The sequence below is a fragment of the Nakamurella endophytica genome (assembly GCF_014646215.1).
Lineage (GTDB): Bacteria > Actinomycetota > Actinomycetes > Mycobacteriales > Nakamurellaceae > Nakamurella > Nakamurella endophytica.
The window spans coordinates 96,113-326,798 of the sequence record NZ_BMNA01000001.1 but is presented as its reverse complement, the minus strand read 5'-3'; the positions used below and the strand labels follow the sequence as shown (position 1 = coordinate 326,798).

Annotated in this window: 202 protein-coding genes, 4 pseudogenes and 2 riboswitches (2 of these 208 cut by a window edge); of the genes and pseudogenes, 124 read left to right on the top strand and 82 right to left on the bottom strand. The window is 75.4% G+C overall.

From position 1 onward, the window contains the following. Positions 1-1,285: the 5' portion of an AlkA N-terminal domain-containing protein gene (locus tag IEY37_RS01470; protein ID WP_188939722.1), read on the bottom strand. It extends 284 nt beyond the left edge of the window; only the first 1,285 of its 1,569 coding nucleotides appear in the window; the start codon lies at positions 1,283-1,285; its stop codon lies beyond the left edge, outside the window. A 27-nt stretch (positions 1,286-1,312) separates the two neighbouring features. Here IEY37_RS01470 and IEY37_RS01465 point away from each other — a divergent pair, with 27 nt between their 5' ends. Continuing rightward, a complete protein-coding gene (locus tag IEY37_RS01465; RefSeq protein WP_188939721.1) occupies positions 1,313-1,981 on the top strand; it encodes a class I SAM-dependent methyltransferase in 669 nt (222 codons plus the stop codon). 127 nt (positions 1,982-2,108) lie between these two features. After that, the gene (gene ychF, locus IEY37_RS01460; protein ID WP_188939720.1) at positions 2,109-3,188 is read left to right on the top strand and encodes a redox-regulated ATPase YchF; all 1,080 of its coding nucleotides are present in this window, start codon (positions 2,109-2,111) and stop codon (positions 3,186-3,188) included. 39 nt (positions 3,189-3,227) lie between these two features. Here the strand turns inward: ychF and IEY37_RS01455 are convergent, their stop codons facing one another. Together IEY37_RS01455 and IEY37_RS01450 are read right to left on the bottom strand one after the other, a co-directional pair. Next, positions 3,228-4,100: a GNAT family N-acetyltransferase gene (locus tag IEY37_RS01455; RefSeq protein ID WP_188939719.1), complete on the bottom strand. Its 873-nt coding sequence runs from the start codon at positions 4,098-4,100 to the stop codon at positions 3,228-3,230. Between the two features lie 84 nt (positions 4,101-4,184). After that, positions 4,185-4,463 (bottom strand): annotated as a pseudogene (locus IEY37_RS01450) (nuclear transport factor 2 family protein); the annotation flags it as partial. A 303-nt stretch (positions 4,464-4,766) separates the two neighbouring features. Here IEY37_RS01450 and IEY37_RS01445 point away from each other — a divergent pair. Beyond that, the gene (locus IEY37_RS01445; protein WP_188939718.1) at positions 4,767-5,636 is read left to right on the top strand and encodes an LLM class flavin-dependent oxidoreductase; all 870 of its coding nucleotides are present in this window, start codon (positions 4,767-4,769) and stop codon (positions 5,634-5,636) included. 85 nt (positions 5,637-5,721) lie between these two features. Continuing rightward, entirely contained in the window at positions 5,722-6,504 is a 783-nt protein-coding gene (locus tag IEY37_RS01440) for a class I SAM-dependent methyltransferase (protein ID WP_188939717.1), read from the top strand. A 49-nt stretch (positions 6,505-6,553) separates the two neighbouring features. Here IEY37_RS01440 and IEY37_RS01435 read toward each other — a convergent pair whose 3' ends face one another. Genes IEY37_RS01435 through IEY37_RS01405 form a run of 7 tightly spaced genes read right to left on the bottom strand, consistent with a single transcriptional unit; the run spans position 6,554 to position 14,057 of the window. Further along, positions 6,554-7,465, bottom strand: coding sequence for an N-acetylmuramic acid 6-phosphate etherase (locus IEY37_RS01435; RefSeq protein ID WP_229673521.1), 912 nt, complete (start codon positions 7,463-7,465; stop codon positions 6,554-6,556). Continuing rightward, positions 7,462-8,376 (bottom strand): MurR/RpiR family transcriptional regulator, encoded by a 915-nt coding sequence (locus IEY37_RS01430; protein ID WP_229673520.1) that lies wholly within the window; start codon positions 8,374-8,376, stop codon positions 7,462-7,464. The genes IEY37_RS01435 and IEY37_RS01430 overlap by 4 nt, the downstream gene beginning before the upstream one ends. After that, positions 8,373-9,497, bottom strand: coding sequence for an ABC transporter ATP-binding protein (locus IEY37_RS01425; protein WP_188939716.1), 1,125 nt, complete (start codon positions 9,495-9,497; stop codon positions 8,373-8,375). Before IEY37_RS01425 ends, IEY37_RS01430 begins: the two co-directional genes overlap by 4 nt. Further along, on the bottom strand, positions 9,490-10,524 hold the full coding sequence (locus IEY37_RS01420; protein WP_188939715.1) for an ABC transporter ATP-binding protein: 1,035 nt from the start codon (positions 10,522-10,524) through the stop codon (positions 9,490-9,492). The genes IEY37_RS01425 and IEY37_RS01420 overlap by 8 nt, the downstream gene beginning before the upstream one ends. After that, entirely contained in the window at positions 10,521-11,411 is an 891-nt protein-coding gene (locus tag IEY37_RS01415; protein ID WP_229673519.1) for an ABC transporter permease, read from the bottom strand. Before IEY37_RS01415 ends, IEY37_RS01420 begins: the two co-directional genes overlap by 4 nt. Continuing rightward, on the bottom strand, positions 11,408-12,367 hold the full coding sequence (locus IEY37_RS01410) for an ABC transporter permease (RefSeq protein WP_188939714.1): 960 nt from the start codon (positions 12,365-12,367) through the stop codon (positions 11,408-11,410). The genes IEY37_RS01415 and IEY37_RS01410 overlap by 4 nt, the downstream gene beginning before the upstream one ends. 13 nt (positions 12,368-12,380) lie before the next feature. Further along, complete coding sequence (locus IEY37_RS01405; protein WP_229673517.1) at positions 12,381-14,057, bottom strand: ABC transporter substrate-binding protein; 1,677 nt, start codon at positions 14,055-14,057, stop codon at positions 12,381-12,383. An 84-nt stretch (positions 14,058-14,141) separates the two neighbouring features. Here IEY37_RS01405 and IEY37_RS01395 point away from each other — a divergent pair, with 84 nt between their 5' ends. The 3 genes and pseudogenes from IEY37_RS01395 to IEY37_RS22715 all read left to right on the top strand — a co-directional run. Further along, a complete protein-coding gene (locus tag IEY37_RS01395) occupies positions 14,142-15,350 on the top strand; it encodes a serine hydrolase domain-containing protein (protein ID WP_188939711.1) in 1,209 nt (402 codons plus the stop codon). Continuing rightward, the gene (locus IEY37_RS01390; protein WP_188939710.1) at positions 15,347-16,513 is read left to right on the top strand and encodes an anhydro-N-acetylmuramic acid kinase; all 1,167 of its coding nucleotides are present in this window, start codon (positions 15,347-15,349) and stop codon (positions 16,511-16,513) included. The genes IEY37_RS01395 and IEY37_RS01390 overlap by 4 nt, the downstream gene beginning before the upstream one ends. After that, positions 16,510-16,974 (top strand): annotated as a pseudogene (locus tag IEY37_RS22715) (GNAT family N-acetyltransferase); the annotation flags it as partial. The gene IEY37_RS01390 and the pseudogene IEY37_RS22715, both read left to right, overlap by 4 nt. A 172-nt stretch (positions 16,975-17,146) precedes the next feature. Here the strand turns inward: IEY37_RS22715 and IEY37_RS01380 are convergent. After that, positions 17,147-17,884, bottom strand: a complete 738-nt coding sequence (locus IEY37_RS01380) for a dienelactone hydrolase family protein (protein ID WP_188939709.1) — start codon at positions 17,882-17,884, stop codon at positions 17,147-17,149. Positions 17,885-18,257: 373 nt separating this feature from the next. On the opposite strand from IEY37_RS01380, the gene IEY37_RS01375 reads away from it, so the two are divergent. Both IEY37_RS01375 and IEY37_RS01370 read left to right on the top strand, forming a co-directional pair. Continuing rightward, a complete protein-coding gene (locus IEY37_RS01375) occupies positions 18,258-19,319 on the top strand; it encodes an acyltransferase family protein (RefSeq protein ID WP_188939708.1) in 1,062 nt (353 codons plus the stop codon). 96 nt (positions 19,320-19,415) lie between these two features. Continuing rightward, positions 19,416-19,604, top strand: a complete 189-nt coding sequence (locus IEY37_RS01370; RefSeq protein WP_188939707.1) for a hypothetical protein — start codon at positions 19,416-19,418, stop codon at positions 19,602-19,604. 28 nt (positions 19,605-19,632) lie between these two features. Here IEY37_RS01370 and IEY37_RS01365 read toward each other — a convergent pair whose 3' ends face one another. The 3 genes from IEY37_RS01365 to IEY37_RS01355 form a co-directional block, all read right to left on the bottom strand. Further along, positions 19,633-20,136 (bottom strand): winged helix-turn-helix transcriptional regulator, encoded by a 504-nt coding sequence (locus tag IEY37_RS01365; protein ID WP_229673516.1) that lies wholly within the window; start codon positions 20,134-20,136, stop codon positions 19,633-19,635. Position 20,137: 1 nt separating this feature from the next. Continuing rightward, positions 20,138-21,226: an aldo/keto reductase gene (locus IEY37_RS01360; protein ID WP_229673737.1), complete on the bottom strand. Its 1,089-nt coding sequence runs from the start codon at positions 21,224-21,226 to the stop codon at positions 20,138-20,140. 67 nt (positions 21,227-21,293) lie between these two features. Beyond that, complete coding sequence (locus IEY37_RS01355) at positions 21,294-22,364, bottom strand: M23 family metallopeptidase (RefSeq protein WP_188939706.1); 1,071 nt, start codon at positions 22,362-22,364, stop codon at positions 21,294-21,296. Between the two features lie 628 nt (positions 22,365-22,992). Between IEY37_RS01355 and IEY37_RS01350 the strand changes: the two genes are divergently transcribed. From IEY37_RS01350 to IEY37_RS01300, 11 genes are all read left to right on the top strand, one after another. Then, positions 22,993-23,898 carry an LLM class F420-dependent oxidoreductase gene (locus IEY37_RS01350; protein WP_188939705.1) on the top strand — a complete coding sequence of 302 codons (906 nt, stop codon included), beginning with the start codon at positions 22,993-22,995 and terminating at the stop codon, positions 23,896-23,898. A gap of 112 nt (positions 23,899-24,010) precedes the next feature. Further along, positions 24,011-25,228, top strand: a complete 1,218-nt coding sequence (locus IEY37_RS01345) for a mannosyltransferase (RefSeq protein ID WP_188939704.1) — start codon at positions 24,011-24,013, stop codon at positions 25,226-25,228. Between the two features lie 123 nt (positions 25,229-25,351). After that, positions 25,352-25,462: riboswitch (TPP riboswitch) on the top strand. Between the two features lie 32 nt (positions 25,463-25,494). Then, positions 25,495-26,682: a thiamine ABC transporter substrate-binding protein gene (locus IEY37_RS01340; protein WP_188939703.1), complete on the top strand. Its 1,188-nt coding sequence runs from the start codon at positions 25,495-25,497 to the stop codon at positions 26,680-26,682. Between the two features lies 1 nt (position 26,683). Continuing rightward, on the top strand, positions 26,684-28,411 hold the full coding sequence (locus tag IEY37_RS01335) for an ABC transporter permease (RefSeq protein ID WP_229673515.1): 1,728 nt from the start codon (positions 26,684-26,686) through the stop codon (positions 28,409-28,411). Continuing rightward, positions 28,401-29,492, top strand: a complete 1,092-nt coding sequence (locus tag IEY37_RS01330; RefSeq protein ID WP_229673514.1) for an ABC transporter ATP-binding protein — start codon at positions 28,401-28,403, stop codon at positions 29,490-29,492. Before IEY37_RS01335 ends, IEY37_RS01330 begins: the two co-directional genes overlap by 11 nt. A gap of 27 nt (positions 29,493-29,519) precedes the next feature. After that, on the top strand, positions 29,520-30,419 hold the full coding sequence (locus tag IEY37_RS22615; protein WP_308426355.1) for a (deoxy)nucleoside triphosphate pyrophosphohydrolase: 900 nt from the start codon (positions 29,520-29,522) through the stop codon (positions 30,417-30,419). A 229-nt stretch (positions 30,420-30,648) separates the two neighbouring features. Further along, the gene (gene typA, locus IEY37_RS01320) at positions 30,649-32,505 is read left to right on the top strand and encodes a translational GTPase TypA (protein ID WP_188939702.1); all 1,857 of its coding nucleotides are present in this window, start codon (positions 30,649-30,651) and stop codon (positions 32,503-32,505) included. A 37-nt stretch (positions 32,506-32,542) separates the two neighbouring features. Further along, entirely contained in the window at positions 32,543-34,234 is a 1,692-nt protein-coding gene (locus tag IEY37_RS01315) for an ABC transporter family substrate-binding protein (RefSeq protein WP_188939701.1), read from the top strand. Positions 34,235-34,739: 505 nt separating this feature from the next. Continuing rightward, entirely contained in the window at positions 34,740-36,749 is a 2,010-nt protein-coding gene (locus IEY37_RS01310; protein ID WP_188939700.1) for an ABC transporter family substrate-binding protein, read from the top strand. Between the two features lie 190 nt (positions 36,750-36,939). Next, a complete protein-coding gene (locus tag IEY37_RS01305) occupies positions 36,940-38,484 on the top strand; it encodes an ABC transporter permease (RefSeq protein ID WP_188939699.1) in 1,545 nt (514 codons plus the stop codon). Next, on the top strand, positions 38,481-39,590 hold the full coding sequence (locus tag IEY37_RS01300) for an ABC transporter permease (protein ID WP_188939698.1): 1,110 nt from the start codon (positions 38,481-38,483) through the stop codon (positions 39,588-39,590). Before IEY37_RS01305 ends, IEY37_RS01300 begins: the two co-directional genes overlap by 4 nt. An 89-nt stretch (positions 39,591-39,679) precedes the next feature. On the opposite strand, the gene IEY37_RS01295 is transcribed toward IEY37_RS01300, so the two are convergent. Further along, positions 39,680-40,285, bottom strand: a complete 606-nt coding sequence (locus IEY37_RS01295; RefSeq protein ID WP_188939697.1) for a PH domain-containing protein — start codon at positions 40,283-40,285, stop codon at positions 39,680-39,682. Between the two features lie 116 nt (positions 40,286-40,401). Here IEY37_RS01295 and IEY37_RS01290 point away from each other — a divergent pair, with 116 nt between their 5' ends. From IEY37_RS01290 to IEY37_RS01255, 8 genes are all read left to right on the top strand, one after another. Beyond that, positions 40,402-42,348: an ABC transporter ATP-binding protein gene (locus IEY37_RS01290; protein WP_188939696.1), complete on the top strand. Its 1,947-nt coding sequence runs from the start codon at positions 40,402-40,404 to the stop codon at positions 42,346-42,348. Between the two features lie 130 nt (positions 42,349-42,478). Beyond that, entirely contained in the window at positions 42,479-43,315 is an 837-nt protein-coding gene (mshB, locus tag IEY37_RS01285; protein WP_229673513.1) for an N-acetyl-1-D-myo-inositol-2-amino-2-deoxy-alpha-D-glucopyranoside deacetylase, read from the top strand. 104 nt (positions 43,316-43,419) lie between these two features. Next, the gene (locus IEY37_RS01280) at positions 43,420-43,914 is read left to right on the top strand and encodes a hypothetical protein (RefSeq protein WP_188939695.1); all 495 of its coding nucleotides are present in this window, start codon (positions 43,420-43,422) and stop codon (positions 43,912-43,914) included. Further along, positions 43,911-44,237 carry a ferredoxin gene (fdxA, locus tag IEY37_RS01275; RefSeq protein ID WP_188939694.1) on the top strand — a complete coding sequence of 109 codons (327 nt, stop codon included), beginning with the start codon at positions 43,911-43,913 and terminating at the stop codon, positions 44,235-44,237. The genes IEY37_RS01280 and fdxA overlap by 4 nt, the downstream gene beginning before the upstream one ends. Before the next feature lie 16 nt (positions 44,238-44,253). Further along, positions 44,254-45,351, top strand: a complete 1,098-nt coding sequence (gene dapC / locus IEY37_RS01270; protein WP_188939693.1) for a succinyldiaminopimelate transaminase — start codon at positions 44,254-44,256, stop codon at positions 45,349-45,351. A gap of 82 nt (positions 45,352-45,433) precedes the next feature. Then, positions 45,434-46,681 carry a Tm-1-like ATP-binding domain-containing protein gene (locus IEY37_RS01265; protein WP_188939692.1) on the top strand — a complete coding sequence of 416 codons (1,248 nt, stop codon included), beginning with the start codon at positions 45,434-45,436 and terminating at the stop codon, positions 46,679-46,681. Further along, complete coding sequence (locus IEY37_RS01260) at positions 46,681-47,505, top strand: phosphoenolpyruvate hydrolase family protein (RefSeq protein ID WP_188939691.1); 825 nt, start codon at positions 46,681-46,683, stop codon at positions 47,503-47,505. The genes IEY37_RS01265 and IEY37_RS01260 overlap by 1 nt, the downstream gene beginning before the upstream one ends. Before the next feature lie 54 nt (positions 47,506-47,559). Then, positions 47,560-47,991: a cupin domain-containing protein gene (locus IEY37_RS01255; RefSeq protein WP_229673512.1), complete on the top strand. Its 432-nt coding sequence runs from the start codon at positions 47,560-47,562 to the stop codon at positions 47,989-47,991. Between the two features lie 48 nt (positions 47,992-48,039). Here the strand turns inward: IEY37_RS01255 and IEY37_RS01250 are convergent, their stop codons facing one another. From IEY37_RS01250 to IEY37_RS01240, 3 genes are all read right to left on the bottom strand, one after another. Beyond that, positions 48,040-49,098 (bottom strand): CHAD domain-containing protein, encoded by a 1,059-nt coding sequence (locus tag IEY37_RS01250; RefSeq protein ID WP_188939690.1) that lies wholly within the window; start codon positions 49,096-49,098, stop codon positions 48,040-48,042. A 745-nt stretch (positions 49,099-49,843) separates the two neighbouring features. Beyond that, complete coding sequence (gene dapD, locus IEY37_RS01245; RefSeq protein ID WP_188939689.1) at positions 49,844-50,824, bottom strand: 2,3,4,5-tetrahydropyridine-2,6-dicarboxylate N-succinyltransferase; 981 nt, start codon at positions 50,822-50,824, stop codon at positions 49,844-49,846. Positions 50,825-50,909: 85 nt separating this feature from the next. Next, on the bottom strand, positions 50,910-51,917 hold the full coding sequence (locus tag IEY37_RS01240; protein ID WP_188939688.1) for a hypothetical protein: 1,008 nt from the start codon (positions 51,915-51,917) through the stop codon (positions 50,910-50,912). Positions 51,918-51,940: 23 nt separating this feature from the next. On the opposite strand from IEY37_RS01240, the gene dapE reads away from it, so the two are divergent. Together dapE and IEY37_RS01230 are read left to right on the top strand one after the other, a co-directional pair. Continuing rightward, entirely contained in the window at positions 51,941-53,083 is a 1,143-nt protein-coding gene (dapE, locus tag IEY37_RS01235) for a succinyl-diaminopimelate desuccinylase (protein ID WP_188939687.1), read from the top strand. Positions 53,084-53,272: 189 nt separating this feature from the next. After that, positions 53,273-54,073, top strand: a complete 801-nt coding sequence (locus IEY37_RS01230; protein WP_373298231.1) for an LOG family protein — start codon at positions 53,273-53,275, stop codon at positions 54,071-54,073. Positions 54,074-54,176: 103 nt separating this feature from the next. On the opposite strand, the gene IEY37_RS01225 is transcribed toward IEY37_RS01230, so the two are convergent. Then, positions 54,177-54,974, bottom strand: coding sequence for an alpha/beta hydrolase (locus IEY37_RS01225; protein ID WP_188939686.1), 798 nt, complete (start codon positions 54,972-54,974; stop codon positions 54,177-54,179). A 122-nt stretch (positions 54,975-55,096) separates the two neighbouring features. Between IEY37_RS01225 and aroC the strand changes: the two genes are divergently transcribed. From aroC to IEY37_RS01195, 6 genes are all read left to right on the top strand, one after another. Continuing rightward, complete coding sequence (aroC, locus tag IEY37_RS01220) at positions 55,097-56,332, top strand: chorismate synthase (protein ID WP_188939685.1); 1,236 nt, start codon at positions 55,097-55,099, stop codon at positions 56,330-56,332. Beyond that, the gene (locus IEY37_RS01215; protein ID WP_229673510.1) at positions 56,325-56,888 is read left to right on the top strand and encodes a shikimate kinase; all 564 of its coding nucleotides are present in this window, start codon (positions 56,325-56,327) and stop codon (positions 56,886-56,888) included. Before aroC ends, IEY37_RS01215 begins: the two co-directional genes overlap by 8 nt. A 110-nt stretch (positions 56,889-56,998) precedes the next feature. After that, the gene (aroB, locus tag IEY37_RS01210) at positions 56,999-58,099 is read left to right on the top strand and encodes a 3-dehydroquinate synthase (RefSeq protein WP_188940124.1); all 1,101 of its coding nucleotides are present in this window, start codon (positions 56,999-57,001) and stop codon (positions 58,097-58,099) included. Positions 58,100-58,219: 120 nt separating this feature from the next. Beyond that, positions 58,220-58,624 (top strand): hypothetical protein, encoded by a 405-nt coding sequence (locus IEY37_RS01205; RefSeq protein ID WP_188939684.1) that lies wholly within the window; start codon positions 58,220-58,222, stop codon positions 58,622-58,624. Beyond that, positions 58,624-59,931: a glutathionylspermidine synthase family protein gene (locus tag IEY37_RS01200; RefSeq protein ID WP_188939683.1), complete on the top strand. Its 1,308-nt coding sequence runs from the start codon at positions 58,624-58,626 to the stop codon at positions 59,929-59,931. Before IEY37_RS01205 ends, IEY37_RS01200 begins: the two co-directional genes overlap by 1 nt. Further along, the gene (locus IEY37_RS01195; RefSeq protein ID WP_188939682.1) at positions 59,928-60,785 is read left to right on the top strand and encodes a DUF350 domain-containing protein; all 858 of its coding nucleotides are present in this window, start codon (positions 59,928-59,930) and stop codon (positions 60,783-60,785) included. The genes IEY37_RS01200 and IEY37_RS01195 overlap by 4 nt, the downstream gene beginning before the upstream one ends. Before the next feature lie 12 nt (positions 60,786-60,797). On the opposite strand, the gene IEY37_RS01190 is transcribed toward IEY37_RS01195, so the two are convergent. Continuing rightward, entirely contained in the window at positions 60,798-61,832 is a 1,035-nt protein-coding gene (locus IEY37_RS01190) for an aminoglycoside phosphotransferase family protein (protein WP_188939681.1), read from the bottom strand. Between the two features lie 186 nt (positions 61,833-62,018). Between IEY37_RS01190 and IEY37_RS01185 the strand changes: the two genes are divergently transcribed. The 3 genes from IEY37_RS01185 (at position 62,019) to nusB (ending at position 64,306) form a co-directional block, all read left to right on the top strand. Then, positions 62,019-63,167 carry a M24 family metallopeptidase gene (locus IEY37_RS01185; protein WP_188939680.1) on the top strand — a complete coding sequence of 383 codons (1,149 nt, stop codon included), beginning with the start codon at positions 62,019-62,021 and terminating at the stop codon, positions 63,165-63,167. Between the two features lie 64 nt (positions 63,168-63,231). Further along, a complete protein-coding gene (gene efp, locus IEY37_RS01180) occupies positions 63,232-63,795 on the top strand; it encodes an elongation factor P (protein WP_188939679.1) in 564 nt (187 codons plus the stop codon). A 94-nt stretch (positions 63,796-63,889) separates the two neighbouring features. Further along, the gene (nusB, locus tag IEY37_RS01175; RefSeq protein ID WP_188939678.1) at positions 63,890-64,306 is read left to right on the top strand and encodes a transcription antitermination factor NusB; all 417 of its coding nucleotides are present in this window, start codon (positions 63,890-63,892) and stop codon (positions 64,304-64,306) included. Between the two features lie 36 nt (positions 64,307-64,342). Here nusB and bldD read toward each other — a convergent pair whose 3' ends face one another. After that, positions 64,343-64,825 carry a transcriptional regulator BldD gene (bldD, locus tag IEY37_RS01170; RefSeq protein ID WP_188939677.1) on the bottom strand — a complete coding sequence of 161 codons (483 nt, stop codon included), beginning with the start codon at positions 64,823-64,825 and terminating at the stop codon, positions 64,343-64,345. Positions 64,826-65,279: 454 nt separating this feature from the next. On the opposite strand from bldD, the gene pyrR reads away from it, so the two are divergent. From pyrR to IEY37_RS01125, 9 genes and pseudogenes are all read left to right on the top strand, one after another. After that, positions 65,280-65,882: a bifunctional pyr operon transcriptional regulator/uracil phosphoribosyltransferase PyrR gene (gene pyrR / locus IEY37_RS01165; RefSeq protein ID WP_308426354.1), complete on the top strand. Its 603-nt coding sequence runs from the start codon at positions 65,280-65,282 to the stop codon at positions 65,880-65,882. Positions 65,883-66,037: 155 nt separating this feature from the next. Further along, positions 66,038-67,021 (top strand): aspartate carbamoyltransferase catalytic subunit, encoded by a 984-nt coding sequence (locus IEY37_RS01160; RefSeq protein WP_188940122.1) that lies wholly within the window; start codon positions 66,038-66,040, stop codon positions 67,019-67,021. Positions 67,022-67,047: 26 nt separating this feature from the next. After that, the gene (locus tag IEY37_RS01155; protein ID WP_188939676.1) at positions 67,048-68,376 is read left to right on the top strand and encodes a dihydroorotase; all 1,329 of its coding nucleotides are present in this window, start codon (positions 67,048-67,050) and stop codon (positions 68,374-68,376) included. A 1-nt stretch (position 68,377) separates the two neighbouring features. Further along, entirely contained in the window at positions 68,378-68,902 is a 525-nt protein-coding gene (locus tag IEY37_RS01150; RefSeq protein WP_229673507.1) for a PH-like domain-containing protein, read from the top strand. Continuing rightward, positions 68,899-70,035 (top strand): annotated as a pseudogene (gene carA, locus IEY37_RS01145) (glutamine-hydrolyzing carbamoyl-phosphate synthase small subunit); the annotation flags it as partial. The gene IEY37_RS01150 and the pseudogene carA, both read left to right, overlap by 4 nt. Before the next feature lie 194 nt (positions 70,036-70,229). Continuing rightward, on the top strand, positions 70,230-73,700 hold the full coding sequence (carB, locus tag IEY37_RS01140) for a carbamoyl-phosphate synthase large subunit (protein WP_188939674.1): 3,471 nt from the start codon (positions 70,230-70,232) through the stop codon (positions 73,698-73,700). Continuing rightward, positions 73,697-74,785 carry a quinone-dependent dihydroorotate dehydrogenase gene (locus IEY37_RS01135; RefSeq protein ID WP_188939673.1) on the top strand — a complete coding sequence of 363 codons (1,089 nt, stop codon included), beginning with the start codon at positions 73,697-73,699 and terminating at the stop codon, positions 74,783-74,785. Before carB ends, IEY37_RS01135 begins: the two co-directional genes overlap by 4 nt. Then, positions 74,782-75,612, top strand: coding sequence for an orotidine-5'-phosphate decarboxylase (gene pyrF / locus IEY37_RS01130; RefSeq protein WP_188939672.1), 831 nt, complete (start codon positions 74,782-74,784; stop codon positions 75,610-75,612). Before IEY37_RS01135 ends, pyrF begins: the two co-directional genes overlap by 4 nt. A 240-nt stretch (positions 75,613-75,852) precedes the next feature. Then, positions 75,853-77,385 (top strand): MFS transporter, encoded by a 1,533-nt coding sequence (locus IEY37_RS01125; RefSeq protein ID WP_188939671.1) that lies wholly within the window; start codon positions 75,853-75,855, stop codon positions 77,383-77,385. A gap of 12 nt (positions 77,386-77,397) precedes the next feature. Here the strand turns inward: IEY37_RS01125 and IEY37_RS01120 are convergent, their stop codons facing one another. After that, the gene (locus IEY37_RS01120; protein WP_229673506.1) at positions 77,398-78,402 is read right to left on the bottom strand and encodes an EamA family transporter; all 1,005 of its coding nucleotides are present in this window, start codon (positions 78,400-78,402) and stop codon (positions 77,398-77,400) included. A gap of 69 nt (positions 78,403-78,471) precedes the next feature. Here IEY37_RS01120 and IEY37_RS01115 point away from each other — a divergent pair, with 69 nt between their 5' ends. Both IEY37_RS01115 and ilvD read left to right on the top strand, forming a co-directional pair. After that, positions 78,472-79,353: a LysR family transcriptional regulator gene (locus tag IEY37_RS01115; RefSeq protein ID WP_229673505.1), complete on the top strand. Its 882-nt coding sequence runs from the start codon at positions 78,472-78,474 to the stop codon at positions 79,351-79,353. Positions 79,354-79,363: 10 nt separating this feature from the next. Further along, positions 79,364-81,058, top strand: coding sequence for a dihydroxy-acid dehydratase (ilvD, locus tag IEY37_RS01110; protein WP_188939668.1), 1,695 nt, complete (start codon positions 79,364-79,366; stop codon positions 81,056-81,058). Between the two features lie 118 nt (positions 81,059-81,176). On the opposite strand, the gene IEY37_RS01105 is transcribed toward ilvD, so the two are convergent. Next, complete coding sequence (locus tag IEY37_RS01105) at positions 81,177-82,997, bottom strand: S53 family peptidase (protein ID WP_188939667.1); 1,821 nt, start codon at positions 82,995-82,997, stop codon at positions 81,177-81,179. Positions 82,998-83,132: 135 nt separating this feature from the next. Further along, complete coding sequence (locus tag IEY37_RS01100) at positions 83,133-84,155, bottom strand: LacI family DNA-binding transcriptional regulator (protein ID WP_268237957.1); 1,023 nt, start codon at positions 84,153-84,155, stop codon at positions 83,133-83,135. A 196-nt stretch (positions 84,156-84,351) separates the two neighbouring features. On the opposite strand from IEY37_RS01100, the gene IEY37_RS01095 reads away from it, so the two are divergent. The 4 genes from IEY37_RS01095 to IEY37_RS01080 all read left to right on the top strand — a co-directional run bounded on the left by IEY37_RS01095 (position 84,352) and on the right by IEY37_RS01080 (position 88,803). Next, complete coding sequence (locus IEY37_RS01095; protein WP_188939666.1) at positions 84,352-85,617, top strand: MFS transporter; 1,266 nt, start codon at positions 84,352-84,354, stop codon at positions 85,615-85,617. Positions 85,618-85,886: 269 nt separating this feature from the next. Next, on the top strand, positions 85,887-87,350 hold the full coding sequence (ahcY, locus tag IEY37_RS01090) for an adenosylhomocysteinase (protein ID WP_308426360.1): 1,464 nt from the start codon (positions 85,887-85,889) through the stop codon (positions 87,348-87,350). 368 nt (positions 87,351-87,718) lie between these two features. Then, positions 87,719-88,276, top strand: a complete 558-nt coding sequence (locus tag IEY37_RS01085) for a hypothetical protein (protein WP_188939664.1) — start codon at positions 87,719-87,721, stop codon at positions 88,274-88,276. Between the two features lie 62 nt (positions 88,277-88,338). After that, positions 88,339-88,803, top strand: a complete 465-nt coding sequence (locus tag IEY37_RS01080) for a group II truncated hemoglobin (protein WP_188939663.1) — start codon at positions 88,339-88,341, stop codon at positions 88,801-88,803. Positions 88,804-88,956: 153 nt separating this feature from the next. Here the strand turns inward: IEY37_RS01080 and IEY37_RS01075 are convergent, their stop codons facing one another. After that, complete coding sequence (locus IEY37_RS01075; RefSeq protein ID WP_188939662.1) at positions 88,957-89,328, bottom strand: FKBP-type peptidyl-prolyl cis-trans isomerase; 372 nt, start codon at positions 89,326-89,328, stop codon at positions 88,957-88,959. A gap of 88 nt (positions 89,329-89,416) precedes the next feature. On the opposite strand from IEY37_RS01075, the gene IEY37_RS01070 reads away from it, so the two are divergent. Next, entirely contained in the window at positions 89,417-90,049 is a 633-nt protein-coding gene (locus IEY37_RS01070) for a dTMP kinase (protein ID WP_188939661.1), read from the top strand. An 18-nt stretch (positions 90,050-90,067) separates the two neighbouring features. Here the strand turns inward: IEY37_RS01070 and IEY37_RS01065 are convergent, their stop codons facing one another. Beyond that, positions 90,068-90,949 carry a DUF7847 domain-containing protein gene (locus IEY37_RS01065; RefSeq protein WP_188939660.1) on the bottom strand — a complete coding sequence of 294 codons (882 nt, stop codon included), beginning with the start codon at positions 90,947-90,949 and terminating at the stop codon, positions 90,068-90,070. A gap of 158 nt (positions 90,950-91,107) precedes the next feature. Here IEY37_RS01065 and mtrA point away from each other — a divergent pair, with 158 nt between their 5' ends. The 6 genes from mtrA (at position 91,108) to secA (ending at position 100,676) form a co-directional block, all read left to right on the top strand. Continuing rightward, a complete protein-coding gene (gene mtrA / locus IEY37_RS01060) occupies positions 91,108-91,785 on the top strand; it encodes an MtrAB system response regulator MtrA (protein WP_229673503.1) in 678 nt (225 codons plus the stop codon). Positions 91,786-91,801: 16 nt separating this feature from the next. Further along, the gene (gene mtrB / locus IEY37_RS01055) at positions 91,802-93,505 is read left to right on the top strand and encodes an MtrAB system histidine kinase MtrB (protein ID WP_229673502.1); all 1,704 of its coding nucleotides are present in this window, start codon (positions 91,802-91,804) and stop codon (positions 93,503-93,505) included. Then, a complete protein-coding gene (locus IEY37_RS01050; RefSeq protein WP_188939658.1) occupies positions 93,502-95,379 on the top strand; it encodes an LpqB family beta-propeller domain-containing protein in 1,878 nt (625 codons plus the stop codon). The genes mtrB and IEY37_RS01050 overlap by 4 nt, the downstream gene beginning before the upstream one ends. Before the next feature lie 251 nt (positions 95,380-95,630). Continuing rightward, a complete protein-coding gene (locus IEY37_RS01045) occupies positions 95,631-96,368 on the top strand; it encodes a ComF family protein (RefSeq protein WP_188939657.1) in 738 nt (245 codons plus the stop codon). 199 nt (positions 96,369-96,567) lie between these two features. Beyond that, entirely contained in the window at positions 96,568-97,179 is a 612-nt protein-coding gene (gene hpf / locus IEY37_RS01040; protein ID WP_188939656.1) for a ribosome hibernation-promoting factor, HPF/YfiA family, read from the top strand. A gap of 506 nt (positions 97,180-97,685) precedes the next feature. Then, positions 97,686-100,676: a preprotein translocase subunit SecA gene (gene secA, locus IEY37_RS01035; RefSeq protein WP_188939655.1), complete on the top strand. Its 2,991-nt coding sequence runs from the start codon at positions 97,686-97,688 to the stop codon at positions 100,674-100,676. 424 nt (positions 100,677-101,100) lie between these two features. Here secA and IEY37_RS01030 read toward each other — a convergent pair whose 3' ends face one another. Together IEY37_RS01030 and IEY37_RS21770 are read right to left on the bottom strand one after the other, a co-directional pair. Then, positions 101,101-101,682 (bottom strand): Rv3235 family protein, encoded by a 582-nt coding sequence (locus tag IEY37_RS01030; protein WP_188939654.1) that lies wholly within the window; start codon positions 101,680-101,682, stop codon positions 101,101-101,103. Continuing rightward, complete coding sequence (locus tag IEY37_RS21770; protein ID WP_229673501.1) at positions 101,679-102,752, bottom strand: LysM peptidoglycan-binding domain-containing protein; 1,074 nt, start codon at positions 102,750-102,752, stop codon at positions 101,679-101,681. The genes IEY37_RS01030 and IEY37_RS21770 overlap by 4 nt, the downstream gene beginning before the upstream one ends. 78 nt (positions 102,753-102,830) lie before the next feature. Here IEY37_RS21770 and IEY37_RS01020 point away from each other — a divergent pair, with 78 nt between their 5' ends. Further along, positions 102,831-103,406, top strand: coding sequence for a hypothetical protein (locus IEY37_RS01020; protein ID WP_188939653.1), 576 nt, complete (start codon positions 102,831-102,833; stop codon positions 103,404-103,406). Positions 103,407-103,456: 50 nt separating this feature from the next. Then, positions 103,457-104,635 carry an alpha/beta fold hydrolase gene (locus IEY37_RS01015; RefSeq protein WP_229673500.1) on the top strand — a complete coding sequence of 393 codons (1,179 nt, stop codon included), beginning with the start codon at positions 103,457-103,459 and terminating at the stop codon, positions 104,633-104,635. Between the two features lie 88 nt (positions 104,636-104,723). Here IEY37_RS01015 and IEY37_RS21765 read toward each other — a convergent pair whose 3' ends face one another. Beyond that, positions 104,724-104,954, bottom strand: coding sequence for a helix-turn-helix domain-containing protein (locus tag IEY37_RS21765; RefSeq protein ID WP_229673499.1), 231 nt, complete (start codon positions 104,952-104,954; stop codon positions 104,724-104,726). Positions 104,955-105,290: 336 nt separating this feature from the next. Between IEY37_RS21765 and IEY37_RS01005 the strand changes: the two genes are divergently transcribed. The 4 genes from IEY37_RS01005 (at position 105,291) to IEY37_RS00990 (ending at position 109,228) form a co-directional block, all read left to right on the top strand. Continuing rightward, the gene (locus IEY37_RS01005; protein ID WP_188939651.1) at positions 105,291-105,851 is read left to right on the top strand and encodes an SAF domain-containing protein; all 561 of its coding nucleotides are present in this window, start codon (positions 105,291-105,293) and stop codon (positions 105,849-105,851) included. After that, a complete protein-coding gene (locus tag IEY37_RS01000) occupies positions 105,848-107,134 on the top strand; it encodes a CpaE/TadZ family protein (RefSeq protein ID WP_188939650.1) in 1,287 nt (428 codons plus the stop codon). The genes IEY37_RS01005 and IEY37_RS01000 overlap by 4 nt, the downstream gene beginning before the upstream one ends. A 109-nt stretch (positions 107,135-107,243) precedes the next feature. Beyond that, positions 107,244-108,728 (top strand): WS/DGAT/MGAT family O-acyltransferase, encoded by a 1,485-nt coding sequence (locus IEY37_RS00995; RefSeq protein WP_188939649.1) that lies wholly within the window; start codon positions 107,244-107,246, stop codon positions 108,726-108,728. Next, entirely contained in the window at positions 108,725-109,228 is a 504-nt protein-coding gene (locus IEY37_RS00990) for a DUF6912 family protein (RefSeq protein WP_188939648.1), read from the top strand. Before IEY37_RS00995 ends, IEY37_RS00990 begins: the two co-directional genes overlap by 4 nt. A gap of 80 nt (positions 109,229-109,308) precedes the next feature. Here IEY37_RS00990 and IEY37_RS00985 read toward each other — a convergent pair whose 3' ends face one another. The 3 genes from IEY37_RS00985 to aroA all read right to left on the bottom strand — a co-directional run bounded on the left by IEY37_RS00985 (position 109,309) and on the right by aroA (position 112,454). Continuing rightward, the gene (locus IEY37_RS00985) at positions 109,309-109,860 is read right to left on the bottom strand and encodes a YceI family protein (RefSeq protein ID WP_188939647.1); all 552 of its coding nucleotides are present in this window, start codon (positions 109,858-109,860) and stop codon (positions 109,309-109,311) included. 137 nt (positions 109,861-109,997) lie between these two features. Further along, positions 109,998-111,050 (bottom strand): ribosome small subunit-dependent GTPase A, encoded by a 1,053-nt coding sequence (rsgA, locus tag IEY37_RS00980; RefSeq protein WP_229673498.1) that lies wholly within the window; start codon positions 111,048-111,050, stop codon positions 109,998-110,000. A gap of 81 nt (positions 111,051-111,131) precedes the next feature. Continuing rightward, positions 111,132-112,454, bottom strand: a complete 1,323-nt coding sequence (gene aroA / locus IEY37_RS00975) for a 3-phosphoshikimate 1-carboxyvinyltransferase (protein WP_188939646.1) — start codon at positions 112,452-112,454, stop codon at positions 111,132-111,134. A 91-nt stretch (positions 112,455-112,545) separates the two neighbouring features. Here aroA and IEY37_RS00970 point away from each other — a divergent pair, with 91 nt between their 5' ends. Both IEY37_RS00970 and IEY37_RS00965 read left to right on the top strand, forming a co-directional pair. Then, entirely contained in the window at positions 112,546-113,349 is an 804-nt protein-coding gene (locus IEY37_RS00970) for a putative protein N(5)-glutamine methyltransferase (protein ID WP_229673496.1), read from the top strand. 37 nt (positions 113,350-113,386) lie between these two features. Continuing rightward, entirely contained in the window at positions 113,387-114,298 is a 912-nt protein-coding gene (locus IEY37_RS00965) for an SOS response-associated peptidase (RefSeq protein WP_188939645.1), read from the top strand. Between the two features lie 40 nt (positions 114,299-114,338). On the opposite strand, the gene ybaK is transcribed toward IEY37_RS00965, so the two are convergent. Further along, a complete protein-coding gene (ybaK, locus tag IEY37_RS00960) occupies positions 114,339-114,818 on the bottom strand; it encodes a Cys-tRNA(Pro) deacylase (RefSeq protein ID WP_188939644.1) in 480 nt (159 codons plus the stop codon). Positions 114,819-115,295: 477 nt separating this feature from the next. Here ybaK and IEY37_RS00955 point away from each other — a divergent pair, with 477 nt between their 5' ends. Both IEY37_RS00955 and rsrA read left to right on the top strand, forming a co-directional pair. Continuing rightward, positions 115,296-115,949: a sigma-70 family RNA polymerase sigma factor gene (locus IEY37_RS00955; RefSeq protein ID WP_188940115.1), complete on the top strand. Its 654-nt coding sequence runs from the start codon at positions 115,296-115,298 to the stop codon at positions 115,947-115,949. Further along, positions 115,936-116,265 (top strand): mycothiol system anti-sigma-R factor, encoded by a 330-nt coding sequence (gene rsrA / locus IEY37_RS00950; protein WP_188939643.1) that lies wholly within the window; start codon positions 115,936-115,938, stop codon positions 116,263-116,265. Before IEY37_RS00955 ends, rsrA begins: the two co-directional genes overlap by 14 nt. A 144-nt stretch (positions 116,266-116,409) precedes the next feature. Here rsrA and IEY37_RS22710 read toward each other — a convergent pair whose 3' ends face one another. After that, on the bottom strand, positions 116,410-116,484 hold the full coding sequence (locus IEY37_RS22710) for a 50S ribosomal protein bL37 (protein WP_373298237.1): 75 nt from the start codon (positions 116,482-116,484) through the stop codon (positions 116,410-116,412). 201 nt (positions 116,485-116,685) lie between these two features. Here IEY37_RS22710 and IEY37_RS00945 point away from each other — a divergent pair, with 201 nt between their 5' ends. Next, complete coding sequence (locus tag IEY37_RS00945) at positions 116,686-116,901, top strand: biotin/lipoyl-binding carrier protein (RefSeq protein ID WP_188939642.1); 216 nt, start codon at positions 116,686-116,688, stop codon at positions 116,899-116,901. 91 nt (positions 116,902-116,992) lie between these two features. After that, positions 116,993-118,483 carry a sensor histidine kinase gene (locus IEY37_RS00940; protein WP_188939641.1) on the top strand — a complete coding sequence of 497 codons (1,491 nt, stop codon included), beginning with the start codon at positions 116,993-116,995 and terminating at the stop codon, positions 118,481-118,483. Between the two features lie 165 nt (positions 118,484-118,648). Here IEY37_RS00940 and IEY37_RS00935 read toward each other — a convergent pair whose 3' ends face one another. Next, positions 118,649-118,900 (bottom strand): WhiB family transcriptional regulator, encoded by a 252-nt coding sequence (locus IEY37_RS00935; protein ID WP_188939640.1) that lies wholly within the window; start codon positions 118,898-118,900, stop codon positions 118,649-118,651. Between the two features lie 318 nt (positions 118,901-119,218). Beyond that, complete coding sequence (locus IEY37_RS00930; protein WP_188939639.1) at positions 119,219-120,211, bottom strand: diacylglycerol/lipid kinase family protein; 993 nt, start codon at positions 120,209-120,211, stop codon at positions 119,219-119,221. A 162-nt stretch (positions 120,212-120,373) separates the two neighbouring features. On the opposite strand from IEY37_RS00930, the gene IEY37_RS00925 reads away from it, so the two are divergent. Further along, on the top strand, positions 120,374-120,793 hold the full coding sequence (locus IEY37_RS00925; protein ID WP_188939638.1) for a hypothetical protein: 420 nt from the start codon (positions 120,374-120,376) through the stop codon (positions 120,791-120,793). On the opposite strand, the gene IEY37_RS00920 is transcribed toward IEY37_RS00925, so the two are convergent. Together IEY37_RS00920 and IEY37_RS00915 are read right to left on the bottom strand one after the other, a co-directional pair. After that, positions 120,765-121,334, bottom strand: a complete 570-nt coding sequence (locus tag IEY37_RS00920) for a GNAT family N-acetyltransferase (protein ID WP_188939637.1) — start codon at positions 121,332-121,334, stop codon at positions 120,765-120,767. The two genes, IEY37_RS00925 and IEY37_RS00920, sit on opposite strands and share 29 nt — an antisense overlap. Continuing rightward, a complete protein-coding gene (locus IEY37_RS00915) occupies positions 121,327-121,929 on the bottom strand; it encodes a histidine phosphatase family protein (RefSeq protein WP_188939636.1) in 603 nt (200 codons plus the stop codon). Before IEY37_RS00915 ends, IEY37_RS00920 begins: the two co-directional genes overlap by 8 nt. A gap of 196 nt (positions 121,930-122,125) precedes the next feature. Between IEY37_RS00915 and IEY37_RS00910 the strand changes: the two genes are divergently transcribed. Continuing rightward, positions 122,126-122,455 (top strand): 4a-hydroxytetrahydrobiopterin dehydratase, encoded by a 330-nt coding sequence (locus tag IEY37_RS00910; protein ID WP_188939635.1) that lies wholly within the window; start codon positions 122,126-122,128, stop codon positions 122,453-122,455. A 28-nt stretch (positions 122,456-122,483) separates the two neighbouring features. Here the strand turns inward: IEY37_RS00910 and IEY37_RS00905 are convergent, their stop codons facing one another. Beyond that, entirely contained in the window at positions 122,484-123,878 is a 1,395-nt protein-coding gene (locus tag IEY37_RS00905; RefSeq protein ID WP_188939634.1) for a PQQ-dependent sugar dehydrogenase, read from the bottom strand. Between the two features lie 158 nt (positions 123,879-124,036). Further along, positions 124,037-124,870: an IclR family transcriptional regulator gene (locus IEY37_RS00900; RefSeq protein ID WP_188939633.1), complete on the bottom strand. Its 834-nt coding sequence runs from the start codon at positions 124,868-124,870 to the stop codon at positions 124,037-124,039. A 132-nt stretch (positions 124,871-125,002) separates the two neighbouring features. Here IEY37_RS00900 and hutH point away from each other — a divergent pair, with 132 nt between their 5' ends. From hutH to IEY37_RS00855, 9 genes are all read left to right on the top strand, one after another. Beyond that, positions 125,003-126,562 (top strand): histidine ammonia-lyase, encoded by a 1,560-nt coding sequence (gene hutH / locus IEY37_RS00895; protein WP_373298236.1) that lies wholly within the window; start codon positions 125,003-125,005, stop codon positions 126,560-126,562. A gap of 114 nt (positions 126,563-126,676) precedes the next feature. After that, positions 126,677-128,332, top strand: a complete 1,656-nt coding sequence (gene hutU, locus IEY37_RS00890; RefSeq protein WP_188940113.1) for a urocanate hydratase — start codon at positions 126,677-126,679, stop codon at positions 128,330-128,332. Positions 128,333-128,417: 85 nt separating this feature from the next. Next, positions 128,418-129,650 carry an allantoate amidohydrolase gene (locus IEY37_RS00885; protein WP_188939632.1) on the top strand — a complete coding sequence of 411 codons (1,233 nt, stop codon included), beginning with the start codon at positions 128,418-128,420 and terminating at the stop codon, positions 129,648-129,650. After that, positions 129,647-131,005, top strand: coding sequence for a formimidoylglutamate deiminase (locus IEY37_RS00880; RefSeq protein ID WP_229673493.1), 1,359 nt, complete (start codon positions 129,647-129,649; stop codon positions 131,003-131,005). Before IEY37_RS00885 ends, IEY37_RS00880 begins: the two co-directional genes overlap by 4 nt. A gap of 182 nt (positions 131,006-131,187) precedes the next feature. After that, positions 131,188-132,348 carry an imidazolonepropionase gene (gene hutI / locus IEY37_RS00875; RefSeq protein WP_188940111.1) on the top strand — a complete coding sequence of 387 codons (1,161 nt, stop codon included), beginning with the start codon at positions 131,188-131,190 and terminating at the stop codon, positions 132,346-132,348. Between the two features lie 28 nt (positions 132,349-132,376). Next, on the top strand, positions 132,377-133,411 hold the full coding sequence (locus IEY37_RS00870) for a glycerate kinase (RefSeq protein ID WP_188939631.1): 1,035 nt from the start codon (positions 132,377-132,379) through the stop codon (positions 133,409-133,411). 210 nt (positions 133,412-133,621) lie between these two features. Further along, the gene (locus IEY37_RS00865) at positions 133,622-133,987 is read left to right on the top strand and encodes an ArsR/SmtB family transcription factor (RefSeq protein ID WP_188940110.1); all 366 of its coding nucleotides are present in this window, start codon (positions 133,622-133,624) and stop codon (positions 133,985-133,987) included. Further along, positions 133,984-134,436, top strand: a complete 453-nt coding sequence (locus IEY37_RS00860) for an SRPBCC family protein (protein WP_188939630.1) — start codon at positions 133,984-133,986, stop codon at positions 134,434-134,436. Before IEY37_RS00865 ends, IEY37_RS00860 begins: the two co-directional genes overlap by 4 nt. After that, complete coding sequence (locus IEY37_RS00855; protein ID WP_188939629.1) at positions 134,433-135,089, top strand: maleylpyruvate isomerase family mycothiol-dependent enzyme; 657 nt, start codon at positions 134,433-134,435, stop codon at positions 135,087-135,089. The genes IEY37_RS00860 and IEY37_RS00855 overlap by 4 nt, the downstream gene beginning before the upstream one ends. 64 nt (positions 135,090-135,153) lie before the next feature. Here the strand turns inward: IEY37_RS00855 and IEY37_RS00850 are convergent, their stop codons facing one another. The 6 genes from IEY37_RS00850 to IEY37_RS00825 all read right to left on the bottom strand — a co-directional run bounded on the left by IEY37_RS00850 (position 135,154) and on the right by IEY37_RS00825 (position 146,296). Next, positions 135,154-135,438 carry a hypothetical protein gene (locus tag IEY37_RS00850; protein WP_188939628.1) on the bottom strand — a complete coding sequence of 95 codons (285 nt, stop codon included), beginning with the start codon at positions 135,436-135,438 and terminating at the stop codon, positions 135,154-135,156. Beyond that, the gene (locus IEY37_RS00845; RefSeq protein WP_188939627.1) at positions 135,425-135,952 is read right to left on the bottom strand and encodes a hypothetical protein; all 528 of its coding nucleotides are present in this window, start codon (positions 135,950-135,952) and stop codon (positions 135,425-135,427) included. Before IEY37_RS00845 ends, IEY37_RS00850 begins: the two co-directional genes overlap by 14 nt. A 316-nt stretch (positions 135,953-136,268) precedes the next feature. Next, positions 136,269-140,201: a multifunctional oxoglutarate decarboxylase/oxoglutarate dehydrogenase thiamine pyrophosphate-binding subunit/dihydrolipoyllysine-residue succinyltransferase subunit gene (locus IEY37_RS00840; protein ID WP_229673490.1), complete on the bottom strand. Its 3,933-nt coding sequence runs from the start codon at positions 140,199-140,201 to the stop codon at positions 136,269-136,271. 286 nt (positions 140,202-140,487) lie between these two features. Continuing rightward, positions 140,488-141,798: an acyl-CoA dehydrogenase family protein gene (locus IEY37_RS00835; protein ID WP_188939626.1), complete on the bottom strand. Its 1,311-nt coding sequence runs from the start codon at positions 141,796-141,798 to the stop codon at positions 140,488-140,490. A 23-nt stretch (positions 141,799-141,821) separates the two neighbouring features. Further along, positions 141,822-145,643, bottom strand: a complete 3,822-nt coding sequence (locus IEY37_RS00830) for an ABC transporter ATP-binding protein (protein ID WP_188940108.1) — start codon at positions 145,641-145,643, stop codon at positions 141,822-141,824. Between the two features lie 92 nt (positions 145,644-145,735). Next, a complete protein-coding gene (locus IEY37_RS00825) occupies positions 145,736-146,296 on the bottom strand; it encodes a DUF4190 domain-containing protein (protein ID WP_188939625.1) in 561 nt (186 codons plus the stop codon). Positions 146,297-146,400: 104 nt separating this feature from the next. On the opposite strand from IEY37_RS00825, the gene IEY37_RS00820 reads away from it, so the two are divergent. Continuing rightward, entirely contained in the window at positions 146,401-148,089 is a 1,689-nt protein-coding gene (locus tag IEY37_RS00820) for a phytoene desaturase family protein (RefSeq protein WP_188939624.1), read from the top strand. A gap of 142 nt (positions 148,090-148,231) precedes the next feature. Here the strand turns inward: IEY37_RS00820 and IEY37_RS00815 are convergent, their stop codons facing one another. Continuing rightward, positions 148,232-149,290 carry an endonuclease/exonuclease/phosphatase family protein gene (locus tag IEY37_RS00815; protein ID WP_188939623.1) on the bottom strand — a complete coding sequence of 353 codons (1,059 nt, stop codon included), beginning with the start codon at positions 149,288-149,290 and terminating at the stop codon, positions 148,232-148,234. Positions 149,291-149,367: 77 nt separating this feature from the next. Between IEY37_RS00815 and IEY37_RS00810 the strand changes: the two genes are divergently transcribed. After that, on the top strand, positions 149,368-149,826 hold the full coding sequence (locus IEY37_RS00810; protein ID WP_188939622.1) for a nucleoside deaminase: 459 nt from the start codon (positions 149,368-149,370) through the stop codon (positions 149,824-149,826). Positions 149,827-149,965: 139 nt separating this feature from the next. On the opposite strand, the gene IEY37_RS00805 is transcribed toward IEY37_RS00810, so the two are convergent. Together IEY37_RS00805 and IEY37_RS00800 are read right to left on the bottom strand one after the other, a co-directional pair. Continuing rightward, a complete protein-coding gene (locus IEY37_RS00805; protein WP_188940107.1) occupies positions 149,966-150,910 on the bottom strand; it encodes a nucleoside hydrolase in 945 nt (314 codons plus the stop codon). A gap of 17 nt (positions 150,911-150,927) precedes the next feature. Next, on the bottom strand, positions 150,928-151,260 hold the full coding sequence (locus IEY37_RS00800) for a hypothetical protein (RefSeq protein ID WP_188939621.1): 333 nt from the start codon (positions 151,258-151,260) through the stop codon (positions 150,928-150,930). A gap of 172 nt (positions 151,261-151,432) precedes the next feature. Between IEY37_RS00800 and IEY37_RS00795 the strand changes: the two genes are divergently transcribed. The 8 genes from IEY37_RS00795 (at position 151,433) to IEY37_RS00760 (ending at position 158,554) form a co-directional block, all read left to right on the top strand. After that, positions 151,433-152,212: an electron transfer flavoprotein subunit beta/FixA family protein gene (locus IEY37_RS00795; RefSeq protein ID WP_188939620.1), complete on the top strand. Its 780-nt coding sequence runs from the start codon at positions 151,433-151,435 to the stop codon at positions 152,210-152,212. 27 nt (positions 152,213-152,239) lie between these two features. Next, positions 152,240-153,214, top strand: a complete 975-nt coding sequence (locus IEY37_RS00790) for an electron transfer flavoprotein subunit alpha/FixB family protein (RefSeq protein ID WP_188939619.1) — start codon at positions 152,240-152,242, stop codon at positions 153,212-153,214. 51 nt (positions 153,215-153,265) lie between these two features. After that, complete coding sequence (locus IEY37_RS00785) at positions 153,266-153,658, top strand: ArsR/SmtB family transcription factor (protein WP_188939618.1); 393 nt, start codon at positions 153,266-153,268, stop codon at positions 153,656-153,658. Then, the gene (locus IEY37_RS00780) at positions 153,655-154,233 is read left to right on the top strand and encodes an SRPBCC family protein (protein WP_188939617.1); all 579 of its coding nucleotides are present in this window, start codon (positions 153,655-153,657) and stop codon (positions 154,231-154,233) included. The genes IEY37_RS00785 and IEY37_RS00780 overlap by 4 nt, the downstream gene beginning before the upstream one ends. 102 nt (positions 154,234-154,335) lie before the next feature. Beyond that, positions 154,336-155,034 (top strand): EcsC family protein, encoded by a 699-nt coding sequence (locus IEY37_RS00775; protein WP_188939616.1) that lies wholly within the window; start codon positions 154,336-154,338, stop codon positions 155,032-155,034. 87 nt (positions 155,035-155,121) lie between these two features. Continuing rightward, positions 155,122-156,339, top strand: coding sequence for a cysteine desulfurase family protein (locus tag IEY37_RS00770; RefSeq protein ID WP_188939615.1), 1,218 nt, complete (start codon positions 155,122-155,124; stop codon positions 156,337-156,339). Further along, positions 156,339-157,409 (top strand): tRNA 2-thiouridine(34) synthase MnmA, encoded by a 1,071-nt coding sequence (mnmA, locus tag IEY37_RS00765; RefSeq protein ID WP_188939614.1) that lies wholly within the window; start codon positions 156,339-156,341, stop codon positions 157,407-157,409. The genes IEY37_RS00770 and mnmA overlap by 1 nt, the downstream gene beginning before the upstream one ends. Beyond that, positions 157,406-158,554, top strand: coding sequence for a uroporphyrinogen decarboxylase/cobalamine-independent methonine synthase family protein (locus IEY37_RS00760; protein WP_229673487.1), 1,149 nt, complete (start codon positions 157,406-157,408; stop codon positions 158,552-158,554). Before mnmA ends, IEY37_RS00760 begins: the two co-directional genes overlap by 4 nt. Positions 158,555-158,611: 57 nt before the next feature. Here the strand turns inward: IEY37_RS00760 and IEY37_RS00755 are convergent, their stop codons facing one another. After that, entirely contained in the window at positions 158,612-159,187 is a 576-nt protein-coding gene (locus IEY37_RS00755) for an NADPH-dependent FMN reductase (protein WP_188939613.1), read from the bottom strand. A gap of 168 nt (positions 159,188-159,355) precedes the next feature. Here IEY37_RS00755 and ligA point away from each other — a divergent pair, with 168 nt between their 5' ends. Further along, positions 159,356-161,584 (top strand): NAD-dependent DNA ligase LigA, encoded by a 2,229-nt coding sequence (gene ligA, locus IEY37_RS00750; protein WP_229673486.1) that lies wholly within the window; start codon positions 159,356-159,358, stop codon positions 161,582-161,584. A 71-nt stretch (positions 161,585-161,655) separates the two neighbouring features. On the opposite strand, the gene IEY37_RS00745 is transcribed toward ligA, so the two are convergent. Next, entirely contained in the window at positions 161,656-163,137 is a 1,482-nt protein-coding gene (locus IEY37_RS00745) for an aminotransferase class I/II-fold pyridoxal phosphate-dependent enzyme (protein ID WP_188939612.1), read from the bottom strand. A 335-nt stretch (positions 163,138-163,472) separates the two neighbouring features. On the opposite strand from IEY37_RS00745, the gene IEY37_RS00740 reads away from it, so the two are divergent. Then, entirely contained in the window at positions 163,473-164,747 is a 1,275-nt protein-coding gene (locus IEY37_RS00740) for a 6-phospho-beta-glucosidase (RefSeq protein ID WP_188939611.1), read from the top strand. Continuing rightward, positions 164,738-165,790: an N-acetylglucosamine kinase gene (locus IEY37_RS00735; RefSeq protein WP_229673485.1), complete on the top strand. Its 1,053-nt coding sequence runs from the start codon at positions 164,738-164,740 to the stop codon at positions 165,788-165,790. Before IEY37_RS00740 ends, IEY37_RS00735 begins: the two co-directional genes overlap by 10 nt. On the opposite strand, the gene IEY37_RS00730 is transcribed toward IEY37_RS00735, so the two are convergent. The 5 genes from IEY37_RS00730 to IEY37_RS00710 all read right to left on the bottom strand — a co-directional run bounded on the left by IEY37_RS00730 (position 165,769) and on the right by IEY37_RS00710 (position 169,210). Then, entirely contained in the window at positions 165,769-166,272 is a 504-nt protein-coding gene (locus IEY37_RS00730; protein WP_188939610.1) for a hemerythrin domain-containing protein, read from the bottom strand. The genes IEY37_RS00735 and IEY37_RS00730 overlap by 22 nt on opposite strands. Before the next feature lie 38 nt (positions 166,273-166,310). Next, positions 166,311-167,174 (bottom strand): MBL fold metallo-hydrolase, encoded by an 864-nt coding sequence (locus IEY37_RS00725; RefSeq protein ID WP_188939609.1) that lies wholly within the window; start codon positions 167,172-167,174, stop codon positions 166,311-166,313. Between the two features lie 82 nt (positions 167,175-167,256). After that, positions 167,257-167,910 (bottom strand): DUF3618 domain-containing protein, encoded by a 654-nt coding sequence (locus IEY37_RS00720; RefSeq protein WP_188939608.1) that lies wholly within the window; start codon positions 167,908-167,910, stop codon positions 167,257-167,259. Continuing rightward, complete coding sequence (locus IEY37_RS00715) at positions 167,907-168,323, bottom strand: phage holin family protein (protein WP_229673484.1); 417 nt, start codon at positions 168,321-168,323, stop codon at positions 167,907-167,909. Before IEY37_RS00715 ends, IEY37_RS00720 begins: the two co-directional genes overlap by 4 nt. Next, positions 168,320-169,210 (bottom strand): hypothetical protein, encoded by an 891-nt coding sequence (locus IEY37_RS00710; protein ID WP_188939607.1) that lies wholly within the window; start codon positions 169,208-169,210, stop codon positions 168,320-168,322. Before IEY37_RS00710 ends, IEY37_RS00715 begins: the two co-directional genes overlap by 4 nt. Before the next feature lie 523 nt (positions 169,211-169,733). Between IEY37_RS00710 and IEY37_RS22705 the strand changes: the two are divergent. After that, positions 169,734-171,362: pseudogene (locus IEY37_RS22705) on the top strand (NAD(P)/FAD-dependent oxidoreductase). Positions 171,363-171,587: 225 nt separating this feature from the next. On the opposite strand, the gene IEY37_RS00700 reads toward IEY37_RS22705, so the two are convergent. Beyond that, on the bottom strand, positions 171,588-173,144 hold the full coding sequence (locus tag IEY37_RS00700; RefSeq protein WP_188939606.1) for a glycosyltransferase family 39 protein: 1,557 nt from the start codon (positions 173,142-173,144) through the stop codon (positions 171,588-171,590). A gap of 565 nt (positions 173,145-173,709) precedes the next feature. Here IEY37_RS00700 and IEY37_RS00695 point away from each other — a divergent pair. Next, positions 173,710-174,366 carry a hypothetical protein gene (locus IEY37_RS00695; protein WP_188939605.1) on the top strand — a complete coding sequence of 219 codons (657 nt, stop codon included), beginning with the start codon at positions 173,710-173,712 and terminating at the stop codon, positions 174,364-174,366. Positions 174,367-174,486: 120 nt separating this feature from the next. After that, positions 174,487-174,666, top strand: coding sequence for a hypothetical protein (locus IEY37_RS00690; protein WP_188939604.1), 180 nt, complete (start codon positions 174,487-174,489; stop codon positions 174,664-174,666). Positions 174,667-174,670: 4 nt separating this feature from the next. Here IEY37_RS00690 and IEY37_RS00685 read toward each other — a convergent pair whose 3' ends face one another. Then, a complete protein-coding gene (locus IEY37_RS00685; RefSeq protein WP_188939603.1) occupies positions 174,671-175,549 on the bottom strand; it encodes a spermidine synthase in 879 nt (292 codons plus the stop codon). 157 nt (positions 175,550-175,706) lie between these two features. Between IEY37_RS00685 and IEY37_RS00680 the strand changes: the two genes are divergently transcribed. Next, positions 175,707-177,290 carry a metallophosphoesterase family protein gene (locus IEY37_RS00680; protein WP_229673481.1) on the top strand — a complete coding sequence of 528 codons (1,584 nt, stop codon included), beginning with the start codon at positions 175,707-175,709 and terminating at the stop codon, positions 177,288-177,290. Beyond that, on the top strand, positions 177,287-180,628 hold the full coding sequence (locus IEY37_RS00675) for an AAA family ATPase (RefSeq protein ID WP_188939602.1): 3,342 nt from the start codon (positions 177,287-177,289) through the stop codon (positions 180,626-180,628). Before IEY37_RS00680 ends, IEY37_RS00675 begins: the two co-directional genes overlap by 4 nt. A gap of 249 nt (positions 180,629-180,877) precedes the next feature. Here the strand turns inward: IEY37_RS00675 and IEY37_RS00670 are convergent, their stop codons facing one another. The 4 genes from IEY37_RS00670 to IEY37_RS00655 form a co-directional block, all read right to left on the bottom strand. Further along, the gene (locus IEY37_RS00670) at positions 180,878-181,126 is read right to left on the bottom strand and encodes a DUF2630 family protein (RefSeq protein ID WP_188939601.1); all 249 of its coding nucleotides are present in this window, start codon (positions 181,124-181,126) and stop codon (positions 180,878-180,880) included. Positions 181,127-181,211: 85 nt separating this feature from the next. Further along, positions 181,212-182,012, bottom strand: coding sequence for a maleylpyruvate isomerase family mycothiol-dependent enzyme (locus tag IEY37_RS00665; protein WP_188939600.1), 801 nt, complete (start codon positions 182,010-182,012; stop codon positions 181,212-181,214). 170 nt (positions 182,013-182,182) lie between these two features. Further along, the gene (locus tag IEY37_RS00660; protein WP_188939599.1) at positions 182,183-183,193 is read right to left on the bottom strand and encodes a Kiwa anti-phage protein KwaB-like domain-containing protein; all 1,011 of its coding nucleotides are present in this window, start codon (positions 183,191-183,193) and stop codon (positions 182,183-182,185) included. Beyond that, positions 183,190-183,756: a KwaA family protein gene (locus IEY37_RS00655; RefSeq protein WP_188939598.1), complete on the bottom strand. Its 567-nt coding sequence runs from the start codon at positions 183,754-183,756 to the stop codon at positions 183,190-183,192. The genes IEY37_RS00660 and IEY37_RS00655 overlap by 4 nt, the downstream gene beginning before the upstream one ends. Positions 183,757-184,241: 485 nt before the next feature. Between IEY37_RS00655 and IEY37_RS00650 the strand changes: the two genes are divergently transcribed. After that, a complete protein-coding gene (locus tag IEY37_RS00650; protein WP_188939597.1) occupies positions 184,242-184,892 on the top strand; it encodes an NADPH-dependent F420 reductase in 651 nt (216 codons plus the stop codon). A gap of 333 nt (positions 184,893-185,225) precedes the next feature. Next, entirely contained in the window at positions 185,226-186,503 is a 1,278-nt protein-coding gene (locus tag IEY37_RS00645; RefSeq protein ID WP_188939596.1) for an amidohydrolase family protein, read from the top strand. Here the strand turns inward: IEY37_RS00645 and IEY37_RS00640 are convergent. Beyond that, positions 186,445-187,206 carry a creatininase family protein gene (locus tag IEY37_RS00640; RefSeq protein WP_188939595.1) on the bottom strand — a complete coding sequence of 254 codons (762 nt, stop codon included), beginning with the start codon at positions 187,204-187,206 and terminating at the stop codon, positions 186,445-186,447. The two genes, IEY37_RS00645 and IEY37_RS00640, sit on opposite strands and share 59 nt — an antisense overlap. Beyond that, positions 187,203-187,859 (bottom strand): ACT domain-containing protein, encoded by a 657-nt coding sequence (locus IEY37_RS00635; RefSeq protein ID WP_188939594.1) that lies wholly within the window; start codon positions 187,857-187,859, stop codon positions 187,203-187,205. The genes IEY37_RS00640 and IEY37_RS00635 overlap by 4 nt, the downstream gene beginning before the upstream one ends. 745 nt (positions 187,860-188,604) lie before the next feature. Between IEY37_RS00635 and IEY37_RS00630 the strand changes: the two genes are divergently transcribed. Both IEY37_RS00630 and cobF read left to right on the top strand, forming a co-directional pair. Further along, positions 188,605-190,119 (top strand): cobyric acid synthase, encoded by a 1,515-nt coding sequence (locus IEY37_RS00630; protein WP_188939593.1) that lies wholly within the window; start codon positions 188,605-188,607, stop codon positions 190,117-190,119. A 28-nt stretch (positions 190,120-190,147) separates the two neighbouring features. Next, entirely contained in the window at positions 190,148-190,912 is a 765-nt protein-coding gene (gene cobF, locus IEY37_RS00625) for a precorrin-6A synthase (deacetylating) (RefSeq protein ID WP_188939592.1), read from the top strand. Positions 190,913-190,962: 50 nt separating this feature from the next. Here the strand turns inward: cobF and IEY37_RS00620 are convergent, their stop codons facing one another. The 6 genes from IEY37_RS00620 to IEY37_RS00595 form a co-directional block, all read right to left on the bottom strand. After that, the gene (locus IEY37_RS00620; RefSeq protein ID WP_188939591.1) at positions 190,963-191,370 is read right to left on the bottom strand and encodes a cytidine deaminase family protein; all 408 of its coding nucleotides are present in this window, start codon (positions 191,368-191,370) and stop codon (positions 190,963-190,965) included. Positions 191,371-191,425: 55 nt separating this feature from the next. Continuing rightward, entirely contained in the window at positions 191,426-191,983 is a 558-nt protein-coding gene (locus IEY37_RS00615; RefSeq protein WP_188939590.1) for a GAF domain-containing protein, read from the bottom strand. Between the two features lie 161 nt (positions 191,984-192,144). Beyond that, positions 192,145-192,969 carry an aminoglycoside adenylyltransferase domain-containing protein gene (locus IEY37_RS00610; protein WP_188939589.1) on the bottom strand — a complete coding sequence of 275 codons (825 nt, stop codon included), beginning with the start codon at positions 192,967-192,969 and terminating at the stop codon, positions 192,145-192,147. A gap of 31 nt (positions 192,970-193,000) precedes the next feature. After that, positions 193,001-193,876, bottom strand: coding sequence for an alpha/beta hydrolase (locus tag IEY37_RS00605; RefSeq protein ID WP_188939588.1), 876 nt, complete (start codon positions 193,874-193,876; stop codon positions 193,001-193,003). Between the two features lie 58 nt (positions 193,877-193,934). Continuing rightward, entirely contained in the window at positions 193,935-197,615 is a 3,681-nt protein-coding gene (cobN, locus tag IEY37_RS00600) for a cobaltochelatase subunit CobN (RefSeq protein ID WP_188939587.1), read from the bottom strand. A 311-nt stretch (positions 197,616-197,926) separates the two neighbouring features. Further along, positions 197,927-198,847, bottom strand: a complete 921-nt coding sequence (locus tag IEY37_RS00595; RefSeq protein ID WP_188939586.1) for an alpha/beta fold hydrolase — start codon at positions 198,845-198,847, stop codon at positions 197,927-197,929. Positions 198,848-198,931: 84 nt separating this feature from the next. Here IEY37_RS00595 and IEY37_RS00590 point away from each other — a divergent pair, with 84 nt between their 5' ends. Genes IEY37_RS00590 through IEY37_RS00580 form a run of 3 tightly spaced genes read left to right on the top strand, consistent with a single transcriptional unit; the run spans position 198,932 to position 202,367 of the window. Next, positions 198,932-200,044 (top strand): ferredoxin-like domain-containing protein, encoded by a 1,113-nt coding sequence (locus IEY37_RS00590; protein ID WP_188940101.1) that lies wholly within the window; start codon positions 198,932-198,934, stop codon positions 200,042-200,044. 5 nt (positions 200,045-200,049) lie between these two features. Next, a complete protein-coding gene (locus tag IEY37_RS00585) occupies positions 200,050-200,724 on the top strand; it encodes a precorrin-8X methylmutase (RefSeq protein ID WP_188940100.1) in 675 nt (224 codons plus the stop codon). After that, on the top strand, positions 200,721-202,367 hold the full coding sequence (locus IEY37_RS00580) for a precorrin-2 C(20)-methyltransferase (protein ID WP_188939585.1): 1,647 nt from the start codon (positions 200,721-200,723) through the stop codon (positions 202,365-202,367). The genes IEY37_RS00585 and IEY37_RS00580 overlap by 4 nt, the downstream gene beginning before the upstream one ends. Before the next feature lie 25 nt (positions 202,368-202,392). Here the strand turns inward: IEY37_RS00580 and IEY37_RS00575 are convergent, their stop codons facing one another. The 3 genes from IEY37_RS00575 to cbiE all read right to left on the bottom strand — a co-directional run bounded on the left by IEY37_RS00575 (position 202,393) and on the right by cbiE (position 205,004). Next, entirely contained in the window at positions 202,393-202,830 is a 438-nt protein-coding gene (locus tag IEY37_RS00575; RefSeq protein WP_188939584.1) for a hypothetical protein, read from the bottom strand. Positions 202,831-203,004: 174 nt separating this feature from the next. Beyond that, positions 203,005-203,751, bottom strand: a complete 747-nt coding sequence (cobM, locus tag IEY37_RS00570) for a precorrin-4 C(11)-methyltransferase (protein ID WP_188939583.1) — start codon at positions 203,749-203,751, stop codon at positions 203,005-203,007. Further along, the gene (cbiE, locus tag IEY37_RS00565) at positions 203,748-205,004 is read right to left on the bottom strand and encodes a precorrin-6y C5,15-methyltransferase (decarboxylating) subunit CbiE (RefSeq protein ID WP_229673479.1); all 1,257 of its coding nucleotides are present in this window, start codon (positions 205,002-205,004) and stop codon (positions 203,748-203,750) included. Before cbiE ends, cobM begins: the two co-directional genes overlap by 4 nt. A 324-nt stretch (positions 205,005-205,328) precedes the next feature. Here cbiE and IEY37_RS00560 point away from each other — a divergent pair, with 324 nt between their 5' ends. From IEY37_RS00560 to IEY37_RS00540, 5 genes are read left to right on the top strand one after another with little or no spacing between them, the layout of a single operon-like run. Beyond that, positions 205,329-207,455 (top strand): VWA domain-containing protein, encoded by a 2,127-nt coding sequence (locus tag IEY37_RS00560; protein ID WP_188940098.1) that lies wholly within the window; start codon positions 205,329-205,331, stop codon positions 207,453-207,455. After that, the gene (gene cobO, locus IEY37_RS00555; RefSeq protein ID WP_188939582.1) at positions 207,455-208,069 is read left to right on the top strand and encodes a cob(I)yrinic acid a,c-diamide adenosyltransferase; all 615 of its coding nucleotides are present in this window, start codon (positions 207,455-207,457) and stop codon (positions 208,067-208,069) included. The genes IEY37_RS00560 and cobO overlap by 1 nt, the downstream gene beginning before the upstream one ends. Further along, complete coding sequence (cobBC, locus tag IEY37_RS00550) at positions 208,066-210,732, top strand: bifunctional hydrogenobyrinic acid a,c-diamide synthase/histidinol phosphate aminotransferase CobBC (protein WP_229673477.1); 2,667 nt, start codon at positions 208,066-208,068, stop codon at positions 210,730-210,732. Before cobO ends, cobBC begins: the two co-directional genes overlap by 4 nt. Then, the gene (cobA, locus tag IEY37_RS00545; RefSeq protein ID WP_229673476.1) at positions 210,729-211,895 is read left to right on the top strand and encodes a uroporphyrinogen-III C-methyltransferase; all 1,167 of its coding nucleotides are present in this window, start codon (positions 210,729-210,731) and stop codon (positions 211,893-211,895) included. Before cobBC ends, cobA begins: the two co-directional genes overlap by 4 nt. Next, positions 211,892-212,641 carry a histidine phosphatase family protein gene (locus tag IEY37_RS00540; protein WP_188939581.1) on the top strand — a complete coding sequence of 250 codons (750 nt, stop codon included), beginning with the start codon at positions 211,892-211,894 and terminating at the stop codon, positions 212,639-212,641. Before cobA ends, IEY37_RS00540 begins: the two co-directional genes overlap by 4 nt. A gap of 21 nt (positions 212,642-212,662) precedes the next feature. Here IEY37_RS00540 and IEY37_RS00535 read toward each other — a convergent pair whose 3' ends face one another. From IEY37_RS00535 to IEY37_RS00525, 3 genes are all read right to left on the bottom strand, one after another. Then, positions 212,663-213,274, bottom strand: coding sequence for an RES domain-containing protein (locus tag IEY37_RS00535; protein ID WP_229673475.1), 612 nt, complete (start codon positions 213,272-213,274; stop codon positions 212,663-212,665). 95 nt (positions 213,275-213,369) lie between these two features. Beyond that, positions 213,370-214,329: a PRC-barrel domain-containing protein gene (locus tag IEY37_RS00530; RefSeq protein WP_188939579.1), complete on the bottom strand. Its 960-nt coding sequence runs from the start codon at positions 214,327-214,329 to the stop codon at positions 213,370-213,372. Between the two features lie 90 nt (positions 214,330-214,419). After that, a complete protein-coding gene (locus IEY37_RS00525; protein WP_188939578.1) occupies positions 214,420-215,079 on the bottom strand; it encodes a histidine phosphatase family protein in 660 nt (219 codons plus the stop codon). Between the two features lie 106 nt (positions 215,080-215,185). Next, a riboswitch (adenosylcobalamin (AdoCbl) riboswitch) is annotated at positions 215,186-215,327 on the top strand. A 37-nt stretch (positions 215,328-215,364) separates the two neighbouring features. On the opposite strand from IEY37_RS00525, the gene IEY37_RS00520 reads away from it, so the two are divergent. From IEY37_RS00520 to IEY37_RS00495, 6 genes are all read left to right on the top strand, one after another. Beyond that, positions 215,365-215,574, top strand: a complete 210-nt coding sequence (locus IEY37_RS00520; RefSeq protein ID WP_188940096.1) for a CbtB domain-containing protein — start codon at positions 215,365-215,367, stop codon at positions 215,572-215,574. Positions 215,575-215,584: 10 nt separating this feature from the next. Then, the gene (locus IEY37_RS00515; RefSeq protein WP_188939577.1) at positions 215,585-216,394 is read left to right on the top strand and encodes a CbtA family protein; all 810 of its coding nucleotides are present in this window, start codon (positions 215,585-215,587) and stop codon (positions 216,392-216,394) included. Continuing rightward, positions 216,391-217,506, top strand: a complete 1,116-nt coding sequence (gene cobT / locus IEY37_RS00510) for a nicotinate-nucleotide--dimethylbenzimidazole phosphoribosyltransferase (RefSeq protein WP_188939576.1) — start codon at positions 216,391-216,393, stop codon at positions 217,504-217,506. Before IEY37_RS00515 ends, cobT begins: the two co-directional genes overlap by 4 nt. Further along, positions 217,503-218,321: an adenosylcobinamide-GDP ribazoletransferase gene (locus IEY37_RS00505; protein ID WP_229673473.1), complete on the top strand. Its 819-nt coding sequence runs from the start codon at positions 217,503-217,505 to the stop codon at positions 218,319-218,321. The genes cobT and IEY37_RS00505 overlap by 4 nt, the downstream gene beginning before the upstream one ends. A 39-nt stretch (positions 218,322-218,360) precedes the next feature. Next, positions 218,361-218,708 (top strand): DUF3140 domain-containing protein, encoded by a 348-nt coding sequence (locus IEY37_RS00500; RefSeq protein ID WP_188939575.1) that lies wholly within the window; start codon positions 218,361-218,363, stop codon positions 218,706-218,708. Positions 218,709-218,799: 91 nt separating this feature from the next. Beyond that, on the top strand, positions 218,800-219,276 hold the full coding sequence (locus IEY37_RS00495; RefSeq protein WP_229673472.1) for an ATP-binding protein: 477 nt from the start codon (positions 218,800-218,802) through the stop codon (positions 219,274-219,276). A 126-nt stretch (positions 219,277-219,402) separates the two neighbouring features. Here the strand turns inward: IEY37_RS00495 and IEY37_RS00490 are convergent, their stop codons facing one another. Together IEY37_RS00490 and IEY37_RS00485 are read right to left on the bottom strand one after the other, a co-directional pair. Continuing rightward, positions 219,403-220,797: a mannitol dehydrogenase family protein gene (locus tag IEY37_RS00490; RefSeq protein WP_229673471.1), complete on the bottom strand. Its 1,395-nt coding sequence runs from the start codon at positions 220,795-220,797 to the stop codon at positions 219,403-219,405. 97 nt (positions 220,798-220,894) lie between these two features. Beyond that, the gene (locus tag IEY37_RS00485; RefSeq protein WP_229673470.1) at positions 220,895-221,446 is read right to left on the bottom strand and encodes a bifunctional adenosylcobinamide kinase/adenosylcobinamide-phosphate guanylyltransferase; all 552 of its coding nucleotides are present in this window, start codon (positions 221,444-221,446) and stop codon (positions 220,895-220,897) included. 185 nt (positions 221,447-221,631) lie between these two features. On the opposite strand from IEY37_RS00485, the gene IEY37_RS00480 reads away from it, so the two are divergent. Beyond that, entirely contained in the window at positions 221,632-222,636 is a 1,005-nt protein-coding gene (locus tag IEY37_RS00480) for a cobalamin biosynthesis protein (protein ID WP_229673469.1), read from the top strand. Here the strand turns inward: IEY37_RS00480 and IEY37_RS00475 are convergent. Further along, complete coding sequence (locus tag IEY37_RS00475; protein ID WP_229673468.1) at positions 222,599-223,516, bottom strand: cobalt-precorrin-6A reductase; 918 nt, start codon at positions 223,514-223,516, stop codon at positions 222,599-222,601. The two genes, IEY37_RS00480 and IEY37_RS00475, sit on opposite strands and share 38 nt — an antisense overlap. Before the next feature lie 138 nt (positions 223,517-223,654). Here IEY37_RS00475 and gatC point away from each other — a divergent pair, with 138 nt between their 5' ends. The 3 genes from gatC to gatB are packed head-to-tail and all read left to right on the top strand — an operon-like array spanning position 223,655 to position 227,066. Then, positions 223,655-223,978 carry an Asp-tRNA(Asn)/Glu-tRNA(Gln) amidotransferase subunit GatC gene (gene gatC, locus IEY37_RS00470; RefSeq protein WP_188939574.1) on the top strand — a complete coding sequence of 108 codons (324 nt, stop codon included), beginning with the start codon at positions 223,655-223,657 and terminating at the stop codon, positions 223,976-223,978. Next, on the top strand, positions 223,975-225,555 hold the full coding sequence (gene gatA, locus IEY37_RS00465; protein WP_229673467.1) for an Asp-tRNA(Asn)/Glu-tRNA(Gln) amidotransferase subunit GatA: 1,581 nt from the start codon (positions 223,975-223,977) through the stop codon (positions 225,553-225,555). Before gatC ends, gatA begins: the two co-directional genes overlap by 4 nt. After that, entirely contained in the window at positions 225,555-227,066 is a 1,512-nt protein-coding gene (gene gatB / locus IEY37_RS00460) for an Asp-tRNA(Asn)/Glu-tRNA(Gln) amidotransferase subunit GatB (protein WP_188939573.1), read from the top strand. Before gatA ends, gatB begins: the two co-directional genes overlap by 1 nt. A gap of 13 nt (positions 227,067-227,079) precedes the next feature. On the opposite strand, the gene IEY37_RS00455 is transcribed toward gatB, so the two are convergent. The 3 genes from IEY37_RS00455 to IEY37_RS00445 form a co-directional block, all read right to left on the bottom strand. Continuing rightward, a complete protein-coding gene (locus tag IEY37_RS00455; RefSeq protein WP_188939572.1) occupies positions 227,080-228,288 on the bottom strand; it encodes a PQQ-dependent sugar dehydrogenase in 1,209 nt (402 codons plus the stop codon). 83 nt (positions 228,289-228,371) lie between these two features. Next, entirely contained in the window at positions 228,372-230,156 is a 1,785-nt protein-coding gene (locus tag IEY37_RS00450) for a PH domain-containing protein (protein ID WP_188939571.1), read from the bottom strand. Positions 230,157-230,218: 62 nt separating this feature from the next. After that, on the bottom strand, positions 230,219-230,686 hold the 3' portion of the coding sequence (locus IEY37_RS00445; protein ID WP_188939570.1) for a PH domain-containing protein. 81 nt of this gene lie beyond the right edge of the window; the window shows 468 of its 549 coding nt (coding positions 82-549); the start codon falls outside the window, past its right edge; the stop codon is at positions 230,219-230,221.

Here is a 230,686-nt window from a genome sequence, read left to right as displayed (position 1 = left end):
GGCGCCGGCCGGCGTCGAGGACCAGGTCCCCGGCCGCCTCGTCCTGCGCGGCCCGGATCACCGCCAGCGCGCGGCGCTGCGGACCGGGGATGTCGGCCGGCTCCAGCGCCGCCAGCTCGTCCGGGCCCGGGAACGCGTGGGTGAGGGCCGGTCCGGCGGCCTGCGCCAGCTCCGGCGGCAGCGGGGTCCCGGCGTGCCGGGCCAGCCGACCCAGTGCCGTGCGGGCCGCGGTGACGGACACCTGCTGCCCCAGCAACGCCCGGACCAGCATCTCCGGACCGTCGACCGCCCCGGGCACCCGCAGACCGGGCCGCTGCGCAACGGACGCGGCGAGCGCCGGGTCGGCGGACAGGGCGGCGTCCACGTGCACCGGGTCGGCGTCCAGGTCCAGCAGCCGCCGGCACCGGTCCACCGCGGGCACCAGGTCCGAGAGGTGCTGCAGCGTCAGGGACGCCAGCACCGGCTGGCCGGCGGACACCGGCAGGTCGAGCCGCGCGACGCCCAGCCCGTGCGGGAGCCGCAGGACTCTCCGGTAGGTCGGACCGTCGACGTGCTCCACCCCGGGCACCGCCCGGGCGGCCAGGAAGTCCAGCAGCGGCGCGGCGGCGAAGGGCCATCGCACCGGCAGCCGGAGGCTGAGGGTGCCCGCCGGTGCCGGAGCGCCGGCCGCGGCCCGGCGTTGCGCCCGCAACCGGCCGGGCTCGACGGCGAAGACCTCGCGGACCGTGTCGTTGAACTGCCGGACGCTGGCGAACCCGGCCGCGAACGCCACGTCCGCCATCGGCATCGCTGTCGTGGTCAGCAGCACCCGCGCGGTGTGCGCGCGACGGGCTCGGGCCAGGGCCAGCGGTGACGCGCCGACCTCCGCGGCCAGCAGCCTCCCGAGGTGTCGCGGTGTGTACCCGACCCTGGCCGCCAGACCCGGAATTCCCTCCCGGTCCACCACGCCGTCCGCGATGAGTCGCATGGCCGCGCCGACGGTGTCGGCGCGCAGGTTCCACTCCGGCGATCCCGGCGCGGCGTCGGGCAGGCAGCGCCGGCAGGCCCGGTAGCCCGCGGCCTGGGCGGCGGCGGGCGTCGGGAAGAAGTCGACGTTGCGGCGCAACGGGGTTCGGGCCGGGCAGGCGGGACGGCAGTAGATCCGGGTGGTGCGGACCGCGGTGACGAACTGGCCGTCGAACCGGGCGTCCCGCGTCTGCACGGCGCGGTAGGCGGCTTCCGGATCGGGAATCACGACGACCACCCTGCCAGCACCGCCACTCCCGTGCTGGCGGGAATCGGACATGGCAGCCGGGCGTGCGATGCTGCCCGGATGGATCCGACGGGGGAGACCGCCGCGCAGGGGGACCGGACGACCGCTGCAGCCGGCCCGCCCCCGACCCGGTGGGAACTCGAGTACACCGGCAGCCGCTGGCAGGACTACGCCGACCGCTTCGCCCGGCTGCACGCCGAAGGCGCCGACCTCGACGGCGAGGCGCGCTTCCTCGACGCGCTCGTCGGCCGCGGAGCGGCCGTGCTCGACGGCGGGTGCGGCACCGGCCGCGTCGCCGCAGGCCTGCACCGCCGCGGGCACCGCGTGGTGGGCGTCGACCGGGACCGTGGGCTCGTCGACATCGCCCGCGCGCGGTATCCCGAGGTCACCTACCTGGCCACCGACCTGCTGGCGCTGTCGCCGCGGCTGCTGCGGGACGCCGGGGTGTCCGAGCGGTTCGACCTGGTGGCCCTGCCCGGCAACGTCTCGGTCTTCCTGGCGCCGGGCAGCGAGGGCGACGTGTTCCGGCGGCTCGCATCGCTGCTGGTGCCGGGCGGCCGGCTGGTGACCGGCTTCGCCACGGACCGGACGTACGACGTCGCCTGCTTCGACCGCGACACCGCCGCGGCCGGGCTGGTGGCCGAGCACCGCTTCGCGACCTGGCAGCTCGACCCGTGGACCGGGAGCGACCCCTGGTGCGTCAGCGTGCTGCGCCGACCGGCGTCCTGACCGTGCCGACCGGGCGGGTCCCGGCTCCCGCCGGCCCGCGGCGGGGCGCCGGCGCCGGTCCGGTCGCGCGGAGCCGTTCCTGCGCGACCGGCGGGGCGGCCGCGCAGGGCACCTAGACTGGTTCCCCGTGAGTCTGACCCTCGGCATCGTCGGCCTGCCCAACGTCGGCAAGTCCACCCTGTTCAACGCGCTGACCCGGTCCGAGGTGCTCGCCGCCAACTACCCGTTCGCGACGATCGAGCCCAACGTCGGCGTGGTCCCGCTGCCCGATCCGCGTCTGGACCGGCTCGCCGAGTTGTTCCACTCGGCCAGGACCGTGCCTGCGACGGTGTCCTTCGTCGACATCGCGGGGATCGTCAAGGGCGCCAGCGAGGGGGCCGGCCTGGGCAACAAGTTCCTGGCCAACATCCGCGAGGCCGACGCGATCTGCCAGGTCGTGCGGGTGTTCGCCGACGACGACGTGGTGCACGTGGACGGCCGGATCGACCCGCTCTCCGACGTCGAGACCATCAACACCGAACTGATCCTCGCAGACCTCCAAACGCTGGAGCGCGCTCTTCCGCGGCTGGAGAAGGAGGCGCGGAACGCCAAGGACCGCAAGCCGGTGCTGGAGGCGGCGCAGGCCGCGCGCGACCTGCTCGACGCCGGGCACACCCTGTTCTCCGCCCGCGCCACGATCGACCTGGCCTTGCTGCGCGAGCTGTCGCTGCTGACCGCCAAGCCGTTCCTGTACGTGTTCAACGCCGACGAGGCCGTGCTGACCGACGACGCCCGCCGCGCCGAGCTGTCCGCCGCCGTGGCCCCGGCCGACGCGGTGTTCCTGGACGCCAAGGTCGAATCGGAGCTGCTGGAGCTGGACGAGGAGTCCGCGCGCGAGCTGCTCGAGTCCGTCGGCCAGCCCGAACCCGGCCTGCACGCACTCGCCAGGGCCGGTTTCCACACCCTGGGCCTGCAGACCTACCTGACGGCCGGCCCCAAGGAGTCCCGGGCCTGGACCGTGAAGCAGGGCGCCACCGCCCCGCAGGCCGCGGGCGTCATCCACTCGGACTTCGAGCGCGGCTTCATCAAGGCCGAGATCGTCGGCTACGACGACCTGGTGACCGCCGGCTCGATGGCCGCCGCCAAGGCCGCCGGCAAGGTGCGGATCGAGGGCAAGGACTACGTCATGCACGACGGCGACGTGGTGGAGTTCCGCTTCAACGTCTGACGGCACCCGCCGGTCGGACACCCGGGACCGGTCGGTCGCTCACCCCCGATCCGCCCTCGTCCGGTCCAGCCGCTCGGGCAGCCGCCGGAACCCCGCGGACCGGTAGGTCGCGACGGCCGCCGTCCGGGCGGTCGGCGTGCAGACCTGGACGCTCGACCCTCCCAGCTCGCGGAGCGCGGACGCTGCGGCCAGGCAGGCGGCCCGGCCGTGGCCGTGGCCGTGGTGGTCGGCGTGCACGCCCAGCGGCTCGATCAGCCCGGGGCGGCCCGCACCGGCCGACCACACCGTCACCCCGGCGACCGCGGCGCCGTGACCGTCGTACAGCAGCAGGCACCGGGCATCGGCGAACGGGACACCGGTGGACATCGCGCGCCACCGGTCGTCGGTGAACCGCCCACTGCCGAACGCCGACCGGTGCACCGCGGTGAAGTCGGCAACGGTGGCAGGGCGGACGATCTCGACGCGAACACCGGGATCTGGCACCGGGTCGGTGAGGTCCCGGGTCAGCGGCGTCCACGACTCGCCGGTGGCCCATCCGACCTCGGAGAACGCTTCCTGGACCGCCGTCCCGGTCGGGGTCTCGACCGAGACCGTCCCCGCCGGGAGAATGCCGCGCTCGGGATGGGCGGCGTCGGCCGCCACCTGCCGTGCCAGCTCCGCATCGCGCCACATCTCGGGCGCCACGGTGAGCCGGAGCAGCTCCGGACCGTCCAGCAGGCCCACCGCAGCGATCGCGCCGCCGCGGCCCCAGACCCGCACCGCCGCGGCCGTCGCCTCGGCGCCGAACCGCCAGAACCAGCCCAGGTCGCCAGGATGCAGCTGGAGAGGCGACGTGTCGTCCTGCCAGTCCCGCAGCACGCCGGCGACGTCCGCCAACCCGTCGACACCGGGCGTCCCCAGCGTGGTCCGCATGATCGGCATCGAACACGGTCGCCGCGCTGCCGCCTACGGGGTTTCGCATCGGCGGCAGCGCGCCGGAGGACGCGGCGCCCCGGGTCAGTCGGTGAGCAAGGTGTAGACGCGGCCGATGAGACCGTCCTCGATCAGGGCGATGTCCAGGCCCCGGACGACGGCGGGTCCGCCCTCCGGGCCGAAAGCCCACGCCAGGTAGCCGAGGTCCTGGTTGACGCGGACGGGTCCCGCCGGGCTGAACACGAAACCGGGTGCATCGTCGAGGATCCGCTGCGCCTTGGCGTCCAGCGCGTCGTGCCCGACGACGACCTCGTCTGGATCCGAGAACCGCACCGACGGGGCGTAGATCCGCTCGATGGTGGCGCGGCGCCGGGCCGCGTCCCGCTCGCCGAACTACTCCAGCAGGTTGGCGTGCATCAGTTCCTCGGTCGTGGCCACGGCTCACGCCTCCTGTCGGTGCGCCGGCTCACCGACGCTACGGGCCAGGTACTTGACACGTCAAGCAACTGTGCCGCAGCGCGGCCGGCCCTGTCTTGTCATCCGGATCGACGTTCCATATATTCTGGAACGTCGATCCGGTTGTCTCGGTCGCGCGGGACGTCGGACCGTCGCCGTCCTGGCACCGCGACGGCGTGGCCGGACGACGACACTTCAGAGAGGAACGTCATGACGCACAGCGCACCGCGCTTCGGCATCGCCACGCCGCCGGCCAACGTCGAGTACGGCGAGCTGCTGCGGGTCTGGCAGGAGGCCGACGCGGTCCCGGAGATCGAGCACGCCTGGCTCTACGACCACCTGATGCCCATCTTCGGCGACCTGGACGGCCCGGCGTTCGAGGGCTGGACGCTGCTGTCCGCGCTGGCCGCCCGCACCCGGCGCCTCCGGCTCGGACTCCTGGTGACCAGCAACCGCTTCCGCCCGCCGGCGATGCTGGCGAAGATCGCCGCCACCCTCGACGTGGTGTCGGGCGGACGCCTCGAGTTCGGCATCGGCGTCGGGTCGCGGCCCGGACACCCGCTGGCCCAGCGCGAGTACGCCGCGCACGGCCTGCCGTTCCACGACTCCCAGGACGCGGTGGCGGCTTTCGCCGAGTCCTGTGAGGTGATCAAGAGGTTGTGGACCGATCCCGAGCCGTTCGACGTCCACGGCCGGTACGTCGACCTGACGGGCGCCTTCTGCAACCCCAAGCCCGTGCAGCGGCCCTACCCGCCGTTCGTCATCGGCGGTCGGGCAGCCGCCACCCTGCGCATCGTGGCCCGGCACGCCGACGTGTGGAACTACCCCGGCGGGGACGTCGACGACGCCGCCTCCCGGAGCGCCCTGCTGGACCGATACTGCGTGGAGATCGGGCGGGACCCGTCCGCCGTCGCCCGATCGCTGGTACTGCCCGTCGCGTACGACCGGCCGGGAGACACCCGGACCGCCGTCCGGGCGGCCGTCGACGCCGGCTTCACGCACCTCGTGCTGTCCCTGCCGGCCCCGTACCTCGACGGCGTCGCCCTGTGGGTGCGGGACGAGATCATCGCCGGCGCCTGAGCGGCGGAGGCGGCTCGGGTCCGCACGGGCAGCCACAGCGGTGGGACGGCTGGCCGTCCGGACGGCTGGGCGGGATAGTGGCGGCGTGTCGTTCGACGTCGGAGCGGATGCCTACGCGCGGTTCATGGGCCGGTACGCCGACCCCTTGGCGGTGCGGTTCGCCGACTTCGCCGGGGTGACGGACGGAGCAGGCGGTCGGGTCCTGGACGTCGGGTGCGGCACCGGGGTGCTGACGGCCGAGCTGGCCCGCCGGGTCGGGGAGGGCCGCGTGGCCGGCATCGACCCGTCGGCGTCGTTCGTGGACGCCGCGCGCGGCCGGCTGCCGGGCGTCGACATCCGCCGGGGCGTCGGCGAGGACCTGCCCTGGCCGGACGCGACCTTCGATGCGGCGTTGGCGCAGCTGGTCGTGCACTTCCTGTCCGACCCGGCCGCGGGCCTGGCCGAGATGGCCCGCGTCACCCGGCCCGGCGGCACCGTCGCCGCCTGCGTCTGGGACTACGCGGGCGGCCGGGCGCCGCTGGACACCTTCTGGTCGGCCGTCCGCGACATGGACCCCGGCGCCCGCGACGAGTCCGGGCTGGCCGGTGCGCGCGCCGGACACCTGGCGGAGCTGCTGCGCCGGGCCGGCCTGGACGGCGTCGAGCAGGGCGAGCTGACCGTGGACGTCCGGTACCGCTCGTTCGACGAGTGGTGGGAGCCCTACACCCTCGGCGTCGGGCCGGCCGGCGACCACGTGCGCACGCTCGACGCCGCGGGTCGCGAGGAGCTGCGCCGGCGGTGCGCGCAGCGCCTGCCGTCCGGGCCGTTCACGGTCGACGCGGTCGCCTGGGCCGCCCGGGGGACCGTCCGAGGCGCGACCGCCGACTGAGCCGGGGAGACCCCCGGAGCGCACGGCCCGGCCCCTCCGGCCGACCCGCTCAGCGCGCGGCGAGCGCCGCCAGCGCCGCCCGGACGTGACCGCCGCCGGCCGCCAGGGCCGCGCGCACGCCGGCCAGATCGACCGGCGCCCCCAAGAGGTACACCACGGCCGACTTGATGTCGCCGCACACGTCCAGCGCACGCTCGCAGTCGGCCTCGGCTGCGCCCGTCGCCTCCTGCAACAGCGCCACGCTGCGCCCGCGGAGCTTGGCGTTGGTGGGCCGCATGTCGACCATCAGGTTCCGGTAGGTATGGCCCAGCCGGACCATCAGCACCGTCGAGAACGAGTTGAGCACCAGCTTGAGCGCCGAGCCGGCCTTGAGCCGGGTCGACCCGGCGATCGCCTCGGGACCGGTGTCGGTGACGATGCGGTGGTCGGCCAGCGGGAGCAGCGGCGCCTGCGGGTTCGCGGTCACCAGTGCGGTGACCGCGCCCGCCGCGCGCCCGGCGCGCAGCGCCGCCTCGACGTACGGCGTCCGCCCGGACGCGGCCAGCCCGACGACCACGTCGCCGGACGTGACGGCGACCGCGCCGTCGCCGGACAGGTCGTCCTCGGCGTTCTCGACGGCGTGCACGAACGCCCGCGCCCCGCCGGCCTGGTGAGCCACCACCACGCCGTCCTGGATGCCGAACGTGGGCAGCAACTCGGCGGCATCGAGCACTCCGAGGCGGCCGGACGTCCCGGCCCCGAAGTAGTGCACCCGACCGCCGCGGGCGACGCGGTCGACGGCGGCATCCACCAGCCCGGCCAGCGCGGGCAGGGCGGCGGCGACCGCGCCGGGCACCCGCGCGTCCTCGGCGTTCAGCATCCGCAGCGCGGTGAGCGAGTCGACGACGTCGATGTCGGAGGTCCGCGGGTTGCTGTCCTCGGTGGTCGACACCACCCGCACCCGGTCCGCCGGCGCGCTCACGGCCGGCTCCGCAGCTCGTCGGGCTGCGCCGCGCCAGGGACCCGGCGTGGCGCGACGGCCCGGCGGGTGGCGTCCAGCGCCCGCACCGACTCGTCGAACCGGCCCTGCGCCACGGCCACGAAGAGCACGTCGACGACGCTGAGCGCGGCGATCCTCGACGACGTGGCGCCGGAGCGGAACGTCGTCTCGCGCGCCGCGGTGACCAGCACCGTGTCGACCACGCCGGCCAGCGGCGACCGGGGGACGCTGGTCAGCCCGACCGTCCGCGCGCCGCGCGAGGACGCCTCGGCCAGTGCCTCCACCGTGTCCACCGTCGCCCCGCTGTGCGACACCCCGATCATCACGTCCTCCGGTCCCAGCAGTGCCGCGGCGGTCAGCGCCGCGTGCATGTCGCTCCAGGTGAAGGCGACGAGCCCGATGCGGTGCAGCTTCTGCTGCAGGTCCAGGGCCACCACCGCGCTGGCGCCGACACCGACGACGTCCACCCGCCGGGCGGTGCCGACCATCCGGACCGCCTCGGCCAGCGCTGCGAGGTCCAGGGTGCGGGCGGTGTCGGCGATGGCCCGCTGGTCGGCGGCGGTCACGCTGTGCACGACCGACGCCAGGTCGTCGGCCGGGCCGATGTCACCGCCGATGCCCCGGCCGTCGGCCAGTGCCCGCTCGCGACCCGACTCGGCCGCCAGCGCGACCCGCAGTTCGCGGTAACCGCGCACCCCGAGCTGCCGGCACAGCCGGACCACCGTCGTCTCCGAGGTTCCGCAGGCCTGCGCCAGTTCCGAGATCGTCAGTCCTGCGGCCACGGCCGGGTCGGCCAGTATGCGGTCGGCGACCCGGCGGGTCGACGGCACCAGCGTCGGCGCGAGTCCCCGGAGCGTGAACAGCACCTCGCCGTCGGCCACGCCCGTGCTCACGGTCGGGCTCCGGTCGACCGGGAGGCCGTCGCAGGCTGGCCGGACAGCCGGCCACGGGCGTCCGCGGGCCGTTCGGCGGACGTGGGTGTGACGACACCCAGTTCCCGCTGGCGGACGTGGCACGCGAAGCGGTGTCCCGACGGCGGCGCCAGCACCGGGACCTCGGTGCGGCAGACGTCCTCGGCCAACGGGCAGCGGGGATGGAACCGGCATCCGGCCGGAGGCCGTGCGGCATCGGGGATCTCGCCACGGACGGCGTCGCCGGCGCGCCGGTACTCGACGGCCGGGTCGGCGACCGGCACGGCGCGGTGCAGCGCCTGCGTGTACGGGTGCACCGGACGGTCCGACACCTGCTCCCAGGATCCGGTTTCCACGATCTGCCCCAGGTACATCACGGCGATCCGGTCCGCCAGGTGCCGGACCATGCCCAGGTCGTGGCTGATGAAGACGTAGGCCAGGCCGAGCTCCCGGCGCAGCCGGTCCAGCAGGTTGACGATCTCGGCGCGCACCGAGACGTCCAGTGCCGACACCGGTTCGTCCAGCACCAGCAGCCGCGGCTGCAGCGAGAGCGCCCGGGCGATGCCCACCCGCTGGCGCTGACCGCCGGAGAGCTGGTGGGGATACCGCTCTGCCGTCGCCGGCAGCAGGCCGACCATCTCCAGCAGCTCGCCCACCCGCGCCCGGGCGGCGGTCCGCGCGGCCACCAGCCGGTGCACGGTGAGCACCTCGGCCAGGGCGTCACCAATCCGCTGCCGCGGGTCCAGCGACGCGTACGGGTCCTGGAAGACCAGCTGGACGGTGCGGCGCAGACGCCGGTGACCGGCGCGGTCCAGGGCGGCCAGGTCCTGGCCGTCGACCCGCACCGTTCCGGCGTCGGCCCGCTCCAGGCCGGTGAGCAACCGGGCGGCGGTGGACTTGCCGCAGCCGCTCTCGCCCACCAGGCCGAGCACCTCCCCGCGGCCGACGGTCAGCGTCACCCCGTCCAGCGCGTGCACCTCGCCGCGGCCGCGGGTCCGGTAGTGCTTGACCACGCCGGTCATCTCGGCGATCGACTCCGCCGTGCCGGTACCCGGGCCGGAGCGGGATCCGGACAAGGGGCCCACGAACTCAGGCTCAGCCATGACGCACCTCCGCGGCGCCGACGGGCCGCCAGTCCTCGGGTGGCACCCAGCAGGCCGCCTCCGCGGGACCGCGGCGCAGCAGTGGCGGCTCCTGGTCGGCGCAGCGCTCGACCTGCTGCGGGCAGCGGGTCCGGAACGGGCAACCGCCGGGCAGGGTGGCGGGGGACACCGGCGTCCCGCCGATCTGCGGCAGAAGACCCTGGTGCGGCTGGTCGGCCGCCGGGACGGACCGCAGCAGGCCCTGGGTGTACGGGTGGGACGGCCGAGCGAACAGGTCCGCGGTGCGGCCGCGCTCGACGATCCGGCCGGCGTACATGACGGCGGTCGACTCGGCGATCCGGGCGACCACGCCCAGGTCGTGGGTGATCCACAGCACCGCCAGGCCGTACTCGTCCCGCAGGTCGGTCACCAGGTCCAGGATCTGCTGGGCGATCGTGACATCGAGCGCGGTGGTGGGTTCGTCGGCGATCAGCACGCGCGGCCGCGGGGCGAGCGCGCAGGCGATGAGCACCCGCTGGCGCATGCCGCCGGAGAGCTGGTGCGGGTACAGGCGGGCCAGCGCACCCGGGGTCGGCAGGCCCACCTCGTCGAGCACCTCGAGCGTCCGCCGGCGGCCCGCCGCCCGGTCCCAGCCGTGCGCTCGCAGTCCCTCGGCGACCTGGCTGCCGACCCGCATCACCGGGTTCAGGGCGGTCATCGGGTCCTGGTACACCATGCCGACGGTGCCGCCGCGCAGCGCCCGCCGCCGGCCCTCCGTCCACCGGACGACGTCCTGCCCGTCCAGCAGCACCTGGCCACCGGTGACCCGGACCCCGGCGGGCAGCAGCCCGGCGATGCTCAGCGCGGTGACCGACTTGCCGGATCCGGATTCGCCGACCAGCGCCAGGGTGCGGCCGCGGTGCAGGTCGAAGCCGACACCCCGGACCAGCCTGAGGCTCCCGCGGCGGCCGCCGACGGCGGTGTGCAAATCCCGGACGGACAGGGCCACCTCGCCGTCGGTCGACGGCTCGACCGGCGCCGCGGTCATCGGCTCTGCTCCCGTCGCGGGTCGAGCGCCGACCGCAACCCGTCGCCGAGCAGGTTCAGCGCGACGACGGCCACCACGATGGTCGCGGCGGGGAACGCCATGGTCCACCACGCGCTGGTGATGGTGTTCTGCGCGTCGGCGACCATCAGCCCGAGACTGGGCTCCGGCGGCTGGGTCCCGAGCCCGAGGAACGACAGCGCCGACTCGGTCAGGATCGCCCAGGACAGCGCCAGGGTCACCTGCACCACCACGGGCGCCGAGATGTTGGGCAGCACGTGCCGCAGCAGGATGCGGTGCGTCGGGATGCCGAGCACCCGCTGGGCGTTGACGAACTCGGCGTTGCGGACCGAGAGTGTCGGCCCGCGGGCGACCCTGGCGAAGATCGGGGTGTAGACGACCGCGATGGCGACGGCCGTGTTGAACCAGCCGCTGCCCAGCGCGCTCACCACGGCGAGCGCCAGCAGGATCGCCGGGAAGGCGAACAGCACCTCGACGAAGCGGCTGATCACCTGGTCCAGCCACCCGCCGAAGAAGCCGGCGCAGACGCCGAGGGTGGCGCCCACCAGCGTCGCCAGCGCCACCGACACCACCGAGACCCGCAGCGACGTCCAGATGCCGGCGGCCACCCGGGCCAGGATGTCCCGTCCGAACTGGTCGGAGCCGAACCAGTAGTCCGCCGACGGCGGGCGGTACCGGGCGTCCGGGAACTGCGCGATCGGATCGTGCGGCAGCAGGCCGACGGCGCCGCAGAGGGCCGCCAGCACCAGGATCGCGGTGAGCACCAGGCCGATGCGGCCGTTGGTGTCCCGCCAGATGCGGGTGAGCAGCCGGCCGGCGGGCGGCGCCGCCGCGGTGGCCGTCTCGGTGACGACGGGGGTGACGCTCACGCTTGCCGCACTCTCGGGTCGACGGCCCGGTAGGCCAGGTCGACCAGCAGGTTGACCAGGACGAAGGCGACGGCGACCACCAGCACGCTGCTCTGCACGATCGGGTAGTCGTGGTTGGTGATCGCCGTGAACAGCAGCCGGCCCAGGCCGGGCAGCGCGAAGATCTGCTCGATGATCACCGTGCCGCCCAGCAGGTAGCCGAACTGGATGCCGGTCACCGTGAGGATCGGGATGCCGGCGTTGCGCAGGATGTGCGCGAAGCGGATGCGGCCCGGCGCCAGACCCTTGCCGCGGGCGGTCCGGACGAAGTCGGCCTGCGCCACCTCGACGTACTCGCTGCGGGTGGTGCGCATGACGTTGGCGGCGAAGCCGACGGCCAGCACCAGTGCCGGGTACAGCATCTGGCTCATGTTGGCCGAGAACGACGTGGTGATCGGGACGAACGTGCTGGTGTCGGGGAAGTAGTCGAAGCGCGCCGCCAGGAACGCCACCATCAGGATGCCGAGCACGAACTCGGGCACCGCCAGTCCGAGCAGGCCGACGCCCTGGGTGACGCCGTCCCGGGCGCGGCCGGGGCCGCTGCCGGCCAGCGTGCCGAGCAGCACCCCGATCACCGTGCCGATGATCGCCGCCAGCACCGCGAGCTCGACGGTGACCGGCAGCGCGGCGCCGATCAGCGACCCGACGGTGTTGCCCGACGTCAGCGAGACGCCGAGGTTGCCCCGCAACACCTGCCCGACCCAGGCGAAGAACTGCACGTACCACGGCTTGTCGAGCCCGTAGTAGAGGGTCAGCGCCTGGGTCTGGGCGGGTGTCAGGGTGCCGGACTCGATGCCCAGCGAGGACGTGATGGCGTCACCCGGGATGGCCCGGAGCACGACGAACACCACGATCGTCACGCCGAACAGCGTGAGGACCGCTCCGCCGAGCCGGGCTCCCGCCCACCGCCACGTCATCGCCGGGCCCTGGTCAGGACGCCGCGAGCGAGGACAGCAGCCCGTCGGCCCGCGGGGTGAACGAGACGCCGCTGCCCACCAGGTAGAAGTCCTGGCTGCGGAACAGCCACACCCACGGCGACTCCTTCAGCAGCTCCTGCTGCAGGTCGCGGTAGGTGGTCTGGCGCTGCGCGTCGTCGGTGGAGGTGTTGCCCTTGACGAGCAGCGAGGCCAGCGTCGGCGACTCGAGCCCGGCGGGGCCGGACAGGCTGCCGCCCTGGGTGAAGTACCGCCCGTACATCAGGTACGGGTCGTAGCTGCCGCCGTTCAGCGCCACCGCGGCGTCGAAGTCGGCCGCCAGCCAGGCCTTGACGTACGGATCGGTGGTCAGCTGCTGCAGGTCCAGGGTGACGCCGATGGCCTTGAGCTGGGCCTGCAGGTTCTGCCCCTCCGCGACGGCCGTGGCGTACTCGCCGGTCTCGACGATGGTGTGCAGTGAGAACCCGTCCGGGTAGCCGGCGTCGGCGAGCATCTTCTTCGCCGCGGCGGTGTCGCCCGGGGTGCACGGCAGGCCCTCGGTGGGCGAGTAGCTGAAGCCCGGGCTGGTGATCGGCCCGGTGACGGTGCCGTCGCCGTTGGCCGCGGTCTTGACGACCTGGTCGCGGTCCACCGCGCAGGCGATGGCCTGGCGCACCTCGAGCTTCTGCAGCGGTCCACGCCGCCCGTTCAGCATGAGCGCGTGGTAGGCCAGCGTCGGCTGCTTGACCAGCTGGAAACGGTCGGAGCTGCCGGCGTTGTCGGCCACCGTCGGGTCGGAGAGCAGGCCGATCTGGAAGGCGCCGGCCTTCATGCCCGACACGATCGACGACTCGGCGGGGATCACCCGGAACTGCACGGTGCCGATCTTCGGCGCGCCCGCCCAGTACGACGGGTTGGCCGCCAGCACGACCTGCTGGCCCTGCGCCCAGCTCTTCCAGGAGAACGGGCCGGTGCCGTCCGGGGTCTTGGCGATGGTGTTGGCCTGGATGTCCTTGTCGTGCAGGATCGCCGCGTTCACCGACGCCAACGAGTACAGCAGCGCGGTCGACGGCCCGGACAGCGTCAGCGTCACCGTGCCGTCGGCGGCGTCGATCTTGGTGATCGAGGACAGGTTCGACCGCGCGACCGCCGCGGTCTTCTCGTCCAGGATGCGCTCGAGCGAGGCCTTGACGTCGGCGGCGGTGAACGGGTCGCCGTCCTGCCAGCTCACGCCGGACCGCAGCGTGAAGCTCAGGGTCTTGCCGTCGGCGGAGGTGCTCCACTTCGACGCCAGGTCGGGGACGAGCTTGCCGTCCTGGTCGAGCGCCACCAGCCGGCCGTAGACCAGGCTCAGCGTCTCCACGGTCTGGAAGGCGGTGGCCTTCTGCGGGTCGAGCTGGTCGATGTCGCCGGTGCGGGCGACCACCACGGTCCCGCCCGACGTGCCGCCGCCGGTCGGCGTGCCCGTCGCCGAGCCGGTCGCGGAGCCGCCCGAGGCGGTCGACGAACCCGTGCCCGAGGACGGGGCGCCGCTCGACGAGGACGCCGAGGACGACGAGGACGACGAGGACGAGGCCGACGAGGATCCCGCCGGTGCGCAGGCCGCCGCGAGGAGCAGCACGCCCGCCGCAGCGCCGGTCAGCACTCTGCGGTGGATCGTGCGGCCGCGGCTGCGGGTGTGGGTGGGGATCACGGTGCCTCCTGACGGGCGGTGGATCGGGGCAGGTTAGCCGTTGACCTGAGTTGCGGACAAGAGGTGAGCGATTAACCTGTGCCGATGCACCTCGACGGCGCGCGCACGCCCGTGGACGGCTCCGGCCCGGCGGCGGCCGTGCGTGCCGTGCTGGCGGTCGACGGCGGCCCGCCCGGTGCCGTGGTGGCGTCGGCCGGCGGTCGCGGTGGCGCCGGGACCGACTGGTGCGCGGACGGATTCGCGGACCTGGGCGGGGACGGCCGGCCTGCCGTGCCCATGGACCTGTCCGTCCGCACCGACCTGGGATCGGTCACCAAGGTGGTCGGCACCACCACCGCGCTGATGGTCCTGGTGGACCGCGGCGAGGTCGGTCTCGACGACCGGGCCGGCCGGTACCTGCCCGCGCTGGCGACGACACCGGTGGGCGCGGCCCGTATCTCCGACCTGCTGCAGCACCGGGCCGGGCTGTGGGAGTGGTGGCCGCTCTACCTCGAGGACGGGCCGCCGCTGAGCACCGCCGCCGGGTTGCCGCTGCGGTACCGGTCCGGTGCCGCGCGGCACTACTCGGACCTGGGCTTCATGGTGCTGGGCGCGGTCGTCGCCGCCGTCGCCGGGTGCCCGCTCGGCGAGGCCGTGGCGCGGCTGGTGACGGGACCGCTGGGCCTGACCACGACGACCGCCGGCGCGCCGGCGCCGGGCGGCCCGGTCGCGGCGTCGTCCGCCGGCGACGTCGTGGAGCGGGAGATGGTGGCCACCGGGCGGCCCTACCCGGTGACGCCGACCGCGGCCGCGCCGCTCGGCGGCTGGCGCCGGCACGTCCTGGTGGGAGAGGTCAACGACGGCAACGCCTTCCACGCCTGGGGCGCCCGTCCCGGGACGGGGGTGACCGCGGGGCACGCCGGCCTGTTCTCCACGGTGAGCGATCTCGTCGCCGTGGGCGCGGCGTGGCTGGACTCGCTGTGCGGCGACGGGCCGCTGGGCCGGGACACCGTGCGGGCCTTCTTCACGGCCGGCCCCGACCCCACCCAGGCGCTGGGGTTGCGGGTCTGGCCCGGTGGGCCGGCAGGACCGGTGCTGGGGCACACCGGCTTTCCCGGCGTGGCGGTGGGTGTGGTGCCGCGCCTGCACCGGACCGTCGTCCTGGTGACCAATCGGCTGCACGGGAGGCCGACACCGGTGCCGACGGAACAGTTGTGGCAGCGGGCGCTCGCCGCCGTGCTGCCCGGGCGCGACGGGCCGGACGGCCCCGTCGCGGAGGACACTGCCAGGAACGGGGTACGCCGGTGCGGATGACGGTGATCGGGCTGATGAGCGGCACCTCCTACGACGCGGTCGATGCCGCCGTCGCCGAGTTGTGGCAGGACGGTGCCGACCTGGTGCTGCGGCCGCTCGGCCTGGTCAGCCGGGACGTGCCGGACGAGCTTCGGGGTCGCATCGCTGCGGCGCTGCCACCCGCGAGCACCAGCATGGCCGACGTGTGCCGGCTGGACACCGAGATCGGCCGGCTGTTCGGCAGCGTCGCCACGGAGGCCGACGACCGGGTGGCCGGCGGCCGGGCGGATCTCGTGGTGTCGCACGGGCAGACCGTCTACCACTGGGTCGAGGACGGGCGGGCGCTCGGCACCCTGCAGCTCGGCGCCGCCGCGTGGATCGCGGAGGCGACCGGCCGTCCGGTGGTGTCGGACCTGCGGACGCGGGACATCACCCGCGGCGGGCAGGCCGCGCCGCTGGCGTCGACGCTCGATGCGCTGCTGCTGCTCTCGGGCGAGCGGCGCCGGGGTGCACTGAACCTGGGCGGCATCGCGAACATCAGCGTCCGGTCCGACGACGGCGCGGTGCTCGCCTACGACCTCGGGCCGGCGAGCGCCCTGATGGACAGCGCGGTCAGCCGGCACACCGGCGGCGCGGAACGCATGGACACCGACGGCCGACGGGCGGCCGCCGGCCGGGTCGACCACGACCTGCTCTCCGCACTGCTGGCCGAGCCGTACTACGCCCAGCCGATCCCCAAGTCGACCGGCAAGGAGCTGTTCCACCCGGAGTACGTGCCGGCACTGCTCGCCGGTCGCGAGATCGCCGTGGACGACCTGGTCGCGACACTCACCGAGCTGACCGCCGTGCTGGTCGCCGAGGCAGCCCGCCGGCACCGGCTCGACGAGCTGGTGGTCTCGGGCGGAGGCGTCCGCAACCCGGTGCTGATGGCCCGGATCGCCGCCCTGTCCGCGCCGGCGGAGGTCCGCACGGTGGACGACGTCGGCATCCCGGCGCAGGCCAAGGAGGCGTACCTGTTCGCCGTCCTCGGCTGGCTCACCGTGCACGGCCTGCCCGGCACCATCCCGTCCGCCACCGGTGCCTCCGCCCCGTCGGTGCTGGGGTCGATCACCCCGGGGGCGGAGCCGCTGCGGCTGCCGGAACCGGCGCCGCGGGCACCGGCCCGGCTGGTCGTCCAGCGGTGACCGGCGTGCCGGGCGGTGCGCCGACAGGTCGTCCTCCCGGCTCCCGTCCGTCGCTGCGGCCGGCCACGCCGCAGGACGCCGCGGCGATCGCCGAGGTCTTCGTCGCCGCCTGGCGTGCCGGGTACCGGGGCGTCGTCGACGACGCCGTCCTCGACGGGTTGGACGTCGACCGGTGGACGGAGCGCTGGACCGACCTGCTGGCACAGCCGGGGCTGGCGACGGTGGTCGCCACCGGCGGGCTCGAACCGCCGGGTGTCGCAACAGTTCTCGGCGTCGCCCGGTACGGCATCGATCCGGCTCCGCCCGGGCGGCCCGGTCCGCGGTCCGCGGACGACGGCTACTTGGCGTCCCTGTACGTGCACCCGGACGCCGCCGGGCGGGGGATCGGCGGCCTGCTGCTGGAGCGCGCGGTGGCCGACCTGCGTGCCGCCGGGCGCACCGCCGTCGAGCTGTGGGTGTTCCGGGACAAGGCGGGCGCGGGCCCTGTACGAGCGGTACGGATTCCGGTCGACCGGCGTCGCCTGGACCGATCCGGCCTGGGGTGTCCCGCAGCTGCGGTACCGGCGGGATCCCGACCACCCGCTGCCCTCCCGGGCCGGCGCGACGGGCTAGCCGCGCCGGCCCGGGACGGTCCTACCGGAGGTGCCGGTCGAAGAACCGGTTCACCTCGTCCGCCTCGAAGGCAGGCACGCCGGTGTGCCCGCCCATGTTCGCGTGGAGGGTCTTCCGGCGGGTCCCCAGCGCGTCGAAGAGGTCCAGGGCCTGCTGCCGGTCGTTGCCCTCGTCGTCCCACTGCAGCAGGACCTGCACCGGGATGGCGACCTCTCGCGCGTCCTCGAACGACGCGCGCGGGGCGAAGCTGCCGGCGAACAGCACCGCGGCGCCCAGGCGCGGCTCGACCACCGCCAGCCGGATGCCGACGGAGATCAGGCCGCCCGACCAGCCGACCGGTCCGCCGAGCTCGGGCAGTTCGAGCAGGACGTCGAGGGCGGCTCGCCATTCCGGGACCGAGGTCTCGACCAGCGGCAGGACCAGCCGTTCGACGGTGTCGGCGGGGACGGGCTCGCCGGCCTGCACGGCGCGGCGCAGCTCGGTGCGGGCCTGCTCGAGGTCGGCGGACCGGGGTCGGTCGCCGCTGCCGGGCAGTTCCAGGGTGGCTGCGGCGTAGCCGGCCGCGGCGCAGTGCCGGGCCCGCTCGGCCAGCCGGGGGTACATCGCCCGCAGGCCGCCGGGGTGGCCCAGCAGGATCAGCGGGAGCGGTGCGGGCGGCGACGCGGGCGCCGGCGTCCAGAGGATGCCGGGGACGTCGCCGAGCGTCCATTCGCGTTCGAGGACGCCACCGTCGAGGTGGCGCAGGGACGTGACGTGCATGGTCGTGCCTTTCGGGGAGCCGTGGATCGGTGCTCCCGGACGACCCGTCGTCCGACCGTGACCCTGGAGGGGAGCACCCCTGTCGCTGCTGCGTGCACGGGTACCACCTCCCCTCGTCGTCCGGTCAGGTTCCGGCAAGCTAGCAGCGCTCCCGCGGTCACCGACAGCCGATTTCGGTCGGGACGGTGCGGGCCTGCGGACGGCGGCACCCGGTTCCCGGAGGTAGGCGGTCACCGGCCGGGGGTCGGGACGCCGGGCGATGGGGTGGCCGTCGACCCGGCGGACGCAGCCGTCCGGTGCCGTCTCGCGCCCCGTCGGGCGACGGTGACCGGCCCGCCACACAACGCGCACATCCGTCCCGCACACTCCTCCGGTGGAGCACGGATCGCACCCGCCGCCGGCCGTGCCCGGCACCGCGGGCGCGCGGCTGGCCGGGGTCGACGCCCTGCGGCTCCTCGCTCTCCTGGCCATCGTCGTCGGGCACGTCTACATCGACGACGACGGCGTCGACCGGGTCCTGCAGAGCTGGCGGCTGCCGCTGTTCTTCGTCATCAGCGGCTACTTCTTCGCCACCCGCCGCCTGGTGCGGCAGGAGGCGGCCAAGCGGGCCCGGTCGCTGCTCCTGCCGTACGTGGTGTGGATGGTCCTGCTCGCCGTCGGCCTGGCGGCGGTGCGGTGGCCGTCTGCGGACCTCGCCGGGTGGGCGCGGGCGGTGGTCCTCGGCGGGTCCTACGCCCCCCGTCCCTGGACGACGATGTGGTTCTTCACGGCCCTGTTCGTCGCTGCCGTGCTGTTCCGCCTGCTGGACCGGGCCGGGGTGCTGGTGCGGTGGACGGTGGTCATCGGCGGCCTGGCGGTCAACGTGGCGTGGGGCGCCGAGCTGGCCCGGGTACCGCTCAGCGTGGCGACCGCCGCCGGTGCGCTGGCCTTCATGGCCGTCGGCCGCGCGGTGCGCCGGGCGCAGGACCGCGGGCGGCGGTGGGTGTCGCCGGGCGTGGCCGGGATCGCGCTGGTGGTCGCCTTCGCCGTCGCGGTGCTGCTGCCCGGCGACTTCCGGCCGATGGACATGAAGGTGGGGCAGTTCCCGCTGCCGGCGGTGGGTCTGGCGCTCGTCCTGTGCGGGGCGCTGATCGCGCTGACCACCGCCGTGCGCCGCATCCCGCCGCGGCTCGGTGCCGCGCTCGCGACCGTCACCGCGCCGAGCCTGGTGGTGATCGCCGCGCACCCGTTCGTCCTGCTCGCGCTACCCCCCGGGACGACGGCCGTGCCGCTGCCCGCCGTGGTGGCAGTCGCCTTCCTGCTGCCCCTCGCGGCCGGTCTGCTGGTGGCGCGGACGCCGCTCGCACCGGCCCTGGCCGGCATCCCTCGGATCCGTCCCCGCGGCGCGGACCGGGTGCCGCGACCGGCGGTGCCGGTGCCCGCCGGCGACGGCTGATCGGCCCGCGGACGGCGGCGCGCCGGACCGGACCCCGAGCGCCCGGCACGCGCGCTGCGGCAGGCGGCCCCGGTCCGGCCGCGCTACCGTGCCGGCATGGACCATGGCGCGTCCGCCCACCGGTTCGGCCGCCGCGCGCTGGCCGCGCTCAGGGAGCTGACCGCGCGGCTGGATCGCCCGGACGTCCGCGTCCGGGACCTGGTCGCGATCTGGGCCGCCGTCGTGCTGGTGATGATCGCGGCGGTCGCCGCGGTGCTGCTGCCCTTGCTCTGGCTGCTGCCCTGACCCGCTTCCGGCGGTTGCGACGCGGCCGTCAGCCGGTGGCCGCCCGGCGGCGCTGCACCTCGGCCCGCCGGGCGCGCATGCCCGGGCTGGCGCCGGGCCCGGCGACCCACTCCACATCCACCTCGTCCAGGGCCCGGCCGGTCGCGCGGTCGACCAGCACCGGCTCGACCTCCCGCCCCGTCGCCCGGTCGACCAGCAGCAGCGGCCTGCTCGCCGGTGCGGTGGCCGCCGTGGTGACGGCGAACAGCGCCACCACCACGGCTCGGTAGGAGTGGCCGAGCGGGGTCAGCACGTACTCGTCGCGGGGCGGCCGGTCGCTGTAGCGGCGACGCTCGACGAGGCCGGCGTCCACCAGCGCGGCCAGACGGCGGCTGAGCATGTTCGGGGCGATCCCGAGGCGGCCGGTCAGCTCGTCGAACCGCTGGTAGCCGTCGAACATCTCGCGGAGCACGAGCACGCCCCAGACGTCGCCGACGCCGTCCGCGGCCCGGGCGATCGGACACTCGTCCGCCGCGAAGCTGGTGCGCCGCACGTCAGGCCACCGTCGCGACGCGGTCGAAGTCGGCCGACCGCCGACCGAGCACGGCGTCCTGCACCCCGGCGATGCCCGCGTGCGGCACGCCGGGGACCGGCGCGCTGACCGTCTCGAGCTCGCGGTACTGCTCGTCGGTCAGCGACAGGTCCAGGGCGGCGAGGTAGTCCGTCCACTGCGTCTCGGTGCGCGGGCCGACGATCGGGATGACGGCGGTCCCGCTGCGCCGTGCCCGCTCGCGCACCCACGCGACCGCCACCCGGGCCGGTGTGCTGCCGACCGCGCCGGCCACCCGCAGCACCGCGTCCAGCACCTCGGTGCGCTGGGCGCTGTCCTCGCGCTGGATGACCGATCGCAGCGTGGTGAGCCGGCCCTCGTCGCTGTGCCGGTACTTGCCGGTGAGCAGCCCGCCGCCGAGCGGCGAGTAGACCGCGGCCCCGAGCCCGAGCGAGTCGGCCATCGGAAGCAGTTCCCGTTCGGCGGACCGTTCGGCGAGGCTGTACTCGAACTGCGCCCCGATCAGGGTGCCGGTGCCGCGCAGCTCCCCGACGGTGGCCGCGCGGGCCACCCGCCACGCCGGGAAGTTGGAGAGGCCGGCGTGGAGGATCTTGCCGGCCCGCACCATGTCGTCGAACGCGGTGAGGATCTCCTCGACCGGCGTGACGCCGTCGGGCCAGTGCGCCCAGTACAGGTCGACGTGGTCGGTGCGCAACCGGCGCAGCGAGGCCTCGAGCGACCGGACCAGCACCTTGCGGCTGTTGCCGGTGGCGTCCAGGCCGGCGCCCGCGTGGTCGCCCTGGGTGAACTTCGTGGCCAGCACGAAGTGGTCCCGCTGGCTCGTCAGGAACTCGCCGAGGAGCTCCTCCGACTCGCCGAACTGGTACACGTCCGCGGTGTCGAGGAAGGTCCCGCCGGCCTCGGCGTAGCCGTCGAAGATCCGCCGGGCGGTGTCCCGGGTCCGCCCCCGTGGGCCACCGGGTGCCGAAGTTCGCGGTGCCGAGGGCGATCTCGGAGACCCGGAGACCGGTCCGTCGTCCGAAGGTGGTGTGGCGCACGCGGGTCCTCCTGGGCTGCTGACAGTGGCTTGCATCATGCAAGCTACTCCGTCGACTCCGGTGCGGACGGGCGGGCGCCGGTGGGTGTCGTGCGGGACCGGCTCAGCGCCCGGGGAAGTCGACGACGTTGCCGTCGAGCGGCAGCGCGTCCGTGCGCGGTCCGGCCCCGGCCGGGTCCACCTCGACCGGGTCCTTCGCCGGGTCGAGGGCGATCAGCCGGTCCAGCGGCGGTGCCTGCCCGGTCACCGTGAACCGGTCGAAGACGAACGGCACACCGTCGGCCACCAGGGCGGACGGCCGGTCCATCAGGTGGAAGTGCAGGTGCGGTCCGCTGGAGCTGCCGGTGTTCCCGGCGCGGCCGATGACGTCGCCGCGCCGCACGCGCTGGCCGGGGCGGACCGCCACCGACCCGGGCTCCAGGTGGGCGTAGAAGGCGTACCGGCCCGGCGCCACCTCGAGGATGACGTGGTTGCCGTCCGCCTCCTCGATCGTCACCGGCCGAGGTGCGTCGGGAGTCTGGTCCCGATAGCCGTCCACCGCCGCGGTCACCGTGGCGTCGGCCACGGCGAGGACGTCCTGGCCATAGGTGAACCACGACCGGTTGACCGCCGGATCGCCGCCGGCGAGCAGGTGCCGGGCGTCGATCTTGTTGAAGTCGATCGCGAACCGCTGCGCCAGCCACTCGGCGTTGTCGATCGGCTGCAGTGCCCGCCGATGCGGGCCGTCGCAGCAGCTCGGCGCGGCGATCCAGCCGGTGCCGCGCAGCGGCGGCCCGAGGGACATCGCCGGCTCGGCAGCGACCTCGCTCGCAGCGCCCTGGCTGGTGATCCGCTCGGGAATCGGGTAGCCGGGCGGGACGGTCACCGTCAGCCGGTGGACGATCCGGGCGGGGACGTCGGCGGGACGGTCGACGACCAGTTCCATCCAGGCCACACCGACCGTGCCACCACCCATCTCGGTCAGCCGCTCGGTGCTGCGCCCGAGGGGGGACACCGCTGCGGCCAGGGCGGAACCGCGGAGGTCGGCCAGCGTCGCGCCGGACGCGGCGTCCACCGCGGACAGCTCCACGAGCGTCGCCGACGACGGGAACGCGTTGGTCAGCTGCACCTCGTAGACCACGTGTGCCTTGCCGTCGCTTCCGGTGAACCACCGCGGGGTCGACAGCACCTGCATCAACACAGGGGTGAACTGGCTCGGCGACCCGGTCCCGGACGGTCCGGAGCTCGGGAGCGGCGACGGGGCCGCGGACGCGGAGGACCCACCGGACGTCGCCGTTGCGGAGTCGGCCGCTGTCGCCGCGCCGGAGGTGCCCGGGATGGCCGGGACGGTCGACGGTGTGCCACTCGCCGGCGGCGTCGTGCCGGACGAGGACGGCACGGCCGAGGATGGCACTGCCGAGGACGGCGCGGCCGAGGATGGCACGGACGGCGGGGCCGCGGACGACCCGGCTGGCTGCCCGGTGCACGCCGTCAGGACCACCACCGTGGCCGTCAGCCATCCCGCTGCCGCCCGCACCGTTCTCCGCGCCACGACCCCGTCCCTCCGCCTCGACACGTCGCGCTGCGATCGCCCGGCAACCGTGGCAGCCGGACGGGCGACGCCGCTCGGTCGGACGAGAGGTGCTCCGTCCAGCCCGGGGCCTGATGGCCCAGATGGTGGCGGTCCGGACCGGCCAGGGCAAGACCCGGCGGCCGGCAGCGACGATCCCGGTCCGGACGGCGGACCCGCACGTCCCGCCGCCGGACGGGACTAGCGTGCTGGACGGGCGGCCGGGCGGTCCGTCCGTCGAGCGGAGGCAGTCGTGCAGCTGGGCATCCAGATCCCGTCGTTCACCTGGCCGGGGGCACCGGCCGCCACCGGCGCCACGTTCCGACGCATCGCGGTCGAGGCCGAGCAGGCCGGCCTCGCGAGCCTGTGGGTGATGGACCACTTCTTCCAGATCCGCGGGGTCGGCGCGGCCGAGGAGGACATGCTCGAGGGCTGGTCCGCCCTGGCGTTCGCCGCCGGGGCCACCGAGCGGATCAAGCTCGGGACCATGGTCACCGGGGTGACGTACCGCTACCCGGGGCTGCTGGTGAAGACGGCCACCACGCTCGACGTGCTCTCCGGCGGGCGCGCCTACTTCGGCATCGGCGCGGCGTGGAACGACCAGGAGCACGACGGGCTCGGCGTGCCGTTCCCGCCGCTCGCGGAGCGGTTCGAGCGGCTCGAGGAGACCCTGCAGCTGGCGCTGCAGATGTGGCGCGACGACGACTCGCCGTTCGAGGGCCGGCACTACCGGCTGGCCCGCCCGCTGAACCACCCGCAGCCGGTGACCCGGCCGCACCCGCCGATCCTGGTCGGCGGCTCGGGCGAGAAGAAGACGCTGCGACTGGTGGCCAGCTACGCGCAGGGCTGCAACATCTTCGAGATGGCCGGCGTCGACGTCGTCCGGCACAAGCTCGAGGTGCTGCAGCAGCACTGCGCCGAGCAGGGCCGGGACTACGCCGAGATCGAGAAGACCACGCTGGGGACCCTGCGGCTGGGCGACGGCGGCGCCGAGGGCGAGCAGTCGGTCGAGCAGGCCGTCGACCGCTTCGAGCAGCTGGCGGCCATCGGCGTCGACCAGGCCATCGTGAACGTCCCCGGTGTCTCCGAGCCGGGAGTGTTCGACCGGTTCGCGGAGCTGGCCCGGCGGCTGGAGCCCGTCACGCCCGCCGGTCGCTGAACCGCGGGGTCCGCTCGTGCCGGTGTGTCCCGCGGCAGTGGCCGGGCCCCGTCCCGCCGGGCCATAGGATCGACCGGCTCGTCCCGGACCCGGAAGAGGTGCCCTGCCGCCCGTGCTGACCGCCCTGCGCCGCTTCGTCGGCTCCGGCTGGGGGCCGTGGGCGTTGCTCGGCGTCGTCGCCGTCGTGCACGTGGTCGTGACGCTCGTCGGGTCGGACCCGTTCGCCATGGTCGACCTGGACGTCTACGTCCAGGGCGGCCAGCACCTCGGGCCGTCGCTGTACGAGTTCGTGACGCAGCCGCTGGAGCTGCCGTTCACCTACCCGCCGTTCTCCGCGCTGGTGTTCGTGCCGCTGGGCTGGCTGCCGTGGGTCGTCGCCCGGGTGCTGTGGCAGCTCGCCAGCGTCGCGGCGCTGGCCCTGGTCATCCTGTTCACCCTGCAGCTGCTGGGCCGGGCCGGGCGGCATGCCACCCGGCCGCTGCCGCACCTGACCGGCACGGTCGTCACCGCGACCGCCGTGTCGATGTGGCTGGAGCCGGTGCGGACGACGTTCAACTACGGGCAGATCAACCTCTTCCTGGCGGCGATCCTGCTCGGCGGCGCCGTGTCGGCGCGGGACTGGTGGGCCGGGGCGAGCGTCGGGCTGGCCGCGGGCATCAAGCTGGTCCCGGCGATCACCGGGCTGTACTACCTGTTGCAGCGGCGCTGGACCGCGGCCGTCTGGGCGGTGGCGGTCTTCGTCGCGACCGTGGTGCTGATGGTGGCCATCATCCCCAGGGAGACCTGGCGGTACTTCACCACGCTGATCTTCGATCCGGGCCGGACCGGTCCGGTGTGGTCGGTGATCAACCAGTCGCTGCGCGGGGCGCTCGCCCGGCTGGCGGGGCACGACGTGTCGACCTCGTGGCTGGTCGCCGCCGTGCTGTCGGTGGCGCTGGGGGTCTGGGCGGCGGTAGCGGCGTCCCGGGCGGGGGACCGGACGGCCTCCCTGCTGGCGGTCCAGTTCGTCGGGCTGCTGGTGTCGCCGATCTCGTGGTCGCACCACTGGGTGTGGGTGCTGCCCCTGCTGCTGTGGTGCCTGTTCGGGCCGCACGCCCGGCGTCCCGCGGTGCGCGTGCTGGCAATCGCGTGGATCGTCGCCGTCTGCAGCTACCTGGTCAGCTTCCTCATCGCGCTGCAGTGGAAGGGCGAGCCGGCGACCCGGCCCGGCTGGCAGTCCTGGCTCGGCATCGTCTACCCGCTGCTCGGCATCCTCTCGCTGGCCCTGCTGCTCGCGGTGAGCCGGACCCGGGTCACCCGGCACCCGACCGCCGGCGTCCTGCCCGGATGACCGGTCCGGTACGGGCGGCGCGGAGCGTGCGGCCACGCGGTGCCCGGACCGTGCCGCCGCGGACACCTGCATCGCTCCGCCGACCGGCCGCGTCGCACGGCCCTGCAGTGTCAGGCCTAGACTCGGCGGCGACACGGGAGTCCGGTGCGCCGGGCTGAGAGAGGGACACGGAGTCCCTGACCGTCGAACCTGATCCGGATCATGCCGGCGCAGGAACGTCGCTCTCTGCATGCAACCCGTGCCCGCCTCTTCGAGAAGGGCACTCCATGACACGTCGAGGTCCGGCCTCGTCCCTCCTGCTCGCCGCGGTGGCGCTGCTCGTCGCCGGCTGCGGCGGCAGCACCTCCGGCGCGGCGTCGGCGTCGGCGTCCGCGTCGGGTCCCGCGCCCGCGGGATCGTCCGCGCCGGCATCCCCGTCCGCGGCTGGGTCGTCGGCCGGGTCCTCGGCGGGCGCACCGGCCTCGGGCGCCGCGTCGTCGCAGCCGCCGGCGGCCGGCGGGGCGGTCACCCTCGTCACGCACGACTCGTTCGCCGTCGACAAGGCCGAGCTCGCCGAGTTCGAGAAGTCCTCGGGCATCACGGTGACCGTGCTGGCCCAGGGCGATGCCGGTGCGCTGACCAACAAGCTGGTGCTGACCAAGGACAACCCGTTGGGCGACGCCGTCTTCGGCATCGACAACACGTTCGCCTCGCGGGCGCTGGACGCCGGTGTGCTGGCGCCGTACACGCCGGCTGCCGCGGCCGACGGTCCGCAGCGCTTCGCCGTCCAGGGCGGCGCGGACCGGCTGACCGCCGTCGACTACGGCGACGTCTGCGTCAACGTCGACCACGACTGGTTCACCGCGAAGCATCTGGCCGAGCCGCGGACGTTCGAGGATCTGGCGGAGCCGCAGTACCGGGACCTGCTGGCGGTCGAGTCGCCGGCCACGTCGTCGCCCGGGCTGGCGTTCCTGCTGGCCACCGTCGCGCACTTCGGGGACGACGGCTGGCAGCAGTACTGGACCAGGCTCAAGGACAACGGCGTCAAGGTGGACGCGGGCTGGGAGGACGCCTACACCGTCGACTTCTCGGGGTCGTCCGGCAAGGGTCCGCGCCCACTGGTGGTGTCCTACGCCAGCTCTCCGCCCGACGAGGTGCAGGCCGGCGCCACCACCGCACCGACCGGTGCCCTGCTGGACACCTGCTTCCGGCAGGTGGAGTACGCGGGCGTGCTGGCCGGTGCCAAGAACCCGGCCGGTGCCCGGGCCGTCGTCGACTTCCTGCTGTCCCGCCGCTTCCAGCAGGGCGTGCCCGAGCAGATGTACGTCTACCCGACCCTGGCCGGCGTGCCGCTGCCGGCCGACTGGGCACGCTTCGCGCCGGTGGCGAAGAACCCCGCGACCATGCCGGCGGACCGCATCGCCGCCGACCGCGAGCGGTGGATCTCCGCCTGGTCGGACGTGGTCGAGGGCTGACGTGACGCTGACCCGGGCACAGCTCCGGCCGTCCGACGCCGTGCCCGCGGCGCCGGCCGGACCGCCGGTGACCCGGGCCCGCGCCGGGCGGGCGGTGCGTACCGGCGGCCTGGTGCTGCTGGCGGCGGTGCCGCTGCTGGTGCTGGCGGTGCTGTTCTTCTACCCGGTCGGCACGATGATCGGCCGGGGGCTGGGCGACGCCGGCGCCGGGCTGGACATCCTGGCCCGCCCGCGGTTCCGCCGCATCGCGCTGTTCACCGTGGGCCAGGCCGCGGCCTCCGCGGCGCTCTGCGTGCTGCTGGGACTGCCCGTCGCGCACCTGGTCTACCGCTGCCGCTTCCCCGGGCGGGCCGCGGTCCGTGCGTTGCTCACCGTGCCGTTCGTGCTGCCCACCGTCGTGGTGGCGCTGGCCTTCCGGACGCTGCTGGCGCAGGACGGGCTGCTCGGGTCGTGGCGGCTGGACGGCTCCGTCGCGGCCGTCCTGGCCGCGCACGTCTGCCTGAACACCGCCGTGGTGGTGCGGACCGTCGGGGTCAGCTGGGCCCGGCTGGACCGGCGGCCCGGCGACGCCGCCCGGTCGCTGGGTGCGTCGCCGTCCCGGGTCTTCCTCACCGTCACCCTGCCGGCCCTGGCGCCGGCGGTCGCCGCCGCCTTCACCCTGGTGTTCCTGTTCTGCGCCACCAGCTTCGGCATCGTGCTCATCCTCGGCGGTGCCCGCTACGGCACGCTCGAGACCGAGATCTACCGGCAGACCGAGGACCTGCTCGACCTGCCGGCCGCGGCGGTGCTGTCCGTCGTCCAGATCCTGCTGGTGGCCGCGGTTCTGGGGGTGGCCGCACTGCTCCGGCGGCGCACCGAGCGCACGCTCACGGCGGCGCCGGCCCGGCCCACCGGGCTGCGCGGGCGGGACCTGCCGGCCGTGCTGGTGACCCTGGTCGCGCTCGCGGTGACGGTCGGCCCGCTGGTGGTGCTCGCCGTGCGGTCGCTGCGCGGCCCGGGCGGCTGGACGCTGGCGAACTACCGGGCGCTGGGCACGCTCGGATCGGACGTGCAGCTGGTCCCGGTCACCACGGCGCTCGGCTACTCGCTGCGCGCCGCCGTGGTGGCGACCGCGGTGGCGCTGCTGCTCGGCGTGCCGCTGGCCGTGGTGCTCGCCCGGCGCCCGCGCGGCCGGTGGGCCCGGCGGTGGATCGGGCTGCTCGACGGCGTCGCCATGCTGCCGCTGGGCGTCTCGGCCGTGACGGTCGGCTTCGGCTTCCTGGTCGCCCTCGACCGGCCGCCCCTGGACCTGCGGTCGTCCGCGCTGCTCGTCCCGCTGGCGCAGGCCCTGGTCGCGACCCCGCTGGTGGTCCGGATGCTGCTCCCGGTGCTGCGGGCCGTCGACGACCGGCTGCGGCAGGCGGCCGGGCTGCTCGGCGCCGGCCCGCTGGCCGTGTGGTGGGGCGTCGACCTGCCCCTGCTGGCCCGGCCGCTCGCCGGCGCCGCCGCGTTCGCGTTCGCGGTGTCGCTGGGCGAGTTCGGCGCCACGTCGTTCCTGGCGCGGCCGCAGACTCCCACGGTCCCGGTCCTGATCGCCCGGCTCATCAGCCGCCCGGGCGCGCAGAACACCGCGACGGCGCTCGCCGCAGCCACCGTGCTCGGGCTGCTGTGCCTGGCCGTCGTCGCCGCGGTCGACGGGCTGCTCGACGCCCGCTCCACCGACCGTCCGGGGGCCGTCGGTGGCTTCTGACACCTCCGGCCCGGGGACCGCCACCGGGCCCGACCGGCTGCGCAGCACCGGATCGTCCGTCAGCGGACTCGTCGTCGACGCGGTGTCCGTCCGGTTCGGCGACGTCGCCGCCGTCGACGGCGTCGACCTGCACGTCCCGCCGGGGACCGTGACCGCGCTGCTCGGCCCGTCGGGCTGCGGCAAGTCCACCCTGCTGCGGGCCGTGGCGGGCCTGGAGCCGCTGGCGTCCGGCAGCATCCGGTGGAACGGGCAGGACCTGGCCGGCATCCCGGTGCATCGGCGCGGCACCGGGCTGCTGTTCCAGGACGGCGTGCTGTTCCCGCACCGCACCGTGGCCGGCAACATCGGCTACGGGTTGGCCCGGCAGGGCGTCCGCGGCCGTGCCGCGGCGCCGCGGATCGCCGAGCTGCTGGACCTGGTCGGCCTGCCCGGCTTCGCCGACCGGACGGTGCAGACGCTGTCCGGCGGGCAGGCCCAGCGGGTCGCGCTGGCCAGGGCGCTGGCACCGCGGCCGGCCGTGTTGCTGCTCGACGAGCCGCTCGCCGCGCTGGACCGCGAGCTGCGTGAGCGGCTGGCCGGCGACCTGCGGACCGTGCTGGCCGCCACCGGCACCACGGCGCTGTTCGTCACCCACGACCCCCACGAGGCGTTCACGGTCGCCGACCGGCTCGCCGTCATGGACGCCGGGCGGATCCGGCAGTCCGGCGAGCTGCAGGACGTGCGGCGCCACCCGGTCGACGGGTTCGTCGCGGGTTTCGTGGGCTACCCGCAGGTCGTCGACGCCGACGGGTTCCTGACCGCGACGGCTCCCGCGTGGCGCTCCGTGCCCGCCGCCGACCGGCCGGCCGCCGGCGGCCGGCTGGCCCTGCAGATCGGGGCACTGACCGAGGACCCGGCCGGCCCGCTGGCCGCCCGCTGCCTGGCCGTGCGCCCGGGCCCGGACAGCACGGTGCTGTCCGTGGAGCTGCCGGGCGTCGGGCCGGTGCTGGCCGCGGCGTCCGCCGGCACCGCCGTGCGCCCCGGCGGCCCGGTGCGGCTCCGGCTGCGGCCGGACGGCGTCGTCGCCCTGCCCCGGGACTGAGCCGCGGCGGCTGGCAGGGTGGGCCCGGTGAGCCGTCCGCTGCGCTGCGCCGTGATCGTCCCCGCGCCGCAGGTCGCCGTGCACCGGGCGCTGCGCCGGGCCGACGTCTGGATCCGCGGGCTGCGCGCCGTCGGTCTGCGGGTGCAGGGCGAGGCCGATGCCGGTATCTCCGACGGCGCCGCGGTGCGGGCGTTGCGGACGGGGGACCGGTGGCTGCTGCGCCCGGATGCCCGGCGCGGGCCGCGCACGGCGGAGTTCGGCGTGGCGGCGTGGACACCGGAGGGGCAGCCGGGCGGTCCGGGTCGGCCCGCGCCCTCGCCGCTGCCGGTGGTCGACGTCCGGTTCGGCGTCGTCCGCGCCCGGGTCACCCCGCGCACCGCCGCCACCGGGGCCGGCACGCTGACCACCCTGGACGTTCGGGTGGCCGGCAGCGACCTGCTCGCCCCGGTCGGCCGGCGGCGGGTGCTCGCGTTCGGCCAGCTCCTGCTCGGCGTCGTCACGGTCACCGCCCGGGAGCCCGAGGTCGTGGTGGCCGGTGCCGTCGTCCGGGACGACCGGGTCCTGGTCGCCCGGCGGCGGCGCCCGCCGGCGCTGGCCGGGCTCTGGGAGATGCCCGGCGGCCGGGTCGAGCCGGGGGAGGACGAGGCCGACGCGCTGGCCCGGGAGCTGCGGGAGGAGCTGGGGGTCACGGTCGCCGTCCGGGAGCGGCTGGACCCGCCGTCGATCGACCTGGGCGACGGGCTCCGGCTGCGCCCGTTCCTGGTCGACCTGGTGGCCGGCACGCCCGCCCCGGCGGAGGCCGACCCGGCCCACGACGAGGTGCGCTGGGCCGGCGCGGCGGAGCTGGCCGGCCTGCCCTTCCTGCCGGGCGACGCGCCGATGGTGGATGCGGTGCGCCGGCTGCTGGAACGCCGCGGGCAGGGCTGACCCGGGGCCGGGCCCCGCTGCTGTCACCGGCGCCACCGGCGGCGTCGCCCCCGTGCGGCGTTCGCGCCGGTAGACTCGATCGGCCGCCGCCACCGATGACGGGCGGCCACCGCTCACAGCCCGCGACGGCCACCGGATCACCCGGCCGGCCCCGGTCCCCCGACCGGACGCGGTCGACGTCCAGCGCTCCGGACACCGCCGGCGCCTGGCTCTCCGGAAAGTGCCCCTCGTGCCCCTTCGCAATGACCTGCGCAACGTCGCCATCGTGGCCCACGTCGACCACGGCAAGACCACCCTGGTGGACGCCATGCTGTGGCAGTCCGGCGCCTTCCGCGTCGGCTCGTCCGTCGCCGAGCGGGTGATGGACTCCGGCGACCTCGAGCGCGAGAAGGGCATCACCATCCTCGCCAAGAACACCGCGGTCCGCCGGCACACGCCGGACGGCGACCTGGTGATCAACATCGTGGATACGCCCGGCCACGCCGACTTCGGCGGCGAGGTCGAGCGCGCGCTGACCATGGTGGACGGGGTGCTGCTGCTCGTCGACGCCTCCGAGGGCCCGCTGCCGCAGACCCGGTTCGTGCTCCGCAAGGCCTTGTCGGCGCGGCTGCCGGTGGTGCTGGTGATCAACAAGACGGACCGCTCGGACGCCCGCATCGACGAGGTGGTCGACGAGACCTACGCCCTGTTCCTGGACCTGGACGCCGACGACGAGCAGATCGAGTTCCCGATCGTCTACTGCTCGTCGCGCGCCGGTCGGGCGTCGCTGACCAAGCCGGAGAACGGCTCGGTCCCGGACCACGAGAACCTCGACCCGCTGTTCGACACCCTGCTCGAGGTCATCCCGGCGCCCGAGTACACCGAGGGCGCGCCGCTGCAGGCGCAGGTGACGAACATCGACGCCAGCCCGTTCCTCGGCCGCATCGGCATGTGCCGGGTCATCGAGGGCACCATCAGCAAGGGCCAGCAGGTCGCCTGGATGCGGCTGGACGGCACCGTGACCCGTACCCGGGTCAGCGAGCTGCTCATCACCGAGGCGCTGGACCGGGTGCCGGTGGAGTCCGCCCGCGCCGGGGACCTGATCGCGGTCGCCGGCATGGCGGACATCACCATCGGCGAGACCCTCGCCGACCCCGAGGACCCGCACGCGCTGCCGCCGATCACCGTGGACGAGCCGGCCATCTCGATGACGGTCGGCATCAACACCTCGCCGCTGGCCGGCAAGGACGGCGGCACGAAGCTGACCGCGCGGCAGGTCAAGAACCGGCTCGACCAGGAGCTGATCGGCAACGTCTCGATCCGGGTGCTGCCCACCGAGCGCCCGGACACCTGGGAGGTGCAGGGCCGCGGCGAGCTGGCGCTGGCCATCCTGGTCGAGACCATGCGCCGCGAGGGCTTCGAGCTGACCATCGGCAAGCCGCAGGTCGTCGTCCGGATGGTCGACGGCGAGCGGCACGAGCCCTACGAGCGGTTGACCGTGGACGTGCCCGAGGAGTACCTCGGCGCGGTCACCCAGCTGCTGGCCGTCCGCAAGGGGCGGATGGAGACGATGACCAACCACGGCACCGGCTGGGTGCGGCTGGAGTTCCACGTCCCGTCGCGCGGGCTCATCGGCTTCCGCACCGACTTCCTGACCGACACCCGCGGCACCGGCATCGCCAGCGCCATCTTCGACGGCTACGGGCCGTGGGCCGGGCCGCTGCGGGCCCGCTCGAGCGGGTCGCTGGTGGCGGACCGCCCGGGCAAGGCGACGCCGTTCGCCATGTTCAGCCTGCAGGAGCGCGGCACGATGTTCGTCCCGCCGACCACCGAGGTGTACGAGGGCATGATCGTCGGCGAGAACTCGCGCGCCGACGACATGGACGTCAACATCACCAAGGAGAAGAAGCTGACGAACATGCGCAGCTCCACCGGCGACGAGCTGGTGCACCTGGTGCCGCCGCGCGCGCTGTCCCTGGAGCAGGCGCTGGAGTTCTGCGCGGACGACGAGTGCGTGGAGATCACGCCCACCTCGGCGCGCATCCGCAAGATCATCCTCAACGCCGGCGAGCGAGCCCGCGCGCGCACCCGCGGCAAGGTCGGCTGAGCCGGTCCGGACGGCCACCCGTTTGTAGGGTGACCGGGTGAGCAGGACCCGCCGCGTCCCTCTCCGCCTGGCGGCGTCCGTCCTAACCCTGACCTTGACCCTGAGCCTGCCGCTGGCCGTGGCGTGCACCCCGCCGGGGTTGCCGCCGCCCATCGCCCCGAGCGCCGCCGCCACCACGGCGACCGCGCCGGTGTCGGAGGGCTCGGTCGTCGTCGGCATGGACGGCACAGCAGTGGGCTTCAACCCGCACCAGATCGCCGACGCCGGACCGGTCAGCGCGGCGGTGGCGGCGCTGGTCCTACCCAGCGTGTCCACGGTCGAACCGGACGGCGTGCGGCGCGTCAACCGGGACCTGGTCGACTCCGCCGGCGTCACCTCGACCGATCCGTGGACGGTGACGTACCGGCTGAGCACCGGCGCCTCCTGGTCGGACGGGACGCCGGTGACCGCCGAGGACTTCAGCTACCTGTGGGACCAGATGCTGGTCCAGCCGGGCACCGTCGACCCCGCCCCGTACCGGTTGATCACCGCGGTCCGCTCGCTGGACGCGGGCAAGACCGTCCAGGTGGAGTTCTCCGCGCCGGTGCCGGGGTGGGCGTCGCTGTTCTCGCCGCTGCTGCCCTCGCACATCCTCAAGGACTCGCCGGGCGGCTGGGCCACCGGTCTGGCCGGCGGCGTCCCGGTTTCGGCCAACCGCTACAAGCTGCAGTCGGTGGACGCGGTCAACGGGGAGCTGACCCTGGTCCGCAACGACAAGTACTGGGGCGAGCAGCCCGGGCCGGCGGCCGTGGTGCTGCGCATCGGTACCCCGACCGCGCTGCGGGAGGCGTTGCGCCGCGGCGACGTGCAGGCCGTGCTGGTGCGTCCCGACGCGGCCGACGGTGCCGCGCTGGCGGCGGCCGTCCCGGCCGCCGACCGCCGGGCGGTGCCGTTGCCCGCCACCGTCGACCTGGTCTTCGACACCGCGGCCGGGCCGACCCGGCAGACGGCGGTCCGGCGGGCCGTCGCGCAGGCCCTGGACCTGTCCGCGCTGCGGGCGGTGCTCACCGGCGGCCGGGACGACGGCCTGCTGCCGGTCTCGTCCGCCGTGACGCTGCCGTCCACCCGGGGCGCCGGGACCCTCGACGGACCGCCGGTGCCGACGGGCGACCCCGCGGCTGCGGCCGCGTCGTTGACCGCCGCCGGCTGGACGGCCACCGGCGCCTACCTGTCCCGGGACGGCGTCCCGCTGCGGCTGGTGCTGTCGTACCCGCCGGGGGATCCGCGGATGCAGGCGGCGGCGGAGCAGGTGCAGGTCCAGCTCGGCGCGGCCGGCATCGAGGTGGACCTGGTCCGGCTGTCCGTGGCCGGGATCGTCGCCGGGCTGTCGGCGGGCACCGTCCAGCTGGCCCTGCTCGAGGTCCCGCGGGTGCGCAGCGACGCGGTCGCCGTGGCCTCGAGCTACACCTGCCCGCCGCCGGTGGCGGGAGCGGCGCCGGCGATCGGCCGCGGGGCGGACCTGTCCGGCTACTGCCTGTCCCGCCCGTCGGCCGTGCAGCTGCTGTCCGAGCAGGCCGACCCGGCGACGGCCGACGCCGAGCTGTGGCGCGAGCTGCCGGCGCTGCCGATCGGCCAGCCGGTGGCCGTCTTCGCCACCGGCGCCGGGCTGTCGGGGGTCGCCGGTACCGGCGGCCCCGGCTGGACGTGGGCGTCGCCGCTGTCCGGTGCGCCGGGTTGGACGGTGCACTGAGCGCCGGCAACCCCGGCCGGCCCGCCCGATCCCGCGAGGGCACAAGCGCCCGGGATCGATGGGGCGCGAGACAGGCACTACCCGACCGGCGCAGGCGCGGCAGGGGTGCGGTTCGCGCAGCGAGGACGGAAATGGCGCGTCCGGCAGTACGGGACAGGATGCGCCACGGTCGGGGAAAGCCGCCGGGTGACGGCCTGCCGCACGTCCACCGGACGCTTTGCGAGAGCTCTCGGGAACGACCGCACGACCTGCGGTGCAGGCACGGTGCGTCGCGAAAGTTTGCACCGTTGGGGGCCGTGCCACCCTCTGACCGATTGGTATTTCCCACAGGCTAGAGACCGGTCACCCTTTGGTCACGATCGATCTTGTCGACTGGCACCGATCGTGGCAGGGTCCCTAAGGTCGGGCAGTCAGGCATGACAGCGCCGGGGCAGGTCTGTGTCCGCGCACGGTCGATGGGGGCCGGAGCCGCGACCACCCGGTGCCTGCAGAGGAGGACCAATACATGGGTAAGACACGGGCAGTGGCTCTCACTGCTCTCGTCGCGAGCGCCTCGCTGGTGTTCGCCGCGTGCTCCAGCCCGGGGCAGGCGTCGAACACCACCAGCTCGTCGGCGTCCAGCTCCAGCTCCGGTGCGGTCACCGGCAGCGGCAGCGACACCGGGAGCTCCTCGGCCTCGAGCTCGGCCAGCAGCTCCGGCGGCAGCAGCAGTGGGAGCAGCGGCAGCAGCGGCAGCAGCGGCAGCAACAACGCCGCCGGCGACGCGTGCGGCAAGCCGCACGGTGCGTACGACGCCCCGGCGAAGGTCGGCGGCTCCACCACGGTGGCGTGGAACCAGTCGTTCTACTCGTACAACAACCTGACCGGGCACGGGAACGCGGTGGCCAACACTAACCCGCTGTACCTGATGGAAGCTCAGGTCAACTACTACGACCAGGACCTGAACCTGATCAACAACGATCAGTTCGTGACCTGCCAGCTGGTCTCGCAGGACCCGTTGACCGTCAAGTACACGGTCAACAAGAACGCCAAGTGGTCCGACGGCGTGCCGGTCGACGCGTCCGACCTGATGCTGTCCTGGGCCGCGCAGAGCGGCAAGTACAACACCGGCGAGCTGAAGACCGACGACAACGGCAACCCGATCCCGCAGCCGAATGTGGTCGCCTTCGACGCCTCCAGCACCGGCCTCGCGCTGGTCAAGGACACCCCGACGATCTCCGACGGCGGCCAGTCCATCACCCTGAAGTACTCGACGTTCTTCGCCGACTACCCGATCGCCCTGACCATGGGCGTCCCGGCGCACGTCATCGGCATGAAGGCGCTGGGTGCCAAGGACGGCGCGTCGGCGAAGACCGCGATGAACACCGCCTTCCAGAAGGACGACAAGGCGGCCCTGAAGAAGGTGGCCGACTTCTACAACACCGGCTTCGACTTCACCGAGCTCCCCAGCGACAAGGAGCTCTACCTGTCCAGCGGCGCCTACCTGCTGACGGACTTCAAGAAGGACCAGTACATGACCTTCAAGGTCAACCCGGACTACAACTGGGGTCCGAAGCCGTCGATCCAGCAGATCACCTACCGGTTCATCCCGGACGCCATGGCCTCGGTGCAGGCGCTGCAGAACGGTGAGATCGACATGACCAATCCGCAAGCCACGGTGGACGTGCTGGGTGCGGTCAACAACCTGAAGAACCAGGGCGTCGACGTCATCAACACCATCGGCTCGACCTACGAGCACGTCGACATGGCGGAGAACAACAAGGGTCCGTTCGACCCGGCGACCTACGGCGGCGACAAGGCGAAGGCCCAGCAGGTCCGGGCGGCGTTCATCAAGACGATCCCGCGGCAGAACATCGTCTCCCGCCTGATCAAGCCGCTGAACCCGACCGCCACCACGCGTGACTCGTTCACCCTCGTCCCCGGTTCGCCCGGCTACGACGAGATGGTCCAGCAGAACGGCTCGGCCAACTGGAAGGACGCCGACATCGCCGGCGCCAAGGACCTGCTGGCCAAGGCGGGCGTCAAGACCCCGGTCACCGTCCGGTTCCTGTTCGCCAAGGACAACACCCGGCGGCAGAACGAGTTCAAGCTGATCCAGCAGTCCGCGCAGCAGGCCGGCTTCACCCTGGTCGACGCCAGCCGCACCGACTGGGGCGCCCAGCTGCCGAACACCAAGATCTACGACGCCTCGCTGTTCGGCTGGCAGTCCACCAACACCGGTGTGACCGCCAACTGCGACAACTACAAGACGAAGGGCCAGAACAACTTCTACGGCTACTCGTCGGCGGCGCTGGATGCGGCCTGTGTCAAGCTCAACGCCGCGACCACCCCGGAGGACCAGCTCAAGTACCTGATCGAGATCGAGAAGGCGCTCTGGTCGGACTCCTTCGGAACGGTGATCTTCCAGTTCCCGGAGATCGTGGCCTCCAACTCGAAGAAGCTGCAGAACGTCAAGATGATCCCGCTGAGCCCGGGCCCGTTCTGGAACTTCTGGGAGTGGACCACCACCAGCTGATCCACCCCGCCGCGGCCCGGTCCACCAGTGACCGGGCCGCGGGACGGCGGTAACGTCGAGGGCGGTGCGGTGGGTCCCGAAACGGGACCGCCCACCGCCTTTCGACGTTCGGGTCGCCGCCGTCGCGGACCCCGACCCGCCGGCGTCACCGCCAGGTCAGCCCGCAGTCCGATCGAAGGGCACGGAGCAGATGCTCACATTCTTGGCACGACGCCTGATCGCGTCGTTCTTCATCATCCTGGGTGCCACGTTCATCGCGTACATCCTCATGTCGTACGCGGGCGATCCGTTGAACGCCGCCTACAACATCCAGGACCCGACCCAGCGGGCCCAGGCGATCGCGAACCTGACCCGGGTCCTGCACCTGGACGTCCCGCCGGTGGCCCGGTACTTCATCTGGCTCAAGGGCATCGGCGGCTGCTTCGTCGGCCACTGCGACTTCGGCCAGAACGTGCAGCTGCAGTCCGTCGGCAGCAACCTCGGCTCCGCGCTCGGCAACACCCTCAAGCTGGTCACGGCCGCCACCGTGGTGGCGATCGTCATCGGGGTGACCGTGGGTGTCATCACCGCCCTGCGGCAGTACTCCGGGCTGGACTACACGGTCAGCTTCCTGACCTTTTTGTTCTTCTCGCTGCCGGTCTTCTGGGTGGGCATCCTGCTCAAGGAAGTCATCGCGATCAAGTACAACGACTTCCTGCAGGGCGGCGCGCACTACAACTGGGCGATCATCATCGTGGTGTCGCTGATCATCGGGTTCCTGGCGTACTCGCTGGTCGGCGGAGCACCCCGGCGAAAACTCCTCATCGGCGCGGCCGCCGCGGTGGTCGCGTTCGCGCTGAACTGGTACATGTCCGCCACGGCCTGGCTGCTCGACCCCCGGCTGGGCATCGTGGTGGTGGGCATCCTCGCGCTCTGCATCGCCTACGGCATGACGGCGCTGATGGCCGGGACGGCCAACCGCAAGGCGCTCTACAGCGCGCTGACCACGGCCGTGCTCGGCATCGTGCTGTACCAGCCGCTGCAGTACTTCTTCTACAACGGCATGAACTTCCTCAAGCTGCTCGGGCTGCTGGTGGTCGCCGTCATCGCCGCGGTGGTGATCGGCTACCTGTTCGGCGGTGACGACCGCGGGTTGTCGGCCCGCACCGCCGCCTTCACCGCGGTGCTGGTCGGGTTGGTGATCTTCGTCGACCGGCTCATGCGGGCCTGGCAGACCTACTCCAACGACCCGGCGATCGGTGGGCGGCCGCTGGCGACCACGAACCCGTCGACCCCGAACCTGGACGGCGACTTCTGGATCCAGACGCTGGACACGGTGACCCACCTGATCCTGCCGACGCTGACCCTGATGCTGATCTCGCTCGCCGGGTACTCCCGCTACTCGCGGGCGAGCATGCTCGAGGTGCTCAACCAGGACTACATCCGGACGGCCCGGTCCAAGGGGCTGACCGAGCGGACCGTCATCGTCCGGCACGCCTTCCGGAACGCGCTCATCCCGCTGGCCACGGTGCTCGCGCTGGACGTCGGTGCCCTCATCGGCGGCGCCGTGCTCACCGAGACGGTGTTCGGCTGGAAGGCCATGGGGTCGCTGTTCCAGGACGGCCTGACTAACTACGACCCCAATCCGGTGATGGCGTTCTTCCTCATCACGGCGCTCGTGGCGGTGGTCTTCAACATCCTCGCCGACCTCGCGTACGCGGCGCTCGATCCGAGAATCAGGGTGGGTTCAGCATGACGACGACGCGCACCGGCACCGGCGCGGACCCGCAGCAGTCGGGACCGCCGGCGCCCCCGGAGGAGACCGGCTCGCTGGAGCAGAAGGAAGTCGCGGGCCTGTCCCAGGGACAGATCGTCCGCAAGCGCTTCCTCCGCCACAAGGGCGCGATGATCTCGCTGGTCGTGCTGATCCTGGTGATCCTGCTGGCCGCGACGAGCATCGGCTGGGGTCCGATCCCTGGCTGGTACCACTGGAAGTACACCGACCTGCCGGACCCGTACAACCCGCAGGGCGAGCCGACGATGTCGGTGCCCGGCCTGTTCGGCGGCCACGGCTGGGCGTGGGGCATCCACCCGTTCGGCCAGGACGAGACCGGCCTCGACCTGTTCGCGGCCGTCATGCGCGGCACCCAGCAGACCATCGTGGTCATCCTGATCCTGGGCCTGCTGTCGACGGTGATCGGCGTGGTCATCGGCGCCGTCGCCGGGTACTACCGCGGCTGGGTCGACGCCGTGCTGATGCGGTTCACCGACCTGATCATCACGCTCCCGATCATCCTGATCACCGCGGTGCTGGGCTTCGTGCTCAACGCCCACGGCATCTGGTCGGTGGCCCTGGCGCTCGGCCTGCTGTCCTGGACGACGCTGGCCCGGCTGGTCCGCGGCGAGTTCCTGGCGCTGCGGGAGCGGGAGTTCGTCGACGCCGCCCGGGTGGCCGGCGCGTCCGACCGGCGGATCATCTTCAAGCACATCCTGCCGAACACCGTCGGCATCATCGCCGTCAACACCACGCTGCTGATGGGCGCCGGCATCCTGTCCGAGGCGGCGCTGTCGTTCCTCGGCTTCGGCATCCGGCTGCCCGACCTGTCGCTGGGCTCGCTGATCAGCGCCTACGCGCAGTCGTTCTCGTTCCGGCCGTGGCTGTTCGTCTGGCCGGGCATCTTCATCATCATCATCGTGCTGTGCATCAACTTCATCGGTGACGGTCTGCGCGACGCGTTCGACCCCAAGCAGAAGCGCATCCCCAAGGCCCGCGCGCTGCGGGCGGACCGGGCCACCTCCGCCAAGGCGGAGCTGTCGACCCACGAGACCGCGGCACCGCCCTCGCCGGCGGTGGGGCTCTAGGCGTGGCGACGTCCGCGGCCGGCCGGGTGCTCCCGGCCGGCCGGCCAGTCGCCGCCCGGGCGGACCCGAGCCGCCCGGACACCGCCCGGTCAGACCAGCGCGGCGAGCACGCCCAGGACCACCAGCACCACCGCGGCGGCGATCGTCGTGCGGTGCCAGGTGACCGGCGGCCGGTCGAACTCCAGCCGCGGGTCGTCCAGGTGGCCGGCGTCGCGGAGCTCTTCCCAGCGGCGCCGGACGGCCAGTGCCGCCTGGCCGGACGGGGAGTGCGGGGAGTCGCCCGGGCGGATGCTGGCGCCGGCGCCATAGGTCGACTCCGGCAGGTGCCGCAGGTCGCCGGGGGACAGGTCGCGGTGCGCCCAGCGGCTCGGTGCCGGCGCCGCCCAGGCGGTGTAGGTGCCGTAGCGGGTGGTCAGCGCCAGCGCCCACTTGGTGTCGATCCGCTGGATGCTCGGCCAGGGCAGGTCGACGGTCCGCAGCACGTTCGCCAGGTGCACGCCTGCGTCGTCGACGACCACCTCCGGCCGCCAGAACAGCGCCCAGGCGGCGCCGGCGGCCAGCAGCAGCCACGGGGCGGACCGGGCGAAGCCGGGCACGCCGTCGTGCGCGGAGATGACCACCAGGCCCACCGCACACACCACTGCGACCAGGGCCGCCAGCACCTTGCCGAACGCCGGCCGGTAGACGCTGCGCATCCCGCCAGTCTGGCACCGCGCAGCCGTCCGCCCCGGTGCCCTCGCACACCGGACGCGCCCCACGCGCACACTGGACCGGGCGGTCGCACGCCCACCGCCGTCGAGAGGAACGCACGATGACCGCCACCGTCGACCGCAAGGACCTGACGTCCGCGCCGACCGTGCTCAGCGTCCGGGACCTGAACATCGAGTTCTGGGTGGACGGCACCTGGTACCCCGCGGTGATCGACGCGGAGTTCGACCTGCGGGCCGGCGAGGTCCTGTCGCTGGTCGGCGAGTCCGGGTCGGGCAAGTCGACGACGGCCATGTCGCTGATGGGCCTGCTGCCGAAGAACTCGCACACCAGCGGGTCGATCAAGCTCGGTGACCGGGAGATCGTCGGGGCGCCGCAGCACTACCTGCGCGGCATCCGCGGCAAGGACATCTCGGTCATCTTCCAGGAGCCGATGACGGCGCTGAACCCCGTCTACACGATCGGGTTCCAGATTTCCGAGATGCTGCGCAGCCACCGGGCCATGGCGCCACACGCCGCCCGCGAGCGTGCCATCGAGCTGCTCAAGCTGGTCGAGATCCCGGACCCCGAGCGCCGCGTCGACTCCTACCCGCACCAGCTCTCCGGCGGCCAGCGGCAGCGCGCCATGATCGCCCAGTCGCTGGCCATGGATCCCAAGCTGCTCATCGCCGACGAGCCGACCACCGCGCTCGACGTCACCGTGCAGGCCGAGATCCTCAAGCTCATGCGGGACCTGAAGAACCGCATCTCCGCGTCGATCGTGCTGATCACCCACGACATGGGCGTGGTCGCCGACATGGCCGACCGCATCGTGGTGATGAAGGACGGCCGGATCGTCGAGTCCGGCACCGCGGACGAGATCTTCCACCGGCCCCAGCACGAGTACACCCGGCAGCTGCTGGGCGCCGTGCCCCACCTGGGCTCCGTCGTCGCCGACGAGGGCGTCGAGGTCGCCGACGACCTGGCCGAGGAGGTCGCGGAAGCGCTCGGCGGGGTCGACGCCACCGGCACGGCCGTCGGCACCACCGTCGGTACCACGACCACCACCGGCACCACGACCGCGCCCAGTTCCGGTGGCCCGGCCGGGCCCGCCGACCACCACGGCTCTTCGCCGGTCGGCACGCACGTGGTGCTGCCCAGGCCGGCCGATGCCGGCGATCCCACCCGCCGGGCCGGGATCCAGCCCGGCGTGCCGGTCGTCGTCGACCTGCAGAACGCCAGCGTCGAGTACCCCAAGCGCGGGCGCACCCCGGCCTTCCGCGCGGTCAGCGACTTCACGCTGCAGATCGGCCAGGGCGAGGTGGTCGGCCTGGTCGGCGAGTCCGGCTCCGGCAAGACCACGCTGGGCCGGGCGCTCGTCGGCCTGCTGCCGGTGGTCGAGGGCACGGCGACGGTGGTCGGGACCACCATCGTCGGCGCCAAGAACCGGGATCTGCGGCCGATCCGACGCGACGTCAGCTTCGTCTTCCAGGACCCCGGGTCGTCCCTGAACCCCCGGCTGCCGATCGGCGAGTCGATCGGCGAGCCGATCATGCTGCACGAGAAGGTCAAGGGCGCCGAGCTGTCCAAGCGGGTCGAGGCGCTGCTGGACCAGGTGCACCTGGCCAGGGCCATGCGCAACCGCTACCCGCACGAGCTCTCCGGCGGGCAGCGGCAGCGGGTCGGCATCGCCCGCGCGCTGGCCCTGAGCCCCAAGCTGCTGATCGCCGACGAGCCCACCTCGGCACTCGACGTGTCGGTGCAGGCCCGGGTGCTCCAGCTGTTCCAGGACCTGCAGCGCGAGCAGGGTTTCGCCTGCCTCTTCGTCACCCACGACCTGGCCGTGGTCGAGATCCTCGCCCGGCGCATCGCGGTCATGCGGCACGGCCGGCTCGTCGAGCTCGGCACCCGGGAGCAGATCCTGGCGCAGCCCGTCGACGACTACACCAAGCGGCTGCTGGCGGCCGTGCCCGTGCCGGACCCGGAGGAGCAGGCCCGGCGCCGGCACCAGCGCGACGTGCTGCTGGCCGCCGGGGTCGGCGTCGACGAGGACGAGTACCAGGTCTTCTGACCGGCGCACCTACCGCGCCGGCGGACTGCGGCGCTGACCCGGCGCACCGGCAGCGCCGCCCGGCGAATCGGTCGCTGGCCGGCGCGACCGGCCAGGCGGCCGTCCGGCCGGTGACACCTAGGGTGGTCGGGTGACCCGCACCCTGCTGGCCGTGCACGCGCACCCCGACGACGAGTCGATCACCATGGCCGGGACGCTGGCCCGGTACGCCGCCGAGGGGGCACGGGTCTGCCTGATCACCGCGACCCTCGGCGAGGAGGGCGAGGTCATCCCGCCGGAGCTCGCCGGGCTGGCCGCGCCGGTGGCCGACCAGCTGGGCGGCTACCGGCTGACCGAGCTCGAGCGGGCCTGCGCCTGCCTGGGCGTCGACGACCACCGGTGGCTGGGCGGGCTGGGCACCTACCGCGACTCGGGGATGGTCGGCACGCCGTCGGCCGCCCACCCGCGGGCGTTCCACCGGGCGCGGACCGGCGGCCCGGCCCACGAGGAGGCGGTCGCCGCGCTCACCGAGGTGCTGGAGCAGGTGCGGCCGCAGGTGGTGGCGACCTACGACGCCGACGGCGGCTACGGCCACCCGGACCACATCGCCACCCACGACGTCGGGCTCGCCGCCGCTGTGCGGGCCGGCGTGGACCGGGTGGTGGCCGTCGTCCGGCCCCGCCGGGAGAGCCTGCAGGCGCTGCAGGCCCTGGCCGTGCCCCCGGGGCTGCGCGCGGCCCGGCCCGAGGACCTGGGCTTCACGGTCGACGACGAGGCCGTGGACATCCGCGTCGACGTCGAGCGGTACGCCGACGCCCGCGGCTGCGCGCTGGCCGCCCACCGGACGCAGCTGGACCTCTTGCCGGGCGGCTTCACGCTGTCCAACCGGTTCGCGCAGCCGCTGCTGCCGGTCGAGTGCTACCGGGTGCTGCACGGCGTGGGCACCGGTGGCGGCGTCGTCGACGACCTGTTCGCCGGCTTGCCGTGACCGTTCCGGAGCCGTCCGGGGCCGCCGGGACGCAACCGGTCCCGCCCCGGCCCGGACCTCCGGGCGGTGCCCGACCCGGTCCCGGCGCGCCGGTCGACTGGGCGATGGCGGCCGTGCTCACGGTGCTGGCGGCGCTGGTCGCCGCCGTCGTCGTGGCGTTCCTGCCGCTGCGTGCCGGGGCCGTCCCGCTGCCGATCAGCGTGATCCTGGCCGCTGCCACCGTGGTCGTGCTGCCGCGCTGGTGCCTGGCCCTGACCGGCTCGCTGCTGATGGCGGCCGCGCCGGTGGTCGCCTGGTTCGCGGTCACCGCGTGGACCGCGCTGCAGCGCAACCCGCTGTACCCGCAGGTGACGCTGGCCGTGGGGGACTGGCGGCTGGTCCTGCTGATGCTGCTCGGCGGGGCCGGCGGGGCGGCGGCGGTGACGTCGGCCTGGGGCGCCCGGGTACGGGCCGCTGCGGCCGGGCCGGCGCCGTCCGGTTTCCCGGGGGCCGGACCGGCAGTGGATACTGGCGACGCCGGGGCGCGGGGCGGGCCGACCGAGTCCGTGCCGCCCGGGAGCCGCGCCGGTACAGATCCCCTGCCTGGAGAGACACCGTGACCTATGTGATTGCCGAGCCCTGCGTGGACGTCCTCGACCGGGCGTGCGTCGAGGAGTGTCCCGTCGACTGCATCTACGAGGGCGACCGGATGCTGTACATCCACCCCGACGAGTGCGTCGACTGCGGCGCCTGCGAGCCGGTGTGCCCGGTCGAGGCCATCTACTACGAGGACGACGTGCCGGCGCAGTGGTCGCCCTACACCAAGGCCAACGTCGACTTCTTCGACGACCTCGGGTCGCCGGGCGGCGCCTCCAAGGTCGGTCGCACCGGCAACGACGTGCCCCTGGTCTCCGCGCTGCCGCCGATGGGCGAGGGCCACTGAGCGGGGGCGTGCGGTCGTGACCACGTCGGTGCGGCTGCCGGACTTCCCCTGGGACCAGCTCGACGACGCGCGCCGGGTCGCCGGGGCGCATCCGGACGGCATCGTCGACCTGTCGATCGGCACCCCGGTCGACATCGTCCCGGCACCCGTCCGGGCGGCGCTGGCCGATGCGTCGAACAGTCCCGGCTATCCCGCGGTGCACGGCACCGCGCAGCTGCGCCGGGCGTACTCGGGGTGGCTGGCGCGCGCGCACGGGGTGCCCGACCTGGATCCCGAGAACGTCCTGCCGACGGTCGGGTCCAAGGAGTTCATCGCCTCGCTGCCGTCGCAGCTCGGGCTCGGTCCCGACGACCTGGTGGTCATCCCGGAGATCGCCTACCCGACGTACGAGGTGGGCGCGCTGGTCGCCGGCTGCCGGGTGCTGCGCAGCGACTCGCTGCACGGCATGGGCACCGAACGGCCGGCGCTGCTCTGGCTGAACTCACCGTCGAACCCGACCGGGCGGGTCCGGTCGGCGGAGAACCTCGCGAAGATGGTCGCCTGGGCCCGGGCGCGCGGCTGCGTGGTGGCCTCGGACGAGTGCTACCTGGACCTGGGCTGGGAGAGCACGCCCGTCTCGGTGCTGCACCCCGACGTCTGCGGCGGCGACCACACCGGCCTGCTCGCGGTGCACTCGCTGTCCAAGCGGTCGAACCTGGCCGGCTACCGGGCGGGGTTCGCCTCCGGGGACCCGGACCTGGTCGCCGAGCTGACCGGCCTGCGCCGGCACCTGGGCGCGATGGTGCCGGCACCGATCCAGGCGGCGGCGGCCGCGGCGCTGGGCGACGACGGGCACGTGCTGGCCCAGCGCAACCGGTACGCGGCCCGGCGGCGGGTGCTGCAGGGCGCCCTCGAGGACGCCGGGTTCACGGTGTCGTACTCCGAGGCCGGGTTGTACCTCTGGTGCACCCGGGACGAGCCGGCCATGACGTCGGTCGACCGGCTGGCCGAGCGCGGCGTGCTCGTCGCGCCGGGCACGTTCTACGGACCCGGCGGCGCGCGGCACGTGCGGGTGGCACTGACCGCCACGGACGAGCGGGTCGCCGGAGCGGCGCGGCGGCTGTCCGCCGGCTGATCCGGCCGCGTCCCCGACGGGGCGTCGTGCAGGCACCGGCGCCGCCCGCCGGGGACGAGGACCGCAGCGTGGGGAGGACGACGTGACGACCGTCGTGGTCATGGGCACCCTGGACACCAAGGGCCCGGACATCGGTTTCCTGGCGGCGCAGGTACGGCGCGCCGGCGCCACCGCGCTGGTGGTCGACGTCGGCCTGGGCGATCCCGTGGGCGCGGCTCCCGACGTCACCGCGGACGAGGTCGCCGCGGCCGCGGGCGCCGACCGCGCGGCGCTGCGGGCCGCCGGCGACCGTGGGGCGGCCGTGACCGCCATGGGACACGGCGCGGCGGCCGTGGCCCGCCGGCTGCTGCAGGAGGACCGGCTCGACGCGCTGCTCGCGGCCGGCGGCTCCGGGAACTCCTCGATCGCCGCGGCCGCGATGGCCGAGCTGCCGATCGGCGTCCCGAAGCTACTGGTGTCCACGATGGCCTCCGGCGACGTCTCGCCGTACGTCGGTGCCAAGGACGTCGCCATCCTGTACTCGGTGGTCGACGTGGCCGGCGTGAACCGGGTGTCCCGGACCATCCTGGGCAACGCCGCCGCTGCCGCGGTCGGGATGGCCGCGGCCCACCGGGAGCGCGCGGGCGCCGCCGCGGCCGGGGACGAGCGGCCCCTGGTCGCCGCCTCGATGTTCGGCGTCACCACACCCGCCGTCGTCGCGGCGCAGGAGCACCTGACCGGCCTGGGGTACGAGGTCCTGGTCTTCCACGCCACCGGTGCCGGCGGGCGGGCGCTCGAGGCGCTCGCGGAGGCCCGGATGGTCGCGGGCGTCCTCGACCTGACCACCACCGAGATGGCCGACGACCTGGTCGGGGGAGTGCTGACCGCGGGCCCGCACCGGCTGGAGGCCGCCGGACGTGCCGGCCTGCCCCAGGTGGTGGCGCCGGGGGCGCTCGACATGGTCAACTTCGGCCCGGAGGCGACCGTCCCGGACCGCTTCGCCGGGCGCACGCTGTTCGTCCACAACCCGACCATCACCTTGATGCGGACGACCGCGGACGAGATGGCCGAGCTCGGCCGCCGGATCGCCGGCAAGCTGGCCGCCGCGACCGGCCCCACCGAGGTGTTCTGGCCGGAGGGCGGGGTGAGCGCGCTGGACGCCCCGGACATGCCGTTCGCCGACCCGGCTGCGGACGCCGCCTGCCTGTCGGCGCTGGAATCCGGGCTGGCGGGCTCGGGCGTCCCGGTCCACCGGCGCCCGGAGCACGTGAACGACCCGGCCTTCGCGGTGGCGATGGCGCAACGCCTGCACGAGATGATCACCGCGGCGACGGTCGAGGAGGAGCGCTGATGGAACGGGCAGAGGTGCTGCGGCGGCTGCGGTCCCAGGTGGCGTCCGGCCGGCCGGTGATCGGCGCCGGCGCCGGGACCGGGCTCTCGGCCAAGTGCGCCGAGGCCGGCGGGGCCGACCTGGTGATCATCTACAACTCCGGCCGCTACCGGATGGCCGGTCGCGGGTCGCTGGCCGGGCTGATGCCCTACGGCGACGCCAACGCCATCGTGCTGGAGATGGCGGCGGAGGTGCTGCCGGTCGTCGCGGACACCCCCGTCCTCGCCGGTGTGTGCGGGACCGACCCGTTCCGGTTGATGCCGCGGTTCCTGGACCAGCTGGCGGCGACCGGCTTCTCCGGGATCCAGAACTTCCCGACGGTGGGGCTGATCGACGGGGTCTTCCGGCAGAACCTGGAGGAGACCGGCATGGGCTTCGACCTGGAGGTCGAGCTGGTGCGGCTGGCCGCGGAACGCGACATGGTGACCTGCCCGTACGTCTTCGACCCCGACCAGGCCGCCGCCATGGCCGCCGCCGGTGCCGACGTGCTGGTGCCGCACATGGGGCTGACCACGTCCGGCACCATCGGAGCGCGCACCGCACCGGGGCTGGACGAGGCGGTGGAACGGGTGCAGGCCATGCGCGACGCCGCGGTCGCCGAGCGCGCCGACGTCCTGGTGCTGTGCCACGGCGGTCCGATCGCCGAACCCGAGGACGCGGCGTACGTGCTGGCGCGCACCACGGGCGTCGCCGGGTTCTTCGGCGCCTCGTCGATGGAGCGGCTGCCGACCGAGCGGGCGCTGACCGCCCAGGTCCAGGCGTTCAAGACCATCGCGACCGGCTGACCGACCGGCCACCGGCCGCCGCACCCTGCACATCCCTGGCGAGAGGACCCCACCGTGACCGCTCCGATCCCGGCCCACATCCCACCGGACGCCGTCGAGACCTTCAGCTTCGACTGGGGCACGATGAAGTGGTTCGTCAGCCCCGCGACCGTCCCCGGCGCCGTCAACTCCCAGGGCGAGGTGATCATCCTGCCCGGCGCCGGTCATGCACCGCACCAGCACGACGGCGCCGACGAGCTGCTGTACGTGGTTTCCGGCGCCGGCCGGCAGACCGTCGGCGACCAGGACTTCGACATCGCCGAGGGCGACCTGGTGTACATCCCGCGGGCCACGGTGCACTCGACCTTCAACACCACCTGGCGCACCCTGCGCCTGCTGGTGACGTACACCCCGGGCGGCGAGGAGCAGGCGCTGACCGCCCTGCCGGACTTCCGGCGCCACCCGGCCGGGACCGACCCGCAGTGGACCCGCGACCCGACCCGGTGACACCGGTGCGGTGACCGTCCGGGCGCGCCCGCGGCGCGACGTCCGGTGTCAGCCGGTCGTGGGGAACGCCCGGCCGGCGGCGGCCTCCACGGCCGCCCAGGCGTCGTCGTACCGGGCCCGGGCCGCGGCCTTGCGCTCGCGGCAGCCCTGGATCACCCGGCCCGCTGCCAGTGCCGCGTCGGCGTCGCCGCTGCGGGCGACCAGCGCGCGCAGCGTGTCCTCGAGCACGGACGCGTCCTGGTGGTCGCCCAGCACCTCCTGGAACGCGGCCAGCGCCGACAGGAACCCGGCCGCGTCGCGGTCCTTGCCCAGCAGCTCCGCCGCGTACCGGGCGCGCTTGCCCAGGATCCGCAACGCGTGCAGGTCGTCGTCCGGCGGGTGCGCGCCGAACTGCTTCTCGAGCCGGCGGCGGCCCTTGGCCAGCACCCGGTACTCGTCCGCGGCCAGCGCCCGCAGGTCCACCCACGGGTTCGCCACCGGCGGCCGCTCCGTCGCGGCGTCGAGCTCGGCGAGCAGCGACCCGTGCCCCGGGTCGTCGAGCGCCGCCACCAGCGCGCGGCGGGCGCGGGTCCGGTCCCGGTCTAGCCGCCCGATCACCCGCTCCAGCGCGGCGGTGTCGGGCTCGCCGAGCGCCGCCGCCTCGCGGTGCAGCCGGTCGATCATGACGTCCAGATCGCGGACCTCGCCGAGCGCCCCGGCCAGATCGGCGAGGTCGCCCCGCAGCCCGGCCGCCGCGTCGGCATCCAGTGCCGGGCGGGCGGCGCGCAGGTAGGCACGGATGCGGCGGGTCGCCACCCGCATCTGGTGGACGCTCTCGATGTCCGCGCCGTGCCGGCTGCCCTCCTCGTGCTCGCGGAGCCCGGCGGTGGCCTTGCCGAGGACGGCTGCCAGGGCGTCGGCCACGTCCGTCGGGATCAGGCCGGGGCGGCGCGGGGCCGGGCGGGGCGGGATGGCGGCGACCTCGCCGGCCGGGTCCTCGGGACCGGCGGCGTCACCCGCGGGCCAGGTCGGCGGCGGGACCGGGACGGGCGCGGCTGCGGGAGGGGCGGCAGCGGGGACGTCGCCCGGGGACCCGGTCGCAGCCGGGAGGGTCCCGGTCGCCGGCACGCGGGCCGGGGTCCGGCGCGTCCTGGGCGCGGCAGCCCCGTCCGGCGTCGCGCGGTGCGCAGGGCGCCGGCGGGACGGTGTCGGCCCGGCGGGCGCGGGTGCCAGAGCGGGGGTCTCCGGGGTGGCGGGCCCGGCCGGCGCCGTCACGGCTGGGGTGGTCGTCGCGGCGGTCGTGGACCTGGCGGTCCGGCGACGTCCGGCACCGGTGGACGTCGTGGTGGTCGACCCCGTGCCGGCGGAGGTCGTGCCGGCGGACTTCGTGGTGGTCGGCGTCGTGCCGGTCGACCGTGCGGCGGACGCCTGGTCAGCCCGCGACCGGTCAGCCCGCGACCGCCCACCACCGGACGCCGTGGCGCTGGCGGGCGCGGACGGGGCGGCGGGGGCGGCGGTCCGGCGTCGTCCGCGGCCCGGCGGCACCGCGGCGGGTGCCTCCGTGGTGCCCGCACCGGCACCGGCGGTCGTCCGGCGGCGGCGCGGCGCCGGGGAGACGGGCTGGGCCGGACCGGGCTGCTCGTCCGGACCGGCGGCGCCGGTGCCTGCTCCTGCCGTGGCGCGGCGGCGGCGCGGCGCGGGCGCGGGCGGAGTCGGCGGGGTTGCGGTCCGGCGGGACGACGCCGCCCTCGCCGGGGCGGCGCGTCGGGGTTCGGGCACCGCGCGAGTATTCCGCAGCGGTCGACGCGGTCCCGACCGACGCGCGGGCCCGCCGGCGTGCCGCAGCCCACGCAGGCCGGCCGCCGGGGCCCGATCAGTGCTGGTGCAGCACCTCGTTCAGCCCGCCCCACGAGCCGGAACGGGGGACCGCCTCGACCGCTCCGGACAGCGAGTTCCGGCGGTACAGCAGGCCGGAGGCGCCGGACAGGTCGCGTGCCTTGACCGCGGTCTCGCTGCCGTCGGCCCGCAGCACCAGCTTGGTGCCCGCAGTCAGGTACAGGCCGGCCTCGACCACGCAGTCGTCGCCGAGCGAGATCCCGACGCCCGAGTTCGCGCCGAGCAGGCAGCGCTCGCCGATCGTCACCTGTTCCTTGCCGCCACCGGACAGCGTCCCCATGATCGACGCGCCGCCGCCGACGTCGCTGCCGTCGCCGACGACGACGCCCTGCGAGATGCGGCCCTCGACCATCGACGTGCCGAGCGTGCCGGCGTTGTAGTTGCAGAAGCCCTCGTGCATGACGGTGGTCCCGGCCGCCAGGTGCGCGCCCAGCCGGACCCGGGACGCGTCGGCGATCCGCACGCCGTGCGGGGCGACGTAGTCGGTCATCGGCGGGAACCGGTCGACGCCGGACACCGCGAGCCGGATCCCGGCGCGCGCCGCGGCCAGGCGGACCTGGTCCACGTCGTCCGGGGGCACCGGGCCGAGGCTGGTCCAGGCGTTGTTCGGCAGCAGCGAGAAGACGCCGTCCAGGTTCACCGTCCGCGGGCGGACCAGCCGGTGGGACAGCAGGTGCAGGCGCAGGTACAGGTCCGCGGCGTCCTGCGCCGGGCGGCTCAGGTCCGCCACCGACGTCCGCACCACCTCGAGCCGCACCCGCCGGACGGGGTCCTCGCGTTCCGCACCGGACAGGTCCGGCTCCCCGGCTCGGCCGGTGCCGTCGGTGCCGTCGGTGTCGTTGGTGCCGGCGGTGAGCCGGGGGGCGGGGTACCAGACGTCGAGCAGGGTGCCGTCCGCGCTGCGGGTGGCCAGGCCGGTGCCGATGGCTCCGGTGGTGACGAGGTCCGGGGCGGTCATGAGCCGGAGGTTAGCGGCCCGGTCGGCGCCTGGTGGGACGGAGGTCCGGGCGGCGGCGCGGACAGGCCGCGGGGACGGGACAGGGTCAGCCGACCGCCACGGCGACCCGGCCGGGCGCCGCCACGGCGGTCGACACGGACCAGCCGTCCGGCGACCACTGCTGCGACCCCGCGGTCACCCGGGTGACGCCGGCTCCGGTGGCGTGGGCGACCAGCCAGGCGGCCAGCCGTCGCGCGCGGACGCCGGCGTCCGCCCGGCCCGCGGTGCCCAGCACGGCCGAGGTCCGGTCCGTGCCGACCGAGACGACCTGCACCCCGCCCAGTTCCGCTGCGGCGGCGGCGATCAGGGTGCGCAGCTCCGGTGTCGCCGGGGCGGTGCCGTCGACCGGGGTGCGCACCGGCGTGGTGGCCGTGGGCGGCTGGGCGCCGGTGCGGCACCGCAACGCCATCGGGGCGGCGCCGCTGAGCGCCCGCACCAGCGTGGTGGCGTCCGGCTCCCACTGGGCGTAGGCGTCGGGATAGGCGGAGTACTGCACCGCCTGTGCCGCCGCGGTGAGCGACATCCGCTGCCAGCCGGACACCTCCGCCAGTGCGGAGTAGAAGCTACGGGACGCGTGGACGGGGTCGGCCACCTGCGCCGCCGTCCCCCAGCCCTGCGACGGCCGCTGCTGGAACAGCCCGATCGAGTCGCGGTCGCCGCCGGACAGGTTGCGCAGCCGCGACTCCTGCCACGCGGTCGCGACGGCGATCACCCGGCCGCGGTCGGGCACGCCCTCCGCGATGCCGACGGCGTTGATGGTCGCCGCGTTCTGCAGGGCCACGGCGCTCAGCTCGACGTCGGGCGCGCCCACCACCGACGTCGCGGCGGTCGGGCTGGCGTTGACCTCGGCTGTCCCGGCGGCGCCGGCACCGGTCGACTGCGGCCCCTCGACCACCACGGTGACCGGCGGTCCGGTCACCGCCGGCACGGTGCACTCCGCCGTCGCGCCCGGGGGTGCGGAGGACGCGCCGCGCACCAGCACGACGACGGCGACCAGCACCACGACCAGCACCAGGACGGGCACGGCCACCCGCCAGACCGTCGGCCGTCGCACGGGGCCAACGGTACTGTGCGGCCATGACCGACAGTGCCGTTCCGGGTGAGGGCAGTGCCCATGGCAGTGCCGATGACAGCGCCGATCCGGACCGGGACGGCGCCGCGGAGGCCGCGCTGGACCTCACCGCGGACCCGGACCTGCTGACGGCGGCGCTGGTCGACATCCCGTCCGTGTCCGGCACCGAGCAGCGGATCGCGGACCTGGTGGAGTCGGCGTTGCGGCGGCTCGGGCGGTACGAGGTGCTGCGGTCCGGCAACACCGTGCTGGCCCGGACAGAGCTGGGCCGGCCCACCCGCGTCGTCCTCGCCGGTCACCTGGACACCGTGCCGATCGCGGACAACGTGCCGTCGCGGACGGACGGCGACGTGCTGCACGGCTGCGGCACCACCGACATGAAGTCCGGCGATGCCATGCTGCTGCACCTGGCGGCGACGCTCGAGTCGCCGTCCCGCGACCTGACGTTCGTGTTCTACGACTGCGAGGAGGTCGAGTCGGCGCGCAACGGGCTCGGCCGGATCCAGCGCGAGCTGCCGGAGTGGCTGGCCGGTGACCTCGCCCTGCTCGGCGAACCCACCAACGGCCAGGTCGAGGGCGGCTGCCAGGGGACGCTGACCGCCGAGGTCACCGTCCGCGGCCACCGGGCGCACTCGGCGCGGTCCTGGATGGGGCGCAACGCCATCCACCTGGCCGAGCCGGTGCTGGCGCGGCTGGCCGCGGCGACGCCGCGCACCGTCGAGATCGACGGCTGCACCTACCGGGAGGGCCTGAACGCGGTGAAGATCCGCGGCGGCGTGGCCTCCAACGTCATCCCCGACGAGTGCGTGGTGACGGTGAACCACCGCTTCGCCCCGGACCGGTCGGCCGGCCAGGCGGCCGACCTGCTCCGAGAGCTGTTCGACGGCTTCGAGTTCGAGCTGCTGGACGCCGCCGACGGGGCGCTGCCGGGCCTGTCCGCGCCGGCTGCCGCCGACTTCGTCGCCGCTGCCGGCGGTGTCGCGGTCGCCAAGCTGGGATGGACGGACGTGGCCCGGTTCTCCGCGCTCGGCATCCCGGCGGTGAACTTCGGTCCGGGCGACCCGTCGCTGGCGCACACCCGCGAGGAGCACGTGTCCCGGACGCAGATCCGCGAGATGACCGACGTGCTGCGCCGCTTCCTGGGCTGAGCGGCGAGTCCGGCGGCGCGGCCGCGGGTGACACCGCCGGCTCCGCCACACCCGCTCCGGGCACGGGCCGGCCGCCGCGTGGCCGGAGCCGCGCCGCAGCGGACGAGAGCGCACCGGTCGCAGGTCTGTCGGCACGGCCGGCCGCCGTCCCACGGTGTCCGACCCGTCGCCGGCGGCCCGGTCATTACTGTGTCGAAGGTGACCAGCACACCCGACGGCGCGGCCGACCAGTCCTCCCCGGTCGTGCACCCGCCGGAGAAGATGCGCGGCCCCGTCCTGCTGCGCGGGACGCAGACGGCCGGCACGTCGACCACCGACCAGCGACTGCTGGACTCGCGGGGGCCGACGGACTGGGTGCACACCGACCCGTGGCGGGTGCTGCGGATCCAGGCCGAGTTCGTCGAGGGCTTCGGCGCGCTGGCCGGCCTCCCGCGGGCGGTCACGGTGTTCGGCAGTGCACGCACCCGGCGGGACACCGAGCAGTACCGGCTCGCCACCCGGATCGGCGCCGCGCTGGCCCGCGAGGGCTTCGCCGTGATCACCGGCGGTGGCCCGGGCACGATGGAGGCCGCCAACCGCGGCGCCAAGGAGGCCGGCGGGATGTCCGTCGGCCTGGGCATCGAGCTGCCCTTCGAGCAGGGCATCAACCAGTACGTCGACCTGGGCATCAACTTCCGCTACTTCTTCGCCCGCAAGACGATGTTCGTCAAGTACTCGCAGGCGTTCGTCTGCCTGCCGGGCGGTTTCGGCACGCTGGACGAGCTGTTCGAGGCGCTGACCCTGGTGCAGACCAAGAAGGTCACCAAGTTCCCGGTGGTGCTCTTCGGCTCGGAGTACTGGGGCGGCCTCGTCGACTGGATCCGGGACTCGGTGGCCGGCGCCGGCAACATCTCCGAGCCCGACCTGTCCCTGCTGCACCTGACCGACGACGTCGACGACATGGTCCGGGTCGTGCACGACGCGTACGCCGCCTGGGAGGCCGCGCACTGATCCGCGCAGGCGGCGCACCTCCGGCGCATCGCTTCCGCACCGGCCGGGATTCAGCCGGGCCCGGCCGCGGTCCCGCCGCCGCACCAGCGCGCGGGCGCAGAACTCAGCCCGCCACCGCGCCGCCGCGGACCGCGGCGAAGAACCGCAGGGCGTCCTGGACGGTCCGATCCCAGTACCCCCATTCGTGCTCGCCCGGGCTCCACTGCACCTCCAGCGGGATGCCGGCCTCGCGGGCCGCGCGCTCGAAGGTCCGGTTCTGGCCGGCCAGGAAGTCCTCGGTCCCGCAGCACGCCCAGAGCGCCGGCAGCGTCGACGGGTCGCACCGGCGCACCAGGTCGACCAGGTCGTCGTCGCCGGTGGGGACGCCGGCCGGGCCGAAGATCCGGGTGAACATGGCGGTGTCCGCCGGGGTCGGCGTACCGAGCCGGGTGGCCAGGTCCAGCACGCCGGACAGGCTGGCCGCGGCGGCGAACCGCTCCGGCTGCCGCAGCGCCAGCTTGACGGCGCCGTAGCCGCCCATCGACAGGCCGGCGACGAAGGTGTCCTCCCGCCGCTGCGACACCCGGAACATCGACCCGACGATCTCCGGCAGCTCCTGCGAGACGAAGGTCCAGAAGGCCTGGCCCAGCTGCTCGTCGGTGTAGAAGCTGCGGTGCACCTGCGGCATGACGACCGCCCACCCCAGCTCCGCCACGTACCGCTCGATCGACGTGCGGCGCAGCCAGATGGTGTCGTCGTCGCTCAGCCCGTGCAGTAGGTACAGCACCGGCGGGCCGCCGGCCGCATCGTCCACGGTGCCGGTCATGCCGATCTGCGACCGGGTGCGCTGCGGCAGCAGCACCGTCATGGACGTGGACAGGGCGAGGGAGTCGGCGAAGAAGTCGACGCGCAGGTGGGCCACCCGCCGATCCTCGGGCACGGCCCGGCGGCGCCGCACCGCGGGTGCACCGGCACACCGGCCGGACCGGGGTGGCGGTCCGGTGACCGGCCGGGCCGGGTCGCCGGGCGTGGGACGATGGCTGCGTGCTGCGTTGGATCACGGCAGGGGAGTCCCACGGCCCCGCGCTCGTCGCCGTCCTGGAGGGGCTGCCCGCCGGCGTCCCGGTGACGTCCGCGGACATCGCCACCCAGCTGGCGCGACGCCGGCTCGGGTACGGCCGCGGCGCCCGGATGTCGTTCGAGCAGGACGCCGTGACGCTGCTCGGCGGCGTCCGCCACGGCGTCACCCTCGGCGGGCCGGTCGCCGTGCAGGTCGGCAACACCGAGTGGCCCAAGTGGGAGAAGGTGATGGCGCCGGACCCGGTCGACGACGAGACCGCCGCGCAGCTCGCCGCCTCGGCCCGCAACGCCCCGCTCACCCGTCCCCGGCCCGGCCATGCCGACCTGGCCGGCATGCAGAAGTACGGCTTCGACGACGCCCGGCCGGTGCTGGAGCGGGCGTCGGCGCGGGAGACCGCCGCCCGGGTGGCGCTCGGCACGGTCGCGCAGCACTTCCTGCGCGAGGTGCTCGGCGCCGAGGTGGTCAGCCACGTCGTCTCGATCGGCGAGGCGGACGCCGTGCCCGGCCCGCTGCCCACGCCGGCCGACCGCGACGCGGTGGACCTTTCGCCGGTGCGGGCGCTGCACCCCGACTCCACCGCCGCCATGGTCGCCGAGATCGAGGCGGCCAAGGCCGACGGCGACACCCTCGGCGGCGTCGTCGAGGTGCTGGTCTACGGGCTGCCGCCGGGGCTCGGGTCGTTCGTGCACGGCGACCGCAGGCTCGACGCCCGGCTGGCCGCGGCGCTGATGGGCATCCAGGCGATCAAGGGCGTGGAGGTGGGCGACGGCTTCGCCACCGCGCGCCGGCGTGGGTCCGCGGCGCACGACGAGATGGATCCGCGCCGTCCGGGCGTCACCCGGCGGTCCAACCGCGCCGGCGGCATCGAGGGCGGCATGACCAACGGCGAGACCCTCCGGGTCCGGGCCGCGATGAAACCGATCTCCACCGTGCCCCGGGCGCTGTCGACCGTCGACGTGGCGACCGGCGGCCCGGCCGTGGCGATCAACCAGCGCAGCGACGTGTGCGCGGTGCCGGCCGCCGGCGTGGTGGCCGAGGCCATGGTCGCGCTGGTGGTGGCCGACGCCGTGCTCGAGAAGTTCGGCGGCGACTCGGTGACCGAGACCGCCCGGAACGCCCGCTCGTACCTGGCGACGCTCACCGACACCCTGCCGGTGGCCGCCGACCCGGTGCCGTCGGCGGGCCAGGGCGTTGCCTGAGGCAGGGCCGGCAGGGCCGGCCGGGCCGCTGGTGGTGCTCGTCGGGCCGCCGGGGTCGGGCAAGACCACGGTCGCGCGGCGGCTGGCCGTCCTGCTCGGGGTCGCGCACCGGGACACCGACGCGGACGTCGAACGGGCCACGGGGCGCGGCATCCCGGAGATCTTCGTGGATCTCGGCGAGGCGGAGTTCCGCCGGCTGGAGCGGGACGCAGTCCGCCGGGCGCTGGCCGAGCACCGTGGCGTGCTGTCGCTCGGCGGCGGCGCCGTGCTGTCCGAGCAGACCCGGGCCGAGCTGCGCGGGCACCCGGTGGCGTTCCTGTCGCTGAGCATGCCGGTCGGCGTCCGCCGGACCGGCATGGCCACCAACCGCCCGCTGCTGGCCGGGGTGAACCCGCGGGCGACCTACAAGACCCTGCTGGACGCCCGGGTCCCGCTCTACCGCGAGGTGGCCGCCGTGGAGGTCGACACCGACGAGCTCTCCGCCGACGAGGTGGCCGCCCGCATCGTGGCCGCCCTCGGCCTGGTGCCGCAGGACGGCACGGTGACGGCCCCGTGACCGGGCCCGACCCGGTGACGGCCCCGGCCGCGGTCCCCGGACCTGCCGGCACCGGCGCGGACAACAGAGCCCAGGCCGCCGCGGACCCAGCACCCTCGGCCGCCGCGCCGGTGGTCGTGCCGGTGCGGTCCGCGGCGCCGTACGACGTCGTCATCGGGCGCGGGCTGCTCGGCGACCTGGTGGACGTGGTGCGCCGGGTCGCGCCCGGCCACGCTGCGTTGATCCACGCGCCGACGCTGGCGGCCACCGCGGAGGCGGTCCGGGACGCGCTGCAGGACGCCGGCGTGGACACCCACCTGCTCGAGGTGCCGGACGCCGAGGATGGCAAGAGCCTGCAGGTGCTGGGCTTCTGCTGGGACGTGTTCGGCCAGATCGGGTTGGACCGCGGCGACCTGGTCATCGGCCTGGGCGGCGGCAGCGTCACCGACCTGGCCGGGTTCGCCGCGGCCACCTGGATGCGCGGCATCCGGGTCGTCCAGGTGCCGACGACGCTGCTGGGCATGGTCGACGCCGCCGTCGGCGGCAAGACCGGTATCAACACCGGGGCCGGCAAGAACATGGTCGGCTCCTTCCACGAGCCGACCGCCGTGCTCGCGGATCTGGCGACGCTGGACTCGCTGCCCCGCAACGAGCTGGTCGCCGGGATGGCCGAGGTGGTCAAGGCCGGTTTCATCGCCGATCCGCAGATCCTGGCCGTGCTGGAGGCCGACCCGGAGCGGGCCGTCGACCCCACCACGCCGGAGCTGGCGGAGCTGGTCCGGCGCGCCGTCGCCGTCAAGGCGGACGTGGTGGCCGCGGACCTCCGCGAGTCGAGCCTGCGGGAGATCCTCAACTACGGCCACACCCTGGCGCACGCCATCGAGAAGCGGGAGCGGTACCGGTGGCGGCACGGCGCGGCGGTGTCCGTCGGGCTGGTGTTCGCCGCGGAACTGGCCAGGGCCGCCGGCCGGCTCGACGACGCCACCGCCGACCGGCACCTGACCGTGCTGCACACCCTCGGCCTGCCGACGACCTACGACCCGGACGCGCTCGGCGAGCTCGTCACCTTCATGGGGTCGGACAAGAAGACCCGGTCCGGCATCCTGCGGTTCGTGGTGCTCGACGGGCTGGCCCGCCCCGGCCGGCTGGTCGGCCCGGATCCGTCCCTGCTGGCCGCCGCCTACTCGGTGGTCGCCGGGCAGCGCCGCCGCCGCGGCCGCGTACAGCCGTAGAGGCATCCCGGAGTCGCGGACGGCGCGGTCGCCGCCCGCGCCGCACCGGGCGCCCCCTAGAGTCGGTCCAGCGCCGACGGCGGGCGAGGGTCCCGCCGTGCGGCCGCGGAGGAGGGAACCGTGTCGAGCACCGACCGCCGCCCGTTGCGGCTCCGGCTGGTGTCGATGGCCGCCGCCGGCGCGCTCGTCGTGCCGTCCCTCGCGGCGTGCAGCAGCAACCAGGGGGACCAGCGGGCCTACTGCGTCAACGCCCAGAACCAGGTCGTCGACGACTCGTACTGCGACCAGGGCCACAACTACGGTGGCGGGCTGTTCTTCCTGCTGCTCGCGTCCGGCGCGTTCAACCGCGGCGCGTACATCCCCTCCGGCGCCTACTACGGCAGCCGGATCAACCCGGCCGACCGCACGGCCCGGGTGAACGCCGGCCTGCCGGCCACCGGCCGCGCCGCCGGCACCACCATCCGGTCCGGCGGCATCGGCAAGGGCTCCGGCGGCGGCAGCAGCCACCACGGGACCGGCAGCTGATGCGGCGGCACGAGAACGGCGCGCTGCGGCCGGGCTGGGAGGCCCAGATCGCCGCGGAGGGTCTGGTCTTCAACAACACGCTGACCGGCAAGGGCTCGGTGTCCTACTGGCGCGAGGCGCAGTACTACTCGCTGACCACCGCGGAGGTGGACCGGCTCGCGTCCGTCGCCGACACCGTCTTCGACCGGATGCTGGTGGCCGCCGGCGACCACGTCATCGAGCGCCGGCTGTACGACCGGCTGGGCATCCCGGCCTACGCCGTGCCGGCCATCGAGCGGTCCTGGAACGAGGAGAGTCCCAGCGTCTACGGGCGTTTCGACTTCCGCTACGGCAACCACCCCGACCTGGTGGCGGACGACCCGTCGCTGGCGGTCCCGAAGTTGTTGGAGTTCAACGCGGACACCCCGACCAGCCTGCTGGAGACCGCGGTGATCCAGTGGAACTGGTTGCTGGGCAACCCCGCCGCGGCGCACCGCGACCAGTGGAACAACGTCTACGACGCGCTGGTGGCGGCGTGGTCGCGGAACCTGTCGGTGCTGCGCAACCGCACCGGGCGGCAGGTCCCGGTGGTGCACTTCACCTGGAGCTCGCTGGACGACTCCGGCGAGGACAAGTTCACCGTGCTGTGCATGGCCGACGCCGCGCAGCAGGCCGGGATCGAGCCGGTGTTCCTGCACACCGAGGACATCCGGCTGGCCGAGAGCGACGAGTGGGTGTCGCTGGACGGCACCAGCGTCCACCCGGGTCGCTTCCTGGACCACGAGAACCGGCCCGTCGAGCTGGTCTTCAAGCTCTACCCCTGGGAGTCGCTGGCCGCCGACCCGTTCGGCCGGACGGCGCTGTGGAACACGCTGCAGCCGGACGGCACCGTCTGGGTCGAGCCGCCGTACAAGATGCTCTGGAGCAACAAGGGCATCCTGGCGGTGCTGTGGGAGATGTTCGGCACCGACGCCGAACTGTCGCAGTACCTGCTGCCGACCTACTTCGCAGGCGAGGAGCCCGCCGGCTGGGCCGATTTCGCGGAGAAGCCGCTGCTGTCCCGGGAGGGCGCCAACGTCCGCCTGGTGTCCGGCGGCGCCACGATCGCCTCGTCCGGCGGGCCGTACGGCAGCGAGGGCATGATCCGCCAGCAGCTGGCCACCCTGCCGGACTTCACCGGCGTCGACGGACCCCACCACCCCGTGCTCGGCGTGTGGATGGTCGACGGCCAGGCCGCGGGTCTCGGGATCCGCGAGAGCGACGGCCTGATCACCGACAACCTCAGCTCGTTCGTCCCGCACTGCATCGTCGACGAAGGAACGCCATGATCGCCGACCAGACGTACGTCCTGCCGACGTGGAGCCAGTACGGCCTCGCCGGCGCCAAGGTCCTGCTCTTCGCGCTCTTCGTCGCGGGGCTGTGGGAGCTGGTCAACGTCTTCACCCGCTACGACGACGAGGTCGAGCTGTTCGACCGGCGGAACGTGCCGTACGCCGTCGTCCGGATCAGCCTGGTGCTCGCCCAGGGCATCGCGATGATGCCGCTGGTCGGCTACACCACCGGCACCTTCTGGACCGAGGTCGGCACCCTGGCCGGCTGGGCCGCCGGAATCCTGGTGGTGCTGCTGGTGATCACCGTGGCCGGCGACCGGCGGCTGCGGCACCGGGCGACGGCGGAGTCCGACCTGGGCTCGGCGATCGTCCGCGGCGGCTACGTGCTGGCGGCCGGGCTGGTGCTCAACGCAGCGCTGTCCGGCACCGCGCCGGACGTCGGCACCGCGATCGCGTCGAGCATCGTCTTCGCCGCCCTGGGCATCGTCGGGCTGCTGCTGGCGTTCTTCGTGCTGCGCATCGGCGGGCTGTTCGGCCGCCGCGGCACCACCGGCCGCACCGGGCTGGCCGGCGGCATCGTCAGCGCCGGAGTGCTGATCAGCCTCGGTCTGGTGCTGCGCACCGCGGTCGCCGGTGACTTCCTGGGCTGGCGCAACGGCATCCTGTCGTTCCTGGCGACGTTCGCCGCCGGCCTGGTCGGCCTGGTGGTGCTGACCTGGCTCATCGACCTGGTGCTGATCCGCAGCCGCCGGCTGTCCGGGATCGTCGGGCGGGACGAGGCACTGCCCGCCTCGGTGATGGCCGGCCTGCTCGTCGCCGTCTCGCTCGGCATCAGCTCCGTCGTCCTGTAGCCGCCGCGCGCGTCACCGCCCGGCGGCCACCAGCCGCGCGGTGACCCGGAAGCGCTGCAGGTGGCCGGCCCACTGGACGGCGAAGTCGGGACGCAACGGCAGCGGCAGGCGCAGCCAGCTGGCGGCCGTGACCACCGGGAACAGACACTCCGCGACGGCCGCCGACCGCCGCAGCCGGTCCGGCACGGGGGCCGTGGGGTCGGGTGTCCAGCAGCGCAGGTAGGCCTGTCGCAGCCGGTCCGCCGCCGCGGCCGCCGCACCGTCCGATCCGTCACCGTCCGACCCGTCACCGTCCGATCCGTCACCGTCCGATCCGTCGCCGGCCGCCACGTCCAGCGCGCCGCCCAGGCAGAGGAACGGGTGCGCCAGCGCGGCGTCGGCCCAGTCGAAGACCCGCAGCCCACCGGGCCCACTGAGGACGTTGCCGGGGTGCAGGTCGATGTGCTCGACGGTGACCGGCAGCCCGTCGCCGGCGAGCTCCCCGGCCAGCTCCCGGACCACCGGGGCGAGCCGCTCCAGCTCGCGGCGGTCCTCGGCGGGGAGCAGCCGGCGTGCGTCCGGCTCGGCGTCGGCGCGCTCGAGCACCGCCGCGTACCAGCGCGGCAGGGTGGCCGGCGTCATGTCCGGCAGGCCGAGGGCCCGCAGCTCGGCGACGTGTCCGGCGGCGCGGCGCTGCAGCCCGGCGTACCCCTGCAGCAGCGCCGCCCACCAATCCGCGCCCGCCGGCACCGACCGGAGCAGGTCGCCGCCGTGCGGCGTCACCAGCCAGCCGCGGGCCTCGTCGACCAGGACGGGCGCCAGCACGACGTCCGGCGCCCACCGGGCCAGGCGCACCTGTAACGCCGCCTCGTACCGCCAGTCGCGGGCGTTGGCCTTGACCCACACCGGTCCGCGGTCCGTGTCCAGCCGGACCACCGTCGACCACTCCCGGCGGCGCACCACCGGCGCCGCGCCGGCGTCCCGGAACCCGGCAGCCGCCAGGCCGGCGCGCGCCCAGTCGAGCAGCGGGTCGAGGGGCACGTCCAGCAGCCGGTCGGGCACGTCCACCCCGTCATCGTGACCCGCTGCGGGGCCGCCGGCGCGCGGCCGCGCCGGGCACTCCGCAGCGGGCCGGGCGGCGCCGGGACGGCGCGGGGACAGGGCCGGGACGGCGCCGGGACAGCGCCGGGACGGGCCGGACGGGGCCGGACGGGGCGCGGGGACCGCTGCCCGGCCCGCCTACCCTTGGGCCGCATGACTGCCGCGCCCGTCCCCGCATCCCCGCCCGCAGACCCGCCGTACGCCGCCCGTCGCGGCCGGCTCGCCGCGTCGGCGGCCGCCGCCGGGATCGACGCCCTGCTGGTCACCAACCTGCTCAACGTGCGCTACCTGACCGGCTTCACCGGGTCCAACGGCGCGCTGCTGCTCGCGGCGGAAGGGTCGACGGTGGCGGGCGGGGAGCCGGCGGTGTTCTGCACCGACGGCCGGTACCTGACCCAGTCGGCCGCCCAGGTACCGGACCTGCGCCGGGAGATCGACCGGCCCAGCGACGTGGCACTCGCGCGGCAGGCCAGCGGCCGGCTCGGCTTCGAGGCCGCCGCCGTCACGGTGGCCGCCCATGCGGCGCTCGCCGCGGCCACCGGCGCCGAGCTGGTGCCGACCCAGGGCCTGGTCGAGGAGCTGCGGGCCGTCAAGGACGCCGGCGAGATCGAGTCGCTGCGGCGGGCGTGCGCGGTCGCCGATCGCGCCCTGGCGGAACTGCTGGCGGCGGGGGGCGTCCGGGCCGGCCGCACCGAACGCGAGATCGGGCTGGACCTGGACCAGCGGATGCGGCTGCTCGGCGCCGACGGGCCGTCCTTCGAGACCATCGTCGCCGCCGGTGCCCACAGCGCGGTGCCGCACCACCGTCCCACCGGCGCCGAGCTGGCGGCCGGCGACCTGGTCAAGTTCGACTTCGGTGCGGAGGTCGACGGCTACCACTCCGACATGACCAGGACGTTCGTGCTGGGCCGACCCGCAGACTGGCAGCGGGAGATCCACGACGTCGTGCTGCAGGCCCAGCAGGCCGGCCGGCGGGCCGCCGTCGTCGGGGCGACCGGCGGTGCCGTCGACGCCGCCGCCCGGGACCTGGTCACCGCGGCCGGGTACGGCGACGCGTTCCTGCACGGCCTCGGGCACGGCGTGGGCCTGGAGATCCACGAAGCTCCGGGGTTGGCGCGGGGACTGACCGGTATCATCGCTGCGGACATGTGCGTCACCGTCGAGCCGGGGGTCTACCTCGCGGGCCGCGGCGGTGTGCGCATCGAGGACAGCGGCGTGGTCCGCGGTCCGGCACGTCCAGGGCAGCCCGAGCCCGGCTACGAGGTGCTCACCACGACTCCCCGGGAGTTGCTGCAGCTGTAGCCGCGACGAGCGCCGGCTGCCCGGACGCACCGCTCGACGACACGAAAGGCACGACGACCCACCCATGGCCTCGACCAGCGACTTCAAGAACGGACTCGTCCTCAACATCGACGGGCAGCTCTGGACGATCACCGAGTTCCAGCACGTCAAGCCCGGCAAGGGCCCGGCCTTCGTGCGCACCACGCTGAAGAACGTGCTGTCCGGCAAGGTCGTCGACCGCACCTTCAACGCCGGCGTCAAGGTCGACACCGCGACCGTGGACAAGCGGGACATGACCTACCTGTACAAGGACGGGTCGGACTTCGTCTTCATGGACGGCGACACCTTCGAGCAGATCCCGGTCCCGGGGGCCACCGTCGGCGACGCCGCCAACTACCTGCTGGAGAACCAGCAGGCGCTGGTCGCGCAGAACGAGGGCGTGGTGCTGTACGTCGAGCTGCCGGCCTCGGTCGAGCTCACCGTCGCGCACACCGACCCGGGCCTGCAGGGCGACCGGTCGACCGGCGGCACCAAGCCCGCGACGCTGGAGACGGGCGCCGAGATCCAGGTGCCGCTGTTCCTGAACACCGGTGACCGGATCAAGGTCGACACCCGCGACGGCCGGTACCTCGGCCGCGTGAACGGCTGACGGCCACCGTGTCCCGGACGTCCCCGGGTGGTGCCGTGCCCGGGCGGTCCGGCGCCGCGGGCCGTGTCGGCGGCGCCGTCCCGGCAGGTGTCCGGTGAGCGCCCGGTCCAAGGCGCGCAAGCGCGCGCTGGACGTGCTGTACGCCGCCGACGCCCGGGGCGTCGACCCGTCGCTGGTCCTGGGGGAGCGGCTGGCCGACCGCGAGGCCGTGCCGCTGGGGGACTACGCCGAGGAGCTGGTCCGCGGCTACGCCGAGCACCACGACCGGATCGACGACCTGATCGCCGAGCACGCCGAGGGTTGGACACTGGCGCGGATGCCGGCCGTGGACCGGTCCATCCTGCGGATCGCCACCTACGAGCTGGCGTACCGGGTGGACGTGCCGCCGGCCGTGGCGGTGGACGAGGCGGTCGAACTGGCCAAGTCGCTCTCGACGGACAACTCGCCGCGGTTCGTCAACGGGGTGCTGGGCGACATCGCACTGCTGGCGTCCCGGCTGCGCCGGCCCTGACCCGCGGGTCGGGCGGCGCAGCCGCGGACGGTCCGGTCAGTCGAGGGCGGTACCGGCGGGCAGCACGCCCCAGCCGACGAGCTGCTCGGTCAGGCTCTCCGGGGACATGTCGTAGATGACGGCCAGCGACCGGAGGTCCTCCGCCCGGATCGTCAGGATCTTGCCGTTGTAGTCACCGCGCTGGGACTGGATCGCGGCCGCGTAGCGGGCCAGCGGGCCGGCCTGGTGCGCCGGCAGCTCGGACAGCCGCTGCAGGTCGATGACCAGTCGCGGGGCGGGTGCGCCGCGCCGGGACGCCCGGGCGTCGGGCAGCAGCTCGGCCACCGGCACGCCGTAGAACTCGGCCAGTTCCGCGAGCTTGGCGACGGTGACGGCGCGGTCGCCGCGCTCGTACGACCCGACGACCACGGCCTTCCAGCGCCCCTCCGACCGCTCCTCGACGCCGTGCAGGCTCAGCCCCTGCTGCGACCGGATGGAGCGCAGGCGCTGGCCGAGCGCCCGCGCGTAGTCCTGACTCATGGAGGCCCTTCCTCGATGCCGTGCGCCTGCCGGTGACAACACGCGCTGTAACCCTCTGCACAGAGAGTAGTCGATATTTGGCGGTCTGTGCGGTCGACCCGCCGAATCCGTGACCATGCCGCAACCCCGGCAGGCTCTCGTCGATCGCTGCGGCCGCCTCGACCCCGGCTGACCTGCGGCGACGCCGGACGGCCGGCGGGGACGGTCGGACGCCGGGGAGATCGGCGGCACGGGTCACCGACCGGCCGCCGACCGGCCACCGCGTACCGCCTCGTGCGTGCGGCGCACGGCCGGCGCCGGAGCGCGGGGTGCGCCGGGGGTCACGCCGCGTACGGCCGCCGCGGCGTCGGGCGCCCTCGCCGCCGTTGCTAGAGTCGATGCCGGCCCGCGGCGGTACCGCCAAGGGCTCCGACATCCTTTAAAGCCGTCCGGTGAGGCGGGAAAGGAGGTCACAGTGGCGCCTGCGCGCCCCGAGACCACCAGCACGGACGCCGCGTCCCCGGCACCGCCCGCTGCCGACGCCCGGACCCCCGGACGGCTGCTCGCCGGCCCGGACATCGCCCGGACCGTCGACCGGATGGCCCACCAGATCCTCGAGCGCACCACCGGCCGGACCGCCGTGCTCGTCGGCATCCCGACGCGCGGCGTGCACCTGGCCCACCGGCTTTCCGGCCGGCTGCGCACCTTCTCCGGCCAGGCGTTCCCGGTCGGTGAGCTGGACATCACGCTCTACCGCGACGACCTGCGGCGGCGGCCGCCCCGCTCGCTGGGCCAGACGACGCTGCCGGACGGCGGGGTCGAGGACGCGACGGTGATCCTGGTCGACGACGTGCTCTACTCCGGCCGGACGGTGCGGGCCGCGCTGGACGCCCTGCGCGACCACGGCCGCCCGGCGCAGGTCCAGCTCGCCGTGCTGGTCGACCGCGGCCACCGGCGGCTGCCCATCCGCGCCGACTACGTGGGCAAGAACGTCCCGACCGCGCTGGCGGACGACGTCGTGGTGCGGCTGGCCGAGGTCGACGGCGTGGACGAGGTCGAGCTGGTGAGGGCGCCGTGACCGCGGGCATCCGCACTCCGACGGCCACCTCGACGCAGCCGGCGACCGACCCCGCGTCCGGCACCGCCGCCGACCGGGTCGCCGACCCGGTCGGCCGGCCCGGCGAGGCGGCGCCGACCACGGTGGGCACGGTCGACACCCCCGGCACGGGCACGGTGGGCACTGCGGGCACTCCCGGCGGGCCGCCGCCGGCCCGCCACCTGCTCTCCGCCGCCGACCTGGACCTGGCCGGGGCGGTGCACGTGCTCGACACCGCGGAACGTCTGGCCCAGGCGATCGCCGGTCGGGAGGTGCCGAAGCTGCCGACGCTGCGCGGGCGCACCGTGGTGAACCTGTTCTTCGAGGACTCCACCCGGACCCGGATCTCGTTCGAGCTGGCGGCCAAGCGGCTGTCCGCCGACGTCATCAACTTCTCGGCCAAGGGCTCGTCGGTGTCCAAGGGCGAGTCGCTCAAGGACACCGCGCTGACGCTGCAGGCCATGGGCGCCGACGCGGTGGTCTGCCGGCACCCGTCCTCGGGAGCCCCGCACCGGCTGGCCCGGTGGGTCGACGGCCACGTGGTCAACGCCGGCGACGGCACCCACGAGCATCCGACCCAGGCCCTGCTGGACGCCTTCACGCTGCGGCGGCACCTGGCGCCCGGCGTCACGGGCCGGTCCGGTCTCGAGGACCGCACCGTCGTCGTGGTGGGGGACGTGCTGCACTCCCGGGTCGCCCGCTCCAACGTGCTGCTGCTGTCCACCCTCGGCGCGCGGGTGGTGCTGGTGGCCCCGCCGACCCTGCTGCCCCGGGGTTTCGAGCACTGGCCGGTCGAGGTCACCTACGACCTGGACGCCGCCGTGCGGCGGGCGGACGCCGTGATGATGCTGCGCGTGCAGCGGGAGCGCATGGAGGGTGCGTTCTTCCCGACGCCGCGCGAGTACACCCGCCACTTCGGCCTGGACGAGCGCCGCCGGGCGCTGCTGCCGGAGCACGGCGTGGTCCTGCACCCCGGGCCGATGAACCGCGGTGTGGAGATCACCCCGCAGGTCGCGGACGGGAACGGGTCGGTGATCGTCGAGCAGGTCGCCAACGGCGTGCTGGTCCGCATGGCGGTGCTGTACCTGCTGCTCACCGGCGGCCTGGACGGTGCCCGGTGACCGGGCCGAACGGAGCGGAGGACAGGGTGACCGAGGTACCGGCCCTGCTCGTCACCGGCGCGCGGCCGTACGGCGAGGAGCCCACCGACCTGTTGCTGGCCGGCGGGGTGATCGCGGCGACGGGCCCCGACGCGCACCGGCACCCGGCCGCCGACGGGGCGCGCCGGCTGGACGCGACCGGGCTGGTCGCCCTGCCCGGACTCGTCGACCTGCACACCCACCTGCGGGAACCGGGCCGCGAGGACGCCGAGACCGTGGAGAGCGGCTCCCGCGCCGCGGCGCTGGGCGGGTACACCGCGGTGTTCGCCATGCCGAACACCGACCCGGTGGCCGACACCGCCGGTGTCGTCGAGCAGGTCTACCGCCTCGGCCGGGACGCCGGGCTGGTGGACGTGCAGCCCATCGGTGCGGTCACCGTCGGCCGGCGGGGCGAGCGCCTGGCGGAGCTCGGCGCGATGGCCACCTCGGCGGCGCGGGTCCGGGTGTTCTCCGACGACGGGGACTGCGTCGCCGACCCCCTGCTGATGCGGCGGGCGCTCGAGTACGTCAAGGCCTTCGACGGTGTGGTGGCGCAGCACGCCGAGGAGCCGCGGCTCACGGTCGGTGCCCAGCTCCACGAGGGCGAGGTGTCGGGCCGTCTCGGGATGACCGGGTGGCCGGCCGTCGCCGAGGAGGCGATCATCGCCCGGGACTGCCTGCTGGCCGCCCACGTCGGCTCCCGGCTGCACGTGTGCCACCTGTCGACCGCCGGCTCCGTGGGGCTGGTCGCCGCTGCCAAGGCGTCCGGCACCCGGGTCACCGCCGAGGTGACGCCGCACCACCTGCTGCTCACCGACGTCCGCGCCGAGGGCTACGACCCGGTGTTCAAGGTCAACCCGCCGCTGCGTACCGACGCCGACGTGGACGCCGTCCGCGCCGGCCTGGCCGACGGCACCATCGACGTGGTGGCCACGGACCACGCGCCGCACGCGGTGCAGGACAAGGAGTGCGAGTGGGACCAGGCGCGGCCCGGCATGCTCGGCCTGCAGACCGCGCTGTCCGTCGTGGTGGCCACCATGGTCCGGACCGGGCTGCTCGACTGGCGCGGGGTGGCGCGGGTGATGAGCGAGGCGCCGGCGCGGATCGGCGGCCTGGCCGACCACGGGCGCCCGCTGGCCGAGGGCGAGCCGGCCACGCTGGTCCTGGTCGACCCGGACGCCGTCTGGACCGTCCGGGGCACCGAGCTGGCCAGCCGCTCCACCAACACGCCGTTCGAGGGCATGGAGCTGCCGGGCCGGGTGGTGCACACCGTGCTGCGCGGCTGGCCGACGGTCGTCGACGGGCGGATCGCGGCGGCCGCCGGGGTGGGGGTCTGACGTGACGCGACTCGTCCTGGTGCTGGCCCTGGTGGTGCTGATCGGGCTGGCGTACTGGGGACTGGCGGTCGGCTGGCGGCACCGTGCCGCCCGGCAGTCCGACGTAGCGGCGCCGCCCGCGCCGCCGCCCGGACTGGACGGCGAGCTCGTGGCGCCGCTGACCGGGCTGTACGTGTCGACCACCCGCAGCGGCCGCTGGCAGGACCGGCTGGTGGTGCACACCCTGGGCCGGCGGGCCAGGGCCACCGTCCGGCTGTTCGACGGGGGCGTGCTGGTCGACCGGGTCGGCGAGGACCCGGTCTGGGTGCCCGCTGCGGCGCTGGACGCCGTCGGCACCGCCCCGGGCATCGCCGGCAAGGTGATGGGGATGGACGACGGCGTGCTCGTCCTGACCTGGCGGTTGGGGGACCTGCCGGTGGACACCGGCATCCGCGTCGACGACCTCGACGCGCAGCAGGACTGGATCGCCGCGGCGCAGCGGCTCCTGCCGGGCGGGGCCCGGCCGACGAACGGAGCAGGACGATGAGCGGCGGGACCGCAGTGCTGGTGCTCGAGGACGGGCGCAGCTTCCGGGGGACGCCGTTCGGCGCCACCGGCCAGACCTTCGGCGAGGCGGTGTTCTCCACCGGCATGACCGGCTACCAGGAGACCCTGACCGACCCGTCCTACCGCCGGCAGGTGGTGGTGGCCACGGCGCCGCAGATCGGCAACACCGGCTGGGTCTCCGGCGCCGACCGGGACGGCAACGACGACGAGTCCGACCGCATCTGGGTCGCCGGCTACGTGGTGCGGGACGTGTCGCCGGTGTCGTCCAGCTGGCGCGCCACCGGCACGCTGGACGGCGAACTGCGCAGGCAGGGCGTCGTCGGGATCTCCGGCGTCGACACCCGGGCGCTGACCCGGCACCTGCGCACGGCGGGTGCCATGCGCTGCGGCATCTTCTCCGGCGACGCCCTCGCCGCCGACGGCTCGACCGACGCGCTGGTGTCCCGGGTGCGGGAGCAGCCCGGCATGGCGGGTGCGGACCTGACCGGCGAGGTGTCCACCCCGCAGCGGTACACCGTGCGGGCGCACGGCACCGAGCGGTTCGTCGTCGCCGCGGTCGATCTCGGCATCAAGACCAACACCCCGGAGATGATGGCCCGCCGCGGCATCACCACCCATGTGGTGCCGGCGCGGACCACCGTGCAGGAGCTGCTGGAGTTCGGCGCGGACGGTGTCTTCCTGTCCAACGGACCGGGGGACCCGGCCACCCAGGAGCACCTGGTGTCCCTGACCGAGGCCGTTCTGGCCCGCCGGATCCCCTTGTTCGGCATCTGCTTCGGCAACCAGATCCTGGGGCGGGCACTGGGTCTGGGGACCTACAAGCTCAAGTTCGGGCACCGCGGGATCAACCAGCCCGTGCTGGACCACCGCACCGGACGGGTGCTGGTCTCCGCGCACAACCACGGGTTCGCCGTCGACGCGCCTGCCGGGCAGGACCTGCAGACCCCGTTCGGCCGTGCCCGGGTGGCGTTCAGCTCGCTGAACGACGGGGTGGTCGAGGGGCTGGAATGCCTGGACTTGCCTGCGTTCTCGGTGCAGTTCCACCCGGAGGCGGCGGCCGGCCCGCACGACGCGCAGTACCTGTTCGACCGGTTCCTGGCGCTGCTGTCCGGCGACGACCCCGCCCGGGACGGATCGTCCGGCTCGGGCGCCGGGCTGGCCGCCGTGCCGGACACCGTGGCGCCGCTGGCGTCGTCCACCGTGCCGGTTGCCGGCGGCCCGACCATGCGCACCGCCACTGCCGCCGCCCCTGCCGCTGCCCCTGCCGCCGTCCCCGGCGGCGCCACCGACGAGGAGGTGTCGGCCTGATGCCGCGCCGCGAGGACATCCGCCACGTGCTGGTCATCGGCTCCGGGCCGATCGTGATCGGCCAGGCCAGCGAGTTCGACTACTCGGGTACCCAGGCGTGCCGCGTGCTGCGGTCCGAGGGCATCCGGGTGTCGCTGATCAACTCGAACCCGGCGACGATCATGACGGACCCCGAGTTCGCCGACGCGACGTACATCGAACCGATCACCGCCGAGTTCGTCGAGCGGGTGCTGGCCGACCAGCAGGCGCAGGGCCACCCGGTCGACGCGCTGCTGGCCACGCTCGGCGGGCAGACCGCGCTGAACACCGCCATCGCGATCGCCGAGCGCGGCGTGCTGGAGCGCTACGGCGTCGAGCTGATCGGGGCCGACATCCCGGCCATCCACCGCGGCGAGGACCGCCAGCTGTTCAAGGACATCGTGCGGGCCGTCGGTGGCGACGTCCCGCGGTCGGCGGTGTGCCACACCATGGACGAGGTCCGGGACGCGATCGCCGAGCTGGGACTGCCCGTGGTGGTCCGCCCGTCGTTCACCATGGGCGGGCTGGGATCCGGGATGGCCTACAGCTTCGTCGATCTCGAGCGGATCGCCGGTGCGGGGCTGGCCGCGTCGTCGGCGTCGCTGCGCGGCGAGGACGACCCCGGCCACGGCGGCTCGGGATCCACCCGCGGCTCGGTGCTCATCGAGGAGTCGGTGCTGGGCTGGAAGGAGTACGAGCTCGAGCTCATGCGCGACGGGCAGGACAACGCCGTCGTCGTCTGCTCGATCGAGAACCTCGACCCGATGGGCGTGCACACCGGCGACTCGATCACCGTGGCGCCGGCCATGACGCTCACCGACCGCGAGTACCAGCGGATGCGCGACCTGGGGCTGGCCGTGCTCCGCGAGGTCGGCGTCGCCACCGGTGGCTGCAACATCCAGTTCGCGGTCAACCCCGAGGACGGTCGGATGATCGTCATCGAGATGAACCCGCGGGTGTCCCGGTCGTCCGCGCTGGCCAGCAAGGCCACCGGCTTCCCGATCGCCAAGATCGCGGCCAAGCTGGCCATCGGCTACACCCTGCCGGAGATCGCCAACGACATCACCCGGGCCACCCCGGCGGCGTTCGAGCCGTCGCTGGACTACGTGGTGGTCAAGATCCCGCGGTTCGCCTTCGAGAAGTTCCCCGGCGCCGACCCCACGCTCACCACGACGATGAAGTCGGTCGGTGAGGCCATGTCGATCGGCCGGTCGTTCGCCGAGGCGTTCGGCAAGGCGCTCCGGTCGATGGAGACCAAGGCGGCCGGGTTCTGGACCGTGCCGGACCCCGACGAGCCGCTCGAGGCCCTGCTGGACCGGCTGCGGGTGCCCACCGACGGTCGGATCTACGACGTCGAGCGGGCGCTGCGCCGCGGTGCCACCGTCGAGACGGTGCACGGCGTCACCGGGATCGACCCGTGGTTCCTGGAGCAGATCCGGCTGGTGGACCAGGTCGGGCAGGAGATCGCCGGGCTGCCCGCCGAGCAGGTCGACGCGGACGCGCTGCGGCGCGCCAAGCGGTACGGGCTGTCCGACGCGCAGATCGCCGCCCGGCGGGCCGCCGCCGGCGACACCGAGCTGGCCACCGAGGAGGCCGTGCGGGAGCGCCGCTGGGCGCTGGGCGTGCGGCCGGTCTTCAAGACGGTGGACACCTGCGCCGCGGAGTTCGAGGCGCACACCCCGTACCACTACTCGGCGTACGAGACCGACCCCGCCGCCGAGTCCGAGGTGGCACCGCAGACCGAGCGGCCCAAGGTGGTCATCCTGGGCTCCGGTCCGAACCGGATCGGCCAGGGCATCGAGTTCGACTACTCCTGCGTCCACGCGGCTCTCGAACTGCGCGAGGCGGGTTTCGAGACCGTCATGGTCAACTGCAACCCGGAGACCGTGTCCACCGACTACGACACCTCGGACCGGCTCTACTTCGAGCCGCTGACCGCCGAGGACGTGCTCGAGGTGCTGGCCGCCGAGCAGGAGTCCGGCACCGTCGCCGGGGTCGTCGTCACGCTCGGCGGCCAGACGCCGCTGAAGCTGGCCTCGGTGCTGGAGCAGGCGTCGATCGTCGCCCGGGACGGTTCCGGCCGGCGGCCGGTCGCCGTGCTCGGCACCCCACCGGACGCCATCGACCTGGCCGAGGACCGCGGCCGCTTCGGCGACCTGCTGCGCCGGGCCGGCCTGCCCGCGCCCGCGTTCGGGACCGCCGTGTCGTTCGAGCAGGCCCGGGACGTCGCCGCGCAGGTCGGCTATCCGGTGCTGGTCCGGCCGTCGTACGTGCTCGGCGGGCGCGGCATGGAGATCGTCTACGACGAGCCGTCGCTCGCCCGGTACATCGCCAACGCCACCGAGATCGGCGCCGACCGCCCGGTCCTGGTGGACCGGTTCCTCGACGACGCCATCGAGATCGACGTGGACGCGCTGTGCGACGGGCACGAGGTCTACCTGGGCGGCGTCATGGAGCATATCGAGGAGGCCGGCGTGCACTCCGGCGACTCGGCCTGCGTGTTGCCGCCGATCACCCTGGGCAGCAGCGACATCGACACGGTCCGATCGCACACCGAGGCCATCGCCTTCGGTGTCGGAGTGCGCGGGCTGCTGAACGTGCAGTACGCCCTCAAGGCGCAGACGCTGTACGTGCTGGAGGCCAACCCCCGGGCGTCGCGGACGGTGCCGTTCTCGGCCAAGGCGACCGCGGTGCCGCTGGCCAAGGCCGCGGCGCGGATCATGACCGGCTCGACCATCGCCGAGCTGCGCGCCGAGGGACTGCTGCCGGCCACCGGTGACGGCGCGACCCTGCCGCCGGAGACGCCGGTCTCGGTCAAGGAGGCGGTGCTGCCGTTCCACCGGTTCCGGCGCGCGGACGGCAGCGGCGTCGACTCGCTGCTCGGGCCCGAGATGCGGTCCACCGGAGAGGTGATGGGCATCGACCGGGCGTTCGGACCGGCCTTCGCCAAGTCCCAGACCGCCTCCTACGGTTCGCTGCCGACCAAGGGCACGGTCTTCGTCTCGGTCGCCAACGCCGACAAGCGCGCCATGGTGTTCCCGGTGAAGCGGCTGGCCGACCTGGGTTTCACCGTGTTGGCGACCGCGGGCACTGCGGCCATGTTGCAGCGCAACGGGATCGACGTCGAGGTGGTGCGCAAGCACTTCGAGACCGACGGTCCCGACGGCCGGCGGCTGGAGACGATCGTCGACCGGATCCGCGCCGGCCAGGTCGACCTGGTGATCAACACCCCGTACGGCCAGTCCGGGCCGCGGGTGGACGGCTACGAGATCCGCACCGCAGCGGTCGCGGTCGACGTGCCGTGCATCACCACCGTCGCGGGTGCGGCCGCCTGCGTGCAGGGGATCGAGGCCCTGACCCGGTCCGATGTCGGCGTGGCGCCGCTGCAGGTGTTGCAGGCCCGGCTCCGGGCCGGCCGCGACGCGGCGGCGGCCGGCCCGGCGGCGCGGTGACCGTCCTCGACCAGGCCTACCGGCGGGTCGCCCGGCCGGTGCTGTTCCGCGCCGGCGGCGGCGACGCCGAGGCCGCCCACCACCGGACGCTGCGGATGCTCACCGGCGTCGGCCGGGTGGCCCCGCTGCGCCGGGCGGTGGCCGCGCTGCTGGCCCGGGAGCAGGGTCCGCGCACGGTGTTCGGCGTGCGCTTCCCGGCGGTCCTCGGGCTGGCGGCCGGCATGGACAAGGACGGTGTCGCCGCGCGCGCCTGGCCGGCGCTGGGGTTCGGGCACGTCGAGTTCGGCACGGTCACCGCGCAGCCGCAGCCGGGCAACGAGCGCCCGCGGCTGTTCCGGCTGGTGCGGTCCGAGGCGATCGTGAACCGGATGGGGTTCAACAACGCCGGTGCCCAGGCGCTGGCCGGGACCCTGGCGGCCGCCGGCCCGCTGGGCATCCCGGTGGGGGTGTCGCTCGGGAAGTCCAGGACCACACCGGTGGACCGGGCGGTCGGGGACTACCTGGCCTCGATGCGCGCGGTGCACGGGGTCGCCGACTACGTCGCGGTCAACGTGTCGTCGCCGAACACGCCGGGGTTGCGGGAGCTGCAGGACCGCCACCGGCTGGACGAGCTGCTCGGGGCGCTGACCGAGCAGGCCCACCTGCTGGCCCGGGACGACGGGCGCGGGCGGCCGGTCCCGGTCCTGGTGAAGATCGCCCCCGATCTGACGGAGGCCGCCATCGGCGAGGTGCTGCAGGTCTGCGCGGACCGCGGCGTGGCGGGCGTCATCGCCACCAACACGACGACGGGTCGCGACGGCGTGGACCCGGCCGACCGTGCGACCGCGGAGCAGCCGGGCGGGCTGTCCGGCCGCCCGCTGCGGGACCGCTCGCTGGCGGTGGTGCGGTTCGTCGCCGCGCACACCGACCTGCCGGTGATCGGCGTCGGCGGCATCGGGTCGGCGGCCGACGGCCTGGCGATGCTGGACGCCGGGGCAGCGCTGCTGCAGCTGTACACCGGACTGGTCTACCGCGGGCCGGGGCTGGTGGCGCAGGTCAACCGGGCGGCCGCGGCGCGGTCGCCCCGCGAGGAGGTGGCGGCATGACGGAGTCCTTCGGCGCCCGGCTGCACGCGGCGACCGCGGCGCGCGGTCCGCTGTGCGTGGGCGTCGACCCGCATCCCGGCCTGCTGCAGGCATGGGGCCTGCCGGTGACCGTGGCCGGGTTGGAGCGTTTCGCGCGGACGGCCGTGGAGGCGCTCGCCCCGGTGGTCGCCGCGGTGAAGCCCCAGTCGGCGTTCTTCGAGGCCTTCGGCAGCGCCGGCGTCGCCGTCCTGGAGCGGGTGCTGGCCGACGTGTCGGCCGCGGGCGCGCTGACCGTGCTGGACGTCAAGCGGGGCGACATCGGCTCGACGATGGACGCCTACGCCCAGGCCTACCTGTCCGACGGGTCCCCGCTCGCGGCCGACGCCATCACGGTGTCGCCGTACCTGGGCTTCGGGTCGCTGCAGCCGGCCGTCGACCTGGCGCTCGCGACGGGCCGCGGGCTGTTCGTGCTCGCCCGCACCTCGAACCCGGAGGGCGCCGCGGTCCAGGACGCCGTCGCCGGCGGGCGGACGGTGGCGCAGCAGGTCGTCGACGCCGCGGCCGAGGCCAACCGCGACCGGCACCCGCTGGGTTCGATCGGCGTGGTGGTCGGCGCGACGCACGCGGACACCGGGCTGGACCTGTCGGCGGTGCACGGTCCGGTGCTCGCCCCGGGGCTGGGGGCGCAGGGCGCCACCCCGGACGGGCTGCGAGCCGTCTTCGGGGACGCGCTGCCGTGGGTGTTGCCAGCGAGCAGCCGGGACGTGCTCGGCCACGGGCCGTCGGTGACCGCGCTGCGGGACGCGGCCGCCCGGACCGTCGACGCGGTCCGCGCCGTCCTCGGCTGACGCCGGAGCCCTATCGACAGTGGGCGACGGCTCCGGCGCCCGTCCGCATCCAACCGGAATCGCCCGAACCTGGTGATTTCGTCCAGTCGCCAGCTCGGCCCCGCTCGCCACGATGGGTGCGGCGGACGGCGACGTGCCGGCGCCGGCGGACACGCCCCCACCCCCCGGGGAGAGCCGATGAGCAGCGCACCCGCACCACGTCCGACGCCCGCGGCCCCGGTCGCCACACGCGGTCGCCCGGTGGTCGGCGGCGGAGGGTCCCGCACCGTCGTGCTGGTGGCCATGACGCTCGCCAATGCGATGGTGCTGGTCGACCAGACGGCGGTGCCGCTGGTCCTGCCGAGCATCATCCAGCACTTCGGCATCGGGTCGCAGCAGGTGCAGTGGGTGCTGAACGCCAGCCTGCTGCCGCTGGCCGGCCTGCTGGTGTTCGGCGGACGGCTCGGGGACCTGATCGGCCGCCGCCGAACGTTCCTCCTCGGGTCGCTGGTCTTCGCCGCGGCCTCGGCGTGCGCGGGGTCGGCTCCGACCTTCCCGCTGCTGCTGGTGTTCCGCGTGCTGCAGGGGGTCGGTGGAGCGTTGATGCTGCCCACCACGGTGGCGATCGTCAGCGACGCACACCCGCCGGGCGACCGCGGGCGGGTGCTGGGGCTGATGGGCGGCGCCGCAGCGGTTGCCGGCGCCTTCGGACCGGTCCTCGGCGGCGCGATGACCTCCGCCTTCGGCTGGCGGTCCGTCCTGCTGATCAACGTGCCGCTCGCCGCGCTGGCCGTGGCGGCCACGCTGCGGTCGGTGCGCCGTGACCCGCCTGCGGCCGGCAGTCACCGGATCGACCTCGCCGGCACGGTGTCGCTGTCGGTGGCGTTGATCGGGGTGGTGTTCGGGGTCGCCCAGTCGCAGGTCTGGGGATGGGGTTCAGCGGTGGTGTGGTCGGCGCTGGCCGTCGGCGCGGTCGCCGCGGCCGGCTTCGTCCTGGCCGAGCGCCGCAGCAGGAACCCCCTGCTGGAGTTCGCGTTGCTCCGCCGTCATCGCAACTACCGCGCCGCCACGGTCGGTCAGCTCCTGGGCGGCATGGCCGAGATGGGCCTCGGCGTGCTCTTCCCCCTGCTGCTCGTGCTGAATCTGGGCATGAGTCCTGCCGTTGCCGGCCTCGCACTCGTGCCGACGACCCTGCCGATGATCTTCGTGGCGCCGCTGGCCGGCCGCTGGTACGACCGGGTGGGCGGACGGGTCCCGCTGGTGACGGGATTCGGCCTGCTGGCGGCGTCGGGCGTACTGCTGGCCGCGGGGGTGTACGGCAACAGCTTCCTGTCCGTGCTGCCCGGACTGGTCGTCTACGGCGTCGGGCTGGCGCTGGTGCTGTCGCTCAACGACCCGGTCAGCCTGGACCAGGTGCCGGAGCGGTCGCACGGCCAGGCGTCCGGTGTCTCGGCCGCGGCGGAGCAGTTCGGGGGCGCCCTCGGCATCGCGGTGATCTACCTGGTGTTCCACTCGGTCTATGTCGTCCGGCTGCACGCCACCATCACGGCCGGGCCGCTGACCGACCTCACGGACACCCAGTACTCGACGCTGCGCGACGACATCGTGGCGGCCGAGCGGACCGGTCTGCGTCCGTCGAGTTTCGATCCGGCCTTCGTCGACTACCTGCACGACGTCCGCTGGTCGTCCTACACCGGTTTCAGCGCCGCGTTCCTCGCCGTCGCGGTCCTGGCCGTGGCCGGCGCGTTCGCAACCTGGCGGTGGGTGCGACGGCCGGCCCTCGACGAGGGCTGACGGAGCGGTGGGTCAGTCCTCCGTCGGGCCCACCGGGGCCTGTGCCGTCGCATCCGGATGTCGCTGCTCCGTCGCGCCCGCCGTCGCCCGTCCTGACCCGCCTGCCCGGCGTGCCCGGCGGCCGCCGGCCGGTCGCCGGGCGGCGAGGGTGACGCCGATGCTCGCCACGGTGACCAGGCCGATGCCGACCAGTTCGGGCCACGGCAGCCGCTGGTGCAGTACCAGCAGCCCGGCCAGCGCGCCGACCGCGGGATTGAGGCTGGTGAGGACGCTGAACACGGCGGTCGGCAGCCGGCGCAGGGCCAGCATGTCCAGGCTGTAGGGCAGTGCCGAGGACAGCACGCCGACGACGAGCCCCGCGCCGAGGATCGCCGGATGCCACAGGGCGGCGCCGACCTGGACGGCGCCCACCGGGAGCAGGACGACCGCGCCGACGGCGGTGGCGAGGGTGAGGCCGGCCAGCCCCGAGGAGGAGCGCCCGATCCGGCGGGACAGCAGGATGTACGTCGCCCACAGCACGCCGGCGGCGAGCGCGAAGGCGACGCCGAGGACGTCGTCGGCGTGCAGCCCGCCGCCGAGCAGCAGCACACCCGCGCCGGCCGGCAGCGCCCACACCCGATGCGCCCAGGTGCCGGCGGTGACCAGGCTGAGCACCAGCGGTCCGAGGAACTCCAGGGTGATCGCGGTGGCCAGCGGCAGCCGGCTGATCGCGGTGTACAGGCTCAGGTTCATGCCGACGAACACGGCGCCGAACAGCAGGGTCGCCCGCAGGTCGGCACCGCGCCAGGACACCCGCCAGGGCCGGGTCACCAGGGTCAGCACCAGCGCCGCGGACGCCTGACGCAGCGAGACCGAGCCCAGGATGCCGACGGAGTCGATGAGCCGGGCGGCGAGCGCGGCGCCGAACTGCACCGACGCGACGCTGCCGACGGCGAGGGCGGTGCCCCGCAGCGCGGCGTCGGCCGCCGCGTCGTCGCCCGACCGCCCGCCGCGGGACACCGTGCCGGAGACAGTCACGGCCGCCACGGTAGGCATCCCGGCGCGCGGAAAGAAATGCGGGTCGGCGTGCACCTATGCTCGTCGCGCATGAACGGCGACCCGGATCCTCGGCACCTGCGGGCGCTGCTTGCACTCGCCGGCGAAGGCACCTTCACCGATGCCGCCATCGCGTTGGGTATCAGCCAGTCCGCGGTGTCCCGGGCCCTGGCGCAGCTCGAGGACCTGCTCGGTACCCGGCTGGTGGAGCGGACCACGCGGAGCCTCGGGCTGACCGCCGCGGGTGAGCGGGCGGTGCCGGCGGCCTCCGCGGCCCTGCGCGCCCTGGCCGCGGTGCGGGAGGCGGTGTCCGGGGCGCCGCGCCCGTTGCGGCTGGGCTACAGCTGGGGCGCGCTCGGTCGGCGGACCACCACTGTGTTGCAGATCTGGCGGCGCCGGCACCCCGGGGTGCCGCTCGAGGTGCACCGGGTGGACGCCCGCGACGCCGGGCTGCGGTCGGGCGTGGTCGACGTCGCGGTGATCCGCGGAGACGGCGACGACCTGCACGACCCCGCCGTGGTGTCCGAGCTGCTGTTCGAGGAGCAGCGGGTGCTCGCACTGCCGGTCGGTCACCGGCTGCTCGACGAGCCGGCGCCCGGGCTGGACGCTCTGGTGGGGGAGACGGTGGCGGTCACGCCGCCGATCGGCACGACGACGCGTGCGCTGTGGCCGGACGACGCCGGTCCGGCGCGGCTGGTCCGGTCGGCCAACACCGACGAGTGGCTGACCGCGATCGCCTCCGGCGACGCCGTGGGGGTGACGACCGAGGCGACGGCGTTCCAGCACCCGCACCCGGACGTGGTGTTCGTGCCGGCCGCGGGTGCGCCGCGGGTGCCGGTGCTGCTGGTGTGGCCGGCCGTGGCGCCGCATCCGGCGGTGGCGCAGTTGCGGGTCCTGCTCACCGACGTCCTGCGTGACGGGGGACCGTCCTAGAGTCCCAGGTATGGGCACCCCGGACATCAAACCGCGCAGCAGGGACGTCACCGACGGCATCGAGAAGGCGGCCAGCCGCGGCATGCTGCGGGCGGTCGGCATGGGCGACGAGGACTGGCAGAAGCCGCAGATCGGCATCGCCAGCTCGTGGAACGAGATCACGCCCTGCAACCTGTCCCTGGACAGGCTGGCGCAGGCCGCCAAGGACGGCGTGCACGCCGCCGGCGGCTACCCGTTGCAGTTCGGCACGATCAGCGTGTCCGACGGCATCTCGATGGGTCACGAGGGCATGCACTTCTCGCTGGTCTCGCGGGAGGTGATCGCCGATTCGGTCGAGACGGTCATGCAGGCGGAGCGGCTCGACGGGTCGGTGCTGCTCGCCGGCTGCGACAAGTCGCTGCCCGGCATGCTGATGGCGGCGGCCCGGCTGAACCTGTCGTCGGTGTTCCTCTACGCCGGTTCGATCGCTCCCGGCCGCGTCAAGCTGTCCGACGGCACCGAGAAGGACGTCACCATCATCGACGCCTTCGAGGCGGTCGGCGCCTGCAAGGCCGGGCTGATGAGCGAGGACGACCTGGGCCGCATCGAGCGGGCCATCTGCCCCGGCGAGGGCGCCTGCGGCGGCATGTACACGGCCAACACCATGGCGGCGGTCGCCGAGGCGCTCGGCATGAGCTTGCCGGGATCGGCGGCGCCGCCGTCGGCGGACCGCCGGCGCGACCTGTACGCCCGCCGGTCGGGCCAGGCCGCCGTGGAGCTGCTCCGCTCCGGCATCCGGGCGCGCGACATCCTCAGCCCGGCGGCCTTCCGGAACGCCATCGCGGTCGTGATGGCACTGGGTGGGTCGACCAACGCCGTGCTGCACCTGCTGGCGATCGCCCACGAGGCCGAGGTCGACCTGTCCCTGGACGACTTCAACCGGGTCGCCGACCGGGTGCCGCACCTGGCCAACCTCAAGCCGTTCGGGCGCTACGTGATGAACGACGTCGACCGGGTCGGCGGCATCCCGGTGGTGATGAAGGCGCTGCTGGACGCCGGCCTGCTCGACGGCGACGCCGTGACGGTGACCGGCCGCACGCTCGCCGAGAACCTGGCCGCGCTGGACATCCCCGACCTGGACGGCGACGTGCTGCGGCGGATGGACGACCCGATCCACCGCACCGGGGGACTGGCCATCCTGCGCGGGTCGCTCGCGCCCGACGGTGCGGTGGTCAAGACCGCCGGCTTCGACGCCGCGGTGTTCGAGGGTCCGGCCCGGGTGTTCGAGCGGGAGCGCGCGGCGATGGACGCCCTGACCGAGGGACGCATCGCCCGCGGCGACGTGGTCGTCATCCGCTACGAGGGCCCCAAGGGCGGTCCCGGGATGCGGGAGATGCTGGCGATCACCGGGGCGATCAAGGGTGCCGGACTGGGCAAGGACGTGCTGCTGCTGACCGACGGCCGGTTCTCCGGCGGGACCACCGGGCTGTGCATCGGCCACATCGCCCCGGAGGCCGCCGACGGCGGACCGGTCGCGCTGCTGCGCGACGGCGACCGGGTGCGCGTCGACATCGCCGCCCGGACCCTGGACGTGCTGGTGGACGCCGACGAGCTCGACCGGCGGCGCGCCGAGTGGGCGCCGCTGCCGCCGCGCTACACGCGCGGGGTGCTGGCCAAGTACTCGCAGCTCGTCCGCTCGGCCGCGGTGGGGGCGATCACCGGCTGAGCCCGGCAAGCGGTCGTCGCCCGCCACACCGGGCCGCCGAGTCCGGACGATCGAACCAGTCGGCCGGAGCGCCGGTTCGGCGTCGGCCCGCCGTCCGCTCCCGATGCGGCGACCGCGGTCAGTCCTCGAGCTCCTCCTCGCCCCACCGCTCGTGGTCGTAGTCGGGCAGCCCGGCGCCGTCCGGGTCGTCGAGCTCGTCGCCGTCCTCGTCGTCATCGTCATCGTCCAAGAACAGCGGCGAGCCCCGGTAGGCCCCGGCGCCCGCTGCGGCGCCCGCCGTACCGCCGCCCGCGCCGGGTGCGGCCGCCGGGCCGGCGCCGGAGCCCGCCCCACCACCGGCACCGGTCCCGCCGCCCGTCACGGCGGCGGCCAGCACGTCGCGCACGGCGGTGCCGACCGGGCTGCCGAGCCCCGTGCAGGCGTCCCAGCCGGTGCCGGCCGGGTACCCGGGGGTGGCCGGCGCACGGCCGGACGCCGGGATGCCGTTGTCTCCCTGCGTGATGTCCCGGAAGGTCCCGGCGGGTGCGGCGTACAGCGCCGGGTTCACGAAGCCGACCCGCTCGCCGGTCGACTGGTTCACCAGCGCGACCAGCCCGGCCCACAGCGGCGCGACGGCGCTGGTGCCACCGACGACGGTGTCCTGCCCGTTCACGTGGATCCGGTACCCGGTCGTGCTGTCGGCGTTGCCGCTGACGTCCGGCACGCCGCGGCCCCGGCCGTGCGGCGGGTCCACCGACGTCGGCTCCGCGGTCTGCCAGTCGGGTGGCGGGAAGGCGCTGCTGACGCCGCCGCCGGTGGCCCAGCCGTCGCCGGTGTTCCACACCACCTCGCTGGTGATGGCACCGCCGGAGGCCTGTATCCGGGTGCCGCCGCAGGCGGTGGCGTGCGGGCTGGAGGCCGGGAAGTCGACGTGGGCGCGGCCGTCGTAGCCGGCCATGTCGGCGCTGCGGTCGGCGGCTCCGTGGTCACCGGCCGCCACCAGCACCGTCACGCCGAGCGCGGCGGCGTCCTCGAACACCTCGTCGATCGCCGTCCGGGTCTGCTCGGTCCACTCCTCCTCGGGGCCGCCCCAGGAGATGGAGAGCACCGACGGGTCGCGCTCGGTGTCGTGGACGGCTCTGGTCACGGCGTCGATGAAGCCCTGGTCGGTGTTCGGGGCGAAGTAGACGGCGATCGCCGCGCCGGGCGCGACCGCCCCGGCCACCTCGACGTCCAGCACGACCTCGACGTCCGCGTCCTCGCCGGGACTGTTGTCGGCACCGTCCACCCCGACCGCGGTCACCGACGGCGTCGCCAGGCCCAGCCCGCGGAAGAACGCGTCCAGGTCGGCCTGCCGGTACCCGCCGCCGAACTCGGCGATCGCGATGGTCTGGCCGGCGCCGGTCGCACCGGTGGGGAAGTCGTACAGCGACGCCAGCTCGGTCACGGCGAAGGAGTCGTCCACGGCCGCCGGTCGCACCTGGTGCAGGCGCGGACGGACCTGCGGGCGGTCGTCGAGCCCGAAGACACCGGTGACCACGCCACCGAGCGTGGCGGGGACGGTGACCGCGCCCTCCCGGCCGCGGTAGCGGCCGTCGCCGTGCTCGTACGTGGCCAGGCTGACCGCGAAGGCGGACTGCAGCGCCGCCACCGTGCCGCGCAGCCGGACCGTCCGCGCCGCCGGGTCCGCCTCGGCGACCTCGAGCCCGTGCTCCGCCGCGAAGCGCGTCACCGCGTCGATGTCGTCGGGGTCCGCCCCGAAGGTCTGCGCGAAGTCCGCGCGGCTGACCCGGGGGGCTGCCGGCCCGCTCACCCGCGGGGCGGCCCCCGACCTCCGTCGCACCATCACGGTGACGGTGGCCTGCTGGTCGGGGTCGGCCGGGGCCACCGGGGCGGCGCCCGCCAACGGCTCGCGGTCGCTGCCGGCGACGACGGCCCGGGGCTGGCTCGGCTCGTTCATCTGTCCTCCTCCGCGGCCGGCTCCACGGCCGGCTGGGGACCATGGTGGCCCGCACCCCCGACAGCCGCCGCGGACAGCCCGTGACCTCGACCGACCGGTACGGCGCCGGACGTCGCGCTGCCACAGCGCGCGGGGTCAGCCCCGCGGAGGCGCGGTGGTGCCGCCGCGGTGGAACTCGCTGCGGAAGTGCTCCGAGGCGACGTCCTGACCGTCGATCCGGGCGATCGCCAGGGCGGCGGCCGCCCGCCCCTGGTCCGCGGCGGGTTGCACCATCGTGGTCAGGTCGTGCGGGACGACGGTGTCGATGCGGATGCCGTCGAAGCCGACGACCGACAGGTCGCCCGGCACGGAGAGACCGAGCTCCTCGGCGGCCAGGATCACCCCGGCGGCCAGCAGGTCGCTCTGCGCCAGGACGGCCGTGGGCCGGTCCGGGGCGGCGAGCAGCTCGCGCCCGGCCACCCGGCCCTCCTCGACGCGGCTGCTCGCGGCGACGACCCCGTCCATGTCCGGGAACACCGAGCGGGCGCCGGCCAGCCGTTCGACGGCGGTGCGGACGGTGGCGGCGGCGACCGCCTCCGCTGTCAACCGGTCGCGGCGCCGTTCGGGACCGAGCGGCAGGGTCACCGTGGCCACCCTGCGGTGACCCAGGTCCCGCAGGTGCCCGGCCAGCGTCGCGGTGGCCTCCCGGTCGTCCAGTTCGACGGCCGGGACGTCGGCGAACGGGGTGCCGCCGAGCGAGACCACCGGCACGCCGCGGCGCCGCGCGGTCTGCACGGCCCGGTCGACGTGCGGGCTGCAACCGACGAGCACGACGGCGTCCATGGCCGCCGACTCGAGGCTGGTGTGGCCGCCACCGGCGTCCGGCACCAGCAGCAGCGCCGCCCCGCTGTCCGAGATCTCCTGGCCGATACCGTCGAGGAAGGCGATCGCCACCGGGTCCCGGAAGGCGTCGATCACCCGCTCCTCGATCACCACCGCGATGACGCCGGACCGGCCGCGGCGCAGCGACCGCGCGCGCGGGTCGGGTCCGGCGTAGTCGAGCTCGGCGGCCGCGGTGAGCACCTTGCCCCGCGTCGCCTCGGACACCGGGCCGCCGCCGCTGAAGACCAGGGACGCGGTCGACACGGCGACGCCGGCGCGGGCTGCGACACCGGCCAGCGTTGCCTTGCGGTCCAGGGGTCACCTCGCGGAGCGGTTAACCGGCAGGGCGGGAGCCGGGCCGGACCCCGGGACGCTTGACGTTGCCCGGAGCGCCACCTAGCGTAGTCGAAACGGTTCGATCGAATCGATTCGACCGAAGTCCGGCCCCACCTGTCATGCTGGGGTGCAACCGCCCGAGCAGAGAGAACGAGTGATGTCCGACGGCCTGCAGACGTCCCGCAGGGCGCCCGCCCCGCTGAGCCGCGAGGCGGTGCGGGCATGGCGGAACGCGGTGTTCCTGATCTTCGCTCTCAGCGGGCTCGCCGTGGCGACCTGGCTGTCGCGCAACCCCGCCATCCGGGACCTGCTGCACGCGTCGACCGCGCAGATGGGCTGGGTCGTCTTCGGCATCGCGGCGGGATCGATCGTCGGGCTCACCCTGTCCAGTCACGTCCTCGCCGTGGCCGGTCCCCGCGCGACCATCCTGGGCTGCCTGCTGGTGCTGTCCGGCGGGCTGGTCTTCGCCGGCGTCGGCGCGAGCGTGCTGACCAGCATGGTCTGGGTCATCGTGGGCCTGGCGGTGTTCGGCGCGGCGAACGGGATGCTCGACGTCTCGATGAACGTCGAGGGCGCCGCCAACGAGCGCGCCCTGGGCCGGACCGTGATGCCGCTGTTCCACGCCAGTTTCAGCATCGGCACGATGGCCGGCGCCGGTCTGGGCGGGCTGGCGGAACGCCTGCACGTCCCGGTGCTGGCCCACACCGCCGTGATCGCCGGCGTGCTGGTCCTCGGTGCACTGGTGGCGGTACCGCGCCTGCAGCCGCACCCGGACGCGCCGGCGGAGCCGGCCGAGGACGCGGACGGGCACGGCGTGTCGGGGTGGCGGTCCCGGCTGGCGATCTGGCGGGACAGCCGCACCGTCTTCATCGGGCTGATCGTGCTGGGCATGGCCTTCGCCGAGGGCTCGGCGAACGACTGGTTGGCGCTGGCCATGGTGGACGGGCACGGCGTGAGCAACGCGACCGGCGCGTTCGTCTTCGGCGTGTTCGTCACCGCGATGACGGTGGGCCGGATCGTCGGCGTGACGGTGCTCGACCGGTTCGGTCGGGTGCCGGTGCTCCGGGCGACCGCAGGGCTGGCCGCCGTCGGCCTGACGCTGCTCATCGTCGCGCCCGCCCCCTGGCTGGCGGTGGTCGGCGTGGTGCTGTGGGGTCTCGGCGCGTCGCTCGGCTTCCCGGTCGGCATGTCGGCCGCCGCGGACGACCCGGCCACCGCCGCGGCGCGGGTCAGCGCCGTGGCCACGATCGGCTACTGCGCCTTCCTGGTGGGTCCGCCGCTCATCGGCTTCGTCGGCGAGCACGTCGGCCTGCTGCGGGCGTTGCTGCTGGTCCTGGTGCTCGTCGCGCTGGCCGGGCTGACGTCCGGTGCGGGCCGAGAGCCGGGCCGGACGGGCCGGACCCCGGCGACGCCTGCCGACTGACCGGGCCTTCCGGCGCGGGCGTCCCGGCGCGCGTCGGGCCGGACCGGTGGGGAGCCCGGCGGTAGGGTGTTCGGTGACATGCACGCCCCACGGGGGCGTCCGGTGCAGGGTGTCGCCCGAGTCCGGCCCTCGTGCGTCGCTGTCCGCGGCGCGACACCGCGCGACCTCTCCAGGAGAGCCTCTTGACCACGACCACGGACTTCCCCGCAGGACCCACGGCCGGTGACGCCGGTGCGCATCCCGCCCTCACCGTCGACCGGGTCGGTGACCTGGACTTCAAGGTCGCCGACCTCTCGCTGGCCGCGTTCGGCCGCAAGGAGATCACCCTCGCCGAGCACGAGATGCCCGGGCTGATGAGCCTGCGGCGGGAGTACAGCGAGGTGCGCCCGCTCGCCGGCGCGCGCATCTCCGGGTCGCTGCACATGACGATCCAGACCGCCGTGCTGATCGAGACCCTGGTGGCGCTGGGTGCCGAGGTGCGCTGGGCGTCCTGCAACATCTTCTCCACCCAGGACCACGCCGCGGCCGCCGTGGTGGTCGGCCCGTACGGCACCGTCGAGGAGCCCAAGGGCGTGCCGGTGTTCGCCTGGAAGGGCGAGACGCTCCCGGAGTACTGGTGGTGCACGGACCGCATGCTGCGCTGGCCCGCTCCGCAGGGCTCGGCGGGATCGGGCGCTGCCGAGGGTCCGAACATGATCCTGGACGACGGCGGGGACGCCACGCTGCTGATCCACAAGGGCGTGCAGTACGAGAAGACCGGCGTCGTCCCGCCGCTGTCCGAGGACGACCCGGACTACACCGAGGAGTACGCGGTCGTCCTGGACCTGCTGCGGCAGTCGCTGGCCGACGACGGCCAGTACTGGACCCGCACCTCGCCGGCCATCCGCGGGGTCACCGAGGAGACCACGACCGGCGTCAACCGGCTCTATCAGCTGGCCGCGGCCGGCGAGCTGCTGTTCCCGGCGATCAACGTCAACGACTCGGTCACCAAGAGCAAGTTCGACAACAAGTACGGCATCCGCCACTCCCTGATCGACGGCATCAACCGCGGCGTCGACGTCCTGATCGGCGGCAAGGTCGCGCTGGTCGCCGGCTACGGGGACGTCGGCAAGGGCGCCGCGGAGTCGCTGCGCGGCCAGGGGGCGCGCGTGATCATCGCGGAGGTCGACCCGATCTGCGCGCTGCAGGCCCTGATGGACGGGTTCCAGGTCGGCACCGTCGACTCGCTGGTGGACCAGGCCGACATCGTGATCACCACGACCGGCAACAAGGACATCATCGGTGTCCCGCACATGCAGCGGATGAAGCACCAGGCGATCCTGGGCAACATCGGCCACTTCGACAACGAGATCGACATGGCCGGGCTGGCGCGGTCCGGTGCGTCGCGGGTGCAGATCAAGCCGCAGGTGGACGAGTGGCGCTTCGGCGACGGCCACACGATCATCGTGCTGTCCGAGGGTCGGCTGCTGAACCTGGGCAACGCCACGGGGCACCCGTCGTTCGTGATGAGCGCGTCCTTCTCCAACCAGGTGATCGCACAGATCGAGCTGTTCTCCAAGCCGGACACCTGGGACAAGGAGGTGTACCGGCTGCCCAAGGCGCTGGACGAGAAGGTCGCCCGGATCCACGTCGAGGCGCTCGGCGGCGAGCTGACCAAGCTCACCAAGGAGCAGGCCGAGTACATCGGCGTCGACGTCGAGGGTCCGTTCAAGCCGGAGCACTACCGGTACTGAGCCCGCAGCTCCTCGTCCACCGGCCCCGACGCGCACCGCGTCGGGGCCGGTGGCGTTCCGGCTGGGTGGCGTGCAACGCCTGGCCGGTCCGCGCCCGTCGCACCGGCATGGTGACGTTGCGCCGCGGCCGGACCAGAACGAGTGCGGCCGTTGCGCTGGCGCTGCTGGCCCTCGGTGGGTGCGACGCCCAGCCGCGCGCCGGCGGTGCCCCGCCGACCGTCCGCAGCACGGCGGCGCCGACCGGAGCCACCGGCGACGCCGCGGACGGGACGGGTCGCGTCACCCCACCGGGCGGGCCGGGATCGGTGCCGTCGCCAGGGCCCAGGACCTCAGGATCCACCGTCGCCGGGCCACCCGTCACGGAGCCGGTGACGTCCCGGGCGCCGCTCGCGGACCTGCCCGCCTACCGGCCGCAGCAGGGTCAGGTGGACGCGGCCTGCGCCTCACCCACCCCGCTGTGGCAGCTCTGGACCGGGCGGACCGGTGGGCAGTCGCTGGTCCGCGCCTATGTCGTGGCCACCGGCCGGACCGCGCTACGCCGGACCATCCTGTCCCGGCTGCGGGTGACCGTGGACGAGGTGCTCGCCGGTCATCCGGTGCGCGGCACCGTCGACGGGTACGTCTGGGGCGGCCGGGCCGGTTCCCGTGTCACGACCGTCAACGGGACGGCCACGAGCTCGTGGGCCGCGGACGGCTCCGCGCTGGTCACCCTGGTGCCCCTGACCGCAGCCGATCGGCTGGTGACCGCGATCCCCGTCGTCGGCCGCGCAGCGCTCTTCGTCCCGCTGGGCTGCCTGACCGCCTCCGGGTACCGGACCACGACGGTCGACGTCGACGTCGTGGCCTTCGAGGACGGCGTGCCGACGCGGCTCTCGGGGCGCTTCCCGGCCGTCGGTCTGGACGACCTGCGCCGCAGCCTGAGGTGACCGCACCCCGGCCCCGGTGACGTCGCTCGACGCTGTCGGTGCGCCGGCCTATCTTCTCGGCCATGACCGAGACCCCCACCGTCCACGACTGGGGCGGCGGACGCCCGGCATTCCGGCGATGGCTCGACGCCTTCTACGACCTCGTCGAGGACGACCCGGAGTTGGCGCGCCTGTTCGGCGGCACGGTGAGCGCCGAACACCGCGACCATGTGACGACCTGGTGGTGCGAGGTCATGGGCGGCCCCGCGGACTACACCGCGCACCACGGCGGGTACGAGCACATGCTGGCCCACCACCGCGGGCTGGCCATCACGCCCGAGCTGCGGCTGCGGTTCGTCACACTGCTCTCGAAGGCCGCCGACCTCGCCGAACTCCCGGCCGACCCCGAGTTCCGGGCTGCGCTGATGGGGTACGCCGAGTGGGGCACCCGGCTGGCCCAGCAGAACTCGCAGCCCGGCGCGGCCGTGGTCGAGCACGCACCCGTCCCGTGCTGGGGATGGGGAGTCGCCCCGCCGTACCAGCCTTGAGCGGGGCCTCGGACCTGTTCGGCTCGGCCGACGGTGCCCGACTGTCGGCTCAGCCGACGGTGCCCGACTGTCGGCTCAGCCGACGGTGCCCGACTGTCGGCTCAGCCGACGGTGCCCGACTGTCGGCTCAGCCGACGGTGCCCGACTGTCGGCTCAGCCGACGCCGAGCAGGTCGATGACGAAGACCAACGTCTTGCCCGACAGCCGGTGACCCGCGCCCGCGGGACCGTAGGCCAGGTGCGGCGGGATGGTCAGCTCACGCCGGCCGCCCACCCGCATGCCCGGGATGCCGTCCTGCCAGCCCTGAATGAGGCCGCGGAGCGGGAAGTCGATCGACTCGCCGCGGCTCCACGACGAGTCGAACTCCTCGCCGCTGTCGTACTCGACGCCCAGGTAGTGCACGGTGACCCGGTCACCGGGCCGGGCCTCGGAGCCCTCACCCACGACCAGGTCGCGGATCACCAGCTCGGTTGGTGCGGGCCCGGTCGGCGGTTCGACCTCGGGACGGTCGGCGGGAGTCGTCATGCGCCCATCCAACACCCCGCGCTCCGCGGCCCCGCCGAGGGGAGGACGGCCGGCCATGAGGCGTCGGGCTCCGGTTAGGGTCGCCGGCGTGGGACGGCTGGTGGCGATCGAGGGCCTCGACGGCTCGGGCAAGCAGACGCTGACCGCGGCGCTGTCCCGGCACGTCACCGCGGCCGGCGGTCGGGTCGCCACCCTGGCCTTCCCGCGGTACGGCGCGGACGTCCACGCGGACCTGGTCCGGGACGCGCTGTACGGCCGCCTCGGTGATCTGAGCCAGTCCGTGCACGGCCCCGCGGTGCTGTTCGCGCTCGACCGGCGGGACGCCGCCGACGGGATCCGCGACCTGCTGCAGCAGTCCGACCTCGTCCTGCTCGACCGGTACGTCAGCTCCAACGCCGCCTACGGCTCCGCCCGGCTCGGCGCCCCGGACGTCCACACGGACTTCCCGGACTGGGTCCGCCGGTTGGAGATCGACCGGTTCGGCCTGCCGGTGCCCGATCTGCAGGTGCTGCTGGCCACCCCGCCCGACGTCGCCGCCGCGCGTGCCCGCGGGCGCGCCGAGCAGGACGCCGGCCGGGCGCTCGACCGGTTCGAGTCCGACGGTGGCCTGCAGGAGCGCACCGACCGCATGTACCGCAGGCTCGCGGCGGAGGGGTACCTGAGCCCGTGGCGCGTCGTCGACGGGTCCGTGCCCGTGGACCCGGCGGCCCTGCTCGGCTGACGGCTGGCGGCGCCGGCGTCAGCCGCCGGTGGCCGCCCGGAGCAGGCGAGGACCGAGGTCCTCGGTGCGCATCCGCAGGTCGACGTAGAGCAGCGCCCCGATCATCGCGGTCCAGGACACCGTCACGGTGGAGATCAGGACGCTCGCGACCTGCTGCAGGACGAAGGCCGTCGTGGCGTGGTCCGCCAGTCGCTGCGCGAGAGCCACGCCGACCAGCGCGACCGGCGCCACCACCAGCGAGCCGAGCAGCGAGACGCCGAAGACCCGCCACCGTCGCCCGGCCGTCAGTCGTGCCGCCCGGATCAACGTCTCCCGGACGGACAGCCCCTCCATGACCGCCACCGCGCCGACCGGCTGCAGGGCGGCCAGCAGGATCAGGCCGGGCACCAGCAGGAAGACCATGCCGACCATCACCAGCAGCGCGGCGAGCACGCCCGCGCCGAGCAGCACCGGCCAGCGGGTGCGCAGCCGCCGCAAGCCGACCCGCGCGCCCTGCGGGCGCAGGGCCATCTCCGCGGCCAGCGGAGTGGCCACACCGGCGGCGAAGAAGTTCAGGGCGGCGCCGACCACGGCGGTGACCAGCGTCGGCAGCACTACGGTTGCGAGCTGGCCGCCGGTGGGCGCGAGCCCCTGCTCGGCGCGCCGGTTCAGGGCGCGGAGCAGGGACCCGTCGGCGTAGTCCCCGAGGTGGCCGATCACCGCCAGGCTGCCGATGTCGGCGCCGGTGACGAGCAGGCCGGCGAGGAACCCGACGGGAGCGAGCACCGCCAGGTTGCGCCAGGCCAGCCGCAGGCCGATCCCGATGATCTCGCCGACGGTCAGCGGCCGCAGCGGGACCAGGCCCGGCCACTGCTGCGGACCCGCCGGCGACGGGGACGACCACTGCACCGGCGCGTTCACCGGGCCATGGTCGCACGGCCGGGGTGCGCACCCCGGGAGCCGACGGCGGCGCCGCCCGGCCCCGGTCCACCGGATCCATCTCCTGCGCGGGGTATCCCCATCCGGCTCGCACGCGCGACTACCCGCGTCCCGCGCGTGCAGGTGGGACGATGGAGGGCATGAGAGCTCGTGTGCTGGTGGTCGACGACGACCCGGCGCTGGCCGAGATGTTGACCATCGTCCTGCGTGGGGAGGGCTTCGAGACCGCCGTCGTGCGGGACGGCTCCAAGGCGCTGGAGATGTTCCGCGAGACCCACCCGGACCTGGTGCTGCTCGACCTGATGCTGCCGGGGACGTCGGGTCTGGACGTCTGCAAGGAGATCCGCGCCGAGTCCGGCGTCCCGATCATCATGCTGACCGCGAAGACCGATACCGTGGACGTCGTGCTCGGCCTGGAGTCCGGGGCCGACGACTACGTCATGAAGCCGTTCAAGCCCAAGGAGCTGACCGCGCGGATCCGCGCCCGGCTCCGGCGCTCGGACTCCGGCACCGCCGAGCGGCTGCGGGTGGCCGACATCGAGATCGACGTGCCGGGGCACCAGGTGATCCGCGACTCCCAGCCCATCCCGCTGACGCCGCTCGAGTTCGACCTGCTCGTCGCGCTGGCCCGCAAGCCGCGTCAGGTCTTCACCCGGGAGGTGCTGCTGGAGCAGGTGTGGGGCTACCGGCACGCCGCCGACACCCGCCTGGTCAACGTCCACGTGCAGCGGTTGCGCAGCAAGATCGAGAAGGATCCGGAGCGCCCCGAGGTCGTGGTGACGGTTCGCGGTGTCGGGTACAAGGCCGGCGCCGCCTGAGCGCCCGTCCCGCGCGGTGACCTCCGTGCGGGCGCTGCGTCACCGCCTGGGCCTGCTGCGCTGGCGGCTGTCGTTCATCGGCCGCTCGCTGCTGCTGCGCGCCGCCGTGGTGACGTTGATCTTCTCGACGCTGGCCATGGTCGGCATCGGGTTCATCCTGCAGTCCCAGATCACCAACCGGCTGCTGGACTCCAAACGGTCCGCCGCCGTCGCGGAGGTCGCCAAGGCGGCAGCGACCGTCGACGCCCGGATGACCGGCGTCGACTCCGACCTTTCCTCGGTGCGGGAGGCGCTCCAGCGCACCCTCGACGAGCTGGCGAACCCGGCACGGTCGTCGTCGACCGGCAACCAGGGCGCGGCCGCCGGCTCCTTCGACCCGGTCATCGCGCCGAGCCGGTCGGGTCCGGAGGACGTGCTCGCGGTCGGACCGATCGCGGACGTGCCCAGCTCGCTGCGGGCCCGGGTGGGGGAGGGCTACGTCGCCACCGAGTACACCCGCGTGGTCCGCGACGGCGTGTCGGTGCCGGCCCTCGTCGCCGGGTCGCCGGCCACGGCGACGACCACCGAGGCCTTCGTCGTCTACCTGATCTTCCCGCTGACCTTCGAGCAGAGCACCGTCGCCGTCGTTCAGAACACCCTGCTGGTGGGCGGCGCCGGCCTGGTCCTGGTGCTGACCGTCATCGCGGTGGTGGTCGCGGCCGCCGTCGTTCGGCCGGTCCGACGCGCGGCCGCGGTCGCCGGGCGACTCGCCGCCGGCGACCTGGCCGAGCGGATGCCGGTACGCGGCCCGGTCGAGCTGACCACGCTCGCCCGGTCGTTCAACGGCATGGCCGACGCCATCCGGGCGCAGATCCGGCAGCTCGAGGAGTTCGGCAAGCTCCAGCGCCGGTTCACCTCCGACGTCAGCCACGAGCTGCGCACCCCGGTGACGACCGTGCGGATGGCCGCCGACTTCCTGCACGGCTCCCGGGACGAGCTGCCGCCGCACCTGGCCCGGTCCACCGAGCTGCTGGTGGCCGAGCTCGACCGGTTCGAGAGCCTGCTCGCCGACCTGCTGGAGATCTCCCGCCACGACGCCGGCATGGCGGAGCTGGCCGCCGAGGAGATCGACGTCCGCGGCATCGTCACCGCCGCCGTCCGGGCCACCGACGCCGTCGCGGCCAGGGCAGGGGTCGAGATCACCGTGGCCCTGCCCGACCGGCCCGTCCTGGCGCAGGTCGACCACCGGCGGGTCACCCGGATCCTGCGCAACCTGCTCAACAACGCCGTCGACCACGCCGAGCGCGGGCTCGTGGAGGTCGAGATGGCCGCGGACGACCAGGCACTGGCGATCACCGTCACCGACCACGGCGTCGGCCTGAAACCGGGGGAGGCCGGCCTGGTGTTCAACCGGTTCTGGCGGGCGGACCCGTCCCGGCAACGGCACACCGGCGGCACCGGTCTCGGGCTGTCGATCGCGCTCGAGGACGCCCGGCTGCACGGCGGCTGGTTGCAGGCCAGCGGGCAGCCGGGCGTCGGCGCCCGGTTCCGGCTCACCCTGCCGCTGCGCCAGGGGCAGCTCGTCGACTCCTCGCCGCTGCCGCTGCGTCGACCGGGCGACGAACCGGCCGAGCTGGAGGCCGGCAGCGGCAGCGCCGTCCCGGGCGGACCCGACGCGCTGCCGCTGATCCTCCCGGAGACGCTGGACCCCGCGGCCACCGTGGGCGGTGAGAGCCGGTGAGCCGGCCTCCGGGCACCGGACGGGCACCGGCCGGCGGTCCGGCCCGGCGCCGGGCGACCGGCGCAGCGCTCGTCCTGCTGCTCGCGCTCGCCGCCGTGGCCACCGGGTGCTCGAGCATCCCGGACAGCGGGCAGCTGGCGGACGTCAGCACGGTGCTGGCGCCCTCGAACGCCGAACAGTCCCAGCCACCGGCGGCCAACGCCGCCCCGGACCAGGTGGTGCTCGGTTTCGTCAACGCGGTCGCCGAAGGCTCCTCGGACACCGCCGGCGCGGTGTCCTACTCCTCGGCCCGGCTGTACCTGACGCCGGCCGCCCAGCGTGCCTGGCAGCCCGGCGACGCCGCGGTCGTCATCCTGTCCAGCTACCGGGTCGACCCGGTCGGCGCGACGCCGGGCCAGGTGGTGCTCAAGGGCACCCGCAGCGGGTCGCTGGACGTGAACCGGGTCTTCCGGTCCGCCGCCGGCAGCAGCTACACCTGGCGTGCGCAGTTGCAGCAGGTCGACGGGCAGTGGCGGATCAGCAACCCGCCACCGGAGCTGCTCATCCCGCAGGGCAGCTTCGGCCAGATTTACACCCGCCGGACCCTCTACTTCCTGGACCCCACGGGCACCGAGGTGGTGCCGGACCCGCGGTACATCGCGGCGGTGGGGACGTCGGAGGCGCGGGTCACCCGGCTGCTGACCCTGCTGCTGCGCGGGCCGTCCGCCGGCATCTCCGGCGCCGCGCGGACGGTCCTCACCGGCGTCCAGCTGCGATCGAACGTGACCAGCAAGGACGGCGTCACGGTCGTCGACCTGACGGGCAACGTCCCGCCCAGCGCAGGAGCCCGGCGCGAGCTCGCGGCGCAGATCGTCTGGACGCTGTCGACGCTGCCCGGCGACGTCACCCAGATCCAGATCACCGTCGAGGGGGAGCGGCTCGAGCGTGACGTCGACGTCTACACCTTGACCAGCTTCAGCAGCTTCGACCCGGACCGCACCCCGGGCACCGGTTCGGTCACCTCCGACCCGTACTTCATCGACCCGGCCGGGCGGGTGATCAACCTGACCACCGGCGCGCCGATGTTCGGCCAGCTCGGGCTCGGCACGCTGCCGGTGGACAGCGCCGCGATGTCGGCGGCGACGGGGACGGTCGCAGCGGTCGTGCGGCTGGCGGACGGCACCCAGCAGCTCGAGCTCGGCCGCCCGCTGGCGTACGGGGAGCCCCGGTCGGCCCTGCGGGCGTCGTCGCTCACCCAGCCGTCCTTCACCCGCGCCGGGGACGAGGTGTGGGTGGTGCAGAACGGCCTGTCCCAGCCGGAGATCTACCAGGTGTCGGCGAGCCCGGGCGGCACCGGCACCGCCAGCCGCGCCCGGGTGGCGGCCGACGTCCTGGAGGGCAAGGGCGGGATCACCGCCCTTGCGCTGTCCCCGGACGGCGTCCGGGTCGCGGTCGTGGCGGGCCAGCGGCTCTACCTCGGGGCGGTCGCCACCGGCACCGACGGCGGCTCGACGCCGACCACCGGGGAGAGCCGCACCACCTCCGCGATCGTCAACCTGGTCGAGCTCCGCAGCGACCTGACGCAGGTCGGCGCGGTGCAGTTCAAGGACGCCGCGACCCTGCTGGTGGCGGCCGCCGCCGGTCCGGGCAGCCTGGTGCGCTCCGTCCGGCAGGTCTCCGTGGACGGCAGCGAGTTGCAGACCCTGACGACAACGGGCCTGGGCAACAACGACGTCGACGCCATCGCCGTGTCCGACCAGACGCTGTACGTCAGCTTCTCCAACCGGGTCGCCGAGCTCGACGGCAACCCGCTGGACGGGCGGTGGATCGCCCCGCCGACCGCGGCGCGGGGTGGGCCGGTGCTGGACGGTTCGCAGCCCTTCGCGCCCAACTGACCGCTCCCCGCGGCGGTGCGCGACGTGCCCGTCGTCCGACCCGGTCGGGCACTTGTCGCGCGCCGTCGCCCGCCTTCGCCGCCGTCGCTCGCCGTCGCCCGCCTTCGCCGCCGTCGCTCGCCGTCGCCCGCCGTCGGCCCGGGTCGCCGGCGGCCGTGCGGACGGGGAACTCCGTCCCCACCCGTCAGGACTGTCCACATCCCGACCCGGCCAGCGTGACCCGGTGGCGTGCAGCGTGGACCCTCGCCGCCATGACCGGTTCCGGGACGTTGCGCCAGTGGGCCTCCGCCGCGGCGGACCTGGTGCTGCCGCGTCCCTGCCCCGGCTGCGGCGACCCGCCCCCGTGGTGCGCGAGGTGCGCCGCCGTCCTCGAGGGCAGGCTGCGCCCGGTCCGGCTGTCCGACGCCGCGCTGGATGCGGCCGCCGGGCTGCCGTTGCCGCCGGTCCTGGCGCTCGCCCGCTATGCCGGACCGGTGCGGGCCGCGGTGATCGCCGGCAAGGAGCGCGGCCGGTCCGACTTGCCGCCCCGGCTGGGATCCGCGATCGGGCGGGCGCTCGCCGGATCTGTGGCGATCCGGGCGCGACGGCCGGCCGGCGGAGGCACGGTGTGGCTGGTGCCGGCGCCCAGCCGCCGGTCCGCCGCCCGGTCGCGGGGCGGTGACCCGGTCACCGCGATGGCGCGCGGGGCGGCCGAAGCGCTGGCGGCCGCGGGTGTCGCGGCCGGCGTGGCGCCGTGCCTGCGGACGGCCGGGCACGCGGCGGACTCCGTCGGGCTGTCGCCGGGGGAGCGGGTCGCCAACCTCGCCGGGCGGGTCCGGGTCGTCCCGGCGGCAGGCCCGACAGCCGGCGCGGAAATCGTCCTGCTCGACGACGTGGTGACCAGCGGTGCGACAGCGGTCGCGGCCTTGCGCGCGTTGGCGGACGCCGGCATCCGGACCGGCGCGGTGGTCGCCGTGGCCGCTGCCGCGCCCTGGGTGCGGACGCCGTGACCGTCGCGCACGGTCACCGTGGGCGACCGGTCGGACCACCGTTCGGTCCCTTGCGGATCATGCTCGGCCGGGTAGGTTGCAAGGACCCGGGTCCACCCGGCGTGACAGGTCCTCCGTTCACCGAACGGCCCCCGGGGAACCACCTTCAGGACGGGTGTGTGCCCCGCCGGCACCGCCCCACCAGCGGTGAGGAGAGACCGTGGAGATCGTCGTCAAGGGTCGCAACGTCGAGGTGCCCGAACACTTCCGGGCCCACGTCGCGGAGAAGCTGTCCCGCTCGGAGCGGTACGACCACAAGATCATCAGAGTGGACGTCGAGCTCTCCCACGAGACCAACCCCCGGCAGTCCAAGACCTGCCAGCGGGTGCAGATCACCCTGGCCAGCCGGGGACCGGCCGTGCGCGCCGAGGCCAGCGCCGACAGCTTCTACGGCGCCCTCGACCAGGCGGTCACCCGCCTCGAGTCGCGGCTGCGCAAGCTGGCGCAGCGCCGCCAGGACCGGCAGCACGCGCGCACCCCGATCGCTGCCCTGTCCTACGCCGGTGGGGTTCCCGAGGCGGACGGCGGAATCGGGCTGGACGGCGTCGAGCTCGACGGCCGCCCCTCGAGCGACTCGTCCGAGGACAGCCCGGGCCGCATCGTCCGCGTCAAGGACCACCCGTCGGCGCCGATCACCGTCGACCAGGCGCTGTTCCAGATGGAACTGGTCGGTCACGACTTCTACCTGTTCAACGACGCCGACAGCGGTCTGCCCTCGGTGGTCTACCGCCGGCGCGGCTTCGACTACGGGTTGCTGCGGCTCAGCGGCTGACCCCGCTGGACCGCGCCGGCCGGGTCGGGTGCCCTGGAGCAGGACACCGTGGTCCGCCGCCCGCCATGGATCCGACTGCCGCCGTGCGGTGCAGGCAGCGGTCCGTCCGGTTGTGGCCATCCCGGTCGCGGGCCGGCCGGGCGCGTCCGGGATGCCGTCTCTTGCGGCATGTCGGCGCTGTCCGCTTGTTGCGCGCTGTCGGCGCTGTCGGCACTGTCGGCGCGGTCGCCGACCCGTCCGCGTCGTGCCGGTACGGCCGTCCCCGCGCTGCCGACCCGCGGTGTGCACCCCCGTCGCGCGTCGGACCGACGCGGCGGGGCGGTCGGTCCCGCGGGCCGACGCGTCGGGCGCCCGGCTCGCGGCGTGCGCGGGCCGGGTCCGGCAAGCACGGGTCCTTGACAGCGGCAGCGCCTACCATGGTGTCGCCGCGACCGACGGTTCCGGTGGCAGCGCCGTGCCTCCGCGGCACGCTGTGGATCGACCGAAGCGAATGACAAGGTGCCCAGGTGGTTCTGTCCCGACTGCTCCGTGCCGGCGAGGCCAAGACGCTCAAGCGCCTGCGGGCCATCGCCGACCACATCAACGACCTCGAGGGCGACTACAAGGAGCTGTCCGACGCCGAACTGAGGGCGTTGACCGACACGTTCCGCCAGCGGCTGGCCGACGGCGAGACCACCGACGACCTCCTGCCGGAGGCGTTCGCCGTGGTCCGCGAGGCCGCGACGCGCACCCTGGGTCAGCGTCACTTCGACGTCCAGCTGATGGGTGGCGCCGCGTTGCACCTGGGCAACATCGCCGAGATGAAGACCGGTGAGGGCAAGACCCTGGTCTCGACGCTGCCGGTCTACCTCAACGCGCTCGAGGGCAAGGGCGTCCACGTCGTCACCACCAACGACTACCTGGCCCAGCGCGACAGCGAGTGGATGGGCCGCGTGCACCGTTTCCTCGGCCTGGACGTCGGCGTCATCCTGTCCCAGCAGACGCCGGACGTGCGCCGCCGTGCCTACGCCGCCGACATCACCTACGGCACCAACAACGAGTTCGGCTTCGACTACCTGCGCGACAACATGGCCTGGTCCAAGGCGGACCTGGTGCAGCGCGGGCACTTCTTCGCCGTCGTCGACGAGGTCGACTCCATCCTGATCGACGAGGCGCGGACCCCGCTGATCATCTCCGGACCGGCGGACCAGTCGTCCAAGTGGTACTCGGACTTCGCCCGGCTGGTGCCGCGGCTGCAGCGCGACGTCGACTACGAGGTCGACGAGTCCAAGCGCACCGTCGGCGTCACCGAGGACGGCGTCGCCAAGGTCGAGCAGGCCCTGGGCATCGACAACCTGTACGAGTCGGTGAACACGCCGCTCGTCGGCTTCCTGAACAACGCCCTCAAGGCCAAGGAGCTCTACAAGCGCGACAAGGACTACATCGTCGTCTCCGGCGAGGTCCTGATCGTCGACGAGTTCACCGGCCGGGTGCTGCACGGCCGTCGCTACAACGAGGGCATGCACCAGGCGATCGAGGCCAAGGAAGGCGTCGAGATCAAGGCCGAGAACCAGACGCTGGCCACGATCACGCTGCAGAACTACTTCCGGCTCTACGAGAAGCTCTCGGGGATGACCGGCACCGCCCAGACCGAGGCGGCCGAGCTGCACCAGACCTACAAGCTGGGTGTGGTGCCGATCCCGCCGAACAAGCCGGTGCAGCGCCTCGACGAGTCGGACCTGATCTACAAGACCGAGGACGCCAAGTTCGACGCGGTCGTCCAGGACATCGAGGAGCGGTACGAGAAGGGCCAGCCGGTCCTGGTCGGTACGGCGTCGGTGGAGAAGTCCGAGGCCTTGAGCAAGCTGCTGCTCCGCGCCGGTGTGCCGCACGAGGTGCTGAACGCCAAGAACCACGCGCGGGAGGCGGCGATCATCGCGCAGGCCGGCCGCTCGGGCGCGGTGACCGTGGCGACCAACATGGCCGGCCGCGGCACCGACATCGTCCTCGGCGGCAACCCGGACTTCACGGCGGACCTGGACCTGCGCCAGCGCGGTCTGTCGCCGGCGGAGACCCCGGAGGAGTACGAGGCCGCCTGGACGGACGCCCTCGACGAGGCCCAGCGCAAGTCCAAGGCCGAGGCCGAGAAGGTGCGTGAGGCCGGCGGCCTCTACGTGCTGGGCACCGAGCGGCACGAGTCGCGCCGCATCGACAACCAGCTCCGCGGCCGGTCCGGCCGGCAGGGCGACCCGGGCGAGTCCCGGTTCTACCTGTCGCTGGGGGACGACCTGATGCGGCGGGTCGGCGGGGGCACCGTCGAGATGCTGATGACCCGGCTCCGGATGCCCGACGACGTGCCGATCGAGCACAACTTCGTCTCCCGGGCCATCAAGAGCGCGCAGACGCAGGTCGAGCAGCAGAACTACGAGATCCGCAAGAACGTCCTCAAGTACGACGAGGTGATGAACAAGCAGCGCACCGTCATCTACGACGAGCGCCGCCGTGTCCTCGACGGCGAGGACCTGCACGTCCAGGTGCAGAACATGATCACCGACGTGATCACCGCCTACGTCCAGGGTGCGACCGCCCAGGGCTATGGCGAGGACTGGGACCTGGACACCCTCTGGACGGCGCTGCGCACCCTGTTCCCGATCCAGGTGACGCCGGCGGAGATCGCCGAGTCGCCCGCCGGGCTGACCCGGGAGAACCTGCTCGAGGCGGTGCTCAAGGACGCGCGGGACCGCTGGGCCGAGCGCGAGGAGGCGCTGAGCCCGGAGATCACCCGCGAGCTCGAGCGCCGGGTCGTGCTGTCCGTGCTGGACCGCAAGTGGCGCGAGCACCTCTACGAGATGGACTACCTCAAGGAGGGCATCGGGCTGCGGGCCATGGCGCAGCGCGACCCGCTGGTCGAGTACCAGCGCGAAGGCTTCGACATGTTCGCCGCCATGCTGGACTCCCTCAAGGAGGAGTCGGTCGGCTTCCTGTACAACCTGCAGGTCCAGGTGGTTCCCGCCGAGGAAGCCGCGCAGGTCGAGGCGGCCCAGGGCTCGGCAGTGGACGGCGCTGGCGGTGACGGCGTCGGAACCGGTCAGGGGGCACCTGCTGCGGCTCCGGCCGCGGTCGGAGCCGGGAACGGCGCCGCCCCGGCGGCGCGCCGGCCGCTCGCCCCGCCGAAGCCGGTCGGCGGCAAGCAGGCCGCCGGCGCCACCCGCACGGTGACCCGGGTCCGGCCGGTGCAGCCGCTGCCCAGCCAGGAGACGCCGACCGCCGCAGCACCGAGCGGTGACAGCGCGCCCAGCGCGTTCCGCGCCAAGGGGCTCGCCCGACCGGCCCAGGAGAAGGCGCCACTGCAGTACTCCGGCCCGGCCGAGGCCGGTGGCGTCGAGGAGTCCGGCGCCGCCGAGGTCCGCGGCGCCGGTGGCGCCGCCAAGGAGCCGGGTCGCAACGCGCCGTGCCCCTGCGGCTCCGGCAAGAAGTACAAGGTCTGCCACGGCCGGCCGGGCAGCGCCGGGCTCTGACCCGCACGCCCGGCCCCGCACGTCCGCGGGGCCGGGCGGTCCGCGCCGCCGGGCCGAGCGGTGCCGCCGGCCCGCCCGGATGACCCGCGACCGGTGGGGTCCCGCGCCGACGCTGGCCCGACGGCACGCCAGGTCGCCTGCCGTGTCGTTCGGCTGCTCGGCCCGACCGCCGGCTTGCGCGGGCGGTCCAGCCGATCCGGTGGCCGAGGACCGGTCGTCAGGGTGCGGAGCCGTACCGCGCGGGGTGCGCCGGTCCTGACCGGTCCGATCGTCGAAGAGCCACGGCACGCCCGGAACCGGAGCCGCACCCGAAAGGCGTGCGCCCGTCCGGACGAGCCGCTGTGGGATGCCCGGGCGGTCGGCGCTGCGCATCCGGCCGGGCCGACCCGCGCCGACACGCGCCGACCGGCGCCCGTCCGCCGGCTCAGCCGGTCTGCAGCTCGGTGATGCGCCAGCGGCCGTCCAGACCCTGCAGCCGGAACGCGATGGCCCGCGCCCGTCCGGCGGCCCGGTAGACGGCGGCCACCTCCGCCGCGCCGTCGGCGGGCTGGGACACCCGGACGCTCGACAGTGCGGCGTTGCCGGGCAGGGCGACCGCCGCCTGGAGTCCCGCGAAGACGTCCGGAGCGCAGTGCACCCGCAGCTGGCCCAGTGACCGCCGGCCACCCAGCACCTCGATCAGCGCCCGGGCGAGCGTCGCACCCACTCGTTCGGCAGGCGGCAGCGCGGCCGTCGTGGTCCGGCGGACCCCCACGTCCAGCTCCCGCGACCATGCCGGGGCGTCGCCCGTCACGGCCACCACCGACGGTCGTGGGCGCTCCACCGGCCCGGGCGAGGGTCGTCGCGTCAGCCGGCGCAACCGGTCGGCGGGTCGCTGTTCGTCGTCGAACTCGGGCGCCGAGTCGGGCACCGGAACCAACCGGGGCCGCACGGTCCGGTCCGGTGCCGTCCCGTCGGGTAGCGCCGGACGGGCGGTCTGCTCGGTGCGGCGGACGGCGCTGGTCACGACTGCTCCTGGGGGTCGGCGGCGGGCGGGCGGAGCCGCTGGCCGGGAAGGATGAGCTCCGGGTCGGGACCGACGACGTCCCGGTTCGCGACGTACCAGCGCCGCCATTCCGCGTCGATGCGGGCATCGCCGGCGTCCGCAGGCAGGTGCCGTGCGGCGATGGCCCACAACGTGTCGCCGCGCAGCACGACCACCTCGCCCGTCCCGGCGCCCGCGACGACAGGGCGGCCGGGCATGGGCCAGTCCAGGCTTGGGACGGCGACCGTGACGGTGTCCCGCGCGCCGCCGCCCGGCGTGGCGACCGGGTGCGGTTGCGCCGTCGCAGGGCGGGCGGTCCCCGGCGTCCACGGCCGGGAGGCCGTGCCGGCCCGGTCCGCGGTGGCCTCGGATCCGCCCGACCCGCTCCGCGAGCTGGTCGCGCCGGGGCTCGTGGCAAGCCCCGCCTCTGCGGATCCGCCGATCTCGGTGGACGTGGTCGGCGCGGCTGTTGCTGTCGCCGACCCGGGTGCCGGCGCCGTCGGTGCGCTGATGGCCGCTCGGGTGCCGGCTCCGTCGGCGACCGGCGTCGCGGCCGCGGCAGCAGCAGTCGACGACCCACCTGCTCCCGCGGAGGCCACCGCGGACGCCGCGCCGACCGATGGTGTCGGCGGTGCGGTGGAGGTGCCGAACAGGTCCGCGGTGCTGCAGCCGGCGACCCCACCGAGCAGGACGCAGCCGACGGCGCCGGTGAGCGTCCCACGGAGCACCCGAGGTGTCAGGGCAGCGGCAGCGCGCCCCGCCAGGCGGCCGACCCGTCCCGGAAGTCGGGACAGCACCTGCGCGCCGACCACCACGCAGCTCCAGACGAGCAGCACGTCGACCAGCACGATCGCCAGCAGCACCGCGAGACGGTCCACGGAGCCCGTGGCGCCGGCCGTCCACAACCACAGCGCGGGATCGGACGGCTGCGGCAAGCACCACGCCGCCGCCAGCAGCACCACCGGCACCGCAGGGGGCCCGAGGCGGGCGACGCCGTGGCGCATCCGGTCGTGCGACGACGACGGACGGACGCTCCTGAGTTGAAACGGCACGAACAGAAGTCAAACAGCCTCAAACGAGCTCAGTCAAGATGACTTGACCCTGGGAGGTGGATGGAGCACCGTGGCGGCGTGCGGTGGGAGCGCTTGTTCGAGGACCTGGAGGGCCGGTTCGACGACCTGTCCGCCCAGGAGGTCCGTGCCGAGGCCGCCGATCGGCAGCGGGTGGCGGCGGGCCGGCTGCTGCTCGCGTCGCGGCTCGCCGGCGCGGTCGGCGCGGACGTACGGCTGCGCACCGTCGCGGGGCTCGCCGTGGACGGCCGGCTCCGCCACGCGGGGCCCGACTGGGTGCTCGTCGAGGACGCGGCCGGGGCGGACGTGGTCGTCCACCTCGCGGCGGTGACGGTGGTGCACGGGCTCACCACGGTCACCGGACCCGCCGCCACCGGGGTCGCGGCGCGACTCGACCTACGGCACGCCCTGCGTGGACTGGCCCGCGACCGGGCGCCCGTGGTCGCCGTCGTGACCGGTCCGGGGCCGTCCGGCGGACCGTCCGAGGTCGCGGGCACGGTGGACCGGGTCGGCGCGGACTTCGTCGAGCTGGGCGTGCACGCCCCCTGGGAGCCGCGACGGCCGTCCGGCACCCGGTCGGTGGCCGCCGTGCCCCTCGCGCAGCTGGTGGTGGTGCGCGCCCTACCGTGGGGTTGAGCCGGCCGGGCGACCGCCGCCGCGACCACGGACACGAGTGGAGGACCGCCATGGCGGGGACGGACCGGCAGGCGACCGCTGGCCCGGGGCAGCCCCATGAGGGCCACCCGGGCCGAGGCGGGGACGTCGATGCCGTCCCGACCGGCGCCGTCCCGACCGACGCCGTCCCGACCCAAGGGGTCCCGACCGAAGGGGTCCCGACCGCCGTCCCGACCCAAGGGGTCCCGAGCGAAGGGGTCCCGACCGACGTCGTCCCGACCGACGTCGACGCGGCCGACGTCCCGCTGGCCGCGGACGTCCGCGACGGCGACGGCGAGGACGAGTTCCGGTTCCTGCCCGAGGAGATGACCGAGCTCGGCGTGCCCGGTCCCGTCCCGGTGGTGCGCCGCGTCACCGCGGACGACGGCGCCGGTCGCCGGGTCCGCGGTCTGCGCTGGGGAACCGGAGCGCCCGGCGTGGTGCTCTGGCACGGCGCCGGCCTGAACGCCCACACCTTCGACGAGACGGTGCTGCTGCTGTCCGCGCGGGTCGCGCCGGGGCGGCCGGGCGGCATCGGGGCCCTGGCCGTGGACCTGCCGGGCCACGGCGAGTCGGACTGGCGCGAGGACCGCGACTACAGCCCGCCCACGCTGGCGGCTGCCGCGGAGGGGCTGCTGCGCGAGCAGGCGCCGGAACCCGCCGTCCACCTCGGGCACTCGCTCGGTGGCCTGGTCGCCCTGGCCACCGCCGCCCGGTCGCCCGAGCGGGTGCGCGCGGTCGTCCTGGTCGACGTCTCGCCCGGGCTCGAGGTAGGCGACGCGCGCCAGGTACGGGACTTCCTCGCCGGCCCGGACAGCTGGTCGAGCCGGTCGGAGATCGTCGACCGGGCTGCCGCCTTCGGGTTCGGGCGCTCCCGTCGGGCGCTGGAGCGCGGTGTCGAGCACAACACCGTCGTCCGGGCCGACGGTCGCGTGGCCTTCCGCCACCACCTGGCGAACCTGGGGCTCGACGAGGCCGTGTCCGGCGGCGACTTCCCGGCACTGTGGCCGGTCGTGGAGCGGCTCACCGTCCCGGTCGTCCTGGTGCGGGGCGAGACAGGGTTCCTGACGGACGCCGCGGTCGAGGAGTTCGGCCGTCGGGTACCCACCGCGACCGTCGTCACCGTGCCGACCGGGCACAACGTGCAGGAGCAGGATCCCGCGGCACTGGCCGAGGTGCTGGCCTCGCTGGTCCGGGCACCGGCCGCGTGACCGGGGCGGCGGCCGTCCGACCCGGTCCGCGGGTCACCGTCGAGGTCGTCCCGGTGCGCCGGCCGGCTCGGACGGGCCGCCGCCCGGCTCAGTCGCGGGAGAACTCGTCGACCGGCAGGTCGGCCAGGCTGGTCGCCGTGCGGCGGTAGGCCTCCTGGATGTACTCCTCGAGCTTGACCCGCTCGACCCGCCACTGGTTCCGGCCGCCGATCTGGATACCCGCGAGATCGCCGCTGCGCACCAGTGCATAGGCCTGCGACGTCGAGATGTTCAGGATCTCGGCCACGTCGGCCAGGGTCAGGAACCGATCGGAGGCCACCGGCGGACTCCTTCGAGTGGTCGGGGGCGCCGGCCCGACTGCCGTCGGGGACCGCCATGCCACGGTCGGATGACAGGACTTGCGCGCCTTTGGCTGTGTTGGCCTAGTTTGGCACAGTTGGCCACGAGCAGCGCCGCGCATCCCCGGCCGCGTCGCAGGGGTCGTCCGGAGGCAGTGATGAAGGTGCGCGAGCGGCGCGCGAGGACGCCGGACCCGGAAGGGACGGGCCACGGCCCGGCCGCGGGTCCGGTGGCGGTCGTGCCCCGGGCGGCTCGGCCGCGACGTCTGGGCCGACCCCGGTGGTGGGACTGGCGCATCCTCGCCGGCATTCTGCTGGTGGTCGCTGCCGTGGTGATCGGCGCCCGCGTGGTCGGCGCCGCGGCGAGGACCACGGCGGTGCTGGCGGCGGCGCACGACCTGGCCCCGGGCACCGTGCTGGTGTCCGCCGACCTGGTCCCGGTCGACGTCCGGCTCGGCGAGAGCCTGCCGCTGTACCTCGCCGCGGGGGACGGGACGGCGGCCGTGGGACGCACCGTCGAGCAGCCCGTCCGGGCCGGCCAGCTGGTGCCCGCTGCGGCCCTGGCAGCGCCGGCCTCGGGGCGGGTGGTGGTCATCGGGGTGCCTGCCGACGCCATGCCGCCCGGGGTGGCGCACGGCTCGACGATCGACCTGTACCTGACCACCGGCAACCGGCAGACGACCGGCAGTACCAAGACCGACCGGGTCGCGTCCGGCATCACCGTGCAGTCGGTCACCGCACCGGCCTCCGGCGGGCTGTCCGGGGCCGGCTCCAACCGCTACCAGATCGCCGTGCTGCTCGACGCGGCGGCGGCCGACCAGCTGGTCCGGATGCTGCCCCAGGGCGACCCGGTCGTGGTGCTGCGGAGCGGTGCGTGACCAACGGCCTGGTCACCGCCGGCAGCGGCCAGCCGTGGGAGAGCGAGCTGGTGGCCGAGTTGGACCGGCCCGGTGCGCCGCTGGTCGTGGTGCGGCGGTGCGTCGACCTGGCGGACGTGCTCGCCGAGGCCACCACCGGACAGGCCGCCGCCGTCGTGCTGGCCGCCGACCTGCGACGCCTGGACACCGAGGCCGTCGACCGGCTCCGCGCGGCGGGTGTGGCCGTCGTCGGCGTGCATGCCGCCGCCGACACCCGGGCGGCGCCCCGCCTGGGGCGGATCGGCATCCACGACGTCGTCCCCGACGACGCGGGTCCCGCCCGGCTGCTGTCCGCGGTGCGGGCAGCGATCGACGGCCGCCGTGCGGGCGGCGTCCCCACCCGGCTGACGGTGTCGGACCCGCAGGCCACCCTGCCGGGCGGTCCGGTCGGTCCGGTCGATCCGGACCCGGTGCCCGCCGCACCCGTGCGTGCTCCTGGCCGCGTCGTCGCGGTCTGGGGTCCCACCGGGGCACCCGGCCGGACCACCGTCGCGGCCGGAGCCGCGGTCGCCGCGGCGGCATCCGGCTGCCCGACCCTGCTGATCGACGCTGACGTCTACGGCGGGGTGCTGGCCAGCGCGTTCGGCCTCTTGGACGAGTCGCCGGGGCTGGCGGGCGCCTGCCGGGCGGCCGCCAACGGGCGGCTGGACGAGGCGGAGCTGCTGCGTCTGGCCTGGTCGGTCGGCGGCGACGGCGAGGACCTGCAGCTGCTCACCGGCATCGCGCGCGCCGACCGCTGGCCGGAGGTCCGCCCGTCGGCCGTGCCGGCGGTGCTCGACACGGCCAGGGCGGTCGCCGGTCTGGTGGTCGTCGACCTCGGCTTCGCGGTGGAGGCGGACGAGGAGTTGTCGTTCGACACGGTCGCGCCGCGGCGCAACGGCGCGACGCTGGCCATGCTGGCGGCCGCGGACACCGTGCTCGCGGTCGGCTCCGCCGACCCGCCCGGCATCGAACGGCTGGTGCGGGGAGTCGCCGACCTGCGGGACGCGCTGCCCGAGGTCACCCCCCTGGTGGTGCTGAACCGGGTGCGCCGGTCCGCCGCGACCGCCGCCGAGGCCGAGGCCGCGGTGCGGCGGTTCACCGGCCTCGAGGTCGCGGCGACCGTGCCGGAGGATCGCGTCGCGCTCGACCGGGCGTGGTCGGCCGGTGTCCCGGTGGCCAGGGCCGCGCCCGGATCCCCGGTCACCGCGGCACTGCGCCGGGTGGCCGCAGCCGTCGCCCGGCCGCTCGCGGTCACCGCGTAGCCCGGCGACCGGTGCAGTCCGGCCACCGCGGGGTCCGGCCACCGCGCACCGGTTCCGGGGGCGGCTCGACCGCGGGGTCGGTGTCGGCGCGCTGTGCCACGATGTCGCGGTGACCGATCGGCTCTCGGCGACCGACGCCGCGTTCCTCTACGCCGAGGACGCGACGACGCCGATGCACGTCGGCGGCGTGGTGGTGCTGGAGCCGCCGTCGGAGGCCGAGCCGATCGACTACCACCGCATCGTCGAGCTGCTGGAGTCGCGGCTGACCCTGGTTCCGCGCTACCGGCAGCGGGTGCGGTTCGTCCCCGGCCGGCTGGCCCGCCCCGTCTGGGTGGACGACGACCACTTCGACCTGACCTACCACGTGCGCCGGTCCGCGCTGCCCCGGCCCGGCACGATGGCCCAGCTGGACGACATGGTGGGCCGGCTGATCTCCCGGCCGCTGGACCGCAGCCGGCCGCTGTGGGAGATGTACGTCATCGAGGGTCTGGTCGGCGGCCGGGTGGCCGTCGTCAACAAGACGCACCACGCGCTGGTCGACCGGATCGGCGCGGTGGACGTGGCGGCGGCGATCCTCGACCTGGGTCGGGAGCCGCGCCGGCTACCCGAGGAGCAGTGGGTGCCGGTACCGGCGCCCAGCGACGTGGACCTGGTCGTGGACGCGCTGGCGGACCTGACGTCACGCCCCGCGGACCTGGTCGACGTGGTGCGGCTGGCGGCGCAGGACGTCGGGTCGACCGTCGCCAGGGCCGCGCAGGTCGGTGGCCAGGCGGTACAGCTGGCCCGTCGGCTGATCCGGTCGGCGCCGCGGTCGGCGCTCACCGTCGCGCGCAACGGCCAGCGCCGGTTCGCCAGCCACCGCGTCGACCTGAGCAGCCTCAAGGCCATCCGCGCGGCGCACCGGGCCTCGCTGCACGACGTCATCCTCACGGTGATCACCGGCGCGTTGCGGAGCTGGTTGCTCTCCCGCGGCGAGGCGGTGACGTCACGGACGGTGCTGCGGGCGCTGGTGCCGATGACCGTCCGCACCTCCGCCGGGGACGGGCTGGACGGCGAGGAGACGACCGCGGCGTCCCCGGTCGTCTCGTTCCTGGTGGACCTGCCGGTCGCCGAGCCCAACCCGGTCATGCGGCTGCACCAGGTGTCGTTCGCGATGGGCGCGCACCGCGAGTCCGGCCGGCAGGTCGGCGCCGACGCGCTGCTGGAGCTCGGCCGGTTTGCGCCGCCGACGCTGCACGCCCTGGGCGCGCGCGTCGCGGGGCAGCTGTCCGGCAGGCTGTACGACGTGCTGGTGACGAACGCCCCGGGGCCGCAGGTGCCGCTCTACGCCGCGGGCGCGCGGGTGGAGGCCATGTACCCGGTGGCGCCGCTGCCCTCCGGGCACGCGCTCGCCGTCGCGGTGACGTCGTACCACGGCGGTGTCCACTTCGGGCTGACCGTCGACCGCGACGCCATCCCCGATGCCGAGGAGTTCGCGCTGCACCTGCGGGAGGCCGTCGCGGAGCTGGACCCGGCGGCGTTCACCGGCTCGACCGCGGAGGTCCACGCCGACGGTGAGGGTCGGGACGAGCCGCGCCGGGGGTCGACCCGATGACGCGTGTGTACGTGCCGCTGACGGTGAGCGGGTTGCGGGCGGCGTTCGGGGACGGCGTCCTGCGGCCGCGCAACGGCGTGGTCTTCGCGGTCACGCCCGACCTGGCCGGCGAGTACGACCACGCGGACGACGAGGAACTCGAGTACCTGGCGATGGTGGACGCCGCCCGCGCGTCGCTGCGGCTGCTGGCCGGCGCCGCGGAGGACGAACCGACGCTCCGGGTGGTCGTCGCGGCCGATGCCGACTCGGTGGTGCCTGCCCCGCACCTGGAGCGGTCCGCGGCGCACCTGGACGGCCCGGTGCCCTGGCGCAAGGTGGCCGCCGTGCACGTCGACGGTGCGGACGCCGCCTCGGTGGTGGCGGACGCCGTGCGCGCGGTGGACGCCGCGGACCTCGGGGACGAGGACGCCGAGCTCGTCGTCGGTCAGGCCGAGGACATCGACCTGGCGTGGTACGCGCCGAGCGAGATCGAGGTGCTGCTCGAGGATGTCGACGGCTGACCGGGGCCGGAACGACGTCGTCCGGCCGTGCGGGGCGCACGACCGGACGACGGGGGACTGTGGCGCCGTGGCGCCGTGACTCAGGCGGACTTGGTGAACTCGAGCTCCAGGTCGATCTCGACCTTGTCGGCGACGACCGCGTTGCCGGCGCCGAAGGCGGCGTTGAAGGACACGCCGAACTCCTTGCGGCTGATCGAGGTCTTGGCGGAGAAGCCCAGGCGCTCGGCGCCGTAGGCGTCGGTGGTGGCGCCGAGGAACTCGCTCGCCAGCTCGACCGGGCGTGTCGTGCCGCGGATCGTCAGGTCGCCGAGCAGGGTGAACTCGTCGCCGTCCAGGTCCTTGACCCCGGTCGAGGTGAAGGTCAGCACCGGGTGGTTCTCGACGTCCAGGAAGTCCGCGGACCGGACGTGCGCGTCCCGGTCGGCCTGCTTGGTGTCGACGCTGGTGGCGTCGATCTCGGCGGTGACCGTGGCGTCGGCCAGGCCGGTCTCCGGCACGACCAGCGTCGCCGAGGCCAGGGTGAAGGAGCCGCGGGCCTTGCCGACGGCCATGTGGCGGACCTTGAAGCTGACGTCGGAGTGCACCGCGTCCGCGGTCCAGGTGCCGGTCAGGGTCTCGGTGGGAGCGGTCATGGTGTGCCTCCGTACTTGAAGTCTCAACTACCTTGTCGGCAGCATACCCCGTCGAACGATGACGTGTCATCAAATCTTCCCGCGCGTCTTTCGGCGCGCGGCGTGGTCCGCATCACACCCGTCGGGAAGTGCCGGCGTCAGTCGCGGGCGTCGGTGCTCTCACCGCTGCGGGACAGCAGCAGCCGCCGGAACGACGCCAGCCGTCCCGGACGGGCGTGACCGGTCGCGACCCAGGCGTCCAGGGCGCAGACCGGCCCCGTGGGGTCCGCGGTGGACTCCGGGCCCAGGTGGTCGCAACCCGGCGGGCAGTCGACCGTCGCCGGCAACAGGTCGTCGAAGGTCTCCAGGAGGTCGTCGGCCGTCACGTGGGCCAGCCCGAAGCTCCGCACGCCGGGGGTGTCGATCAACCAGCCACCGCCGGGCAGGGCGAGCGCGACGGCCGAGGTCGACGTGTGCCGGCCCTTGCCGACGCCGCTGACGGTGCCGGTGCTCCGGCGCGCATCCGGCACCAGGGCGTTGACCAGCGTGGACTTTCCGACGCCGGAATGGCCGATCATCACGGTCATCCGCCCCTGCACCGCTGCCCGGAGCTCGTCCAGCGGACCCGCCGCGAGCTCGCGGCCGTCGGGGACGCGGCGGGTCACCAGGACGGGCAGCTCCAGGTCGGCGTAGCCGGCGACCAGCGGGGCCGGATCCGCCAGGTCCGCCTTGGTGAGCACCAGCAGCGGCTCCAGGCCTCCGGTGTAGGCGGCGACCAGGCAGCGGTCGATGAAGCCCGTGCGCGGCGGCGGGTCGGCCACCGCCACCACGACGGCCAACCGGTCGGCGTTGGACACCAGCACCCGTTCCCCGCTGGCCGGCGTGTCCGCGACCCGGTCCTGCCCGTCGGCGGTGGCGTCGTCGCGGGACCGGCGCACCTCGCTGCGCCGCGGCGCGATGCGCACGATGCGGGCCAGGGTGTCGCTGTCGCCGGTGGTGTCGCCGACGAGCTCGACGTCGTCGCCGACGGCCACCGCGCGCCGTCCCAGCTCGCGGGCCCGCATGGCGGTGACCGTCCGCTCGTGGCGGCCGCCGGGATCGACCAGGCAGCCGTAGCGCCCGCGGTCGACGGAGACCACCATGGCCGGCACCGAGTCCTCGTGCCGCGGGCGGATCTTGGTCCGCGGTCGGGACCGGGGTGCGGCGCGCACCCGCACGTCGTCGTTGTCCCAGCGGTCGGCGAGCCGGCTCAGCGTCGGACCCCCGACCGGGCGGACCGCGGGCCGGTCACGTCAGCGGGCTCCGTCGCCGGCGAGCATGGCGGCCCAGCGGCGGTCGAAGTGCGGGAGCGTCTTGCCGGTGGTGGTGATGTCGTCGACCAGCACGCCCGGCACCCGCAGGCCGACCACCGCGCCCGCGGTGGCCATCCGGTGGTCCGCCCAGGCGGGCCACATCCCGCCGTGCAGCGGCCGCGGACGGACGACCAACCCGTCGGGGGTCTCGTCGGCGTCCCCGCCCAGCCCGCGGACGTTCCCGGCGAGCGCCGCCAGCCGGTCGGTCTCGTGGCCGCGCAGGTGGGCGATGCCCCGCAGCCGGCTCGGCCCCGAGGCGAACAGGGTCAGCGCGACCACGGTGGGCGTGAGCTCGCCGACGTCGTGCAGGTCCAGGTCCACCGGCTCCAGGCGCCCGGTGCCGGCGACCGCCAGGGCGTCGCCGTCCCAGCGGACGTCGACGCCCATCGCGGTGAGGATGTCCCGGATCGCGTCCCCGGCCTGGGTGGTGCGCCGGGGCCACCAGGGCACCCGGACCGACCCGCCGGTCAGTGCGGCGGCGGCCAGGAACGGGGTCGCGTTGGACAGGTCGGGCTCGATCGGCGTCGACCACGGGGCGACCGGACCGGGTGCCACCGACCAGCGGTCCCGGCGGCTGTCGTCCACCTCGACGCCGACCGACCGCAGCGCGGCGACCGTCATCGCGATGTGCGGCAGCGACGGCACCGGCGGTCCGACGTGCTCGACGGTGATCCCGTCCCGGTAGCCGGCGGCCGACAGCAGCAGGCCCGAGACGAACTGCGACGAGGCCGACGCGTCCAGCCGGACGTGACCCCCCGCCGGCGGGCCGTCCGCGTCGACGACGAAGGGGAGCGCGTCCCCGGTCACCCGGGCACCGAGGGCGCGCAGCGCGTCGAGCACCGCTCCCATGGGGCGCAGCCTGGCCTGGGGGTCGCCGTCGACGGTGATCCGCCCGCGGGCGGTGGCGGCCAGCGGCGGCAGGAACCGCATCACGGTGCCGGCGAGCCCGCAGTCCACGGTGGCCGGGCCGGTGAGCGGCGCGGGCAACACCCGCCAGGACCGTCCCTCGGTGCCGTCGTCCGGCCCGTCCTGCACGGGGACGCCGAGCGCCCGGAGTGCGGCGGCCATCAGCTCGGTGTCCCGGCTGCGCAGCGGCCCGCGGATTTCCGACGGGCCGGTGGCCTGCGCGGCGAGCACCAGCGCCCGGTTGGTCCACGACTTGGACCCGGGCACCGGCACGGTCGCGGCGAACCCGGCCGAGGTCGGCGCGGCCCACGGCTCCCCGCGGACGGGCTGCTGTGTGGAGGTCGGCACGCGGTCCATGATGGCGCACGCGAGGGACGGGTCCGCGACCTCGGTGACGGACCGGCCCCGCGAGCCGCGCGGCCCCGCGCGGCGCGGGAGAGGAGCGGCGGTGAGCGAGGTCCACCTCGCCGGCCCGGACCCGTCCGACGGGGCGGTGGCCGACCTGGTCGGCCGGTTGCGCGCGGCCGGCTGTGTCTTCGCCGAGGACGAGGCCCGGCTGCTGCTCGACCAGGCCACGGACCCGGCCGGGCTGGCGGCCATGGTCGACCGGCGGGTGGCCGGCGTGCCGCTCGAGCACGTGCTCGGCTGGGTCGAGTTCGCCGGGCTGCGGCTGGCGGTGTCCGACGGCGTCTTCGTGCCGCGACGCCGCACCGAGCTGCTCGCCCGCCGGGCGGCCGCTGCCCTGCGGCCCGGCGACGTGCTGGTCGAGCTGTGCTGCGGCTGCGGTGCGGTGGCGGCCGCGGTGTCCCACGCCGTCCCGGGCCTGCGGGTGCACGCGGTCGACATCGACCCGGTCGCCGTCCGGTGCGCCCGGACCAACCTGCCGGGAGCGGACGTCGCCGTCGGCGACCTGGACCGGCCGCTGCCCGCAAACCTGCGCGGGCGGGTCGACGTGCTGGTGGCCAACGCTCCGTACGTGCCGTCGGCCGAGATCGCCCGCATGCCGCCGGAGGCCCGCGACCATGAGCCGCGGGTCGCGCTGGACGGCGGCGCGGACGGGCTCGACGTGCTGCGCCGGGTCGTCGCAGCGGCCCCGGGGTGGTTGCGTCCCGGCGGTCGCCTGCTCTTCGAGGCCGGCGACGACCAGCTCCCGGCGGCCGTGCGGGCGGTGACGGCGGCGGGCCTGGACGCCGTCGTGCTCACCGACCCGGACCTGGACGCCTCCGGCGTGCAGGCCACCCGCCCCGGCTGACCGGCGCGCTGTCGGTGCCCGGTGGGACCATGGCCGCATGTGCGGCAGGTACTCGACCACGATGGATCCGGAGACGCTGTACGGCGTCTTCGACGCGGTCCCCGGCGAGCCGTCGGAGCCGGGCGTCGCCGAGCCCGGGACCGGTCCGTACGGCGGGGACATGCCGCGTCCGCGGTACAACATCGCGCCGACGACGGACAACCTCGTCGTCCGCGTGCGACCGGCGGGCGAGGACGACCAGCCGCCCGTCCGCCGCATCGACCTGTTGCGCTGGGGCCTGGTCCCGTCGTGGGCCAAGGACCCGTCGGTGGGCAACCGGCTGTTCAACGCCCGGGCGGAGTCGGTGGGGGAGAAGCCGGCCTTCCGCCGGGCGCTCGCCCGGCGGCGGTGCCTGGTGCCGGCGAGCGGCTGGTACGAGTGGCAGAAGCTCGCGCAGGGCGAGGCCACCGGCGGCCGTGGGCCGGCCAAGCAGGCCTTCTACCTGACGCCGGAGGACGGGTCGGTGCTGGCCTTCGCCGGGTTGTGGGAGTACTGGCGGCCGGCCGGAGCGGACCGCGGCGGGGACGGGGACCGCGGCGGGGACGCGGACCCGGACGGCGGCGACCGGGACGGCACGCCGGCGGACCGCACGCCGATCGTCTCGTACACCATCCTGACCACGGCGTCGGTCGGCGCGCTGCAGGGCATCCATCCCCGCATGCCGCTGGTCCTGCCGGCCAGCGAGTGGGACGCGTGGCTGGATCCGTCCCGGGAGGACGTCGCGGAGCTGCTCGAACCGCCGGACGAGGACCTGGTGGCGCAGCTCGAGCTACGACCGATCGGCACCCGGGTGGGCAACGTCCGGTTCGACGACCCGTCGCTCCAGCAGCAGGTGACCCCGGCGCCCGGCGCCGTGGGATCCGACCGCACGGCGGACGGCGACCTGATGCTGCCGCTGGCACTGCCCTGACGGCCGTCGCTCCGTGCCGCGGCGGCGTGCCGGCCCGTCGCTACCAGGCGGCGATCGACGCCAGGGTGGCCCCGCAGGCGGCGACCAGGTCGGCCGGGGCCAGCTCCACCTGGAGCCCGCGGCGACCTGCACTGACCATGACCGTCTCCCAGTCCTGGGCGCTGCGGTCCACGACGGTCGGCAACCGCTTGCGCTGCCCGAGCGGCGAGATGCCGCCCGCCACGTAACCGCTGGAGCGTTCGGCGTCCGCCACCGCGGCCATCGCAGCCTTCTTGCCGCCGGCCGCGGCGGCCAGCGCCTTGAGGTCCAGCTGGGCGGCGACCGGCACGACACCGACCACCAGCCGGCCGTCGACCGAGGCGACCAGGGTCTTGAACACCCGGGCCGGGTCCTGGCCCAGGGCGGCGACCGCCTCGTCGCCGTAGGCGGTGGACCGCGGGTCGTGCTCGTACGGCCGGACGGTGTGCCGGATCCCGGCACGGACCAGGGCGGCGATCGCAGGCGTCGAGGAGGCGGCCACGGCGCGACCCTAACGGCCGGGCGTCGCCGCGGCCGCGGTGCGGGACGTGCTGGCAGTCGCTGACAGTCGCCGACAGTCGCTCACAGTGGCTGGCAGACGCTGCCGGAGCGGCCGGAATACCCGCGCGCGCCACCGGCGTTGTCCACCGGCATGACGGGGATCGACGTGCGCACGACGACGCCGGCCGTGGCCGGCCGTCGGGCCGCCGGCCCCGGTGCAGCGAGCGGGCCGCAGGGGCACCCCCGGGTACCCTCGGGCCTGCGACGGACACGCGCGTGCGGGTCCGGGAGGAGGCTGCACGTGGCGACCGACCCGTTGGCGACCCGACCGGCGGGTGCGCCCGTCACGGACGGCGGCGTGGCCGCCGCCGCGGAGGTCGGCGCGGGGGCAGGCACGGACGGCGCGGCGCCCGCGGGCACCCGCGCCGCAGCTGCCGCGGCGGAGGACAACGGGACGTCGGCCGCAGCCGGCACCGGGATCGGTGACGCGGGTCCGGTCGAGGAACCCGCGGAGACCGAGGAGCAGCGGTCCCGGCGGTTCACCGACGAGGCCATGCCGCTGCTGGACCAGCTGTACGCGGCGGCCATGCGGATGACGCGGAACCCGGCCGACGCGGAGGACCTGGTCCAGGAGACCTTCCTCAAGGCGTACGCGGCGTTCGGCAGCTTCACCCGCGGGACCAACCTGCGGGCCTGGCTCTACCGGATCCTCACCAACACCTACATCAACGGCTACCGCAAGCGGCAGCGCCAGCCGCAGGTCTCGCCGACCGACGAGATCACCGACTGGCAGCTGGCGTCGGTGGAGTCGCACACCTCGTCCGGCCTGCGGTCCGCCGAGATGGACGCCCTGGACCGGCTGCCCGACACCGACGTCAAGCACGCCCTGCAGGAGTTGCCGGAGGACTTCCGGTTGGCGGTCTACCTCGCCGACGTCGAGGGGTTCGCCTACAAGGAGATCGCGGAGATCATGGGTACCCCGCTGGGCACCGTCATGTCCCGCCTGCACCGCGGGCGGCGCCAGCTGCGCGATCTGCTCACCGACTATGCCGCCGAGCGCGGCCTGATCCGGCGCGCCGCCACCACCGGTGCCGCGGCGGGAGAGAGGAACACCAGCGATGTCCTGCGATGACCCGGCCCCCAAGGGTGAGTGCGCCGAGGTACTGCGCGACGTGTGGCTGTTCCTGGACGACGAGATGGACGCCGACCGGCGCGCCGCCGTCCAGCACCACCTCGACGACTGCTCGCCGTGCCTGGTCGAGGCCGGACTGGACCAGAAGCTGAAGTCGCTGCTGCACAGCAAGTGCGGTGGCGACCGGGCGCCCGAGCAGCTGCGGGCCCGGCTGGCGGCCCGGCTGGCGACGGTGCGGTTCGATGCCGAGGGCGTGGAGATCAGCACCACCAGCATGGTGGTCACCGCGGAGGGGTCCGCCGAGCGCTCGGCCTGACCGCCGACCGGGTCACGCGCGACGATGCAGCCGACGGCCGGCTGCTCGACCAGGGTGCGGCGAGCGACGCGGTCGCGGCACCGGCGACATGCGTGGCGAGGGCGGGGCATCGGTCCGGCGGCCGTGACCGCCGGACCGGACGCGTCAGGAGTTGGGCCGCTTGCCGTGGTTGGCGCCGGACTTGCGGCGGGCCTTCTTCTTACGTGCGCGCTTTCCCACCGTTCACCTCTCGTTCCGCGGCTCACCGGCCGCCGTCTTGTCGCGCGCGCGGACCGCAGGTCCGGCCCGGCGCGGTCCCATGGTGCCACGTCCGGTCCGGGCGCCCTGCCGTGCGAGGATGCTGGGCGCACCCCGGCGCCGTGCGGCGGCGCCGGCCCCGCGGGCGGAGCGTCCCGCAGCGCAACGAGAGGAGACGCCCCGATGGCCGAGGAAGTCCGCGCCGAGATGGTCGCCAACGTCTGGAAGGTGCTGGTCTCGGAGGGTGACACGGTCGCCGACGGCGACACCCTGGTCATCCTGGAGTCCATGAAGATGGAGATCCCGGTGATCGCCGAGGTGGACGGCACGGTGTCGTCGATCGCGGTGGCCGAGGGGCAGGTCGTCCAGGAGGGCGACCTGATCGCCGAGATCAGCTGACCGGCACCACCGCGTCCGGCCCCGCCCGCACCGGGGCCTGAGCCGGACCCCCGCGAATCGAGGATCTGCGCGGCTCCGGCCGCGCCCGCCCATGTCGACGCTCTCCGACCTGCTGGCCGAGCACACCGCACTGCCGGGCTCCGCCGTCGCGCACCTGCAGCGGCTGGTGTCCGAGTGGCAGCTGCTGGCCGATCTGTCCTTCTCCGACCTCACCCTGTGGGTGCCGCTCGAGGAGCACTCCGAAGCCGGGTTCGTCTGCGTGTCGCAGGTCCGGCCCACGACCGGGGTCACCGTGCACCCCGACGACCTGGTCGGCGCCCACCTGGACGGTGACGGCGCGCACCTGCTCCGCCAGGCCCGGCACGACGAGCCGGCCGTCGAGGTCCCGGAACCGGACGGGGCCCAGCCGCGCACCTACCGGCGCGAGGTCGTCCCGGTCCGCGCCGACGGCCGCACCGTCGCCCTGATCAGCCGGGACACCGGCAGCCGCGTCGGCCGGGAGGCCAGCGCGTTGGAGACGGCCTACATCGACGCCGCCGACGACCTGTTCCAGATGGTGGACGACGGCACGTTCCCGCCGCCGCAGCAGACCGGCGAGATCCACACCGGGCCGCGGGCCGGTGACGGCCTGCTGCGGCTGGACGCGGACGGCCGGGTGGTCTACGTCAGCCCCAACGCGGCGTCCGCGTACCACCGGATGAACCTGATCGGGTCCGTGGTGGGCAGCGACCTCGCCGCGGTCACCCGCAAGCTGGTGGCGGACCCGTTCGACGCGGCCGAGCTGGCGGCCCGCATCGCCGGCGCGGTCGACGGGCGGGCGAGCCTGCGCATGGAGGTCGAGGTCCGGGCGGCGACCGTGCTGTTCCGCGCCCTGCCGCTGCGGCCGCGTGGCCGGCCGAGCGGCGCGCTCGTCCTGGTCCGGGACGTCACCGAGGTGCGGCGGCGGGACCGGGCCCTGCTGTCCAAGGACGCGACCATCCGGGAGATCCACCACCGGGTCAAGAACAACCTGCAGACCGTGGCGGCGCTGCTGCGGCTGCAGGCCCGGCGCTCCCGGGACGACGCGGTCCGGCACGCGCTGTCCGAGTCGGTGCGGCGGGTCTCGGCCATCGCACTGGTGCACGACACCCTGGCCACGTCGCCCGAGGACCGCGTGGACCTGGACCAGATCGTCGACCGGCTGGTCCCGATGATCGTCGAGGTGGCGTCGGTGCAGACCAGGGCGCGGGTGCGACGGGTCGGCAGCTTCGGGATCATCGGCGCGCAACTGGCGACAACGCTGGTGATGGTGCTGGCCGAGCTGGTGCAGAACGCCCTGGAGCACGGCTACTCGGCCGAGCACGCCACCGGCGAGGTACAGATCCTCGTCGACCGGTCGGCCCGGCATCTCGACCTGCGTGTCCTGGACGACGGCGTCGGCCTGCCGACCTCGTTCTCGCTGGAGCGGGACGGCGGCCTGGGCCTGCAGATCGTCCGGACCCTGGTGGACTCGGAGCTGCAGGGTGCCATCGGGCTGCGCCGCCGCGAGGACCGGCCGGGCACCGAGGTCACACTACGGGTGCCGCTGCGGGGGCGTAGTTGACCATGGCCACCGGCCATGACCGGGGTACCTGGGCACGGCCCGGCGGGGCGGCGGTCACCGGGACCGGCGGCCGCGGGCGGGACGGACGCGCCCGGGAACGACACCGCCCCGGAGGCTGGCGCACTCCGGGGCGGGTGGGGCAATCCGTCAGCGTCGAGATCGGAGTCAGAGGCTACGAGCCCGGGCGCGGGCGCGGCGGCGCTTGAGGGCGCGACGCTCGTCCTCGCTCATGCCGCCCCAGACGCCGGCGTCCTGGCCGGTCTCGATCGCCCAGGCCAGGCACTCGCTGGTGACCGGGCACCGCTGGCACACCGCCTTGGCGTCCGCGATCTGGGACAACGCCGGTCCCGAGTTCCCGACCGGGAAGAACAGCTCAGGGTCCTCGTCGCGGCAGATAGCGCGGTGACGCCAGTCCATGTGTGGTCGCTCCTCACTGCAACGGCAGCCGTCCGGCCGCCTCATCGGCGACGCCGTCCGCCGCAGCGGCACGGGTCGTTCATCACATCTGTCAGGCACGTTCCCGTGCATTCGGCCGGCCAACCTCCCTGGGGACATCCGGCGGCCGGCCGGTGATCAATGCTTTCACGCGGGTCGGTGATGTCAAGGGCGGATGACGCCCGGGTTACGAACCTCACGTAGCCGAACGTGCAGGCAACCTGGCTGTTGGGAACGATTCAGACCGCAGACCGGTGTCGCGTCACCCGTGCGCCGCACGTCGTTGTTGCGCGCTGCTAGCTATCTTGGTCGCCCGGCGCCGGCGCCGCCACCCGACGCAGCGATCTGCGGTCCGAGCACCCGCAGGGCGTCCGGGACGCCGCGGAACGTCGCGCCGGGTCGGAGCCCGAGGTAGTCGCCGTCCACCTGCAGCCCGATGGGCCGGTCGGACACCGCGCGGACCAGCGGGACGTCGTCGTCCCGCACCACCGCACGCCCGTGCGGGCCGCGGGCGTCCGGCCGGCCGGAGCCCGGTCCGACGAGCTGTCCGACGACCCGCACCACGGTCGGGACCCCCAGGGACCGGAGCGCGAACACGCCGAGCCCCCGCCGCGCGGACGTGCCCGGGTTGGTGCGGATCGGCCGCCCCTCCCAGTACGTCCACGGGTCCACGTTGGAGACGAACAGCAGGTGGGCGCCGGTGACCGGCGGGCGGCCGGGGATCTCGACGGTCAGCCGTGGCCGGCGCCGGTCCGACGCCAGGAACCGGCGGACGGTCTTGCGCACGTGCAACGCGTTGGTCACGGTGGCGCCGGCCGCCCGGTCCTCCTCGACGGCCGCGACCACCTCGGCGTCCAGCCCCAGACCAGCGTTGAAGGTGAAGTAGCGGTCGTCGGCCATGCCGAGGGAGGCGGTGACGGGTGGGCGCCCGGTGGCCAACGCGTCGAGCACCTGCTCGGTCGCGGCCGTCGGGTCGGGATCGACGCCGATGGCGCGGGCGAAGACGTTCGTCGACCCGCCCGGGACGACGGCCAGCATCGGTCGGGCCCCGTCGTCGGCGGCCCCGGCCATGATCCCGTTGACCACCTCGTTGACGGTGCCGTCGCCGCCGTGCACGACGACCAGGGCGGCCCCGGTCTGCGCCGCCTTGGCCGCGAGCTCGGCGGCGTGACCTCGGTCCGCGGTGTGCTCGACGGACAGGTCGACCTCGGCCGCCAGGGCGTGCGCCAGCAGGTCCCGCCGGCGCGCCGTCGTCGACGTGGCGTGCGGGTTGACGATGAGCATGGCGCGCATTTGCCGCGCAGCCTACGGGAGCGGGTGGCGCTGCCGACGGTCCCGCGATGGACGTCACGGAACCGGCCCGTGGGATGACGCCGCAGGTGAGCGCACCGTACCCGGCCCTGCGCCGACCGTCACCGGGCCGGGCGTGCGAGGCCGGGCGGTAGCCTCGGCGGCGTGACCGAACGGCCGACCGGACCCGTGGTGATCCCGCCGCCGCGCGTCGTGGCGGTCGCCGGGTGGCTGGTGGTGGGGCAGGGCGCTGCGCTCGCCGTGTTCGCCGTCGCGATGGTCGTCTCGGGGCTGGGCAACGGCGCGGCGGTCGGACAGCTGCTGGCCCAGGGGGCCTACTACCTGGTGCTCGCCGCCGGCGCCGCGGTGTGCGGGCTCGCGCTGGTCGGCGGCCGGCGGTGGGGCCGCACGCCGGCGCTGGTGCTGCAGCTGCTGACGCTCGCCGTCGCCTACTGGATGGCGGTGCCCAGCGGCCGGCTGCTGCTCGGGTCGACGCTGGCGGTGGTGGCCGCGGTGACCGGCGGCCTGGTGCTCACCCGCCCGGCCAACGAGTGGGTCAGCCGGTTCCCGCTGCCGGGTCGCTGAGCGCCGCGGACCGGGCGGCCAGCCGGGTCAACGGGTCGCCGGTGAGACGGAAGGTCGACCAGCCCTCCATGGGGAAGGCACCCAGCGAGGCGTAGAAGTCGATGGACGGGCGGTTCCAGTCCAGCACCGACCACTCGACGCGGGCGTAGCCGTTGCGGTCGGCGATCTCGGCGAGGTTGGCCAGCAGCGCCCGGCCCAGGCCGGTGCCGCGGTGGTCGGGTTGGACGAACAGGTCCTCCAGGTAGATGCCGTGCACGCCCTCCCACGTCGAGTAGTTCAGGAAGTGCAGCGCGTACCCCACCACGGTGCCGCCGGAGTCACCGGTGCCGCCGGTGCCCGGTGCCGGGTCGCCGCCGGCGTCCGGGACCAGCGCGACGTGCCCGAACAAGGCCGGCGCCGGGGCGAAGAGCGCCGCGTGCAGCTGCGCATCGGTCAGGTGGCACTCCTCCGGCAGCTTCTCGTACAGCGCCAGCTCGTGCACCAGCCCCACGATGGCCGGGACGTCCTCGGGTTGGGCCGGGCGGATCCGCGGGTCAGCCACGGCCGGTCCCGGCGAACGGCACGACGTTGGCGTGGTCGATGATCGCGTTGCCGCGGTCGTACCCCAGCACGGTGACGGCGGCCGGACTCATCGCGATCGCGGCGCCCGCCGTGATCGGCAGGCCGACCCAGCGGACCGCGAGCACCCGCGAGATGTGGCCGTGGCACACCAGCACGACATCACCGCCACCGAGGGACTCGGCGGCGGTGGCCAGCGCGCGGTCGGCGCGGGCGGTGACGTCCTCGGGACTCTCGCCGCCGGGGGCGCCGTCGGTGAAGACGGACCAGCCGGGACGGTCCTCGTGGATCTCCTTGCTGGTCAGCCCCTCGTAGTCGCCGTAGTCCCACTCGGCGAGGTCGTCCAGGGTGCCGGTGACGGTGAGACCGGCCAGTTCGGCGGTGCGCCGGGCGCGCAGCCGGGGACTGACCAGGACCGACGTCGGGTGGATCCGGAGGCCGGCGAGCAGGCGCGGGATCACCTTGGCCTGGTCCTGACCTTCGGGCGTGAGGTCGATGTCGGTGACGGAGGTGTGCTGCCCGGAGGCGCTCCACTCGGTCTGGCCGTGGCGGATCAGAGCGATGCGTGCGTCCGGCATCCGTCCTCCGTCTCGGTCGGGGCGACGGCGGGCGCCGGTCACCGGGGTGCCGACGCTACCGGGCGCCGGCCGCGGCGCCGCGGGCAGGCGGTGCGGCCGACAGCTGGTGCGGGCGTATCCGGTGGTGCGGCCGCGGGGGTGGGTGTCGCCGGCCGCCTGGGTTGCCGGGCGCCTGCCGGCGGGCCACCGTGGTGCGATGCCCGAACCGCTGAGCGCCGAGCGGATCCGCTCCGCACTGCCGATGGTGGCGCCGTTCCGCGTGGACGACGACGTGGACGGCAGCGCCCTGGTCGCCGACTTCCTGGCGCCGGACTGGCGGACGGCGATCGAGCTGGTCCGGGTGGTGGCGGCGGCCGCCGAGCTGGCCGACCACCACCCGGACATCGACGTCCGGTGGCGCACCGTGCGGTTCCGGGTGACCACGCACTCGGTGGGCGCCGTGACCGACCTGGACGTCTCCTTGGCCGCGCAGATCGTCGACGCGGCCCGCCGGCTGGGCGTGCGGCCGGCGGGCGACCGGTCCTGACCGGTCCGGCATCCGGGCCCGGGCGGACTCAGCCTGCCGTCACCCGGAGCAGCCGGTCGCCGGGGCCGTCCGACGTGGTCACGTACAGGGCGCCGTCCGGCCCCTGCCGCACCCCACGGAGCCGGCCGTAGGCGTCCATGCCGGGTGGCAAGAGGACCTCGGAGACCGCGTCACCGTCGGCGGTCAGGCGCAGCAGCAGCAGCTTCTGTCCCTTGAGCGCGGCGACCGCCAGCACGCCGTCCAGCGGTCCCCACTGCGGCCCCGACAGGAACGTCGCACCGCTGACGGCCTCGGTGATCGGACCGGAGGTCCACACCGCCGGCACGGCGTCCGGGAACCGTCCGGTGTCCGTCATCGGGACGCTCTCGTCGTACCCCGAGCCGGTGCCGCCGCGGGACGGGTCCCAGCCGTAGTTACCGCCGGGGACGGAGCGGTTCACCTCGTCGTCGAAGGTGGGCCCGTGCTCGGCGGTGTAGACGGCTCCGGTGCCGGGCTGGACCGCGACGCCCTGGACGTTGCGGTGCCCGTAGCCCAGGATGCGCCGCTCGACCGGGTCGGCCGAGCTCGCGAACGGGTTGTCCGGCAGGCCCTCCCCGGTGTCCAGGTCGATGCGCAGCAGCTTGCCGCCCAGGCTGTGCCGGTCCTGCGGGATCGACGCCTGCGCGGTGTCACCCGTGCCGACCAGCAGCGCGCCGTCCGCGGCGACGGTCGGCCGGCAGCCCGAGTGCCGGCCGGTGCTGACGGGCAGCCCGGACAGCAGGGTCCGCACCCTGGTCGCGGACCGGCCGTCGGGCGCCAGCCGCCAGGTGACCAGCCGGACGTCCACCGGCCGGCCGTCCTCGGCGTGCGTCTGGCAGGTGGTGAACCGGCGGGTGGCGGCGAAGTCCGGGTGCACGACCATGCCCATCAGGCCGCCCTCCCCGGCGACGTACACGTCGGACAGGTCGGCGGCGACGTCCTGCACCCGGGCGCCGGGGCGGGTGCCGGAGACCAGCGCGATGCGCCCGGGCCGCTGGGTGACCAGGACCGAGCCGTCCGGCAGGAAGCCGACGTCCCAGCCGTGCTCCAGCCCGCCGGCGACCTCCTCGACCCGGAGGGCGACGCCGGGGGCCGCCGTGCCCGGTGCGGCGGTGGACGTGGTCGAGCCGGCGCCGTTGCCGAGCGGGTCGCCGGTCGGGGCGCCGGTCGGGGCGGTGGTCCCCGCGGTGCCCGTCCCGCGGGTGCCCGGGGAGCTCGCTCCCGGGACGCCGGTGCCGCCCGTGGTGCTCCCCGGACCCGCGGTCGCGCCGGTGCGGGTGGTGCCGTCCGGCCCGGGGCCGGATGCGCCGGGGTCGCTGCCGCTGCAGCCGCTCGCCAGGACGGCGAGCAGCAGCAGCGTGGCGGCCGTCCGCCGTCGGCCGGAGGGGGTCGGTCGCCGCGTCATGCAGCGATTGTGCCGACCAGGCGGCGCCCGGGCCGCCGAGCGCCGCCGCCGAGCGCCACTACCGAGGGCCGCTGCTGCGCCACCGCCGAGCGCCACTGCCGCGCCGCCGCGCTCAGCGTCGGATCGGGGCGGCGGGTCGGGCCGGCAGGTCGGGGATCTCAGCGACCGGCGGGTGGCGACGCCGCGCCGCCCGGGACGAGGCCGCCCACGGCGCCGGTGAGGTCGGCCGCGGCGGCCCGGACGGGACCCGCGAGGGCGCCGAGCCCGTGCGGGCACCCGGGAGCCTCCGCACCGGCGTCGCAGCGGTGCCGGACCGTGACGCCGACGGCCGCGACCGGCCGGCCGTTGTGGTCGAACACGGCCGCGGCGACGCTGGCGGTGTCCGCGCTGACCTGCCCGTCCTCCAGCGACCAGCCGCGGAGCCTGGCGGCCGCCAGCACCTCGCGCAGCTGACCGGGGGAGGCGGGTCCGCGGCCCGTGCGGTCGACGAAGGCGCCCCGGTCCGGGAAGAGCGCGCGGATCTGCGCGGCCGGCAGCGCGGCCAGGATCGACACCCCGGTGGCGGTCAGCGGCGCAGGCAGCCGGACCCCGACGTCCGTCACCAGCGCCGGCGCCGGCCCGGCCGGGCGTTCCTTGGCCAGGTACAGGGTCTCGCCGCCGTGCAGCACGCCCAGGTGGGCGGTCCCGCCCGCGGTCCGGGCCAGCCGGGTGAGCACCGGGCGCCCCAGTCGCTCGAGCGGATCCGCGCGCAGGTACGCGGTACCGATCTCGAAGGCCGCGACGCCCAGGCCCCAGCGGCGCTCGCTCGCCACGTGCGTGGCGAACCCGGCTGCCGCGAGCTCGCCGAGCAGCTCGTACACCGTCGAGCGGGCCAGCCCCAGGTCGCGGGCGACGGCCGCCGCCGACACCGGCCCCGGGCGCTCGGCCAGTACCCGGAGCACGGCCAGACCCCGGCGCAGGGCCGGTGCGGCTGCGGTCGGTGCGGCACCCATCTGTCCGGTATACCGGACAGTCCGACCGGGCGCCCCCTGGCCCGGGAATCGCGGCGGGCATCCAATGGGGCGGTGACGCCGACCGTCCCCGCCGCCCCGCCCGCCGTGCCCGCGACCCCGCCACTGCCGGCCGTGCCCGCCGGAGGACCGCCCGTCCCGGCCGCGGCGTCCGGGACCGTCGTGGTGGACGTCGGTCCGCTGGAGCCGGCGCAGGTGCTGGCCGTGGCCCGCGGCGGCGCCCGGGTCGAGCTGTCCGCGCAGGCCCGGGACGCCGTGGCCCGGACGCGCCGGGTGGTCGAGGCGCTGGCCGACGACCCGCTGCCGCACTACGGGATCTCCACCGGCTTCGGCGCGCTGGCCACGGTGCACATCGGCGCCGATCGCCGGGCCGCGCTGCAGGCCTCGCTCATCCGGTCGCACGCCGCCGGCAGCGGGCCGGCCGTCGAGCGTGAGGTGGTGCGGGCGCTGATGCTGCTCCGGCTGTCGACGCTGGCCACCGGACGCACCGGCGTCCGGCTGGAGACGGCGCTGGCGTACGCGGCGCTGCTCAACGCCGGGATCAGCCCGGTCGTCCCCGAGTACGGCTCGCTGGGCTGCTCCGGCGACCTGGCGCCGCTGGCCGCGGCGGCACTGGCGCTGATCGGCGAGGGGGAGGTGATCGACGCCGCCGGCGGCCGGCGCCCGGCCGTAGAGGCCCTGTCCGCCGCGGGGCTCGCCCCGGTGGTGCTGGCGGAGAAGGAGGGCCTGGCGCTCATCAACGGCACCGACGGGATGCTGGGCATGCTGGTGCTCGCCCTGGCCGACCTGGACCTGCTGCTGGACGCGGCGGACCTGGCGGCGGCCCTGTCCGTGGAGGCCCTGCTGGGCACCGACCGGGTGTTCGCCGCCGACCTGCAGGCCCTGCGCCCGCACCCGGGACAGGCCCGCAGCGCCGGCAGGATCGCCGCCGCGCTGGCCGGCTCGCCGATGGTCGCCTCGCACGCCGGACCCGAGGACCCCCGGGTCCAGGACGCCTACTCGCTGCGCTGCGCGCCCGCGGTGCACGGTGCCGCCCGGGACACCGTGGCCCACGCCCGGCTGGTCGCCGAGCGCGAGCTGGCCTCGGCCGTCGACAACCCCGTCGTGCTGCGGGACGGCCGCGTCGAGTCCAACGGCAACTTCCACGGCGCTCCGGTCGCCGCGGTGCTGGACTTCCTGGCCATCTCGGTGGCCGACGTGGCCGGCATCGCCGAGCGCCGCACCGACCGGATGCTCGACGCAACCCGCTCGCACGGGCTGCCGCCGTTCCTGGCGCACGAGGTCGGCGTCGACTCCGGCCTGATGATCGCCCAGTACACCCAGGCCGGGATCGTCTCGGAGCTCAAGCGGCTGGCCGTGCCGGCCTCGGTCGACAGCATCCCGTCGTCGGCCATGCAGGAGGACCACGTCTCGATGGGCTGGCACGCGGCCCGCAAGCTGCGGCGCGCCGTCGACGGCCTGCGCCGGGTGATCGCCATCGAGATCCTCACCGCTGCGCGCGCTCTCGACCTGCGACAGCCGCTGCAGCCGGGTCCGGTCACCGGCGCCGTGCGCGACGCCGTCCGCGCCGTGGTCCCCGGACCCGGCCCGGACCGCCACCTGGCACCCGAGATCGACGCCGTCGTCGGCCTGCTCGCGGCGGGCGCGATCACCGCGGCCGCCGGCCTGGACTGATCCCGGCCCGGGCGACCCGATCCGGCTGCCCGGCGACGTCCCGCACCGCCCCACTCCCGCGACACCGCCCACCGCCCAGCCCGTCCCGACCCCGAGGTGACCGCCATGACCGCCCTGCCCGGCGCCCGTCCCGTCCGCGCCGCCCGCGGCACCACGCTGACCGCCCGCTCCTGGGCCACCGAGGCGCCGCTGCGCATGCTGTGCAACAACCTGGATCCCGCCGTCGCCGAGGACCCGGACGCCCTGGTCGTCTACGGCGGCAGCGGTCGGGCCGCCCGCGACTGGGCCAGCTTCGACGCCATCTGCCGCGAGCTCACCGACCTGCGCGGCGACGAGACCCTGCTGGTGCAGTCCGGCCGGCCGGTGGGTGTGCTGCGCACCCACGAGTGGGCGCCTCGGGTGCTCATCGCCAACAGCAACCTGGTCGGGGACTGGGCCACCTGGCCGGAGTTCCGCCGGCTGGAGGCGCTGGGGCTCACCATGTACGGCCAGATGACGGCCGGGTCCTGGATCTACATCGGCAGCCAGGGCATCGTGCAGGGCACCTACGAGACCTTCGCCGCGGTGGCCGAGCAGCGGTTCGGCGGCTCGCTGGCCGGGACGCTCACCGTCACGGCCGGTCTCGGCGGCATGGGCGGCGCGCAGCCGCTCGCCGTCACGCTCAACGGCGGTGCGGTGCTGTGCGTCGAGGTCGACCCGGTGCGCGCCCGGCGCCGGGTCGAGACCCGCTACCTGGACGTCGTCGCCGACGACCTGGACCACGGCCTGGAGCTGGTGCTGGCCGCCAAGCGGGACCGGCGTGCGCTGTCCGTGGCGGTGATCGGCAACGCGGCCGAGGTGCTGCCCGAGATCCTGCGCCGCGCCGTGCCCGTCGACATCGTCACGGACCAGACCAGCGCGCACGACCCGCTCTGGTACCTGCCCGTCGGAGTGTCCCTGGAGGACTGGCACGACTACGCCGCCGCCAAGCCGGACGAGTTCACCGACCGGGCGCGCGAGTCGATGGCCGAGCACGTGGCCGCGATGGTCGGGTTCCGGGACGCCGGTGCCGAGGTGTTCGACTACGGCAACTCGATCCGCGGCGAGGCGGCGCTGGGCGGCTACGAACGCGCCTTCGAGTTCCCGGGTTTCGTGCCGGCGTACATCCGGCCGCTGTTCGCCCAGGGCAAGGGCCCGTTCCGCTGGGCGGCGCTGTCCGGTGACCCGGCCGACATCCACGCCACCGACGTGGCGGTCTGCGAGCTGTTCCCCGACGACGACAAGCTGCAGCGCTGGATGCGGCTCGCCCCGGAGCGGGTCGCGTTCCAGGGCCTGCCGGCGCGGATCTGCTGGCTCGGCGCCGGCGAGCGGCACCGGGCCGGGCTGCGCTTCAACGACATGGTGGCGGCCGGCGAGCTGTCCGCGCCCGTGGTGATCGGCCGGGACCACCTGGACGCCGGGTCGGTCGCCTCGCCGTACCGGGAGACCGAGGCCATGGCCGACGGCTCGGACGCCATCGCCGACTGGCCGCTGCTCAACGCGCTGGTGAACACCGCGTCCGGGGCGACCTGGGTGTCGATCCACCACGGCGGCGGGGTCGGCATCGGCCGGTCCATCCATGCCGGGCAGGTCACGGTCGCCGACGGGACCGAGCTGGGCGGCGCCAAGATCGAGCGGGTGCTCACCAACGACCCCGCCATGGGGGTGCTGCGGCACGTCGACGCCGGCTACCCCGACGCCGCGGACGCGGCCCGGCGCACCGGCCTGGTCGTGCCGATGGACCGCGGGTGAGCCCGCGCGCCGGCCGCGTCGATCCGGAGGACACTGACCCCGGCCGGCCGCACCGGGACCGGCCCCGACCGAGAGGCACTGCCGCATGACGTTCTCCGCGTCACCCGCCGACGGATCCCGCTTCGCCTCGACCTGGGCCGACCTGGCCGGCATCGGCCGGGACCGGCTCCGCGGCGGGTACTCCCGGCACCTGTTCGACGACGGCGACCTGCAGCTGCGCGAGTGGTTCCGCGCCGAGGCGGGCCGCCGCGGCCTGGACGTGGAGACCGACCGGAACGGCAACCTGTGGGCCTGGTGGGGCACGCCGGGTCCGGACACCGTCGCTGCGGGAAGCCATCTCGACTCCGTCCCGGGTGGCGGCGCGTTCGACGGGCCGCTCGGCGTGGTGTCGGCCCTGCTGGCCGTGGACGAGCTGCGCGCCCGGGGCGTCCGGCCGCGGCGCCCGTTCGCCGTGGTGTCCTTCGCCGAGGAGGAGGGCGGCCGGTTCGGGGTGCCCTGCCTGGGCTCGAAGTTGATGACCGGCGCCGTGGACCCCGACCACGTGCGCCGGCTGCGCGACACCGACGAGATCGGTCTCGCCGACGCGGCCCGCCGGGCGGGCATCGACCCGACGCGGATGGGCCCGGACCGGGAGCGGCTCGCCCAGCTGGCCACCTTCGTGGAACTGCACGTCGAGCAGGGCCGGCTGCTGCAGGCCGCGGACCCGGCGGCACAGGTGGCGGTGGGGTCGGAGATCGTCGCCCACGGGCGCTGGCGGTTGACCGTCACCGGCGAGGGCAACCACGCCGGCACCACCCGGCCGGAGGACCGGCACGACCCGATGATCCCGGCCGCCGCAGCCGTGCTGGCCGCCCGCCGCGTCCTGGCCGACCACCCCGGCGCGGTCGCCACCATCGGCCGGCTGCACCCGGTGCCGGGCGGCACGAACGTCATCGCCTCGAGCGTGCAGTGCTGGCTGGACGCGCGATGGGGCTCCGCGGAGCAGACCGCGACCCTGGTCGACGAGATCGTCGCGGCGGTGCGGGCCGAGGCCGAGCTGGAGGGCTGCACGCTGGTGATGACGCGCGAGGCCATGTCGGACCGCGTCGATTTCGACCCCGGCCTGTCGGTGAACCTGTCCGAGCGGCTCGGCGCGCCGATCATCCCGACCGGTGCCGGGCACGACGCCGGTGTGCTGTCCGCCCACCTGCCCGCCGCGATGCTGTTCGTGCGCAACCCGTCCGGGGTGTCCCACGCACCCGGCGAGCACGCCGAGACGGCCGACTGCATCGCCGGTGTGCAGCGGCTCACCGACGTGCTGGCCGACCTGCTCGCGTGACGGCGCCGCCGCCGTCGCTGTCGTCGCCGCCGTCCGTGCCGTCGGCGCTGTTCCGCTGCGCCGCCGCGGTCACCCCCGGCGGGCTGGCGCGCGACGTCGACATCGAGGTGACGGCCGGCACGATCAGCGCGGTCCGTCCCGCGGACGGCCGGCCGCCCACCGAGACCCTCGGCGGCGTCGTCGTTCCCGGCTTCGCCGACGCCCACTCGCACGTCTTCCACCGTGCGTTGCGCGGCCGGACGTACGGCGACGAGCAGCAGGCCGGGTCGTTCTGGACCTGGCGGCAGCTGATGTACCGGCTGGCCGGCGATCTCGACCCGGACACCTTCCGGGACCTGGCGCTGGCCGCCTACACCGAGATGGTGTGCGCCGGGGTGACCGCGGTGGGGGAGTTCCACTACCTGCACCACCCACCCGGTGGCGGTCGCTACGCCGACCCCAACGCCATGGGGCTGGCCGCGGTCGACGCCGGCACGGCGGCCGGGCTGGCCGTCACCCTGCTCGACGTCTGCTACCTGACCGCAGGTCTGGCCGGTGAGCCGCTGCATCCGGTGCAGCAGCGGTTCAGCGACGGCACCGTCGCGGCCTGGGCGGAGCGGGTGGCGCTGCTGCCGCCGTCGGTACGGACCGGCGTGGCCGCGCACTCGGTCCGCGCCGTGCCGCCCGGCGACCTCGCGGCCGTGGCCGCCGCGGCGGCGGGGCGGCCGGTGCACGTGCACGTCTCCGAGCAGCCGGCGGAGAACGAGGCCTGCCTGGCCGCCACCGGATCGACCCCGACCGGGCTCCTGGCCGACCGCGGCCTGCTCGGCCCGGCGACGGCCCTGGTGCACGCCACGCACCTGACCGAGGACGACGTCCAGGCGATCGGAGCGGCGGGATGCAGCGTCGTGCTGTGCCCCACCACCGAGGCCGACCTGGCGGACGGGCTGCCGCGCGCCGGTGCGCTGGCGGCGGCCGGTGCCCGGCTGTGCGTCGGGGGCGACCAGCACGTGCTCACCGACCCGCTCGCCCAGGCCCGCGGCGTCGAGTGGGGCGAGCGGTTGGCCACCGGGCGGCGGGGAACCTTCCCGGCCGTGCAGCTGCTGGAGATGACCACCGTCGCGGCCCACCGGGCCATCGGTTCGCCCGGCGGGCGGCTCGAGGTCGGCGCGCCCGCCGACCTGGTCGAGCTCGACCCCGGCAGTGCGCGGACGGCGGGCACGCCGCCGGAGTCGCTGGTGTTCTCGGCCACCGCTGCGGACGTGCGGACGGTCGTCGCGGCCGGCACGGTCGTCGCCCGGGACGGCGTCCACCTGCGGCACGGCGCGCCAGGGCCGCTGCTCGCCCGCGCCGTCGAGCGGGCGTGGGCACGGTGAGCGGGCCGTACACCGGCGGTCCGTCCGGGCCGGCCGGCGGGCAGCCCGGAGCGGTCCCCGGCGAGCAGACCGGGCCGACGCTCGGCGCCCCGCCGCAACCCGGTCCCCAGGTCGTTCCCGCCGACCCGCACACGCACGGCCCGGCCGAGAGCGGCACGGCTCCGGACCAGGCCGGGACGACGCTGCTGCAGGGCATCTCGCAGCTGGTGACGAACGACCCCGCCGTCGGTGAGGGCCCGTTGGGTCTCATCGGGGACGCTGCCGTGGTGCTCGACGGCGACCGCGTCGTCTGGGTCGGACCCCGGGTGTCCGCGCCCGCGGCCGACCGGGCGCTGGACCTCGGGCAACGCGCGGTGCTGCCCGGCTGGGTCGACTCGCACAGCCACCTGGTGTTCGCCGGTGACCGCGCGGCCGAGTTCACCGCCCGGATGGCGGGGCGGCCCTACGAGGCGGGCGGCATCGGCACCACCGTCGCCGCCACCCGGGGCGTCGAACGGACCGAGCTGCTGCGGCTGGCCCGGCTGCGGGTGGACGAGATGGTGCGGGGCGGCACCACCACCATCGAGACCAAGACCGGCTACGGCCTGACCGTCCCCGACGAGACGACATCGGCGGCGGTGGCAGCGGAGTCGGGCGTCGACGTGGTGACCTTCCTGGGTGCCCACGTCGTCCCGCCGGAGTTCGACGGCGACCCGCAGGGCTATCTGGACCTGGTCTGCGGGCCGATGCTGCAGGCCGTCGCGCGCTACGTGCAGTTCCTGGACGTGTTCTGCGAGGACGGCGCCTTCGACGGGGCGCAGACCCGGCGGGTGCTGGCCGCCGGGCAGCGTGCCGGCCTCGGGCTCAAGGTGCACGGCAACCAGCTCCGTGAGGGCGAGGGAGTCCGGCTCGCCGTCGAGCACGGCGCCGTCTCGGTGGACCACTGCACCTATCTGTCCGACCGGGACGTCGACGCCCTCGCCGGTTCGACGACGGTGGCGACACTGCTGCCGGCGTGCGACCTCTCGACCCGCCAGCCACCGGCCCCGGGCCGGTTGCTGGTGGACGCCGGCGCCCGGATCGCCCTGGCGTCCAACTGCAATCCCGGCTCGTCGTACACGTCGTCGATGAACCTGGTGGTGGCGTTGGGCGTGCTGCAGTGCGGGCTGACCGCCGAGGAGGCCGTCCAGGCGGCGACCACCGGCGGGGCGGCGGCGCTCCGGCTGCCCGACGTCGGGTTCCTGGCGCCGGGCGCGCGGGCCGACCTGCACGTGCTCGACGCGCCGTCCTACGAGTACCTGGCCTACCGGGTCGGGATGCCGTTGACCCGTGCCGTCTGGCGTCGTGGGGCCCGTGTCGTCTGACCCCCGCCCGCCCGGGCCGTCGGCGGACGTGCCTGGACCGGCGGGGCGCTCGTTGCGGGTGGTGGTCGCGCCGGACAAGTTCCGCGGCACCGCGACCGCGGGTGAGATCTGCGCCGCCGTCGCCGAGGTGGTCCTCGCGCGTGGCGGGACGGTGCGCTCGGTCCCGCAGAGCGACGGCGGCGAGGGGATGCTCGACGTCTTCGGCGGTGCCGACCGGACCACCGACGTCACCGGCCCGCTCGGCGTCCCGGTGACCGCGGCGTGGCGGCTGGATCCCGGCGGCCGCGCGGTGGTGGAGACGTCGGCGGCCTGCGGCCTGGCGCTGGCCGGCGGGGCCGCCGGGAACCGCCCCGAACAGGCGACGACCCGCGGCGTGGGGGAGCTGCTGGCCGCGGCGCTGCGGGCCGGAGCCACCCGCATCCTCGTCGGGCTCGGCGGGTCCGCCACCACCGACGGGGGCGCCGGAGCCGTGGCGGCGCTGGAGGAGCAGGGCATGGCCGGCGCGCTGGCCGCCGCAGAGGTGCTGGTGTGCTGCGACGTCGACACCCGGTTCACCGACGCCGCGCGGGTGTTCGGGCCGCAGAAGGGCGCCGACCCGGAGGCGGTGCGCCGGCTCACCGAGCGGCTGCGGGCACAGCGGCAGCGGTACCTGGCGCGGTACGGCCTGGACCCGCAGCTGGTGCGGGGATCCGGCGCGGCCGGCGGGCTCGGTGGCGGGCTGGCCGTCCTCGGGGCGCGCCTGGTCCCCGGGCACGACCTGTTGGCGGTGGAGTCCGGGCTCGACGCAGCCCTGGACGAGGGTCCCGACCTGGTGGTCACCGGGGAGGGTCGGTTGGACGCCACCTCGCTGGCCGGCAAGGTCGTCGGCGGGGTCGCCCGGCGGGCCGCCGCCCGTGGCATCGAGGTGGTCGCCGTGGTGGGCGCCGCGGCACGCGGTGTCCGCCCGCCGGGGGTGACCGTGCTCTCGCTGACCGAAAGGGTCGGGCGCGAGCGCGCGCTGTCGGATGCCACGGGCTCCGTCCGCACGGTTCTCGGCGAGTGGTTGGACGCCCGCGCGGGCTGAGCCCCGGGAACCGGCGGGCGGCGCCGCGGCCGCGGTGGGGAACCCCGCATCTCGCGGTCCTTCGTCGCCCTGCGGCGCCGGCACGGCTGCGCACGGGTGATCGCGGGGCTGGTGCGGGAGAGCGGCCTTGCGTCGTCGTCGCCGCTGCGGCAGTATCCAACCAAGTAGTTGGACAACTGTGCGGTTGGAGGACGGATGACGACGGCCGTACTGGCGGAGGACGAGCTGAGCCTGACGTTCGCCGCCCTGGCGGATCCGACCCGGCGCGCCATCCTTGCCCGGCTGGCCGGTGGCGAGGCCACCGTCAACGAGCTGGCGGCGCCGTTCGAGATGACCGGCCAGGCGGTCTCCAAGCACCTGAAGGTGCTCGAGCGGGCCGGGCTGATCAGCCGCTCGCGGACGGCGCAGTACCGGCCGTGCCGGCTCGAACCCGCCCCGCTGGACGCCGCCACCGACTGGATCACCCGGTACCGCCGGATCTGGACCGACCGGCTGGACGGGCTCGAGCGCCACCTGCAGACCCTGCGGGCCGACCGGCCGGTCGACCCGGACCACGACGGACAGGACGACCGATGACCGACACCACCGCCCCCGACGAGCTGGTCCTGGAGCGCCTGTACGAGGCGCCGCCGGAGCTGGTCTTCGAGTGCCTGACCAACCCCGAACACCTGAGCCACTTCTGGGGTCCGGTCGGCACGCACGCCCCCGCCGACCGGATGACGGTGGACCTGCGGCCCGGGGGCGAGTTCCGCACCGTCATGGTCAACGACTCGGACGGCGCGGAGTACCCGACGGCGGCCGTCTACGTCGAGGTCGACCGGCCGCGGCGGCTGGTGTGGACAGAGCCGGGCAGCGGCATGACCACCGCCCTGTCGTTCGTGGACCTCGGGGACGGTCGTACCCGCGTCGTCGTGCGCCAGACGGACGTTCCCGAGCCGGCCCGCACGCCCCAGGCGCGAGCCGGCATGGCCACCAGCCTCGACCGCTGCGCCCGGTACGTCGCAGAGCTGGCGGTGCGGCGATGAACGCGCCGGCCGTGCCGACCGACGACGCAGCTCTCGCCGTCCTGCTCGCGCAGGGTCGCCGGCGTCTGGCGGACGTGCTGGAGTCGCTGGCCCCGGACCGCTGGGACGCGCCGAGCCTGTGCGACGGGTGGCGGGTCCGGGACGTCGTCGCGCACCTGACCATGCCGTTCCGCTACCGCGGGCCCCGGGTGCTGGCCGAGATGGTGCTGGCCGGCGGCTTCCACCGGATGGCCGACCGGGTGGCGCGCCGGGACGGCAGCCGGCTGTCCCCGGCGCAGCTGGTGGCGGCCGTCCGGGACAACGCGGACCATCCGTGGCGGCCGCCGGGCGGCGGCGCGCCCGGTGCGCTGACCCACGACACGGTGCACGCGCTGGACGTCACCGATCTGCTGGGACTCCGGCTCGAGATCGAGGCGCCGGCGTGGGTGGTCGTGCTCGACCAGCTCGCCGGGCAGCGCTCGTTGCGGCACTTCGGGCTGGACCTGTCCGGGGTCCGCGTCGAGGCCCGGGACGTCGGGTGGTCGACCGGCGCCGGCGAGCTGCTCGCCGGCAACGCGGCCGACCTGGTGCCCGCCCTGGCCGGCCGCTCGATCGCGGCCGACCGGGTGCACGGGCCGGGCGTGCAGCGGCTGCCGCGGTTGCGGCGCGACTAGGGTCCAGCGGTCCGGACCCGCAGGCGGACGTGCCCGGGTACCCGGTCGGCGACCCGCGTGCCGGTCACACCCAGTGCAGTACCGCGAGGACGAGGAAGACCGCAGCGACGGCGAACGACCCCAGCACGATGCCCCGGGCGCCGCGCTCGCCGAACGCCCGGCGGGCGGCGTCGTACCGGCTGGTGGCGCCGCGCACCCGGCGCCACCGCGACAGGTAGAGCACCAGGCCCACCACCAGGGCGAGTACCAGGACGACGGCGACGGCGCCGGTCACGTGGTCCAGGGTGCCGTGCCCTCCGGCCGCCCACTCCGAGCTGCGGGGGTCGGGCACGAGCTCAGCCGCGGCCACGGCGCTCGTTCCGGCGCTCGAGGTCGGCCCACCCGTCGGACAGCCGGGCAGCGCGCCGGCGCACGTCCTCGGCGCGCTGCTCGTCGGTCGCCGGGCGATTCGACCGCGGCGCAGCCGGCATCGGGACGCGGTGCGGGTGGTACGGCTTGCCGCCGATCGCCGCGACCTGCCAGGCGACGTCCGGCGGGATGTCGTCGAGCGGGACGGTGCTGTCGTTGCGCAGCACCAGCCGCGGGGACGCCACGCCGGGCGCCGGCGGCGCGACGTAGTCCACCTGCTCCCAGCCCACCCGGCGACGCCAGCGCCAGGGCCGGTACACCCCCTGCTGGTCCACGACGGTCACCGGACGCAGGCGTGGCAGCACCAGGACGGCGAACATCAGGGCCCACATGATCAACAGCGAGAAGGCGTGGTGCAGCACGGCGAAGCCGATCAGGAGTGCGAAGGCCGGAACCGACGTGAGAAGGGTCCGCCCGATGTCGGGCGGCCGTCGTCCCCGGACGGTGTCCGGCACCTCCCACTCCGTCGGTGCGGCCGGCGGCGGTGCGGTCCGGTCGGCCGGCATCCCCGAGCGGTCGACCGGGAGCGCGGCGCGTGACCCTGCACGCAGGCTGCCGCCGGCGCCGTCTGGGCTGGTCACCGCGTCCCCCGTCCCGGCCGACCGCGCGTCGATCCGGACAGATCGTGCACGGGTCCTTCGCCGTGCGCAAGATCGCGGGGCCCGGACCAGCCCTTCGGGGACCACGGGCCGGCCGGGCGACAAACCGGCTCCACCGACGACGACGGCCGCACCCGAACGGGGTGCGGCCGTCGAGACCGGTACCGGCGGATCAGTCGGCGAACGCCGCGGCGACGACGGCCGCCTGCTCCACCTCGTGCACCCGCGCCGAACCGGCGGACGGCGCCGCCATGGCCCGGCGGGACACCCGGCGCAGGCCGCGCAGCGGCGGCACCATCTCCGGCAGCGCGAGCGCCAGAAAGGTCCAGGACCCCTGGTTGGCCGGCTCCTCCTGCACCCAGCGGAAGTCCGTCACCTGCGGGAACGACTCCAGCACGTGCAACAGCTTGCGGCGCGGCACCGGGTAGATCTGCTCCAGCCGCACGATGGCCGTGTCGGTGATGCCCCGCGACCGTCGGTACTCGGCCAGCTCGTAGTAGAGCTTGCCGGAGGTCAGCAGCACCCGGCGGATGGCCGCCGGGTCCACCGTCGGGTCGCCGATCACGGACTCGAACTTGCCGGTGGTGAAGTCCTCCACCGCCGACACCGCGGCCCGGTTGCGCAGCATGGATTTGGGCGTGAACACCACCATCGGCCGGTGCACGCCGTCGAGCACGTGCCGGCGCAGCAGGTGGAAGTAGTTGGCCGGGGTCGACGGGACCGCCACGGTCATCGAGCCCTCGGCGCACAGCTGCAGGAAACGCTCGATGCGGCCCGAGGTGTGGTCCGGTCCCTGACCCTCGTGGCCGTGCGGCAGCAGCAGCACGACGCCGCTCTGCTGGCCCCACTTGGCCTCGCCGGAGGACAGGTACTCGTCGATCACCGACTGGGCGCCGTTGACGAAGTCGCCGAACTGCGCCTCCCACAGCACCAGGGCGTCGCGGTTGGCGACGGAGTAGCCGTACTCGAAACCGAGCGCGGCGTACTCAGTCAGCGCCGAGTCGTAGGCCAGGAACTTGTCCTGTCCCGGCGACAGGTGCTGCAGCGGGACGTACTCGGCGCCCGTCACCTTGTCGATGAGGGCGGCGTGCCGCTGCACGAAGGTACCGCGCCGGGAGTCCTGACCGGACAGCCGGACCCGGTGGCCCTCCATGGCGATCGAACCGAAGGCCAGCAGCTCGCCGAACGCCCAGTCGATGTTGCCGCTTCGGGACATCTCCACGCGCCGCTCCATGACGGTGCGGACCCGCGGGTGCGGGGTGAAGCCCTCGGGCAGGTCGAGCTGCGCGTCACCGATGCGGTGCAGCGTCTCCAGCGAGATGTTGGTCTCCACCCGCGGCGGGATCGGCTGCTCCGCCTCGATCGTCGGCGACGGCGCGGCGACTCCCCGCTCCAGCTCCTTGACCTCGTTGAAGACCCGCTCGAGCTGCGTGTGGTAGTCCTTCAACGCCTCCTCGGCGTCCTCCGGCGACAGGTCGCCGCGGCCGATCAGGGCCTCGGTGTAGATCCGCCGGACCGAGCGCTTGCCGTCGATCACCTGGTACATCAACGGGTTCGTCATCGACGGGTCGTCGCCCTCGTTGTGGCCGCGGCGGCGGTAGCAGACCATGTCGATGACGACGTCCTTGCCGAACGCCTGGCGGTACTCGACGGCCAGCTGGGCGACCCAGACGGCCGCCTCCGGGTCGTCGCCGTTCACGTGGAAGATCGGCGCCTGGATCATCTTGGCGACGTCGGTGCAGTACTCGCTGGACCGCGACGCCTCCGGGGCCGTGGTGAACCCGACCTGGTTGTTGATGATCACGTGCAGGGTGCCGCCGGTGCGGTACCCGCGCAGCAGCGACAGGTTCAGGGTCTCCGCCACGACGCCCTGGCCGGCGAAGGCCGCATCGCCGTGGATGGCCACCGGCATGACGGTGAAGCCGCCGTCGCCGCGGTCGATGAGGTCCTGCTTGGCGCGGGCGACGCCCTCCAGCACCGGGTCGACGACCTCGAGGTGCGACGGGTTGGCCACCAGCGACACCTGCACGTCACCGCCCGGCTCGAACGGCCGCACGTACTTGCCCTCGGCGCCCAGGTGGTACTTGACGTCGCCGGACCCGTGCGCCTGCTTGGGGTCCAGGTTGCCCTCGAACTCCCGGAAGATCTGCTGGTAGGGCTTGCCGACGATGTTGGCCAGCACGTTCAGCCGGCCACGGTGCGCCATGCCGATGACGACCTCGTCGAGGCCGTACTCGGTGGCCTTGCCCAGCGCGGCGTCCAGCAGCGCGATGACGGTCTCGCCGCCCTCCAGCGAGAACCGCTTCTGGCCGATGTACTTGGTCTGCAGGAAGGTCTCGAAGGCCTCCGCCGCGTTCAGCCGGCCGAGGATGTACTTCTGCTCCTCCAGCGACGGCTTGTCGTGCGGCACTTCGACGCGGTCCTGGATCCACTTGCGCTGCACCGGATCCATGATGTGCATGTACTCGATGCCGACCGTCCGGCAGTACGAGTCGCGCAGCACGCCCAGCACGTCGCGCAGCTTCATCGACTGCCGGCCGTTGAACCCGCCGACCGGGAACTCCCGGTCCAGGTCCCACAGGGTGAGCCCGTGGGAGAGCACGTCCAGGTCGGGATGGCGCCGCTGGCGGTAGTTCAGCGGGTCGGTGTCCGCCATCAGGTGGCCGCGCGTGCGGTACGCGTCGATCATCTCCAGGACGCGGGCGGTGCGGTCGATGCCGACGGCCCGGCCGCCGAGGTCCTGCACCCAGCGCACCGGCTCGTACGGCAGCCGCAGCGAGGTGAAGACGTCGTCGTAGAACCCGTCCTCGCCCAGCAGCAGCTGGTGGATGCGGCGCAGGAACTCGCCGCTCTCCGCGCCCTGGATGATCCGGTGGTCGTAGGTCGACGTCAGCGTCATGATCTTGGAGACGCCGAGCTCGGACAGCGTCTGCTCGGACGCCCCCTGGAACGCGGCCGGGTACTCCATGGCCCCGACGCCGACGATGGTGCCCTGGCCGGCCATCAGCCGCGGCACCGAGTGCACGGTGCCGATGCCGCCTGGGTTGGTGAGCGAGATCGACGCGCCGGCGTAGTCCTCGGCGGTCAGCTGGTTGGCCCTGGCCTTGCGGACGACGGACTCGTAACCGTTCCAGAACTGCGTGAACGACATGTTCTCGCACTCGCGGATCGGCACGACGACCAGCGACCGCTGCCCGTTCCGGCCGGGCAGGTCGATGGCCAGCCCCAGGTTGACGTGCGCCGGGGTGACCACCTGCGGCTTGCCGTCGACCTCGGCGTAGTGCCGGTTCATGTTCGGGTAGTCGGCCAGCGCGCGGACGATGGCGTAGCCGATGAGGTGGGTGAACGACACCTTCCCGCCGCGGTTGCGGCGCAGGAAGTTGTTGATCACGATCCGGTTGTCGGCGATCAGCTTGGCCGGCACCGCGCGCACCGACGTGGCCGTCGGGATCTCCAGCGACGCCGTCATGTTCTTCACGACCATCGCGGCGGCGCCGCGCAGCGGTGCCGAGGTCTCCTGCGGCAACGCGCGGGCGGCGGTGGCGGCCTTCTCGGCCTTGCGCGCGGCCACGTCGTCCGGTGTCGCCGAGATGGAGTGCGTCCGACCGGCGGGCGCGGGCGCGGGCCGGGCCGGTGCCGCGGCAGGCGCGGGTGCCGCCGGGGCAGGTGCAGCGGCGGCCGGGGCTGGTGCAGCCGAGGCCGAGGCAGGCGCCGCAGAGCCGTTCGCGGGAGGACCGGACCGGACGGGCGGGGGAGGGGGCGGCGGGACCGAGCCGGCCGGGCGGGCCGGGGCCGGGGTGCCCGCGGCTGAGGGCGAGCCGTTGCCCGCCGTGGTGCCGGTGGCTGGGGCCACGCCGTTGGCCGCCGCCGCGCCGTTCGAGCCGGCGGCCGGAGCGGCGCCGGCCGGGGCACTGGCCGCCGGCGGTGCCTCGGGTTCCGCGGCCTGCGTGCCCTTACGGTGCTCGGCGACCGGATCTGTGAAGAAGTCCCGCCAGATCGGCTCGACGCTGTCCGGATCGGAGAGGAACTGCTGGTACTTCTCCTCGACGAACCAGTCGTTGGGCCCGAACTCCGGCGCCGACGGCACCGATGTGGCAGACGACACTGTCGTTTCCACCTTCTCGTCTATCTCCACGGCGACACGGGCGCCCTGCGCGCCCCGGTCCCGGGGACCCACGCCGCCCCGACGTCCTGCGTCCGGCACGGATCGACCCGCTGACCCGTCCAGGGTAGTCCGCCTGCAGGCCGGAGGGGCGGGCGCACGCGTGACCCGCGCGGGTCCGTCGCGATCCGGCACCGGTGGCCGCCCGAGATGCCCGGACTGTCGGACGCTCGACGCGGGTCGCCGGCGCCGACCGGGGTGCTTGCGAGCCGCCCGGTCGGCGCCGGGCTCAGGAGAAGGCGTCCAGCCCGGTCAGCGCCCGACCGATCGACAGCTGGTGGACCTCGGCCGTGCCCTCGTAGGTCAGCACGGTCTCCAGGTTGGCGGCGTGTCGCATGACCGGGTAGTCGGAGGTGATGCCGTTGGCGCCGAGCACCGTGCGGCAGGTCCGCGCGATCTCCAGCGCGGTCCGGCTGGAGTGCAGCTTGGCCATCGACACGGCGGCCGGCGCGGCGGTGTGCTCGTCGGCGCTGCGCGCCAGGTGCAGGGCCATCAGGTAGGCGGAGGTCCAGGCGGTGGCCATGTCGGCGAACTTGGCCTGGGTCAGCTGGAAGCCGGCCAGCGGGCGGCCGAACTGGGTGCGGGTGGCCGCGTAGTCCAGCGCCGTCCCCAAACAGTCCCGGGCCGCGCCGAGGGCGCCGAAGGCGATACCGGTCCGCGCCTGGTTGAGGCAGGACAGCGGCGCCCCCAGGCCGGACGCCCCGGGCAGCAGCGCCGAGGCCGGCAGCCGCACCCCGTCGAGGACGATCTCCGCGGTGGCCGACGCCCGCAGGGACAGCTTGCCGGTGACCTCCCGCGCCGAGAAGCCGGGCGTGTCCGTCGGCACCAGGAACCCGCGCACCGTGCCGCGGCGGCGTGCCCGGCCGGTCGGGCCGTCCGTGCCGTCCGTGCCGTCCGTGCCGGCGGTGCCGTCCGTGCCGGCGGCGGGCCGACCGGTGCGCGCGGGACCGTCCGCCGCGGCCACCGGTGCCGCGTCGTCCAGGCGTGCCCAGACGACGGCGACGTCGGCCAGGGTCCCGTTGGTGATCCAGAGCTTGACGCCGTCCAGCCGGTAGCCGTCGCCGTCGGGGACCGCCGTGGTGCGCATGGATCCCGGGTCGGACCCGGAGTCCGGTTCGGTGAGGCCGAAGCAGCCGAGGAGGTTGCCGGCGGCCAGGCCCGGCAGCCAGCGGTCCTTCTGCTCGTCGCTGCCGTACCGCCAGATCGGGTACATGACCAGCGAGCCCTGCACCGACACCAGCGACCGGATGCCGGAGTCGCCGGCCTCCAGCTCCAGGCAGGCCAGCCCGTAGGCGGTCGCGGAGGCGCCGGCGCAGCCGTACCCGGACAGGTGCATGCCCAGCAGCCCGGCCTTTCCGAACCGCTTGGCCAGCTCGCGCGCCGGCAGCTCGCCGTCGTCCCACCAGCCGGCGATGTGCGGGCGCACCAGCTCGTCGACCAGCGCCCGGGTGGTGGCGCGGATCTCGCGCTCCTCGACGGACAGCAGTCGGTCGGTGGCCAGCAGGTCCGGCGGGGGAGCCGGGTGGGAGGTGGCGGGCATGGCTCAGGCTACGACCGGGCTGGTCACGCGGCCCGGGCGTAGAGCCGGGCATAGGCCCCGCCCGCGGCCAGGAGCTCGTCGTGGGTGCCGACCTCGACGATCCGGCCGTGGTCCATGACGACGATGCGGTCCGCGCGGCTGGCCGTGGTGAGCCGGTGCGCGACCACCAGCGTGGTCCGCCCGCGGGCGAGCCGGTCGGTGGCCGCCAGCACGGCGGCCTCGGCGGCCGGGTCCAGCGCGGCGGTGGCCTCGTCGAGCAACAGCACGTCCGGATCGGCCAGCTCCGCCCTGGCCAGCGAGAGCAGCTGCCGCTGGCCGGCCGACAGGTTGCGGCCGCGCTCGTCGACGGCGTGCCGGAAGCCGCCGCTCAACCCGGCCACGACGCCGAGCGCCCCGACGGCCCGGGCGGCCGCCTCGACCTCGGCGTCCGAGGCGTCCGGCCGCGCGTAGGCCACGCTGTCCCGGACCGTGCCGGCGAACAGGTGGGCCTCCTGGGGCACCACGCCCAGCCGCGACCGGTACGACGCGAGGTCGAAGCGGCGCACATCCACGCCGTCCACCCGGACGGCGCCGTCCGTCACGTCGTAGTAGCGCGCGATCAGCTTGACCAGCGTGGACTTGCCCGCACCGGTGGAGCCCACCACCGCGACGGTCTCGCCGGGCTCGATGACCAGGCTCACGTCCTGCAGGGCGTCCGGCGTTCCCGGGTCCGCGGTGGTGTAGCGGAACCGGACGTGGTCCAGCTCGATCCGGCCGCGCAGGTGCCCGGCGGCGACCGGGTCCTGGGCGGGCGGCGTGGAGGTCGGCGTGGCGAGCAGCTCGCCGATCCGGCGGAGGCCCACCGCGGCCTGCTGGTAGCCGTCGAAGACCTGCGACAGCTGCTGGATCGGCGTGAAGAACGAGTCCAGGTACAGCACGAACGCCAGCAGGGTGCCGGCGGTCACCACGCCGACGGCCACCCGGTGCGCCCCGACCCCCAGGACGAGCGCCGCCGACAGCTCGGACAGCAGGGCGACGAACGGGAAGTACAGCGAGATGGCGGTCTGGGCCCGCATCCGCGAGCGCCGGTACTCGTCGGAGCGGGCGGCGAAGCCGGCGGCGTTGGCCTGCTGCCGGCCCAGCGCCTGGGTGATCCGCATGCCCGAGACGTTCTCCTGCAGGTCGGCGTTGACCGCCGAGACCTTCTCCCGGGCGTCGTCGTAGGCGCGCGAGGAGTAGCGGCGGAACACCACGGTGGCCACCAGCAGCGGCGGCAGGACGGAGAAGGCCAGCAGCGCCAGGCCGGCGTCCATGACCAGCAGGGCGATCGCGATGCCGACGAAGGTGGCCAGCGACACGACCGCGGTGACCAGACCGGTCTGCAGGAAGCTGGACAGGGCGTCCACGTCCGTGGTCATCCGGGTCATGATCCGGCCCGGCATCTCGCGCTCGTAGTAGTCCAGTCCCAGCCGCTGCAGCTGCGCGAACTCCCGGGTGCGCAGCTGGAACAGCACGCCCTCGCCGGCGCGCCCGGCGACGACCAGCTGCCACCGCTGCACCAGGTAGTCGCCGACCACCACGGCCAGGGCCAGCGCGGACGCGACCCACACCGCGGACAGCGCGCTGCGGCTGATCCCCTGGTCCACGCCGGTGCGGATCAGCGCCGGCAGCGCCACGCCGGCCAGGGCGTCCAGCGCCACCAGCACGAGGGCCAGCACCAGCAGCCCGCGGAACGGGCGCAAGGTCTCCCGCAGCGAGAACCTGTCGTCCCGGCGGTGCAGGGCGTCGTCCGCCGCGGTCGGGTCGGGCGGCGGGTCGTCGGTGCCGGGCGGCAGCGCCGCGACCCGGGCCAGCAGCTCCGGGGTGGCCGGCACCGCGCCCAGCATCCCACCGGGCCCGCCCATGCCACCGCCCATGCCGCCCATGCCGCGGCCGCCGCGACCCCCGCCGCCGCGCCCGCCGGCTCCGGCACCGGCCGACCGCGCCGCCACCCGCAGCGACCGGTCGACCACCGCGTCGTCCCCGGTCGGGGTCGGCCACAGCTCCGGGGTCGTGCCGTCGAACCCGGGCCGGCCCGCGGGGAGGTCGGCCACCTCGGGCGTGGCCTCGTCGAGGTCGTCCCCGCCCAGCAGCCGGCGGTACGCGGCACAGCGGGCGACCAGCTCGTCGTGCGTGCCGTGGTCGACCACGGCGCCGTCCGCCACCACCGCGATGGTGTCCGCGAGCGCCAGGGTGGACCGACGGTGGGCGATCAGGATCGTGGTCCGGTCGGCGGTCAGTCGGTGCAGGGTCGCGTGGATCGCCGACTCGGTGACCGGGTCCACCGCGCTGGTGGCGTCGTCCAGCAGCAGCACCCGCGGGTCGGTCAGCATGGCCCGGGCCAGGGCGAGCCGCTGGCGCTGGCCGCCCGAGAGCGTCAGGCCGCGCTCGCCGATCACGGTGTCGAAGCCCTGCGGCAGCGCCTCGACGAAGTCCAGCGCCTCCGCCGCCCGCGCCGCCTCCACGACCTGCTCCCGGGTGGCGTCCGGGCGGCCGTAGGAGATGTTCGCGGCGATGCTGTCGGAGAACAGGAACGCCTCCTCGAACACCACCCCGACGGTGCGGCGGAGGTCGGACAGGGTGAGCCGGCGGATGTCCGTGCCGCCGAGGTCGATCCGGCCGGCGTGCGGGTCGTAGAACCGGGGGAGCAGCAACGACACCGTCGACTTGCCCGAGCCCGAGCCGCCGACCAGGGCGACCGTGCGTCCCGCCGGCACCTCGAGGTCGAAACCGGTCAGCACCGGGTCGTCGTGGGTGTAGCCGAAGTGCACGCCGTCGAACCGCACCGGCAGCGGGCCGTCCGGCACCGGGGCGGGGTCCGCCGGGTCGGTCACGGTGGCCCGGGAGTCGACGATCTCCAGCACCCGGTCGACCGACGCGCGCGCCTGCTGGCCCAGGATCAGCAGGAACGAGAGCGTCCGGGTCGGGGCCACCAGCTGCGCCAGGTACAGCGAGAAGGCCAGGAAGGTCCCGACGCTCACGGTGCCGCGGACGGCCAGCAGCCCGCCCAGGGCGAGCACGCCGACCTGGCCGAGCCCGGTGACGGCGGCCAGGCCGGGGGAGATGCGGGCGGTGAGCCGGACGGCGCGCAGCCGGTCCCGGTAGAGCCGCGCCGACCCGGCCCGCAGCCGGGCCAGCTCGCGCCGTTCCTGGCCGAAGCCCTTGACCACCCGGACGCCGGTCACGTCCTCCTCGACGATGTCGGCGACCTCGGCGGCCGACTGCTGGGCGGCCCAGGTGGCCGGGAACAGCACCATCCGGGTCATCCGGGTCAGCAGCCACACGGCCGGGACCACCAGCAGGGCCATCAGCGTCAGCAGCGGCGACAGCCACACCATGATCCCCAGCGACGCCACGAACAGCACCAGCTGGCCGCCGGACAGCGGCACCATGGCCAATAGGCCCTGGACCATCTGCAGGTCGGACGACGCGCGGGAGACGACCTGGCCGGTGCGGATGGCGTCCTGGCCGGCGCCGTCGAGCCGGGACAGCGCCGCGAACACGTCCTGGCGCATGTCGTGCTGCACGTCCAGGGACAGCCGGCCACCGGCCCAGCGGCGCAGGAAGGACGAGCCGAAGCGGATCAGCGCCAACGCCACCAGCGCGGCGATCACCCAGGGCAGCGCGTCCGTCCGCCCGGCGGTGGCGTCGTCGACGGCCATCTTGGACAGCAGCGGCGTGAGGGCGCCCAGACCGATCCCACCGAGGGCGGCGGCGGCCGCAAGCACGGTCACTGTGCGGTGCCGCCAGCAGTACCCCCACAGCCGGCGCAGCCAGTCGCCGCCCGGCGCGTCGAGGGCGGCGCGGTGACCGGCCGGGGGTCGCACGGTGCCGGGAGGGGACAGGACAGCCACGGGGCCACGGTAACCGCGGGCACCGACGGTCCCGCCCTGCCCCGTTCAGGCCGGTACGGCGGACCTCAGCGGAAGGCGCCCATCAGGGACAGGCCGATCGCCAGGAAGAGCACGAACAGGCCGATGCCGATGATGCCGAGCACCAGCCCGGCCATGGCCGAGCCCCGGTTGTCGGCCTCCCGCCGGTTCACCTTCGCCAGCCCGACGGCGCCGAAGATGATGGCCAGCACGTTCAGGGCGATGCCGAAGAGGTACGCCCAGAAGAAGACGACGCCGATGATGCCCAGCACGAGGCCCGCGGTGCCGAGGCCGTTGCGGGGCATCGGACGGCCGGGGTAGCCGGTGGCGTAGCCGGGCGGCACCGGGAGGCCGCCGGGGTGCAGGACGCCGTAGCCGGGGTCGGCGGGCGCGGCACCCCACGCCTGCGCCCCGGTCGGCGGGTACACCGCCGGACCCGACGGGTACGGCACCGGTTCGGCCGGGTAGCCGCCGGTGGCCGCCGTCCCGCCCTGGCCGCCGAACACTGCCGCGTCGTGCGGACGGGTGGGGGGTGCCGGCTTGTGCAGCGGGACGCCGCCCGGTGACCCGCCGTGGCGGCCGGTGGCGTCGTCGGTGGGATGGGACATGACGCTCCTGCGCTCGGGCCGGGACGGTCGGCGGTGTGCGGCTCGCTCCCGCAGACTCTAGGCGGCCGGCGGCCCGGACGGGCCCCGCTCGGAGAGGGGACGGGATGGAGCGCCCACGGATCGTCGTCGCCGGCGGTGGCCACAACGGGCTGGTCGCCGCGGTCCTCGCGGCATCGGCCGGTGCCGACGTCGAGGTCCTGGAGGCCGCGGACCACGTCGGCGGAGCCACCCAGGGTGCGCAGCTGTTCGCCGGCCACCCGGCCCGGCTGTCCCGGTACTCCTACCTGGTGTCGCTGTTCCCCACCGAGCTCGTCGACCGGCTGTGCATCGACCTCCGGCTGGCGCGGCGGGCGGTGTCGTCGTACACCCCGGTCGGCGCGGGCGGGCTGCTCGTGGAGCGGGACCCCGGCCCGGCGACCGCCGCCTCGTTCCGCGCGCTGACCGGTTCCGACGCCGAGTTCGCCGCCTGGCGGCAGCTCTCGGCCGAGCTCGGCGTGCTGGCCCGCGCGGTGGCCCCGGCGCTGACCGGACCGCTGCGCCGCCGGTCGCAGGTGCGGTCGCAGGTCCTGGCGGCCGGCGGCGACCAGATCTGGGGCGACGTCGTCGAGGCTCCGATCGGCGAGATGATCCTGCGCCGGTTCGCCGACGACACCGTCCGCGGCGTGGTCGCCACCGACGCGCTGATCGGCACGCACACGTCGCTGCTCGACCCGTCGCTGCTGGCCAACCGCTGCTTCCTCTACCACGTGACCGGCCGGGGCACGGGTGACTGGCTCGTCCCGGTGGGCGGGATGGGGGCCCTCACCGACGCCCTGCTGGCCCGCTGCGCGGAGCTGGGGGTGCGGATCCGCACCGGCGCGGAGGTGACCGCTCTGGCCGACGGGGACGACGGCGTCGAGGTCGACACCGCCGACGGCGACCGGCGGGCGGCCGACGCCGTGCTCGCCGCCGCCGCGCCCGCGGCGGTCGACCGGTGGCTGGGCCGCCCGGCCGCCGATCCCGAGGGCGCGCAACTGAAGATCAACATGCTGCTCCGCCGCCTGCCCCGGCTGCGGTCCGGCGTCGACCCGGCCATCGCCTTCGCCGGCACGGTGCACCTGTCCGAGGGCTGGGCGGAGCTGGAGGACGCCTACCGCCGGTCGGCCGCCGGGCTGCTGCCCGACCCGCTGCCGGCCGAGGTCTACTGCCACTCGCTGACCGACCCGTCGGTGCTCGGGGCCTCCGCCGGGGACGGGACGGCCACGCTCACCCTGTTCGGGCTGCACACGCCGGCCCGGCTGTTCGCCGCGGATTCGGCCGACCCGTCTGCGCCGGAGCGGGCCGCAGCGGCGCGCGAGCGGGCCGTGGCGGCCGCGCTGGCCTCGCTGCAGCGACACCTCGCGGAGCCGTTGACGGACTGCCTGGCCGTGGACCTCGACGGTCGGCCGTGCCTGGACGTCGCCACTCCGGTCGACCTGGAGCGGGACCTGCGGATGCCCGGCGGGCACATCTTCCACGGCGACCTGCGGTGGCCGTGGCTCGAGGACGGCGGCTCGGACGGCACCGCGGACGGCAGCTCGGACGACAGCTCGGAGGGCACCGGGAGCGGCGGCAGCGGGGACGACGGCAGCGGGGACGACGGCAGCGGGGACGACATGGTGGCCAGGGCCGCCCGCCGGTACGGCGTCGGTGTGGCCGGCTGCCGTCGGGTGCTGCAGGCCGGATCGGGGTCGGTGCGCGGCGGGGCGGTGTCCGGCCTCGGCGGGCTCGCCGCGGTGGACGCGCTGCGTGCGGCCGGGCTGCTGCCCGGCTGAGCGTGACCCGTCCGGGTCCGACGGATCGAGTCCGCACCGCGCCGGACGGGGCGACCCGGAGGGTCCGCGCGTCCACCGGCGGTGACCGCGCCGGTCCGGTCGCCGCCCGCGGCGGCCGCCGGCACCTGTCCGGGGCCGCGGGTCAGCCGCCGGTGACCTGCAGCCGGGCGATCAACGCGCGGTGGTCGCTGCCCGGGATGTGCACGGTCCGGGTGCCGAGCACCCGGAAGCGGGATCCGTCCACCAGCACGTGGTCGATGGGCGCGGCGAACGGCGCCGGCGCGGTCGACGGCCAGGTCCCCTCGGCCCCCCGTCCGGCCTCCGTGGCCGCGTCCCGGCACCGGCCGAGGTCGGTCATCGGCGCATGGTCCACGGTGGCGTTGAAGTCGCCCGCCACCACGGCGTCCGAGGTCCCCGTGCACTGCGCCACGGCCGTGGCGACGTACTGCGCCCAGTGGTCGTAGCCGATGTCCGGGGTCGGCGACCCGGGGTGGACGGCGACCAGGGTCGGCCCCCGACCGGACACCGGGACCGCGCGGACCGCGCCGAGCAGCATGAACGGCGCCTCGACCTGCCGGTAGGCGCCCAGGTCCGACCGGAGGAGCAGGCTGGTCGTCTGGCCGGCGCCGGGCCCGTCCGAGCCGGTGAACAGCTGGAAGTGCAGGCTGTCGGCGGCGAGCCGGTCCACCACCTGCTGCGCCCGACGCCTGGTGGTCTCCGGCAGCGCCACCATCTGCCCGCCCGCGCCGGCGACGAGACCGGCGATGGCCGCGGGATCGGCCTCGCCCAGCAGGGTGTTGAAACTGACCACCGTGACGTCCGCCCGGCCCGGCAGGTCGGCGCCGGACCAGCCGCGGGAGACGGCGATGCCGCCGTGGGCCAGCCCGACGGCGACCATCACCGCGGCGGCGGTCGCCCGGATCCACGGTCGGGTGGGCCGGGGCAGCAGCAGCGCAGCGGCGAAGACCAGCCCGACCGCGAGAGCGCCGATCCCGGCGGCCAGCCGGAACGGGACCAGGTGCAGGAAGCCGGGCGTCGTGGACAGCCCGAGCGCGGCCGGGTCGACCGTCGCGGCGGCCACCGCCAGCACCGGCACCAGCAGCACCCAGGCCGCGATCCGCGCCGCGCGGGACGTCCGCGGTGCAGGGGGCGGGGCCGGCAGGACCAGGGTCCCGGCCGGGTCCGAGGTGTCCGCCGCCATCCGGCCAGCATGCCGGAGCCGCCTGCGGTGGGAGCGCGGATCCCGCGGGTCCGCGGCCGGATGCGAGCATGCTCACCATGGCGCAACCTGGCGACGACGAGCTCCTGTCCGCGGCGGTCGAGGCGGCCCGCCGGGGTCGTGCGGAGGGCGGGATCCCGATCGGGGCGGTGCTGGCCGTCGACGGGCGGGTGCTGGCCACCGGCTGGAACAAGCGGGTGCAGTTGGGCAGTGCCATCCGGCACGGCGAGACCGACTGCCTGGAGAACGCCGGCCGGCTGCCGGCATCCGTCTACGCCAGGGCCACCATGGTCACCACCCTGTCGCCGTGCGACATGTGCACCGGCGCGATCCTGCTCTACAGGATCCCGCGGGTGGTCATCGGCGAGAACCGGACCTTCCTGGGCGGCGAGGACCTGCTGCGCAGCCGCGGCGTCGAGGTCGTCGTCCTCGACGACGACCGCTGCACCGGCCTGATGCGCGACTTCATCGCCGAGCAGCCCTCGCTCTGGAACGAGGACATCGGCGTCGAGGGCTGACCGGCCGTCGAGGACCGTCCGACCGACCACCGCCACCGCCGCGGCCGTCCGGGCCGGCCGGCGTCGACCGTCCCGATCCGGTCCCTGGTGCGGTGGCGGCCGGGGCTGGGTCGTTCCCCGGGTTGCCGTCCCGGCGGGATCAGCCGCCCACCGTGGACAGCCAGAGGTCGGCGTACCGGCGCGCGTCGACCCCCATCGCGACGTCGACCGGGGTGGTCTGCGTCGCGACCTGGTGGTGGTCCCGGTCGCCGATCCACGTCCGCCGGTCCACCAGGGTCTGGCCGCGGGTGATGCCGGCCCCGAGCTCGACCTGCACCGGGTAGGTGGCGGTGGTGAGCCCGTCCGGGTCGACCACTGCGCAGAGCGTGCCGGCGTCGCCGATCGTCGCCCGGTCGGTCCCGAAGGTGTCGCAGGAGAACAGCAGCAGCGACCCGGCGAGCTGGGCCGCCGGGTCGAGCGAGTCGCGCAGCGCGGCCGCCTCGTCCCGGTGCACCACGACGTCGTTGAAGACGTCGAGCCCGTACATGGTCACCGGGATGTCGAGCTCGCCCGCGGCGGTGAGGGTGACCGCGGCGGCCTCCGGGTCGTGCCAGATGTTGAACTCGGCCGCCGCGGTCGCGTTGCCGCTGCCGGCCGACCCGCCCATGAAGAGGATCTTCTCGATCGCCGGCGCGACCTCGGGGAAGGTCCGCAGCAGCAGTGCGATGTTGGTCAGCGGGGCGCTGGGCACCAGGGTCACCCGCTCGCCGTTGCCCAGCGCGGCCAGCAGCTCCCGGCGGAGCAGCTCCACCGCCGGCACCGTCCCGGCCCGCCGGTCCGAGGGCCGGGAGAAGCCGCCGAGGCCGTCCTGGCCGTGCACGTGCGCCGCATGGTCCGGCTCGACGATCAACGGGTGCGGTGCGCCGCGGCCGACGGGCAGGTCCGCCGGTGCCCCTGCGGCGTCCAGCACGTACAGCGTGTTGCGGACCACCTGGTCGACCGGGGCGTTGCCGGTGACGCAGGTGACGGCGCGCAGGTCGACGTCCGGGTGCCGGACCGCGAACAGCAGGGACAGTGCGTCGTCGATGCCGGTGTCCACGTCCATGATCACCGGGATCGGGGTCACGAGGGCCTCGCCAGCTCGGCCAGGCGCCGGCGGCGCAGGTTCACCCGCTGCCGGACGAGCACCCCGGCGACGACCAGGGCGGCCAGCGGCAGCAGCCACCACTCCCACGCGGCCTGGAACGTGAAGTCCAGGGCGCCGCTGAAGAACGCCAGCATGACGGCGAGGAGCACCACCTGGCTGGAGACCGGGATCCTGGCCAGCTCGCGAGCCGCCCTGGCCTGCTCCAGCGAGCGGTCGAGCCGGCGGCCGTCGGTGGTCGGGGTGCCGGCCGGGCCGGGCGCGGCCGACTGTCCGGGTCCTGGCCGCGGGGAGGAAGGCGTCGATGTCACCGGCCCAGCCTGCCACCGCCCCGGCGGGCGCCGGGGCCCGGTAAGCTACTGGCCAGTAACTTAGCCGTGTCCCGGGCGCCCGTCGCCGGTGGGACGATGGGCCTCCGGATGCCCGGCGTGCCGGGAGGCTCCGGCCGCCGGCGCGGCGGACCGACGAGAGAGGTGCGAGACGGTGGACATCGCTGTGCTGGTCAAGCAGGTGCCGGACACGTACGCGGACCGGAGGCTGACCGGACCGGACCTCGTCCTGGACCGCGCGGCGGCCGACGCGGTCATCGACGAGATCGACTCCAAGGGCGTCGAGATCGCGTTGCAGCTCACCGAGAAGCACGGCGGGGAGGTGACCGTCGTCACCATGGGGCCGGAGCGCGCGACCGAGACCCTGCGCAAGGCGCTGGCCATGGGCGCGCACCGCGCGGTGCACGTGCTCGACGACGCGCTCGCCGGGTCGGACGCGCTGCAGACCTCCGAGGCGCTGGCCGCGGCCCTGCGCACGCTGCAGGTCGACCTCGTCGTCACGGGGAACGAGTCCACCGACGGCCGTGCCGCGGCGATGCCCGGGATGATCGCCGAGCGGCTCGGGCTGTCGGCCGTGACGTCCGTGCGCACCCTCGAGGTCGACGGCGGCACGTTCCGCGCGGAGCGGGTGGTCGAGGGCGGCGCCAGCCAGGTCACCGCGCAGCTGCCCGCCGTGGTGTCCGTGAACGAGAAGGTCGGCGAGCCGCGCTACCCCAACTTCAAGGGCATCATGGCCGCGAAGAAGAAGCCGGTGACCACGCTGTCGGTGGCCGATCTCGGCCTGGACCCGGCGCGCGTCGGGCTGGCCAACGCCTCGACGCAGCTCGTGGAGGGCGCGGAGCGGCCCGCCAAGTCCGGCGGTCGCAAGATCACCGACGACGGGCAGGGCGGTCAGGCGATCGCCGACTTCCTCGTCGAGCAGCGGCTCGTCTGACATCCCGGCCAGGACAGGAGCGGACAGATGAACGACCGACAGGTGCTGGTGCTGGCCGAGCACGCCGACGGCGCGGTGCGCCGGGTGACCGGTGAGTTGCTGGCCGCGGCGTCGCGGCTGGGCGTGCCCGCCGCCGTCGTGGTGGGCACTCCCGGCACGGCGCAGGCGCTCGCCGCCGAGCTCGGCGCGCTCGGCGCCGCGACCGTCTATGCCGTCGAGACACCGGAGGCCGGCGCGACGTTGATCACCGGCGAGGTCTCCGCGCTGCAGGCGGCCGTCACCGCTGCGGGCGAGCCGGCCGCCGTGCTCGTCGCCGCCACCTTCGACGGCCGGGAGATCGCCGGCCGGTTGGCGGTGCGGCTGGACTCCGGCGTCCTCACCGACGTGGTGGGCGTCGCGCTGGAGGGCGACGAGGTGGTGACCACGCAGGCCGTGCTGGGTGGGTCGTACCAGACCCGCTACCGGGTCACCCGTGGCGTCCCGGTGGTCAGCGTCCGCGGCAACGCCATCGAGGGGGCCGCGACGCCGGTCGCCGAGCCGGCCGTGGTGCCGCTGCAGGTCGCCGCGGACCCGACCGCGCCGCGGGTGCTGGAGACCGTGCCCGAGGAAGCCGGCGACCGGCCCGAGCTGGGGGCGGCCAAGGTCGTGGTCAGCGGCGGGCGCGGCGTCGGCAGCGCCGACAACTTCCACGTCGTCGAGGAGCTGGCGGACGTCCTGGGCGGGGCCGTCGGCGCGTCCCGCGCGGCGGTCGACTCCGGCTACTACCCGCACCAGTTCCAGGTGGGTCAGACCGGCACCACCGTGTCGCCGCAGCTGTACATCGCCCTGGGCATCTCCGGAGCGATCCAGCACCGTGCCGGCATGCAGACCTCGAAGACGATCGTCGCCGTCAACAAGGACGCCGACGCGCCGATCTACGAGATCGCCGACCTCGGTGTGGTGGGCGACCTGTTCACGGTGGCGCCGCAGCTGGCGGCCGCCCTCAAGGCCCGCCGGGGATAGCCCCCGACGGTCGCCCTTGCTTATATAAGCCGGCGGTCCTATAACGGTCCGGTGCACGTCTTCGACGTCCTCGCCGACCCGGTGCGCCGCCGGGTCCTGGACCTGCTGTCGGCCGGGCCGGCGTCGGCCGGCACGGTGACCGCGGCGGTGGTCGCCGAGTTCGGCATCACCCAACCCGCGGTGTCCCGGCAGCTGCGCGTGCTGCGCGACGCCGGCTTCGTCGACGTCACACCGGACGGCACCCGCCGGGTGTACCGGCTGCGCGGCGAGACCCTGCGCGAGGTGGACGACTGGCTGCGGCCCTACCGGCGGTTCTGGGAGCCCCGGCTGGATGCGCTGGCGACCGAGGTGGCCCGGGGCCGGCGCGACCGCCGGGCCGCGGACGCGTCCGCCGGGCCTCGCGGTGCGGCGGACGGCCGGAACGCGACAGGAGCAGCGTCATGAGGGTGCCCGACGGCTTCGTCGAGGTCGGTGACGACGGCACGGTGGCCCGGTTCCGGCGCCGTTTCGCCACGACGGCGGACGACCTGTGGTCGGCGCTGACCGATCCGGAGCGGCTGGCCCGGTGGTACACCGCCGTGTCCGGCGACCTGCGGCCGGGCGGGACCGTCCGCATGCACTGGCCCGACGGGCAGGTGCAGGACATCGAGGTGGTGACCTGCCGGCCACCCGAGCTCCTGGTCACCCGGTGGACGCTGGACGACGGGCCGCTGGGCGAGGTGACGGTCGTGCTGCGACCGGACGGCGACGGCTGCGTGCTCGACCTCGAGCACCGCGGGCTGCCGCCGATGCAGGCCGCCGGGTACGCCGCCGGCTGGCACGCCCACCTGGCGGGGTTGTCGGCCCACCTGACGGGATCGGCGGCGGACTGGGACACCGAGTTCGCCGCGGCGCTGCCGCGGTACCGCGCGGCGGCGGACGCTGCCGGCGCCGCAGGCGGTCGCGGCGGCACTCCCGTCACCAGTCCCGGCGGCACTCCCGGCGGTGGCCGGCCGGGACGGTCGGCGGCGGACCAGTAGGCTCGGCGCCCCCGGTTGCGGGTCCGGGCGGCCGGGAACCGGGGGACCGGGTCGGCCTCCGCCGGCCGGGACGTACATCCGCACGCACCCGGAGGTCAGGGCATGGGCATCACCGGCGCACTCGGCGGCGAGCTGGCCAGACGGGCGGCCCCGAAGATCACCGGCCGTGGCGTCCGGCTGATCCTGGAGCGGGCGATCGACGGGATCGGGCCGCTGCCCGGCGCGGCCGAGTCCGCCGACGCCGCCCTGATGCGCGCCGGCGGCGTCCGTGACGCCGCCGTCGACGCCCTCATCGACCAGCACGTCCGGCTCGCCGCCGCGCAGGGCTTCGCGACGAACATCGGCGGGCTGCTCACCATGGCGGTGACCATGCCGGCCAACATCGCGGCCGTCGCGGTGATCCAGTGCCACCTCGCGGCCGGGGTGGTGCACCTGCTGGGCTACAACCTGCAGCGCCCGGCCGTCCGCGACGCCATCCTGATGTGCCTGCTGGACGACGACGCACGCAAGTCGCTCGGCAAGGACGTCGGCCGCCGGCTGACCCCCACCGACCTGCTCTCCTCGCGGGAGGACCCGGCGCTGAAGGAGGCCATCGCGACGGCGGTGACCGGGCAGCTCATCGCTGCGGCCGGCGGGAAGCGGATGGCCACCTTCGTCGCCCGCCGCATCCCGCTGCTCGGCGGCGCGATCGGCGGGTTCGGCGACGCGATGGCCACCCGGCGGATCGGCCGGGACACCGCCGCGCTGCCGCGCAACATCGTCGACGCCGCCCAGCCGGCCATCTCCGAAGGGCTGCGCTGACCCGACCGCCGGTCGCGGCCCGGGCGCTGCCGGGAGCGGCGCCGGGCCGGTCGGCGCGCCGGCCGCACGGCCTATCGTGGGACAGCGATGACCTACCTCGACCACGCCGCCACCACCCCCGTCCTCCCGCAGGTCGTGGAGGCGGTCGCGGCCGCGCTGCGGCAGACCGGCAACGCCTCGTCCCTGCACGCCGCCGGCCGCGCCGCCCGCCGCCGGGTCGAGGAGGCCAGGGAGGGCATCGCCGAGGACCTGGGCGCCCGGCCGAGCGAGGTGCTGTTCACCTCCGGCGGCACCGAGGCCGACAACCTCGCCGTGCAGGGCCTGTTCCGGGCGCGCCGGGCGGCGGACCCGGGCCGGCGCCGCATCCTGGTGCCCGCGCTGGAGCATCATGCGGTGCTGGACACCGTCGAGCACCTGGCGGCGCACGAGGGCGCGGAGATCGGCTGGCTCGAGGTCGACGACTTCGGCCGGGTGCACGCGGACACCCTGGCCGCCGCGATCGCCGAGAACCCCGGTGACGTCGCGCTCGTCACCGTGATGTGGGCGAACAACGAGATCGGCACGGTGAACCCGGTCCGCGAGCTGGCGGAGGTGGCGCACCGGCACGGCATCCCGCTGCACACCGACGCGGTGCAGGCCGTCGGCACGCTGCCGGTGCACTTCGCCCGGTCCGGTGCGGATGCGCTCAGCGTGTCCGGTCACAAGATCGGCGGCACGGTCGGCACCGGACTGCTGCTGCTGCGCCGCGAGGCCGCGGTCCGGCCGCTGGCGTTCGGCGGTGGGCAGGAGCGGGGCCTGCGTCCCGGCACCCTCGACGTGGCCGGCGCCGCGGGACTCGCCGTCGCCGTCCACGACGCCGTGATGCACCGGGACGAGCGGGTCGCGACACTGTCCGCGCTGCGGGACGACCTGGTGCGCCGCGTGTCCGCGGCCGTCGGTGGGGTCCGGCTCACCGGCGATTCCGGCGGGTCGGTGGTGGACGGCGGCCCGTCCCGGCTGCCGGGGAACGCCCACCTGCTGGTCGCCGGGTGCGAAGGCGACTCGCTGCTGATGCTGCTGGACGCCGCCGGCGTCGAGTGCTCGACGGGGTCGGCCTGCACGGCGGGGGTCTCGCGGCCGTCGCACGTCCTGCTGGGCCTGGGCATGGCCGAGCGCGAGGCGCGCGGGGCGCTGCGGGTCACCCTCGGTCACACGTCGACCTCGTCGGACGTCGACGCGCTGGTGGCCGCGATCGCGCCGGCCGTCTCCCGGGCCCGGGACGCCGCGGCGGCGGCCGCCCGGCGGGCCGCCGCGGTGACCCGCTGATGCGCGTGCTGGCCGCGATGAGCGGCGGCGTGGACTCGGCGGTGGCCGCCGCGCTGGCGGTGGACGCCGGCCACGACGTGACGGGCGTGCACCTGGCGCTGTCCCGGAACCCGGGGACGCTGCGCACCGGGTCCCGCGGCTGCTGCACGGTGGAGGACGCGTTCGACGCCCGGCGGGTCGCCGACCGTCTCGGCATCCCCTTCTACGTCTGGGACTTCAGCGAGGAGTTCGCCGAGGACGTGGTCGCGGACTTCCTGTCCGAGTACGCCGCCGGACGGACCCCGAACCCGTGCCTGCGGTGCAACGAGAAGATCAAGTTCGCGGCCCTGCTGGACCGCGCGCTGGCCCTGGGGTTCGACGCCGTCGCCACCGGCCACCACGTCCGGCTGGTCGACGGCGTGCTGCACCGGTCCGTCGACGCCGCCAAGGACCAGTCCTACGTGCTCGCCGTGCTGACCGCGGACCAGTTGCGGCACACGGTGTTCCCGCTCGGCGAGCTGACCAAGGCGCAGGTGCGGGCCATCGCCGCCGAGCGCGGCTGGGCGGTCGCGGCCAAACCGGACTCGTACGACATCTGCTTCATCCCCGACGGCGACACCCGCGGCTACCTGGCCGAGAAGCTGGGCCGGCAACCGGGAACCGTGGTCGACGGCGTGTCCGGCGAGGTGGTCGCCGAGCACGACGGCTGGTACGGGTACACGGTGGGGCAGCGCCGCGGGTTGCACCTGTCCCGGCCGGCACCGGACGGCCGTCCGCGGTACGTGCTGGGCATCGAGCCGGTGTCCGGCACGGTGACCGTGGGGCCGGCCGACGGCCTCGACGTCACGGTGATCACCGGGGACCGGCTGGTGTGGTCCACCGGCCGGCCGCCCGGCTTCCCGCTGCGGACGGTGGCGCAGCTCCGGGCCCACGGCGGGCAGGTCACCGGATCCGCCGACCTGGTCGACGGCCGGCTGCGGCTGGTGCTCGACGCCCCCACCCGGGGCGTGGCGCCCGGGCAGACGGTGGTGCTCTACGACCGCGACGACCGGTACGTGCTGGGCGCCGCGACGATCGTGCGGGCGGCGTGACGGTGACCGGACCGCTGGAGCTGCCGCCGGACCCGTCGCCGGGCGGCCTCGTCGTGGCGCCCGCCGACGAGGTGCCGGCGACGGCGCGGCGCCCCTGGAACGTCGCGGCGGCGACCGGCCTCGGGCCGCTGCCCGGGACGTCCCCGGACGAGGCCGCGCGCTCGGTGGCCGGGGAGCTGCCGGACCTGCCGCACCTGGCGGAGCTGCCCGGCCGCGGCGCCGGCGCGGACGCGGTGGGCCGCACGGTTTCCCTGCTGGTCGACATCTGGGCAGACGTGGTGCCGTCCGGGTGGCGGGTGTCGAGGCGGCCCGGTCGCGACACCCGGCGCGCCGTGGACTTCCTGTCCTGGGACCTGGACGCCGCCGAGCAGCACTACGCCGGCGCGGACTGGGTGAAGGTGCAGGTGGTCGGACCGTGGTCGCTGGCGGCGGCGATCGAGACGCCGTCCGGCAACCGTGCGCTCACCGATGCGGGTGCGGTGCGCGACCTGGCGGCGTCGCTGGGCGAGGGTCTGGCCGCCCACCTCGCGGACGTCCGCCGGCGGCTGCCGGCGGCCGGTGTGGTGCTGCAGCTGGACGAGCCGGACCTGCCTGCCGTGCTGGCCGGCAGCCTGCCCACGGCGAGCGGTTTCGGGACGGTGCGGGCGATCGACGAGCAGGTCGTCCGGGACGTCCTGGCCGAGCTGGTGGCCACCGTCGGCAGTATCGATACCGCGGGCACCGTCGCCGCTCTGGGCACGGCCGGCACCGTCGGCACCCCGGTGCTGGCGGTCTGCCCGGACCCCCGCGCGCCGCTCGGGCTGCTGCGCGAGATCGGTGCCTCGGCGCTCTGGGTCGACGCCACAGCGGTCGGCACCGCGGCCGCCCGGCTGGACCCGATCGGCGAGGCGGTCGAGGCCGGCGTCGCGATCGTCGCCGGGTTGGTGCCCGCGGCGGGACCAACCACGCCGCGGTCCCTGGGCGCGGCGGCCCGCCCGCTCACCGAGGCGTGGCGCCGGCTGGGCCTGCCGCGGACGTCGCTCGCCGACGTCGTGGTGACGCCGACCGGGTCGCTGGCGCAGGTGTCCGCGGATCGGGCGGTGACCGCCATGGCGACCTGCCGGCGGCTGGCGCAGGCGCTGCAGGACCCGCCCGACGGCTGGTGACCGCGCCACGCGCCCGTGCCCGCAGCGGGGCGCCGGCGCGTGGCTGCGTCGGGAGGGTCAGACCGCCGCGCGCTCGCGCAGCGGGGCAAGCGCCACGGCCAGCTTGGCCAGCTCGTCCAGCATGGTGCGGGCCGCGTCCTCGTTGACCTGCTCGGGCACGAACTCGCCGTCGACCAGCTGGCGGAACACCAGCGGCAGCGCGACGGCGTCGGGGACAGGCACCATCCGCAGCACCGCGGCGACCTGCCGGATGGCCTGCGCCGCGCGCATGCCGCCGGAGGCCCCGCCGTACGTGACCAGGCCGAGCGGCTTGTACGCCCACTCCTGCACCAGGAAGTCCATGGCGTTCTTCAGCGACGCGGGCAGCGAGTAGTTGTACTCGGGCGAGACGAAGACCAGGGCGTCGGCGCCGTCCACCGCCTCCGACCAGCGCAGGGTGTGCGGCTTGGTGTAGGTGCGCAGCCGCGGGTGGTGCGGCTCGTCGAGCAGCGGCAGGTCGAAGTCGGCCAGGTCCAGCACCTCGACGGTGTCGAAACCACCGTGCCGGCGCGCGGCGTCGGTGAACCACCGGGCGATGTGCGGGCCGATCCGCCCGGGACGGGTGGAGCCCACGACGATCTTGAGGACGGACACGGAGCACTCCTGCGACGGACGGCGACGAGCGGCTGGACAGCCGGTCTGTGACGTGTCAACCGTAGGCCGGGAGGAACGCATCCCCGCGCGGCGGTGAGCACCGTCACGCGTGCCGTGCCCGATCCGGCCCATGGGCCGCTGTCGGGGGTGCTGGTTACAGTGCGGGACGTGGCTGGGAGGACGCGTGGGACCGCCGGGGCCGGGACGGCCGACGAGGCAGCAGCCCGGGCTGCGGTGCCGGACGCCCCGGCACCGGACGCCGCCCGCGAGCACGCGGACCTCGCCCAGCGGATCACCGACGCCCAGTTCCGGTACTATGTCCTGGACTCGCCGATCCTGTCCGACGGCGAGTTCGACGTCCTGCTCCGCCGGCTGCAGGAGCTGGAGGAGGCGCACCCCGAGCTCGTCACGCCGGACTCGCCCACGCAGAAGGTGGGCGGCGGGTTCGCCACCGGCTTCGCCGCCGTCGAGCACGCCGAGCGGCTCCTGAGCCTGGACAACGTCTTCTCCGCCGACGAGCTCACCGCCTGGATGGAGCGAGCCGCGCGGGACGCCGCGGCACCGGTCCACTGGCTGACCGAGCTCAAGATCGACGGCCTGGCGGTGAACCTCACCTACGAGCGGGGTCGGCTGGTGCGCGCCGCGACCCGCGGGGACGGCCGGGTCGGCGAGGACGTCACGCTCAACGTCCGCACCATCCGCAGCGTGCCCGAACAGTTGCGGGACGACGGCGGCCACGACATCCCGGAGTTCGTCGAGGTGCGCGGCGAGGTGTTCTTCCCGCTGGACGGCTTCGCCGAGCTGAACGCCCAGCTGGTCGCGGCCGGGAAGCCGCCGTTCGCCAACCCGCGCAACAGCGCGGCCGGCTCGCTGCGGCAGAAGGACCCGCGGATCACCGCGTCCCGGCCGTTGACCATGCTGTGCCACGGCATCGGCGCCCGGCGCGGGTTCGACGTGCCCACCCAGTCCGCCGCCTACGAGCGGCTGCGCGCCTGGGGGCTGCCGATCTCCGAGCACAACCGGGTGGTGGACACCGCCGCGGAGGTGCTGGAGCGGGTCGCGTACTGGAACGAGCACCGGCACGACCTGACCCACGACATCGACGGAGTCGTGGTCAAGGTCGACGAGGTGACGCTGCAGCGCCGGCTGGGCAGCACGTCGCGTGCCCCCCGCTGGGCGATCGCCTACAAGTACCCGCCGGAGGAGGCCACGACGCTGCTCCGGGACATCGCCGTCAACGTCGGGCGGACCGGCCGGGTGACGCCGTTCGCCGTGCTGGAGCCGGTGCTGGTGGCCGGCTCGACGGTCGGCATGGCCACCCTGCACAACGAGAACGAGGTGCGCCGCAAGGGCGTGCTGATCGGCGACGACGTGGTCATCCGCAAGGCGGGCGACGTCATCCCCGAGGTGCTCGGGCCGGTGGTCGGCGTCCGGGAGGGCCGGACGCTGCGGGAGTTCGTCATGCCGACGCACTGCCCGGAGTGCGGCACTCCGTTGCGCCGGATGCGCGAGGGCGACGTCGACATCCGCTGCCCCAACGCCCGCAGCTGTCCCGCGCAGCTGCGGGAGCGGCTGTTCCACATCGCCGGCCGCGGCGCGTTCGACATCGAGGGCCTGGGCTACGAGGCGGCCAAGAGCCTGCTCGCGGCCGGCGTGGTGACCGACGAGGGCGACGTGTTCCCCGGCACGGACGAGGACGGCCGGCCGTTCGGACTGACCGAGGAGACGCTGCAGCGGGTGCCGCTGTTCGTCCGCAGCAAGGACGGCGAGCTCACCGAGGTGGGCCGGCACCTGCTGCGCAACCTCGAGCGGCGCAAGGACCAGCCGCTCTGGCGGGTGCTGGTGGCGCTGTCGATCCGGCACGTCGGTCCGACGGCGGCACGCGCGCTGGCGCAGCACTTCGGGTCCATGGAGGCCATCCGGGCGGCGGCGCAGAGCCCGGAGGGAGCGGCGGAACTGGCCGGCGTGGAAGGCGTGGGGCCGACCATCGCGGCCGCGCTGGCCGAGTGGTTCTCGGTCGACTGGCACGTGGCGATCCTGGACAAGTGGCGCCGGGCCGGCGTCCGGATGGCCGACGACGTCAGCGACCGCCCGCCGCAGACCCTGGCCGGCCTGACGGTGGTGGTGACCGGATCGCTCGAGGGATGGTCCCGGGACGACGCCAGGGCGGCGCTGCTGGCGCGCGGTGCCAAGGTCGCCGGTTCGGTGTCCGGCAAGACGTCGTTCGTGGTGGTCGGCGAGAACCCCGGCAGCAAGTACGACAAGGCGGTGTCCGTCAAGGCGCCGATCCTCGACGAGCACGGGTTCCGGCTGCTGCTCGAGGACGGGCCGGACGCGGCGCGCGAGGTCGCCACGGTCGGTGACGAGGGCACGGCGGAGGCCGCCGGGACGGACTGACGCGCCCGCACCACCGACCCGACCGGCGGGCACCACCGACCACCGCCCGCCGGCGACCGGACCGTCCCGGACTAGCGGGTCCCCGCGCCGTCCCGGACCACCTGCAGCGTCGCCAGCTGCGGGTCGTGGGCGTAGGCGATCCGGGAGCCGGCCGCCCGGGCGGCCAGCAGCGCCGCGATCGCCGCGCCGGTCACCGGCTCGCCGGGCACCAGCACGGGGACGCCCGGCGGGTAGGGCGCCACCACCTCCGCGCTGACCCGGCCGACCGCGTCCTGCAGCGGCACCGACTCGTGGTCGGCGAAGAACGCCGCGCGCGGCGTCAGGACGGCCTCCGGGGGTTCCGCGGCCCACTGGTCCCACGGCGTCGCCCCGGCGCCGTCCGACGGGGTCCTCGGTGACGCGCCGGCCCGGCGCGCCACGTCGCGCAGCGCGGCGACCAGGACGGCCAGCGACCCGGCGTCGTCGGCCAGCCCCACTGCCGGGACGATGCCGTCCCGATCCGCCATCTCGACCGGCAGGCCGCGAGCGAGCAGCTCCCGCTCCACCGCGACACCGGACACCCCGAGCCCGCCGGTGCGCACCACCAGCTTGAGCGGATCGAACCCGCCGGGTCCGAAGTCCTCGGGGCCGGGGACGTCGTAGCCCGCGGCGCGCAGCTCGGCCCGCACCCCGGCCACCTCGCCGGCCAGCCGGCCGAGCAGCTCGTGTCCGGCCGGGTCCGCCAGCAGCGCTCGGGAGGCGTCCGCGGACGCCAGCACCGCCCCGGCCGGGCTGGTGGTGTGACCGGCGTCGAATGCCCGCTCCAGCCGGGCGGCGGACAGCCGGTCCGTGCGCGCCAGCACCAGCGCGGCCTGGCTGAACGCGGGCAGGGTCTTGTGCGCGCTGGTGACCAGGGCGTCGGCGCCGGCCGCCAGGGCGTGCGGCGGGAAGCCCGGACCCCAGCCCAGGTGGGCGCCCCAGGCCTGGTCGACCACCAGCGGGACGCCGGCCCGGTGCGCCACCGCGGCCAGCTCGGCCACCGGCCCGATCGTTCCCAGGTACGACGGTTCGACGGCCACCACGGCCACCGCCTCCGGATGCCGGTCCAGCGCGGCCGCGGCCACCGCCGGATCCACTCCGACCGGCATGCCCCACCGCGGGTCCAGCCGCACCGGGAGCCACACCGGGCGCAGGCCGGCCAGCACCAGGCCGAGCAGGGTCGAGCGGTGCGCCGTTCGGGCCACCAGCACGGTGTCGCCCGGCCGCCCGAGCGCCAGCACCACGGCCTGGTTCGCGTGGGTGGAGCCGCCGACCGACAGCCGCGCCCAGTCCGCACCCCACAGGTCGGCGGCGGCGCTCTCGGCCTCGGCCAGCACGCCCGACGTCAGCTTCACCGTGTCGAGGCCACCGAACAGCGGCACGTCGGCGTCCAGCATCCGGCCCAGGACGGGGGAGAGCCCGCCGGCGCGGCGCTTGTGGCCGGGGATGGTGAACGGGGTGCGGCCGCCGTCGGCGGCCGCCCGCCAGGCCTGCACGAGCGGTGCCGCCTCGATCGGGGTGGCCGGGTCGTGCACCCGGCCATCCTGCCAGGCGGACCCGCGGACCCCACCGGCGCGCCGCCGCCGCTCCGCCGGTGTGCCGCCGCGGGTCCGCCGGTGTGCCGCCGCGGGTCCGCTGGTCGCCGCCGAGGCGGGTCGCGGGTCCGTCGGCGCGCCGCCGCGGGTCACCGGGCGCGCGCGGCCGGCGCCCGGGAGACTGGTGCCGACGCCGGGACGAGGTCGGCGTGCGGGGCCGGACCGGTCGCCGACCGGCTCGGCGCGTGGTTCCGGCACGCCGCCGCACGGCGGCCACCGCACGCGACACCGCCGGGGCGCGGAGGGCAACGGACCGCACGCGGGGAGGGACACCGGTGGGCCTCAAGATCGCCGTCGTCGGGGGCGGCTCGACGTACACGCCCGAGCTCGTCGACGGCGTCGCCCGGCTGCGCCACCTGCTGCCGGTCGACGAACTGGTGCTCGTCGACCCGGCGGCCGACCGCCGCGAGCTGCTGGCGGGCGTCGCGGGCCGCATCCTGCGCCGGCAGGGCCACGGGGCCCGGGTGTGGGCGACCGACGACGTGACGGCGGCCGCGGACGGGGCGGACGCCGTGCTGCTCCAGCTGCGGGTCGGCGGCCAGGCGGCCCGCGCGCGGGACGAGAGCTGGCCGCTGGAGTACGGCTGTCTCGGGCAGGAGACGACCGGCGCCGGCGGGCTGGCCAAGGCGTTGCGGACGGTCCCGGTCGTCCTGGACATCGCCGAACGGGTCCGCCGCGTCGCGCCCCGGGCCTGGATCGTGGACTTCACCAACCCGGTCGGGATCGTGACGCGCGCGCTGCTCGAGCACGGTCACCGCGCGATCGGCCTCTGCAACGTCGCCATCGGGCTGCAGCGGTTCTTCGCCGGCCTGCTCGGCGTGGCGCCGGACCGGGTCGAGCTCGACCACGTCGGGTTGAACCACCTGACGTGGGAGCGCGGCGTCCGGGTCCGGGCGGACGGCGCCACCGACACCGACGTCCTGCCGACGCTGCTCGACCGGCACGGCCCGGCCGTGGCCGAGCACCTGCGGCTGCCGCTGGACCTCGTCCGTGCCGTCGGTGCCGTCCCGTCGTACTACCTGCGCTACTTCTACCGGCACGACGCCGTGGTGGCGGAGCTGACCGGCGCTCCGTCCCGGGCCGACGAGGTCGCCGCCCTGGAGGCCGAGCTGCTGCGGCTGTACGCCGATCCGGCGCTGGACCGCAAGCCGGAGCTGCTCGAACGGCGCGGCGGCGCCTACTACTCCGAGGCGGCCGTCGGTCTGCTGGCCGCGCTGCTCGGCGGCGCCCCCGGCCGGCACGTCGTCGACGTGCGCAACGACGGCGCGCTGCCCTTCCTGCCGGACGACATGGTCGTCGAGGTCCCGGCCGACGTCGGTCCCGACGGTGCCCGGCCGGTCCCGGTCGCACCGCTGGATCCGGCGGCGGCCGGCCTGGTGGCGCACGTCGCCGGGTACGAGCGGCTGGCGCTGGACGCGGCCCTGCGGGGTGGCCGGGACCGGGTCGTCCTCGCGCTGCTGGCGCACCCGCTCGTCGGCCAGTGGGACCTCGCCGGCGACCTGGCCGACCGGCTCCTCGCCGAGAACCGCGATCTGCTGCCGTGGCGCTGACCGGACCGGGACGGGACGCGCCGGCCGCCGAGCCCGGTGTGCTCGTCGCCCTGGACGCGGGCAACTCCAAGACCGACGTCGCCGTCGTGGCCGCGGACGGCGCCGTCCTGGCCCGCACCAGGACCGCGGGCTTCCGGCCGCATGTCGAGCCGGAGCCGCAGGCGCTGGCCGGCCTGCGGGACGGCGTCACGGCTGCGATCCACCGGGCGGGTGGTCCCCGCGTCGCCCTGCTGGCCGCCTACCTGGCCAATGCGGACCTGCCGGAACAGGAGCACCGCTGGGCGGCGGAGATGTCCGGATGGCGGCTGGCCGACCGGGTCGTCGTCGGCAACGACACCCTCGCCCTGCTGCGCTCCGGGCTGGACGGCACGGCCGGCGTCGCCGTGGTGTGCGGGGCGGGCACCAACTGCGTCGGTGTCGGCGCCGACGGGGGACAGGTGCGCTTCCCGGCGCTCGGGCCGCTGACCGGCGACTGGGGCGGGGGACAGGGGCTCGCCGAGGCGGCGCTGTTCCACGCGGTGCGCGGCGAGGACGGGCGCGGCCCGGCCACCGCCCTGAGCGCGGCGGTGGCCGGCCACTTCGGGCTCCCGGACGCCTGCTCGGTGGGCGTCGGGCTGCACGTCGGCCGGATCCCGGCGCGGCGGCTGGGCGAGCTCGCTCCGCTGCTGTTCGCCGTCGCCGCGGCGGGGGACCAGGTCGCCGGCGACGTCGTCGACCGGCAGGCCGACGAGGTGGTGGCCATGGCGCGGGTGGCGCTGCGGCGGACCGGGCTGGACCGCGGACCGTGCCGCGTGGTGCTCGGCGGCGGTGTCCTGGCGGCCCGGCACCCGCGGCTGCTCGACCGCGTCGCCGCCGGGCTGCGGGCGGCGGCGCCGCAGGTCGCGATCACGGTGCCGGAGGTCCCACCGGTGGTGGGGGCGGTGCTGCTCGGCGGCGACCGGCTGCGCGGGGACGGCGGGTGGCCCGGCGAGGCCGCGGGCTTCGCCGCCAGGGTGACGGCCGCCTGGTCAGCGGGCGGAGGTCAGGAGTTGGCCTCGATGTAGGCCTTCGGGTCCTTGTCCGACTCGTCGATGCCCTTGCCCGCCGGGTGCCGGTGGTAGAACTGCAGCCACTGCATGGCCAGTTCGTGGCGCAGCTGCGGCGTCGAGCTCTTGATGAAGTCCGGGAGCGCCTCGCGCTCCTCCTCGTCCAGGTGCTCGCCGTTCTCGGTGCGCGCCTTGCCGACCGCCTCGAACCACTCCGGCGACCCGACCGGGTGCCGGCGGGAGTCCGCGACGGCGTCGCGGATCTCGTTGTGGTCGTCGATGGCGTCCTCGGTCTCGTCCTCCGGGTCACCGGCCCAGCCCTTGCGCAGCAGCGCGGGGTAGAACACCGTCTCCTCGGCGTCGGCGTGCATGTCGAGCCGGACGGCCAGCGGTTCCCAGACCGCCCGCAGCTCGTCCTCGGTCTTGGCGTCGTCGAGGTAGAAGAAGTGCCGGCGGAACCAGTCGTGGTCTTCGTAGATCAGATCGACGATGTCGGCCATGGCCGTCTCCTCCGTCACGGGTGCAGGTGCTCGGGACGCTACCCGGCCGGTGCCGGAGCGCCGCCGCCCGGTGGCGGGGTCGGCGGCGGCGTGGCGCGGCCGCGCAGCTCGACGGTCCCGCCCGGTTCGACGTAGGTGACCCGGTCGCCCAGGCCCCGCCGGCCGACCTCGGCGGTGAACGCGGTCAGCGGCGAGGTGAAGACGGTGTAGTCGTCGTGGTGGATCGGTGTCACCGTGGCCGGGCGTACCAGCTCGAGCAGGTCCGCACCCTGCCGGCCGTCCATGGTCACCATCAGGCCGTGCGACCAGCCGGTGGGCAGGCGAGTGCCGCCCAGGTGGAACAGGCCGTGGTCGATGTGCGGGAAGCGGCGCGGGATGTCGGCGAGCTCGTCGACGAGCAGGGTGTCCCCGGAGATGTACAGCCGGACCTGCGGCGGCCCGTCCGCCGGTCCCAGCTCGACCATGCTGCCCATCACCGGCGGCAGCAACCGGTGCACCGGCAGGGGTGCGTGGCGTCCGGGCAGGGCGGTGATCCTGGCCTGCGTCCGCCCGTGCACGAGCACCGAGTCGGACCAGGTCGCCAACCCCACGGCGTGGGAGAAGTGGCGCTGCCGCAGCCGTCTGGCCGCCTTGTGGGTGGTGACCACTGGCAGGTCGCGGTCCAGGCCGCGGCGGGCCGCCCGGTCCCAGTGGTCGCCGTGCAGGTGGGAGAGCACGATGCCGTCCAGCGGCGGCAGCTCGGCGATCGAGAGTGCGGGCTCGCGCAGGCGTCTCGTCGCCATCCCGAGACCGAGGTAGGCGTACTGCCCCTGGTGCAGGAAGTTCGGGTCGGTGAGCAGCGTCAGGTCGCCGAAGCGGATGAGCACGGTGGCGTTGCCGATGAACTGCAACGACCCGGTCATCCGCTCCGGCGACCCGGACGGTGGTCCGGGCACCGCCGACGGCGTTGCCTGCGCGTGCGACGGTGCCGGACCGGTCATGTCGTCAGGAGCCGGCCTGCTGCTGGACGTTGTCCTTGGCCTGCTGGGCCTGGTCCTTGACGTCGCCCGCCGCGGACTGGCCCTCCTCCTTGACGGTCTGCACAGCGTCGGTGGCGGTCGACTTGACCGACTCCAGCGCCTGCTGCGCGGGCTCCTGCAGGTTCCCGGCCGCCTCCTTGGCGACCGAGCCGACCTGCTCTACCAGGGGTTGCGCCTTCTCCTTGAGCGCCACGGCGGCCTCGGCCTCGCGCCGGGAGGCCGGCAGCAGCGAGGCCACGATCAGCCCCGCGCCGAAGGCGATCAGCCCGGCGGCCATCGGGTTGCCCCGCGTCTGCCGCGAGACCCGCTGCGGCGCCTCGGCGACCGCACCGCGGACGTTCGACACCGCGCCGGACGCGGCGTCCTTGACGTTCGCGACCGCACCGGACGTCGAGTCCGACGCCGAGTCGGTCGCGCCCATGATGTGGCCCTTGACGTTCTCCGCAGATCCCATGATGTGGTCCTTGACGGTCGTGGCGGTGTCCTTGATCCTGTCCCGCTGGCGCCGCGCGATGCTGGCCGGGTTCACCCGGTCCGACAGCTCGTTGACGTCGTCGGACAGCCCGGCCCGCGTCTGCTCGATCTGCGCGCGGATGACGTCCGGGTCGTTGGTGGTCATCGGTTCTCCTCCTCGTGGCCCTTCACGGCGTTCGGGATCTTGCCCAGCGTCTCGGTGGTGCGGTCCAGCCCGCGGACCCGCTTCAGTTCGGCGCGCCCGCGCAGGAACAGCACGAGACCGACGACCGCCCAGAGCAGCGTGACGATCAGCGCGGACCAGGAGTGGCCGATGCCGGTACCGATCCACCACCACAGCCAGATGGACAGGAACAGCAGCACGAAGTACCCGGCGAAGCCGGCGCCGCCGAACATGCCGGCACCCTTGCCCGCGCGCTTGGCGCTCTGCGTCAGCTCGGCCTTGGCCAGCGCCACCTCCTGCCGCATGAGGGTCGACAGGTCGGTGGTGATGCCGCCGATCAACTCACCGAGGGATCGCTGGTCCTCGGCGGGTGGTGTGTCCAGGGGAGAACTCACTGCGACCCCCACGACGACCGGGCGGCGTCGTCCGGCAGGGCGCCCGGGTAGCCGGCAGTGCCCACGCCGGGGGCGGTGGCCGACGAGGGCGCGCCGTAGCCGGCCTGGTAGCCGGTGGCCGGAGCGCCGGCCTGGTAGCCGCCCGCCGGGTACCCGGCCTGGTAGCCGCCCGTCTGGTAACCGCCCGTCTGGTAGCCACCGGTCTGGTAGCCGCCGGTCGGGTAGCCGCCCGCCTGGTAGCCCTGGGCGCCCTGGTAGCCGCTCGACTGGCCCTGGTCGCTGCTGGTGCCCTCCTTGAGGCCGCGTGCCAGCCGGCCCGCGATCACGCCGGCGCCCAGTGCGATCGCCAGGAAGGCGCCCGGCCGGCGCCGCGCGAAGGACCGGACCTCTTCCAGGACGCCCTGGGGGTCCCGGTTCTCCAGCCAGCCGGCGATGTCGCCGATGCGGCCGGCCGCCTGGTGGGCCAGATCCGTGGCGACGCCCGACTCCTGCGAGTTCTGCGCCATGGACCGCAACTGGTCGCTGACCGTCCGCAGCCCTCCCGCCAGCCGCTGCTGCTGGCTCGAGGCCTGGCTGCTCAGTTCCGACTGCGCCTGGCCCACCAGGTTCTTCACCTGGTTGCCCGCCTCCGCGGTCACCTGGCCGACCTGGTCCTTGGCCACCGCGGCGACGTGCTGCGCGCTCTGCGCGGCACCGCCGGCGACGTCCTTGGCCTGGTCCTTGGCGACCTGCGCGGTCGACCCGGCGCTGCTGGACCCGCCGGATCCGCTGCCGGAGGTCACCACCGGCACGGCCGCCGGGTCGCTGAGACCGCCCGGGACGTACCCGGTTCCCACTGCCGGCCGATCCGTGAGGCCTGGCGTGTCGAAGTCGTGACTTCCCGTCATCGCCTTTCCCTTTCCCATTCGTCCTGCCGTCCGGTGACCGGCGGCATGTCCGTCGATGTGACGAGGCGCGGTGCGGGTCCCGGGGGCCACACGTGCCACCGGGCGAGCACACCTGTCCGGGCGACGCCCGTGCACCGGACGCCGTCGCGGACACCGGACCTTCTGCCCGACACGGCCGCAGTACCCGCTGTTTACAGCGTCAAACGCCTGTCCCCACCGGAATCCGACACGGCTGTGGGCGGGATCGGCCCGGGCCGGTGTCGCACCGCAACCGCGCCCGGCCGGTGACGGCTCCCGACGGGTGTCCCGCCCGACCGTTTGCCGGAACCGGGCCCCGGGTAGTTGGCAGGACGCGGCGCCGGTCGAAGAGTGGCATCGCAGCTGTCGTCCGTCCGGGGTGCGTCCCGGACGCGTCTCGGCCGACGCGGATGTGCCCGGGGAGGGCGTCACGGCCACGGTGGTGACCCCGTCCGCTGCACCCGCACGCGTGCGCGATGGCCGGCCATCCGTACGAGGAGGAGCAATGACCGCTGCCACGTCACCACCCGAGCCGGTCGTCGCCGTCATCGGCGCCGGCCCCGCCGGGCTGACCGCGGCACACCAACTCGCCGACGCCGGCCTGCCGGCCGTCGTCCTGGAGGCCGATCCCTGGGTGGGCGGCATCAGCCGCACCGTCGAGCGCGACGGCTGGCGCTTCGACATCGGGGGGCACCGCTTCTTCACGAAGGTGCCGGCGGTCTCGCGCTTCTGGCACCGGGTGCTGCCCGACGGCGACTTCCTGCGCCGGCCACGGATGAGCCGCATCCTCTACGACGGCAAGCTCTACGACTACCCGCTCAAGCCGGCGAAACGCGCTGGGCAACCTCGGCTTCGCCGAGGCCGTGCGCTGTGTCGTCTCGTACCTGGCGGTGCGGGTGCACCCGCCGTGCGACCAGAGCAACTTCGAGGGCTGGGTCGCCGCGCGTTTCGGGTGGCGGCTGTACCGCACGTTCTTCAAGACCTACACCGAGAAGGTGTGGGGCGTCGACGCCCGGGAGATCCAGGCCGACTGGGCGGCGCAGCGGATCAAGAACCTGTCGCTGTTCTCGGCGGTGTGGAACGCGTTCGGCCTGCAGCGCGACAGGACCGCGGTCACCACGCTGATCGACGAGTTCGACTACCCCAAACTCGGTCCCGGGATGATGTGGGACCGGGTGCGGGAGCAGGTCGAGGACGCGGGTGTCGAGGTCCGGGTGAACGCGCCGGTGGTCGGCATCGACCGCGGGCCGGGCGGCGCCGTCGCGGTCCGCACCGGCGGTGCCGTTGGTGCGGGTGGTGCCGGCAGTGCGGGTGGTGGCCGGGGCCAACGGATCCCGGTCACCGACGTGGTGTCCTCCATGCCGCTCGGCGATCTGGTCGCCTGCATGTCGCCGGCGCCGCCGCAGCGGGTGCTCGATGCCGCGGCCGCGCTGCACCACCGCGACATCCTCACCGTCGCCCTGGTGGTGCCGCAGGCCGCCGGGTTCCCGGACAACTGGATCTACGTCCACGACCCGCAGGTGCGGGTCGGGCGGATCCAGAACTTCGGGTCGTGGTCGCCGCACCTGGTCAAGGACGGCCGTACCTGCCTGGGGCTGGAGTACTTCGTCACCGTCGGCGACGACCTGTGGACCTCCCCCGACGACGACCTCGTCGCCCTTGCCCGCCGCGAGCTGGCCGAGCTGGGCCTGGTCGACGCGGGCGCGGTGGAGGCCGGCTACGTGGTGCGGCAGCCCAAGGCATACCCGGTGTACGACGAGCACTACCAGCGCAACGTCGAGATCATCCGGGAGTGGCTGCTGGCCGAGGCGCCGAACGGCACCCGGTCGGCCGGAACGGCATGCACCGCTACAACAACTCCGACCACAGCATGCTCACCGCCATGGTCGTGGTCTCCAACATCGTCGGCGACGCACCGCGGGAGGACCCGTGGGAGGTCAACGTCGAGCAGGACTACCACGAGGAGATCGCGCGGCCGGACGCCGCCGCCGATGCGGCGGCGCCGTCACCGGTGGCGCAGTGGCCGGCGCGACCGCGGACCGCGGCGGCCGGCTCCGGTCGCGCCGCGCCGGTCATCCCCACCACCGCCCGGCCCGTGGTCCGGCGGCCGTCCGTGCGGGACGGGGCCGCGTAGGTCGGGACACACGGCACTCCGGAGCCGCCCGATCCCCGAGGCGGTCGGGCGGCTCTGTGCGCACTGTCGTCGAGTCGTAATGTCGTCGCGCTGTCGTCGCGCTGTCGTCGGAACAGTGGTCGGACCGTCGCCGCGCCGTCGCGGGGACCGCCGCCCGCCGCGCCCGTCCGGTCGGCCTCCGTGTCGCGGTCCCGGACCCGCGGATGACAGGCGCGGGCGGCCCGCTCACCGCGCCGGGAACGCCGTGACCGTCTGCTGCTCGAAGTCCGCGGGGTCCGGCCGTTGCACCGTGCGGGCCGACCCGCGCAGCGCGGCGAGGGTCTGCGCCAGCTCGGTGCACTGGTCGCCGAACGTCCGGTACCCGGGAGCGCTCACCAGCCACACCGTGCCGTCGGCCGCCGCGGACAGCCGGCGCGCCAGCGCCTCGGGATCGGCGGTCCCGTTGCGCTGGGCGTAGTCGACCCAGTCGACCCGCTGCGGGGCGCCGAGCGTCGGGTAGACCACCTGGTGCACCGACGCGGGCAGCAGGCGGCTCACGGCCGGCCCCAGCTGGTCGGGGCAGTAGACGACCAGATCACCAGGCTGCGCCCGCGCCGAGAGCAGCGCCGCCGTCGCACGCGCCTGCGTCCGGTCGGCGGAGAAGGCGACGGGCACGGCAGCCGCGAGCCCCAGGGTCACGGTGAGGGCGGACAGCACCGCGGCGGCGCGCCACCGCAGTCGGGCCACCCCCACCGCGGCCAGCAGCAGGGCGGGCGCCAGTGCCGCCGTCGAGTACCGCGGCGCGAAACCCGAGTGCAGCACCCGGCTCACCGCGAGCCCGATCAGCAGCCCGCCCGCCGCGCCGACCAGCAGCACCGGTGCCGCGCAGGTGCGCCGGCCGAGCAGCCCGTCGAGCCTCCGGCGCAGCCGCGCCACCCGGCCGGACGCCGCTGTCCGGCCGTCCCGCGCGGGCGGCCACAGCGCCAGGACGGCGGCGACGACCAGCAGCACGGCCACCGGCACCGCCGGCCACGCGGGGCTCCCGGCCCACGCCAGGACGGTGTCCGGCACGGTGCCCGGGCCCGGTGGTTCGGCCCACGGCGTGCCGGTGTGCCGGGCCTGGAACAGGAACCCGGGCAGCCACGGCAGGAACAGCACGCCGCCGGCAACCTCGGCGGCCAGCAGGCGCCGGGCGACCGGGCGGTCCGGGCCGCGGACCGCGCGGCAGACCAACCAGCCGGACCACGCGGCCAGCAGGAACAGCGCCCAGTAGTGCGTCAGCGCCAGCAACCCGCACACCACGGACACCCAGACCAGCCTGGCCGGGGAGGGCCGCTCCCGCGCCCGGTCCGCGACCACCACGAGGACCAGCACGAGCAGCAGCAGCAGCGCGTACATCCGGGTCTCGGTGGCGTAGCGCACCGCGAACGGGTTGGCGGCGACCAGCAGCAGCGCGGCGACGCCGGCCCGCCGCCCGCCGGTGCGGCGGCCGGCGAGGTAGGCCAGCGGCAGCGAGGCAAGGCCGGCCACCACCGACAGCGAGCGCACCGCGTCGTCGCCGGTGCCGAACGCCTGGATCCAGACGTGCAGCAGCAGGTAGTACAGCGGCGGGGAGCCGTCCTGGCGCAGCGCGTCGAACAGCTGCGGCACCGGCAGCGCCGAGATGCCGACCGACTGCGCCTCGTCGAGCCACAGCGCCGACGGGCTGTGCAGCCGGAGCAGCACGCCGAGCAGCACCACCAGCCCCAGCCCGGCGACCAGCACCGTCCGCAGGCGCCCGGTCGGTGCCGGGTCGGGCTGCACCCCCGGCGCGGTCGTCCCCGTCCTGCTGGTGACGACACGCCGGCCCGGGGTATAGCTGCTCACGTGGCACCCCACCGGCCGGGCCGCACCGGCCCGCACCGCAGCCCGTCCCGGGCCGGTGCGGCATGCCCGCGCTGACCCGGCTGCCGGCCCGCTACCGGTCGGCGGTGGCCTCGTTCGTGGCCGCGCGGGTCGCGGTGCTGGTCGGGCTCGCGCTGTCGGTCGTCGTGCCCGTGGCGGCCCGCCGGGAGGGCCTCCTCGGCTGGGACGCGGCGTGGTACCTGCGCATCGCCGGACACGGATACCTCTCCCTCCCCGACGAGGGCCGTCGGTTCTTCCCCCTGCTGCCCCTGCTCACCCGGGCGGTCGGGCCGCTGACCGGCGGGCAGCTGGGCATCGCGCTGCTGCTCGTCGGCAACGTCGCCGCCCTGGCCTACGCGGTCCTGGCCGTGCGGCTGACCCGGACGGTCGCCGGAGACGAGGTCGCTTCCCGGGTTCCCTGGTTGCTCGCGTTCACCCCTGCGTCCTTCGTGCTCGTCTTGGGGACGCGGAGGGCCTGCAGGGCGTGTTCGTCTGTGTGGTGCTGCTCGCGCTGCGCGCGGACCGGCCGGGCTGGGCCGTGCCGGCGGGGTTCCTGGCCGGCGCGCTGCGACCGACCGGGGTGGCGCTGGCCGTGCCGGCGGCCGTGGAGTTGGCGCAGCGCTGGCGACGGTGGACCCCGGCGGAGCGGCTGGCCGGCGCGGCCGCGGTGGCCGCGCCGCCCGCCGGCACGGCGGCCTTCCTGTGGTGGGCCGGGCACGCCTTCGGGGACGCGCTGGCGCCCCTGCGCGCGCAGACCCGACCCGGCCTGCGCGGCGGCGTCGCCCACGACCCGTTCACCACGGTGGTGCAGGCGGTCCGCGGGTTGCTGTCCGGGTCGCCGGCCGATGCCACCCTGCTGCTGCACCTGCCGTGGATCGCCGTCGCGGTGCTGCTGCTCGTCGCCGGACGCCGCCGGCTGCCGGCCTCGTTCACGGCGTTCGCCGGCACGATGGTCGCGGTCGGCCTCACCGCGCCCGGGTTCGCGTCGTTCGAGCGGTACGCGGCGGCCGGCCTGCCGCTGCTCGTCACGGCCGCCGCCCTGCTCGACACCCCCCGCCGGCGGCGGGTCGCCGCCGTGCTGGGAGCGGCCTGCCTGGTCGGCTACTCGCTGGTCGCCTTCCTGCACTGGTACGTGCCCTGACCCGGTCGGCGCCGGTCGCGGGCGCGGTCCCGGGCCGCGGGCCGGCATGGCCCGGCCGCCGAGCGGGTACCGGCGCAGGCGTCAGCACCTGCAGCACGGACGCGAGGAAGGGATCCCTAGATGCCCGCCGACAAGCACCCCACCCAGGCCGTCACCCCCGGCGCCGCCAGCGAGCAGCTCGGACCCGAACCGGACGCCGAGATGGTGGACCCGGGGCGCGCCGCCGAGGGCCAGTTCCCGCCGTTGCTCGACGAGCGCACCGAGGTCGAGAACCAGGAGGACGACCCGCAGGGTCGCTGAGCGGTCACGGCGCCCGGTGCCGGCCGGGCGCCGCCCGCGGCCCGGGCGGCTGGTCGTCGTGCAGGACGCGGGCGACGGAGGCGAAGGTACGCAGCTGCGCGTCGTCCCAGACGGCCGCGGGAAGCGGGTCGGCCCACAGCGCCCGCAGCAGGTCCGCGTCCAGCAGCGGCTCGTCGGACGCCGCCAGGACGATGTTGCCGCGCCGCCGGCCCTTGAGCATCGGCGTGTCCGCGGTGGCCATGACGTGCGGGAACGCCGCCGCGACGGTCGCCGCCTCGGCGCGAGCGGTGGCCAGGTCGGGCCCGTCGGCGCAGTTGAGCAGGTAGACGCCGCCGGGACGCAGGGCCCGGCGCACCGCGGCGGTGAACTCGGCGGTGATCATCCGCCAGGGCGTCACCGCCTGCGAGAAGACGTCCCGGACGATCACGTTCGCGGATGCCGGCGGCAGTGCCTCGAGCTCGGTCCTGGCGTCGCCGATCCGGATCCGCAGCACCGGCGCCCGGGGCAGGTCGAACCACTGGCGGGTGAGCGCGGCCAGGGTGGCGTCGATCTCGACCGCCAGGTGGCGCGACCGCGGGCGGCTGACCACCAGGTGCCGGGCCAGGGAGCAGCCCGCGGCACCCAGGTGCACGGTCAGGAACGCGGCGTCCTCGGGCTGCCGGTGCTCGATCACCGCGGCCATCCACCGCAGGTACTCGAACTCCAGCCACCCCGGGTCGTCCAGGTCGGCGTGCGAGGACTCCATGTCGTCGATCACCAGCATGTAGCCGCGCGGCCGGTCGCGGTCCCGGATCAGCTCCGCCGTGCCCGTGTCGATCGGGTACCGGCCCGGTGCGGGACCTGCGGGACCGTCCGACGTCGTGGGCCGTGGACGCCTCTGCACCCCCTGATCATGCCGCCCCCGTCGCCGGGGGCGCGGTGCGGGCGCGGCGGGAGCGGGGCGTCGGCGCGGGTCCGGGGCGCTGTCGGACCCCCGTGATACCAAGATCGGGCGGCCCGATCGTGGCCGCGCGGTCACGGCGGGCAGGGGAGGTACACGGGTGCGTCAGCGTCCTGAGCCGCTCCTGGCCCTGTTCCCGGACCCGGTCACCGACCAGGAGCAGCCGGAACAGCCGGAGCAGCCGCAGCTCCCGGTGGCCGACGACGCCGGCCCGGTCGTCGCCGTGCCGACCGTGCCGACCGTGCCGACCGTGCCGACCGTGCCGAGCCGGGCCGTCGATCCGCCGGAGCCGGCCGGCGGTGCCGCGCCCGACGGGGCAGCACCGGACGGGGCCGCCGGGCCGGGTCGGCGCGGGACGGGACCGGGTCGCCGGTCGCGCCGGGACGCGACGCCGGCGGACGCACCCCGGTCGACGGGTCCCGGCGGCAGGTCCGGCGGCACCGTGCGGGCGACCCGCCGGGACAGGCCCGACACTCCGGCGTTGCCCCTGCCGGCGGAGCCCCTGCCGGCCGAGCCGCCGGCGCCGGCCGCCGCCCCGGCCGGCTCCGTGCACTTCCTGCACACCGCGGACTGGCAACTCGGGATGACCCGGTACTACCTCGACGGGGACGCGCAGCCGCGCTACACCGCCGCCCGGCTCCAGGCGGTCGAGCGCATCGGGACGCTCGCCGCGACCACCGGCGCCGAGTTCGTGCTGGTCTGCGGGGACGTCTTCGAGTCCAATGCGGTGGCGCCGCGCGTGGTCGGCCGCGCGCTCGAGGTGCTGGCCGGTGTGCCGGTCCCGGTGTACCTTCTGCCCGGCAACCACGACCCGCTGGACGCGGGCGCGGTGTACACCTCGCGGGCGTTCCGGTCGGCCGTCCCGGCGCACGTCACGGTGCTCGACCGTCCCGGGGTGCACGTGGTGCGGCCCGGGGTGGAGATCGTCGCCGCGCCATGGTTCGGCAAGCACCCGCGCACCGACCTGGTGGCGCAGGCGCTGGCGGAGCTGCCGCCGCCGGGGGACACCGCGGTGCTCCGTGTGGTGGCCGGGCACGGCGGTGTCGACGTGCTGGCCGGCGAGCGGCGGGATCCCGGCCAAATCGTGCTGGCGGTGCTGGAGCGTGCGCTCGCCGCCGGCCAGGTGCACTACGTGGCCCTGGGCGACCGGCACTCCGTGACGTCCGTCGGCCGGTCCGGGGCGGTCTGGTACTCGGGGACGCAGGAGGTCACCGACGTCGACGAGCAGGACCCGGGGCAGGTGCTGTCCGTCCGGCTGTCCGCCGACGGCGCGCAGGTCGAGGGGCACCGCGTCGGCTCGTGGACGTTCCGCGAGCTCGACCGCACCGTCGACCGCGACGCCGACCTGGACCTGCTCGACGCGGCGCTGGCCGACCTGCCCGCCAAGGACCGCACCGTGGTCTGGCTCGCCCTGACCGGCACGCTCGGCCCGGCCGGGCGGGCGCGGCTGGACGACCTGGTCGAGCAGCACGCGGAGCTGTTCGCCGCCGTCCGCATCCGCGAGTCGCGCAGCGACCTGGCGGTGCTGGTCGACCCCGGCGACCTCGGCGGCCTGGCGGTGGACGGCTACCTCCGCGGCGCCGTCGAGGAGCTGGCGGCCATCTCCGCCGACCCGGGACCCGAGGCCGACGTCGCGGGAGCGGCGCTGGCCCTGCTGCACCGCCTGGCCGGAGCGTCGCGGTGAAGCTGCACCGGCTGTCCGTCGACCGGTTCCGCGGTGTGCGGCACCGCGAGCTGGTGTTCCCCGACGCCGGCGTCGTCGTCATCGAGGGAGCCAACGAGGCGGGCAAGAGCTCGCTGGTCGAGGCGTTGGACCTGCTGCTGGAGGAGAAGGACAGCGCCACCAAGGCGCGGGTCCGGGCGGTGCAGCCGGTCGGCGAGGACGTGGGCACGACGGTCGAGGCCGAGCTCTCGGTGGGTCCGTACCGGTTCACCTACCGCAAGACCTGGAACCGGGGTGCGGGGACGACGCTCTCGCTGCACGCCCCGCGGCCCGAGCAGCTCACCGGGTCGAGGGCGCACGACCGGGTCGAGCAGCTGCTGGACGAGCACCTGGACCGCTTGCTGTGGAAGGCCCTGCGGGTGCTGCAGGGCGTCCCGCTGGAACAGAGCGGACTCGGGGACAGCGGCAGCCTCAGCGTCGCGCTGGACCGCGCGGCCGGGACCGCGGCCGAGGCAGGTCAGGACCTGCTCGGCGCCGTCGAGGCCGAGTACCTCCGCTGGCACACGCCGACCGGCCGGCCGACGGGGCCGTACCGGCAGGCGATCGAGCGGCACACCGCGGCACGGTCCGCCACCGAGGACGCGCGTACCGCCCTCGCCGAGCTGGCCGCGGCGGTGGACCTGCACGAGCTGCTCACCGGTCAGCTGGCCCAGGCGGTCGAGGTCGCCGGTGCGGCCGCGGCCGCGCTGCTCGCCGCGGAGCGAGCGGTGGCCGGCCTCGCGGCGGTGGAGGACGAGCGGGCGGTCACCGCCGAGGTGGCGCAGCGGGCGGGGCACCAGCTCCGGCAGGCCCGCGCCGACCAGCAGGTCCGGACCGGCCTGCACCGTCGGATCGACCGGCTGGCCGCCGAGATGGAGCGGCTGCAGGCCTCGGTGGAGCCGGCGACCGGCGCGCTGACCGAGCAGGACGGCGTCGTGGCCGGACGCGAGTCGGCGGAACGCACGACCTCCGCGGCGGTCGACCGGGCGGCCGCCCACGCGGTCGCCGCCCGCGACGACCTCGAGGTGGTCCTCCTGCTCGATCGGCACGCCGTCCTCGCCGAGCGGGTCGCCGCGGCCCGCACCGACATCCTGGAGCTCGCCGCGGCCCGCCGGGCGCTGGCCGGGCACCGGGTCGACCGGGAGGCCGTCCGGCGACTGGAGAAGGTCGCCCACGCCCGGGACGTCGCGCTCGCCCGGTGCGAGGCGGTGGCCGGTCACCTCGTCGTGCGCCCGCTGGCCGGGACGCCGGTACTGGTCGGCGGGCGGCCGGCCCCGCCGGCGGATCCGCCGCAACCCGTGGCGCTGACCGGCCCGGTCGAGATCGAGGTGCCCGGCGTCGTGCAGGTCACCGTCCTGCCCGGGCAGGACGCCGTCGCCCGCGGCGAGGAGGCGGCTGCGGCATCGACCCTGCTCGACCGGCTGTCGGCCGACCTCGGGGTCACCGGGGTCGAGGACGCCCGCCGCCGGTTGGCGGAGCGGGAACGCGACGAGGCCGCGGTGGTGCAGGCCGAGCACCGGCTCACCGGCCGGCTCGCCGGGGACACGCTCGGCGCGCTCGAGGCCGAGCTGGCGGACCTGCAGCTGCAGCGGGACCGGCTGCTCGGCGGACGCGGCGAGCAGCCGCTGCCCGACGACGCCCGGCACGCCCGAGCCCGGCGCAAGCAGGCCGAGGCAGCCGAGACGGCGGCCCGGGCGGACCACCGCGCGGCCGTCGACGGTCTGGCCGCTGCCCGGGCCACCGCGGCGGAACTGCGGGTCGAGCTGGCCACCACCACGGCGCGGCTCGCGGCGGCCGGTGCGGAGTCCGCGGTGGCCGAGGTCGAGCTGCGCGACGCCCGGTCCGTCGCCTCCGACGACGCGCTGGTCGAGGCGGTCGCGCTGGCCGACCGTGCCTGGCAGCTGGCCGACGCCGCTGCCCAGGAGGCCGACAAGCGCTGGCGTGAGGCCGATCCGGAGGGCGTGCGGGCCGCACGCCGCAGTGCCGGGTCCCGCCGGGACGCGGCCGAGCGGGCCAGGACCGACCTCGTCGAGCAGCTGCGGGACCTGTCGGCGCGGCTGGCCGTGATGGGCGAGCAGGGTCGGCAGGACCTGCTCGACGCGGCGCTGTCCGCGGAGCAGGCGGCGGCCGACGAGCTGGCGTCCGTCCGGGGTCGGGCCCGCGCCGCCGACCTGCTGTGGCGGACGGTGCAGGCGCACCGGGCGACCGCCAGGGCCGGGTACGTGGACCCCTTCCGGCGCCGGCTGGTGGCCCTGGCCGAGGTGTTGCACGGGCCGGGCGTCGACCTCGAGGTGGACGCCGACCTGCGCGTGGTGTCGCGCACCTGGCGCGGGTCGACCGTGCCGTTCGCGGCGCTGTCCACCGGCGCCCAGGAGCAGCTGGGGTTGCTCGTGCGGCTGACGGCGGCCCAGCTGCTCGGCGCGGGGGACGGGGACGGCGGCGTGCCGGTGATCCTCGACGACGCCCTGGGGCACACCGACGCGGTGCGGTTGGCCGCGATGGGCCGGGTGCTCGCCGAGGCCGCACCGGACATCCAGGTCGTGCTGCTGACCTGCACACCCGAGCGGTACACCGCGATCGCCGGAGCGACGGTGCTGCGACTCGACGGCGATCCCGCGGTGGCGGTTCCGGCGACCGCGGTGGCCGAGCCGACGACCGGGGCGGGGACGACGGCGGCACCCGTCCCGGCGACACCTGCGGCAGCAGCGCGTTCGACGCGGGTGCCACGTGCCGCCGCAGCGCCCGCCGCGGCGCCGACGTCCGGCGACATCGGCGGCGCCCGCGTGGCGGGCACGACCGGAGGACCCGGCGGTGGCGCCGGTGGGCCTGGCGACGCGACCGACCTCGGGAGCCACGCCGGCTGCGGCGACGTCCGCGAGCCCGGCCGCTCCGGCGACGGCCGCTCCGGCGACGGCCGCTCCCGCCGGGCCGGCGGCGCAGGCGACGGGACCGGCGCGGACCGCAGGGGCGGGGCGGTTCCGGTCTCGGGCGTCGGCGAGCTCGACGGGATGGACCAGCTGGGCCCGGAGGCGGGCGATGCAACGACGTGGCAGCCCGACGCGCTGGGCGGTGAGGTGGCGGCACCGATCCGGCCGGCGACGAACCCTGCCGAGCGCCCCGCGCCGGGAGTGGCGATTCAGGACCCGCGGGTGGCGCGGGTGCTGGCGGTACTGCGATCCGGCGGCCCGCTCACCCGCGCCGAAGTGCTCGCGCGGACCGGGTTGGACGAGCAGGACTGGACCGCCGTCCGCCGGGACCTGCTCGACTCAGGCCTGGTCCGGGTGACGGGTGCCCGTCGGGGGGTGCGCTACTCCGCCTGAGCGGATCGGGCGCCGGCGAGCGGTGTCACCGGTGCCGTCGGGGGGCGCTCGTCCGCCTGAGCGGGAGTCGGGCGCCGGCGAGCGGTGTCACCGGTGCCGTCGGGGGGCGCTCGTCCGCCTGGGGAGTCGGGCGCCGGCGGCAATTGTCACGGTGCCCGTAGGTGTGGCGCTGCTCCGCGTGAGAGGTGGGCCGGCGACGGGCTGCCCCGTGCCCGGTGCCCCGTGCCCCGTGCCCGTGCGGGCGAGGGCTCACTGCAGGTAGCGCTCGACCTCCTCGACGGGCCGCTGCTCGGCGTCCTCCGGATCCTGGCCGAACTCCCGCTTGGCGCGTCGCTGGCGCAGCAGGTCCCACGCCTGGTCGAGGGTCTGCTCCAGCGCGGTGAGCTGCGACTGCTCGTCGGCGGAGTCGACCTCGCCCGACCGGAACTGCTCGCGGAGCCGGTGCTCCTGCTCGACCAGTTCGTTGATGTGCTGGAGGATGTCGCGCTCCGACGTCATGTCCGCTCCCTTGCCCGGCCGCTGCCTGCGACCCTGCCACCGCCCGCGTTCCCTGCCTCGGGCGATCCTGCCACCGCCCGCGCGATCACTGGATGCCCTGCTCGAGGACCTCGGTGACCAGCGACAGCGCGACCGGGTCGCCGTGCTGGGTGACCGGTCCCACCGGCGGACGGCCCCACAGCCACGCGTCCAGGTCCCGGGCGGTCGCCTCGATCGTGAACGCCGGTTCTGCCGCCCCGGCCAGCGGGTCGACGTGCAGCAGCGGCTCGTCCCAGCTCCTGCCGGTGGACGGGCTCGTCCCCGACCAGCGTCCCGGGGTGATGTCCCAGGCGTGCCCGGTGTCGGTGGTGCGCACCCGGCCGGTCATCTCGCTGGTGGACACCGTGGCCCACGTCGGGGCGTACGAGAAGAAGGCCATCAAGGCCTCGTCGACGCCGTCGTCGGCCAGGTCGGCGTCCACCGGGCCGACCCGGCCGACGGTGGCTCCCGCGTCCAGCCGGTGGATCAACGCCTCGTGCGACATCCGGCGCCGCACGAAGCCCGCCGACCGATCCTGGTCCCACCACGTCCACACCGGCGTCTCCGGCGGCGTCCCGACCAGTGCGCGCTGCAGGTCCGCCGCGGCTCGCTCGGCCAGCCGCAGCAGGTCCCGGTAGTCGTCCGGGCGGTCCGGCCTGGCCGCCTCGGCGGCGTCCGGCTCGGTCAGCCGGTCCCGCACGACGGTGCCCCAGAACAGCTGCACCTCGGCCAGGTGCCACACCAGGTCGGCGGCGGTCCAGTCCGGGCAGGTGGGCACCCGCGCTCCCGGGTCGGCGTCGCGGAGCAGCTCGCGGAAGCGGCCGCTGTCCCGGGCGAGGTGCTCGAGGTGGTCCACGGTGTTCACCATGGCCGGACCCTACGGTCGGGCACCGACAGCCGTCCGTCGTCGACGCGGGCCGGTCGGCGCCGGATGCAGGTGCAGCGTCGGAGCGCGACGGCAGGTGGATCGGGACGGTGCCGAGCCGCCGGCCGCTGCCGCGTGTGCGCCCGGACCGGCGCCTGCCGTCGCACCTCACGTCACACCTCCGTCTTGGACGTCGCCTCGTAGTTGCGTTCTGTCAGCTGCGAGTGCAGGTAGTCGTCGTCCAACAGCTTCAACAGCTGCCACCGGTGCTGCGGCGAGGCGTCGTACTGCAGGCGGGGTTCCGCTCCACTCCGGTCGAGAGGCACGTCGATGTGGGGGTTGTCGGCCAGGAAAGTCAGCAGGCGGGGCATGGTGATGGAGTCCGCGTACTGCGGGCTGTCGAGCTTGTCCTGCACGGCGGCGAGCTTGTGCATCATCCGGGGGTCGGCGAGACACGTCTCCCGGAGCTGCTCGACGCCGACCACCTCGAGCCGGCCGAGGGTGCGGTCGAAGGTCTGCGCTGCCTGCTCCGCCAGACCCGGCAGGGCGCCGAACAGCGACTCGTACGCCCGGGCCGACTGCAGCACGACCCAGTCACCGACGACGACGACCCGCAGCGCCCGGTCGATGACCAGGGGCTCGGCCATGGAGTCCCAGCGCTCACCCGACCACACACCGAAGACGCGCTTCCGCTGCAACGCCTTGTCCTGCGAGAAGCCCTGGTACATCCGCGCCACGATCTCGCCACGGTGGTCGACGAGCACGAACACCAGCACGTTCTGCCGCCCGAAGCGCTGCCCCCGGCCGTACTGCAGCCGACCCTGCGTCGTCACGGCGGCGTCGAGTGCCGCCAGCGGCCCGTCCGCGAGCGGGGTGTACAGCCACTGGTGCGGCGCCGGGTGGAAGTCCGGGTGGTGCCGGCGCAGCTCGGCCTCGGCGGCCTCGGCCGCACCGCCGGCGCACACCGCACGCAGCTCGGCCGCCAGCTCCGCGCCGAGCGGCAGGTCGTACACCAGGGGCGAGGCGGACCGGTGGTCCGCCACGGCGAGCAGCTGCACGTCGAACCGGTCGGGATCGACGACGGCGCCGAGCAGCTCGCGGACGGCGGAGGCCACGGCACCGTCCTGGTGGCGCGCGGGGTCGCCGGCCGGCTCGTCGACGGGCAGAGGGCGGGCGGCGGTCATGGACTGTTCCCTTCCGGCGGACCGAGGTCGACGAAGACGTACCCGCCCAGGTGCACCAGGCGGATCTGCTGGTCCGCGGCCAGGTGCCAGGAGCGGCTCAGCACCACGGCGACATCCCGTTCGCGGCGGGACACGTCGAACACGCGGTACCCGAGCAGGGCGAAGAGCGGGTTGGCGTAGTACAGGTCGCTCTGCAGGTACAGCACGGCGATCAGCACCAGGTACACCAGCAGTGCCCACCTAGTGCTCGGCGGCGCGGCGGCGGTGACGAAGAACGGGACCACGTAGGAGGCGAAGAACTTGAGGGCCTCGCCCTCGCGCGGGGACGCCTCGTGGACCCGGGTGGTGACGGCGTTGCGCCGGGGCAGCGCCCACCGCAGGAAGACGGCCGTCGCGGCGATGCCGGCCACGCAGACGGCGGCGAAGAGCCAGCGCAGGGCCTGGACACCGAACAGGTCCAGCACGGCGAGCAGCAGCAGCAGCGGCGAGTAGGCGGCGGCGAGGAACAGCAGCCGCACCGGCAGCGCCGGGCGGAAGGCGGCCCGAGCCGCGGCGGCCCTCACCGCGGCGGATCCTGCGTCGGCGTCCTCACCCAGCGGACGCTACGCAGCACCCCCGACAGTCCCGGGTCGGCGTCCCGGGGCCGGCGGCTCCGCCGCGAGCCGGCAGTGCCTCGCGTCCCGCGACGGCGCGCCGGAGGCCTTGCCGGGAGCCGGTGGTGCCTGCGGCGTCCCCGGAACCCACCGGCCGCCGGCCGGAGCCGGCGGTGTCCGCTCCGGGAGGACCAGGCGGTGGCAGTGCCACGAGGACCAGGTGGTGGTCCTGCCGGGAGGACCACCGGTGGCCGTGCCGGAACGCTCCCGCCGCCCGCGGGCAGGCGCCCGCCGACCGGACGACCCGCTGTTCCCGCTGTCCCCACCGTCCCCACTGCACCGGCAGCACCGGGGCAGCGTGGGGCGCCGGATGCGGCGCGCGCGGGGAGTGCCCCCGCGAAACGCACCGGAGGGAGGCGGGAACACCGCGGCCGCCCCCGCGGTTGCTGGCCGGCATGACGACCATCGGATTCATCGGCAGCGGACACATCGGCTCGAGCCTGGCCCGGCTCGCCGTCGCATCGGGCCACGACGTGGTGCTCTCCAACTCCAGGGGCCCGGAGACCCTCGCCGACCTCGTCGCGGACGTGGGTCCGCAGGCCCGGGCGGCGGACGCCGCCGGCGCCGCCGCGGCCGCCGACCTGGCGGTGGTGACCATCCCGCTCGCGGCCTACCGGCAGGTGCCGGTCGAGCCGCTGGCGAGCATGATCGTGATCGACACGGACAACTACTACCCGCAGCGCGACGGCGTGATCCCCGAGCTCGAGGACGAGAGCACGACGACGGCCGAGCTGCTGCAGGCGCACCTGCCCACCTCGCGCGTCGTCAAGGCCTTCAACCACATCGGGTCGGAGGAGCTGCTGACGCAGGGCCGGCCGTCCGGGACGCCCGGGCGCCGGGCGCTGGCCATCGCCGGCGACGACCCCGACGCCAAGGCCGCCGTGGCCGCGCTGATCGACCGCTGGGGCTTCGACGTCGTCGACGCCGGGCCGCTCGCCGAGGGATGGCGCTTCCAGCGCGACACCCCGGCGTACGGACCCCCACTGGACCGGGACGGGATGGTCGCCGCGCTCGCGGCCGCCCGCCGGTACGCCGACACCGACTGACCGACCGCGGACCGGGGGAGGCGGCCGCCGCCGCCCGGGACCGGCAGCACCGCCGGACGGCGGTGATCCCGGGGGCGGGACGAGGGCCGCGGGGTGATCCGCTGCAGAGGCGGGAGCCGCGGGGTGATCCGGGCGGCGCGGCGGAGAGCCGCAGGGTGAGCCGGGCGGCACTGCGGGGCCAGGGCCTCGCCGTCGGCAGGGCACGCTGCGGCGACACCCCACCGGCCCGCCTCGCCGCGGCCCGCCACCACCCCGGCGACGGCCGGTGGCCGGTGCGGCAGCAGACTGGCCGCGCCGGCGGCCGCCGGTGGGGACAGCGGAGGAGCACCGGCAGTGGACGACGACGCCGCGGGACGCATCGACGGCATCCGCATCTGGGACGGGCGCGCCGAGCTCGGTGTCGGGTCGCTGGCGTGGGCCGCGGGCCGGCTGACGGCCGTCGGCCCGCCCGCCGGCCCGGCCGCCGGTGACGGCGCCGGGAGTGCCGGGCCGGCAGCCGGCGCCGACGAGCTGTGCGTGCTCCCCGGGCTGGTCGACACCCACGTCCACCTCGGTGGTTTCGCCGGACGCAAGGGCGACCCGGCCGGGCGAGACGGCTACACCTGGCCCCTGGTCACGACGGTGCAGGAACAGACCCTGCACGTCGTGGCGAACGCCCAGCGGGCGATGCGCAGCGGCGTCACCACGCTGCGGGACCTGGCCGCGGACGAGCAGCAGGCGGCAGCCCGCCGGGTGTTCGAGGCCGAGGTGCTGCCCGGTCCGCGGCTGCAGGTGTCCGGTCCGGTCGGGATGACGGCCGGCCACCTCGACCTGTTCACCCCGCCGGCGGTCCGGGACCGGCCGGCCACCGCCGACGGTCCCGACGCCTGCCGCGCCCTGGTCCGGCGCTGGGCCAGGGCCGGGATGACCGGCATCAAGATCTTCACCAGCGGCGGCGTGCTGTCCATCGGCGACCGGGTCGGCTGGCGCAACCACACCCGTGCGGAGATCGCCGCCACCATCGACGAGGCGCACGCCCTCGGCATGCTGGTCGCCTGCCACACCCACACCGCCGAGGGCATCGACCTGGCGCTGGAGGAAGGGGCCGACTCGATCGAGCACGGCTCGGCGATGACCGCCGCGCAGGCCGAGGTGCTCGCCGAACGCCGGATCCCGGTCGGGCCGACGCTGCTGATCAACGAGGTGATCGCGGAACGCTCGGCCACCGGCAACGCGGAGGCCAGGGACGCCGCCGTGGAGGTGGTCGCGGCCCGGGACCGGGTGTTCCCGCTCGCGGCGGCCGCGGGCGTGCGGTTCGTGCTGGGCACCGACGCCAGCGGCTACTTCGTCGAGTTCGGGCAGCAGTGGGACGAGCTGCGCCGGATGACGGCCGTCCTGGGCTGGGACGCCGAGCGCGCCCTGCAGGCCGGCACCTCGGATGCGGCCGCGTCGTTGGGCCTCGGCGAGCTGGTGGGCCGGCTGGCCCCCGGGATGGCGGCGGACCTGGTGGTGCTGCGCGGCACCCCGTGGCGGGACCCGGCCCACCTGGCGGCGGACCGGGTCGTCGCGGTGGTCAGCCGAGGTCGGCTGGTGGCGGGTTCGCTGCCGGCAGCGCCCGCCGGAACTCGCTGACCAGCGCCACCGCCCGGTCGGTCAACCGGTCGAGCAGGCGGCGGCCCAGCTCGGCCGTCGCGGGGGTCGGGTCGCCGAACACGCCGGAGCGCGACAACCGGTGCAGCGGTTCCGACAGCTCCGGGAACGTCGCGGGGAAGTCCGGGTACTCGGCGACCGCCCGCTCCATCCGGACGTGCTCGGGCTCCAGCGCCAGCACCACCGACGTCTCGAACTCGTCCGCGTGCATCAGGCCCCAGCCGGCCGGCGCGGTCGTGCACAGCTCGGCCGCGATCTCCGCGAGCCCCGGGTAGTTGACGACGAGCACCGGTCGTGACGTCTCGGCGCGCACCTGCTGCGCCGCCAGCTCGAGGGGTGCGCGGTTGCCGAAGTCGCCGTTGACCACCACCACCCCGCGGGCGCCCTGGCGCACCAGTGCCCGGCAGATGTCCGCGGCGACGGCCCGGACCGTCTCGAAGGACAGCGACACGGTGCCGGGGAAGCCGTCGTTGCCCACCGTGTGCCCGTAGGTCACGGCCGGCAGCAGCCACCCGTCGACCTGCTCGGCGATCCGTCCGGCGAGCCCGGCGGCCATGACCGTGTCGGTGGCCAGCGGCAGGTGCGGACCGTGCTGCTCGTGGGCGCCGAACGGCAGGATCGGCAGCGCGCCGCGGCCCAGCGCCCGGGCGGCGTCGGGCCAGGCGGCCGAGTGCGGGTGGCTCACCGGGTGACGACGGCGGCCGCCAGCCCCGCCAGGTGGGCCAGCCTGGCCACCTCGGAGTTGCGCATGACCGGGCCACCGGGACGGCCGACGAGGACGGCGACGTCCGGCGAGCCGATCGGCGCGACCGCCATCTCGGTGCCGATCGTCTTCCAGTCCTCCGGCACCCAGGCGGCCTCCGGGTCCAGGCCGGCGGCCTGCTCGACCGGTGCCCAGCCCGGCTCCACCCCGTCCAGCGTCGGGGCGCCCCCGCCGCCGGCCAGGACCTCGACGGCGCCGTCCGGGCCGACCCGCACGACCAGCGACCAGCCCGCCCGCAGCACCTTGGGCAGCATCCGGGCCAGGGTCTGCAGCGCGTGGTCGGGATCGGCGGCCAGCGCCTCGACCAGCTCCCACTCGTGGTGCCGGTCGGCCACCCCGGGGTCGGGCCGGACCGACTCCACCCGCACGCCGGGTACCGTCTCGGCGGCCGTGATCAGCACGTCCGGCTGCCGGCCGCTCGGCAGGTCCACGACGATGTCGTCGACCGCCTGGTCGGCGGACCGCTCGACGATGTCCATCGCCAGGATGTCGCCCTCGACCCGTCCCAGCGCGCTGGCCACCGCCCCGAGGGTGCCGGGCCGATCCGGCAGCACCACCCGCAACACGTACGACACCGATCTCTCCTGCCTGTGCGGCCCCTCCACATCACCGACGGACCTCTGGCGGCGTGGTGCGGAACCTACCGGGTTCCCGGGACACCACCAGTGTGGTGACGGACAGTTTCCGGCAGGTCACCGACGTGCGTCCGGCAGGTGCCACCGGCGTGTTCGCCACAGTGCCCACGGGGTTCTCCAGGTCGATGCTGCCCCCGTCGGGCACGCCGGGTCACCGGTGCCGCGGCACTTGGCGGACGTGCTGCGCCGACGGCTGAAAATCGTTGCGACGGGGCGCCGGCCTTCCGTACATTCGTTGGTACACGGGAGAGGAGGTGGTCCGACGTTGAATACTTTTCGGACTCGTGAGGTGACTGGCCGCTAGGCCGTCGTTCACCGCGCCGGGCTGTTCGCCCGTCCCTTCGGACGGCGGTCTGGCTAGCACCGGACAGTCACCCGACCCCCGGGCGCCGATCTTGTCCAGTCGGCCCGTCCCCCGCACCGTGCGGGGAGCGGAAGTGCCCGGGGGTTGTCCGTACCCCCAGGACGTCCAGCCCCCAGGACCGCTGGCACGCCGCCGTGCACCGGGTCCCGGCCGCGGCCGTAGGCTCGGCCGCACCATGGGCACCCGGTCGTCGAGCGCATTCCGCAGCCGCAGGCGTCGAGAGGTCGCCGCGGCGGAAGCGGTCCGCCGGCCGGCGCGCGTCGGGCGCCATCCCCGGCCGGGAGGCCCGCGGCCGGTCCGCCGAGGCGCCGGGTGGTCGAGGTGAGCCGGGCCGGCGGGCTGCTGGTTGCCGGGACGTCGTCGGACGCCGGGAAATCGCTCTTTACCACCGGGATCTGCCGCTACCTGTCGCGACAGGGCCTGCGCGTGGCGCCGTTCAAGGCGCAGAACATGTCGAACAACTCGATGGTCTGCGCGGACGGCGCCGAGATCGGCCGGGCCCAGTACCTGCAGGCACGGGCAGCGGGCGCCGTCCCCGAGTCCGCGATGAACCCCGTGCTGCTCAAGCCCGGCTCGGACCGGCGGTCCCACGTCGTCGTCCGCGGGCGACCCGCCGGCGTGCTGCAGGCGGGTGAGTGGGCCACCGGCCGGCGTCACCTGGCCGAGGCGGCGTTCGCGGCCTACGAGGAACTGGCCGCCCGGTTCGACGTGGTGGTCTGCGAGGGAGCGGGATCCCCGGCCGAGATCAACCTGCGACCCGGTGACTACGTGAACATGGGCCTGGCGCGACGCTTCTCGCTCCCGGTCGTGGTGGTGGGCGACATCGACCGCGGCGGCGTGCTGGCCGCGCTGTACGGCACCGTCGAACTCCTGGATCCCGCCGACCGGGAACTGGTGCGGGCCTTCGTCGTCAACAAGTTCCGCGGCGACGTCGCGCTGTTGCGGCCGGGTCTCGACCGGATCACCGAGCTGACCGGCGTCCCGTTCTGGGGTGTGCTGCCCTGGCTCGACGGGGTCTGGCTGGACGGCGAGGACACCCTCACGGTCGCGCGGTGGCGGGACGGCCGGACGGACACCCTGCCGAATACCCTGCCGGACACCGTGCTCGACAGCGTTCCCGACCGGCCGGTGCGGGTCGCCGTCGTGCGCTTCCCGCGGCTGTCGAACGCGACCGACATCGACGCCCTGGCCGCCGAACCCGGCGTGCAGGTGACGCTGGCGACCGATCCGCTGGATCTGCGGTCCGCGGACGTCGTGGTGCTGCCGGGTACCCGGTCGACCCTGGGGGACCTGGCCTGGCTGCGCCGACGTGGACTGGCCGACGAGGTCGTCGCGGCGGCCGGGCGGGGGGTGCCGGTGCTCGGCATCTGCGGCGGCTACCAGATGCTCGCCCGCCGGATCGACGATCCCGAGGCGGTGGAGTCCCCGGAGGCCGGCGTGGCGGACGGCCTCGGGTTGCTGCCCACGACCGTGACGTTCCTCCGCGACAAGGTGCTGGCCACCACCGTGGGCCGGTGGCGCGGCCGGCCGGTCGAGGCGTACGAGATCCACCACGGGGTGGCGAGCCTCGACCCCGCCGGCGGTGAGGTGACCGAGACGTTCCTGGACGGCTACCGGGTCGGCGGCGTCTGGGGCACCATGCGGCACGGCACGTTCGAGAACGACGACTTCCGCCGCGGTTGGCTCGCCGAGGTCTCCGGTGGCCGCGTCCCGGTCGCTGGAACGCCGGCCGGAGGGGGCTTCCGGGCTCGGCGGGACGCGATGATCGACGTGCTCGCCGATGCCGTGGCCGCGCACCTGGACACCGCGGCGCTGCTGCGGGCGGTGGGTCGGTGACCGGCCCGGCAACCCGGGGGAGGGACCGGTGAAGCTGCTGTGGATCATCGGCATCGGACCGGGAGACCCCGAACAGATCACCCTGCAGGCGGTGGCGGCGCTCGGCGCGACCGACGTCGTCTTCGCCGTCGACAAGGCCGACGGCGCGGACGTCTCCGAGCTGGCGGCGCTGCGCGACGAGCTGTGCCGGCGGCACGCGGCACCGGGCCACCGCGTGGTCCACATCGCCGACCCGCCGCGGGAGCGCCGGCCCGCCGACTACGCCGCCACGGTGGCCGACTGGCACGGCGCCAGGGCCGACCGGTACGAGGCCGCCTTCGCCGGGCTGGGACCCGACGAGGTGGGGGCGTTCCTGGTGCTCGGGGATCCCGGCTGGTACGACTCGACCATCCGGATCGTCGAACAGGTCCTCGCCCGCGGGACGCTGGACTTCGACTGGCGGGTGGTGCCCGGGGTGACCAGCGTGAGCGCCCTGGCGGCGGCGCACCGGACCGTGCTGCACGGCGTCGGCCGGCCGCTGCTGGTCACGACCGGCCGGCGGCTGACGGACGGCACCGCCGACGGGTTCGACGACGTCGCCGTGCTGCTGGACGGCGGGCTGGCCTGCGAGGACCTCCCGGACGGCGGGGAAGGTCTCGACATCTTCTGGGGCGCCAACGTCGGCACCCCCGGCGAGACCCTGGTGGCCGGACCGTTGCCCGAGGTGCTGCCGCGCATCGCCGCGGTGCGCGCCGCGGTCCGCGCGGCGCGGGGATGGGTGCTCGACACGTACCTGCTGCGCCGCCGACGCTGAGAGGTCCACGCCGCCGGCCACGCACCCCCGGCGGTCAGGGCGCCCTCGGGTCAGTCGGCAGGCTCGGCGTGCCACCCGTGCCACGGCAGCAGCCGGCGCAGCGGAAGGACCCGCGCGTGTCCGAGAACGACCTGAGCATCGAGGTTGCCGGGGTGCAACAGCCGGAGGAACTCCCGGCACCGGCCGCACGGCGGCAGGACGTGCAACCGGCCGTCGGGATCCCGCCACACCGCGACGATGGCGGTCACCCGGGGATCGGCCCGGGTCACCATCGCGCTCACCGCGCCCTGTTCGGCGCACACCCCGAGGTACCCGGCGACCGAGGCGCCGGTGTGCACGGCACCCTCGCCGTCACGCAGCGCGCAGGCGACGTCGGCCACCCACAGGCCGTCGCGCTCCCGCGGCCGCAGGGCCCTCGCCGCGGCGCTGATCAGCGCGTCGACCCAGGCTTCCGTCACCGACCCACCGTAGGGCGGGTGGGCGGCGGGAGGGAGCGGGGTTCGAACGGCCGGGTCAGCCGGCGGCGGGCCACGCGGGAAGGTCGTCGAGACCCCGCAGGTGGTCCCGCAGGCCCCGCAGCAGATCCAGGTGCGCGCGGACCACCTCGGCCAGCTGCTGCAGGCACTCGACCTGCGCGGGCAGCACCGGATGCGGCCGGGCGTCGGTGACGCACAGCGTGCCGACGACCGCGCCCTCCCGGCCGCGGACCGGGACGCCGACGTAGGCGCCGATCATGCCGGTGCGGACGCGGAGGTTGTCGCGGAAGCCGCTGTCCCGCGAGGCATCCGGGAGCACCAGCGGCTGCTCGGTGCGCACCACCGTGTCGCAGAGCGACAGGTGGCGCGGCAGGGCGTCGACCCGGTCGAGGCCGATCACGGCGACGGTGTGCTGGGTGTCGAGATCCAGGACGTTGACCATCGCGGCCGGGAACCCGGTCGCACGGCGCGCCAGGTCCAGGACCGGCCGCAGGTGCGCCGTGTCGAGCCCGTCGAGGTACCGGCGGGCGTCCCACGCCCGCCCGGCGTCGCCCTCGGGGCGGCGCACCCCGCCCCCCGCCGTCCGTCCTGCCATGGTCCGCCCCCGCGTCCGTTCCGCCCGCAGCCCTGCCGCCGGTCCACCGTGCCACCGTGCCGCCGTGCCGCCGCGCCGCCGCGCCGCCCGAGGGCGGGCGCGCGACCCGACAGGCACAGTGCAGCAGGGACATCCGACCGGCGGGCCCGGTCGGCGCGGATTCACCCCGACGTGCAGCGCGGGGCGGGCGGTCGCCCGAGGTCACCCGCCGCGTCCTCGACCGGCGACGGCCGGGACAGCTCGTCGGCGGCCCAGACCGCGAACGCCAGCACCTGTCGGTGCCCGTCGCCGGCGGGTCCGTCCGGTCCGAGCCGCCACGCCGTCGCCCGGTCCGCCAGTCCGCTCCACCGCGGGTGGCGGCGGGCGACCCAGCGGGCCGCGGCCGCCTTGCCGGCGGGCCGGCCGGTCGCGTGCAGGTGCAGTGCCCGGCACAGGATGAGCACCGTGTAGGCGTCCCCGCCGAGGGTGGTGGCCCGCGCGGCCCGGCCGGCCACCGCGGCGGCGTAGCCGCGGGCACACTCGACCAGGTCCACGGCCGGCACCGGGTCGATCCACCGGGCCGGGGCCGGACCTGCGACCAGAACCGCGTTCTCGCGGGCGTCGGACAGGTTGAGCGTCCACTCCCGGCCCGCCGAGCGCAGGTGCAGCGGTTCCCCGGGACTGACCACCGCGAGCGGACCGGGGGTGCTGCGGTACGTCCGCAAGGTCTCCCGCGGCACGTACAGCACCTCGACGCGGTCCTGCCAGGCCGGCCGCCCGGCGACCAGCTCGGCGTGCAGGGCCGCCAGTCGGTAGAGCTCGTCGGGCGTCGGCGGGTCGTCGAGCACGGCCAGCAGGTCCACGTCGCTGATCCCCGGGTCGTAGGCCCCGGCGGCCACGGAGCCGAAGACCGACAGGGACAGCAGCCGGTCGCCGAGCACGGTCCGGAGGCCCCGGTGCAGGGCGCCGACCAGCTCGTCGACGTCCGGGTGCGAGGTCACCGGCACGCGGACGAGGGTACGGCCGCACGGCGCGGCGTCAGGTCGCCAGCGCGCTGCCCAGGGCCGCGACGGTGTCCGGGGCGACCCGGGTGAAGAAGGCGTCCGTGTGCTCGCCGGCCGACAGTGCGCCCGCCGGTTCCGGCCGCAGCACCGAGCGCAGCCGGCGGACCTGGTCGGCGAACGGGTCGTCGCGGCCGCAGTCGACCCGCACCGGGATGCCGGACAGCGCGGCGGCGCCGGCGATCACGTCGTGCGCGCGGAAGTCGTCCGCGTCGTCGAAGGCCACCTCGGAGGACGACGGGTAGTCGGCGAACAGCGCGGGTGACGTCGCCGCCACGGCCGCCACCCGGGCGGGACCCAGCGTCTCGCCCAGCAGCAGTGCCCCGTACCCGCCCATCGACCAGCCGGCCAGGCCCACCCGGCCGGTCCGGAGCCCCTGCCGGGCCAGCAGCGGCAGGAACTCGTCGGTGATCATCCGCTGCGGGTCGTCGCCGGAGCGTCGCCGGTGCCAGTAGGTGTTGCCGCCGTCGACGGTGGCCAGCGCGAACGGCGGCACGCCGGAAGCGGTGGCGGCGGCCAGGAACCGGTCGTATCCCAGCCGCTCGAACGAGGTGCTGTGGTCGGCGTCCCGGCCGTGCAGCAGGACCGCCACCGGCAGCGGGCCGGTCACCCCGGGCGGCCGGGAGACGGACCAGCCGACGACCGTGCCGCGGGCGGCCGAGCGCCAGGACCCGGTAACCGTCGGTCCCGGGTCCACGTCCGGGATGTCGCCGCCGCCGCCGTCCAACCCGAGCAGCGCGTTCAGCCGGGCCCGTCCCGGCAGGGCACCGGCCTCCACCAGGCCGGCGCCGCCGGCACCCGCGACGAGGGTGGCGGCGGCTCCGATCAGCACGGCGCGGCGAGTGACGGGCACCCGGGAAGTATGGGCGCCGCGTCCGGTTCGCGGAGCGGATCTCCGGAACCGGCCGGTGTCAGCGGTCCTCGAGGTCGCCCTCGACGTCCAGGTAGCACTGCTGCAGCTCGCTCAGGGTCTGCGGGTCGGGCTCGGCCCACAGGCCCCGGTCGGCGGCCTCGGTGAGCCGCTCGATCATGCCGCGCAGCGCCCACGGATTGGCGTGGGACAGGAACTCGCGGTTGGTGGGGTCGAGAGCGTACGTGCGGGCGACGGTCTCGTACATCCAGTCGGTGACCACCCCGGTGGTGGCGTCGAAGCCGAACAGGTAGTCGACGGTCGCGGCCATCTCGAACGCGCCCTTGTAGCCGTGCCGCCGCATGGCCGCCATCCACCGGGGGTTCACCACCCGCGCGCGGAACACCCGGGCGGTCTCCTCGGTCAGCGAGCGGGTGCGGACCGCGTCCGGCGAGGTCGAGTCGCCGACGTAGGCCCGCGGGGCCGTGCCGGTCAGCGACCGCACCGTCGCCACCATGCCGCCGTGGTACTGGAAGTAGTCGTCGGAGTCGAGGATGTCGTGCTCGCGGCTGTCGGTGTTCTTGGCGGCCACGGCGATCCGGCGGTAGTTGGCCTGCATGTCCTCGGTGGCCGCGCGGCCGTCGAGGCCGCGGCCGTAGGCGTACCCGCCCCAGGCCGTGTATACCTCGGCGAGATCGGCGTCGTCGCGCCAGGTCCCGGATTCCAGCAGCGGCAGCAGCCCGGCGCCGTAGGAGCCGGGCATCGATCCGAAGATCCGGGTCGTCGCCCGCCGCGCATCGCCGTGCGCCGCCAGGTCCGCCCGGGTGTGTGCCCGCACGTAGTTCTCGTCGTCGCCCTCGTCGAGGTCGGCGACCAACCGGACCGCGTCGTCCAGCATGGCCACCACGTGCGGGAAGGCGTCGCGGAAGAAGCCGGAGATGCGCACGGTGACGTCGATGCGCGGCCGGCCCAGTTCGGCCAGCGGCAGCACGGACAGGTCGGTGACCCGCCGGGACGCCTCGTCCCACACCGGCACCACGCCGAGCAGGGCCAGCACCTCGGCGACGTCGTCGCCGGACGTCCGCATCGCGGAGGTGCCCCAGACCGACAGGCCCACCGAGCGCGGGTACGTCCCGGTCTCGGCCAGGTAGCGGTCCACCAGCGAGGCGGCCATGGCGCTGCCGGTCTCCCAGGCCAGCCGGGACGGGACCGCCTTGGGGTCGACGGAGTAGAAGTTGCGGCCCGTCGGCAGCACGTTGACCAGGCCGCGCAGCGGCGAACCGGACGGCCCCGGCTCGACGAAACCACCGTCCAGCGCGTGCAGCACGGCGGTCAGCTCGGCGGCGGTCCCGGCGAGCCGGGGCACCACCTCCGTCGCCGCGAAGGCCAGCACGGTGGCCACGGCGGGATCCGCGTCACCGAGCCGGGACCGCACCACGTCCGGCACGGCATCGACCCGCCACCCGCGGTCCTCCATGTCCTGCACCAGTTCTCGCGCCCTGGCCTCGGCGGCGTCGACCGCGGCCAGATCCGCCCCGTCCTTGAGGCCGAGCGCCGCGCGCAACCCCGGCACGGCACCGGCCGTGCCGCCCCACACCTGGCCGGCCCGCAGCACCGCCAGCACCAGGTCGACCCGGGTGGACCCCTCCGGCGGCTGGCCGAGCACGTGCAGCCCGTCGCGGATCTGCACGTCCTTGATCTCGCACAGCCAGCCGTCGACGTGCAGCAGGAAGTCGTCGAACTCGCTGTCGTGCGGCCGCCCCTGCGTGAGCCCCAGGTCGTGGTCGAGCTTGGCGGCCTGGATCAGGGTCCAGATCTGCGCCCGGATCGCCGGCAGCTTCGCCGGGTCCATCGCGGCGATCCCGGCATGCTCGTCCAGCAGCTGCTCGAGACGGGCGATGTCGCCGTAGCTCTCGGCCCGCGCCATGGGCGGCACCAGGTGGTCGACGATCGTGGCGTGTGCCCTGCGCTTGGCCTGCGTGCCCTCCCCGGGGTCGTTGACCAGGAACGGGTAGACCAGCGGCAGGTCGCCGAGCGCGGCGTCGGTACCGCAGTCGGCGGACATGCCCACGTTCTTGCCGGGCAGCCACTCCAGGTTCCCGTGCTTGCCCAGGTGCACCACCGCGTGCGCGCCGAAGTCGCGCTCGATCCACCGGTACGCGGCCAGGTAGTGGTGCGACGGTGCCAGGTCCGGGTCGTGGTAGATCGCGACCGGGTTCTCGCCGAAGCCGCGGGGCGGCTGCACCAGGATGGCGACATTGCCGGCCCGCAGGACGGCCAGCACGATCTCGCCGTCCGCGTCGGTGCGCCGGTCGACGAACAGCTCGCCCGGCGCAGGTCCCCAGGCGGCCTCGACCTCGCTGCGCAGGGTGGGCGACAGGTCGTCCAGCCACTGCCGGTAGGTGGCGGCCGGGATGCGGACCGACTGCCCGTCGGCCGTGGCGTCCAGGGTCAGCCAGTCCGGGTCCTGGCCGCCGGCGTCGATGAGGGCGTGGATCAGGGCGTTGCCCCGGGTGGTGTCCGGGTCCTCGCCGTCGACCGGCTCGACCGGCCCCAGCCCAGGAAGCGGTGCGGGACCGCCCGGCAGCTGCTCCGCGGGACCGACGTCGTAGCCGGCGTCCCGCAGCGCCCGCAGCAGCCGGATCGCCGAGACCGGGGTGTCCAGCCCGACCGCGTTGCCGATCCGGGAGTGCTTGGTGGGGTAGGCGGACAGCACCAGCGCGATCCGGCGCTGCGCGGGCGGGGTGTGCCGCAGCCGGGCGTGGGCCAGCGCGATCCCCGCGACCCGCCCGCAGCGCTCGGGGTCGGCGACGTAGCGGGGGAGCGCGGCGTCGTCGAGCGGGTCGACCTCCTTGAACGAGAACGGCACGGTGATCAGCCGCCCGTCGAACTCGGGGACCGCCACCTGCGTCGCGACGTCCAGCGGCGACAGGCCCTCGGACGCCTCCGCCCACACCTGCCGGCTGCCGGTCAGGCACAGGCCCTGCAGGATCGGGATGCCCAGCGCCGCCAGCGTCGAGACGTCCCAGCTGCCGTCGTCCTCGCCGGCCGAGGCGCCCGCCGGGCGGGTGCCGCCGGCGGCCAGCACGGTGACCACCAGCACGTCGCACCGGCCCAGCTCGGCGAGCAGGTCGGCGGGCGCGGCCCGCAGCGAGGCGCAGAAGATCGGCACGGCGGTGCCGCCCCTGCGGTCGATCTCGTCGGCCAGGGCGTGCACGAAGGCGGTGTTCCCGGACAGCTGGTGGGCGCGGTAGAACAGCACGCCGACGCGCGGGCGTCGGGCGCCGCCCGCCGGCTCGGCCGGTGCCGGCCGGTCCAGCAGACCCCAGTCCGGCATGCGGGCCGGCGGCTCGAAGCCGTCGCCGGTGAGCAGCACCGTGTCCGACAGGAAGGCGTGCAGCTGCGCCAGGTTGGTGGCGCCGCCCTCGGCCAGGTAGCGGTGCACCTGGGCGGCGGTGCCGACCGGCACCGTCGACAGCCGCATCAGTTCCGCGTCCGGGGTGCGCTCGCCGCCGATCACGACCGTCGGCAGGCCGATGCGGCGCAGCTCGTCCAGACCGTCCTGCCAGCTGCGGGCGGTGCCCAGGATGCGCACCACCACGACGTCCGCGCCGGCGAGCACGGCAGGCAGGTCGGCGGCCGGGTCCAGTCGTGCCGGGTTGGCCAGGGTGTACCCGGCGCCGCTGACGCGGGCGGACAGCAGGTCGGTGTCGGACGTCGACAGCAGGGCGATGCGCGGCACGGGAGGCCTCTCTCACCGGGCCTGGGACCGGTGTGGACGGACCGCAGGCCAGTGTCCTGACTGCCGGATCGTCGCTCGCCCCTGCGCCTTCCCCCGGTCGTGGCGGCTGCGGGCAGCCGGCGTGCCGGTGTGGCGGTGCGCCGCCGCGGGGGCGGCACACGTCGAGGTCCGCTCCCCGGTCACAGTGGCTCAGGCCGTCCCGGATTCGCACCGGGTTCCTGGGGGCTGCGGCGTGCTGGGATGCGTGGAGATGGGGGTGCACGTCCACTGTCGTCGCCGGACACCCGGACCGTCAAGCGGCGCCGGCCCGGTCACCCCGGACGCCGTGCCACCGGCGGTCCGGGTCGGCCGACGCGCTCCAGCAGCCGTTCGACGGCGTCCGCAAAGGCCGCCGGCGCCTCGACCGGGACGAAGTGCCCGACGTCCGGCAGCACCGTGACCCGGGCGTCGGCGTACCACTGGTCGAGCCGGTCGGCCCAGTCGGCGGGGAACAGCGGGTCCAGCGCGGGCCACAGCACCTCCACCGGGGTCGCCAGCCGGTCCGCCACCGCCGGCGGCCGGTCGCCCGCGCTGGACGCGGGCCCCGGACGGGACCGGTACCAGGCGATGGAGGCGGTGAACGCCCCCGGCGCGCCGTAGAGCTCGACGAGCCGATCCAGGTCCTGCGGGTCCATCCGAAAGCCCGGCCCGGACCAGTGCTCCCAGAAGTGCCGCAGGTAGGCCCGTACCGCGTCCGGCCGGCCGTCCAGCAGCTCGACGGCCAACGGCAGCCGGTGCAGCGCCTGGTACCAGAACTGCTGCTGCACCGACGGTGCGAGCAGACGCTCGCCGGCACCCGGCAGCGGCGGCGTCAGCACCAGCCCGGCCATCCGCTCGGGGTGACTCCGGACGATCTCCTGGGCGACCCGGCTGCCGACGTCGTAGCCGCCGATCACGGCACGCTCGACGCCGAGCTCGTCCAGCAGGGCCAGCACGGACCGGGCCTGCGCCGCCGCGCTGTACAGCTGGAGCGGCGGCCCGGGGTGCTTGTCCGACTCGCCGAAGCCACGCAGGTCCGGCACCACGGTCCGGGTGCGGCCGGACAGCAGCGCGGCGACGTGCCGGTGGTCGCGGCGGCTGCCGGGCCAGCCGTGCAGCAGCAGCACCGCGGGCGGGCCGCCTGCTGCAGCGGTGTCGACGTCGTAGGCGAGCCGGAAGCCGTCGACCGGCCGGGACCTGGCGGGATCCGTCACGACGCCGATCCTGCCGGACCGGGCGGCGTCCGCACGGCGGTCCGGGCTGCTGCGTGCCCGTGTCACGATGGCCGGGTGACCGCCATGCTCCGCCCGGCAGCCGACCGCTGCCCCGGGTTGCTCCGCCTGCACCTGGCGGCGGACGGCGCGCTGGTGCGGATCAAGGTCCCGGGCGGCCGGATGACCGGCCGGGCCTGGCAGGTCGTCGCCGGTGCCGCGGCGCGTTTCGGCGACGGCGACGTGGCCCTGACCGGGCGCGGCGGGCTGCAGATCCGCGGCATCCGGCCCGGACCGGGCGGCGCCGCGCCGGACGAGCTGGTGGGCACCGTCGTCGCGGCCGGGCTGCTGCCGTCGCGCACGCACGACCGGGTGCGGTCCATCCTGTGCTCGCCGCTCACCGGTCGGGTCGGCGGCCGCGCGGACCTGCGCCCCGTCGTGGACCGGCTCGACGCGCTGCTCTGCGCCGACCCCGAGCTGGCCGCGCTGTCCGGCCGCTTCCTGTTCACCGTCGACGACCGGGGCGACCTGGCCGGCCTGCCCGGCGACCTGGGCGTGCGGGCGCTGGACCGCGGGACGGTGCGGCTGCGCATCGGCGCCCTCGCCGGGGAGCGGGTGCCGGTGACCGACGCCGCGGCCGCGCTGGTCGCCCTGGCGCACCGCTTCCTGGCCGTCCGTGGGGACGCGTGGCAGGTCCGCGACCTGCCGGGGCGCGGGGTCGAGCTCGGTGGCCGGCCGCTGCCCGCCGAGTCCGCCGGCACGGCGGATCCCGCGCCGGCGCCGGGCCTGCTGGTGCAGCGGGACGGCCACCATGCGGTGGTGGCGCTCGCGCCGCTCGGACTGGTCGACCCGGCGCGGTCCGCGGCGGTGGTCCGGGCGGCCGCCGCCGGCGGGGACCGGCTGGTCGTGACGCCGTGGCGGTCCGTCGTCGTCGCGGACCTGCCGGCCGGGCGCTCGGCGGAGGTGCTGGACACCCTCGGAGCGGCCGGCTGGGTCGTCGACCCGGCGTCGGGATGGCGCGGCGTGACGGCCTGCACGGGCGCCCCGGGCTGCGTCCGGTCGGCCGGCGACACCCGCACACCCGCCCGGTCCCTGGCGGCCGCGCGCCGGCCCACGGACCTGCCGGTGCACGTCGTGGGCTGCGAGCGGCGGTGCGGCGTCCCGGCCGGGCCGCACCGGGAGCTGCGGGTGACCGGGTGAGCGACGTGCCGGCGGACCACGGGTACGGCGCGCTGCGGCCGCCGACCCGGCGCCACGACTACGTGACCTCGGGGGACGAGATCTACCGCCGGTCCTTCGCCACCATCCGCGCCGAGACGGACCTGTCCGGGTTGCCGGAGGACGCGCGCACGGTCGCGGTGCGGATGGTGCACGCCTGCGGCCAGACGGACCTGCCCCGGGACCTGCGCATCCACCCCGACCTGGTGGGGGCGGCCCGCTCGGCGCTGCGGGCCGGTGCGCCGGTCCTCACCGACGCCCACATGGTCGCCGCCGGCGTCACCCGCCGGCGGCTGCCCGCCGGCAACGAGGTGCTGTGTCTGCTGGACGATCCCGCGGTGCCGGAACTGGCGCGCCGCTGGGGCACCACCCGCTCCGCGGCGGCCGTGTCGGTGTGGGGCGACCGGCTCGCCGGTGCGGTGGTGGCCATCGGCAACGCGCCGACCGCGCTGTTCCACCTGCTGGAGCTGCTGGCCGACGGCGCCCCGCGGCCCGCTGCGGTGATCGGGGTGCCGGTGGGTTTCATCGGGGCGGCGGAGTCCAAGCAGGCCCTGGTCGAGGACGGCGCGGGCGTCCCGTACCTGACCGTGCTCGGCCGCCGCGGCGGGTCGGCGATGGCCGGATCCGCGGTGAACGCCCTGGCCCGCGAGGAGGAGCTGTGACGGGCGCGCTGTACGGCGTCGGCCTCGGTCCGGGCGACCCGGAGCTGGTGACCCGCAAGGCCGCCCGGCTGATCGGGGCCGCGGACGTGGTGGCCTACTTCTCCGGGACGCACGGCCGGTCGATCGCCCGGTCGATCGCCGCGGAGCTGCTGCCCGCGGGCGTCGCCGAGGAGCCGCTGGTGTACCCGGTCACCACCGGCGACATCGACCACCCCGGCGGCTATCCCGGTGCCATCGACGACTTCTACGACCGGTCCGCCGCCCGGCTCGCGGTCCACCTGGCGGCGGGCCGGACCGTCGTGGTGCTCTGCGAGGGCGACCCCTTGTTCTACGGCTCGTACATGTACCTGCACGACCGGCTGGCGCCGACCTTCCCGGCCGAGGTGGTGCCGGGGGTGACGTCGGTGTCCGGCGCGGCGGCGGCGGCCGCCCGGCCGCTGGTGCGGCACGAGGACGTCCTCACCGTGTTGCCGGGCACCCTCCCGCGCGCCGAACTGGCCCGGCGGTTGGCCGACACCCAGGGGGCGGCGGTGCTCAAGCTGGGCCGGACGTTCCCGGCGGTGCGGGCCGCCCTGGCAGAAGCGGGCCGGCTCGACGACGCGGTGTACGTGGAGCGGGCTTCGACCGCGGGCCAGCGGGTGCTGCCGGCGGGGGACGTGGATCCCGATGCGGTGCCGTACTTCTCGATGGTGCTGGTGCCGGGCGCCGACCGGCGGCTGGCGCGGGCCGCGGAGACCGGTGCGGCCGCACCGGCTCCCGCCGACCCTGGCCCGGCCACCGGCGCGCCACCCGGCCCGGTGCTGGTGGTGGGACTGGGACCCGGGCCCGACGGCTGGCGCACACCGGAGGTGGACACGGCTCTCGGGCAGGTCCGGCACGTCGTCGGCTACGCGCCGTACGTCTCGCGGGTGCCGCAGCGGGAGGGCCTGCAGCGACACGCGTCCGGGAACACCGTCGAGCTGGACCGGGCGCGGCACGCGCTGGAGCTGGCCCTGGCCGGCGACCCGGTGGCCGTGGTGTCCGGCGGCGACGCCGGTGTGTTCGGGATGGCGTCCGCCGTCTTCGAGGTCCTCGACGGCGACACCGCCGGCCGGTACCGCGACGTCCCGGTGCGGGTGCTGCCCGGGGTGACCGCGGCGCAGGCCGTGGCGGCCCGCGCCGGTGCGCCGCTGGGTGGGGACTACGCGGTCCTCTCGCTGTCCGACCGGCTCAAGCCGTGGCCCGTCGTCGAGCGGCGGTTGGCCGCGGTGGCCGCGGCCGACCTGGTGCTGGCGGTCTACAACCCCGCCTCGCGCAGCCGCACCGGCCAGGTGGCCCGGATGCGCGACGTGCTGCTGGCGCACCGGTCGCCGGACGTGCCGGTGGTGATCGGCCGCGACGTGGGCCGGGACGGCGAGGAACTGGTCGTCACCACGCTCGGCGGGCTGGACCCGGCCGTGGTGGACATGCGGTGCCTGCTGATCGTCGGCTCGTCCGGCACGACGGCGGGGGAGCACGGGGTGTGGACGCGGCGGTTCGTGCCCGCCGGGCCGGACTCGCGCGACGACCGGGCCGCGGACCGCACCGGTGACGGGGCTGGTGACCCCGGCGGAGCGGGGAGCGCGACCGCGCCTACCGGCGCAGCCGCGGTGCTGCGCCGGTAGGCCGGCTCCGATCCCGGGTGCGGTCTCAGGCCCGGCCGGCGCGCCGGGCGGTCCTGGCGTCGTCGATCCAGCGGGCGACCGCGGGTCCGGAGACCAGGACGAGCATGGCGACCAGGGACCCGAGGTTGTACAGCGCCGCGAGGGTCAGCCCGGAACCGCGCAGGCCGTAGAGCGCCAGGCCGATGCTCACCGCGGACAGGACCAGCAGCGGGACGCGGCTGACCCGGCGCAGCAGCAGCGCGGCGGCCACCACGAAGGCGACCACCAGGCCGACGCCGACCCAGAGGACGGTGTCCACGGCGGCGCGGCCCGAACGGCCGAGGTGTTCGCGGAGGGACAGCAGCTGGGCGAAGCCGATGACGCTGACGACCAGGTAGGCGCCGAGGACGCACAGGGCGCCGACGACACGGCCCGGGGTGCGGCCGGTGGACGGGACGGTGCGCTCCGCGGTGAGCGTGGACATCGAGAACTCCTGTGGGGAAAGGGTGCTGCACGGTGGGTGCAGCGTCCGACCGTTCCGCCGGGCCGCCGGTTCCACCGGATCACGGAGCAACCGCAGCATCACCCGGTTGCCGGAACGCCTGGCCGGGACGGGACGGCCGGGCTGCCGCCGCCCGACCCGTTCGGCGAGCCGACCTCAGCCGGCCGGTGACCGCCGGGAGGCGTACAGGTGCGAGTCGACGAAGCCCTGTGCGGTCAGCACCCGGCCGACGAGGATCACCGCGGCCTGCCGCAGGCCGAGCCGTTCGACCTGGTTCGCGATGTCGGCCAGGGTGCCGCGCAGCACCTGCTCGTCCGGCGCGGTGGCCCGGTGCACGACCGCGACGGGGCAGTCGGCGCCGTAGACGGGTGCCAGCTCCTCCGCGACGGCCCGCATGCGGGTGATGGCCAGGTGCAGCACCAGCGTCGCGCCGCTGGCGGCCAACCGGGACAGCTGCTCGCCCTCCGGCATCCGGGTGGATCGGGCCTGCGCCCGGGTGAGGATGACGGTCTGCGCGACCTCCGGAACCGTCAGCTCGCGGCCGAGCAGCGCGGCGGCGGCGGCGTACGCCGGGACACCCGGGGTGACGTCCCACGGCACGCCCGCCCCGTCGAGCCGGCGGGTCTGCTCGGCCACCGCCGAGTAGATGGACGGGTCCCCGCTGCACAGCCGCGCGACGTCCTGTCCGGCCCGGTCGGCCCGCACCAGGACCGCGGTGATGTCGTCCAGGTTCAGGTGCTGGCTGTCGACCAGCTCCGCGCCGGGCGGGCAGTGCTCCAGGACGTCGGCGGTGACGTACGTCCCGGCGTAGACGCAGACCGGGCTGGTGGCCAGCAGCCGCGCCGCGCGCAGCGTCAACAGGTCCGCCGCGCCGGGCCCGGCGCCGATGAAATGGACGGTCACGACGGCTCTCCCGACGGGTGCGGCTTGCGGACGGAGTACTGCACGACGGCCCTGGCGGGTTGCCAGCCGGTGAGACCGCCGAGCGGGCCGGCGCGCTCGACCGCGATCCGGGTCAGTTCGCCGCCCCAGGCACGGGAACGATCGACGAGCAGCTGCTCGCTCTCCAGCGTCACCGCGTGCGCGACCAGCCGTCCGCCGACACGCACTGCTGCCCAGCAGGTCTCGAGCAGACCGGGAGCGGTCGCGCCGCCGCCGACGAACACCGCGTCCGGGACCGGCAGCCCCGCCAGGGCTTCCGGTGCGCGGCCGGTGACCACCCGGACACCGGGGACGCCGAGCCGGCGTGCGTTGTCACCGATCCGCGCGGCCCGCGCCGGGTCCGCCTCGATGGCGACGGCCCGGCATCGCGGGTCGCTCCTGGCCCACTCGACGGCCACCGAGCCGGCTCCCGCGCCGACGTCCCAGAGCAGGTCCCCGGGCAGCGGCGACAGCCGGGACAGCGCGGACGCCCGCAGGTCGCGCTTGGTCAGCTGGCCGTCGTGCCGGTAGGCCTCGTCCGGGAGCCCCGGTGCGCGGCCCGGCAGCGCGACGCCGGGGTCGGCCCGGCACTCCAGGCAGAGCAGGTTCAGCGGCCCGGCCTGCTGCCCGGTCCACTCGGCCGCCGTGCCCTGCCGGCCGGTCTCGGCCGCGGCGCCCAGCTCCTCCCAGACGGTCAGCACCGAGCCGCCGTAGCCGGCGTCCACGAGCAGCTCGGCGACTCGATCGGGGGATCCGCCGTCCGCGGACAGCAGCACCAGCCGGCGGCCGGGGGCCAGCTCGCGGCGCAGCCGGTCCAGGTCGCGGCCCACCAGGGACAGCCAGTCGTCCGGCTCGGCCGCCCAGCCCATCCGGGCCCGGGCCAGCGCGACCGACGACACCGCCGGCACGACGTGCACCTGCTCGGCGCCCAGCTCGCGGACCAGCGTGCCGCCGATGCCGGACAGCAGCGGGTCGCCCGACGCCAGCACCACCACACCGCCGGACAGCAGGTCGTCCCGCCAGGCGGCGACGGCCGGCAGCAAGGGCGAGGGCCACGGTCGGCGCTCGCCGCCGGCCCCGTCGGGCAGCAGCGACAACTGCCGGTCCGCACCGATCACCAGCCGGGCCGCGCCCACCAGCGCCCGGACCGGCTCCGCCAGCCCGGCCCACCCGTCGGCGCCGATGCCGACCACCGTCACCGGGCGTCCGGCGGCAGGGGGCAGGACGGTGGGCACGGACGGACCCTAACCGCCGGCCCGGCACCGATCCGTCGGCACGGACCCGTCGGCGCGGACGCGCCGGCACGGTGCTGGCGGCGTCCCCGCCGGTCCCCGCGTCCGGAGCCCGGCGGGGACGTGCCCGCGGCTGTGGAATCATCGCCGGGACGGTCGTCGAGGAATTCGGTGGGCCGTGCCACGGCACGGCGAATCCGGAGCGGTCCCGCCACTGTGACCGGCCGGCAGGCCGGGAGCCAGGACGTCGCGCCCGTCCCGTGCGCCTCCGACGGCGCCGGACACCGTCGACGCGGGCGTGGACACCCGCAGGGAGCGAGTCTCGTGGTGCCGACCTTCCCGTTCAGTGCCGTGGTGTCCCCGGGGGACGCCGCCGACATGGCGCAGGCCCTGCTGCTGTGCGCGGTGTCGCCGGAGATCGGCGGGGTGCTCGTCCGGGGCGAGAAGGGCACGGCCAAGTCCACGACCGTGCGGGCGCTGGCGGCCCTGCTGCCACCGGTCACCGTCGTCCCCGACTGCCGGTTCTCCTGCGATCCGGCGGCGCCCGACCCGGCCTGCCCGGACGCCGCAGCGCACCGCCCGGGCGCCGTCGAGCGTCCAGCCAGGCTGGTGGAGCTGCCGGTCGGCGCCACCGAGGACCGGGTCATCGGCTCGCTCCACCTGCAGCGGGCGCTGGCCGCCGGCGTGACCGAGTACGAGCCCGGACTGCTGGCCGCCGCGCACCGCGGCCTGCTGTACGTCGACGAGGTGAACCTGCTGCACGACCACCTGGTCGACCTCCTGCTCGACGCCGCCGCGATGGGCCGGTCCACGGTGGAGCGCGACGGCGTCTCGGTGGCGCACGCGGCCCGGTTCGTGCTGGTGGGCACGATGAACCCGGAGGAGGGCGAGCTGCGGCCGCAGCTGCTCGACCGGTTCGGGCTCACCGTCGAGGTCGCCGCGCCGCGGGACGCCGGCGCCCGGGCCGAGGTGGTCCGCCGCCGGCTGGCCTTCGACGCCGATCCCGACGCCTTCACCGCGGCCTGGGGTCCGGCCGACCGGGAGCTGGCCGCCCGCATCGCGGCCGCCCGGGCGGCGCTGCCCGCGGTCGAGCTGCCGGATGCCGCGCTGGCGGCCATCGCCGCCGTCTGCACCGCCTTCGACGTGGACGGCATGCGCGCGGACATCGTCACCGCCAGGGCCGCCGTGGCGCACGCGGCGTGGCACGGCCGGGAGCGGGTGGGCCGGGAGGACATCCGCGCCGCGGCACGACTGGCGCTGCCGCACCGCCGGCGGCGCAACCCGTTCGACGCACCCGGGCTCGACGAGGAGCTGCTGGACCGGATCCTCGACGGTCAGGACCTCGATCCCGAGCCGCCGCAAGGCCGGGCCCGCGGCGACGAGCAGCCGGCCGGGGACGGGGCGGATCCGGCGGACCAGCCGGAGCAGGCGGAGCGGCCGGACGACGCCGGTGCCGGCGACGCGGCGGCCCGGTCCGCCGGCTCGGCGGACGGCCCGGCCGCGGGCACCGGTCCGCAGGATCCGGCCGAGGACCCCGGGCGGCCGGCCGACACCGCCGCGGGCACGGACGGCACGGACGGCACTGCGGGTACGGGAGGCACGGCCGGGCAGGGTCGGCCCGTCGGGCCCGGCCCGCAGGCCGGGACGGCCGGCGACCCGTTCCGGACGCGGCTGTTCGCGGTCCGCGGCGTGGGCGCGGGAGAGGCCGGCCGCCGGTCCAGGGCGGTGACCAGCACCGGGCGCACCGTCGGCGCCGAGCCGTTCGGCGGCGGGACGGGACCGGTGCACCTGACGGCCACGGTGCGGGCCGCGGCGCCGCACCAGCTGGCTCGCGGGCGGACCGGTCCGGGCCTGGTGCTCGCCGGCCGGGACGTGCGACTCGCGGTCCGGGAGGGCCGCGAGTCGAACCTGGTGCTGTTCTGCGTCGACGCCTCCGGCTCCATGGGCGCCCGCGCCCGGATGGACCAGGTGCGGACCGCGGTGCTGTCGTTGCTGCTGGACGCCTACCAGCGGCGGGACAAGGTCGGGCTGGTGACCTTCCGCGGTAGCGAGGCCACGCTGGTGCTGCCGCCCACCGGTTCCGTGGACGTCGCGGCCCGGCGGCTGGCGGAACTGCCGGTGGGCGGCCGGACGCCGCTCGCCGAGGGACTGCTGCTGGCCGGGGAGACCGTGCGGCGCGAGCGGATCCGGGATCCGCGGCGGCGGCCGCTGCTGGTCGTGGTCACCGACGGCCGCGCGACCGCGGGGCAGGACGCCGTCGCCCGGTCGCTGCGCGTCGCCGGCCACCTGGCCCGCAGCGGGGTGTCGAGCCTGGTGCTCGACTGCGAGACCGGGCGGTTCCGGATGGGACTGGCGCGCGGGCTGTCCCGGGCGCTGCAGGCCGAGCTGGTGCCGCTGGCCGGCGTGCGCGCCGACGAGGTGGCCGGCGCCGTGCGGGCGCGGGAGGTGGCCTGATGCCGCAGGGACAGCCGCTGGTCGTCCCGGACGACGGCCGCACCACCCGGCAGCGCCGCCACCAGCCGCTGCTGATGGTGCACACCGGTGACGGCAAGGGGAAGTCCACCGCCGCCTTCGGTCTCGCGTTGCGCGCCTGGAACCAGGGCTGGTCCGTCGGGGTCTTCCAGTTCGTCAAGTCCGCCAAGTGGCGCATCGGCGAGCAGCACGCCCTCGAGACGCTCGGCGAGCTGCACCGGCGGGACGGCGTCGGCGGTGCCGTCGAGTGGCACAAGATGGGATCCGGCTGGTCGTGGACCCGGCGGGTCGGCGACGAGACCGACCACGCCGCCGAGGCTGCCGAGGGCTGGGCGGAGATCCGCCGACGGCTGGACGCGCAGGCCCACGACCTGTACGTGCTCGACGAGTTCACCTACCCGCTCAACTGGGGCTGGGTCGACGTCGACGAGGTGGTGCGGACGCTCGCCGACCGGCCGGGCCGGCAGCACGTCGTCGTCACCGGCCGCCAAGCCGACCCGCGACTCGTCGCGGCGGCCGACCTGGTGACCGAGATGACCAAGGTCAAGCACCCGATGGATGCCGGGCGCAAGGGTCAGCGGGGGATCGAGTGGTGAGCGCTGCAGCCGTCGGCGCCGGGCGCACGCCGCTGCCGCGGATCGTGGTGGCGGCGCCGGGCTCCGGTCACGGCAAGACCACGGTGGCGACCGGGCTGATGGCCGCGCTGCGCCGGGCCGGACACGAGGTGTCCGGTCACAAGATCGGCCCCGACTACATCGACCCCGGCTACCACGCCCTCGCCACCGGCCGGCCGGGCCGGAACCTGGACGCGCACCTGGTGGGCACCGACCTGCTGGTGCCGCTGCTGCTGCACGGGTCCCGCACCCCGCGCCCGGCCGACGTGGCCGTCATCGAGGGCGTGATGGGGCTGCACGACGGAGCACTGGGCCGCGACGGCTGGGGCTCCACCGCCCATGTGGCGTCCCTGCTCGCCGCCCCGGTGCTGCTCGTCGTCGACGCCTCGGCGGCCTCGCGGACGGTTGCGGCCGTGGTGCACGGGCTGGCGTCGTTCGACACCTCCGTGCGGATGGCCGGTGTCGTGCTCAACAAGGTCGGATCCCACCGGCACCGGGACGAGATCCGTTCGGCGCTCGAGGCCACGGGTGTCCCGGTACTCGGCGTCCTGCACCGGGACGACGAGATGTCGGTGCCGTCGAGGCATCTCGGTCTGGTCCCGGCCCCGGAACGACCCCAAGCGGCGGCCGCGCTCGACCGGCTGGCGCAGCGCATCGCCGACGGCGTCGACCTGGCCGAGGTGGTGCGCGTCGCCCGGACGGCGCCCGATCTCGCCGGACCCGCGTGGCAACCCGCCCTCGGCCCCGCCCCGGCCGGGGACCGCGGCGCCGGGTGCGCCGGCCGTCCGGTGGTCGCGGTCGCCGGCGGCCGGGCGTTCACCTTCCGCTACGCGGAGACCGAGGAGATCCTGCGCGCGGCGGGTCTCGACCCGGTGGTGTTCGACCCGACCGCGGATGCCACGCTGCCGCCGGGTACGTCGGCGGTCTACCTCGGGGGCGGGTTCCCGGAGGTGCACGCCGGTGAGCTGTCCGGCAACCGCGGGCTGCGCGCGGACCTGCGAGCCGCCGTCGCGGCGGGCGTGCCGGTCGCCGCGGAGTGCGCCGGGCTGCTGTACCTGTCCCGGACCCTGGACGGCGCGCCGATGGTGGACGCCCTGCCGGCAGCCGCCGCGATGACCCCGGGGTTGACGCTCGGGTACCGCACGGCCGTCGCCCCGGCGGACACGCTGCTCGGGCCCGCCGGCACCCGCACCACCGGCCACGAGTTCCACCGCACCACCACCGACCCGGTCGCCGGGGCCACCCCGGCCTGGCTGGTCGACGGCCGGCCGGAGGGCTGGTCGCTCGACCCGGCCGGCACCGGGCGTCCCACGGTGCACGCCTCGTACCTGCACACCCACTGGGCCGCCCCGGGACCGCTGGCCGCCGGGTTCGCCGCCGCGGCGCACCGGGCCCGGCCGTGGCAGCCGGATCGGCCGGGGGCGGCGCGGCGCGGCACCGGGACCTGCGCCCGGGCGGGCGATGTCGCCGGCGGGGCCGGCGGAGCCGGCGCGACTGTCGCGGCCGGACCCGCGGGTGCGCACGGCCGCGGGTCCGCCGGGCAGGCGGGTGTCGACCTCGACCACCACGGCGACCGCGACGTGGCCGACGGACTGGTCGACCTGGCGGTCAACGTCCAGCTGGCCGAGCCCGACCCGTGGCTGGCGGACCTGCTGCGGTCCGCGGTCGCCGGCCTGGCCCGGTATCCCGACACCGCCGACGCCACCCGGGCGCTGGCCGCCCGGCACGGTCGGGACCCGGCCGAGGTGCTGCCGACATCCGGTGGTGCGGAGGCGTTCTGGTTGCTGGCCCGGGCGCTGCGGCCCCGTCATGCGGTGGTGGTGCACCCGCAGTTCACCGAGCCCGAGGCGGCACTGCGGGCCGCCGGTCACGCGGTCCACCGGCTCGTGCTGCACCCGGACGACGACTGGACCTTGCACCCCGGACAGGTCCCGGCGTCGGCCGACCTGGTCGTCGTCGGCAACCCGACGAATCCCACCGGGCGGCTGCACTCGGCCGAGCTCCTGGCCGGGCTGGCCCGGCCGGGCCGTGTGGTGCTGGTCGACGAGGCATTCCTGGACGCCGTGCCCGGCGAACCGGGATCCCTGACCGGACAACGGCTGCCGGGCCTGGTGGTGGCACGGTCGCTCACCAAGACCTGGGGGATCGCCGGCCTGCGGGCCGGGTACGTCGTCGGGGACCGGGACGTCGTCGGCCGGCTCGCCGCGCAGCAGCCGCCGTGGTCGGTGTCCTCGCCCGCGCTGCTGGCCATGGTGGCGACCGCGGAGCCGCACGCGGTCGACCGGGCCCGCCGCCGCGCCGAGCTCGTGCCCGGACGTCGCCGGTTGCTGATCCGGGGCCTGCAGGACCTCGGGTTGCGGGTGGTGCCGTCCCAGGCGCCCTTCGTGCTGGTCGACACCCGCGAGGCGGTTTCGGGGGCGCCACCCGGCACCGTCCGGGACAGGTTGCGGGAGCACGGATTCGCCGTCCGCCGCGGCGAGACCTTCCCGGGCCTGGACGCGGACTGGATCCGGGTCGCCGTGCGCGACGAGGCCACCACGACGGCGCTGCTCGCCGCGCTGGCCGCCGTGCTGACCCCCGCCGCCCCGGCCGGCGGCGTCCCCGGGGCCGACCGGCACCCCCTGCCCGTGGGCGGCCGGTCGTGACGCGGCCCTCGGTGCAGCTCGACCTGGAGCTGGCCGGGCTGCCGGTCGTCGTCCTCGGCGGCGGCGCCGCCGCGCTCGGCCGGATCGCGGCGTTGCGGGCGGCCGGCGCACGGCTGACCGTGGTGGAGGAGCAGCCCTCCGACGCCGTGCGGGACCTGGCCGACCGCGGACTGGTCGACCTCCGGTCGCAGGAGCCCGACGACGCCCGGCTGCGCGAGGCCGCCCTGGTGGTGATCGCCGCGGCCGACGGCGGCACCGACGGCGGCACCCGGAGCGGCGCGGGAGGTGCTGCCGACACCGACACCGACACCGCCGCCGGGGCGGCACCGGCCGATCGGGCCGACCGGCTCCGCCGGCGGGCCGCCGCACTCGGGATCCCGGTGGCCTCCGCGGCACCCGTCGGACCGGTGCCCGCGCCGGTTCCTGGGCGCGGCCGGGTCGTGCTGGTCGGTGGCGGTCCCGGCGACCCCGGGCTGATCACCGTGGCCGGGCTGGAGGCCGTCCGCCGGGCCGACGTCGTGGTGGCCGACCGGCTGGCGCCGCTGGCGGTCCTGGACGAGGTCCGGCCGGGTACCGAGATCGTGGACGTCGCCAAGATCCCCGGGGGCAACGCCACCCCGCAGGAGGCGATCAACGCGCTGCTGGTCCGGCACGCGCTCGCCGGCCGGGTGGTCGTGCGGCTCAAGGGCGGCGACAACTTCGTCTTCGGCCGCGGCGGCGAGGAGTGGCAGGCGTGCGCGGCCGCCGGCGTCCCGGTCGACGTCGTCCCCGGCCTGAGCTCGGCCGTGGCCGGTCCCGCCCTGGCCGGCATCCCGATCACCCACCGCACCCTGAACCAGGGCTTCACCGTGGTGTCGGCGCACGTCCCCCCCGGGGATCCGCGGTCGACGCTCGACTGGGCCGCGCTGGCGCGCACGGGCACCGCGCTGGTGGTGCTGATGGGCGTCGGCACCCTGCCGGCGGTGACGGCCGCGCTGGTCCGGCACGGGCTCGACCCGGCGACGCCGGCGGCCACCGTCGCCGACGCCGGGTTGCCCGGGCAGCGGACGGTGCGCGGGACGGTCGGCGACATCGCCGCGCGCACCGCGGCCGAGGGACTCCGCGCCCCGGCGGTGACCGTGATCGGCACCGTGGCCGCGTTCGACCCGGGTGGGACCGAGTGACCCCGGTGACCTCGATGACCTCGGTGACCTCGACGCTGTACCTGGTCCGGCACGGCGAGTCGACCTGGAACGTCGCGGGCCGGGTACAGGGCCAGGCCGACGCCGCCCGGCTCACCGCGCGCGGGCGGGAACAGGTGCGGGCGGCCGCCGCCCGGCTCGCCGGGGTCGGCGCCCGTCGGTTGGTCACCTCGGACCTGGCGCGTGCCCGGGAGACGGCCGACATCGTCGGCGCTGCCACCGGTCTCGATCCGTGGCCGACGCCGCTGCTGCGCGAGATGGACCTGGGCCGGTGGCAGGGTCTGCCGTCGGACGAGGCGGCCGCCCGCTGGGCCGACCTCGCCGCGGACGATCCGTGGACCCCCGACGACCGGCGCCGGCCACCGGGCGGCGAGTCCACCGCCGACGTCCGCGCCAGGGTGGCGGCACTGCTCGCGTCGCCCCTGGTCACCGAGGTCGACGGGGCCGTCGTGCTGGTCAGCCACGGCGACACCATCCGGGTCGCCGTGTCCTACCTGCTGGGCGAGGTGCCGGCGGAGCCCGAGGTGGCCGAGGACGCCGAGGACGCCGACGAGGGTGGCTGGAGCCGCGGCGGCGCAGCGGACCCGGACGACGTCGACCAGGACGGCGCCTCGCGGCGGCGGGCGCCCGTCGCCCAGTGGCGACCGGTGCCGAACGGGTCGGTGCAGATCCTCGAGCGCGCGGCTGACGGCACCGTCCAGCACCGGGAGTGGGCGCCAGCGCTGTAGATCGACCGCGGCCACCACCGGTCAGTCCTGCTGACACCGCCGACACTCGCTCGAGTTGATGGTTCGCACCGGGATGCCGCGAACCGGCAGGACTTCCTTCAGCCGTACCAGCATGCCTGGCAGATCCAATGGCACGTCGACGCCCTCGCGCACCAAAGGAAGTCCAACCCTGACTTTGCCTTGTGAGTCCCACACGGCAAGAGAGGGCCCGTTGTTGTAGGCGGACAAGTAGTGGACGCCGTCGGCGCGGTGGTCGAGCGGTTGGTCCTCGTATATCGCCCGCGCCCAGTCCTGCGACAGTCGCCGCGCGACGTTCCCGCTTCCCAACATTGGAAGCGCTCCGATGGCCATCGCGGACCCTTCCCCGGCCAGATCGACGAAGCGGAGCGGGCGGATTGGGCTGAGAAGGGCAACACGAAACGACGGGCACACCTCCGCGACACCGGCCTCGCCGAACACCTCGGATGCCGATGTAGCCAGGTTGGCGCCGATGTAGAGCACCGTGCGGCCGTCGGGATCGTCTCGCGGCACCGGGGCCGTGGCGTCTTCTACAGTGTGGGGATCGAAGCGGTTCAACGGGCCGAAGCGTCGGGGCGTGTCACCTCGCGGCGTACGGGCACCCCGGTGGTACACCCGGCACCACTGCCAGGTTGCTGCCGGGTCAGGCGGGGACCACGTCCATTCGACGGCGGAGGAATGCAGTGGTCGCCTCGGCGGTCGGAGCTCCCTTACCACGCCGACTTGGCGAGGGCGTCCGCCACCGCAACGACCTCCTCGACGCGCCCCGCTGCAAGAGCACGGCTGGGGCTGTCGCCATTCAAGTCGGGTGACGGTCGGGTCGCCCAGCGGCTCAAAGCGACTGGGCCTCCCGGAAAGGCTGCGGCCAATCGATCGATCGCGGGTAAGACCCCGGCCACCGAATCGGCATCGAATTGCCACGTCGGGATGGCCCACCGTCCTCGGTCCTTGAGCGCTACAAGCCGACCGGCCACGACTAGCTTCGTCACGGCTTGGTCCGTCATCCTCAACAAGCTGGCGACGTCCCCACGGCTCACCGAGCGTTCGAGGACTTCTGCGCGCTGCCTGAAGGTCAACTCCAGATTCGCGAGCTCCGCGCTTTCGCGTTCCTGCTCGGACGGCGTTGGCCCCCATGCCGCAGGCAGCGCGAGGTCCGCGGAGTCGTCACCCCAGGAGCCTGAGTCGGCCAACGCAGTCAGCTCGGCGGCCAGGATACGAAGTCGCCGAGTGCGAGACCGTTGATCGGCGTCGGACGGTGTTGTCTCCAACTCCTGCGCCCGCGCGGCCGTTGCGGATCCTTCAAGATGCGACATATCGAAGGTACGTCGATCGAAGCTACCGACTGGCAGGCGGTCCCCGATGTCGTAGTACTCGTAGAGCCGGTCCTCGTCCTGCTCGGACAGCGGCTCGTCCTCGGCGAAGTTCGGTGCGCCCTTGACCTTGTCCTGGTCGTAGGGCACCACGACGCGGTTGCCCTCGATGCTGGCGTCATCCAGCGGCACGAAGGACTGGTTGCCACCGAACCAGCCGGTCTTGACCGTCACCCAGGTCGGCTGACCGGTCTCGTTGTCCACGAAGACCTGGCCGACCTTGCCGAGCTCGTCACCGCCGGCGCCGACGACGACACCATCCACTGCGATGCCGATATCAGACTGCAGATGGTGAACCATGGTTGCTCCCACGATGAGGACGAGCGTCGAGCGCCTGCAACTGTCGCAACCGCTGCAACTATTGTTCCAGATCCGTCGCTCGCACGGGCGTCAGCGGGGCAGGCCGTCCCGCCACGCCGGGTAGGGCAGCAGGCCGCGCAGCCGCCACCCGGCGCCGTGCCCGGTCAGGTGCACGGCGGTCAACGGCCCGACGTCCACCACCGCGAACAGTCCGGGCATCCCGAGCAGCGCCGCGACACCCGCCCGGACCGCGGCCGCACCGGCGACCACCACGCGCAGCCCGCCGGGACCGATGCCGGTGCCGCTCCCACCCCTGCCGGTGCCGCTCCCACCGCTGTCGCTGTCGCTCCCACCGCGGTCGCTGTCGCCGTCCCGCTGCCCGGCGCCGGTCGGGTCGCCGACCACCGCGGAGCCCACGCGACGGATCAGGTCGAGCACCGACTCGCCGCCCGGCGCCGCGACGGCCGGGTCCGCGAGGAACCTGCCCACCTCCGCGACGGGCAGGTCGGCGGCCGGCCGCCCCGTCCAGCTGCCGGCGTCCAGGTCGGCCAGCGCGGGCACCACCCGCGCCGTCCAGCCCAGCGCTGCGGCCGTCTCCCGGCAGCGCCGTTCCGGGCCGCACCAAACGTCGCGGTGGCGGACGGTGGCCGGCGACAGGTCCGCCGGGGCGAGGGGCTCCTCCGGGGCCGGGAACGCCGCGGCCCTGGTCGCGGCGGTGGCCGCCGCCGCCACCAGCAGCAGGCGGCTCACCGCGGCCGGGCCGGCCGGGTCGGGGTGGGGGTGGCAGGCATCGCGGACAGCGTCGCAGATCCGGTGGCGCGGCCGGGCCGGCGTTGCCGGGCCTGAGAGCGGAGGTCTACGGTCACAGCACTGCGGCATCGGGAAGCCGGTGGGATTCCGGCACGGTCGCGCCACTGTGAGGGGCAGCAGCCCCGAGTCAGACCTCGATGTCGCACCTGTCCACTTCAGGTGGGGGCGCCGTACCCCCGAGGAGGTTCCGTGACTGCCATCCCGTTCAGCCCGCCCGCGTCCGCGCTGCCCGCGACCGCCGTGCCGGCCGTGCCCGCTCTGCCGGTGCTGCCGCTGCGCCAGGCGCTGCCGTGGCTGTTCTTCGCCGGCGTGCTGCTGCTGCTGGCCCTGTACTTCGTGTCGGCCGAGCAGGGTGCCGTGTCGGTGTTCTCCGGCACCGGCGTGCACGAGTGGGTGCACGACGCCCGCCACCTGCTCGGCTTCCCCTGCCACTGACGGCGCGGGCGTGCTCACCATCCGGACCTTCCTGGTCCGTGGGTTGCTGGCGGGCCTGATCGCCGGGGTGCTGACGTTCGGCATGGCGTACCTGGTCGGCGAGGGCCCGGTGTCCGCGGCGGTCACCCTCGAGGGACACGGCGCCGACGGGCATCACCACGCCGCGCCGGCCGCAGGCGACGGTGCGGGCGCACCCGCCGGTGGCATCCGCATGAGCACGGCGTACGAGGCCGACGACGAGCTGGTGTCCCGCGCCGACCAGTCGACGTGGGGGCTGGCCACCGGCACCCTGGTGGTCGGGCTGGCGGTGGGCGGCCTCGTCGGCCTGGCCACCGGGGTCGCCTTCGGCCGGGTCGGTACCCGCACCGCCCAGGGCACCAGCGCGCTGTGCGCCGCGCTGGGTTTCGGCGCGGCGTCGCTGGTGCCGTTCCTCAAGTACCCGGCGAACCCGCCGTCCGTCGGGCAGGCCGACACCATCGGCGCCCGCACCGCCGCGTACTTCGGCTTCCTCGGCCTCTCGGTGCTGGCCGTGCTGGCCGCGGTCGTGGCGGCCCGCGCGCTGTCCCGGCGGTGGGGCGGCTGGAACGCGGCGCTGGCCGCCGGTGCCGGCTACGCGGTCGTGATGATCGTGGCCGCGCGGCTGTTCCCGGTGGTCGACGAGGTCCCGGACGCCTTCCCGGCCTCGCTGCTGTGGAGCTTCCGCACCGCCTCCGCCGGCGTCCAGCTGTGCCTGTGGGGCGTCGCCGGCATCGCGCTGGGGCTGTTGCTGCGCACGCCCGTGCGCCGGCACCTGGCCGCCCGCGCCGGGTCCGCGGCATGACCGGAGGCGACACGGCGGCCACCCGGGCCACCGTGGGAGGGACGGCCGCCGCGGCTGCGACCGCCGGCACGACCACCTGGGCCCCGGCGGTGATCGCACCGCCGTCCGCCGCGGCCCGCGCGGCGGCGCACGACCGGCTGGCCGGGCTGGCGACGCCGGCCGGCGCGTGGGGTCGGCTGGGTGAGCTCGCCGTGTGGCTGTCCGCCTGCCAGGACCGCTGCCCGCCGCGGGTGCCCGCCGCCGTCCGCGCCGTGGTGTTCGCCGGCGACCACGGGGTCACGGTGCGCGGGGTCTCCGCGTACCCGGCCGCGGTGACCCCGGCGATGGTCCGCACCATCGTCGGCGGCGGCGCCGGGATCAGCGTGCTGTGCGCGGTCCACGACGTCGCCCTGCGGGTGCTGGACATCTCGGTGGACGACGAGCTCACCGGCGTCCCGGAGGCGGTCCGGGCGCACAAGATCCGGCGCGGCAGCGGCTCGATCGACGTCGAGGACGCCTGCTCGGCCGACGAGGTCCGCCGGGCGCTGGCCGCCGGCGCCGCCGTCGCCGACGAGGAGATCGCGGCCGGTGCGGACCTCTTGGTGAGCGGGGACCTCGGCATCGGCAACACCACGCCGGCGGCCGCCCTGATCGGCGCGGTGCTGGGCCTGGACGCGGACCTGGTGACCGGCCGCGGCACCGGCGTCGACGACATCGCCCTGGCGCAGAAAGCGTCGGTCGTGCGGGCCGCCGTCGACCGCGTCGCCCCCCGCGTCGGGGACCCGGTCGACCTGCTCGCCGCCGCCGGCGGGGCCGACTTCGCCGCGGCGGCGGGATTCCTGGTGCGGGCGGCCGAGCGCGGCGTCCCGGTCCTGCTGGACGGCGTGATCGCCGTGGCGCAGGCGCTCGTCGCGGACCGGATCGCACCGGGGGTGGCCGCCTGGTGCGCCGCCGGTCACCGCTCCACCGAGCCCGCGCAGTCCCTGGCGCTGCAAGCCCTGGGACTGGTGCCGCTGCTCGACCTCGGGATGCGCCTCGGCGAGGGCACCGGCGCGGTCGCCGCCGTCCCGCTCGTCCGGTCCGCGGCCGCGATCCTCGGCCGGATGGCGCTGCTCGCCGACGTCCTGGCGTGACGGGCAGCGGCCCGGCCGGTGCCGGCGCGGCCGCCGGCGGGCCCCGGTCCGTCGTGGTCGACGGGCTGCGGATGGCGGCGGGCACCTTCACCGCGGTGCCGGTGCGACCGCCGTCCCGCGTCGACCGGCCGGTGGCCCGGGCCGCGATGCTGCTGGCCGGGCCGGCGACGGTACCGCTCGGGGTGGTGACCGGCCTGGTGTGCTGGGCCGGTGTCCGGCTGGGGCTGCCGTCACTGCTGGTGGCCGTGCTCGCGGTGGGCGTGCTGGCGCTCGGCGACCGCGGCCTGCACCTGGACGGGCTCGCCGACACGGCGGACGGGCTGGCCGCCTCCTACGACCGGGAGCGCGCGCTGGCGGTCATGCGGCGCGGGGACACCGGGCCGGCGGGGGTGGTCGCGGTTGTGCTGGTGCTGGCCGCGCAGCTGGCCGGGGCCGCGGCGGTGCTGCACCGCCCATGGGGCGCCGTGCTGCTGGCGGTGGCGGTCTGCGTGTCCCGGTGGTGGGTGCTGCCGGGCTGCACCCGCAACGTCCCGGCGGCCCGGACGGGCGGGCTGGGCGCGGCGGTGGCGGGGTCCGTCCCGCTGCCCGCGACGGTGGCGGTGCTGGTGGCGGCGGGCGCCCTGCTGGCGGCGGCCGCGGCGCTGACCGGCCTGCCGTGGTGGCGCGGGGCGCTGGGGGCGGTGCTGGCGACGGTGGCGGCCGGTGCCGTGGTCCTGCGTTGCCGGCGGCGGTTGGGTGGCGTCACCGGCGACGTGCTCGGCGCCTCGGTCGAGGTCGCCCTGGCGGCGCTGCTCGTCCCGCTCGCCGCCGGCTGACCCGTTTCGCCCCGGCTGTCCGGTGGAACCGGGCAGCCCGTGGCAGACGACGACGCGAAGACCGTCCGCAACGAGTTCGCCGACGCGGTGAACATGACGAGGTCGCAGCTCTCCGACTGGCTCGAGACCGACGAGTCCAAGTCCGTGGGGCAGAAGAGCAGCGGCGGCGGGGAGAGCACCGGTCACCACTACGGCCGGCGCATCCTCGAGCTGCTGGACACCAAGGCCGGCGACCTGTCCGACGACGACCTGGCCGACATGCGCAAGGTGCACGGCTACGTCGCGCGGCACCTGGCGCAGCGGCCGGACAAGTCCGACGACGAGCTGGCCGACACCCCATGGCGCTACTCGCTGATGAACTGGGGGCACGATCCCCTCAAGTCCTGAGGCCGGCGTCCTGAGGCAGGATCCCGACGCCGGTGGCCGAGGCCGGCGTCCTCGACCGGCCGCACCGGACGGATCAGCGCAGGAGGTCCCCGTGGGGTCGGCAGGCCGGCGCGTCCTGGTCACCGGTATGTCCGGGGCCGGCAAGTCGACCGTGCTCGACCTGCTCGCCGCCCGCGGCTACCGGACCGTGGAGACCGACGCGCCGGAGTGGTTGCGCCGGACCGCGGACGGCACCGACGAGGTGTGGCGCGAGGACCGGATGGCCGCGCTGCTGGCCGGCGACGCCGGGCCGGGGCTGTTCGTCGCCGGCTGCCGAGCGAACCAGGGCCTGTTCCGCGACCGGTTCGACCACGTCGTGCTGCTGCACGCACCGACACCGGTGCTGCTGCAGCGACTCCGGACGCGCACCGGGGGGTTCGGTCGGACGGACGCCGAGCGGGACAAGGTCCTGGCCGACATCGCCGAGGTGGTGCCGCTGCTGCTGGCGAGCTGCGACGTCCACATCGACACGGCGGACACGCCGCCGGCCGCCGTGGCCGACCGGCTCGTCGCGCTGGTCAGCGGCTGACGCCGGGACGGACCGCGAGTGCGGTGTCCGCGGCGGTTCCGAGATCCGCGGGGCGTGGTGCCGCATCGACGGGCCGCCGCCGCGGGCCGCACCGGTACGGCCGGGCGCTGCGGTCGCGGACCGGGGTCACCGCGCGGCGTCCTCCAGGTCCCGGCACAGCCGGGCGGTGGTGTCGACCACCGGCCGGTCGCGAGCCAGCGCCGGGTCGAGGGCGTCCAGCACGGCCGGGACCGCGCGCTCCGGCGGACCCGCCGCCAGCGCTCGGAACCGGTCCGCGGCCACGTCCGTCACCTCGGGCCCGCGGCCCCGCAGATGCACGATCCAGCCGGCCAGCACCCGCAGCCCGCCCGCCGGCAGCCGGCCCGCCCGGCGCTCGGCGCGCACGGCGGGCAGCACCCGCACCGGCAGCTTCTGCGAGCCGTCGGCGGCGATCTGCGCCAGCCGGTGCCGGATCCGCGGGTTGCGCCACCGCTCCACGAGAGCAGCGCGGTAGCGGTCCTTGTCGCCGTCGGGCAGCGCCAGGTGCCGTACCGCCTCGTCCCACCACTGACCCAGCCAGCGCCGGCACCGCGCGTCGGACACGGCCTCCGCCACCGTGCCGTGCCCCAGCGCCCCGCCGGCGTAGGCCAGCAGGCTGTGACCGCCGTTGAGCAGCCACAGCTTCCGGTCCTCGAACGGCGCGATGTCGTCGACCCAGCGGGCTCCCGCCGCGGCCCAGTCGGGATGCCCGGCCGGGAAGTCGCCGCACAGCTGCCATTCGGTGTAGGGCTCGGTGACGACCGGTGCCCGGTCGGTGCGGCCGGTCAGCGCCGCGGCCGGCTCCAGGTCGGCGTCGGTGGTCGCCGGGGTGATCCGGTCCACCACCGTCCCGACGAACGAGACGTGCTGCTCGATCCACCCGGCGAGCCCGGGATCCACCCGGGACGCCAGCTCGGTCACCACCCGGGCCGCGACCCCTCCGTTGCCCGGCAGGTTGTCGCCGGGCAGTACCGCGAGACCGGCGCGGACGCCGGGGCTCCCGGGTCCGGCGGCGCTGCGCCGGGCCGCCAGCCCGGCCATCAGCCGGCCGGGGACGGTCTGCACCGGCGCGCGGAGGTCCTGCCGGAGCGTCGCGACGTCGTGCCGGACCTCGGGCAGGTCGGCGGCCAACCCGCCGTCGGGGGAGCGCAGGTAGGCGGCCTCGGTCACGGTCAGGGACAGGATCGCCACGGCCGGGTCGGCCAGCGACGCCAGCCACGCGGCATGGTCGGTCCCGCTGTGCGCTCGGCTGAGACTGCCGACCACGCGCGCGGTGTCGCCGTCGGCGGCCCGGGTGAGCACGGTGTACAGGCAGTCCTGGGCGGCGAGCACCCGTGCCGGCGCGGTGGACCGGCCGGTGAAGGCCGCGATGCCCCACCGGTCGGCGTCCGGTGCGCGGTCGGTGTACCAGGCCTCGTGCGCGCGGAAGAAGTTGCCCAGGCCCAGGTGCACGATCCGCACCGGCGCGGCCGGACGCCCGTCGCCGCGGGCGCGGGACAGCACGGGTGTCACGGTCGCCCCGCGCGGGCCGCGGACATCGGGTCACTCCCGGCCGGGGCCGGCGCGGGCTCCGGCCGGCCGGTCGCCGCTCCGTGCCGGGTCACAGCCGCAGCACCCGCCCGGCCACGACGAGCAGCACGTCGTCGGACGCCGCGGCGACCCGCTGGTTGACGGTGCCCAGCAGGTCCCGGAACAGCCGCCCCGACCGGTGCTCGGGGACCACGCCCCAGCCCACTTCGTTGGTCACCGCGACGGACAGCAGCCCGTCCCGGGTCCGCTCGGACCACGCCGCGCAGAACCGGTCCACCCGCAGGTCCAGCTCGTCCCGCCAGCCGTCGTCGGCGGCGTCCCAGGCCCTCAGGTCGTCGAGCACCGCGGTCAGCCAGGTGCCCAGGCAGTCGACGAGCACGTCGCCCGGCGCGGAGGCGACCGCGGCGGCGAGGTCGGCGGTCTCCGCGGTCTCCCAGCCGGCCGGTCGCCGCTCCCGGTGCCGGCGCACCCGATCGGCCCACTCCGGATCGCCGTCCGGGTCCGGGACGGGCCCGGTGGCCACGTAGCGGACGGTGGAGCGGTGGGCGACGAGGGTCTCGGCGTGCCGGGACTTGCCGGAGCGGACGCCTCCGGTCACCAGGACCCGCCGCGCCGCCGCCACCAGGGCACCGTACGCGGCCCGGGGCCGCAGGATGGGCGGGGTGGCCGGGCACCGACGGTCGCCGGCGAGGCTCGCCGGGCGATCGCCCGATCGACAGCGACACCGACACCGGCACCGCGACCGGCACCGCGACCGGCACCGGCACACCGGCATCCGCAGTGACATCGACACGGAAAGGAGGGACCGTGCCCGATCCGTCGCGGCCGGACCTGTCCCGCGCCGCGGGGCTGCTGCTCGGGGCGCTGGCCGACCGGGCGCTCGGCGACCCGCGGCGCCGACATCCCGTCGCGGGCTTCGGCGCCGTCGCGGCCCTGGCCGAGCGGCGCTGGTACCGCGACACGGTCGCGGCCGGCGGGTGGCACGTCGCCGCCCTGGTGCTGCCGGTGGTCGGCGCGGCGGCAGTCGCCGAGCGGGGTCTGCGCCGGTGGCCGTGGCCGCGGGCGGCGCTGACCGCCGGGGCGACCTGGACGGTGCTCGGCGGCCGGTCGCTCGGCCGGGAGGCGGCGGCGGTGCACACCCGGCTGGTGGCCGGGGACCTGCCGGCGGCGCGCGTGCGGCTGACCCACCTGGTGGGCCGGGACACCGCCCGACTGGACACGGGCGAGGTGGCCAGGGCCGTCGTGGAGTCGGTGGCCGAGAACACCTCGGACGCCGTCGTCGGCCCGCTGGTCTGGGGCGCCCTGTTCGGCGTGCCGGGCCTGCTCGGCTACCGGGCGGTCAACACCCTGGACGCCATGGTCGGCCACCGCAGTGACCGCTACCTGCGGTTCGGCCGGGTCGCGGCCCGGCTGGACGACCTGGTGAACCTGCTGCCCGCCCGGCTGTGCGTCGCGCTGACCGCGGCGGCCGCCCCGGTGGTCGGCGGCCGGCCGGCGGCCGCGATCGCGGCGGCCCGGCGCGACGGCGGCCGGCACCCGAGTCCGAACGCCGGGCCGGTGGAGGCGGCGGCCGCCGGCGCCCTGGGCATCACGCTGGGCGGCACCAACAGCTACGAGGGCGCGGCGGAGGACCGCGGGACGCTGGGCGACGGGCCGCCGCCGGGGCCCGCCGACATCCCGCGGGCAGTTCGGCTGGCGGCGACGGTCGGATGGCTGAGCGCGGGGGTCGCGGCCGCCGTCCCCACCATCAAGGCCGTCAGCGCCAGCAGCGCCGTCAGCGGGCGGCGCGGTCGCCGGCGAGCCGGTCGATGACCCACCGGACGGCGGCGTCCACGGCATCCACGGCCGTCACCGGCTCCGTGCCGTCCGTGCCGTCGATGCTCCCCGTGCTCCCCGTGCTCCCCGTGCTCCCCGTGCTCCCCGTGCTCCCCGTGCTCCCCGTGCTCCCCGTGCCCCCCGTACCGTCGGTGCCCCCCGCGCCGGCCGGGTGCGCCGGCCGGGCCACCACCACGACCGGGATCCCGAGCGCGGCGGCGGCGTCCAGCTTGGCGCTGGTGTAGCGGCCGCCGGAGTCCTTGGTGACCAGCACGTCGATGCCGTGCCGGCGCAGCAACAGGAGCTCGTCCTCGAGCCGGTACGGCCCGCGGTCCAGCAGCACCGTCCAGTCCGCGGGCAGCGGCCGGTCCGGCGGTTCCACCAGCCGCACCACCGCCGGCCGGTCGGCGAGCCCGGCGTAGTCGGCCAGCGTCTGCCGGCCGGTGGTCAGCAGCGGCCGGCGGCCGAGCCGCGCCGCCAGCGCCGCCGCCTCGCGATGGCCCGGCACCCAGTGCCACCCGGCGGCGTCCGGTCGCGCGTCCCAGCCCGGCCGGGCCAGCCGCAGCAGCGGCACCCCGGCCGCGGCGGCCGCCGCCACGGCGTTGCCGGACATGGTGACCGCGTAGGGATGGGTGGCGTCGACCAGCAGCCGCACCCGCTCGGCGACCAGGTACCGGCGCAGGCCCTCGGCGCCGCCGAAACCGCCGATCCGCACCCGCCCGGCCGGCCGGGCAGGCGCCCGCACCCGCCCGGCAAGCGAGGTCAGCACGTCCACCCCGGCGTCGTGCAGCGCGGCGGCCAGCGCCCGCGCCTCCGCGGTGCCGCCGAGCAGCAGCACCGGCCCGTCCGGCGCGGGAACGGGGGGCTGCGCGGTCACGACGACCAGCCAACCACCCCGACTAGGATCGGGGCGCCGTCCGCCGGCCCGGCGGACCGGCACAGCCTGGCCGGGCGATCCGGCCGGCCGGTGCCCCCCGGACCGGGAGCGGCGCCGGCCCCGCCCCACGGGAGAACTGTGACCGACCCCAGCAGCACCGCCGCGCCGGCGCTCACCCGCGACGACGTCGCGCACCTCGCGCACCTGGCCCGGCTCGAGCTGACCGACACCGAACTCGACCTGTACCTCGACCAGCTGACGGTGATCCTGGACTCCGTCGCGGCGGTCACCGAGGTCGCCGCCGCGGACATCGTCCCGACGACGCACGCGGTCCCGCTGACCAACGTCTCGCGCGCGGACGTGCTGCGCCCGGGCCTGTCCCGGGACGCCGCGCTCGCCGGGGCGCCGGCCGCCGAGGACGGGCAGTTCCGCGTCCCGCAGATCCTGGGGGAGGAGCAGTGACCGCCGCCGGTGCGACGCCGGACCTGCCGGCCGACCTGACCCGTGCCTCGGCCGCCGACCTGGCGGCCGGGATCGCCGGCGGGACGGTCAGCGCCGTCGAGGTCGCGCAGGCCCACCTGGACCGGATCGCCGCCGTCGACCCCGGGGACCGCGGGGTGCACGCCTTCCTGCACGTGTCCGGCGACCTCGCGCTCGAGCAGGCCGCCGCCGTGGACGCCGCCCGGGCCGCCGGCCGCACCGCGGCGTCGCCGCTGGCGGGTGTGCCGCTGGCGCTCAAGGACATCGTGGTGCAGCAGGGGGCCCCGGCCACCGCCGGCTCCCGCATCCTCGAGGGCTGGATGCCGCCCTACGACGCCACGGTCACCACCCGGCTGCTCGAGGCCGGCGTGGTCATCCTCGGCAAGACCAACCTGGACGAGTTCGCCATGGGCTCGTCGACGGAGAACTCGGCGTACGGGCCGTCGCGCAACCCGTGGGACCTGGACCGGATCCCCGGCGGGTCGGGCGGCGGGTCGGCGGCCGCGCTGGCCGCCTTCGAGGCCCCGCTGGCCATCGGCACGGACACCGGCGGCTCGATCCGCCAGCCCGCCGCGGTCACCGGCACGGTCGGCGCCAAGCCGACGTACGGCGGCGTCTCCCGGTACGGGGTGATCGCGCTGGCCTCGTCGCTGGACCAGGTGGGCCCGTGCGCGCGGACCGTGCTGGACACCGCGCTGCTGCACGAGGTCATCGCCGGCCACGACCCGCGGGACTCGACCTCGATCCCGGAGCCGGTGCCCTCGGTGGTCGATGCGGTGCACCGCGGACGGGCCGACGGCGTGGCCGGCATGCGGATCGGCGTGGTCCGCGAGCTGGGCGGCGAGGGATACCAGCCGGGGGTGCTCGACTCGTTCCGGGCCGCGGTCGCCGCGCTGGAGGCGGCCGGCGCCGAGATCGTCGAGGTGTCCTGCCCGCACTTCCGCTACGGGTTGGCGGCGTACTACCTGATCCTGCCCAGCGAGTGCTCGTCGAACCTGGCCCGGTTCGACGCCATGCGCTACGGCCTGCGGGTGGAACCGGCTGCCGGGCAGCCGGTCTCGGCGGAGACGGTGATGTCCGCGACGCGCGGCGCCGGCTTCGGCGCCGAGGTCAAGCGCCGGATCATCCTGGGCACCTACGCGCTCTCGGCCGGCTACTACGACGCGTACTACGGCTCCGCGCAGAAGGTCCGCACCCTGATCAAGGGCGACTTCGACCAGGCCTTCGGTGCGGCCGGCGGCGGCGCCGGCTGCGACGTGCTGGTGTCGCCGGCGTCCCCGGTCACCGCCTTCCGGCTCGGCGAGAAGGTCGACGACCCGCTGGCCATGTACCTCAACGACCTGGCCACGATCCCCGGCTCGCTGGCCGGCATCCCGGCGATGAGCGTGCCCAGCGGCCTGGCCGCCGACACCGGCCTGCCGGTCGGCCTGCAGATCATGGCGCCCGCCCTCGGCGAGGCCGCCATGTACCGGGTCGCGTCCGCGTTCGAGACGCTCTACGTCGCCGAGCACGGCAGCACCGTGCCCCTGTCCGTCCCCGAACTGGTGGTGAACCCCTGATGTCGTCCGCGACACCGACCCTGGCCGACTACGACCACGCGATCGAGACCTTCGACCCCGTCCTGGGTCTCGAGGTGCACGTCGAGCTCGGCACCGCCACCAAGATGTTCTGCGGCTGCTCCACGGCGTTCGGCGCTCCGCCGAACACCCAGGTGTGCCCTGTCTGCCTCGCCCTGCCCGGCGCCATGCCGGTGGTCAACGCCACCGCGGTCGAGTACGCGGTGCGGATCGGGCTGGCGCTGCACTGCAGCATCGCCTCGTGGTGCAGGTTCGCGCGGAAGAACTACTTCTACCCGGACATGCCCAAGAACTTCCAGACCTCGCAGTACGACGAGCCGATCGCCGTGAACGGCTACCTGGACGTCCAGGTGGACGGGGAGACGGTGCGCGTCGAGATCGAGCGGGCGCACATGGAGGAGGACACCGGCAAGTCCACCCACGTCGGCGGTCTCACCGGCCGCATCCACGGCGCGGAGTACTCGCTGCTGGACTACAACCGGGCCGGCGTGCCGCTGGTCGAGATCGTCACCAAGCCGATCACCGGGACCAAGGCGTCGGCGCCCGCCGTGGCCCGCGCCTACGTCGCCGCGCTGCGCGATCTCCTGCTGTCGCTGGAGGTCTCGGACGTGCGGATGGACCAGGGCTCGCTGCGGTGCGACGCCAACGTCTCGCTGACCCCGGCCGGGAACCCGGTGTTCGGGACCCGCACCGAGACCAAGAACGTGAACTCGCTGCGCTCCGTCGAGCGCGCCGTCCGTCACGAGATCTGCCGGCAGGCGGCCGTTCTCGAAGCCGGCGGGCGGATCGTGCAGGAGACCAGGCACTTCGACGAGTCCACCGGGACCACCTCGCCCGGCCGGTCGAAGGAGACCGCCGAGGACTACCGGTACTTCCCCGAGCCGGACCTGGTGCCGCTCGCCCCGGCCCCGGAGTGGGTGGAGGGCATCCGGGCGTCGCTGCCGGAGCTGCCCTGGCTGCGCCGGGCCCGGCTGCAGCAGGAGTGGGGGCTGTCCGACCTCGAGATGCGCGACCTGGTCGCGGCCGACGCCGTCGGCCTGGTCGAGGCCACGGTCGACGCGGGCGCACCGGCCGACCAGGCCCGGTCCTGGTGGTCGGCGTACCTGGGGCAGCAGGCCAACAGCCGCGGGGTGTCCCTGGCCGAGCTGCCGATCACGCCGCAGCAGGTGGCCAGGGTCGTCGCCCTGGTGGCGGCGGGGACGTTGTCGGCCAAGCTGGCCCGGCAGGTCGTCGACGGGGTGCTGGCCGGCGAGGGCGACCCCGACGAGGTGGTGGCGGCCCGCGGGCTGGCGGTCGTGTCCGACGACTCGGCCCTGCAGCAGGCAGTGGACCAGGCGCTGGCCGCCGCCCCCGACGTGGCCGACCGGATCCGGTCCGGTCGGGTGCAGGCGGTCGGGGCGGTGGTGGGTGCGGTGATGAAGGCGACCCGCGGGCAGGCCGACGCCGCCCGGGTGCGGGAGCTGGTGTTCTCCACGCTCGGCGTCCAGGCCTGACGCCCGGGGCCGGTCAGTCCGGCCCGCCGCCGCCCCCGCCCCCTCCGGACGGCACGACGACGACCCGGTCGTCGCTGGCCACCGGCCGGCCGTGGCCGTCCCGGTTGGCGGTGGTGACCCAGAACAGGTTCCGCGGGCCGGCCTCGACCGTGCGCAGCCGCCCGTACCGGCGCTCGAGCAGGGCCTCGGGGCTGCCGGTGAAGGCGCCGGTCGGCGTCATCCGGATGCCGGTGAGCCGCTGGCGGTCCAGCGACGTGCTGGCCAGCACGCCGTTGGTCGACGCGCAGTCCGCGGCGCCACCGTCGGAGGCCCGCCACGTCCAGGCGGCGTCGCCCGAGGCCAGCCGGGTGTAGGACTTGCCCGCGCTCAACGGCAGCAGCACGTCCGCGGTCGCGCGGTGGTCGACGACGGCCAGCGCGCCGGTGGGCAGCCGGCACATGCCGGTCGGTGCGGTGAACCCGGTCGCGAACACCGGCGACCCGGGCGTCAGCGTGCCGCCGACCGGCTTGCCGAACTCGTCCAGCCGCAGCACCTTCCCGGCCAGCGACCTGGCGTCGCCGGCGAGCGTGGGCCGGCCGGCGTCACCGGTGGCGACGAACAGGTACGGGCCGTTGAAGGCCAGCACGCCGCCGTTGTGCGTGCGCCCCTTGGGGATGCCGGTCAGGATGGCCTTCGGCTTCTCGCCGCGGGCGATGCGGACGACCCGGTTGTCGGTCGCCGTCGTCACGAAGGCGTACACCAGGCCGTCCTCGGCGTACGACGGCGACACGGCGAGCCCGAGCAGGCCGCCGTCGCCGGTGCCGTCGACGCCGGGCACGGTGGCCAGCAGCACCGGCGGCCGCTGGTACACCGCGAGCAGGATGCGCCCGGTGGTCCGCTCACCGACGAGGGCGGACATGCCGTCGGCCAGCGGGACCAGGCCCCACGGGTCCTTCAGGCAGGCGGCGATCACGGACGGGTCCGGCGGACGGCAGGGGTCCGGCGGAGGGCCGGTGGTGCTGCTGCTGGTGCTGCCACCCGACCCGGACGGCGGCGTCGTGGTCGAGCCGGGCAGGGTCGGCGTCGGGACCACCGGGGTGGCGGCCGGCGCGGTGAGGGACGGCTGGACGGACCAGCTCGGCGGGGCGGACGAGAAGTCGCCGCAGCCGGCGGCCAGCAGCAGGGCGACGCCGGTCCCGAGGGCGGCGGCGCACCGGCGGACCCGGCGCGGCGAGAGGCTCATCGCGATCCACCGTACGTGGCAGGTGCGGCGTCCGCGGGGCGTGCGACCGGGCTCGCGGCGGACGGCGCCGGCGGGCGCTCGGGTCAGGGAGCCGGGGCCGCGGCGACGGGCCGGACGGCTCCGGGGCGCCGGCCGACCACGTGCAGCAGCAGGTCCGCGTCCGCCGCGGCCAGGTGCCGCAGCCGCGCGCGTCGTGCCGACGACAGCACGAGCCACACCCCGGCGACCGCTGCCCGGCGTTGCGGCACCGTCTGCGTCCGGTGCACCAGCTGCACCCGGCGGGTGCGGGCGACGACGGTGTGCGTGGCGAAGACCCGGTGCCACCGCACGGTGACCGTGTCCGGGGTGAGCCGCCATCCCGCCGCCGCGACCTGGCCGCGCGCCGCGACCACCGCGACGACGGCCGGGAACAGGGCGGTGAGGCGCCACCAGCCGGGCAGCAGCAGCACGGCGGCCGCCGCCAGCGCCAGCCCGGCGACCAGCGGCAGCGTGGGATACCGGCGGCGGGCCGCCGCGCCGACGGGCACCGGGTCCTCGCCCGACCAGCGCAGCTCCGGCAGCGCGCGCCGCACCAGGTCGGCCGCCGCCGCACGGCGCACCAAGGGGTACAGCGTCCGCTGGTGGTCCTGCCCGCCGGCGACGCCGGCGACCTCCACCTCGACGGCGCAGTAGCCGAGCGGCTTGCGCCACAGCCCCTCGACGAGCCGGACGCCCTGCACCCGGTCGACCGGGATCGAGCTGCTCCGCTGCACGACCAGTCCGCGGGTGGTCCGCAGCCGCTCCGGCTCCCGGACCAGGGTCCAGCGCGCCAGGCGCACGGCGGTGAGGACGACGGCGACCAGCGCGGCGACCATCACCAGGCCGAGGACCACCAGCGTGGTGGCACCGCCGTGGTCGAGGACCTCGTGCCGGATCCAGCGGAGCGTGGAGTCGGGCAGCAGGTCCCTGGCCCGGTTCCAGGCGGCCGCCGCGCCGGCCAGCAGCAACGGGATCGAGGTGCCGGTGACGGCCGCGACGAGCAGCGCCCGCACTTCGAGCACGGCGATCGGCGGCACGCTGCCCGGTCCCTCGACGCCCTGCACGAGCCGGGACAGCGGCGCGGCGAGCACCGACCGACCGGCGGTCCGGGCAGCGGCATCGACTCCGGCATCGACTCCGGAATCGACTCCGGCGTCAGCTCCGGTGTCGACTCCGCTGTCGATCCCGATCCGGGCGCCGGTCCCGGAGTCGGCGGTCAGCGCCGTCCGCACCTGCGCCAGCGCGGACGCCGACAGGCAGTGCAGCTTGACGGTCGAGCTCCGGCCATCGCCGGGGGTCTGGACGGTGATGCCCGAGACGCCGAGGATGCGCTGCACGACGCCGGCGAAGGTGTCCAGCGCGGTGATCCGGGAGACCGGCACGCTCTCGGTGGTGCGCTTGAGCAGGCCGCTGCGCACCCGCAGCACGCCGTGGACGACGGAGTAGCGGTGCGTCCACCAGCGGATCACCGAGACGGCCACCACCAGCACGGCGGTCGCGCCGAGCACCCACCACCGGTGCGGGAACACGCTGGCACCGACGATCGCCGGCAGCAGCGTGCGCACCGTCTGGCCGGCGCTGATCACCAGGTAGGCCGGGTGCAGCCGCCGCTCCGCGACGTCGGGACCGCTCCGCGCGGCGCCGCCCGGGGGCGCCGGCGCACCGGTGAAACCGCCGGCAGCGGCGGCACCGCCGGCAGTGGCGGCACCGCCGGTCGCGGCGGCACCGCCGGTCGCGGCGGAACCGAGCGCGGTGGCGGCACTGTCGGTGGCGGTCGACGTGTGCGCGGTGGCGGCAGTGTGGGCGGCGGCGGCACCGTCGGCAGCGGCGGCACCGTCGGGGCGGCCCACCGGTCCCGCGGTCGCCGGGTTCCGCGGTCGCCGGCCGGGCTGCCGGCACCGGTGCCGGCGGGTCACACATCGTCGGCCAGGCCGGCGAGGGCGCCGATGCGCCGGCGGACACGCGCCGCCTCGTCGCGGTCCATGCCGTGCAGCGCCACCACACCGCCCGCGGTGTGCACGTGCAGCGAGGCGACGCGGAACCGGTCGGCCAGGGCGCCCTGGGTGGTCTTGAGGTGCTGCACCCGGTTCATCGGCACCAGGGTGCGGGTGGTCATGAGGACGCCGTGCTGCAGGTCGATCTCGTCGGCGGAGATGCAGTACCAGAAGCGGCGCCGGCGGATCGGCGGGGCGACGAGGCCGCGCAGCACGACCAGCCACAGGAACAGCAGCGCGGCGACGGTCCAGCGGAGCGGCTCCGGCGGCCAGCGCAGCGTGACGGCGCCGAGCGTGGCGAGGGCGACCACGGGCACCCCGGTGAGCAGGGCCTGCACCCGCCAGTAGGTGGCGGTCCTCGCCGGCAACCGCCGCCGCTCCTCGGG

Excerpts from the sequence above, each read along its gene's own strand:
- IEY37_RS01465 (WP_188939721.1), top strand. The coding sequence starts at position 1,313 with ATGGATCCGACGGGGGAGACCGCCGCGCAGGGGGACCGGACGACCGCT.
- IEY37_RS01455 (WP_188939719.1), bottom strand. The coding sequence starts at position 4,100 with ATGCGGACCACGCTGGGGACGCCCGGTGTCGACGGGTTGGCGGACGTC.
- IEY37_RS01445 (WP_188939718.1), top strand. The coding sequence starts at position 4,767 with ATGACGCACAGCGCACCGCGCTTCGGCATCGCCACGCCGCCGGCCAAC.
- IEY37_RS01425 (WP_188939716.1), bottom strand. The coding sequence starts at position 9,497 with ATGGCTGAGCCTGAGTTCGTGGGCCCCTTGTCCGGATCCCGCTCCGGC.
- IEY37_RS01420 (WP_188939715.1), bottom strand. The coding sequence starts at position 10,524 with ATGACCGCGGCGCCGGTCGAGCCGTCGACCGACGGCGAGGTGGCCCTG.
- IEY37_RS01410 (WP_188939714.1), bottom strand. The coding sequence starts at position 12,367 with ATGACGTGGCGGTGGGCGGGAGCCCGGCTCGGCGGAGCGGTCCTCACG.
- IEY37_RS01395 (WP_188939711.1), top strand. The coding sequence starts at position 14,142 with ATGCACCTCGACGGCGCGCGCACGCCCGTGGACGGCTCCGGCCCGGCG.
- IEY37_RS01390 (WP_188939710.1), top strand. The coding sequence starts at position 15,347 with ATGACGGTGATCGGGCTGATGAGCGGCACCTCCTACGACGCGGTCGAT.
- IEY37_RS01380 (WP_188939709.1), bottom strand. The coding sequence starts at position 17,884 with ATGCACGTCACGTCCCTGCGCCACCTCGACGGTGGCGTCCTCGAACGC.
- IEY37_RS01370 (WP_188939707.1), top strand. The coding sequence starts at position 19,416 with ATGGACCATGGCGCGTCCGCCCACCGGTTCGGCCGCCGCGCGCTGGCC.
- IEY37_RS01360 (WP_229673737.1), bottom strand. The coding sequence starts at position 21,226 with ATGCAAGCCACTGTCAGCAGCCCAGGAGGACCCGCGTGCGCCACACCA.
- IEY37_RS01355 (WP_188939706.1), bottom strand. The coding sequence starts at position 22,364 with ATGCAGGTGCTGTCGACCCCGCGGTGGTTCACCGGAAGCGACGGCAAG.
- IEY37_RS01340 (WP_188939703.1), top strand. The coding sequence starts at position 25,495 with ATGACACGTCGAGGTCCGGCCTCGTCCCTCCTGCTCGCCGCGGTGGCG.
- IEY37_RS01310 (WP_188939700.1), top strand. The coding sequence starts at position 34,740 with ATGGGTAAGACACGGGCAGTGGCTCTCACTGCTCTCGTCGCGAGCGCC.
- IEY37_RS01305 (WP_188939699.1), top strand. The coding sequence starts at position 36,940 with ATGCTCACATTCTTGGCACGACGCCTGATCGCGTCGTTCTTCATCATC.
- IEY37_RS01300 (WP_188939698.1), top strand. The coding sequence starts at position 38,481 with ATGACGACGACGCGCACCGGCACCGGCGCGGACCCGCAGCAGTCGGGA.
- IEY37_RS01295 (WP_188939697.1), bottom strand. The coding sequence starts at position 40,285 with ATGCGCAGCGTCTACCGGCCGGCGTTCGGCAAGGTGCTGGCGGCCCTG.
- IEY37_RS01290 (WP_188939696.1), top strand. The coding sequence starts at position 40,402 with ATGACCGCCACCGTCGACCGCAAGGACCTGACGTCCGCGCCGACCGTG.
- IEY37_RS01280 (WP_188939695.1), top strand. The coding sequence starts at position 43,420 with ATGGCGGCCGTGCTCACGGTGCTGGCGGCGCTGGTCGCCGCCGTCGTC.
- IEY37_RS01260 (WP_188939691.1), top strand. The coding sequence starts at position 46,681 with ATGGAACGGGCAGAGGTGCTGCGGCGGCTGCGGTCCCAGGTGGCGTCC.
- dapD (WP_188939689.1), bottom strand. The coding sequence starts at position 50,824 with ATGACCGCCCCGGACCTCGTCACCACCGGAGCCATCGGCACCGGCCTG.
- dapE (WP_188939687.1), top strand. The coding sequence starts at position 51,941 with ATGACCGACAGTGCCGTTCCGGGTGAGGGCAGTGCCCATGGCAGTGCC.
- IEY37_RS01200 (WP_188939683.1), top strand. The coding sequence starts at position 58,624 with ATGCGGCGGCACGAGAACGGCGCGCTGCGGCCGGGCTGGGAGGCCCAG.
- IEY37_RS01195 (WP_188939682.1), top strand. The coding sequence starts at position 59,928 with ATGATCGCCGACCAGACGTACGTCCTGCCGACGTGGAGCCAGTACGGC.
- IEY37_RS01185 (WP_188939680.1), top strand. The coding sequence starts at position 62,019 with ATGACTGCCGCGCCCGTCCCCGCATCCCCGCCCGCAGACCCGCCGTAC.
- efp (WP_188939679.1), top strand. The coding sequence starts at position 63,232 with ATGGCCTCGACCAGCGACTTCAAGAACGGACTCGTCCTCAACATCGAC.
- bldD (WP_188939677.1), bottom strand. The coding sequence starts at position 64,825 with ATGAGTCAGGACTACGCGCGGGCGCTCGGCCAGCGCCTGCGCTCCATC.
- carB (WP_188939674.1), top strand. The coding sequence starts at position 70,230 with ATGCCGCGCCGCGAGGACATCCGCCACGTGCTGGTCATCGGCTCCGGG.
- pyrF (WP_188939672.1), top strand. The coding sequence starts at position 74,782 with ATGACGGAGTCCTTCGGCGCCCGGCTGCACGCGGCGACCGCGGCGCGC.
- IEY37_RS01115 (WP_229673505.1), top strand. The coding sequence starts at position 78,472 with ATGAACGGCGACCCGGATCCTCGGCACCTGCGGGCGCTGCTTGCACTC.
- ilvD (WP_188939668.1), top strand. The coding sequence starts at position 79,364 with ATGGGCACCCCGGACATCAAACCGCGCAGCAGGGACGTCACCGACGGC.
- IEY37_RS01105 (WP_188939667.1), bottom strand. The coding sequence starts at position 82,997 with ATGAACGAGCCGAGCCAGCCCCGGGCCGTCGTCGCCGGCAGCGACCGC.
- IEY37_RS01095 (WP_188939666.1), top strand. The coding sequence starts at position 84,352 with ATGTCCGACGGCCTGCAGACGTCCCGCAGGGCGCCCGCCCCGCTGAGC.
- IEY37_RS01080 (WP_188939663.1), top strand. The coding sequence starts at position 88,339 with ATGACCGAGACCCCCACCGTCCACGACTGGGGCGGCGGACGCCCGGCA.
- IEY37_RS01075 (WP_188939662.1), bottom strand. The coding sequence starts at position 89,328 with ATGACGACTCCCGCCGACCGTCCCGAGGTCGAACCGCCGACCGGGCCC.
- mtrA (WP_229673503.1), top strand. The coding sequence starts at position 91,108 with ATGAGAGCTCGTGTGCTGGTGGTCGACGACGACCCGGCGCTGGCCGAG.
- IEY37_RS01045 (WP_188939657.1), top strand. The coding sequence starts at position 95,631 with ATGACCGGTTCCGGGACGTTGCGCCAGTGGGCCTCCGCCGCGGCGGAC.
- IEY37_RS01015 (WP_229673500.1), top strand. The coding sequence starts at position 103,457 with ATGGCGGGGACGGACCGGCAGGCGACCGCTGGCCCGGGGCAGCCCCAT.
- IEY37_RS00990 (WP_188939648.1), top strand. The coding sequence starts at position 108,725 with ATGACGCGTGTGTACGTGCCGCTGACGGTGAGCGGGTTGCGGGCGGCG.
- IEY37_RS00985 (WP_188939647.1), bottom strand. The coding sequence starts at position 109,860 with ATGACCGCTCCCACCGAGACCCTGACCGGCACCTGGACCGCGGACGCG.
- aroA (WP_188939646.1), bottom strand. The coding sequence starts at position 112,454 with ATGGACCGCGTGCCGACCTCCACACAGCAGCCCGTCCGCGGGGAGCCG.
- IEY37_RS00965 (WP_188939645.1), top strand. The coding sequence starts at position 113,387 with ATGTGCGGCAGGTACTCGACCACGATGGATCCGGAGACGCTGTACGGC.
- rsrA (WP_188939643.1), top strand. The coding sequence starts at position 115,936 with ATGTCCTGCGATGACCCGGCCCCCAAGGGTGAGTGCGCCGAGGTACTG.
- IEY37_RS00945 (WP_188939642.1), top strand. The coding sequence starts at position 116,686 with ATGGCCGAGGAAGTCCGCGCCGAGATGGTCGCCAACGTCTGGAAGGTG.
- IEY37_RS00940 (WP_188939641.1), top strand. The coding sequence starts at position 116,993 with ATGTCGACGCTCTCCGACCTGCTGGCCGAGCACACCGCACTGCCGGGC.
- IEY37_RS00935 (WP_188939640.1), bottom strand. The coding sequence starts at position 118,900 with ATGGACTGGCGTCACCGCGCTATCTGCCGCGACGAGGACCCTGAGCTG.
- IEY37_RS00930 (WP_188939639.1), bottom strand. The coding sequence starts at position 120,211 with ATGCGCGCCATGCTCATCGTCAACCCGCACGCCACGTCGACGACGGCG.
- IEY37_RS00915 (WP_188939636.1), bottom strand. The coding sequence starts at position 121,929 with ATGCCGGACGCACGCATCGCTCTGATCCGCCACGGCCAGACCGAGTGG.
- IEY37_RS00910 (WP_188939635.1), top strand. The coding sequence starts at position 122,126 with ATGCCCGAACCGCTGAGCGCCGAGCGGATCCGCTCCGCACTGCCGATG.
- IEY37_RS00905 (WP_188939634.1), bottom strand. The coding sequence starts at position 123,878 with ATGACGCGGCGACCGACCCCCTCCGGCCGACGGCGGACGGCCGCCACG.
- IEY37_RS00900 (WP_188939633.1), bottom strand. The coding sequence starts at position 124,870 with ATGGGTGCCGCACCGACCGCAGCCGCACCGGCCCTGCGCCGGGGTCTG.
- IEY37_RS00885 (WP_188939632.1), top strand. The coding sequence starts at position 128,418 with ATGACGTTCTCCGCGTCACCCGCCGACGGATCCCGCTTCGCCTCGACC.
- IEY37_RS00860 (WP_188939630.1), top strand. The coding sequence starts at position 133,984 with ATGACCGACACCACCGCCCCCGACGAGCTGGTCCTGGAGCGCCTGTAC.
- IEY37_RS00855 (WP_188939629.1), top strand. The coding sequence starts at position 134,433 with ATGAACGCGCCGGCCGTGCCGACCGACGACGCAGCTCTCGCCGTCCTG.
- IEY37_RS00835 (WP_188939626.1), bottom strand. The coding sequence starts at position 141,798 with ATGCCCGCCACCTCCCACCCGGCTCCCCCGCCGGACCTGCTGGCCACC.
- IEY37_RS00825 (WP_188939625.1), bottom strand. The coding sequence starts at position 146,296 with ATGTCCCATCCCACCGACGACGCCACCGGCCGCCACGGCGGGTCACCG.
- IEY37_RS00820 (WP_188939624.1), top strand. The coding sequence starts at position 146,401 with ATGGAGCGCCCACGGATCGTCGTCGCCGGCGGTGGCCACAACGGGCTG.
- IEY37_RS00815 (WP_188939623.1), bottom strand. The coding sequence starts at position 149,290 with ATGGCGGCGGACACCTCGGACCCGGCCGGGACCCTGGTCCTGCCGGCC.
- IEY37_RS00810 (WP_188939622.1), top strand. The coding sequence starts at position 149,368 with ATGGCGCAACCTGGCGACGACGAGCTCCTGTCCGCGGCGGTCGAGGCG.
- IEY37_RS00805 (WP_188940107.1), bottom strand. The coding sequence starts at position 150,910 with ATGGACGTGGACACCGGCATCGACGACGCACTGTCCCTGCTGTTCGCG.
- IEY37_RS00790 (WP_188939619.1), top strand. The coding sequence starts at position 152,240 with ATGAACGACCGACAGGTGCTGGTGCTGGCCGAGCACGCCGACGGCGCG.
- IEY37_RS00780 (WP_188939617.1), top strand. The coding sequence starts at position 153,655 with ATGAGGGTGCCCGACGGCTTCGTCGAGGTCGGTGACGACGGCACGGTG.
- IEY37_RS00775 (WP_188939616.1), top strand. The coding sequence starts at position 154,336 with ATGGGCATCACCGGCGCACTCGGCGGCGAGCTGGCCAGACGGGCGGCC.
- IEY37_RS00770 (WP_188939615.1), top strand. The coding sequence starts at position 155,122 with ATGACCTACCTCGACCACGCCGCCACCACCCCCGTCCTCCCGCAGGTC.
- mnmA (WP_188939614.1), top strand. The coding sequence starts at position 156,339 with ATGCGCGTGCTGGCCGCGATGAGCGGCGGCGTGGACTCGGCGGTGGCC.
- IEY37_RS00730 (WP_188939610.1), bottom strand. The coding sequence starts at position 166,272 with ATGGCCGACATCGTCGATCTGATCTACGAAGACCACGACTGGTTCCGC.
- IEY37_RS00725 (WP_188939609.1), bottom strand. The coding sequence starts at position 167,174 with ATGACCGGGTCGTTGCAGTTCATCGGCAACGCCACCGTGCTCATCCGC.
- IEY37_RS00720 (WP_188939608.1), bottom strand. The coding sequence starts at position 167,910 with ATGACCACCAACGACCCGGACGTCATCCGCGCGCAGATCGAGCAGACG.
- IEY37_RS00710 (WP_188939607.1), bottom strand. The coding sequence starts at position 169,210 with ATGACGGGAAGTCACGACTTCGACACGCCAGGCCTCACGGATCGGCCG.
- IEY37_RS00690 (WP_188939604.1), top strand. The coding sequence starts at position 174,487 with ATGCCCGCCGACAAGCACCCCACCCAGGCCGTCACCCCCGGCGCCGCC.
- IEY37_RS00670 (WP_188939601.1), bottom strand. The coding sequence starts at position 181,126 with ATGACGTCGGAGCGCGACATCCTCCAGCACATCAACGAACTGGTCGAG.
- IEY37_RS00665 (WP_188939600.1), bottom strand. The coding sequence starts at position 182,012 with ATGGTGAACACCGTGGACCACCTCGAGCACCTCGCCCGGGACAGCGGC.
- IEY37_RS00660 (WP_188939599.1), bottom strand. The coding sequence starts at position 183,193 with ATGACCGCCGCCCGCCCTCTGCCCGTCGACGAGCCGGCCGGCGACCCC.
- IEY37_RS00650 (WP_188939597.1), top strand. The coding sequence starts at position 184,242 with ATGACGACCATCGGATTCATCGGCAGCGGACACATCGGCTCGAGCCTG.
- IEY37_RS00615 (WP_188939590.1), bottom strand. The coding sequence starts at position 191,983 with ATGGCAGGACGGACGGCGGGGGGCGGGGTGCGCCGCCCCGAGGGCGAC.
- IEY37_RS00590 (WP_188940101.1), top strand. The coding sequence starts at position 198,932 with ATGCTCCGCCCGGCAGCCGACCGCTGCCCCGGGTTGCTCCGCCTGCAC.
- IEY37_RS00575 (WP_188939584.1), bottom strand. The coding sequence starts at position 202,830 with ATGTCCACGCTCACCGCGGAGCGCACCGTCCCGTCCACCGGCCGCACC.
- cobO (WP_188939582.1), top strand. The coding sequence starts at position 207,455 with ATGCCGCAGGGACAGCCGCTGGTCGTCCCGGACGACGGCCGCACCACC.
- IEY37_RS00530 (WP_188939579.1), bottom strand. The coding sequence starts at position 214,329 with ATGGTTCACCATCTGCAGTCTGATATCGGCATCGCAGTGGATGGTGTC.
- cobT (WP_188939576.1), top strand. The coding sequence starts at position 216,391 with ATGACCGGAGGCGACACGGCGGCCACCCGGGCCACCGTGGGAGGGACG.
- gatB (WP_188939573.1), top strand. The coding sequence starts at position 225,555 with ATGTCGTCCGCGACACCGACCCTGGCCGACTACGACCACGCGATCGAG.
- IEY37_RS00455 (WP_188939572.1), bottom strand. The coding sequence starts at position 228,288 with ATGAGCCTCTCGCCGCGCCGGGTCCGCCGGTGCGCCGCCGCCCTCGGG.